220 protein-coding genes, 2 tRNA genes and 1 riboswitch (2 of these 223 running past the window's edge) are annotated in these 230,686 nt (G+C 56.5%); of the genes, 91 read left to right on the forward strand and 131 right to left on the reverse strand.

The features are described 5' to 3' along the window. On the forward strand, positions 1 to 216 hold the 3' end of the coding sequence (locus tag J9777_RS05740) for an RNA pyrophosphohydrolase (protein WP_209347793.1). 273 nt of this gene lie to the left of the window's left edge; 216 of the gene's 489 nt are visible here — the last part of the coding sequence; its start codon lies off the left edge, out of view; it ends in the stop codon at positions 214 to 216. 1 nt (position 217) lies between these two features. Here the strand turns inward: J9777_RS05740 and J9777_RS05745 are convergent, their stop codons facing one another. The 6 genes from J9777_RS05745 to J9777_RS05770 form a co-directional block, all read right to left on the reverse strand. Further along, complete coding sequence (locus tag J9777_RS05745; protein ID WP_245228516.1) at positions 218 to 721, reverse strand: tetratricopeptide repeat protein; 504 nt, start codon at positions 719 to 721, stop codon at positions 218 to 220. A 72-nt stretch (positions 722 to 793) separates the two neighbouring features. Next, positions 794 to 1,975 (reverse strand): RsmB/NOP family class I SAM-dependent RNA methyltransferase, encoded by a 1,182-nt coding sequence (locus J9777_RS05750; protein WP_209347795.1) that lies wholly within the window; start codon positions 1,973 to 1,975, stop codon positions 794 to 796. Then, positions 1,972 to 2,229: a hypothetical protein gene (locus J9777_RS05755; protein ID WP_209347796.1), complete on the reverse strand. Its 258-nt coding sequence runs from the start codon at positions 2,227 to 2,229 to the stop codon at positions 1,972 to 1,974. Before J9777_RS05755 ends, J9777_RS05750 begins: the two co-directional genes overlap by 4 nt. 8 nt (positions 2,230 to 2,237) lie before the next feature. Then, on the reverse strand, positions 2,238 to 3,692 hold the full coding sequence (guaB, locus tag J9777_RS05760; RefSeq protein WP_209347797.1) for an IMP dehydrogenase: 1,455 nt from the start codon (positions 3,690 to 3,692) through the stop codon (positions 2,238 to 2,240). Between the two features lie 156 nt (positions 3,693 to 3,848). Beyond that, positions 3,849 to 5,273: a M28 family peptidase gene (locus tag J9777_RS05765; RefSeq protein WP_209347798.1), complete on the reverse strand. Its 1,425-nt coding sequence runs from the start codon at positions 5,271 to 5,273 to the stop codon at positions 3,849 to 3,851. Between the two features lie 80 nt (positions 5,274 to 5,353). Continuing rightward, positions 5,354 to 6,109 (reverse strand): 3-hydroxybutyrate dehydrogenase, encoded by a 756-nt coding sequence (locus J9777_RS05770; RefSeq protein ID WP_209347799.1) that lies wholly within the window; start codon positions 6,107 to 6,109, stop codon positions 5,354 to 5,356. 116 nt (positions 6,110 to 6,225) lie between these two features. On the opposite strand from J9777_RS05770, the gene J9777_RS05775 reads away from it, so the two are divergent. Beyond that, positions 6,226 to 7,095 carry a neutral zinc metallopeptidase gene (locus J9777_RS05775; protein ID WP_209347800.1) on the forward strand — a complete coding sequence of 290 codons (870 nt, stop codon included), beginning with the start codon at positions 6,226 to 6,228 and terminating at the stop codon, positions 7,093 to 7,095. Between the two features lie 75 nt (positions 7,096 to 7,170). On the opposite strand, the gene J9777_RS05780 is transcribed toward J9777_RS05775, so the two are convergent. The 9 genes from J9777_RS05780 to sdhC form a co-directional block, all read right to left on the reverse strand. Further along, entirely contained in the window at positions 7,171 to 8,736 is a 1,566-nt protein-coding gene (locus tag J9777_RS05780) for a M56 family metallopeptidase (RefSeq protein WP_209347801.1), read from the reverse strand. Next, a complete protein-coding gene (locus J9777_RS05785) occupies positions 8,733 to 9,122 on the reverse strand; it encodes a BlaI/MecI/CopY family transcriptional regulator (RefSeq protein WP_209347802.1) in 390 nt (129 codons plus the stop codon). The genes J9777_RS05780 and J9777_RS05785 overlap by 4 nt, the downstream gene beginning before the upstream one ends. Positions 9,123 to 9,305: 183 nt before the next feature. Next, complete coding sequence (gene creD, locus J9777_RS05790) at positions 9,306 to 10,724, reverse strand: cell envelope integrity protein CreD (protein ID WP_209347803.1); 1,419 nt, start codon at positions 10,722 to 10,724, stop codon at positions 9,306 to 9,308. A 110-nt stretch (positions 10,725 to 10,834) separates the two neighbouring features. Further along, a complete protein-coding gene (locus tag J9777_RS05795; protein WP_209347804.1) occupies positions 10,835 to 11,212 on the reverse strand; it encodes a hypothetical protein in 378 nt (125 codons plus the stop codon). A 157-nt stretch (positions 11,213 to 11,369) separates the two neighbouring features. Next, the gene (locus J9777_RS05800) at positions 11,370 to 12,602 is read right to left on the reverse strand and encodes an adenylate/guanylate cyclase domain-containing protein (RefSeq protein ID WP_209347805.1); all 1,233 of its coding nucleotides are present in this window, start codon (positions 12,600 to 12,602) and stop codon (positions 11,370 to 11,372) included. 97 nt (positions 12,603 to 12,699) lie between these two features. Next, a complete protein-coding gene (locus J9777_RS05805; protein WP_245228517.1) occupies positions 12,700 to 13,746 on the reverse strand; it encodes a C13 family peptidase in 1,047 nt (348 codons plus the stop codon). 55 nt (positions 13,747 to 13,801) lie between these two features. Continuing rightward, on the reverse strand, positions 13,802 to 15,640 hold the full coding sequence (gene sdhA, locus J9777_RS05810) for a succinate dehydrogenase flavoprotein subunit (protein WP_209347806.1): 1,839 nt from the start codon (positions 15,638 to 15,640) through the stop codon (positions 13,802 to 13,804). Position 15,641: 1 nt separating this feature from the next. Next, a complete protein-coding gene (gene sdhD / locus J9777_RS05815; protein WP_209347807.1) occupies positions 15,642 to 16,082 on the reverse strand; it encodes a succinate dehydrogenase, hydrophobic membrane anchor protein in 441 nt (146 codons plus the stop codon). Positions 16,083 to 16,093: 11 nt separating this feature from the next. Beyond that, positions 16,094 to 16,528, reverse strand: coding sequence for a succinate dehydrogenase, cytochrome b556 subunit (sdhC, locus tag J9777_RS05820; protein ID WP_209347808.1), 435 nt, complete (start codon positions 16,526 to 16,528; stop codon positions 16,094 to 16,096). A gap of 106 nt (positions 16,529 to 16,634) precedes the next feature. On the opposite strand from sdhC, the gene J9777_RS05825 reads away from it, so the two are divergent. From J9777_RS05825 to J9777_RS05835, 3 genes are read left to right on the forward strand one after another with little or no spacing between them, the layout of a single operon-like run. Beyond that, positions 16,635 to 17,345, forward strand: coding sequence for an SDR family oxidoreductase (locus J9777_RS05825; protein WP_209347809.1), 711 nt, complete (start codon positions 16,635 to 16,637; stop codon positions 17,343 to 17,345). After that, positions 17,335 to 18,324, forward strand: coding sequence for a subclass B3 metallo-beta-lactamase (gene bla / locus J9777_RS05830; RefSeq protein ID WP_209347810.1), 990 nt, complete (start codon positions 17,335 to 17,337; stop codon positions 18,322 to 18,324). Before J9777_RS05825 ends, bla (J9777_RS05830) begins: the two co-directional genes overlap by 11 nt. Continuing rightward, positions 18,314 to 19,216, forward strand: a complete 903-nt coding sequence (locus tag J9777_RS05835; RefSeq protein WP_209347811.1) for a 50S ribosomal protein L11 methyltransferase — start codon at positions 18,314 to 18,316, stop codon at positions 19,214 to 19,216. Before bla (J9777_RS05830) ends, J9777_RS05835 begins: the two co-directional genes overlap by 11 nt. Here the strand turns inward: J9777_RS05835 and J9777_RS05840 are convergent, their stop codons facing one another. From J9777_RS05840 to J9777_RS05875, 8 genes are all read right to left on the reverse strand, one after another. Then, on the reverse strand, positions 19,217 to 19,711 hold the full coding sequence (locus J9777_RS05840; protein WP_209347812.1) for a CinA family protein: 495 nt from the start codon (positions 19,709 to 19,711) through the stop codon (positions 19,217 to 19,219). Beyond that, the gene (locus J9777_RS05845) at positions 19,708 to 20,895 is read right to left on the reverse strand and encodes a sterol desaturase family protein (protein WP_209347813.1); all 1,188 of its coding nucleotides are present in this window, start codon (positions 20,893 to 20,895) and stop codon (positions 19,708 to 19,710) included. Before J9777_RS05845 ends, J9777_RS05840 begins: the two co-directional genes overlap by 4 nt. An 18-nt stretch (positions 20,896 to 20,913) precedes the next feature. Next, positions 20,914 to 21,468, reverse strand: a complete 555-nt coding sequence (locus tag J9777_RS05850; RefSeq protein ID WP_209347814.1) for a phage tail protein — start codon at positions 21,466 to 21,468, stop codon at positions 20,914 to 20,916. Positions 21,469 to 21,510: 42 nt separating this feature from the next. Then, positions 21,511 to 23,610: an NAD-dependent DNA ligase LigA gene (gene ligA / locus J9777_RS05855; protein ID WP_209348620.1), complete on the reverse strand. Its 2,100-nt coding sequence runs from the start codon at positions 23,608 to 23,610 to the stop codon at positions 21,511 to 21,513. Between the two features lie 102 nt (positions 23,611 to 23,712). Further along, positions 23,713 to 24,231: a hypothetical protein gene (locus J9777_RS05860; RefSeq protein ID WP_209347815.1), complete on the reverse strand. Its 519-nt coding sequence runs from the start codon at positions 24,229 to 24,231 to the stop codon at positions 23,713 to 23,715. Next, positions 24,228 to 25,892, reverse strand: a complete 1,665-nt coding sequence (recN, locus tag J9777_RS05865; protein WP_209347816.1) for a DNA repair protein RecN — start codon at positions 25,890 to 25,892, stop codon at positions 24,228 to 24,230. Before recN ends, J9777_RS05860 begins: the two co-directional genes overlap by 4 nt. 85 nt (positions 25,893 to 25,977) lie before the next feature. Beyond that, complete coding sequence (locus tag J9777_RS05870; protein ID WP_209347817.1) at positions 25,978 to 26,625, reverse strand: DUF2461 domain-containing protein; 648 nt, start codon at positions 26,623 to 26,625, stop codon at positions 25,978 to 25,980. 40 nt (positions 26,626 to 26,665) lie between these two features. Next, positions 26,666 to 27,481: an outer membrane protein assembly factor BamD gene (locus tag J9777_RS05875; RefSeq protein ID WP_209347818.1), complete on the reverse strand. Its 816-nt coding sequence runs from the start codon at positions 27,479 to 27,481 to the stop codon at positions 26,666 to 26,668. Between the two features lie 138 nt (positions 27,482 to 27,619). Between J9777_RS05875 and J9777_RS05880 the strand changes: the two genes are divergently transcribed. Together J9777_RS05880 and J9777_RS05885 are read left to right on the forward strand one after the other, a co-directional pair. After that, entirely contained in the window at positions 27,620 to 27,997 is a 378-nt protein-coding gene (locus tag J9777_RS05880; protein WP_209347819.1) for a hypothetical protein, read from the forward strand. Then, on the forward strand, positions 27,997 to 28,905 hold the full coding sequence (locus tag J9777_RS05885) for a FecR domain-containing protein (protein WP_209347820.1): 909 nt from the start codon (positions 27,997 to 27,999) through the stop codon (positions 28,903 to 28,905). The genes J9777_RS05880 and J9777_RS05885 overlap by 1 nt, the downstream gene beginning before the upstream one ends. Positions 28,906 to 28,917: 12 nt before the next feature. Here the strand turns inward: J9777_RS05885 and J9777_RS05890 are convergent, their stop codons facing one another. Then, positions 28,918 to 31,182 (reverse strand): adenylate/guanylate cyclase domain-containing protein, encoded by a 2,265-nt coding sequence (locus tag J9777_RS05890; protein WP_209347821.1) that lies wholly within the window; start codon positions 31,180 to 31,182, stop codon positions 28,918 to 28,920. Between the two features lie 270 nt (positions 31,183 to 31,452). Between J9777_RS05890 and J9777_RS05895 the strand changes: the two genes are divergently transcribed. After that, entirely contained in the window at positions 31,453 to 32,277 is an 825-nt protein-coding gene (locus tag J9777_RS05895; protein ID WP_209347822.1) for a hypothetical protein, read from the forward strand. Positions 32,278 to 32,570: 293 nt separating this feature from the next. Here J9777_RS05895 and J9777_RS05900 read toward each other — a convergent pair whose 3' ends face one another. The 4 genes from J9777_RS05900 to J9777_RS05915 form a co-directional block, all read right to left on the reverse strand. Next, a complete protein-coding gene (locus J9777_RS05900; RefSeq protein ID WP_209347823.1) occupies positions 32,571 to 35,603 on the reverse strand; it encodes an SIR2 family protein in 3,033 nt (1,010 codons plus the stop codon). A 142-nt stretch (positions 35,604 to 35,745) separates the two neighbouring features. Further along, a complete protein-coding gene (gene lepA, locus J9777_RS05905; protein WP_209347824.1) occupies positions 35,746 to 37,563 on the reverse strand; it encodes a translation elongation factor 4 in 1,818 nt (605 codons plus the stop codon). Between the two features lie 66 nt (positions 37,564 to 37,629). Continuing rightward, complete coding sequence (locus J9777_RS05910; RefSeq protein ID WP_245228518.1) at positions 37,630 to 39,849, reverse strand: EAL domain-containing protein; 2,220 nt, start codon at positions 39,847 to 39,849, stop codon at positions 37,630 to 37,632. A 28-nt stretch (positions 39,850 to 39,877) separates the two neighbouring features. Then, positions 39,878 to 42,610, reverse strand: coding sequence for an EAL domain-containing protein (locus J9777_RS05915; protein WP_245228519.1), 2,733 nt, complete (start codon positions 42,608 to 42,610; stop codon positions 39,878 to 39,880). A 136-nt stretch (positions 42,611 to 42,746) separates the two neighbouring features. Between J9777_RS05915 and J9777_RS05920 the strand changes: the two genes are divergently transcribed. Genes J9777_RS05920 through J9777_RS05930 form a run of 3 tightly spaced genes read left to right on the forward strand, consistent with a single transcriptional unit; the run spans position 42,747 to position 46,662 of the window. Continuing rightward, a complete protein-coding gene (locus J9777_RS05920; protein ID WP_209347825.1) occupies positions 42,747 to 44,444 on the forward strand; it encodes an alpha/beta fold hydrolase in 1,698 nt (565 codons plus the stop codon). Positions 44,445 to 44,472: 28 nt separating this feature from the next. Beyond that, positions 44,473 to 45,327, forward strand: coding sequence for an alpha/beta fold hydrolase (locus tag J9777_RS05925; protein WP_245228520.1), 855 nt, complete (start codon positions 44,473 to 44,475; stop codon positions 45,325 to 45,327). A gap of 18 nt (positions 45,328 to 45,345) precedes the next feature. After that, complete coding sequence (locus tag J9777_RS05930) at positions 45,346 to 46,662, forward strand: FAD-dependent oxidoreductase (protein WP_209347826.1); 1,317 nt, start codon at positions 45,346 to 45,348, stop codon at positions 46,660 to 46,662. Here the strand turns inward: J9777_RS05930 and J9777_RS05935 are convergent. Further along, complete coding sequence (locus tag J9777_RS05935) at positions 46,659 to 47,609, reverse strand: glycerophosphodiester phosphodiesterase family protein (RefSeq protein WP_209347827.1); 951 nt, start codon at positions 47,607 to 47,609, stop codon at positions 46,659 to 46,661. The genes J9777_RS05930 and J9777_RS05935 overlap by 4 nt on opposite strands. Before the next feature lie 85 nt (positions 47,610 to 47,694). Beyond that, entirely contained in the window at positions 47,695 to 48,588 is an 894-nt protein-coding gene (locus tag J9777_RS05940) for an alpha/beta fold hydrolase (RefSeq protein ID WP_209347828.1), read from the reverse strand. A 71-nt stretch (positions 48,589 to 48,659) separates the two neighbouring features. On the opposite strand from J9777_RS05940, the gene J9777_RS05945 reads away from it, so the two are divergent. After that, positions 48,660 to 50,414, forward strand: coding sequence for a D-aminoacylase (locus tag J9777_RS05945; protein ID WP_209347829.1), 1,755 nt, complete (start codon positions 48,660 to 48,662; stop codon positions 50,412 to 50,414). Positions 50,415 to 50,423: 9 nt separating this feature from the next. On the opposite strand, the gene J9777_RS05950 is transcribed toward J9777_RS05945, so the two are convergent. From J9777_RS05950 to J9777_RS05990, 9 genes are all read right to left on the reverse strand, one after another. After that, positions 50,424 to 51,506, reverse strand: coding sequence for a DUF2855 family protein (locus J9777_RS05950; RefSeq protein ID WP_209347830.1), 1,083 nt, complete (start codon positions 51,504 to 51,506; stop codon positions 50,424 to 50,426). A 64-nt stretch (positions 51,507 to 51,570) separates the two neighbouring features. After that, positions 51,571 to 52,266, reverse strand: coding sequence for a glutathione S-transferase family protein (locus tag J9777_RS05955; RefSeq protein WP_209347831.1), 696 nt, complete (start codon positions 52,264 to 52,266; stop codon positions 51,571 to 51,573). Further along, complete coding sequence (locus J9777_RS05960; RefSeq protein WP_209347832.1) at positions 52,211 to 52,669, reverse strand: hypothetical protein; 459 nt, start codon at positions 52,667 to 52,669, stop codon at positions 52,211 to 52,213. The genes J9777_RS05955 and J9777_RS05960 overlap by 56 nt, the downstream gene beginning before the upstream one ends. 3 nt (positions 52,670 to 52,672) lie before the next feature. Further along, a complete protein-coding gene (gene dnaN, locus J9777_RS05965) occupies positions 52,673 to 53,800 on the reverse strand; it encodes a DNA polymerase III subunit beta (protein WP_209347833.1) in 1,128 nt (375 codons plus the stop codon). A gap of 156 nt (positions 53,801 to 53,956) precedes the next feature. Beyond that, complete coding sequence (gene fabG, locus J9777_RS05970) at positions 53,957 to 54,709, reverse strand: 3-oxoacyl-ACP reductase FabG (protein ID WP_209348624.1); 753 nt, start codon at positions 54,707 to 54,709, stop codon at positions 53,957 to 53,959. Between the two features lie 8 nt (positions 54,710 to 54,717). Then, positions 54,718 to 55,134 carry a GNAT family N-acetyltransferase gene (locus tag J9777_RS05975; RefSeq protein ID WP_209347834.1) on the reverse strand — a complete coding sequence of 139 codons (417 nt, stop codon included), beginning with the start codon at positions 55,132 to 55,134 and terminating at the stop codon, positions 54,718 to 54,720. A 24-nt stretch (positions 55,135 to 55,158) separates the two neighbouring features. Then, positions 55,159 to 55,737, reverse strand: coding sequence for a hypothetical protein (locus tag J9777_RS05980; RefSeq protein ID WP_209347835.1), 579 nt, complete (start codon positions 55,735 to 55,737; stop codon positions 55,159 to 55,161). Beyond that, complete coding sequence (fabD, locus tag J9777_RS05985) at positions 55,734 to 56,672, reverse strand: ACP S-malonyltransferase (RefSeq protein ID WP_209347836.1); 939 nt, start codon at positions 56,670 to 56,672, stop codon at positions 55,734 to 55,736. The genes J9777_RS05980 and fabD overlap by 4 nt, the downstream gene beginning before the upstream one ends. Before the next feature lie 54 nt (positions 56,673 to 56,726). Then, entirely contained in the window at positions 56,727 to 57,551 is an 825-nt protein-coding gene (locus J9777_RS05990; protein WP_209347837.1) for an LD-carboxypeptidase, read from the reverse strand. A 53-nt stretch (positions 57,552 to 57,604) separates the two neighbouring features. Here J9777_RS05990 and J9777_RS05995 point away from each other — a divergent pair, with 53 nt between their 5' ends. Beyond that, positions 57,605 to 59,029, forward strand: coding sequence for a Mur ligase family protein (locus J9777_RS05995; protein WP_209347838.1), 1,425 nt, complete (start codon positions 57,605 to 57,607; stop codon positions 59,027 to 59,029). Here J9777_RS05995 and J9777_RS06000 read toward each other — a convergent pair. The 3 genes from J9777_RS06000 to J9777_RS06010 all read right to left on the reverse strand — a co-directional run bounded on the left by J9777_RS06000 (position 59,026) and on the right by J9777_RS06010 (position 61,906). Then, positions 59,026 to 59,691: a glutathione S-transferase family protein gene (locus J9777_RS06000; protein ID WP_245228521.1), complete on the reverse strand. Its 666-nt coding sequence runs from the start codon at positions 59,689 to 59,691 to the stop codon at positions 59,026 to 59,028. The two genes, J9777_RS05995 and J9777_RS06000, sit on opposite strands and share 4 nt — an antisense overlap. Beyond that, positions 59,691 to 60,641, reverse strand: a complete 951-nt coding sequence (locus J9777_RS06005) for a DUF808 domain-containing protein (protein WP_209347839.1) — start codon at positions 60,639 to 60,641, stop codon at positions 59,691 to 59,693. Before J9777_RS06005 ends, J9777_RS06000 begins: the two co-directional genes overlap by 1 nt. Positions 60,642 to 60,760: 119 nt before the next feature. Then, positions 60,761 to 61,906, reverse strand: coding sequence for a patatin-like phospholipase family protein (locus J9777_RS06010; RefSeq protein ID WP_209347840.1), 1,146 nt, complete (start codon positions 61,904 to 61,906; stop codon positions 60,761 to 60,763). Between the two features lie 274 nt (positions 61,907 to 62,180). On the opposite strand from J9777_RS06010, the gene rpsF reads away from it, so the two are divergent. From rpsF to J9777_RS06035, 5 genes are all read left to right on the forward strand, one after another. Continuing rightward, positions 62,181 to 62,546, forward strand: coding sequence for a 30S ribosomal protein S6 (gene rpsF, locus J9777_RS06015; RefSeq protein ID WP_209347841.1), 366 nt, complete (start codon positions 62,181 to 62,183; stop codon positions 62,544 to 62,546). Beyond that, complete coding sequence (rpsR, locus tag J9777_RS06020) at positions 62,546 to 62,770, forward strand: 30S ribosomal protein S18 (RefSeq protein WP_160614135.1); 225 nt, start codon at positions 62,546 to 62,548, stop codon at positions 62,768 to 62,770. The genes rpsF and rpsR overlap by 1 nt, the downstream gene beginning before the upstream one ends. Positions 62,771 to 62,781: 11 nt before the next feature. After that, complete coding sequence (gene rplI / locus J9777_RS06025) at positions 62,782 to 63,462, forward strand: 50S ribosomal protein L9 (protein WP_209347842.1); 681 nt, start codon at positions 62,782 to 62,784, stop codon at positions 63,460 to 63,462. Between the two features lie 122 nt (positions 63,463 to 63,584). Then, the gene (locus J9777_RS06030) at positions 63,585 to 65,024 is read left to right on the forward strand and encodes an AMP nucleosidase (protein WP_209347843.1); all 1,440 of its coding nucleotides are present in this window, start codon (positions 63,585 to 63,587) and stop codon (positions 65,022 to 65,024) included. 49 nt (positions 65,025 to 65,073) lie between these two features. Continuing rightward, positions 65,074 to 66,090: a hypothetical protein gene (locus J9777_RS06035; RefSeq protein ID WP_209347844.1), complete on the forward strand. Its 1,017-nt coding sequence runs from the start codon at positions 65,074 to 65,076 to the stop codon at positions 66,088 to 66,090. Between the two features lie 15 nt (positions 66,091 to 66,105). Here J9777_RS06035 and J9777_RS06040 read toward each other — a convergent pair whose 3' ends face one another. Beyond that, positions 66,106 to 67,128, reverse strand: a complete 1,023-nt coding sequence (locus tag J9777_RS06040; protein WP_209347845.1) for a YncE family protein — start codon at positions 67,126 to 67,128, stop codon at positions 66,106 to 66,108. A gap of 324 nt (positions 67,129 to 67,452) precedes the next feature. Between J9777_RS06040 and J9777_RS06045 the strand changes: the two genes are divergently transcribed. Continuing rightward, entirely contained in the window at positions 67,453 to 68,022 is a 570-nt protein-coding gene (locus tag J9777_RS06045) for a phosphoribosyl-AMP cyclohydrolase (RefSeq protein WP_209347846.1), read from the forward strand. 102 nt (positions 68,023 to 68,124) lie between these two features. Here the strand turns inward: J9777_RS06045 and J9777_RS06050 are convergent, their stop codons facing one another. From J9777_RS06050 to J9777_RS06070, 5 genes are all read right to left on the reverse strand, one after another. Continuing rightward, positions 68,125 to 69,999, reverse strand: coding sequence for a M2 family metallopeptidase (locus tag J9777_RS06050; protein WP_209347847.1), 1,875 nt, complete (start codon positions 69,997 to 69,999; stop codon positions 68,125 to 68,127). A gap of 77 nt (positions 70,000 to 70,076) precedes the next feature. Next, positions 70,077 to 70,823, reverse strand: coding sequence for an alpha/beta hydrolase (locus tag J9777_RS06055; RefSeq protein WP_209348626.1), 747 nt, complete (start codon positions 70,821 to 70,823; stop codon positions 70,077 to 70,079). Between the two features lie 5 nt (positions 70,824 to 70,828). After that, positions 70,829 to 71,479 carry a DsbA family protein gene (locus J9777_RS06060; RefSeq protein ID WP_209347848.1) on the reverse strand — a complete coding sequence of 217 codons (651 nt, stop codon included), beginning with the start codon at positions 71,477 to 71,479 and terminating at the stop codon, positions 70,829 to 70,831. 53 nt (positions 71,480 to 71,532) lie between these two features. Next, entirely contained in the window at positions 71,533 to 72,525 is a 993-nt protein-coding gene (locus tag J9777_RS06065) for a hypothetical protein (protein WP_245228522.1), read from the reverse strand. 28 nt (positions 72,526 to 72,553) lie between these two features. Next, positions 72,554 to 73,579 carry an aspartate-semialdehyde dehydrogenase gene (locus J9777_RS06070; RefSeq protein WP_209347849.1) on the reverse strand — a complete coding sequence of 342 codons (1,026 nt, stop codon included), beginning with the start codon at positions 73,577 to 73,579 and terminating at the stop codon, positions 72,554 to 72,556. 152 nt (positions 73,580 to 73,731) lie between these two features. Here J9777_RS06070 and J9777_RS06075 point away from each other — a divergent pair, with 152 nt between their 5' ends. Together J9777_RS06075 and J9777_RS06080 are read left to right on the forward strand one after the other, a co-directional pair. Beyond that, complete coding sequence (locus J9777_RS06075; RefSeq protein WP_209347850.1) at positions 73,732 to 74,589, forward strand: alpha/beta hydrolase; 858 nt, start codon at positions 73,732 to 73,734, stop codon at positions 74,587 to 74,589. Positions 74,590 to 74,748: 159 nt separating this feature from the next. Then, a complete protein-coding gene (locus J9777_RS06080) occupies positions 74,749 to 75,606 on the forward strand; it encodes an alpha/beta hydrolase (RefSeq protein WP_209347851.1) in 858 nt (285 codons plus the stop codon). Between the two features lie 9 nt (positions 75,607 to 75,615). On the opposite strand, the gene J9777_RS06085 is transcribed toward J9777_RS06080, so the two are convergent. From J9777_RS06085 to J9777_RS06130, 10 genes are all read right to left on the reverse strand, one after another. Then, positions 75,616 to 77,883, reverse strand: a complete 2,268-nt coding sequence (locus J9777_RS06085; RefSeq protein WP_209347852.1) for a DPP IV N-terminal domain-containing protein — start codon at positions 77,881 to 77,883, stop codon at positions 75,616 to 75,618. A 120-nt stretch (positions 77,884 to 78,003) separates the two neighbouring features. After that, the gene (rplS, locus tag J9777_RS06090) at positions 78,004 to 78,372 is read right to left on the reverse strand and encodes a 50S ribosomal protein L19 (protein WP_160614865.1); all 369 of its coding nucleotides are present in this window, start codon (positions 78,370 to 78,372) and stop codon (positions 78,004 to 78,006) included. 40 nt (positions 78,373 to 78,412) lie between these two features. After that, on the reverse strand, positions 78,413 to 79,114 hold the full coding sequence (trmD, locus tag J9777_RS06095) for a tRNA (guanosine(37)-N1)-methyltransferase TrmD (RefSeq protein ID WP_209347853.1): 702 nt from the start codon (positions 79,112 to 79,114) through the stop codon (positions 78,413 to 78,415). Between the two features lie 321 nt (positions 79,115 to 79,435). Further along, the gene (locus J9777_RS06100; RefSeq protein ID WP_209347854.1) at positions 79,436 to 80,392 is read right to left on the reverse strand and encodes a carbon-nitrogen hydrolase family protein; all 957 of its coding nucleotides are present in this window, start codon (positions 80,390 to 80,392) and stop codon (positions 79,436 to 79,438) included. Continuing rightward, positions 80,389 to 80,712 carry a hypothetical protein gene (locus tag J9777_RS06105; protein ID WP_209347855.1) on the reverse strand — a complete coding sequence of 108 codons (324 nt, stop codon included), beginning with the start codon at positions 80,710 to 80,712 and terminating at the stop codon, positions 80,389 to 80,391. Before J9777_RS06105 ends, J9777_RS06100 begins: the two co-directional genes overlap by 4 nt. Before the next feature lie 4 nt (positions 80,713 to 80,716). Next, positions 80,717 to 81,208: a ribosome maturation factor RimM gene (gene rimM / locus J9777_RS06110; protein WP_209347856.1), complete on the reverse strand. Its 492-nt coding sequence runs from the start codon at positions 81,206 to 81,208 to the stop codon at positions 80,717 to 80,719. An 89-nt stretch (positions 81,209 to 81,297) separates the two neighbouring features. Then, positions 81,298 to 81,789 (reverse strand): 30S ribosomal protein S16, encoded by a 492-nt coding sequence (rpsP, locus tag J9777_RS06115; protein ID WP_209347857.1) that lies wholly within the window; start codon positions 81,787 to 81,789, stop codon positions 81,298 to 81,300. 60 nt (positions 81,790 to 81,849) lie between these two features. Further along, positions 81,850 to 83,292, reverse strand: coding sequence for a signal recognition particle protein (gene ffh / locus J9777_RS06120; protein WP_209347858.1), 1,443 nt, complete (start codon positions 83,290 to 83,292; stop codon positions 81,850 to 81,852). A 141-nt stretch (positions 83,293 to 83,433) separates the two neighbouring features. Continuing rightward, positions 83,434 to 83,509, reverse strand: a tRNA-Ala gene (locus J9777_RS06125). A gap of 328 nt (positions 83,510 to 83,837) precedes the next feature. Beyond that, positions 83,838 to 84,164 (reverse strand): TIGR02300 family protein, encoded by a 327-nt coding sequence (locus tag J9777_RS06130; RefSeq protein WP_209347859.1) that lies wholly within the window; start codon positions 84,162 to 84,164, stop codon positions 83,838 to 83,840. Between the two features lie 143 nt (positions 84,165 to 84,307). Here J9777_RS06130 and aroA point away from each other — a divergent pair, with 143 nt between their 5' ends. The 7 genes from aroA to J9777_RS06165 all read left to right on the forward strand — a co-directional run bounded on the left by aroA (position 84,308) and on the right by J9777_RS06165 (position 91,050). After that, positions 84,308 to 85,678: a 3-phosphoshikimate 1-carboxyvinyltransferase gene (aroA, locus tag J9777_RS06135; RefSeq protein ID WP_209347860.1), complete on the forward strand. Its 1,371-nt coding sequence runs from the start codon at positions 84,308 to 84,310 to the stop codon at positions 85,676 to 85,678. Next, the gene (locus J9777_RS06140; protein ID WP_209347861.1) at positions 85,675 to 86,049 is read left to right on the forward strand and encodes a DUF805 domain-containing protein; all 375 of its coding nucleotides are present in this window, start codon (positions 85,675 to 85,677) and stop codon (positions 86,047 to 86,049) included. The genes aroA and J9777_RS06140 overlap by 4 nt, the downstream gene beginning before the upstream one ends. A 1-nt stretch (position 86,050) precedes the next feature. Continuing rightward, positions 86,051 to 86,311 (forward strand): permease, encoded by a 261-nt coding sequence (locus J9777_RS06145; RefSeq protein ID WP_348631945.1) that lies wholly within the window; start codon positions 86,051 to 86,053, stop codon positions 86,309 to 86,311. Beyond that, entirely contained in the window at positions 86,308 to 86,931 is a 624-nt protein-coding gene (gene cmk, locus J9777_RS06150; protein WP_209347863.1) for a (d)CMP kinase, read from the forward strand. Before J9777_RS06145 ends, cmk begins: the two co-directional genes overlap by 4 nt. Before the next feature lie 385 nt (positions 86,932 to 87,316). Then, positions 87,317 to 89,023 carry a 30S ribosomal protein S1 gene (rpsA, locus tag J9777_RS06155; RefSeq protein WP_209347864.1) on the forward strand — a complete coding sequence of 569 codons (1,707 nt, stop codon included), beginning with the start codon at positions 87,317 to 87,319 and terminating at the stop codon, positions 89,021 to 89,023. A 285-nt stretch (positions 89,024 to 89,308) separates the two neighbouring features. Then, entirely contained in the window at positions 89,309 to 90,064 is a 756-nt protein-coding gene (gene gloB, locus J9777_RS06160; protein ID WP_209347865.1) for a hydroxyacylglutathione hydrolase, read from the forward strand. A 5-nt stretch (positions 90,065 to 90,069) separates the two neighbouring features. Further along, complete coding sequence (locus J9777_RS06165; RefSeq protein ID WP_209347866.1) at positions 90,070 to 91,050, forward strand: NADPH:quinone oxidoreductase family protein; 981 nt, start codon at positions 90,070 to 90,072, stop codon at positions 91,048 to 91,050. Positions 91,051 to 91,117: 67 nt separating this feature from the next. Here the strand turns inward: J9777_RS06165 and J9777_RS06170 are convergent, their stop codons facing one another. From J9777_RS06170 to J9777_RS06205, 8 genes are all read right to left on the reverse strand, one after another. Then, entirely contained in the window at positions 91,118 to 91,654 is a 537-nt protein-coding gene (locus tag J9777_RS06170; RefSeq protein ID WP_209347867.1) for a hypothetical protein, read from the reverse strand. Beyond that, entirely contained in the window at positions 91,647 to 92,141 is a 495-nt protein-coding gene (locus J9777_RS06175) for an ATPase (protein ID WP_209347868.1), read from the reverse strand. The genes J9777_RS06170 and J9777_RS06175 overlap by 8 nt, the downstream gene beginning before the upstream one ends. Positions 92,142 to 92,217: 76 nt before the next feature. Further along, the gene (locus J9777_RS06180) at positions 92,218 to 92,445 is read right to left on the reverse strand and encodes a F0F1 ATP synthase subunit C (RefSeq protein WP_160603973.1); all 228 of its coding nucleotides are present in this window, start codon (positions 92,443 to 92,445) and stop codon (positions 92,218 to 92,220) included. Between the two features lie 60 nt (positions 92,446 to 92,505). Further along, on the reverse strand, positions 92,506 to 93,264 hold the full coding sequence (locus J9777_RS06185) for a F0F1 ATP synthase subunit A (RefSeq protein ID WP_209348628.1): 759 nt from the start codon (positions 93,262 to 93,264) through the stop codon (positions 92,506 to 92,508). A 68-nt stretch (positions 93,265 to 93,332) separates the two neighbouring features. Beyond that, positions 93,333 to 93,668, reverse strand: coding sequence for an AtpZ/AtpI family protein (locus J9777_RS06190; protein WP_209347869.1), 336 nt, complete (start codon positions 93,666 to 93,668; stop codon positions 93,333 to 93,335). A gap of 149 nt (positions 93,669 to 93,817) precedes the next feature. Further along, positions 93,818 to 94,219, reverse strand: a complete 402-nt coding sequence (locus J9777_RS06195) for a YdbL family protein (protein ID WP_209347870.1) — start codon at positions 94,217 to 94,219, stop codon at positions 93,818 to 93,820. Between the two features lie 30 nt (positions 94,220 to 94,249). Further along, entirely contained in the window at positions 94,250 to 94,444 is a 195-nt protein-coding gene (locus J9777_RS14650; protein WP_348631946.1) for a YnbE family lipoprotein, read from the reverse strand. A 62-nt stretch (positions 94,445 to 94,506) separates the two neighbouring features. After that, positions 94,507 to 97,743 (reverse strand): YdbH domain-containing protein, encoded by a 3,237-nt coding sequence (locus tag J9777_RS06205; RefSeq protein ID WP_209347872.1) that lies wholly within the window; start codon positions 97,741 to 97,743, stop codon positions 94,507 to 94,509. Positions 97,744 to 97,809: 66 nt separating this feature from the next. On the opposite strand from J9777_RS06205, the gene radC reads away from it, so the two are divergent. Next, entirely contained in the window at positions 97,810 to 98,508 is a 699-nt protein-coding gene (radC, locus tag J9777_RS06210) for a DNA repair protein RadC (protein WP_209347873.1), read from the forward strand. A 15-nt stretch (positions 98,509 to 98,523) separates the two neighbouring features. Here the strand turns inward: radC and J9777_RS06215 are convergent, their stop codons facing one another. Beyond that, positions 98,524 to 101,310 (reverse strand): DUF3857 domain-containing protein, encoded by a 2,787-nt coding sequence (locus tag J9777_RS06215; protein ID WP_209347874.1) that lies wholly within the window; start codon positions 101,308 to 101,310, stop codon positions 98,524 to 98,526. A 241-nt stretch (positions 101,311 to 101,551) separates the two neighbouring features. Here J9777_RS06215 and purB point away from each other — a divergent pair, with 241 nt between their 5' ends. The 6 genes from purB (at position 101,552) to J9777_RS06245 (ending at position 105,633) form a co-directional block, all read left to right on the forward strand. Then, a complete protein-coding gene (purB, locus tag J9777_RS06220) occupies positions 101,552 to 102,862 on the forward strand; it encodes an adenylosuccinate lyase (RefSeq protein WP_209347875.1) in 1,311 nt (436 codons plus the stop codon). Positions 102,863 to 102,953: 91 nt separating this feature from the next. Continuing rightward, a complete protein-coding gene (locus J9777_RS06225) occupies positions 102,954 to 103,313 on the forward strand; it encodes a LapA family protein (protein ID WP_209347876.1) in 360 nt (119 codons plus the stop codon). Next, a complete protein-coding gene (pyrF, locus tag J9777_RS06230; protein WP_209347877.1) occupies positions 103,310 to 103,984 on the forward strand; it encodes an orotidine-5'-phosphate decarboxylase in 675 nt (224 codons plus the stop codon). Before J9777_RS06225 ends, pyrF begins: the two co-directional genes overlap by 4 nt. Then, positions 103,981 to 104,466, forward strand: coding sequence for a hypothetical protein (locus J9777_RS06235; RefSeq protein ID WP_209347878.1), 486 nt, complete (start codon positions 103,981 to 103,983; stop codon positions 104,464 to 104,466). Before pyrF ends, J9777_RS06235 begins: the two co-directional genes overlap by 4 nt. Then, on the forward strand, positions 104,467 to 105,255 hold the full coding sequence (gene bla, locus J9777_RS06240) for a subclass B1 metallo-beta-lactamase (RefSeq protein ID WP_209347879.1): 789 nt from the start codon (positions 104,467 to 104,469) through the stop codon (positions 105,253 to 105,255). Between the two features lie 3 nt (positions 105,256 to 105,258). Next, the gene (locus J9777_RS06245; RefSeq protein ID WP_209347880.1) at positions 105,259 to 105,633 is read left to right on the forward strand and encodes a bleomycin resistance protein; all 375 of its coding nucleotides are present in this window, start codon (positions 105,259 to 105,261) and stop codon (positions 105,631 to 105,633) included. 1 nt (position 105,634) lies between these two features. Here J9777_RS06245 and J9777_RS06250 read toward each other — a convergent pair whose 3' ends face one another. Continuing rightward, positions 105,635 to 106,165, reverse strand: a complete 531-nt coding sequence (locus tag J9777_RS06250) for a DUF3887 domain-containing protein (RefSeq protein WP_209347881.1) — start codon at positions 106,163 to 106,165, stop codon at positions 105,635 to 105,637. A 14-nt stretch (positions 106,166 to 106,179) separates the two neighbouring features. Between J9777_RS06250 and J9777_RS06255 the strand changes: the two genes are divergently transcribed. Continuing rightward, positions 106,180 to 106,815 carry a phosphoribosylanthranilate isomerase gene (locus J9777_RS06255; protein ID WP_209347882.1) on the forward strand — a complete coding sequence of 212 codons (636 nt, stop codon included), beginning with the start codon at positions 106,180 to 106,182 and terminating at the stop codon, positions 106,813 to 106,815. A 68-nt stretch (positions 106,816 to 106,883) separates the two neighbouring features. On the opposite strand, the gene J9777_RS06260 is transcribed toward J9777_RS06255, so the two are convergent. Continuing rightward, positions 106,884 to 107,354: a hypothetical protein gene (locus tag J9777_RS06260; RefSeq protein WP_209347883.1), complete on the reverse strand. Its 471-nt coding sequence runs from the start codon at positions 107,352 to 107,354 to the stop codon at positions 106,884 to 106,886. Between the two features lie 224 nt (positions 107,355 to 107,578). On the opposite strand from J9777_RS06260, the gene trpB reads away from it, so the two are divergent. The 4 genes from trpB to J9777_RS06280 all read left to right on the forward strand — a co-directional run bounded on the left by trpB (position 107,579) and on the right by J9777_RS06280 (position 111,982). Continuing rightward, a complete protein-coding gene (trpB, locus tag J9777_RS06265) occupies positions 107,579 to 108,823 on the forward strand; it encodes a tryptophan synthase subunit beta (protein ID WP_209347884.1) in 1,245 nt (414 codons plus the stop codon). 193 nt (positions 108,824 to 109,016) lie between these two features. Beyond that, the gene (trpA, locus tag J9777_RS06270; RefSeq protein ID WP_209347885.1) at positions 109,017 to 109,802 is read left to right on the forward strand and encodes a tryptophan synthase subunit alpha; all 786 of its coding nucleotides are present in this window, start codon (positions 109,017 to 109,019) and stop codon (positions 109,800 to 109,802) included. Between the two features lie 10 nt (positions 109,803 to 109,812). After that, positions 109,813 to 110,661, forward strand: coding sequence for an acetyl-CoA carboxylase, carboxyltransferase subunit beta (gene accD, locus J9777_RS06275; RefSeq protein ID WP_209347886.1), 849 nt, complete (start codon positions 109,813 to 109,815; stop codon positions 110,659 to 110,661). Positions 110,662 to 110,668: 7 nt separating this feature from the next. Continuing rightward, positions 110,669 to 111,982, forward strand: a complete 1,314-nt coding sequence (locus tag J9777_RS06280) for a folylpolyglutamate synthase/dihydrofolate synthase family protein (protein WP_209347887.1) — start codon at positions 110,669 to 110,671, stop codon at positions 111,980 to 111,982. Here the strand turns inward: J9777_RS06280 and J9777_RS06285 are convergent. Continuing rightward, positions 111,979 to 113,718 (reverse strand): MFS transporter, encoded by a 1,740-nt coding sequence (locus tag J9777_RS06285; protein WP_209347888.1) that lies wholly within the window; start codon positions 113,716 to 113,718, stop codon positions 111,979 to 111,981. The genes J9777_RS06280 and J9777_RS06285 overlap by 4 nt on opposite strands. Before the next feature lie 73 nt (positions 113,719 to 113,791). On the opposite strand from J9777_RS06285, the gene J9777_RS06290 reads away from it, so the two are divergent. The 3 genes from J9777_RS06290 to rsmD are packed head-to-tail and all read left to right on the forward strand — an operon-like array spanning position 113,792 to position 116,356. Further along, a complete protein-coding gene (locus tag J9777_RS06290; protein WP_209347889.1) occupies positions 113,792 to 114,967 on the forward strand; it encodes an aromatic ring-hydroxylating dioxygenase subunit alpha in 1,176 nt (391 codons plus the stop codon). A gap of 31 nt (positions 114,968 to 114,998) precedes the next feature. Further along, positions 114,999 to 115,781 carry a pseudouridine synthase gene (locus tag J9777_RS06295; RefSeq protein WP_209347890.1) on the forward strand — a complete coding sequence of 261 codons (783 nt, stop codon included), beginning with the start codon at positions 114,999 to 115,001 and terminating at the stop codon, positions 115,779 to 115,781. Next, the gene (gene rsmD / locus J9777_RS06300; RefSeq protein ID WP_209347891.1) at positions 115,778 to 116,356 is read left to right on the forward strand and encodes a 16S rRNA (guanine(966)-N(2))-methyltransferase RsmD; all 579 of its coding nucleotides are present in this window, start codon (positions 115,778 to 115,780) and stop codon (positions 116,354 to 116,356) included. The genes J9777_RS06295 and rsmD overlap by 4 nt, the downstream gene beginning before the upstream one ends. A gap of 7 nt (positions 116,357 to 116,363) precedes the next feature. On the opposite strand, the gene J9777_RS06305 is transcribed toward rsmD, so the two are convergent. Both J9777_RS06305 and J9777_RS06310 read right to left on the reverse strand, forming a co-directional pair. After that, positions 116,364 to 116,777, reverse strand: a complete 414-nt coding sequence (locus tag J9777_RS06305) for a hypothetical protein (protein ID WP_209347892.1) — start codon at positions 116,775 to 116,777, stop codon at positions 116,364 to 116,366. A 192-nt stretch (positions 116,778 to 116,969) separates the two neighbouring features. Continuing rightward, positions 116,970 to 117,365, reverse strand: a complete 396-nt coding sequence (locus tag J9777_RS06310; protein WP_209348629.1) for a GFA family protein — start codon at positions 117,363 to 117,365, stop codon at positions 116,970 to 116,972. A 72-nt stretch (positions 117,366 to 117,437) separates the two neighbouring features. On the opposite strand from J9777_RS06310, the gene J9777_RS06315 reads away from it, so the two are divergent. Next, complete coding sequence (locus tag J9777_RS06315) at positions 117,438 to 119,741, forward strand: UvrD-helicase domain-containing protein (RefSeq protein WP_209347893.1); 2,304 nt, start codon at positions 117,438 to 117,440, stop codon at positions 119,739 to 119,741. A gap of 44 nt (positions 119,742 to 119,785) precedes the next feature. Here the strand turns inward: J9777_RS06315 and J9777_RS06320 are convergent, their stop codons facing one another. The 4 genes from J9777_RS06320 to J9777_RS06335 all read right to left on the reverse strand — a co-directional run bounded on the left by J9777_RS06320 (position 119,786) and on the right by J9777_RS06335 (position 123,998). Further along, a complete protein-coding gene (locus J9777_RS06320; RefSeq protein WP_209347894.1) occupies positions 119,786 to 121,024 on the reverse strand; it encodes a hypothetical protein in 1,239 nt (412 codons plus the stop codon). Between the two features lie 146 nt (positions 121,025 to 121,170). Further along, positions 121,171 to 121,803: a hemolysin III family protein gene (locus J9777_RS06325; RefSeq protein ID WP_209347895.1), complete on the reverse strand. Its 633-nt coding sequence runs from the start codon at positions 121,801 to 121,803 to the stop codon at positions 121,171 to 121,173. Between the two features lie 21 nt (positions 121,804 to 121,824). Continuing rightward, a complete protein-coding gene (locus tag J9777_RS06330; protein ID WP_209348630.1) occupies positions 121,825 to 123,243 on the reverse strand; it encodes a DEAD/DEAH box helicase in 1,419 nt (472 codons plus the stop codon). 188 nt (positions 123,244 to 123,431) lie between these two features. Next, complete coding sequence (locus J9777_RS06335; RefSeq protein WP_209347896.1) at positions 123,432 to 123,998, reverse strand: hypothetical protein; 567 nt, start codon at positions 123,996 to 123,998, stop codon at positions 123,432 to 123,434. 171 nt (positions 123,999 to 124,169) lie between these two features. Here J9777_RS06335 and J9777_RS06340 point away from each other — a divergent pair, with 171 nt between their 5' ends. Next, entirely contained in the window at positions 124,170 to 125,600 is a 1,431-nt protein-coding gene (locus J9777_RS06340) for an FAD-binding oxidoreductase (protein WP_245228523.1), read from the forward strand. A 142-nt stretch (positions 125,601 to 125,742) separates the two neighbouring features. Further along, complete coding sequence (locus tag J9777_RS06345) at positions 125,743 to 126,525, forward strand: SapC family protein (RefSeq protein ID WP_209347898.1); 783 nt, start codon at positions 125,743 to 125,745, stop codon at positions 126,523 to 126,525. A gap of 190 nt (positions 126,526 to 126,715) precedes the next feature. Here J9777_RS06345 and J9777_RS06350 read toward each other — a convergent pair whose 3' ends face one another. Further along, positions 126,716 to 127,663, reverse strand: a complete 948-nt coding sequence (locus J9777_RS06350) for an N-formylglutamate amidohydrolase (protein WP_209347899.1) — start codon at positions 127,661 to 127,663, stop codon at positions 126,716 to 126,718. A 113-nt stretch (positions 127,664 to 127,776) separates the two neighbouring features. On the opposite strand from J9777_RS06350, the gene J9777_RS06355 reads away from it, so the two are divergent. The 4 genes from J9777_RS06355 (at position 127,777) to J9777_RS06370 (ending at position 131,552) form a co-directional block, all read left to right on the forward strand. Then, positions 127,777 to 128,166, forward strand: coding sequence for a response regulator (locus J9777_RS06355; protein WP_209347900.1), 390 nt, complete (start codon positions 127,777 to 127,779; stop codon positions 128,164 to 128,166). Between the two features lie 87 nt (positions 128,167 to 128,253). Beyond that, positions 128,254 to 128,328 (forward strand) — tRNA-Val (locus J9777_RS06360). 130 nt (positions 128,329 to 128,458) lie between these two features. Further along, the gene (locus tag J9777_RS06365) at positions 128,459 to 129,673 is read left to right on the forward strand and encodes an NADP-dependent isocitrate dehydrogenase (RefSeq protein ID WP_209347901.1); all 1,215 of its coding nucleotides are present in this window, start codon (positions 128,459 to 128,461) and stop codon (positions 129,671 to 129,673) included. A gap of 121 nt (positions 129,674 to 129,794) precedes the next feature. Then, positions 129,795 to 131,552, forward strand: a complete 1,758-nt coding sequence (locus tag J9777_RS06370; protein ID WP_209347902.1) for a cation:proton antiporter — start codon at positions 129,795 to 129,797, stop codon at positions 131,550 to 131,552. A gap of 2 nt (positions 131,553 to 131,554) precedes the next feature. On the opposite strand, the gene alaS is transcribed toward J9777_RS06370, so the two are convergent. The 13 genes from alaS to smpB form a co-directional block, all read right to left on the reverse strand. Next, on the reverse strand, positions 131,555 to 134,206 hold the full coding sequence (gene alaS / locus J9777_RS06375) for an alanine--tRNA ligase (RefSeq protein ID WP_209347903.1): 2,652 nt from the start codon (positions 134,204 to 134,206) through the stop codon (positions 131,555 to 131,557). Positions 134,207 to 134,333: 127 nt separating this feature from the next. Further along, positions 134,334 to 135,086 (reverse strand): hypothetical protein, encoded by a 753-nt coding sequence (locus J9777_RS06380; protein WP_209347904.1) that lies wholly within the window; start codon positions 135,084 to 135,086, stop codon positions 134,334 to 134,336. 265 nt (positions 135,087 to 135,351) lie between these two features. Then, positions 135,352 to 136,425, reverse strand: coding sequence for a recombinase RecA (gene recA / locus J9777_RS06385; RefSeq protein WP_209347905.1), 1,074 nt, complete (start codon positions 136,423 to 136,425; stop codon positions 135,352 to 135,354). 156 nt (positions 136,426 to 136,581) lie between these two features. Beyond that, entirely contained in the window at positions 136,582 to 138,222 is a 1,641-nt protein-coding gene (locus J9777_RS06390; protein ID WP_209347906.1) for a hypothetical protein, read from the reverse strand. Between the two features lie 11 nt (positions 138,223 to 138,233). Beyond that, the gene (locus tag J9777_RS06395) at positions 138,234 to 139,667 is read right to left on the reverse strand and encodes a DUF4139 domain-containing protein (protein ID WP_245228643.1); all 1,434 of its coding nucleotides are present in this window, start codon (positions 139,665 to 139,667) and stop codon (positions 138,234 to 138,236) included. 247 nt (positions 139,668 to 139,914) lie between these two features. Then, positions 139,915 to 140,535 carry a tail fiber protein gene (locus tag J9777_RS06400; RefSeq protein ID WP_245228524.1) on the reverse strand — a complete coding sequence of 207 codons (621 nt, stop codon included), beginning with the start codon at positions 140,533 to 140,535 and terminating at the stop codon, positions 139,915 to 139,917. A 32-nt stretch (positions 140,536 to 140,567) separates the two neighbouring features. Further along, positions 140,568 to 141,188, reverse strand: coding sequence for a tail fiber protein (locus J9777_RS06405; RefSeq protein WP_209347907.1), 621 nt, complete (start codon positions 141,186 to 141,188; stop codon positions 140,568 to 140,570). Between the two features lie 39 nt (positions 141,189 to 141,227). Further along, entirely contained in the window at positions 141,228 to 141,563 is a 336-nt protein-coding gene (locus J9777_RS06410; protein ID WP_209347908.1) for a phage tail protein, read from the reverse strand. 360 nt (positions 141,564 to 141,923) lie between these two features. Continuing rightward, on the reverse strand, positions 141,924 to 142,541 hold the full coding sequence (locus J9777_RS06415) for a tail fiber protein (protein ID WP_209347909.1): 618 nt from the start codon (positions 142,539 to 142,541) through the stop codon (positions 141,924 to 141,926). 98 nt (positions 142,542 to 142,639) lie between these two features. Further along, a complete protein-coding gene (locus tag J9777_RS06420) occupies positions 142,640 to 143,257 on the reverse strand; it encodes a tail fiber protein (protein WP_209347910.1) in 618 nt (205 codons plus the stop codon). A gap of 215 nt (positions 143,258 to 143,472) precedes the next feature. After that, entirely contained in the window at positions 143,473 to 145,932 is a 2,460-nt protein-coding gene (locus tag J9777_RS06425; protein ID WP_245228525.1) for a response regulator, read from the reverse strand. Continuing rightward, on the reverse strand, positions 145,929 to 146,534 hold the full coding sequence (locus tag J9777_RS06430) for a DUF2062 domain-containing protein (protein WP_209347911.1): 606 nt from the start codon (positions 146,532 to 146,534) through the stop codon (positions 145,929 to 145,931). Before J9777_RS06430 ends, J9777_RS06425 begins: the two co-directional genes overlap by 4 nt. Before the next feature lie 359 nt (positions 146,535 to 146,893). Then, positions 146,894 to 147,376 (reverse strand): SsrA-binding protein SmpB, encoded by a 483-nt coding sequence (gene smpB / locus J9777_RS06435; protein WP_209347912.1) that lies wholly within the window; start codon positions 147,374 to 147,376, stop codon positions 146,894 to 146,896. Positions 147,377 to 147,519: 143 nt separating this feature from the next. Between smpB and J9777_RS06440 the strand changes: the two genes are divergently transcribed. Then, entirely contained in the window at positions 147,520 to 149,232 is a 1,713-nt protein-coding gene (locus J9777_RS06440) for an amidohydrolase family protein (RefSeq protein ID WP_209347913.1), read from the forward strand. A 50-nt stretch (positions 149,233 to 149,282) separates the two neighbouring features. Here the strand turns inward: J9777_RS06440 and J9777_RS06445 are convergent, their stop codons facing one another. Both J9777_RS06445 and dapA read right to left on the reverse strand, forming a co-directional pair. Continuing rightward, on the reverse strand, positions 149,283 to 149,573 hold the full coding sequence (locus J9777_RS06445) for a GIY-YIG nuclease family protein (protein WP_209347914.1): 291 nt from the start codon (positions 149,571 to 149,573) through the stop codon (positions 149,283 to 149,285). Positions 149,574 to 149,737: 164 nt separating this feature from the next. Continuing rightward, on the reverse strand, positions 149,738 to 150,619 hold the full coding sequence (dapA, locus tag J9777_RS06450) for a 4-hydroxy-tetrahydrodipicolinate synthase (protein WP_209347915.1): 882 nt from the start codon (positions 150,617 to 150,619) through the stop codon (positions 149,738 to 149,740). Between the two features lie 95 nt (positions 150,620 to 150,714). Between dapA and J9777_RS06455 the strand changes: the two genes are divergently transcribed. From J9777_RS06455 to J9777_RS06475, 5 genes are read left to right on the forward strand one after another with little or no spacing between them, the layout of a single operon-like run. Next, the gene (locus tag J9777_RS06455) at positions 150,715 to 152,673 is read left to right on the forward strand and encodes a lytic transglycosylase domain-containing protein (protein WP_209347916.1); all 1,959 of its coding nucleotides are present in this window, start codon (positions 150,715 to 150,717) and stop codon (positions 152,671 to 152,673) included. 22 nt (positions 152,674 to 152,695) lie between these two features. Then, a complete protein-coding gene (locus J9777_RS06460; protein WP_348631948.1) occupies positions 152,696 to 153,196 on the forward strand; it encodes an invasion associated locus B family protein in 501 nt (166 codons plus the stop codon). A 49-nt stretch (positions 153,197 to 153,245) separates the two neighbouring features. Continuing rightward, positions 153,246 to 154,511, forward strand: a complete 1,266-nt coding sequence (gene rlmN, locus J9777_RS06465; protein WP_209347918.1) for a 23S rRNA (adenine(2503)-C(2))-methyltransferase RlmN — start codon at positions 153,246 to 153,248, stop codon at positions 154,509 to 154,511. 47 nt (positions 154,512 to 154,558) lie between these two features. After that, positions 154,559 to 155,539, forward strand: a complete 981-nt coding sequence (locus J9777_RS06470) for an acyl-CoA thioester hydrolase/BAAT C-terminal domain-containing protein (protein ID WP_209347919.1) — start codon at positions 154,559 to 154,561, stop codon at positions 155,537 to 155,539. Next, positions 155,536 to 156,129, forward strand: a complete 594-nt coding sequence (locus J9777_RS06475; RefSeq protein WP_209347920.1) for a class I SAM-dependent methyltransferase — start codon at positions 155,536 to 155,538, stop codon at positions 156,127 to 156,129. Before J9777_RS06470 ends, J9777_RS06475 begins: the two co-directional genes overlap by 4 nt. 9 nt (positions 156,130 to 156,138) lie before the next feature. Here J9777_RS06475 and J9777_RS06480 read toward each other — a convergent pair whose 3' ends face one another. Further along, entirely contained in the window at positions 156,139 to 156,642 is a 504-nt protein-coding gene (locus tag J9777_RS06480; RefSeq protein WP_209347921.1) for a hypothetical protein, read from the reverse strand. Between the two features lie 82 nt (positions 156,643 to 156,724). Between J9777_RS06480 and J9777_RS06485 the strand changes: the two genes are divergently transcribed. The 5 genes from J9777_RS06485 (at position 156,725) to J9777_RS06505 (ending at position 161,368) form a co-directional block, all read left to right on the forward strand. Continuing rightward, positions 156,725 to 157,384, forward strand: coding sequence for an MOSC domain-containing protein (locus J9777_RS06485; RefSeq protein ID WP_209347922.1), 660 nt, complete (start codon positions 156,725 to 156,727; stop codon positions 157,382 to 157,384). A 212-nt stretch (positions 157,385 to 157,596) separates the two neighbouring features. Next, positions 157,597 to 159,051 carry a metallophosphoesterase gene (locus tag J9777_RS06490; RefSeq protein ID WP_209347923.1) on the forward strand — a complete coding sequence of 485 codons (1,455 nt, stop codon included), beginning with the start codon at positions 157,597 to 157,599 and terminating at the stop codon, positions 159,049 to 159,051. Between the two features lie 67 nt (positions 159,052 to 159,118). Next, positions 159,119 to 159,913, forward strand: coding sequence for an SDR family oxidoreductase (locus J9777_RS06495; protein ID WP_209347924.1), 795 nt, complete (start codon positions 159,119 to 159,121; stop codon positions 159,911 to 159,913). A gap of 1 nt (position 159,914) precedes the next feature. After that, a complete protein-coding gene (locus tag J9777_RS06500; RefSeq protein ID WP_209347925.1) occupies positions 159,915 to 160,619 on the forward strand; it encodes a cytochrome b/b6 domain-containing protein in 705 nt (234 codons plus the stop codon). Continuing rightward, positions 160,616 to 161,368 (forward strand): molybdopterin-dependent oxidoreductase, encoded by a 753-nt coding sequence (locus tag J9777_RS06505; protein WP_209347926.1) that lies wholly within the window; start codon positions 160,616 to 160,618, stop codon positions 161,366 to 161,368. The genes J9777_RS06500 and J9777_RS06505 overlap by 4 nt, the downstream gene beginning before the upstream one ends. Before the next feature lie 3 nt (positions 161,369 to 161,371). On the opposite strand, the gene J9777_RS06510 is transcribed toward J9777_RS06505, so the two are convergent. Beyond that, entirely contained in the window at positions 161,372 to 161,809 is a 438-nt protein-coding gene (locus J9777_RS06510; RefSeq protein ID WP_209347927.1) for a DUF1801 domain-containing protein, read from the reverse strand. Positions 161,810 to 161,910: 101 nt separating this feature from the next. On the opposite strand from J9777_RS06510, the gene J9777_RS06515 reads away from it, so the two are divergent. The 4 genes from J9777_RS06515 (at position 161,911) to J9777_RS06530 (ending at position 166,229) form a co-directional block, all read left to right on the forward strand. Then, entirely contained in the window at positions 161,911 to 163,248 is a 1,338-nt protein-coding gene (locus J9777_RS06515) for a cyclopropane-fatty-acyl-phospholipid synthase family protein (protein WP_209347928.1), read from the forward strand. A gap of 77 nt (positions 163,249 to 163,325) precedes the next feature. Then, positions 163,326 to 164,807, forward strand: a complete 1,482-nt coding sequence (locus J9777_RS06520) for a hypothetical protein (RefSeq protein WP_209347929.1) — start codon at positions 163,326 to 163,328, stop codon at positions 164,805 to 164,807. After that, complete coding sequence (locus J9777_RS06525) at positions 164,804 to 165,211, forward strand: hypothetical protein (RefSeq protein WP_209347930.1); 408 nt, start codon at positions 164,804 to 164,806, stop codon at positions 165,209 to 165,211. The genes J9777_RS06520 and J9777_RS06525 overlap by 4 nt, the downstream gene beginning before the upstream one ends. 193 nt (positions 165,212 to 165,404) lie before the next feature. Beyond that, positions 165,405 to 166,229: a GGDEF domain-containing protein gene (locus J9777_RS06530; protein WP_209347931.1), complete on the forward strand. Its 825-nt coding sequence runs from the start codon at positions 165,405 to 165,407 to the stop codon at positions 166,227 to 166,229. Positions 166,230 to 166,414: 185 nt separating this feature from the next. Here J9777_RS06530 and J9777_RS06535 read toward each other — a convergent pair whose 3' ends face one another. Continuing rightward, complete coding sequence (locus tag J9777_RS06535) at positions 166,415 to 167,710, reverse strand: acyltransferase (protein WP_209347932.1); 1,296 nt, start codon at positions 167,708 to 167,710, stop codon at positions 166,415 to 166,417. Between the two features lie 188 nt (positions 167,711 to 167,898). Here J9777_RS06535 and J9777_RS06540 point away from each other — a divergent pair, with 188 nt between their 5' ends. From J9777_RS06540 to J9777_RS06550, 3 genes are all read left to right on the forward strand, one after another. Then, positions 167,899 to 169,149 carry a cyclopropane-fatty-acyl-phospholipid synthase family protein gene (locus J9777_RS06540; RefSeq protein WP_209347933.1) on the forward strand — a complete coding sequence of 417 codons (1,251 nt, stop codon included), beginning with the start codon at positions 167,899 to 167,901 and terminating at the stop codon, positions 169,147 to 169,149. A 60-nt stretch (positions 169,150 to 169,209) separates the two neighbouring features. Then, entirely contained in the window at positions 169,210 to 170,424 is a 1,215-nt protein-coding gene (locus tag J9777_RS06545; protein WP_209347934.1) for an argininosuccinate synthase, read from the forward strand. An 899-nt stretch (positions 170,425 to 171,323) separates the two neighbouring features. Then, positions 171,324 to 171,830 carry a septal ring lytic transglycosylase RlpA family protein gene (locus J9777_RS06550; RefSeq protein ID WP_209347935.1) on the forward strand — a complete coding sequence of 169 codons (507 nt, stop codon included), beginning with the start codon at positions 171,324 to 171,326 and terminating at the stop codon, positions 171,828 to 171,830. A gap of 57 nt (positions 171,831 to 171,887) precedes the next feature. Here J9777_RS06550 and J9777_RS06555 read toward each other — a convergent pair whose 3' ends face one another. Both J9777_RS06555 and J9777_RS06560 read right to left on the reverse strand, forming a co-directional pair. Next, on the reverse strand, positions 171,888 to 172,322 hold the full coding sequence (locus tag J9777_RS06555; RefSeq protein WP_209347936.1) for a CHRD domain-containing protein: 435 nt from the start codon (positions 172,320 to 172,322) through the stop codon (positions 171,888 to 171,890). Positions 172,323 to 172,819: 497 nt separating this feature from the next. After that, positions 172,820 to 173,698 carry a hypothetical protein gene (locus J9777_RS06560; RefSeq protein WP_209347937.1) on the reverse strand — a complete coding sequence of 293 codons (879 nt, stop codon included), beginning with the start codon at positions 173,696 to 173,698 and terminating at the stop codon, positions 172,820 to 172,822. A gap of 222 nt (positions 173,699 to 173,920) precedes the next feature. On the opposite strand from J9777_RS06560, the gene J9777_RS06565 reads away from it, so the two are divergent. After that, positions 173,921 to 174,646, forward strand: a complete 726-nt coding sequence (locus tag J9777_RS06565; protein ID WP_209347938.1) for a hypothetical protein — start codon at positions 173,921 to 173,923, stop codon at positions 174,644 to 174,646. Further along, the gene (locus J9777_RS06570; protein ID WP_209347939.1) at positions 174,639 to 176,195 is read left to right on the forward strand and encodes an anti-phage dCTP deaminase; all 1,557 of its coding nucleotides are present in this window, start codon (positions 174,639 to 174,641) and stop codon (positions 176,193 to 176,195) included. The genes J9777_RS06565 and J9777_RS06570 overlap by 8 nt, the downstream gene beginning before the upstream one ends. A gap of 204 nt (positions 176,196 to 176,399) precedes the next feature. Here the strand turns inward: J9777_RS06570 and uvrA are convergent, their stop codons facing one another. Beyond that, positions 176,400 to 179,312, reverse strand: coding sequence for an excinuclease ABC subunit UvrA (gene uvrA, locus J9777_RS06575; protein WP_209347940.1), 2,913 nt, complete (start codon positions 179,310 to 179,312; stop codon positions 176,400 to 176,402). A 173-nt stretch (positions 179,313 to 179,485) separates the two neighbouring features. Here uvrA and J9777_RS06580 point away from each other — a divergent pair, with 173 nt between their 5' ends. The 5 genes from J9777_RS06580 to J9777_RS06600 all read left to right on the forward strand — a co-directional run bounded on the left by J9777_RS06580 (position 179,486) and on the right by J9777_RS06600 (position 187,230). After that, positions 179,486 to 180,604 carry a hypothetical protein gene (locus J9777_RS06580; protein WP_209347941.1) on the forward strand — a complete coding sequence of 373 codons (1,119 nt, stop codon included), beginning with the start codon at positions 179,486 to 179,488 and terminating at the stop codon, positions 180,602 to 180,604. Positions 180,605 to 180,779: 175 nt separating this feature from the next. Next, entirely contained in the window at positions 180,780 to 182,723 is a 1,944-nt protein-coding gene (locus tag J9777_RS06585; RefSeq protein WP_209347942.1) for a hypothetical protein, read from the forward strand. A 123-nt stretch (positions 182,724 to 182,846) separates the two neighbouring features. After that, the gene (locus J9777_RS06590) at positions 182,847 to 184,100 is read left to right on the forward strand and encodes a hypothetical protein (protein ID WP_209347943.1); all 1,254 of its coding nucleotides are present in this window, start codon (positions 182,847 to 182,849) and stop codon (positions 184,098 to 184,100) included. 42 nt (positions 184,101 to 184,142) lie between these two features. Further along, positions 184,143 to 184,841, forward strand: coding sequence for a trypsin-like peptidase domain-containing protein (locus J9777_RS06595; protein WP_209347944.1), 699 nt, complete (start codon positions 184,143 to 184,145; stop codon positions 184,839 to 184,841). Between the two features lie 184 nt (positions 184,842 to 185,025). Next, the gene (locus J9777_RS06600) at positions 185,026 to 187,230 is read left to right on the forward strand and encodes a M3 family metallopeptidase (protein WP_209347945.1); all 2,205 of its coding nucleotides are present in this window, start codon (positions 185,026 to 185,028) and stop codon (positions 187,228 to 187,230) included. A gap of 52 nt (positions 187,231 to 187,282) precedes the next feature. On the opposite strand, the gene J9777_RS06605 is transcribed toward J9777_RS06600, so the two are convergent. From J9777_RS06605 to J9777_RS06625, 5 genes are all read right to left on the reverse strand, one after another. Beyond that, on the reverse strand, positions 187,283 to 188,095 hold the full coding sequence (locus J9777_RS06605) for a hypothetical protein (RefSeq protein WP_209347946.1): 813 nt from the start codon (positions 188,093 to 188,095) through the stop codon (positions 187,283 to 187,285). Between the two features lie 76 nt (positions 188,096 to 188,171). Beyond that, on the reverse strand, positions 188,172 to 188,900 hold the full coding sequence (locus tag J9777_RS06610) for an ABC transporter ATP-binding protein (protein WP_209347947.1): 729 nt from the start codon (positions 188,898 to 188,900) through the stop codon (positions 188,172 to 188,174). Next, positions 188,897 to 189,862: an iron ABC transporter permease gene (locus J9777_RS06615; protein WP_209347948.1), complete on the reverse strand. Its 966-nt coding sequence runs from the start codon at positions 189,860 to 189,862 to the stop codon at positions 188,897 to 188,899. Before J9777_RS06615 ends, J9777_RS06610 begins: the two co-directional genes overlap by 4 nt. Beyond that, entirely contained in the window at positions 189,859 to 190,668 is an 810-nt protein-coding gene (locus J9777_RS06620) for an ABC transporter substrate-binding protein (protein WP_209347949.1), read from the reverse strand. Before J9777_RS06620 ends, J9777_RS06615 begins: the two co-directional genes overlap by 4 nt. Next, positions 190,668 to 192,590 carry a TonB-dependent receptor gene (locus J9777_RS06625; RefSeq protein WP_209347950.1) on the reverse strand — a complete coding sequence of 641 codons (1,923 nt, stop codon included), beginning with the start codon at positions 192,588 to 192,590 and terminating at the stop codon, positions 190,668 to 190,670. Before J9777_RS06625 ends, J9777_RS06620 begins: the two co-directional genes overlap by 1 nt. A gap of 91 nt (positions 192,591 to 192,681) precedes the next feature. Continuing rightward, a riboswitch (cobalamin riboswitch) is annotated at positions 192,682 to 192,906 on the reverse strand. A 220-nt stretch (positions 192,907 to 193,126) separates the two neighbouring features. On the opposite strand from J9777_RS06625, the gene J9777_RS06630 reads away from it, so the two are divergent. From J9777_RS06630 to J9777_RS06695, 14 genes are all read left to right on the forward strand, one after another. Then, positions 193,127 to 194,305, forward strand: a complete 1,179-nt coding sequence (locus J9777_RS06630) for a cell wall hydrolase (RefSeq protein WP_245228526.1) — start codon at positions 193,127 to 193,129, stop codon at positions 194,303 to 194,305. A 125-nt stretch (positions 194,306 to 194,430) separates the two neighbouring features. After that, positions 194,431 to 194,733: a hypothetical protein gene (locus tag J9777_RS06635; protein ID WP_209347951.1), complete on the forward strand. Its 303-nt coding sequence runs from the start codon at positions 194,431 to 194,433 to the stop codon at positions 194,731 to 194,733. A 154-nt stretch (positions 194,734 to 194,887) separates the two neighbouring features. Further along, entirely contained in the window at positions 194,888 to 196,852 is a 1,965-nt protein-coding gene (locus tag J9777_RS06640; protein ID WP_209347952.1) for an EAL domain-containing protein, read from the forward strand. Positions 196,853 to 197,128: 276 nt separating this feature from the next. Then, a complete protein-coding gene (mdh, locus tag J9777_RS06645) occupies positions 197,129 to 198,091 on the forward strand; it encodes a malate dehydrogenase (protein WP_209347953.1) in 963 nt (320 codons plus the stop codon). A gap of 3 nt (positions 198,092 to 198,094) precedes the next feature. Continuing rightward, on the forward strand, positions 198,095 to 198,361 hold the full coding sequence (locus tag J9777_RS06650; RefSeq protein WP_209347954.1) for a hypothetical protein: 267 nt from the start codon (positions 198,095 to 198,097) through the stop codon (positions 198,359 to 198,361). Next, positions 198,361 to 199,251 (forward strand): succinate--CoA ligase subunit alpha, encoded by an 891-nt coding sequence (gene sucD, locus J9777_RS06655; protein WP_209347955.1) that lies wholly within the window; start codon positions 198,361 to 198,363, stop codon positions 199,249 to 199,251. The genes J9777_RS06650 and sucD overlap by 1 nt, the downstream gene beginning before the upstream one ends. An 83-nt stretch (positions 199,252 to 199,334) precedes the next feature. Next, positions 199,335 to 202,163, forward strand: a complete 2,829-nt coding sequence (locus J9777_RS06660; protein ID WP_209347956.1) for a 2-oxoglutarate dehydrogenase E1 component — start codon at positions 199,335 to 199,337, stop codon at positions 202,161 to 202,163. An 11-nt stretch (positions 202,164 to 202,174) separates the two neighbouring features. Further along, positions 202,175 to 203,395 carry a 2-oxoglutarate dehydrogenase complex dihydrolipoyllysine-residue succinyltransferase gene (odhB, locus tag J9777_RS06665; RefSeq protein ID WP_209347957.1) on the forward strand — a complete coding sequence of 407 codons (1,221 nt, stop codon included), beginning with the start codon at positions 202,175 to 202,177 and terminating at the stop codon, positions 203,393 to 203,395. Positions 203,396 to 203,406: 11 nt separating this feature from the next. Beyond that, positions 203,407 to 203,988 carry a DUF1877 family protein gene (locus J9777_RS06670; RefSeq protein ID WP_209347958.1) on the forward strand — a complete coding sequence of 194 codons (582 nt, stop codon included), beginning with the start codon at positions 203,407 to 203,409 and terminating at the stop codon, positions 203,986 to 203,988. Positions 203,989 to 204,000: 12 nt separating this feature from the next. Continuing rightward, on the forward strand, positions 204,001 to 205,416 hold the full coding sequence (gene lpdA / locus J9777_RS06675) for a dihydrolipoyl dehydrogenase (RefSeq protein ID WP_209347959.1): 1,416 nt from the start codon (positions 204,001 to 204,003) through the stop codon (positions 205,414 to 205,416). 4 nt (positions 205,417 to 205,420) lie between these two features. Then, positions 205,421 to 206,293 (forward strand): hypothetical protein, encoded by an 873-nt coding sequence (locus J9777_RS06680; protein ID WP_209347960.1) that lies wholly within the window; start codon positions 205,421 to 205,423, stop codon positions 206,291 to 206,293. Continuing rightward, positions 206,268 to 207,605, forward strand: a complete 1,338-nt coding sequence (locus tag J9777_RS06685) for an amidase family protein (protein ID WP_245228527.1) — start codon at positions 206,268 to 206,270, stop codon at positions 207,603 to 207,605. Before J9777_RS06680 ends, J9777_RS06685 begins: the two co-directional genes overlap by 26 nt. A 19-nt stretch (positions 207,606 to 207,624) precedes the next feature. Then, entirely contained in the window at positions 207,625 to 208,332 is a 708-nt protein-coding gene (locus tag J9777_RS06690; RefSeq protein ID WP_209347961.1) for a PepSY domain-containing protein, read from the forward strand. Further along, a complete protein-coding gene (locus J9777_RS06695; protein WP_209347962.1) occupies positions 208,322 to 208,969 on the forward strand; it encodes a trimeric intracellular cation channel family protein in 648 nt (215 codons plus the stop codon). The genes J9777_RS06690 and J9777_RS06695 overlap by 11 nt, the downstream gene beginning before the upstream one ends. 6 nt (positions 208,970 to 208,975) lie before the next feature. Here J9777_RS06695 and J9777_RS06700 read toward each other — a convergent pair whose 3' ends face one another. The 6 genes from J9777_RS06700 to J9777_RS06725 form a co-directional block, all read right to left on the reverse strand. Further along, on the reverse strand, positions 208,976 to 209,698 hold the full coding sequence (locus J9777_RS06700) for a hypothetical protein (protein ID WP_209347963.1): 723 nt from the start codon (positions 209,696 to 209,698) through the stop codon (positions 208,976 to 208,978). Between the two features lie 138 nt (positions 209,699 to 209,836). Beyond that, a complete protein-coding gene (locus J9777_RS06705; protein WP_348631949.1) occupies positions 209,837 to 210,376 on the reverse strand; it encodes a hypothetical protein in 540 nt (179 codons plus the stop codon). A 246-nt stretch (positions 210,377 to 210,622) separates the two neighbouring features. Further along, positions 210,623 to 212,011, reverse strand: coding sequence for a serine hydrolase (locus J9777_RS06710; RefSeq protein ID WP_209347964.1), 1,389 nt, complete (start codon positions 212,009 to 212,011; stop codon positions 210,623 to 210,625). 24 nt (positions 212,012 to 212,035) lie between these two features. After that, entirely contained in the window at positions 212,036 to 213,196 is a 1,161-nt protein-coding gene (locus J9777_RS06715; RefSeq protein ID WP_209347965.1) for a saccharopine dehydrogenase NADP-binding domain-containing protein, read from the reverse strand. Beyond that, complete coding sequence (locus tag J9777_RS06720; RefSeq protein ID WP_209347966.1) at positions 213,189 to 213,848, reverse strand: DUF4166 domain-containing protein; 660 nt, start codon at positions 213,846 to 213,848, stop codon at positions 213,189 to 213,191. Before J9777_RS06720 ends, J9777_RS06715 begins: the two co-directional genes overlap by 8 nt. A gap of 24 nt (positions 213,849 to 213,872) precedes the next feature. Beyond that, on the reverse strand, positions 213,873 to 214,439 hold the full coding sequence (locus tag J9777_RS06725) for a MarR family transcriptional regulator (protein WP_245228528.1): 567 nt from the start codon (positions 214,437 to 214,439) through the stop codon (positions 213,873 to 213,875). Between the two features lie 131 nt (positions 214,440 to 214,570). On the opposite strand from J9777_RS06725, the gene J9777_RS06730 reads away from it, so the two are divergent. Continuing rightward, positions 214,571 to 215,332, forward strand: a complete 762-nt coding sequence (locus J9777_RS06730; RefSeq protein ID WP_209347967.1) for a hypothetical protein — start codon at positions 214,571 to 214,573, stop codon at positions 215,330 to 215,332. Positions 215,333 to 215,413: 81 nt separating this feature from the next. Here the strand turns inward: J9777_RS06730 and rplQ are convergent, their stop codons facing one another. The 4 genes from rplQ to rpsM all read right to left on the reverse strand — a co-directional run bounded on the left by rplQ (position 215,414) and on the right by rpsM (position 217,897). After that, positions 215,414 to 215,836, reverse strand: coding sequence for a 50S ribosomal protein L17 (gene rplQ / locus J9777_RS06735; protein WP_209347968.1), 423 nt, complete (start codon positions 215,834 to 215,836; stop codon positions 215,414 to 215,416). An 86-nt stretch (positions 215,837 to 215,922) separates the two neighbouring features. Then, positions 215,923 to 216,978: a DNA-directed RNA polymerase subunit alpha gene (locus J9777_RS06740; RefSeq protein ID WP_209347969.1), complete on the reverse strand. Its 1,056-nt coding sequence runs from the start codon at positions 216,976 to 216,978 to the stop codon at positions 215,923 to 215,925. Positions 216,979 to 217,088: 110 nt separating this feature from the next. After that, the gene (rpsK, locus tag J9777_RS06745) at positions 217,089 to 217,478 is read right to left on the reverse strand and encodes a 30S ribosomal protein S11 (RefSeq protein ID WP_209347970.1); all 390 of its coding nucleotides are present in this window, start codon (positions 217,476 to 217,478) and stop codon (positions 217,089 to 217,091) included. 50 nt (positions 217,479 to 217,528) lie between these two features. Then, complete coding sequence (gene rpsM, locus J9777_RS06750; protein WP_209347971.1) at positions 217,529 to 217,897, reverse strand: 30S ribosomal protein S13; 369 nt, start codon at positions 217,895 to 217,897, stop codon at positions 217,529 to 217,531. A 385-nt stretch (positions 217,898 to 218,282) separates the two neighbouring features. Here rpsM and J9777_RS06755 point away from each other — a divergent pair, with 385 nt between their 5' ends. After that, positions 218,283 to 219,731 carry an H-type lectin domain-containing protein gene (locus J9777_RS06755; RefSeq protein WP_209347972.1) on the forward strand — a complete coding sequence of 483 codons (1,449 nt, stop codon included), beginning with the start codon at positions 218,283 to 218,285 and terminating at the stop codon, positions 219,729 to 219,731. Between the two features lie 9 nt (positions 219,732 to 219,740). Here the strand turns inward: J9777_RS06755 and gdhA are convergent, their stop codons facing one another. The 18 genes from gdhA to rpsC form a co-directional block, all read right to left on the reverse strand. Beyond that, complete coding sequence (gene gdhA / locus J9777_RS06760) at positions 219,741 to 221,096, reverse strand: NADP-specific glutamate dehydrogenase (RefSeq protein WP_209347973.1); 1,356 nt, start codon at positions 221,094 to 221,096, stop codon at positions 219,741 to 219,743. A gap of 166 nt (positions 221,097 to 221,262) precedes the next feature. Then, a complete protein-coding gene (locus J9777_RS06765; protein WP_209347974.1) occupies positions 221,263 to 222,015 on the reverse strand; it encodes an SRPBCC family protein in 753 nt (250 codons plus the stop codon). Between the two features lie 91 nt (positions 222,016 to 222,106). After that, on the reverse strand, positions 222,107 to 222,757 hold the full coding sequence (locus tag J9777_RS06770; RefSeq protein WP_209347975.1) for an adenylate kinase: 651 nt from the start codon (positions 222,755 to 222,757) through the stop codon (positions 222,107 to 222,109). 71 nt (positions 222,758 to 222,828) lie between these two features. Beyond that, on the reverse strand, positions 222,829 to 224,199 hold the full coding sequence (gene secY / locus J9777_RS06775; protein WP_209347976.1) for a preprotein translocase subunit SecY: 1,371 nt from the start codon (positions 224,197 to 224,199) through the stop codon (positions 222,829 to 222,831). Positions 224,200 to 224,351: 152 nt separating this feature from the next. Then, on the reverse strand, positions 224,352 to 224,915 hold the full coding sequence (gene rplO / locus J9777_RS06780) for a 50S ribosomal protein L15 (RefSeq protein ID WP_209347977.1): 564 nt from the start codon (positions 224,913 to 224,915) through the stop codon (positions 224,352 to 224,354). 101 nt (positions 224,916 to 225,016) lie between these two features. Beyond that, positions 225,017 to 225,202: a 50S ribosomal protein L30 gene (gene rpmD, locus J9777_RS06785; RefSeq protein WP_209347978.1), complete on the reverse strand. Its 186-nt coding sequence runs from the start codon at positions 225,200 to 225,202 to the stop codon at positions 225,017 to 225,019. A gap of 5 nt (positions 225,203 to 225,207) precedes the next feature. After that, positions 225,208 to 226,218 (reverse strand): 30S ribosomal protein S5, encoded by a 1,011-nt coding sequence (gene rpsE / locus J9777_RS14785; protein WP_348631950.1) that lies wholly within the window; start codon positions 226,216 to 226,218, stop codon positions 225,208 to 225,210. A 2-nt stretch (positions 226,219 to 226,220) separates the two neighbouring features. After that, positions 226,221 to 226,565, reverse strand: a complete 345-nt coding sequence (gene rplR / locus J9777_RS06795; protein WP_209347979.1) for a 50S ribosomal protein L18 — start codon at positions 226,563 to 226,565, stop codon at positions 226,221 to 226,223. A gap of 1 nt (position 226,566) precedes the next feature. Continuing rightward, positions 226,567 to 227,100 (reverse strand): 50S ribosomal protein L6, encoded by a 534-nt coding sequence (gene rplF, locus J9777_RS06800; protein WP_209347980.1) that lies wholly within the window; start codon positions 227,098 to 227,100, stop codon positions 226,567 to 226,569. Then, positions 227,100 to 227,495, reverse strand: a complete 396-nt coding sequence (gene rpsH, locus J9777_RS06805; protein ID WP_209347981.1) for a 30S ribosomal protein S8 — start codon at positions 227,493 to 227,495, stop codon at positions 227,100 to 227,102. The genes rplF and rpsH overlap by 1 nt, the downstream gene beginning before the upstream one ends. A gap of 11 nt (positions 227,496 to 227,506) precedes the next feature. Then, the gene (gene rpsN / locus J9777_RS06810; RefSeq protein ID WP_160614262.1) at positions 227,507 to 227,812 is read right to left on the reverse strand and encodes a 30S ribosomal protein S14; all 306 of its coding nucleotides are present in this window, start codon (positions 227,810 to 227,812) and stop codon (positions 227,507 to 227,509) included. 41 nt (positions 227,813 to 227,853) lie between these two features. Further along, on the reverse strand, positions 227,854 to 228,435 hold the full coding sequence (rplE, locus tag J9777_RS06815) for a 50S ribosomal protein L5 (protein WP_209347982.1): 582 nt from the start codon (positions 228,433 to 228,435) through the stop codon (positions 227,854 to 227,856). After that, positions 228,428 to 228,748 (reverse strand): 50S ribosomal protein L24, encoded by a 321-nt coding sequence (gene rplX / locus J9777_RS06820; protein ID WP_160614264.1) that lies wholly within the window; start codon positions 228,746 to 228,748, stop codon positions 228,428 to 228,430. The genes rplE and rplX overlap by 8 nt, the downstream gene beginning before the upstream one ends. After that, positions 228,748 to 229,116, reverse strand: coding sequence for a 50S ribosomal protein L14 (rplN, locus tag J9777_RS06825; protein WP_160614265.1), 369 nt, complete (start codon positions 229,114 to 229,116; stop codon positions 228,748 to 228,750). The genes rplX and rplN overlap by 1 nt, the downstream gene beginning before the upstream one ends. 61 nt (positions 229,117 to 229,177) lie before the next feature. Beyond that, positions 229,178 to 229,477 carry a 30S ribosomal protein S17 gene (gene rpsQ / locus J9777_RS06830; protein ID WP_209347983.1) on the reverse strand — a complete coding sequence of 100 codons (300 nt, stop codon included), beginning with the start codon at positions 229,475 to 229,477 and terminating at the stop codon, positions 229,178 to 229,180. A gap of 10 nt (positions 229,478 to 229,487) precedes the next feature. After that, positions 229,488 to 229,691: a 50S ribosomal protein L29 gene (rpmC, locus tag J9777_RS06835; protein ID WP_209347984.1), complete on the reverse strand. Its 204-nt coding sequence runs from the start codon at positions 229,689 to 229,691 to the stop codon at positions 229,488 to 229,490. 2 nt (positions 229,692 to 229,693) lie between these two features. Continuing rightward, a complete protein-coding gene (rplP, locus tag J9777_RS06840) occupies positions 229,694 to 230,125 on the reverse strand; it encodes a 50S ribosomal protein L16 (protein WP_209347985.1) in 432 nt (143 codons plus the stop codon). Between the two features lie 21 nt (positions 230,126 to 230,146). Next, positions 230,147 to 230,686, reverse strand: partial view of a 30S ribosomal protein S3 gene (gene rpsC, locus J9777_RS06845; RefSeq protein WP_209347986.1) — the 3' portion only. The gene runs 156 nt beyond the window's last position; only the last 540 of its 696 coding nucleotides appear in the window; its start codon lies beyond the right edge, outside the window — the gene reads right to left on this strand; it ends in the stop codon at positions 230,147 to 230,149.

The raw sequence follows: 230,686 nt of genomic DNA on the forward strand, positions 1-230,686 counted from the left end.
GGCAAGCTCTGGAAAGGCAAATATCGCGGGCAAGAACAGGTCTGGTACCTAGCCCGCTTCCAAGGTGAAGATGCCGATATCGATCTAGAAGCGCATGATCCACCTGAATTTGCGCAATGGAAATGGTTGGAGCCTGAAGAGCTACCAGACGTGATTGTGCCGTTTAAAAAGCACGTTTATCGCTCTGTTTTAGAAGAGTTTCGTGAGCTGATCTAACTCAGTTCTGCGTAACCTGCGTATCGGGCATCACTGCCTCTGCGCGCAGTACTTGCGGTTGCGGGCCGCGGGCGATGGCCCTCGCCAATTCGCGTGTTTCGGGGCAGCGATCACCACATAGCTCTTCCAGCTTGGAAAGGTTCTTGCGGGCTTTCTCTACCGCGCCTTTCTCAACCAGAGCTTCACCCTCGCCTGAGATTGCGGCGACATTTCCCGGCTCGCGCGCTTGCGCTTCGCGGTAATAGGTAATGGCTTTGCCTTGCAAACCTTCGCGGCGTGCAGCCTCTGCCAGCGCGAGAAATACAGGTGTGTAACCGGGATCAACCGCCAATGCGGCTTCGAAACTGTCGATGGCGCGTTGCGGTTGGCCGGCATCCAGTGCCGCCTTGCCTTCTGCGATCAGCATCGCTGCGCGCGGATTGGGTTCTCGATCCTGTGCAACACCCATACTGGCCGTGATGGCCAAAACCAAAGAAAGGGCAGCAGCAGGCGGTCCAAAGCGCATTATTAACTCCTTGAGGGCAGCTTTCTGTGAAGGTGTCGAATCTGCCATGGCCACGGTAGTTAACAGCGATTGCTATGCGGGTGAAGTGACACGGCCGATGAAAAATCCGTCCGTGCCGTCGTGATACGGTGTGAGACGCCTTCCTTTTCCATGCTCCCGCCCGATCGGCCAGTCGAGTGGTTCGGCCTGCCAGCCCGGGTGAGAGGTTAGAAATGCGTCGATCCGGCTTAGCCCTTCCTCGTCCAGAAGCGAGCAGGTCACATAGATGATCCGGCCGCCAGGTTTGACCAACTGTGCCGCGATACCAAGCAGGCGCGATTGCAGATGTGCAAAGTCGGTCACCGCCGAACGGTCAAGCCGCCAACGTGCCTCCGGATTGCGCCGCCAAGTGCCCACGCCGGAGCATGGAGCGTCAACCAGAACCGCATCGGCCTTGCCGCGACAATCGGCGAGGATTTCCAACTCTTTGCCCGGATCAAGCAGGATCGTTTCTACCACGCCCGCACCGGCCCGTTCAGCGCGCGGCGGAAGATTACCGAGACGGCGCTTGTCGGTGTCTGCCGCAATAAGTGTGCCGCGATTTTCCATGGCCGCTGCGAGAGCAAGCGTCTTGCCTCCCGCACCGGCGCATAGATCAATCACCGTCTCGCTCGGCTTTGCATCGACCGCAGCGCAGGCCCACTGGCTTCCGTGATCCTGTACTTCGATCTGGCCATCGCGATAGGCCTGCCATTGCTCTACCTGCGTGCCCGAGGGGTAGCGCAGCGCATTTGGCGCTAACAGTTCCTCGCCCGCTTCAGGCAATTCGAGTGTCTCACGGCTCGCCTTCAGCGTATTGATCCGGATATCGAGCGGCGCACGGTCGAGCAGCGCACCAGCTTCGGCACCAACAATATCAGATGCGGCAAGCAGGCTGTTCACCACCGAATGCGCGATACCGCCTTTGGCGGGCACTTCCTTCGGACCAATCGCTGGCGGGCCGTAGTTGGAGCCGTCAAATAATGGCGCAATATCGGCATTGATCTCAGCTAGCCGCAACATTGCCGCACGGCCAGTGTCTGGAATTGGGCCACAGGCGCGGATCGCGCCGTAAACAAGCTCGCGAATAGCGCGGCGATCTTTAGAACCAGCATAGCGGTTCCCGCGCGCCCACTCGGCGATAATCCGGTCGGCAGGAGCGCCTTTGATGCGGGCCTTGTCGATGATCGTATCAAGAATCTCGATTGAGGCTTGGACTCTGGCTGCAGGTGTCATTGACTGTCTTCCCGCATATCACGGAAAGCCTTCTCGAATTCGGATTGGTCCGGAATTGTCACGCATCGGAATTGATAACGAGCACCGCTCTTATCGGCGGCGGCCTCGGTCATTCGGTCCGCCATGGTTTTTCCGGCGGTCTCGCATTCCGTCATCGACATAAACACCACTTCAGGACGCTGAAGATCAATCTCCCCTGGTTTGTCAGGATGCCACCCAAGGATGAATAGCATTACGGGGATGATTTCGATCATCTGTGGTCCTAACGCGTCGGGTAATTCGGGGCTTCGCGGGTAATCGCGACATCGTGGACGTGGCTTTCATTGAGACCAGCACCGGTAATCCGCACGAACTGTGCCCGCTCGCGCAGATCGGGAATGGTTGCCGATCCGGTGTAGCCCATTGCCGCCTTAACCCCACCGACGAGTTGGTGAACGATATCTTTTGCTGGGCCTTTGTAAGGCACTTGGCCTTCGATCCCTTCCGGTACCAGTTTGAGAGCCGATACGTCCGCTTGGAAATAGCGATCCGCACTGCCGCGCGCCATTGCGCCAACGCTGCCCATGCCGCGATAGCTCTTGTAGCTGCGCCCTTGATAAAGGAACGTTTCGCCGGGCGCTTCGGCGGTGCCAGCCAGCATCGATCCGACCATCACTGTCGATGCACCAGCGGCAATCGCCTTGGCAGCATCGCCTGAAGTCCGCAGACCGCCGTCAGCAATAATCGGCACACCCGCATCGGACGCGGCCTTGGCGCTATCCATAATCGCCGTCAGCTGAGGAACGCCTACACCAGCGACAATGCGTGTGGTGCAAATCGAGCCGGGACCGATGCCGACTTTCACGGCGTCTGCGCCGGCGTCGATCAAGGCCTTGGTCGCCTCTGCCGTCGCAACGTTACCGGCCACGACTTGCACCGTGCTGGATAGCTTCTTCGCTCGCTCGACTGCACGCGCGACGTCTTTGTTGTGACCGTGCGCGGTGTCGATGATCACAACGTCGCATTCGGCGTCGATAAGTGCTTCTGTGCGCTCGAAACCCTTATCGCCAACTGTGGTTGCAGCAGCAACGCGCAAACGGCCGCCTTCATCCTTGGTCGCGTGCGGATAGTTCACCGCTTTCTCGATATCCTTGACTGTAATCAGGCCGATGCAGCGATAGGCATCATCGACCACGATCAGTTTCTCGATCCGGCGCTGATGCAGCAAGTGCCGCGCTTCATCTTGACCAATACCAAGCGGCACGGTCACGAGGTTTTCAGTGGTCATCAGCTCGCGGATGGGCTGTTTGAGGTTCTCGGCAAAGCGCACATCGCGGTTCGTCAGAATACCGACCAGTTTCTCGTCCGCATCAGTGACGGGAATGCCGCTGATCTTGTTCTGATCCATCAGCATCTGCGCATCGCCCAACGTAGCATCGGGCGCGATGGTAATCGGGTTGACCACCATGCCGCTTTCAAAGCGCTTTACGGCTCGCACTGCTGCGCATTGCTGCACAACATCCAAGTTGCGATGAAGTGTACCGATACCGCCCAATTGCGCCATGACAATCGCCATGTCGGCCTCTGTCACCGTATCCATCGCTGCGGAGAGTACCGGAATGTTCAGGCTGATGCCCCGCGTCAGCTGAGTACGCGTATCGGCCATGCTCGGCAGAATGTCGCTTTCCGCGGGTCGCAGCAGCACATCGTCAAATGTCAGGCCGAGGGGGATATCCATAGTCGTCACTTTCAAGTCCATCGGCGCAACATGGGCTGCACCGCTTCCCTTGCGAGGTACGCGGGAAGATTCGTGACGGTCCATGTAATCAAGGTTTGTGACAGTCGCTAGGGGGCAAAGCGGAAATATCCGCGCCTAGCACCATTTATGTACCGCCTAGCCGCCCGGATGCGTGGATATATTCGCAAAATGGCGAACGAGCTCAAGGTGCAACAGCAAATCCTCGCTAGCTCCCCCCAGTTCAACATCATCGATCTCATCATTTGGACCGTGATAGCGGCCATTGGTGTAGCGCCGCATCAGGTTGGGATGCGCAAATGCGCTGGACACCATCAAGGTCGGCACATCGCTTTGCAGCAAGACCCAGCCATCTTGTCGTTTTACGAATTGCGCCGCGAAGTCGCTCGCTTCAACCGTGCGTCCCATGCGGGTGATGATCGCGTTCACTTCAGTATCGAGTGGGGTCAGCCCCTCTCCCAATATCGCCACTTCATCACCGCGCGGCGCGAGGCCGATAGTGTCGACGTTGAACGCAGCGACAATGGACTCGAGCGGCAATGGCGGGTCGCGAGTGAAAGCTCTCGCCCCTAGCAAGCCCCATTCCTCCGCCGTAGTGGCAACAAAATAGACATCACGGTCAAGCGTGCGCCCCTTGTTCAAACGCTTCGCAAGCTCGGTCAGAAAAGCGAGGCCGCTGGCATTGTCAACCGCACCATTGCAAATGCCATCTCCACCTTCGCCCGCGCCCTCAACTTTGCCGCACATGCCGAAATGGTCCCAATGCGCCATCATCAGCACCGCACCGCTATCGGGAATTTTGCCGGGCAATTTGGCGACAAGATTGTGGGTTTGAACGACTGCCTCTGTCGACGTCGCCTCAAGTGTGGCCATAATATCGATATTCGCCGGCCGGAAATCGGACTGCTGCGACACTAGCTTGAGCGCGCCATATTGCGCCGCACCTATCAACGTTTCGGCTGCTTGCTCCGTGATCGCACCGTCCAGCATCGTGCCAGCCGCCTCGTCCGCAAGGCGATATGCTCCGTTCGCGCGAATCTGGCGGAGTTCATCGAAGCTCGCGGCATCAGGCATGATCGCCAGGACCGCCGCAGCGCCATTTTCAAGTAAGGCATCGCGCTGCACATTGCGTTGCGGGTGATCCCATTCCATCACAGCGACACGGCCCGCCAACTCCGATTGGTCGAGTGCAACGCCGAGCCTTCCAACATACAGCAGCGGCGCGCCCTCAACCAGCGAGCGTCTGCCAGAAGAGAATAGCGTTACCTGCTCTGCGGGAACGGCAATGTCTTCGCCGTAGCGGGTAAAGCGCGCTGCGCTGCTCTCCTGCGTCCACAAGGCCAGCTCAACCGGCGCAAACCAAGGGTTCGCTGGATCATTGGTGGCAGATTGCAATCCTGCTGCCTGCCATTCGCGCGCAAGATAGCTGAGCGTCTTGCGCTCGCCAGCGGTGCCGGGCCTACGCCCTTCAAACTCATCGCTTGCCAGTACAGCGATATGCGCGCGCATATCGGCTTCGATCACTTGTAGAGAATTGGGATCAGCAGAACGCGGACCATTCATAGGCGCGCAGCTAGCAGTGGCGCACAACGCCGCCGCTCCAGCCAATAGCCTAAGAAAAGCCCCCATTTTGCGCCCCGAACTTATTCAGCGGTCCACCCGCCATCGATGCTCCAATTCGCACCAGTGACATTGCCCGCTTCTTCTTTGCAAAGGAACACTGCCAGCGCGCCAATTTCGGCAGGCTGAACAAACTTCTTGGTCGGAGTTTTGGCAAGCAGCACATCGTTGATGACTTCATCCCGAGTCATGTTGCGAGCCTTCATCGTGTCGGGGATTTGCCCTTCGATCAGCGGCGTCCAGACATAGCCCGGGCTGATGCAATTGGCAGTCACACCCGTTTGCGCCAACTCAAGTGCAATGGTCTTGGTGAAGCCATCGATCCCGTGTTTGGAGGCGTTATAAGCGCTCTTGAACGGCGAGGCAGTTTTGGAATGCGCGCTGGCCGTGTTGATAATCCGGCCCCAGCCCTTCTCCTTCATCGCGGGAACCGCAAGCCGCGTTGTGTGGAATGCTGCTGTCAAATTGAGCGCGATGATTGCGCTCCATTTATCGATCGGAAAATCCTCCACCGGAGAGACAAATTGCATTCCGGCATTGTTGATCAGAATATCGACTGCGCCCGCTTCGGCCATTAATTGCTCGCAGCCTTCCTGCGTCATCAGATCGGCACCGACATGCGTCGCGCCCAATTCTTCGCACAGTGCAGCAATCTCTGCCTCATCGCCGAAGCCATTGAGAACGACCTGTGCTCCCTCCGCGCTTAGCGCCCGCGCAATGGCGAGCCCGATACCCGAGGTTGAGCCAGTGACGAGCGCGCGCTTGCCGGAAAGAGACATGGGGTACTCCAAACGTGATTGATAATTAGGACCTTTGCGTAGCGCATCATTTGCGGGCATCGTTGCCATCGCGCAAGAATTATCGGCATCGCAGGACCGATTCGGAGGGAAAGAATATGCGTCTCAACCGGTTCAACACAAACAGCATCAATGTAGGGACAACCGGAGGTGGCGGACGTTTTCCCGGCGGCGGCGGCGGCAAAGTTGGCTGCGGCACAATTGTGATCGCGATCATTGCCGCATTGGTGTTTGGCGTCGATCCCATGCAGACTATCGGCATGATCGGCGGATCAGAGACAGGACAGCAGATAGAGCAGCAAGCTGGCGGGCAGACAGAGGAAGAAATCTGTACGTCGAACAAATACGCTCTGGAAACCTGCAACGCGCTCAGCTCCCTCAATGAAACATGGGAACCAGTTTTCCGGTCGGCAGGCGTGCGCTTCCAGCAACCCATGCTGAAATTTGCGACAAGCGACCGCTTCAGAAGCGGGTGCGGTCAGGCGGCGAGCGGCATGGGGCCATTCTACTGCCCTGCCGACGAGGGCATTTACATCGACACCCGTTTTTACGACACGATGGAAAGGCAATTGGGCGCAGGCGGTGACTTCGCGCGTTATTACGTGGTGGCGCATGAATATGGCCATCATATCCAGAAATTAACCGGCGTCGCAGCGCAGATCCGCAGCCTGCAGCAGCAACGCCCCGGCGCTTCGAACCAATTGCAAGTTCTGATGGAGCTACAGGCGGATTGTTATGCTGGCGTTTGGGCTGGCAAAAACCGCAATCTGATTGAACCCGGCGACATGGAAGAAGGTCTTCGCGCCGCGGCTTCGATTGGCGATGACACGCTACAACGAAATGCTGGCCAGCGCGTCAATCCGGAAGGTTTCACGCACGGGACCAGCGCGCAGCGGATGCAGGCATTGAAGCTTGGGCTCGATTCTGCCGACGATACGCAATGCGACCGGATTGTGGAGCTACGCTAAGCGAAGCGCGCAAACGAAAAGGCGGGGACAGTCGCACATCCCCGCCTTCCTCGGTTTTAGGGTTGAAGCGCTAAATCAGTCCTCTTTGCCCCAGTTCTCGATCTTTTCGTCGAGGGCCCGAAGGACTTCGGCGCGCATATCCGGCGCCATATCGGGGTCCTCTGCAATCGCCTTGCGTGCCTCTTTGATACCCGTCAGCGCTTGGGCCATCACCTCGCTGGTGCAGACATGGACGGTGCGAGTGCCATCTGAGTCAACGGTCTCGCCGGACTTGCCATTCTTGCAAGTGGTCTTGATCTTGGTCTTGGAGCCGTTCTGGTCCATTTCGATCATTGCCACGCGGACTTCTTCCATCGCTTCCTTGATCTCGACATCGACATTGTCGAGCTCTTCGCGAAGTTCCAGAATTATCTTCTCGCGCTCGTCTTCGGACAGTTTCTCACCGTTCTTAAACACCATCCGGTGCTTGCGAACCTCTTTGTGCTTTTTGCCGTCTTGGCCCTCGCCCTCTTTATTGATGACATAGACATGCCGCTCGACTTCTTGAGCCTCGGGCGCAGCAGGTGCTTCTTGAGCGCCCTGCATCGCAAATGGTGCAGCAGGCGGTGCTGGTGGTGTTGGCGCGGCAACACCGCTCGGCAACATCGGAGCCTTGGCCGCCGCAGCTGCTGCTGGCGGCGGGTTCGGCGTGGTCATGGACTCTGCGTAAGAGATCGACGCGGTCAGCGGCAGCGCCAGCACAGCAGCACCAATCAACGCGCGACCAGCGAGCTTCCGGCGGGGGGAAATATCAGACATAGTTAGGCTCCTCAAACGATGGATTATGGATTTCTCTCCGATGACGGGACACGCCATCGGGGCAGCTAAGGCTAGTCTCGGCGCGGCATTGGGACCGGTCGCGAAACTGGCAATGACATTGGCGTAAGCGGCTTTCTCTTCACCGCCGCGCGCCGCAATTACACGAGCATCGCAGGCCGCCTCTTGATCGCGGCGCATTGCGCGCCAGCCATACCAGGCAAGCGGATTGAACCAGTGCAGCGCGAACAACGGCTGCGCGGCAAAGTTGGCGAACAGATCATGCGCCTTGTGGTGCGACAGTTCGTGCTCGAGCGCGAGATCACGCTCGATCTTGTCGGGCATCACCATAAAGCCTTCTGGAAGTGCGACGACCTTGTCTAATACGCCGAACGCGATGGGCGAATTGGTCGCAGGCGTTTCAACCAGACGAACATCACCTGCCTCACCGACCGGATAGGCGTCCTCGAGCAATTCAGCCCGCATGCGGAAGTAATTGGTGAAGCGGAACGTCAGGAACGCTGCCGCACCGACAAGCCAGATCACCGACGCAAACAGAGCCCAATCAATGGGTGTGCTGGCAGCAACCGCGCTGGCACCTTGCGTTGCAGCGGCCCCACCTTCGGTCATGACAATTGTCAGGCCCGTTTCACTAACTGGCACGGGCGCAGGCGCGAGCCATGCGGGCAAAGTAAGCGGTGGTAGGATCAGGCGTAGCAACGGAATTGCCCACAGCGCATAGGCAAATTGGGCGCCCAAATAACGTGCTACCGGGCGACGGATGACTAAGATCAAAGCAATCAGTACCGCGGTCCAAACGAGCGTATCGAACAGCCAGGTGGTCATTTGCGCAGCTCCTTCAACAGAACTTCCATCTCAGCGATATCATCATCGGTGAGCGCCTCCGCCTCGGCCAATTGCGCAAAAAGCGGCGCGGCGCGGCCACCGAACAGGCGATCGACCAGACGACGCGACTCTGAACCGGTGTAATCCGCACGTTCAAGCAGCGGGGAATAGAGAAAACGACGACCGTCAGGCTCGGTCGCGATGGCGTTCTTAGCCACCAACCGGCTGAGCAACGTCTTCACCGTCGCCAGCGACCATCCGCGCTTCTCGCACACTTCGTCACAAACCTCGGATGCAGTCAGCGGACTGCGCTGCCACAGTGCCTCCATAACCGCATGTTCGGCATCGCTAATACGTTCTGGTGTTTTGTCTTCTGGTGTGGACACAAAGCCCTCCCCGGCTTTCGTTTACGTTTGTAGGCATTACGACTACGGATGTAAACATGAAGCATGGATGAACGGTTCCTGTCACTCGTCGAAGGACATCTTACGCCCATACAATAGGGCGCATAGCAATCGGGCGGAGAAGCCATCGCTCCCCCGCCCGATCAACAGCAGTGACGGTTCTAGTTAGTTGGCCTCAGCAAGACTCTCCTCTTCATCCTGACCGGTCAATCCCGACCAGTCGATGTTGCGTGTGGCGTACATTACCGCAGCCAGAGCAACGAAGAGCAGTACCGATCCAATCATCAGCGACCATGCTTCCAAGCTCAGCAGGACGTAGAGTGTCATGTAGAGGCCAGTCAGCATCCCGCCGATCATCGACGCACGTCGCCAACCGCCTAGCACCGCCGCGCTGTAGGATGTCAGCAGCCCGATCATTGCAACGCTGGCCACGATGTAAGCCCAAGCGAAGCCGATCACCTCAGCGAACGCCAATAGCATCACGAAGAACAGCACCAGGCCGATGCCCGTCAGCAAATATTCCGCAGCGGCCACCCGTGCTCCGGCCACCACATCAAACATGAAGAAGCAGGCAAAGGTAAAGCCGATAAACAGGAAGCCATATTTCACCGACCGGTCGACTTGGCTGTAGAGATCGACCGGTTCGATCAGCCGGATCGACGCGTATTTCGTGGACGAACCGTCAGAAACAGCAGGCGCATAGTCTATGACAGTGCGCCCATGGACATCATCCACAATCGGCGCGGGCGCATCGCTGAGATTCACCAAGGATTCGCCCAATGCCAGATTGGTAATGCCGCCATAGGTCGCTGTGAAACCGTCCGCATTGCCGCTTTCATCACCGCGACTATCGGGCAGAAAATCGCCTTTGAAACTGGGATGTTGCCACGGTGATGTGACTGTCCATTCGGTTTCGCCGCCTCGCGGGATGAGCGCAATCGAGCGACTGCCGCGCAGACCATATTGCCAGCTCACCGCGAGTTCCTCGCTGCCGTCCCACTCAACCGCAGTGGAAAAGCCGGAACCGTTGGTGCTCGCCGGCCCATTGCCGGGATGTAGTTCCTGCACTTCATTGCCAACACGAACAGTTGTGCCATCCGTCAGGCCGCGCGGGTCGGACACGCCAAAGCGCAGCTCCGCTTGATCAAACAACAATTGATCGCGCTTTACTCCGCCACGATCGAGGTCGCTCGGGAGAACAAAGCTGGCCGTTCCCGCCATGTCCGATTGATAGATCACCGACCGATAGATTGAATACTGCTTCACGTCCGGCTGCAAATCGGTTTCAATACTCTGCTTGAGCGGTGACAGAAACAGTTCACGCCGGGCGTCGATGGAGCGAGTCACTTGCTTGCCATCAACCGTTTCGGTCTGCACCGATCTGCTGTTGTAGGGGATGACGAGGACTGGCCCGGTCACGGTCTGCGCACCGCCCCACCCCGCTGTGATCGATGCCTGCGCGGTGCGCGACTGGGTCTCCCGATCACTCACCAACGCATAGACCATAATCAATGGTACCAGCAGAACTACACCAATAGCCGCTGCCAAAAACAGCTTCACTCCAGGACTTCGATCACGCTTCATTCGGGCCTCCTATGTACGGTGAACCGTGCATTGTGAGCGATGAACTGAATACGTTGTGAATGGCGCGCGCGAAGCCTGGCGGCGTCGATCCTGTGCTGAGTGCGACGTGGTTAGCCTAAAATGTATGAGCCAACGCTCGTCTTCACTTCGATCTTGCGCGAGGGACCCGGTTGAAATGCTGGCCGAAAAAACATCCCGAGTGTCAGTGTCTCACCTGCTGCGAGATCTTTGGACGTGCAGTTAAAACTCCAGTCCTGATCATCGAACTTCACAGCAAAGGCGCTTCGGGTCGACTTTTGATGGGTCTGCAGCACCATGTCAGCATCAGTCGGGCACAAAGACACTGACTGCTGCTCTGCCGAATTGTTGGTGAGAACCAGATCAAAGCGTTCCCAACGGGTCTCGCCTATACTCTGCTCATACCCGCCAAACGTTCCAACAACTGCCGGGGTTGCTGCCAGCGCAGCGGCTGTAATCAAACTAAGCATCGCACTACTCCCTCTCTATAACTAACTGTATCAATTAGAAAGTGCTTGATGAACTGGGGATGATTTTGAGTGGTATCTAGTATGGGAGCCTGAAGAGAGGGTGACGACGTAAAGCCCCATTGCGAACCGCGAGGCCGGGTTTGGCGGCCCGCCCCAACTAACCGATCACGCGATATATCTTGAGCTCACCGACACCCTTCAGCGCGACCAACTCAGGTTCTGAAAAGGCGGTCACTTCGCACGCGCTGTAGAAAGTGCTTTCCGAAACCGCGATCCCGCCTGGATCAGCCGCGCCTTCAATGCGGCTCGCAATATTCATCGTATCGCCCCAATAATCATAGGCCAGCCTTTGATTTCCGATGACACCGCCAACCACCGGTCCGGTATGGATACCGATCCGTACATTGACATCGATCCCGCTAGACTTCGCATATTCCGCAATCTGGCTGATCAGTTGCTTCGAAAATGCAATCGCGGCGATGGCGTCCCTATCAGCTGAGGCATTTCCGCCCGATACGGCCAAGTAAGCATCGCCAATCGTTTTGACCTTTTCCACCCCGTGCTGCGCCGCACAATCATCAGCGAATTGGAAGATTGTGTTCAGCATCTTCACCAGATGGCCAGGAGACAGTTTCTTTGCGAGTTTCGAGAAGCCGACAATATCAACAAACACCACCGACACATCGGAGAAAGCATCCGCCACCGCCTCACCCTGACGCAACCGGTTTGCGACATCGCGCGGCAGGACATTGAACAGCATTTCCTCGGTCTTGGCCTGCTCTTCCTCCAGCGCCAGATTGGCCGCGAATGTTCTCCGCGCGCGCCGGTCAATGTCCCAGTTTGCAAAACTGGCGAAGGTGAAAAATGTCGTGAAATTGGTGAAGGTGTAAACCTTATTTACGATGGTCCGATCCGCTTGCAGTAGGAACACAATATACAGGACTAACAGCACCGCCGCCCAGGCAAGGAAATAGCGCGTAGTGGCGACAAATCCGACGCTGGCAAACACCATCAATATGCCAAGATTGATGATCGCCATGCCGAATTGCGAAATGCCGGTTATCTCTGCCTGCGCACCCAGCGCATCAATCAGCAGAACCATAACCCCCAGCATGAGGCTGAAGATCACGATATCGATCCAGCCCTGCACGACGTAAAAGCGGGTGAAGGTAATGCCGAACACGCCGGCTAGCAGCAGAACAAACGGGCCAGCCGCCAGATTGTATTGCAGCACGCCATCGCGCGGGAAATGCATCGGGTTAAAGCCGATGTAAGAGATCAGCGTGATAATTCCGATGGCTGCCAGAAAGCGCGTTGCCGGAATACGCGCTTTACGCTCGCTCTCGACATAGGATTTTTCGACCTGCGGATCGTCAAAACGAAACAGCATCACTAGCCCCTGATTAAACAACCTTCGGTCACGGTTACGTCAGGTACACACGCCGGTTTAACAAAGCCACTTCTTCCGTCCGATACTACCCGCATTGTCAGCGTCCCGCAGGAGTCCTGAGCGCCTCAAACTTCTGACGAAGCGCACCAACATCGGTGAGCTTGCCCGTCGGGTTGGTCGCGGCTTTGGGCATTTGCGCTTCCAATGCTGGCAACCAATTGCTGACCGACCCACCGATGGAAGTTTGCGGCAACGAATTTGCCACGCCCAAATTGCTCTCCCAACCAGTAATCATCTGCACCGCCTCTGACGTTGCGACCTCCAACGAGCTAGGTTTGCGCAGCGCACGATTGATCAGAGCATCGCCGAAGAACGTCCAGTCATTGTCGGGCTCACAGCCGAAGGACGTTCGGTTGAAAGTCGATGCAGTCACGATCGCTGTGTCCGGGCCAGCAAGATGCGGCACAAACACACCCGAATAACACGCGCTGATAATCAGGACGCGCCGCTTGATCCCGGCGCTCTTCAATACATTGCGTAGGCGCTGCGGCGACAGCATGCCAAAACCGGTATCACCATAGTGATAGGCCAGTCCCTGCGGTGTTCCATGCGTGGTCGTGTAGAGCACCAGAACATCTTCGCTCGTGTCCATCACTTCGGCAATTCGCGTGAGTGCAATCGTCATCGCCGTAATCGACCCGCGCGGCAATGTGTTTACACTGTCGCGGCCATTGGGGCCCGCCAGAGTTATCGTGCGGCCCGCAGCACCGAACCGCCGCGACAAGACATTGGCCGCCTCCCGCGCCTCTCGCGCGAACACCGCATCGCTATCGAGCGCTACGCTGAGGACGTAAGTATCGACTTTGCCTTTGCGCTGCGGCTTCAAGCCACCGAGTGTGCTGCCCAGCAAACGGCTCTGCCGCAGCATTTCTTTGGCATCGACACCGCGCTGCAGTTCCGGCCCGAATTGCAGGCTAAACTGCTTTTGCGCATCGTTCTGGCCGGTGCCCAAGCCGGGCCACGGCGTAGTGTGACGCGGCGGTTGTTCGGGTGCGTCAGAAGATTGGGCGTAAGCGAGTCCAAATCCCACAAATGTGGTGACAACAAACGCGACGCTCACCAATTGTGCGAGGCGCGTTCTCAAATTTGATTACCGAGCGTTATATACTCGCTGCTTGCCACTCTAATCTTCCTGTCAGCTAGTAAACCCGCTTTTTCGGCTTGATATATTCCGCATCGTCAGTGAGCGTATATTCATGGACCGGGCGGAAGTCGATTTTGACCTTGCCGCCTTTGCCGCCCCAGCCGTCGAACCAGGCTGCGGTGTGCTTCATCCAGGTCTTGTCGTCGCGATCGGGGAAGTCTTCATGCGCGTGGGCGCCGCGGCTTTCCTTGCGGTTTTCGGCGGAGGTCATGGTCACGCTGGCCTGCGCGATCAGATTGTCGAGCTCCAGCGTTTCAATCAGATCGCTGTTCCAGATAAGCGAGCGGTCGGACACTTTGATGTCCTCCATCTTCTTATAAGTCGCGGCGAGTTGCTTGACGCCTTCGGTCATCAATTCGCTGTCGCGGAACACGGCAGCGTGTTTCTGCATCGTTTTCTGCATATCGCTACGCAGTTCAGCGGTTGGTGTACCGCCATCTGCGTGACGGAAGTGATCGACACGGCCCAGCGCGAGATCCGCGCTGTCTTTCGGAAGATCAGGTTGAGCAGCGCCCGCTTTTGTGATCTCCTTCAGGCGGTGACCGGTTGCGCGGCCAAACACCACGAGGTCGATCAGCGAGTTCGAACCAAGGCGGTTCGCACCGTGGACCGACACACAGGCTGCTTCACCCACAGCAAACAGACCCGGCACAACCGTATCCGGATTGCCATCCTTGCCGATGGTCACAACTTCGCCGTGATAATTACAGGGGATGCCGCCCATATTGTAGTGAACCGTCGGGGTCACCGGCAGCGGCTCGCGTGTCAGATCGACATTGGCGAAAATCTTGCCGCTCTCGGTAATACCGGGGAGACGGTCCGCCAGCACTTCGGGATCAACGTGATCGAGGTGCAGATAGATGTGATCGCCATCCTCACCGACACCGCGGCCTTCGCGCATTTCCAGCGCCATCGAACGCGACACAACATCGCGCGATGCAAGGTCTTTCGCCGATGGAGCATAGCGCTCCATAAAGCGCTCGCCCTCGGAATTGGTCAGATAACCGCCCTCGCCGCGCGCGCCCTCGGTAATCAGAACGCCAGCGCCGTAAATGCCGGTCGGGTGGAATTGAACGAATTCCATATCCTGCAGAGGCAGGCCAGCGCGCAGCACCATGCCGCCGCCATCGCCGGTGCATGTGTGCGCCGATGTCGCGGTGTAATAACACCGGCCATAGCCGCCGGTTGCCAGCACTACGCTTTGCGCGCGGAAACGGTGGATCGAACCATCGTCCAGACACATCGCGATCACGCCGACGCATTTGCCTTCGCTCATAATCAGATCGAGCGCGAAATACTCGATGAAGAAGTCCGCATCATATTTCAGACTCTGCTGATACAGCGCGTGCAGCATTGCGTGGCCGGTACGGTCGGCAGCAGCACAGGTCCGCTGGACCGGAGGACCCTCGCCCATATTCTGCATGTGCCCGCCAAACGGGCGCTGATAGATTGTGCCGTCTTCGTTGCGCGAGAACGGAACGCCAGCATGTTCAAGTTCGTAAACAGCCTGCGGTGCTTCACGAACGAGATACTCAATCGCATCTTGGTCACCCAGCCAGTCAGAGCCCTTCACTGTGTCATACATATGCCAGGACCAGTGATCGGGTGTGTTGTTACCCAACGAAGCCGCAATGCCGCCTTGCGCCGCAACGGTGTGGCTACGTGTCGGGAAAACCTTAGAGATATTCGCGGTCTTTAGGCCAGCTTCTGCGCTGCCCATGGTTGCACGAAGGCCGGAACCACCCGCACCAACAACAACGGTGTCATAGAGGTGATCGATAATCTTATAGGCAGGCGTGTTACCCGCTTCGGACGCGCTAGTATTAGCCGGCATATTAGCGGGCTCCCATTGAATTTTGAAGTTCGGCAAGTGCGCCTTCAGCGGCCGCATCGCCCTGTGCAGTCATGACGATCCGCACGACAAAAAAGATACCGGCAGCCGCGCCGCCGATTGCCGCAAGATTGAGCAGCGCCAGCGTCGCAAACTTATTGCCCGCCGTGTGCACGTAATCCTCGATCAGCACCTGAAGCCCGTGATGAGCATGCCAAAACACGCAGATGATCAGCAAGACCATCGCCGTCGCAGGCACTGCGCCTGAAAGATAGGCGCTCCATGTACCGTAGGACATGTCAGGCAGCATCAGAATCGAAGCGACCAACCAGATCGTCAGCACGACATTGCCGATGGCCGTAAAACGCTGGACCAGCCAATGATGCGCGCCCTCATGCGACGAGCCAAGCCCGCGTACTTTCCCGAGAGAAGTTCCGTTACCCATGGTCTATTTCCTCAGAGATACAGGATGGCGGCCCAGAAGCCGGCAGTCAGCAAAATGGCGATAATCGGGCTGGCGATGGACCACATCTTGTTGGCGCCCAATTCGTAACCTGCGCCTAGATCCAAAACGAAGTGGCGCAGTCCGCTGCACAGATGGTTGAAGAACGCCCAGCTCAGGCCGATAACCACGATCTTCAGAATGATCTTGATGATCGAGTAGAATATCTCCGCACCGCTCCATGTCAGCGCGGACAGATCAGCCCACATCCAGCCTTGGAATGTCGCGTATGCTTCAGGACCGCTTGCCAAAGCACCCAGCCACCACAGCAGCACAGCCAACCCGGCAACGGCCATGCCGTCACCCGATACACGGTGCAGGATAGAGACCAGCATAGCCGGCCCCCATTTCCAGATTGATAGATGGGGTGAGAGTGGTCTGTTCGACATAAAGCTATCCGATAGTCCCTGTTTGAGCCTCTCCCTTAGCGCAATATGTGCGTGAAACAAGGCGCACAGCGTGGACTTATGATGCAAATTTGCGGATAGCGTTTGCATGACAAACATCCTTCTTACCGGATCAAGCCGCGGCATCGGCGCGGCTACCAAAGCCGCGCTGGAAGAACGCGGTGCGACCGTGATCGGCCATGCCTCCAAAGCCTGTGACGATGCGACAATCGGGGCAGACCTGTCTGACCCTACGGCACCGCAGCAATTGTGGGCGGAGGCCCTTGATCGTGCAGGTCGCTCGGTTGATGTTCTGATCAACAATGCCGGACTGTTTTCGGCGACTGCTTTGGATGCGTCTGACGACGAATGGCTGTCCGGCTGGGAAGAAACGCTACGGATCAATCTGACCGCCTCGGCGCAGCTATCCCGCTTTGCCGTTCGACATTGGCAAGAGCGCGGCGTCGCCGGCAGGATTGTCCATATCGCCAGCCGCGCAGGACATCGCGGCGATAGTCCGGCGCATTGGCACTATGCGGCGGCCAAGGGCGGGATGCTGGCAATGCACAAAACCATTGCCCGCGCATACGCCAAGGATCGGATTTGCAGCTACGCGATCACACCGGGCTTCACCGACACGGCAATGGCCGGCGACTATCTGGAAAGCCGCGGCGGTGCAGGATTACTCGCCGATATACCGCTAGGCCGCGTGGCCCAGCCGGAAGAGATCGCGAGCATTGCAGTCTATTGCGCACTCGATGCTCCAGAAAGCCTGACCGGCGCAACACTAGATGCCAATGGAGCCAGCTATGTTCGTTAGAATTGCAGCAGCAGCCCTCGCCTCCATTTCAGTGGCATCATGCGCCGCGCAACCACAGGCGCAAGCCGCATCCAAAACAGCGGAGAACGTAAGCGACGGTTCGGCATGGTCGCCTTATCCAGGCGCATCAAAAGATGCGGAATTCCTCAAGGCAACACCCGCTGAATTTCTCCCCTTCGTCAAAGCCTGCAATCCGTGGGATGAATGGGACAAACCCGCCCCGCCCTTCAAAATTCACGGCAACACATATTATGTCGGCACATGCGGCATCGGTGCGATTCTGATCGTCGGCGATGACGGCCATGTGCTGATCGATACCGGCACGCGAAAAGGCGCGGAGGTTGTCGCCGCCAATATCCGGACGCTCGGCTTCAAGCTGGAAGACGTGGCCGTCATCCTGCACAGCCACGAGCATTACGATCACGTTGGCGGGTTTGCATGGATGCGAGAACAAACGGGTGCCGAAATTCTTGCTTCGCCCGAAGCGGCCAAAGTTCTCGAAAGCGGCGTGGCTGCGGCCGAAGATCCACAGTTTGAGATGCACGAACCAATGGCCCCCGTAACCGTCGCCAATATCGTTGAAGGCGGTGATGTTGTCACGGGCGGCTCAATCTCGTTGACTCCCGTCAGAACCCCCGGCCACTCCCCCGGTGCACTCAGTTGGCAATGGAAAAGCTGCGAAGGCGATGTGTGCCTGAACATTGTCTATGCCGACAGCCTCAGTCCAGTCAGCCGCAACGACTACAAATTTAGCGAGCACCCGGAATATCTGGCTGCTTATGAAGCCGGGCTGGAGCGGTTAGCGCGAGTGGATTGCGATATCCTGATCACTCCGCATCCATCGCACAGCAGGCTGCTGAAACGGATGCGCAATGACACTATGGTCGAGCCCACAGCCTGCGCCTATTACGCAATCGGCAAATTCCAAGATCTGGAAAAGCGTCTCAAAAAGGAAAGCGCAGAACCCGATGCCGAATAGCTGGAAGTTAACCGCCTTCGCGGAGAAGTCCGCGGTCGAGGGTGCTCTGCTAGCGCATGATGATGCGTGTGACTGGGATCACGACATCGTGCTCTCCGGTTGTGAGATAGATGAGCAGATGCCGGACGATTGGAAACTTGAAGCATGGCTGCCCCGACAGCCAAACAACGCCGACAAAACGGCGATCAGACGGTTATTCTCGGCCAACCCACCTGATCTGGTTTCGGAAGAACTGGAAGATCAGGACTGGCTCACGCTCAGCCAGCAAGGCGTGGAGCCGATTAGCGCTGGCTGCTTCTACGTCCACACGCCTGAATACCCCGCCAGCACTGAGAAAGGCGTCACAAGCCTGACCATCCCAGCCAGCCAGGCTTTCGGAACTGGTCAGCATGAAACAACCGCCGGATGCCTCGCAATGTTGACGCTGATGAAACGAACCGGAGTAACCGGCCGCAACATTGCCGATATTGGCACCGGCACCGGGCTGCTCGCCTTTGCCGCGCTCGATCTGTGGCCTTCTGCGCTCGCCACTGCCAGCGATATCGATCCGGTATGCACCCAAGTGGTCGAAAACAACGCTGCAGCAAATATCTTCAAGATGGGCCACCGCGCTGGCGAACTAACGATGGTGATCGCTGACGGTATGGACGATCCGCTGCTGCAGGCGCGCGGGCCTTATGACGTGCTGATCGCCAATATTCTCGCCGGACCGCTGGTTGAGCTGGCTCCTGACTTTGCCGCTTCGGTTCCGCCGGGCGGCCACGTCGTGCTTGCGGGCCTACTGACCGAACAGGAAACAGCAGTCCGCCGTGCCTATCGCAAAGCAGGCTTCCGCCTCGCTAAGCGGCTGGTCAATGGTGATTGGTCCATCCTGTGGCTCAGAAAACGCTGACTAGTCCGCGATCAACCGCGCTTCGAAAAAGCTCAACGCCGCTGCGGTAAACGCCCACATGTTAGCGATACGGTTATCGCTCTGCGTTTCGGTAATCTGCGCCCACTCGCCATCGGGACCAGCCAGCGCGGCACAGCTTCGGCCAGCAGCTGCACCGGTTGGATGCTTGCTCCCGCCTACCGAGCCGCTCTCGGCCAGTCCCCAATCAGCACCGAAATTGTCACGGATGGAAATGGCTTGCAGCAGCGCATACTCCTCGCTCGCCCCGCGCATGCCTTTGTACGCTTCGCGCGGTTGATCGAACAGCACATCACGAGCGCGGAAAGAATAGACCACGCCGCCGCCAACGAAGAACTCCAACGCGCCGGGTACGGTCAGCAATGACGCAGCGATCAGCCCACCCGTTGCACCGTCCGCCACCGCAACTTTCTCACCGCGTTCACCTAGCAGAGCGGCAATGCGGAGCGCTTGGGGATGGAGGTCTTCCAGCGTCACTCTTCGCTCTCGATCTTCTTGCCCGTACTTGTCAGCGGGTAAAAGAATTGCCCGGTATAATTGCGCGGCACATCTTCAGGGATACCGTAATCCTTGGGCCAGCGATCCTCAGGCAAATGAAAAGTCCCGAACAGCTTGTCGATCCAAGGGAAGTGGATTGCGAAATTCACATCGAACGCCTCATCCTCCAACCCATGATGCCAATGGTGAAAACGCGGGGTCGCGATCCAATGGCCTAGCTGGTTAAAATTGCCGCCAACATTGGCGTGCAGCAACGACGACCAGACATAGATAAAGCCAAGATAGGCCTGCATCACAGACGGCGCGAAACCCAGCGTAAACAGCGGTAGCGACGTCACGCAGCGCAGCACTATCAGTTCGATAATATGCATCCGCGATCCGGCGAGCCAATCCATGCTTTTCGCGCTGTGATGGATCGCATGGAAGCTCCACAGGAATGGCACCTTATGGAACAGCCGGTGATACCAATATTGTGCAAAATCGGAGACGATCAGCACGATCACGAATTGCACAATCCACGGCAGGCTGGCGACCCCCGCGCGGAACGCGTCCCAACTGCTGGTATTGTCATTGATAAAGGTCGACGGCGCGAGGGTCAGGAACGCCAATATCTGCACAAACATAGTGCTGACGAGGAAGTAGAACAGATCCTCCCGCCATTCATTGCGGAACAGGCGTTGCTCCCGCCGGTGCGGTTTAAACCGTTCAAGCGGGGCGAACATAAAACCGGTCGCAAGCAAGTTCACGATAAAGAAGTCGAGACCGAAGAATACGCCCCAACTCTGCGTTTCCTCAGGTTGAACATTGGCCCCGCCAAGCAGCGCGGCACCAAGGCCAATCATCAGCGCCACCATGCCAAGCCCTTTGCGCGGTCTCAGTAACAAGCTCAGCAAGGAAAGCGCGTAACTCGCCAGCAGAATAGCATGCACCACCGCACGGAAACCGCCCCACTCCTTTACGATCTCCAGCTCAGGCGTCGCGAACCAATCGGGAAAGCGCAACGCAACCACTAGCAGTAACGCACCGATGGCTAGCAGAAGAGCGAAGAAGCCCGATAGCCACCCGCTGCCGAACCGGCGCACTTCACGCGGTGATTCCAGATCGCGCATAAACTTGCGCAAAAACGGCAGAGCTTTCTCGTCGATTTTCTCTTCGATCTTCATCGTACGCAGTCTCTTTCGCTAGCTCGACGGCAATGTGAACTCGGGTTCGGACGGCTCAGCAATCGAAGTGTCTCTCTCCCACCCCTCATTCTCGAGCTTCAGCTTCGATATCGCCACAGCATTGCCATTGGCATCCAGCTCGGGAAGGGCTTCATATTCGGACGGCCAACAGCGGAAAATATTGTACGCCAACACTTTCTGGCCAGCCTCATTATAAAGTTCGAGGATCACATCCTTGCGAAAGTCCTTCAGCGAAACGTCCTTATTGCTCGAACCTTGCGGCTCATCGTCGACGGTAGGATTGTGATAGTCCCAAACCTTATTGGCCCATTGCTCGAAGGCCGGATCGTGGGTGACACCGCGCTCGAGCGTGATTGCTGCATACTCGCTTTGACCGGGCATCTCCGAAGGATCGCTCCCCGAACGATGCGTTACGACATCGGTGCTTCGCGAAAGAGCGCTGACCTTTGAAAAGCCCGCTACATATTTGCCATCCCATTTGAGCCGGAACTTGTGACTGCGATACGGATCATACCGGTAAGTCGCTTTGGGAAATTCGGTGCTGCTGCTCATAATCCCGTCTCGATCCTTAATTGGAACGCCGTCTGTACGATATTATCCGGCCGCCTTCACAATGTCTGCCCAAGCCGGCTCGTCGATCACTTCAATGCCGAGCGTTTCGGCTTTCTTGAGTTTGCTGCCAGCACCGGGGCCAGCGACCAGAAGATCGGTCTTCGCACTCACCGAACCGGAGGCTTTAGCCCCCAACCGTTCGGCCTGTGCTTTGGCTTCATCGCGGCTCATGGTTTCGAGCTTGCCGGTGAATACAACCGTTTTTCCAGCGACGGGACTGTCGAGAGTTTCGACTTCATAACGCGGCGGGCTAACCTCGCTCAGCAAGTCTTCCCATACAGCGACATTGTGCTCTTCATGGAAGAAGTCACCGAGCGCTTCCGCAACCGCGCCGCCGATACCATCGATAGACAGGATCGTTTCTTTAGCCTGCTCGGCAACATCCCCGTTCGTGTCGAGCGCAGTCGAGACACGTTCGCGCAGCCGCCTCTCGACTGCGCTCGATGCGAACGGGAGGCGGTCCGAGTTCGCTAGTCTGGCCCAAGCCTCGACTTGTTCCAGCGTATGGAAATGCTTCAGCAAATCGCGAGCTGTCACCGCGCCGACATGCCGGATACCAAGCCCGAACAGCAGCCGCGCGGCATCGGGAGCGCGCTTTTCTTCCACAGAAGATAACAGCTTCTCCACAGACTTATCCTGCCACCCTTCGAGCGCCAGAATGGCATCTTTGCGCTCGTGCAAACGGAAAATATCAGCAGGGCTTTCCAGCCAACCGAGCGCGAAGAACTGATCGATGGTTTTCTCGCCCAGCCCGTCAATATCGAGCGCGCCGCGGCTGACGAAGTGCTTGAGTCGTTCGGTGCGCTGTGCCGGACAAATCAGCCCGCCAGTGCAGCGGACATCGACTTCGCCCTCTTCAGCAACGGCCTCGCTGTCGCATTCGGGGCATCGCTCCGGGAATATCCATTCGGGCCGCTCAACATCGCGCGTGAGATTTTCGACCACTTGCGGGATCACATCGCCCGCGCGCTGGACTTTGACGCGGTCGCCAGGGCGCACACCCAATCGCTCGATCTCATCTCTATTGTGCAGCGTCACATTGGTCACGGTCACGCCGCCGACCAGTACCGGAGCAAGCCGCCCGACGGGCGTAAGTTTGCCCGTCCGCCCGACTTGAATATCGATGCTTTCCAGCGTCGTCTCGGCCTGCTCGGCAGGGAATTTGCGCGCGATCGCCCAGCGCGGAAACTTGGTTTGGAAGCCAAGCCGCTTCTGCCAATCGAGCCGGTCAACTTTGTAGACCACGCCGTCAATTTCATACGGCAGATCGGGCCGGTCGGCGTTGATCTTCGCATAATGCGCCAGCATCGCATCCAGCGTTTCGAACCGCGCGAATAATGGCGAAACGGGAACACCCCATGCCTCCAGCTTACGCACGACTTCTTCCTGCGTTTCGCCGGGAACTTCGGAGGCATCGCCCCATCCATGCGCCCAGAATTTCAGCGGACGTTTGGCGGTGACGCTAGCATCCTTCTGGCGCAGCGATCCGGCGGCGGCATTGCGGGGATTTGCGAACAGCTTGCCGTCCACCTTTTGCTGCGCAGCATTGAGTGCAGCAAAATCGGCGCGCGACATATACACCTCACCGCGAATTTCGAACACGTCGGGCGCATCATCCGGCAATTGCTGCGGGATGTCAGAGATATGCGCGACATTGGGCGTCACATCCTCACCCACCTGCCCGTCCCCGCGCGTTGCAGCGCGAACCAGCTTGCCCTGCTCATAGCGCAGCGAGCAGGACAGACCGTCAATCTTGTCCTCAGCCGTGAAGGCCATCGGCTCGTCATCGGACAGGTTCAGATAGCGCCGCACCCGCGCGACAAATTCGCCGACTTCTTCATCGTTAAATGCATTGTCGAGGCTCATCATCCGAACCTCGTGCGTCACCTTGCTCAGCGGAGACGCCGCGACCGCATGACCGACTTTTTTGGACGGACTGTCATCGCGAACAAGATGCGGAAACGCCTCCTCCAACTCGCGGTTGCGCCGGAGCAGCGCATCATATTCCTGATCCGTAATCTCGGGCGCATCCTTGGCGTGATACAGCTCGTCATGCCGAGCAATCTGCTTGGCAAGGCGCATCAATTCATTGGCGGCATCGGGTTCGGAGATCACTTAAGCCCCCTCTTCTACAGAGGAGGGGATCGAGGGGTGGTGTTGGCCGCAGCGCACTTCATCAAACTCCTAAACGACCCAACGATTCCGCGAGCGGATCGTCTTCCAGACTGAACCGTGCCGTTTCATAATATGCCGATCACCGCCGCCACGCCAATCAAGGTCAACGATGCAATCGCTTGTTGTCGCGCAATCAGCATTCGCGACTTTGAAGTGGCCTGCTTCCTCGCCATTCTGATCATAATACGTTGTGAGAGCGACGAACATACCAAAATCACCTTCTACGGTTTTGCTCGTGCAGTCTGCAACGGGAATGGGCCTGATAATCGTCTGCGACAAGTGCGCTGCTATGCGATCCACACTCAAATCCAGCTCATTCTCGACACACATTACGATAAACCCAAGAGGCGGATCCCGGTCCATCATTTCATCTTCAGAGAGGTATTCCTCCAATGTCCCCTTCAGAGCAGCAGCGACAGCGGCTTCTCTATCTGGCGTTCCAGTTTTCGTAGAAGCAAACGAACTTAGCACACCAAGGCCAGCCATCAGTACCAACAACGAGAGCATCTCGCCCTTGGTCATCCTCATACCCCCTCCAACAAACGATCCGCCTGCGCCCTTGCCTCGTCGGTCGTCTCCGCACCCGACAGCATTCGTGCGATCTCTTCTTTGCGTTCGGCATTACTTAGCAAACGGACGGAAGTGCGTGTCACGGTCCCCTCGGAAGACTTTGCAATCATATAATGCTGTCCGCCGCGTGCAGCCACTTGCGGGCTGTGCGTCACCGCCAGCAATTGCCCGCCATCGGCCAATCTCGCCAAACGGTCGCCGATAGCGCTTGCCACTGCCCCGCCGACGCCGCGGTCGATTTCGTCGAAGATCACCGTTGCCGCGCCGCCTTGTTCGGCCAGCGCTACTTTCAACGACAGGATAAAGCGCGACAGCTCACCGCCTGAGGCGATCTTGTTGAGCGGCGCAAAAGGCGCACCGGGATTGGTGGAGATGAGGAATTCCACGCCGTCCATTCCGCTCGCACCCCAGCGATCTTCGGGCAATGCCTCGACCTGCGTCTGGAATTTCGCTGCATCCAGTTTCAGCGGAGCCAGTTCGGCTGCAACCGCTTTATCCAATTTTGCTGCCGCTTTACTGCGTTTGTCATGCAGCGCTTTTGCCTTGGCTTCATACGCCTCACGCGCGGCCTTTGCGGCTTTCTCCAGCGCACCAACGCCCGCTTCGCCGCCTTCGATAGCATCCAGTTGTGCGCGCATGTCCAGCATCAGTGCAGGCAGAGCATCAACCTCGCAGCGATGTTTCCGTGCGGCTGCGCGCAGCTCAAACAGCCGCGTTTCCGCATCGTCGAGCGCCATCGGATCGTGCGTCAGTTGAAAGCCTGCTTCGGTCAGCTTGTCCTCTGCCTCGCCCGCTTCAATCACCGCGCGGTCGAGCGATTCCAGCGCGCCTGCGAGCAATTCATGCTCCTCGGCAATCCGCTCCAATTTGCGTGCCGCGCTACGAAGCGATGCGAGCGGGGATTTCGAGCCGTCCCAGACCTTGCGCAGATCCTCCAGCTCCCCTTGCAAGCGTTCGCCCTTTTGCATGTCGGATCGCAAGCCCGCCAACTGCGTTTCCTCACCCTCGACAGGTTGCAGTTCTACCAATTCGGCCAGATGCGCGATCAGCAGATCTTCGTCTTCCTTGGCCTGCACGATGGACGCTTTTGCCTCGGCCAGCTTTGCCTCTGCGTCCCGCCACGCGGTCCACGCTTTGCCAACTGCATCGACATTCGCATCGGCATAGCGATCCAGCAGCATCCGGTGGCCGCGCGGATTAACCAGACCGCGATCATCATGCTGACCGTGCAGTTCGACCAGCGCGCCCGCCATCGCACGCAGCAGCGCCACGCCAACGGGTTGGTCATTCACAAACGCCTTGGAGCCGCCATCGGCCTTCAGTCGGCGGCGCAGAATCAACGGTTCGCCCGGTTCAATCTCGACCTCGGCATCGTCGAGGACTTCGCGCAGAGCATCAGGCAGAGTAGCGAATTCAAACGTAGCCGTTGCACTCGCCTGTTCCTCGCCCGCGCGGATCAGGCCCATATCGGCGCGGTTGCCTAGTACCAGTCCCAGCGCATCGAGCAGGATCGACTTACCGGCGCCCGTTTCACCCGTCAGCACGCCAAGGCTGCCCGCAAATTGCAGGTCCAGCGCCTCGATCAATACGATATTACGGATGGAAAGCTGGGTTAGCATTATGCGAACCTTATCGCAGTCCTCCGCGCGCGTCATTACCCCCGCGCGGGCTATTGACAGGTTAGTCCCGAACTTAGGTTACAGCTTACGCCGTCAGCCGTGCAAACCAATCATGCACCGGGCGAAAACGCAGTAGCGATTCCGCCGTATTCCGCGGTCCATCGGGACCAAACGCAGCCGCATGATCCTCATGATCGAACCACACGGTCAGGCCCTTATAGCGCAGCAGATCGCCATGGCGGTGATCGGCATCATATGGTGGTGGTACGCGTTTCAGATCAGCGGAACCGAGCCTAGCGCCATCCGCAAGTTGCTCCGCCAGCATTTCAGCCAGAGCATCGCCCTTTTCGCTATCCATCCACTCGCGGTAACGAGCCAGCGTGGGCTTCTCCCAAGCGAACGCACCCAGACCAATAACAAGCTTGTCCTGCTCCAGTCCCATCATCCATTTCGGGTAATCGGGCGCGCGATTGGCTTCGGATACCACGATCCGCAGATAGGTCTGATACGGAGTCTTGTCCTTGGAAAAACGGATATCGCGGTAGATGCGGAAAACCTTGAAAGTCGTCTCCGCGCCTAAGGCCTCGCTCATTTCAGCGGCCAGCGCATCGGCGAAAATCTCCGCCGGAACTTTCAAATCCTGCTTATAGCGTTTGTCGTTCGCCTTGAACCATTCGCGATTATTGTTCGCCGCGAGGTCTTGAAGGAATGAAACGGTGTCCGGGCTCAGCATTGCGGCGCTCCTTCTACCCCCGAACAATTAGACGTTGAAATCAGGCGTCTGGTGATCTTTTCTGAATCAGTTCAAACGCTTTTTCGTACCATTCATTGCCAGGGTAATTTGCACCCAGAACAGCAGCGTATTTGTTGGCCTCGCCCGGGACGCCCAAAGCAAGGCTGCTCTCTGTCAAGCGGTACAAAGCCTCCGGCGCGTGGCTGGTCGTTTGATAGGTATCGATTACATTCTGGAACCGGATTTGCGCAGCAAGCCAACGGCCCGAACGTTGGTAGTACCGCCCGATTTCCATTTCCTTGCCCGCCAAGTGATCATTCACCAGGTCCAGCTTCAGCCGCGCATCAGCAGCATATTCGGTGGTCGGGAAGCGGCGATTGACTTCGTTCAGAGCTGATAGCGCTTGCTCGGTGATCTTCTGATCGCGCGTCACGTCGCTGATCTGCTCGTAATAGCTGAGCGCGATCAGATAATAGGCGTATGGCGCGTCTTTGTTACCAGGGTGGATCGACAAGAAGCGTTGCGCACTCGCAATCGACTTGTTGTAATCGCGGCCCACATAATAGCTAAACGCACTCATCAGCTGCGCGCGGCGCGCCCATGGCGAATAGGGGTGCTGACGCTCGACTTCGTCAAACAGAGCCGCTGCGAGCGGAGCATTGCCGCGATCAAGCCGGTCTTTCGCGCTGAAATACAGCGTCTCCACATCGCGGGCGATATAGGCAGTGTCGGCACCGTCGCCGCCTCCGCCGCCAAGCGAAGCACAACCGCCGAGCAACATTGTGCTGGCAGCAAGAGCAGAAGCGAGAATGAGTGGGCGCGAACGGCCCCGAGTTTGGCGTGCGGTCGTGATCATGCAAACGCCTATAGCCAGCCACTCGCTGAACGCCAAGTGAAGGTTGACGGTTTTCAGCCCTCATCAGACCATCTGCAGACGCGATTGGTAGATTTTGCGCACATCTGCTATCAGATGGAACATAGGTTGGAGGGCCATGTGAACATTTTTTATCGCCGGATATTGCCGCTTGCTGCAATTGGCATGGCCGTCATCGCCGCACCGATCAGTGCGGAAACGCTCGAGGAGCTCGATGCTTTGGCCGAGATTACCCAAGATGAGGAAGCAGGCATCAGCCTGGCGCAGGAGCAAGCCGGGCGCGGTGAGTTTTTGGAGGCGATTGGTACATTGGAACGTGTACTGGCGAACCACCCGAAGTCTCAGCCGGCCCGGCTATTACACGCGGTTTATCTGTGCCAGATCGATGACCAGATTGGCGGCGCCGCAGAATTGGCGAAGCTGAAAAAGAAGCATTTCCTGGAGGAAACGTGGCAGCGGGCGACCACAATCTGCACTCTGTCGGGGGAAGAGAATTGATGGTTGCCTTCAAAGCTTTCTCGCTCAGAACGCTGGTTTTGACGTTCGCCGCGCTATGCGTGGCGGTCACTCCGGCGGCATCCGCGCCGGTACGCGTAGGTATTGCGGCACTCGTGGTCGGCGATGTCCGGCTCAGTAATGCCAGCATTAACAAGCCGAAGAAAATTGCGAGGCGCACACGGCTTGCTTGGGGCGACACGTTGCAAACCAAAGGTAACAGCAAGTTACAAATATTGCTGCTAGACAGGTCAACTCTAACAATCGGTTCCAAGGCCCAGCTGACGATTGATCGCTTTGTCTATGATCCCGGCAACAGCCGGACATCAACCTCCACAGTGACCAAAGGCGCGTTCCGTTTCATGTCGGGCCGCCGAACCGGCAATTCCACGGCGACGGTAAAATCACCGGTTGGCACAATCGGGATTCGCGGCACCGCGCTGGACGGGATTGTCGGTAAAGAAGCGGTCAAGATCGCCAAAAAAGAACCGTTCCTTGACGGCGTAAAAAGCGACAAGAAAACCGCGACGCTGATCGTTCTGCGTGGCCCAGGTGCGAATACGCGCGGCGGACTGACCCTAGGCCTCGCCGATGTCAGCGCAGCAGGCAAAACTGTCGTCCTCGATCAGCCTACTCTGACCGCCTACATTCCGCGCCCTGGTGCGCCGCCAATTGGCCCGTTCCGCCTATCAACCGGCGGCCTAACAAAGCTTCAGGAGGAGCTTTCACCGCGCGTGACCAACGCCAATAATGGCGGCCTGCTGGAGAAGATCGTTCCCGGGGTGATCGCTGCTGGCGTCGGATTGCTCATATTGACCAATAGCGATGACGACAACGACACCCCGGCCAATCCGACAAATGACACGCCGACCAACTGCGACAATCCGAACAATCCAACGGGCGTTTGCTGATCGGTCAGCCCGCTATTTCTGCGTGGCCTCGAATGTACCATCCCAATCGGCGGGCAAGTCGCCGTCCGCGAGGCCTTCGATCCGCCCGAGATAGGTTTGGCGGAGGGCGGATAGACCAAGTTCTTCGTAGAAGGCACTGAGACGACTCAGTGCGGCAGTTGCGACTGACCAGTCCTGATCGCGATATGCGCTCAAAAATTGGGCGTGGCCTTCAAGGAACTCTGCGAAAGCAGTGCCTGCTGCCATCTCCTCATCGCCGAGCAGCGCATAGATCGTGTCGGGCGCATCGCGGCCGACCACTTTAACGCGGTCGAGTTCGAGCAGAGCAAAACCGTCCAACTGTTCTGCAAGCGCGCTGCCGATCACAATCTTTACTCCATATTGCTTGGTCAGCCCTTCAAACCGCGAAGCAATATTTACCGTGTCGCCGATCAGCGAATAGGACAGACGTTGCTCAGATCCCATATTGCCCACGCAGCAGAGACCTGCATTCATGCCGATCCCGATGCCGACATCATCGGGCCAGATTTGATCGCTCTTGTTCGGCATATCGCGATTCAGCCCGTCCAGCGCTGCGACCATTTGCAGCGCTGCCCTCGCTCCGTTGCGGAACTGGTCTGGATCATCGAGCGGCGCATTCCAAAAAGCCAAGATCGCATCGCCGATGAACTTGTCGACCGTCGCTTTGCGCTCCAGTAGAATGTCGCACATCGGGGTCAGGAAACCGGTCAGGAAGTCGATCACTTCATGCGGTTCATATTGTTCGGATATCTTTGAGAAGCCGCGAATATCGCAGAACAGCACGGTCATCTCGCGCTCTTCGCCACCGAGCTCGAGCTTGTGAGGATTGGCCGCGATCTGCCGCACCATTTCTGGCGAGAGATAGCGGTCGAACGCGTCATGGATGTAGGCGCGCTGCTGCTCCTCTCGCCGAAAGCTCAGCAGCGTCTGCACCGCATAGACCAGCACCAGCGCTAGGATCGGATAGGTCGGGTCGAGCAAATATCGCGCGTTGTCGAATGCCAACCAACTGCCACCTGCAACAGTCGCCGTACCGGTGAGACCGACAATGGCGCCCACCACTGCGCCGACTTTCGGCAGGATCAACGCCAATGCCCCGCCAAACAGGATTATCAGCAAGAACTCTAAGCCGCGCGCCCAATCCGGGCGCTCGAGAAACCATCCGAGGATCATTTGCTCGGCAGCTTGGGCATGGACCATCACACCCGGAACACGGTCATCGCCAGGGGTGGCTACAACATCGCGCAATCCTGCCGCACTTGCTCCGACGAAGATAATCTGCCCGCCGAAAAGCTCCGCCTTCTCTTCGGCTGAGAGATCGGATGAAAGCGCTTGCCATGCAGGGACGGTTCGGCCCGGCACGGTCTCTGTAAAGTGCGACCACAATTCGCCCTCGGCATTGGTCGGTACTTCAAAATCACCGACTTTCACTGACACCACCGCACCGGGGGCTCCGCGGGTTTCGCCGCTGCCATCGCTGGTGGTGATCAGAATCGACTCCGCCTGCTGCGCCACCCGCAATGCCTCGAGCGATAGCGATGGCACCAGCTCCCCCCTATGGAAGAACAGCAACGGTGCGCGGCGGACAACTCCATCTTCGCCCTTGTTGATGCTCAGCGAGCCAAGGCCCGAAACCGATCCTTGCAATTCAGGAAGCGATTGTACCGACCCTTGGTAATCCGGCTGGACCATTGCGGGCGGCGTTCCCAGCCATGCCATGCCCGATGGCAAATCGAGCGCCCGACCGCGCTCCTCCTGCAGCAGGAAATATCCGCCCACAACGGGTGACAGCAGGAAGCTATCCGCCAGAACCGCATCATTGCTCGGCAGGTTTGATAGCGTTGCTACCAGCGCCTCGTTGCCATCATTTGCCGCAAGCTGCTTCGCGACTTTCTCGGGAGAGGTCCGGTCCGGCTCGGAGAACACGATATCAAACGCAATCGCCGCCGCGCCTGCCTCTGCCAGCGTATCAGTGAGCCGTGCAATTTCGGTCCGGGGCCACGGCCACTGGCCGAGCCGCTCGATCGATTCCTCGTCAATATCGACGACCCGCACCGCCGCATCCTCGTATGGCCGCGGAGCCGCGCGTTGATAGGTGTCAAACACCATCAGACCCGCGCGATCGAACCCCGGAATCGCGGCAAATTGCAACGCCGCCACTGCCGCGACGACGAGCAGTCCCGCCAACACCGGCGCGCTTGGTTTGAAGTTCCCTCTCACGGGCGAGAGAGTGAACGTCGGATTGTCTGCGCGCAAGGTCGTTTGTTTGTTTTAGCCTCAAACGCCGGCGGTCGCATCCGCTCCCTTAGGCTTCCGGCCTGACCGGCCGTCGGGCAGTCGCCCTCTGGCTGCCGCGACCAAGAACAGGGCGCGAGATAGATAGCTGGCACCAAGAACCTTGGTCGCGGCAGCCATAGGGCCGACCGGCCCGCCCGAGCGAAAGCGAGGATATCGCGCGCCGGATGGGCGTGCGCAAAACAAAATTTCCTTTTTCCTACTCGCACCAATTCTGCTTCACGCTACCCGATGACCCGCCGCACAGACCTCCGCACCACCCGCATGCCCGTTCTCGCGAGTGAGCTGCCCACCTTCACCCCCGTCCCGCGCCAGTGCAATCGTCACGATGGCTGGACCGAGCAGCGGCAGCGCGACTTTATCGAGGCACTCGCCGACACCGGCTCCGTCCACGCCGCCTGCAAGGCCGTCAATATGAGCCAGCCCGGCGCGTACCAGCTGCGCCGCCAACCGGGCGCAGAGACCTTCCGCGCCGCATGGCAGGCCGCGCTCGATCTGGGCGTGCAAGTGGTCGAGGATGTCGCGATGGAACGCGCGCTCCACGGCATAGAGGTGCCCGTCATCTCCCACGGCAAGCGCTACGGCTCCCGCCGCATCTATAATGACCGGCTGCTGATGTTCATCCTGAGAAACCGCGCACCGGAACGCTTTGCAGAGGGAGGCGGCGCGAAAGGTCTCAACGCCGTTGGCAAAATGGAACTGGAGCGCAAAAAGAAGGAATGGAGAGAGGAATGGGAGGCCGAGCGCTCCAAGGTCGCCGCCGAGGCCAGAGCCAGCTACACCCGCAAATTCGACGCCTTCCGCAAGAGTCACGAGGAAAAGGAGGCCGCCAAAGAGGCCTGCCTGACCGAAGAAACCCGCCAGGCCTTCGCCCACGCCGAAGCCCTAAAGGCGCGCGACCTAGCCCGCGCCGGTCTCGGCCCCGATCAGAAAGCGAGCACCGAGGAGCCAAAGGCCCTACCGCCCGTCCCCACCCGCGAGCCGGAGCGCGAGGAGGAGCCGGAGGTTGAAACAGGAACGAGGATCAGGCGGTTGAAGGATGAGGGGTGGGCATAAGGTAGCGCGAGACTGATGGCTTAGAACAGTCCGGTTCGCGACCAGCGAGCCGCAGGGGCAACCGCCCGCGCGAACATATGCGAGGAAGCAAGCAACAAGAACCACGCACCCCCTCGAAGGGAACCTCCAAATGACCCAACGTCACCTGCCAAACTTTTCAAGAGAGGAAGACCCGCATTCACCCATCGGGCAAAAGCTACCGCCATTGCACGCAAACGAAGTTCCTAATAGACCTTACCCATCGAACCAAACGCGACTAGCGGGTTCGCAAGTGGTCAGAGCATCAACAATCGCTACTTTTCATACTTGTCAACAGAAGAGTCTTCTTCAAGGAATGCCTCTTCATCCATCGCAACCTCGGCCTTCGCGATCATCGCATTGGACGGGTTCTCTTTTCCGAATATTCTCTTCGCCTGGACCGAAGCCACAATCCTCTTAAGCTTTGCTCGGTCTCGCCCGGTGTTAACTTCTTGGCGAAATTGGGCCATCGCAGATAGCAATTTGTAACGCAAATACAGCGCTTTTCTGTCTGTTTTTGAGATTTTGTCAATCGCAAAGACATCCCAGTTATTGGGCTTTGATCTTATCAAACAAGAGAAGTTCAAATAGCTAAGGAAATCGCCATCGTTTCGATCTTTCGACACGCTCTTGAATACCTCGCCAAGTGACTTGGTGCCGATCTTATTTGCAGCATTCGTAACGACCGCCATTGGCATTGCGCTTAGAACTTTCTGCGTCTTTTTTTCCAAGTCTCCGTCAGAATTCACATCATAATTCAGGTTATTAACGAACGCCATGTTATTCCAAACGAAATACTTCCTTGTGGCAATAATTGGGGCGAATACCACGCCTACTCGCATATTGATTTTGTAAGTTTCGTAAATTGCATCCATTGCACGCAACTTCAGCTCGCCACTTAGGTTGCGAGACTCGACTAACGCTTGAATCAATTTGGCTTGATTAAACGAAGCCGTCTGTTCAATCTCGGAAAATTCGCGGATCATAACCGTCTGATCGACCGTTCGCTGCTCTGCAACGATAGATCGCTTTAGCTTGTCAACCTTATCGTCTGGCGCGGGACCGTTGGCGAGTTCATCTGCGATTGGCGTCCATACTTCACCTTGCTCTTTCTCGTCTGAAACCCACTCTAGTAACCTATAGGGGTCGATATTTCGCAATTGATAGGACGCATAAAAATCCGCATTTGCTGTCTCCAAACGTTGTATAAGATCGGTGCAAAGTGCAGTATTGTCTTTGCTCAAGCCAGCGACGACCTCAACCAAACCATCGAGAGCGATGTGTCGCCCTGAAGCAATTTCCGCATGCAAAAGCTCCTTTCGTTGGACGATGTATTGACCTACAAAATAGGCGTAAAATAGCTTGAATTTGAAGTAGTAAACCCCCTTAAAGTTATAGATAAATCGACTCCGCCTCAAATCGCGAAACAGTTCTTCATGATCAAAGTCCGATAGCGATCTTGCCATCTCGTTTCGGCAAAAATCAGCCCAGTCTCGCTCCGTGAAAGCAGTCAAACCCTTGTCGAACAAATTATAGACAAATTCGGCGAGTATATCGATCTTATGATCTACACTGAGAGTTTCTGAGTAAATATCACTCGGTCTTTGCAAGAGTTCTCTTATGTATCTATCTGTTATCTGCAGTCTGTTCAAAGGGATAAAAGCCCCTTCTCGATATATAACGCGCAGGTACATCAGCACATTTGCTGGCGTCAACGGGATGCATAATTCTAAAAGATCGGAGTATGTTTTCTCCACCGCAGAGCTGATTAGATCATTATCTCTAGTGTCATATAGCAACGTCGCAAATCTGCGAATTGACGACCGCCCCAATTGATCAAGAAGCAAATGTACATGAGAAAACGGAAGTTCAGCCTCCTCTATGGTTGAGAAACCTGAGCTACCTGTTCCGCAGATCAAAATGAAGCGCGAGAAATGGCCACTTTTTGACAACTCGTTGATCAACCTTTCATGTTCTACCGGGTGAAAGTCATCAAGAATTAAAGTCGCCCCGTTCGTGCTATCGAATATCTTATGGCTCTTGAGCTTAGCGCTGTAATTAGGAAGCCCTCCGGAGCTCTCTAAGCAAGACTCATTTCCACGTAGTGCGATTTCATACCTCAGTCTTTTTGCTAAGGTTGAGCCTCCGTATTCGTGCGGACACGCAATGAGATACGATTTGTCACTCTGCGCAACGTCTTCAACGCTCGTAATAGCACCTTGCGCCAATTGCCCGCCTTCAAACGTACTTGGCTCCGAAAGCTCAGGTTCGACGTATAGCGGCACCCCTTCAGGCGTTAAAAAAAGTCCTGCTTCTAACTCGTTCTTGGCCGCCTTGACTCTCTCATCTACGGCTGCTGTTGATTCGACTAGGTGCTCCGCAACTTCAACATAATGCTCATCTTCCGCTTGTCCCTTACCTTCGTCCGCAAGCGCCGCAAGAATTTGTGTTAATTTCCGGTGGCCACCATCGCTCGCCTCTTGATCGATCTGATAGAAAATAGGTTCGGCGCGATACCTCTTAACAAAGGTCTGCCGCCTCAGTGTCGAAACGCTTTGATCTGGCACCCCAACTATGGCGAAATGCCTCGCCTCAATCGGTGCATTGCGCAAGAGATTATCCGCAATCCTCGTCAAGAATGGATCAGACCAGCCGAAGCCAACTATTAGTAGCCTGCGATTCTTCCACACCTCTTCAATATTGCGAATGTTTTCTGGCGCCGAGTAAAACTTGCCATAATCTTCACTGGTGAAAATCAATCTGTCAGGCGCAGAGAATGAACCATGCCAATGCAAGATCGGTAGCGCATCAGAACTAAAATCATCGGAATGAAACCACTTGGCAATTTCAAAGGTCTCGTCAGACCGGAATACTCGCGGAAGCCTGTGCGTTGCCCTAGTGTAAGCCACAGAAAGTCCTTGGTCATAGTTCAGCGTCACCAAGCCTTGGAGGTGCAACCCAACTATTAGCTCATGAGTCGGCGTGCAATCGCCCTTGAAGTCGAATATCTCACTTAGTCTTGATCTAAAAATTTCAGTCCCACACTTTTCCTCCAAGATCTGCGCTGTTTCGAGAGGGTCCGTGTCAATTTGAGCGAGTAAGTCCTGCTCCTCTGATGCCAACAGAGAACCGTCGGAACGAGCCTCAGCAACCATTTTTGAAAGCAAACCGGTCCAAGAAGGCGCGAGAGGTATGGAAACTCCTGCACCAGTAAATCCGGTGAGATCGCCACGCTTCTTTCTTCCAAGAAGCCGTTCATAGGCAGCTGTATTTCCCGGATAGACGTCTTCGCAAAGAATTTTTTCCAAACCAACCTCGTTGAGCAATGCTACAAAGATCTGCCATAGGTTAGAAAATGTTAGTTTCGCAATACCAAGTACTTTGAATTAATTAACAGGCTTTGTTCAGGGCTAGTGTTCCGTTGTAAAAATGCGAAATGGCTGAAGAACTTTACTCCTCCCCCATCCTTAGCGCCGCAATAAACGCTTCTTGAGGAATACTTACGTTACCATACTCCCGCATCTTCGCCTTACCCTTCTTCTGCTTTTCCAGAAGTTTCTTCTTCCGCGAAATATCGCCGCCGTAGCATTTTGCGGTCACGTCTTTGCGCATCGCGCTGATCGTTTCGCGGGCGATGACTTTGCCGCCGATGGCGGCTTGCACGGGGATTTTGAAGAGGTGGCGCGGGATTAGGTCTTTTAGGCGTTCGCACATGCCGCGGCCCCTCGCCTCGGCAACGTCGCGGTGGACGATCATGCTGAGTGCGTCGACCGGCTCGTTATTCACCAGAATGCTCATCTTCACCAGGTCGCCCTGACGCAGGCCGATTTGCTCGTAATCGAAGCTGGCATAGCCGCGTGAAATGCTTTTCAGGCGGTCGTAGAAATCGAACACCACTTCGTTGAGCGGCAATTCGTAGGTCACCTGCGCGCGGCCGCCGACATAGGTCAGGTCGGACTGGATGCCGCGCCGGTCCTGACACAGTTTCAGAATGCTGCCGAGATAGTCATCGGGGGTGTAGATCACCGCCTTGATCCACGGCTCCTCGATCACATCGATCCGGCTGGGATCGGGGTAATCGGCGGGGTTGTGCAGCATCAGCTCGCCCGCAGGCTCGGTCTTCGATTTGCCCATCTGGATGCGGTAAACGACCGAGGGCGCGGTGGTGATCAGGTCCAGATCATATTCGCGGGTCAGCCGTTCCTGAATGATCTCCAAGTGCAGCAGGCCGAGGAAGCCGCAGCGGAAGCCGAAGCCCAGTGCGGCGCTGCTTTCGGTCTCGAAAGTGAAGCTGGCATCGTTGAGGCGGAGTTTGGCGATGCTTTCGCGCAGTTTCTCGAAATCGGCGGCGTCGACAGGGAACATGCCGCAGAAGACCACCGACTGGACTTCCTTATAGCCGGGCAGAGGCTCGGTCGCGCCGCCTTTGACGGTGGTGATCGTGTCACCCACGCGGGCCTGTTCGACTTCCTTGATTTGCGCGGTGATAAAGCCGATTTCGCCGGGGCCGAGTTCTGGAAGCTGTTCGATCTTGGGGCGCATGCAGCCGACGCGGTCGATCAGATGCTCGGTCTCGCCGACCATGAATTTGACGTTCAGGCCCTTTTTGATGACGCCGTCGATCACGCGGACGAGGATGACCACGCCGAGATAGGGATCGTACCAGCTATCGACGAGCGAGGCCTTGAGCGGGGCGTCGCGGTCGCCCTTGGGAGAGGGGATTTTGGCGACGACTTGTTCGAGGATATCCTCGATCCCGATGCCCGATTTTGCGGAGGCCAGGACGGCTTCGGATGCGTCGAGGCCGATAACGTCTTCGATTTCGGCGCGGACTTGCTCGGGTTCCGCAGCGGGAAGGTCAATTTTGTTGATGACGGGGACGATTTCGTGGTCGTGCTCGATCGACTGGTAGACATTGGCGAGCGTTTGCGCCTCGACGCCCTGGGCCGCGTCCACGACGAGGAGAGCACCTTCGCATGCGGCTAGAGAGCGCGAAACTTCGTAAGCAAAGTCGACGTGGCCGGGGGTGTCCATCAGATTGAGCTGATAAGTTTCGCCATCCTTCGCGGTGTAATCGAGACGCACGGTCTGCGCCTTGATGGTGATCCCGCGCTCCTTCTCAATGTCCATATTATCAAGGACTTGCTCGGACATCTCGCGCTCACTCAGGCCGCCCGTATGTTGGATTAGCCGGTCAGCGAGCGTCGACTTGCCATGGTCGATATGGGCAATAATCGAAAAGTTGCGGATCTTGGAAAGGTCAGTCATCACCCCCGCAACTAGCGGCAGTAGTTAGCTATGTCAGCATGAATAGCTGTAGGACAGCATTTTTGATCAGGTCTTATGCTGCTTCATATCCAATTCCATAAACATCGGCCGGGTCGGTGAACCATCGGCGCTTTGATTATTGACCAACGGATAATTGCCCGGAGGAAGCGCTGCCAATGGCATGCCAGCAGCGGCCAGCGAGTATGGCGAGACCCGGTGGCGTGTGCACAATCCGTCCGCTCCGTCGCTGACAAGCGGCGTTTCAAACTCAAGGCCCTGAACAGCATCTTTTGACCGTCTTACAGTGGCTACTGCCAACTGGCCTTCGCCCAAGTCGATCACCAGTTTGGTGCCTTTGGGAATATTCAAAATCCCTTCGATCATCGCGCCGGTAACCGAAACGTTGCGCATTACCGAGCTATAGCGGTGGTCCTCGTGAATTACGCCAATTCTGCGGTACACTGTCTTCCGATCCGCCCTATGCTTAGCAGGTCCAACCGCATCAAATGCCAAGTCGCCGCTTTCAAAGCGCGCAAGCACATCTTCCTGAGCGATTGCTCTAGAAAAGATGAAGCCTTGAATTTGATCAGCGCCAAGCTTCGTGACCAATTCAAGCTCGTCTAGAGACTCTACGCCCTCTGCCACGGTATCCATGTTAAGAGCACGTGCCAGGCTAACCACAGCAGTGATAATTGCCGCGTTATTGTTCCCCTCAACTGTTGAACCACGAACGAAGCTCTGATCGATCTTAATCTTATCGAACGGCGCATCGCGCAAGTAACCCAGCGACGAGTAACCCGTGCCAAAATCATCCAGCGCCAGGCGCACACCCAATTGCTTCAGCTGTTTGAACATCCGGCTGGTTGCGTGTGGATCACCCATGAAGACGCTCTCGGTAATCTCGAGCTCTAACCGGTCAGGTTCCAATCCGGAGTTCTGCAGTGCGCGTTCGACGATTCGCGGAAAGTCCTCATTGGCGAATTGGACAGCCGAAACGTTTACCGCGACACGCGTTCCTGGCGGCCACTCTTTGGCATCGCGGCAAGCCCGCATCAGCGCCCACTCACCGATATCGGCAATGATGCTGGTTTCCTCAGCAATAGGGATAAACTGCCCGGGGCTGATCCAACCCTGCTCCGGATGGTTCCACCGCATCAAGGCTTCGAAACCTTTTGGAGCTTTTGTTTTGGGTAGGATCAACGGCTGATAGTGCAGCTCCAACTGATCTTGATGCAACGCATCGCGGAGGTCTTCCTCGATCTGCTTACGCAGTTTTGCACCGTCTTTCAGATCGCTCGAGTAGAAGCGGAATTGGCCGCGACCGCCGCCCTTTGCAGCGTAGAGAGCCAAATCAGCAGCACTAACAAGTTCACCGGCTTCAAGACCATCATAGGGAGCAATCGCAACGCCGATTGAGGTTCCGATAATCGCGCGACTACCGTCGATCGAATAGGGTTGTGAAACCATCTGGATAACCCGATGAGCAAGGTCACCCAATTTACCGCGGTCATCAACGTCGGGCAGCATAATTTGAAATTCATCGCCTCCCAAGCGCCCAATTATGCCTTGCTCGCCAATAATAGCTTTAAGGCGCTGGGCGACTTGCTTCAGCAGTTCGTCACCAGCCGGATGTCCAAGCGTATCGTTGACTTGCTTAAATCGGTCGAGATCGAGCATCATCAGCGCGCAACTTCGCTTCGCAGCTTGATATGCGACCAGCGTAGTCGACAGGCGCTTTTCCATGCTGTGTCGGTTCGCCAACCCAGTAAGTGTGTCAAATTTGGCAAGGCGGGATGCATCCAGATCCCGTTGCCGAACCGAAGTGATATCCTTGGCACCGCCACGGTAGCCCATGAATTCATTTTCATCGTCGAACTGCGGCTTGCCAGAGATCGACCACCAGGTTTCCGCTTCGCCATCCCCGATATTGATCCTGGCGGACAGATCGGCGAATGAGTTGCGGGCGCTGATGAGAAACGGAAGGGGACGCTCCGACTTCTCCGGATCGTCATTCTTGTCCGGAATAAACAAGCTGGTCAGTTGCCGGCCAAGAAGGGACGCACTGTCACTACCCAGCGCACCGGCGGCACTTTCCGACAGGTAGATAAGGCAACCCTTTGCATCAGTCGCCCAGAACCAACCGAGCTGCAAATTCTCGAAATTGTCGAGCAATTCGAGCCGCTGCTGCATGTCATCCTTGCCGATCGGCAACGACATTGGTTCGACTTCGGGCTCAACATCATTGCTGCTGCCCAAACGAGAGAGAAATCCGCCTTTAGCCATCATAGGCCCCCACTTCTGGAAACGCTGCAAGTCATGCTTGCTTCCTCACATTTCCAAATCCATTCTGCGTTGGTGAGGCCGTCGACCTCAGGTCGGGCGAGTCCATATCAACGGGTGTTTCAAATTGGATACCCATGCGATTGTCCTCACTCCAAATCGTTTTTGCGGTGACGATCAGTTTCTTCGAGATGGCCACCTTGAATACTGTGCCCACAGGCACGTTCCACAATCCTTCAACCATGGCCCCACCAGCAGCCATATTGCGGATTGCGCCGTCATACATTTGGTCTTCGTGGCTGAGCACAACCTTGCGCAGCATCTTCTGCCGGAAAGCACGTGCGGACCGCGGTCCTTTCGCAACCATATTCATACCCTGCTTCAAGCGTTCCAAAGCGGCCTCTCCGCTGAGAGCCTTCGAGTAAATATACCCCTGGATATGGCTACAACCTAGCGAACGCACGAGTTCCAGCTCGTCCATAGTCTCCACGCCTTCAGCGGTGGTATCCATACCCAATGCCTCGGCGAGGCTGGTGATGGATGCGATAATCGCACCGTTGCGGCTACCCGGCTTGGTCGCACCGCGAACAAAGCTCTGGTCGATCTTGATCTTGTCGAACGGCGCTTTTTTCAGATAGCCAAGTGACGAATACCCCGTACCGAAATCATCCAAGGCGAGCCGCACGCCAACCCGCTTCAAAGCAGCGAACATCGCATCCGTACCGTCATCATCGTTCAAGAAGACGCTTTCCGTGATTTCGAGTTCAAGACGCGACGGGTCAATCCCAGTATGTGCGATGGCACTGGTAATAACTGTCGGCAATTGAGGATTGGCAAATTGCAATGGTGATACATTGACCGCACAGCGAACATTTTCCGGCCAACTGGCCAGATCATCGCAAGCAGCGCGTATAGCCCATTCTCCGATGGCAGAGATCAGGCCGGAATCCTCTGCAACCGGTATAAATTTTGCGGGCGACAGCCAGCCCTTCGTCGGGTGGTTCCAGCGCAATAGTGCCTCGAATCCAGAGATCGTCTCATCATGCGCGTAAATCACCGGCTGGTAATATAATTCCAGTCCACCCTGCGAGATGGCGTCGCGAAGGTCTTCCTCGAGCTGGGCGCGTTCCTCCGCGGCCGCGTGCAGATCATTCGAGTAGAAGTGATATCGACCACGACCACCATCTTTGGCGGCGTAAAGCGATAGGTCCGCATTGCGGATCAACGACTCGCTGGTCACACCATCATTCGGCGCGATCGCGATCCCGATTGATGCACCGATAACAACACGTTGCCCCTCGATAGAGTACGGCTGTGACAGCGAGTGAATAATTTCGTGAGCCAATTGGCCAAGCTCTTCGCGATCAACTGCGCCGGGCGTGATGACTTTGAACTCGTCTCCGCCCAGGCGGCCCACTTGGCCATTCTTCCCGACAGTACTCTTCAAGCGTTCTGCAACTTGCTTCAACAGCGCATCACCTGCGGGATGGCCAAGCGTATCATTAACGTGCTTGAACCGGTCGAGATCGAGCAAAAGCACTGCGCATGCGCGCTGCTGTTCCAATGGAGAACTCAATATCTTCTGCAGTGTTTGCTGCGTCTGGAAGCGGTTGGCGAGGCCGGTCAGCGAGTCAAACTGCGCCAAACGATTGACGTTCTCTTCGCTTCGCTTCTTCTCGGTCAGATCAGTGCCCGAGCCGCGAAAACCAACGAAATTGTGAAAATTGTCATAGGCGGGACGGCCATTGATCGACCACCACCGCTCCTCGCTGGCTGCGGCGGAGCGGACACCCAATTCCTGAAATGACGAACGTGAAGACAGGTGAAACGAAAGCGTCCGCTCACCTTCTCGATTTTCTTCACCGAGGTCGAACAGATCTGTGAGACTTCGCCCGAGCACTTCGTCTTCGGGCTTATCCAGCACATCGATCACCGAAGGTGATAGGTATGTTAGCAAGCCGCGTCGATCGGTTTCCCAAAACCACCCCTGACCGGTCTCCTCATAGTCACGAAGAATATCCTCAGCCCGGTTGCGTTCGCGTTCACGTGCCTGCTGCTTTTCGTTGCGCTTTCGGCTGATGATCGATTGATGGTAACCAACCACAATCATCGCCAGTGCGGCAGCGGTAATTCCCAAAAACGAAGTGCGACTACCCTCTACCGCGGCCACAGGAATCCAGCAGAAGAACTGGGCAACAAACTGTTGGACAATGCGGCCCGACAGCAAGCTTCCCGCCAACGCGCCAGCACAGACCAATCCGGCCATAGCCCAAGGCCAAGTCAGAGTGTCGTACATCACCCAGTAGCTGAGATTGAAACCCACGCAGGCCATTGGAATAACTATCGCAAGCCATGCGAAAGCCTCCAACGTGAGCGTGTTTTCCTCGCGGATCCGTTCCCTAAGCGCAATCTCGCGCGCTCCGTAGCAAACTCCCAGCGATACCACCGCGCTGAGCAACACGGGCCAAGGCGGCAGCGATTGGGCAAATATCGCCGCGACCAATACCGTCGAGGCTATTAGGATCGCCATCAACCACCAATCGATAGGCAGAACGTGCATCCTAAACTTGGTTGAGCGGTCTGAAATGCGGCCGGCGCGCTGAGCGATTACACGGCGTTGAACGCCATCGCGGCGCTCTTTCTGAAGGGTTTCTGATTGCTCAACGAGGTTCTCATCATCATGGACTTCGCGCACACGAAAGGGCGCGTCGGAGCGCGCGCTGGAATTTTCGTCTGATACTCGTCGTTGTGGCTCAACTATGCCCATGACATCGCCATGCGCTCATCCCTTTGAAAAAGCGTTAACCATCCACCCAAATTCGAGGCATTTTTGGCCCCCTGCTTGCCATTCGCAAGCCTGCGGTGCATGAAACCGGAAACAGAAAAGCGTATCAGGAGAGCACATGGCTGACGGCACCAAGCTGGAAGACGAAGCAGCGCAATCGACCACCGCATTAGGCCCGATGATCGGGTTGGCCCGTGAAGATTTCGTAGGCGCAATCGCCCTCCTTCTCCGCGAAACAGCTTCAGACCCGATGCGTTCGATGAAGCATGCTCAGGAAATGGGCCAGGACATGATCAAAATCATGACCGGCAAGTCCGATCTTGCGCCCGATCCGCGTGACAAACGCTTCAAAGACCCGGCATGGCAATACAACCCGTTCTTCCGTGCTGGTGCGCAATATTATCTCGCCGTGCAAAAGGGCATGAGCAATTGGTTGGGCGATCTTGAGTTAGACGATCTGGAACGCGATCGCGCCAATTTCATCTCCAATATTATCATCGACGGTCTGGCGCCGACCAACACGCTGATTGGTAATCCTACCGCGCAAAAACGGCTCGTCGATAGCGGCGGCCTCAGTCTCGTTAAGGGTCTCAAAAACGCCTTTAACGACATGGTCCACAACAAGGGCATGGTCAGCCAGGTGGATAAGCGCCCGTTCAAGCTGGGTGAGAACGTTGCAACGTCGAAAGGCTCTGTGGTTCTGCGCACGGAAATGATGGAATTGATCCATTATGCTCCGACTACGGACGAAGTGCATGAGATCCCGCAACTGACAATCCCGCCACAGATCAACAAGATGTACATCAACGATCTCTCGCCAGAGAAATCGGTGATCAAGTGGCAAACCGATAACAAGATCCAAACCTTCGTAATCTCGTGGCGTAATCCATCGAAGGAACAGGGTCATTGGAACATGACCGACTATGTGAAGTCATGTCGCGAGGCGATGGAAGCCGTTGCGGCCATCACAGGCGCTAAAAAGGTCAATGTGTCTGCGGGTTGTTCGGGTGGACAAACCGCCGCGATGCTCGCCAGTAAGATGGCGTCTGATAAAGATGATCTCCTCGGCGCGCTGACGCTGATGGTATGCGTCCTTCACCCGAAACAGAACGACATTGAAGCCGGCTCTCTGGTGAGTGAAAACGGCATGCAACTCGCTCGCCAGCGCGCCGCCAAAAAGGGCGTAATCAAAGGCGATGATCTTGCACGCGGGTTCGCGTGGTTGCGGCCAAATGATCTGATCTGGAACTACGTCATCAACAACTATCTACTCGGCGACGATCCGCCAGCATTTGATGTCCTGTTCTGGAATGCCGATGCAACCAACCTCTCGGCAAGCCTGATGGGTGATTTCCTGACCGCGTTTGAGACCCTGGCCTTCGCTCGTCAGGGCGAAGTGGAGATGGTCGATCACATGGTCGATCTGTCAAAAGTGAAGAGCGATTTGTTCATCCTTGGCGGGGTCACCGATCACATCACACCTTGGAAAGCGACCTATCGTTCAACCCAATTGTTTGGCTCCAAGAACGTTACTTACGTGCTCAGCCAGTCTGGTCACATGCAAGCAATCTTGAATCCCCCCGGTAATCCAAAAGCCAAATATTTCGTCCAGAAGAAGAACGGCAAGCTGCCGGAAACTGCGGATGAATGGCTACCAGGAACCGAAGAGGTTGCCGGCAGCTGGTGGCCGTATTGGGCCGAATGGGTTCAAGCACGCGCCGGCAAGATCAAGCCTGCGCCGAAGAAGCTTGGCAATGCAAAATACAAACCACTCGACCCTGCTCCAGGCCTCTACGTGTCTGAAGAAGTCGACTGATCCATCTGAATTATTAAAGGAATTTCGCTTGAGCGATCCTATGGCCTCGGCCGAAATCTCGATTGAAAATGTTGGTGGCCGCGATCTGCGTATAGCGCGCTGGCGGCTTGACGAGCCCAGCGATCACCCACCGGTTCTGTTTTTCAACGGCATCGGCGCGAATATCGAAGCGGTTGCTCCTCTGGCCGAAGCTATGAGCGACCGTGCATTCATCATGTTCGATATGCCGGGAACGGGTGGCTCGCCTGATCCGATAATCCCTTATACCATTGTTACGATGGCGTGGACGGCGACGCAAGTGCTGGACCGTTTCGATCTCGATGTGGTTGATGTCATGGGTATCAGCTGGGGTGGCGGTATGGCGCAGCATTTCGCCATCCAACATCCCGGACGTACCAGGCGCCTGGTGCTCATCGCAACCAGCGCGGGCATGCTGATGGTTCCGGGCAACCCGGCGGCACTGACCAAGATGGCCAACCCGCGCCGCTATGTCGATGCCGACTATATGGCGCAGCATTTTGAAACGCTTTATGGCGGTGCGCTTGATGGCACCGAAGGCAAAGGTGGCCATATGTCACGCCTCACCCCGCCCAGCCCGCGCGGCTATATGTATCAGCTTCTTGCAATGCTTGGCTGGACCAGTGCGCCTGTTCTGCCCTTTATGCGCAAGGAAACGCTCATCCTGATGGGCGACGATGATCAGATTGTCCCACTGGCCAATGGTAAGTTCCTCAAGACGCTCATTCCCAATAGCGAGCTGATCGTGATGGAAGGCGGAGGGCATCTGTTTCTGCTCAGTCACAAGGATGAAAGCGTCGCCGCGATCACCGATTTCCTCGATGCACCGGAGGAAACGGAGCTCTCAGCAGCAGCAGCAGCGTAATAGTCCGGAGGGGACAGCATGCGGCATATCGCGATTATTGGCTCAGGTCCGGCGGGTTACTACACCGCCGAAGCAGCACAGAAGCAGTGGGGCGATGATGTCCAAGTCGATGTTTTCGACAAGTTGCCCGTTCCTTACGGATTAATCCGCACCGGCGTCGCGCCCGATCACCAATCGATTAAAAGCGTGGCGCGGCGATATGAGAAGACCGCACTGACCGACAATGTCCGCTTTGTCGGCAATGTCGCCATAGGCATCGATCTCTCCATAGCCGAGCTGCAAGAGCTTTACGATGCGGTAGTGATGGCCACTGGGGCACCCAACGATCGGCAACTTGGTCTGGATGGCGAAGGTCTAGGTAACGTCTTCGGCAGCGCAGACTTTGTCGGCTGGTACAACGGCCATCCTGAGTTCGCGCAACTTTCTCCCGATCTATCCGGCAAGAACGCTGTTGTGATCGGAATGGGTAATGTTGCGCTCGACGTGGCAAGAATTCTGGCCAAGACCGAGGCGGAATTTGCCGGAAGCGATATCGTTGCACATGCACTCGATGCGTTGAAGAACTCTGGCCTTGCAAAGATCACTATCCTCGGACGCCGCGGACCTCATCAGATCATGATGACACCCAAAGAGCTCGGTGAGTTGGGCAATCTCGAACGCGCATCACCCCGCGTAGACCGCAATGATTTGCCTGAAGAAGCTGATGACGCGATTTTGGAGCCTGGCATCCGTAAATCGGTGGCTCACCTGCGCAGCTTCGCCGCGATCCCCGAGGACATGCACGCCGAGAAGGCCGTAGAAGTCGAATTCGATTTTTTCGCCAACCCGACCGCGATTGTGGGCGATGGCAAAGTCGCTTCAGTCACGGTCGAAGAAACACAGATCGAGAATGGCAAGGCTGTTGGAACCGGCACCACCTACTCGATACCAGCAGACGTCGTGGTCGCCTGCATCGGCTACCGCACATCGCCGATCCCCGGCATTCCGTTTGACGAACGCGCAGGCCGTTTTGCCAATGACGCAGGCCGTATTCTGACCGGCCTTTATTGCGTTGGCTGGGCACGGCGCGGCCCATCGGGCACCATCGGTACAAACCGACCCGATGGCTATGCCTTGGTCGAGAAAATCGCCGAGGACATCGAAAGCGGCGCATTGGGCCGTGTGGGCAAAGCGGGTCGCGAAGGATTCGATGCGCTCGCCAAAGAGCGCGATCTCGACATCGTTACATTCCAGGACTGGAAGAAAATCGAAGAGGCAGAAGCCGCCGCCGCGCGCGACGGATCACCGCGCGAAAAATTCGTCGATATCGAAGCGATGATCAAAGCAGGCCACTAACGGCTCACGCCGCACTGCCCTGCTTCAGGGAGCCTTCCAGCCCCTTTCAAAGCAACCGCTGCCGCTCGCGGACGATCTGTCGCTATGATGTCGACGCCTTGCTCGCTTAGCTCGGCATAGCGCTCATCAGTGCCCATGCGGGCAAACACTTTGTCGAGCGACTGCCGCCCGCCCAGCGTACCGAAAATTACCTCGACATCCTGAGAATCCAGATTGGAATACAGATCAGGTCGAGCCAAACGCGTGCCGGTAAATGCAACCAACCGATCTGCGGGAATACCCGCCGCAACCGCCTCATCCAAAGCGCCCGGGCGCTGCAGCGATAGCGAGATAAGCATTTCCGGCGCTAGTTCGTGCATTTTGGCGGCAGCTGCGACAGAATAGGCGATTAGGATGACGCGCTGTTCTGTGCCGGTTTGGCGAACGAGATCGATAACGCGTTCATAAGATGCCGAACGCTTGAAATCGATCTGAACGACTGTGCGATCCTTTGCCCAATTCAACGCTGCCTCAAGTGTCGGGACCAAGTAGGGAGTCACCCAACCATCGGCATCGACCAAACGCAGCTGGGAAATCGCGCTCCATTCCAATTCATCTGCGTTGCCGGTGCCGGTCGTCGTCCGATCGAGCGTGCGGTCGTGCATGAGATAATGCACACCGTCGCTGCTGGCCGCGACGTCAAACTCCATGATAGCCGGAATGGCGGTGAGGACAGCATCCATTGTTTCGATCGCATTCTCGGGCAGACCCGCCGATGGGCCGCCGCGATGCGCAGAGATCAACGTTTTTTCCTCAGCCTCAAAGCAATCGAGCGTATCCGATAGGTTGCTCCCAACATCGATGCGCCATTGCGGAGCGGGGTCTTGGGCCACACCGGTGCTGGCCGTTGCAAGCAAGCATACGGATGCGATGCTTGACAGAGTTGTCGACTTCAAAGCGGTCTTCATGACGGGTTCGGGCTCCGTGACTGTTGAGCGTCACTAGATGCACAATATCTCAATCAAATGACAGTGCGCATATCTGCTTGGTGATCTATCGAGTGAGCCATTCCTTCATCGCGTCGTTAATCTCATCGGGAATATCCTGCTGCACCCAATGCGATGCATCTGGGAAGCGCCTTATCGTCACATTCGGGACATATTTTTCAGTGCCGTCGAGTAGGTGAATATCGAGAGCAATGTCCTGTTCGCCCCACAGAATGAGCGTCGGCGTTTCGACGATCCCATCACCCATCCCTTTCCGGTCAGGCATACGCAGTAAGGCTCTGTAATAGTTAAACATGGCCGTCAGGGCCCCGCCCTTTTGCGCGGCCTCGCGATAGGGCTTCAGCTCTGCGCTACTAAACCGTTCTTTGTTCACTGCGGAATCACGAAACACGCGTGCAATGGGTGCCGCGCCGGCACGCCCGAGCAACTTCTCTGGCAACCATGGCAACTGGAAGAAAAACACATACCAGCTCTTCTTCAACTGCCGCCATTTCTTGATTTCCCGCTGCCCGCATTTCGGATGCGGTACGTTCAAGATGATGAGTTTTGCCAGCGGACGCAGTTTCTTAATGGCAAAGTGCCAAGCAACAATCGCACCCCAATCATGCGCAATCAGCGTGACTTCCTTCGCGCCGCTGACATCGATCAATGCCGCAACATCCTGCGCCAGCGTGTCGAGCCGGTAATTCTCAACACCTTCGGGCCGGGTTGTCCCGCCATAGCCGCGCATGTTGGGCGCCCATACCCGGTAGCCCATCTCAGCGAGCATCGGCATCTGGTACCGCCAACTGTAATGCAGTTCCGGGAAGCCGTGCAGGCACAGGGCAAGCCGATCCCCCTGCCCGGCCTGAGCGACTTCAAAGCGGATGCCATTCGCCTCCACCCAATCAATTGTGATCCCGTTTCCGGCGTCGGGTTCCCAGCTCAATATCTCTGTCATGAGCGCACCATAGCGATGTCATTTCGAATATGCTAAATCAGTCTCAAATAGAAATTGAACGGAGAGACCCGATGCCCGCATTTGATATGATCATCCGCAATGGAACCATCGTTGATGGAACCGGAGACGCTCGTTTCACCGGCGATGTAGCGATCAAGGACGGGCTTATTGCGCAAGTCGGTGAAGTGCGCGGCGATGCAGCGGAAGAAATCGACGCCGGGGGCAATCTGGTCACACCGGGCTTCGTCGACATCCACACGCATTATGACGGCCAAGCCACATGGGATCAGGAGATGGCCCCTTCTAGCTGGCACGGCGTAACAACCGTCGTGATGGGCAATTGCGGCGTTGGCTTCGCGCCTGCCAAACCTGATCGCCACGAATGGCTGATCAGCTTGATGGAAGGCGTCGAGGACATTCCTGGCACTGCTTTGGCCGAAGGTATCACGTGGGATTGGGAAACCTTCCCCGAATATCTCGACGCGCTGGAGAAGTTACCCCGCACTGTCGATATCGGCACCCATGTCCCGCACGGCGCAGTGCGCGCCTATGTGCTGGAGGATCGCGAGCAGCCCGGCGCTGTCCCGACCGACGATGATATTGCCAAGATGTCCGAAATCGTCGAGGAAGGCGTCCGCGCGGGTGCTCTAGGGTTCTCGACCAGCCGCACCGTTTTGCACAAATCTGTCGAGGGCGAGTTGGTTCCCGGGACAACCGCCACAGCGGACGAGCTTGTCAAAATCGGCCGTGCAATGGGCCGCGTGGGTCATGGCGTGTTTGAAATGGCCAGCGATTTGCAGCGTGACTGGAACGAATTTGAATGGATGGGCGATCTCAGCCGCGAAACCGGCCTGCCCGTGACTTTCGCCGCGCTGGAATCCATCGCCAAGGAAATGCCACTCAAGGAGCAGATCGAAACGATGCGCGCGCAGAACGACAATGGTGCCAATATTGTCGCTCAAATTGCGTTGCGCGGGAACGGTATCATCATGGCGTGGCAGGGCACGGTAAACCCATTTGTCTACCGCCCGAGCTGGCAGGCAATTGCCGATCTTCCATGGGAAGAGCAAAAGCCGAAGCTGCTGGATCCGGAATTCAAGAAACAGCTCCTGTCAGAGGCCAACGATTACTCCGAAGCGCCGCAGGATATCCTGCCGGTGGTGATGGTCATCACCCAAGGGTGGGCGCTGCAATATGAGATGGATCCGGATTTCGATTACGAGCCGGACGAAACCGCCAGCGTCAATGCGCGCGGCAACGCGAAGGGTGTCGATCCGCAGGAATATGCGTATGACATGCTCTGCGCCGACGATGGCAAAGGTTTCATATATCTGCCGATTTTGAACTATGCAGAGGGCAATCTCGATTTCCTTCACCCGTTGCAGCACAGCGACGACACCGTGAACTCGCTATCCGATGGTGGCGCGCATTGCGGCACCATTTGTGACGCGGCCAGCCCGACCTTCATGCTGGAACATTGGGTCCGCGACCGGAAACGCGGCGACCGGATTACGCTGGAAAACGCGATCAAGCGCCAATGCTGGGACACCGCGCGGCTATACGGTCTGGAAGATCGCGGAATCATCGCGCCGGGCTATATGGCCGATCTCAACATCATCGATTTTGATGCTATCAAGCTTGGCAAGCCATGGCTCGCTTTCGATCTGCCTGCGGGCGGCAAGCGCTTACTGCAGAAGGCCGATGGCTATGTCGCGACAATCAAGAACGGCAAAGTCACGTTCAAAGGCGGCAAGTGGACCGGCGAAACACCCGGCGGCCTGATCCGAGGCCCGCAACGTGCGGAACTGGCTGAGGCTGCCGAGTAACGCGCCCGGCTACGGCTGGATCACGATCCCTTGAGCAGGATCAACGCTGCCACCGATCATCGTAACAAAGGCTTCGCGCGCGGCATCAATGCCTTCGCGGATATCGACTTGAACCGTGCCATCAACATCGCCGAGGAACTTGTGCCAGCTGGCAGCAACTTGTTTCGCGGCTTCCTCGTGGCCAAGATCTTTGAACAGCGCGACTGCATGATCGGGAGCGAAGAACAGAATTGGCTCTGGGCCAGCCATCTTTGCAGGACCGCCGAGCGCACCGCCACGCGCCTCGATATGCGTTGCACCCACCAGGCATGAATATTTCAGATTGTCTCCGAAGTGGTTGTGCAATTCTGCGAGCAGTCCGGCATTACCGGCAAAATCGACGGTAACGCTGGGGTTTTGCGCCAATGAACCAACATCGTCATAGGCGACGACTTCGTGATAAAGACCCGTTTTTTGTACAAATGCGACATTGCCTGCTGATGTCAGGCCGATCCGGCGCGTATCGGGCGAACGGTCTTTGGTGACACTGGCAAGGCCCATCGCGGTCTTGGAAGAGGCGCTGGTCAGGATCACCGCCTCCGCGCCAAACCAACCTTCACGGCGCATAAAGTTCTCGATCAGGAAACCGGTTTTGAACAGTGGGCCGAAGATCATCCGCTCCGACTCTTTCGCGGGATCGTGCTCAGGATCGGCAGAAAGGCGGCTATATTGGTTGTAGATCGGGCTCATCGGCTGTCGGTGCTCGGCCATATCGACAAATCCATGCGGCGTGACTTTGCCCGGCATCACATTCAAATGCGTGCCCATGGGGATATAGCCATAGACGCGCTCGCCCACCGCGAATTCTTCATGGTTCGATTCCTCGACAACCGCATGACCCCACATTGGCACGATGCCGTCATCGTCCGCTGCAGGGAAGAAGTTCCAATAGCCGAACCGGTCGCCCGCCACTGCGTAGGTCACATTGTTGGCCGTGACCGCGAAACTCTCGATCTTCAGCCGGACACCGCCCTCGGGCAAGGCACCCGAAGCTACGTCGACCGTTTTGGCATTCGAAGGATTATCGCGGGTGACATAGACAGCTTGGCTCATGGTTCTCTCCTAAACTTTGAAAGAGCGTAGCGCTTTGAAACCGGCCTTGCGAGGGTGAAATTCGTCAGCCTTCAGTCGCAACTGGCTCATCGGGCCATGCCGTAGCGGCAATCGAGGGACGCGCGCGGCACGATGCCATCCACAGCGGGAGCACCGGCATCTGCGCCATTCCCGCACTGCCTTCAGGCGTCGATTCCACACCGCGAAGAATGCAATAGAGAAAGATATCGGCGAGCGTGAAACCAGCCGATGTCCATGCACCATCTTTCTGAAATTCCAGATCGATGAAGGACAACGTCTTCGCAATATCAGGCAAGGCCTTGGAAATACGTGCTTTGTCGAGGTCCATCTTGGCATAGCGATGCATGATATACGGCATCACCAAGCCGCGTTCAAAGAGCGGAAACAGGTAAGAATTACCAACCGAAATCCACCGCTCCATAGCCGCGCGCTGTGCCGGATCGGAGGGCTGCAAGGCACCTCCATTATGCGCGTTGTCGATATAGGCCGCGATGGAGTGCGTTTCGTAGAGCTCCAACCCATCAATCTCTACCACCGGTACTTTGCCAAAGGGATGGCGATTGGAGGGCGCATGTGCGGGTGTCGGGACCACTTCGTGCGAGAGGCCCGCTTCCTCGCAAACGATCTGGACTACGCGGACGTAGGTTGAGACGACGGGACCAAAGATGCGAACGCTAAACAGTTTATCCAGCCAGCGTGGTGAACTGTCCGCGCGATGCGGCTTCGAGTTTGCGTCCAAACTTAGCGCCAATTCTCAGGCAACCCTTCTCCGGATTGCCTAAGCCCAATAACGTTGTTCCGAGAGCTCCATCTTCCGCGCTAATCTGTGACCATGGTACGAAAATAGGCTCCGAGAACGGCGCCAATATCTTCCATATCTTGATTCTCAAACCCGAGTCGCAAGCTTCCACCCTCAAGCAGTTGCGGAAGTTGACCCCAGTAATGGCAGATCGACCCATTGTGCCAGTGGCCGCCGACCATTTTTCTACTGCCCGGTCATGAGGCTGATCTGGGAAAGCCTCTTCAAGTTTCGCCCATCCCGACATGCGCACAAGCAACTTTGTAACCAGCAGCCACAAGCCCGCAAAGAACACCAGAAAACCGAGGGTCATGCCCATGCCGATTAACCAGCTATTCGCCATGCGCTAAACCCGCATCGGCATCAGAACATACAGCGCCGGGCTTTTGTCATCCTTGCGGATTAGTGTTGGCGCACCAGCATCAGCCAAGTGCAGTTCAACCTCGTCGCTGTCGATCTGGCTCAAAATGTCTTTGAGATAGTTAGCGTTGAAGCCGATCTCGAACCCGTCGGAACCATATTGCGCGGCGACTTCTTCAGTCGCGGTGCCGTTGTCCGGGCTGGTTACCGAGAGAACGACTTTGTCTGTCTCCAGACCCATTTTCACCGCGCGGGTTTTCTCGGTTGCGATAGTCGCAACGCGGTCAACGCCCGCGAAGAAGCTGGTTGGATCGATTTTGAGCAGCTTGTCATTGCCCGTCGGGATCACGCGGCTGTAATCGGGGAAGGTTCCGTCGATCAGTTTAGAGGTCAGTACAACACCGCCCTCACCGCCGAGCGTGAAGCGGATCTTGCTGGCCGACAGGTCGATCTGAACATTGCCGTCAAGCGCTTCTTCAAGCAGCTTGCGCAGTTCCGCCACAGCTTTGCGCGGAACGATCACATCAGGCATGCCTTCGGCACCCTCAGGCTGGTCGATAGTGAAGCGCGCGAGCCGGTGACCGTCAGTCGCAGCAGCTTTCAGAACCGGCTTATCTTCATCTGACACGTGGAAGAAAATGCCGTTGAGGTAATACCGCGTTTCTTCGGTCGAAATCGCAAAGCGCGTCCGGTCAATCAGCTCGGCAAGCAATTTTGCTGGCAGTTCGAAGCTGGTCGGTAGATCACCTTCGACAATCACTGGGAAGTCATCACGCGGCAATGTCGGCAACGAGAAACGGCTGCGGCCTGCTTTGATAGCCATCCGGTTGTCAGCGGCCTCTAGGCTTACCTGGCTGCCCTCTGGCAGTTTGCGCGCAATGTCGAACAGCAAGTGCGCCGAAACGGTAATCGAACCAGCGGTATCGACCGACGCAGCGGTCATATTCTCGATCACTTGCAAATCAAGGTCGGTCGCCATCACTTTGACGGCCCCGCCATCCTCGGCTTCGATCAGCACATTGGACAGGATTGGAATGGTGTTGCGGCGTTCCACCACGGATTGCACGTGGGACAAACAGCGCAGCAGCATAGCGCGTTCGATTGTGGCCTTCATCGCGTATCAATTCCCTATTGCGCGCAATTGGCCGAAATCGCCAGCCAGCGCCGGTAAAGTTGCAAATATCCTTAGCGGTGGAGCGCGATGGGGCAAGGCTGCGCCCTGCCAATATAGCTGGATTGGCCGATTCCTTGGGGATAAACGGATAATTCGTCAGCCAAGCATCGCCATACCGCCATTCACGTGCAGCGTTTGTCCAGTCATGTAACCTGCTTCGTCGGTGGCCAGGTAGGCCACGGCAGCGCCAATGTCTTCGCCCTCGCCCATGCGGCCCATTGGAATACGCGCGTTCAGCGCTTCCTTTTGGGCGTCGGGCAATTCGTCGGTCATCGCCGTGCGGACGAAACCGGGTGAAATGCAGTTCACCGTAATGCCGCGCGTGGCGAGTTCCTGTGCGAGACTTTTGGACATGCCAACCAGGCCAGCCTTCGCCGCGGCGTAGTTCATTTGACCGGGATTGCCGGTGCTACCGACCACGCTAGTGATGTTGATGATACGGCCATGGCGTGCCTTCATCATTGGCCGCGCTGATGCACGCATCAGGCGGAAAGCGGCTTCAAGATTGACCTTTATCACCTGATCCCACTCATCATCCTTCATCCGCATGGCAAGGTTGTCACGCGTGATGCCGGCATTGTTGACGAGGATGTCCATCTTACCGAGCGTATCGACCGTCGCGGGGACGAGCTGCTCAACGCTTTCACTGTCAGACAGGTTGCAAGTAATCTCTACGTGATCGCCACCTACTTCATCGTTGAGCTGTTCACGAAAAACGCGCAATTTATCTCCGTTGGACCCGGACAAGGCCAGCCGCGCGCCCTGCTTCGCCAAGGCATAGGCAATCGCCGAACCGATTCCTCCGCTGGCACCAGTCACAAGGGCAGTTTTTCCGTTAAGATCGAACATCATTTTTCTCACCATTCCAGATAATAGATTAGCGCGGGTTCGCCCGTCGCTCCGGTTTTCTCGTATAGACGCTGTGCGGGCACATTGTCAGCCTCTGTGCCAAGCCATATCTCTTCAATCCCCGCTTCATCCGCACGCACGAAGACAGCTTCCATCAATTTGGAAGCGATACCCTGCCTCAACCAGTGGTCACCGGTGCCGATTTCATCGAGGTAGAGCTCGGTCTCTTTGTCGGGATGATGATGTACAACGCACATGCATTGGCCAACAACGGTGCCATCCGTGATAGCTACGACCATCCAGTTGTGGGGATTGGCGAGATATTGGCTGAGCCGGTCGGGCCTGATCGGCTCATCAAAAACACCGTCTGCAACTTTGCCCAGCAGATCGCAGTTCGTGCCGTCTATCCAAACAATCTGAACCATGCTGCCCGTCATCCGCGCTTGCTCTTATAGTGCTGAGAACTCTGCCAAGGCTCTACGCCGTGCGACCACCATCGCCAGTAGCGCACCGACAGCCTCGACCGTGTCGTCATCGCTCAAAGGATCCAACTTCATCAGTGTCGCGCCTAGGAAAAGAATGTCTTCCTCATTTATGCTAGACTCACTTTCGATTCCTTCAACATCGGAGGCCGCGCCAATAATTTTCCATATGCGGTCGCGTTCTCCGGCGGGCAACTCGCTATCCACGCGATCGACAATGGAGCTAGCGCTGGGCGAGAATAGACGCAGCGCCCGCTCGTCGATCATGGTGGTCGCATAGTCGAACGCTGCGTCAGCCGCCGCATCGGACCAGCCATTTTGGTCACCACATGCGAGAATTCGATCAGATACCGCATCGATCATGGGCGCTTGACGCTCAAGATCCTCCATACCTTTGGTGGTAAAACCACTTTGATAGGTATCGAGCACTTTTTGCTGCTCCGCACTATAGCCGGTTAGTCCGCAATCAATGTTGTCCGCGGCGAAAGCAGCCGGGGAGACCAGTAGCGTACCGGCAGCGACTAAGCTCTTCGCATATTTAATCACGACAATTCCTGAGCCAGCGCTTCAATGTCGGCCATTGTAATGACGCTGGTAACTGCTGCTTCGCGATCAATCCGGCCAATCATCGGACCAAGGACTTTGCCACCCATTTCTACAAATTGCTCAACGCCATCAGCACGCATCGCCAACACACTTTCCCGCCAACGAACGCGGCCGGTGACTTGCTCGACCAGCAAGCGCTGCTCTTCGCTCGGGTCTTCGACTTTGGAGGCAGTGACATTGGCGTAGATCGGCAGCGCCATGCTTTCAGGAGATGTTTCCGCAAGCGCCTCAGCCATAGCATCAGCAGCGGGTTGCATCAGCGAGCAATGGAACGGCGCCGAAACCGGCAATGGAATGCCTCGCTTGATGCCGTGCTCTTTAACCAAACCGACGGCGCGCTCGATTGCACCGACATGGCCCGAAAGCACGACTTGAGTGGGATCATTGTCATTGGCGAGTTCACACACCTCACCCTCGGCAGCTGCCCCTGCCAAGGCCAGTGCTTTTTCGACATCGGCGCCCAGCAGAGCGCACATCGCGCCGACGCCAACCGGCACTGCAGCCTGCATCGCCTTGCCGCGCAACTTCAGCAAACATGCCGTGTCACCCAATGAGAACGCACCGACGGCGCATAGCGCTGTATATTCACCGAGCGAATGCCCCGCCACGCAATCGCCAACGGATGACAAGGCGACATCGAAATCTTCTTCGAGAACACGCAATGTCGCAATGGCATTGGCCATGATCGCCGGCTGCGCATTTGCCGTCAGGGTCAGTTCTTCTTCGGGGCCATCGCGCATGATGGTCGAAAGGTTCTGCGAGAGGGCATCATCGACTTCCTCAAATACCGCACGCGCTGTTGCACTGGCATCGGCCAATTCCGCGCCCATGCCGACTTTCTGGCTGCCCTGTCCGGGAAAAACAAATGCTCTCATTGAAACCTCCTGTCGCGAGGCGGCAAATGCGCCCTCGTCAATATGCTGCGCGGATTATGCGCCTGCCACGCTTCCCGCAAGTCCGAAGGGCACGATTGTGTTGGCTGCATCGTGACCAATATCTGCGAAACCGAGATAGGGGATACCCGATTTCTCACACCAATATCGGGCAATATCCTCGGAGCTTGAACCGAATGGTCGATCATTCTCCGGCACGGCAGAAATGCGCCCGAGCCGAATACCCGCGATATCCCGCAAATTCTGAGTGATGTGGAAGAACAACCGATCGACCGCGTAAAGATGCTCGGCCACCTCCTCCACCATTACCACATGATCGGTAAGGTCGGGCATCAGGTCGGTACCGACGAGCATGGCAAGCGTTGTAAGATTGAAGGCAGCAGTTTTTTTGTCGCCGATGGATGGCTCCAAGCCTATTCTGTCCCCCTTCAGCCAATCCAAACTACGCCGGATCGCCTGTTCACCGCCATCATGTTTGATATCGCCAACCATAGGACCATGCACGGCTTTGCCGATGCCAGCTTTGTAGAGGGCCGCGAGCAAATAGCCGGTGTCGGAATAGCCAAGGAACGTCTTGCTCCGCGCAGCGTCATTCATCCCTGCAATCGCGGCCGCAGCAATGCGGTTTGCGCCATAACCGCCCATTGCGAACCACACTGCGCAGATGTCTGGATCGTTCGCGCATTCGAGCAATGCCGAGAGCCGCGTCGCATCATCGCCCGCGAAATGCCCGTGTCGTTCAAAGCATTGCTTGTGGAAATTCAGCTCAATATCCGGATCGTCCGCAACCAGATCGCACACCGCATCGGCATGTTCGCGTTCCAGCCGTTTTCCCGGCGCGCATATCGCAACTTTTACCATCGCATCACTTAGCCTGCTTGCAAGCAGTCGCACAACTGCATACCGCACCGCACATGAGCGAATTCCCCACTTACGAAGAGCTTTTGGCTCGTCCGTTCTTTTTCTGCGGCATAGGCGGATCAGGCATGTTGCCCCTCGCCCAGATTCTGAAAGGCCGCGGCGCGACCGTGGCCGGATCGGATCGAAGCAACGATCAAGGCCGCACGCCAGAAAAGTTTGCTGCACTAGAAAAACAAGGGTTCGCGCTACATCCGCAAGACGGCAGCGGTCTGGTTTCGCCAGATCAGATTTTGGTCGCCTCGGCAGCAGTCGAAGATACAGTTCCTGAAGTCGTTCGCGCAAACAAGCTCGGCTGCCTTCGCATGAGCCGCGCCGAATTGCTCTCTATCCTGTTCAATACATCGGGCGCTGGCATCGCGATTGGTGGCACAAGCGGCAAGTCGACCGTTACAGGTATGCTCGGCTGGATCATGCATGCAACCAGCAACGACCCGACAATTATGAACGGCGCGGTGATGAAGAACTTTGTAACCGAAGATCGCCCCTTCGCCAGCGCAATTGTCGGCGGTCCCGGCGCATTCGTCAGCGAAGTCGATGAGAGCGACGGTTCAATCGCTCTGTACCGGCCAGCCGTGGGCATCCTCCTCAATGTCAGTCTCGACCATAAAAGCATGGAAGAACTACGCGTATTGTTTGGCGATTACCTCGCCCGCAGCGGAGTGGCTGTGATCAACGCCGATGATGCAGAGGCGCTTGCCCTGTTGCCGCGCGCGAAGGAAGCCATCACCTTCGGAATTGACCAGGACAAGGCACAGATCGGTATCACACGCGGCAGCATCGCCGACGGTCCCATTCGCCAAGCTGCAACAGTAATTGACCGTCATGATGGCAGCGAACATCCACTGATCCTCAATCTGCCAGGACGCCACAATCTTTCGAATGCACTCGCTGCAATTTCCGGCGCGGTTGCTGCTGGCGTTCCAGTTGGCAAAGCTGTCGCCGCGCTGGCCAGCTTTGCAGGGTTAGCACGCCGTTTCGACATTATCGGCACCAGCGAAAACGGCGTCACCGTAATCGATGATTTCGGACACAATCCTGAGAAATGCGCCGCAACTCTGCGTACACTCAAAACCCATGAGGGCCGCGTAATCGCCTTCTTCCAGCCACACGGTTACGGCCCGCTTCGCCAGATGGGTCATGAATTGGCTGAAACCTTCGCGCGCGAGCTGGGCCCCGACGACATCACCATTATGTGCGACCCGGTCTATTTTGGCGGCACCGTCGACCGCAGCGTTGGCAGCGAGCGCATCGTCGAACTGATCGAAGACGCGGGCGGACTGGCTGATCATGTTCCTTCGCGAGAGGATTGCGGGAAGCTGATCGCATCCATTGCAAAACCGGGCGACCGGATTGTGGTGATGGGTGCACGCGATGATACGCTAACGAAATTTGCGGGCGAGCTGCTTGCTAAACTTTAGTCGATTGCTGGCTTGGTCCCCGTCTCATCGGAGACGGCTTTTTCCAACTCAATAGCGGCAGTAAATCCTGCGCGATTTGTTAGCAGGTCGAGATACTCGACCAAGCGCGGGTTCAAATACTCGGCCAGACCGATACGGTTCGCGAGATACAAAGCATAGCCAACACAGATATCAGCCACCGTGAAGCGGTCGGCGCATAGAAATTCTCGCTCATCAAGTCGCTCTTCAACCTTGATCAGACGCTTACCAAACCACCTTGCATAGGCGTGGCCAGCTTCTTCAAGTCCTTTATCCTTCTCGAACTTCGCGAAGCGCAAATAGACCGTCTGCGGGAAAGTGATCGTCGCATCGGCGTGGTGTGTGAAGTCGAGATATTCTGCGTAGTCTTGCTCATCTGGCTGGACTACCAGCTCCGGGACTCCGCTCTTCACCGCCAGATAATGCGCAATCGCGCAGCTTTCAGTCATCCGGTTGTCACCATCGACCAGCATCGGGATTGTGCCAAGGGGGTTGATCTCGAGATAGTCCGGCTTCCGAAAGCGCGGCGGAAATGGCAGCATCTGCAAGTCCAGATCGATGCCCGCCTCGCATGCTGCCCAAGTCGCTCGCAATCCGCGCGATCCCTGACAAGTGTAAAGCGTTGGCATCCAGTTGCCGGCCATCAATGCGCCTCTTCGCTATGACCGATCTTCAGCACCTTGTGCAGCACAAACACGATCACGCCGCCAGCGATCAGCCCAACCAGCGCAGAGATGCTCGCATAAGTCAGCCAACCGAGAATACCGCCCAATCCGCCAGTAAGTTCCTCGACACCATGCTGCAATCCGTGACTAAAGTCTGACAGATTATGCAGGCCAATCTCGTGCAGACCGTGGATCAAAATACCGCCGCCAACCCACAGCATCGCTATGGTGCCAATGAAGGACAACGCAACCAGCAACTTCGGCATCGCAGCAAGCAGAAAGCGCCCGACGTTCTGCGACGCAACCGATGCCTTTTGCGACAGGTGCAGTCCAACATCATCCATCTTCACGATCAGCGCAACCGCGCCGTAAACGACGATGGTAATGACCAAACCAACCAGTGCCAGCACACCGGCCCGGGTAATCAAATCTTCCGCTGCCACTTCATTGAGCGTGATTGCCATGATCTCTGCCGAGAGGATCAGGTCGGTCCGCACGGCGCCGGAAATCCGCTTTTTTTCGAACTCGGCCGGATCTTTGATATCGTCTTCAAGCGTCTCGCCATGTTTCTCGCCCCCGAGTTTTTCAATGACCTTTTCGGCGCCCTCGTAAGACAAGTAACACCCGCCCAGCATCAGTATGAAAATAATCGCTGACGGTAAGAATTCGCTCAACAGCAACGCCCCCGGCAGGAGGATCAGCAGCTTGTTCTTGAGACTGCCCTTGGTGATTTGCCAAATAATCGGCAGTTCGCGCGCAGGGCTGAGTCCGGTGACATAGGATGGGGTAACTGCGGCATCATCAATTACCACGCCCGCGGCTTTCGTACCGGCCTTACTCGCAGCTACGCCTATATCATCGATAGAGGCCGCCGCAGTCCGGGCGATTATGGAAATGTCGTCGAGAAGGGCTACCAAACCGCCTGGCACGTGGGAATTCTCCGCTAATTGAAGGTCAGAGGACCGTCTAACCTTCAATCAGCGATTTGGCGAGTGCCCGCGCGATTGCCCGCGCCGGTACAAGTCCAGGCACAAATTCAGGCACAAGCTTAGGCGAACAGCGACGCTAACCAGGATTTGCGTGCTGGGCTCTTCTCTGCCTGAGCAGATTCTTCAAAAGCGAGCGGATTGGGGTTGTTCCAATACTCGTAAACCGCATCAACGATCACATCCCACTCATCGGTCTGCACAAACTTGGCGACTGCTTCTTCCAGCACACCAATGTCCTGCCAATTGTCGAGCGCGTATGCTTGCTCAAGATCAAGGTTTGCGCGGATATAGCGATCACCCAGCATGCGCTTGGCATATTGCTCGCACGACGCGGCAGATGCTGTCAGCGCAGCTTCGATTAAAGGTGCAGCAGGAACTTTGCCATTGTCGCGCGACGACGGACGCAGCCATTGCCATGCGCCCCAGCAATCAGCCTGTCCGACATCCCCGGGATTGATACCTTGGCGGGTCTTGCCAGTACCGATCGACAGCACCCGCATATCGGAAACATCTGCTCCGAAATTCTCAACTGCATAGGATACCGCAGATGCCGACGGATTGTTGGCGAACAGCCCGCCATCGGCGAAATACCCCCATTCCTTGCTCGCTGGCGAAACCGGCTCATGCGGCGGGAAATATGTTGGCGCAGCGCCTGAGCACATTGCTGCATCGACCATATGCATGTCTGCGAAAGGATCATTACGGCCGCTGCCAATCATAACCGGCGACCACTGGCCTTCCCATTCAGACCACAATTGCAGCGAGTTCACCACAACTTGTGCACCCGACATCGGCAATTCGCTCAATTTGGCAGCGCCAAAGATACGTCCGAGTTCGCTGCGGAGATTGTCCGGTTTGTATTTTGCTTGGAAGATTGACTTGATTGACTCACCTGACCCGCCGACACTGTCTACGGTTACGGCATCAATCGCTTGCTGTTCTTCTGCACTGAACGGGTTGGCGCAATTCCAATCCATTGGCGCTTCTTCAAAGATCGTGCTGCCTTTGGTTTGATACATCTCGATAATCGTATCGAGCGGCACATCATCAGCCAGAGCCAATGCCAGGAACGAACCAGTCGATGTTCCGGCGAACATATTGGTGCCCTTCACCAATTCACCATTGGGGTCGAGTTCCTTCAACAGAAGCGCGGAGACCAATCCGCGGATACCGCCACCGTCAAAAGCGATAATCTTGTAAGCCATGTCAGTAAGATCCCGTCATTCAGAGTTTGAACAATGCCCTTATTGCTGATTCGGAATTTTACTTATTGTACTGAACGGACATCAGCGGTTGAATTTGTTAACTATTTCTCGATTTTTCCGCTGTTGGATCTTTGCTTTATCGCCTTGCATTCCCCGTAAATCCCGCTATGTGCGCGCTTCGCTGTTTAATACGGTGAACCGAAGAAAGCCGGAGGGGCCCCGCAATACCGCGGATCAGCCAGCGATCGGCATTACAATATGAAGGAACGAGAGCATGGCTCATTATGAGCATGTATTTCTCGCACGTCAGGATTTGAGCCAAGCTCAAGTAGACGCGCTGGCCGCATCGGCCACAGAAATTATCGAAGCAAATGACGGCAAAGTCACCAAGACCGAAACTTGGGGCCTGAAAAATCTTGCCTACAAGATTGACCGCAACCGCAAAGCGCATTTCGTGCTGCTCAACATCGATGGCCCAGGCTCCGTTGTTGCAGAACTCGAACGCCAAACCCGCATCAACGAAGACGTGATCCGTTACATGACGATCCGTATGGATGAGCCTGAGGAAGGCCCATCGGTAATGATGCGCAAAAATGACCGCGACCGTAAGAAACGGTCTGACCGTGAGGAGCGCAGCTAATGGCACGTCCTTTCTTCCGCCGCCGCAAGACCTGCCCGTTTTCGGGTAAGGGTGCACCTGTGATCGATTATAAAGACGTTCGTCTGCTGCAGGGCTTCATGTCCGAGCGTGGCAAGATCGTCCCTAGCCGTATCACCGCCGTATCCGCCAAAAAGCAGCGCGAGCTGGCCAAGGCGATCAAGCGCGCACGCCACATCGGCCTGCTGCCCTACATCGTTAAGTAAGGAGAAGATCCATGGATATTATTCTCCTCGAACGTATCGAGAAGCTTGGCACAATCGGTGACGTTGTCACTGTGAAGGACGGCTATGCCCGTAACTTCCTGCTGCCTAACAAGAAAGCCCTGCGCGCCAATGCGGCAAACAAGGCTGTCTTCGAAGCAAACCGCGAACGTCTTGAAAAAGAGAATGCCGAGAAAGCTGCCGAAGCAGCCAAAACCGGTGAAAAGGTTGATGGCGCAGAAGTCGTCTTGATCCGCGCATCGTCGAACTCCGGCCAGCTTTATGGCTCGGTTACCGTTCGCGATATCGTTGAAGGTCTGGCTGCCCAAGGTCACGAAGTGACTAAGAAGCAAGTCATCCTTGGTCATCCGATCAAGACCATCGGCATGTTTGACGTAATGGTACGTCTGCACGCTGAAGTCGACGTGACGGTAAAGGCCAATGTGGCCCGCTCTGACGATGAAGCCGAGCTGCAAAGCCAAGGCATCGACGTTCTCGCGCAGATGTTCGAAGACGAGCAGAAGGAAATCGAGGAAGCGGCGGCTGCCAATACGCCAAACCGCGACCCGAGCCTTGAGCCAGGTGAAATCCCTGCTGACATGCTCGACGATGGCGTTGCCGAGAAAATTGCTGCAGAGGCTGAAGCCGAAGCTAGTGATGAGGCTGCTGCCGAAGAAGAGAAGTCGGAAGACTAATCCTTCTCACGCATACGCAAAACAGAGGCGCGGCTCCTTCGGGACCCGCGCCTTTTTTGTAAGAACCGCAATAATCTGCGGCTGACTTTGAATTGTAAGAAGAAAGGCGCTATCTGCCCAAGATGAAATCAGTAGAAACGATAATCGGCGAATTGGATCGCCTGTATAACGCCTCCGTAGAACGCCTCCGCAATGACGTGATGGCATTTGGTCGTGATGGCTCCCTCCCCTCGAAAACGCGCCGTAGCGACGGCAGCTATGCCTATCCGGAACTGGTCATGCGTTTCATGGGCGGCGACCAACCGGAAGACCGCAGCCGCGCCTTTGGCCGCCTGAACGAGCCCGGTACTTACGCAACAACCGTGACCCGACCCGCAATGTTTGCACATTATCTGCGCGACCAGCTCGAATTGATCGGCAGCGATTACGAGATCGAACTGGAAGCACGGACCTCCACGCAAGAGATTCCCTTCCCGTATGTCCTTGATGGCGATGTCGCGGCAGAACTCGCTGGCATAAGTCCGCAGGAAATCGCCCGCCATTTCCCGTCGACCGAACTGGCCGACATTGGCGATGAACTCGCTGACGGGATCGAGATTGACGACAGCAATGGAACAATTCCGCTGTCGCTGTTTGACGGGTTGCGGACAGACTTCTCGCTTGCGCGCCTCGCGCATTACACAGGCACCGACACCAAGCACTTCCAACGCTTCGTGCTGTTCACGAACTATCACCGCTATGTCGATGAATTCGTCGATTGGGCTGGCGAGCAGCTGGGCACTGGCAGCTACAAAGCACTTGCCGGTGCTGGCGGCCTCTATCTGGAAGAAGCTACCCGGAACGCCAGCAGCCAACTGTCCGATACCGCATGGCGCAAACACCAGATGCCCGCCTATCACCTGATCAGCGAGGGCGGTTGCGGGATTACTCTGGTCAATATCGGTGTTGGCCCGTCCAACGCGAAGACAATCTGTGACCACCTTGCGGTGCTACGCCCGGAAGCGTGGTTGATGATTGGTCACTGCGGCGGCCTGCGCCCGACGCAAAAGATCGGCGATTATGTTTTGGCACACGCTTATTTGCGCGATGATCACGTGCTCGATCCGGTACTGCCGCCCGAAATCCCCTTACCCGCAATTGCAGAGGTCCAGCAGGCCCTTGCTGGCGCAGCAGAGGAAGTCAGCGGCACACACGGAGCCGATCTGAAGAAACGGATGCGTACAGGCACCATCGTCACCACCGACGACCGAAACTGGGAACTACGCTACACCACCAGCGCCAAGCGCCTATCGCTTAGCCGCGCCGTCGGGATTGATATGGAAAGCGCCACGATTGCTGCCCAAGGATACCGCTTCCGCGTTCCTTACGGCACGCTCCTCTGCGTCAGCGACAAACCGCTGCACGGAGAGATCAAACTCCCCGGCCAAGCGAACAAGTTCTACGAAGAAGCGATCAGCGCTCACCTGAAAATCGGCGTAACCGCCTGCAAACGCCTGCATGAAGAAGGCAACCGATTGCACTCACGGAAACTGCGCGCGTTCAATGAGCCGCCGTTTAGGTAGAATCGTCCTTTTGTCGCCATCTGCCTGAGACAGCAAACTGGAGATCGATATGCGGTTTACGCGACGTTCATTGGGAAAAGCGCTGACCGCAACCGCTGTTCTAGCGGGTTCGAACAGTGCTTTGGCGGCAACCGGTCACACGCAAGGTCACCTTCACATCCCCCGCTATGGACCGGCGATCTGCAGCGATGGTACGCAAGCCATACTCTCAGGCGGCGCGCCAGTTGGCGCGGCAAGAACGGAGGATCATTTTTACTCATCACTGCTAGGCATTATCGAGACTATCGATCCGGCGTCGCTCGACCAAAATTTTGTGGCAAATGCAATCTTTGTGCGAGCCAATCATGCGTCTGTGTGGGCCAACGGGCAAATCTGGCTCTTGGGCGGACGGACCAGAGATGGGACAGATGGCCGACTCGTCTCGGAAACTGAGAGGATTGATCCTAAAACGCAGGCTATCTGGAGGGGCCCTGACCTTCCCACGCCGCTGATCCACCTGTCAGCAGTAACGTTCGGCCAGTCAATTTTCGCATTTGGCGGAGTTTTCCGCGATCCTGAAACACGCAGGAGTATCGCTAGCTCGCAAATATATGAATGCGCACCGCCTTATGACCGTTGGATTTCCCGCACACCAATGCCTCTTGCACTTGGCAACGCTGCAGCGGTCACCATCGGAAATCGTATTTTCCTGATTGGAGGATATGATCAAGAAAAAGCGCATGCGATCGTGCAAATCTATGATCCCGTCAGAGACCTATGGAGCCTAGGAAATCCACCACCGATGCCATTGAGCGCCCACGCGGCCACAGGGTCTGGTAGCCGGATATTCGTGTTCGGTGACTACGCCAATCAAAGTTCTGTTTTGGGTTTCGACACGCTAGATAAAAAATGGCGGACGCTTGATGCACCCTTCACACCGCGGCGTCATGTACGGGCCACTACTGTAAGTAAGCGTATCGTGGTTGCAGGCGGCAATCAATCGTCGGTGGCACCAGCAACGCACGCCGTAGAGAGCTTCTCGGTTGATCTACTGAATACGCAATTTGACCAAGCACAAAGCAGATGAGTGCCTTCGCGCACTCTATTCACTCAAAATCGCCAACCCATCGCCGCCATCGCCAGCCTCTAGGCGCCGCAGCAGCTTCCCGCTGGCATAATCCACTTCGGCAATCGTATCGCTGCCGGTCTCTGCCACGTAGATCCGCTCACCATTGTCAGACCATAGGATAGTGACTTGCAGGCGCGCTTCGGCTTCCTCTGCACTCGAAACGGCAATCGACCGCACTGCTTTGGCGGTAGCAAGATCAATCACTGTCAATCCGCCATCTGCCAGATCAGAAGTCACAGCGACATCGCCTTGCGGGCGGATTGCCAAGCGTAGCGGGAACGCGCCGGTTGCAACTTCGCGGCGTATCTCAAGGTTGGCAGGATTGAGTTCGAAAGCCTTGTTCGATCCGCGCGCCGACACCCATAGCGCCTTGCCGTCGGGCGATAGCGCAATCCCCTCTGGTTCCACCCCAACCTCAACCGACTGCGGCGCGCGGCGGGTTATCAGATCGACCAGTGTTACGGTTTTAGAGCCCAGGTCGGTCGTCCATGCATGACGCCCATCGGGCGATATTGCGAGCATATGGCTGCCCTCCTTACCCGTCGCAAAGCCCAGTGGCTTCGCGTCCCGGGCAAGCGGCCTGCGGATCCAATAGACACGCTTTTGCCCCTCAGCAGTGGCGTAAAGCGAGCCGTTGGCATGCCAGACAATCCCGTGCGGACGAGCGTTGTCGCCAAGATCAATGCTCTTCACCCTCCTAAGATCGGAAGTCGCAAAGATATCGAGCGTCGTCCCGCCATAACAAGCCAGTGCAACGTGCATGCCGTCCGGGGAAGTTGCCAGTTCGTGCGGGTTTGTGCAGCTATCCACGCGCTTCACTTCCTCGCCAGAACCCAAATCAATTTTCGAGAGTGTGTGGCCAAACTTGTTGGCCACAAATAGCGCAGATTTCTCCAGATCAGATGTGCTCGCTGCGACATTGGTATTGGTCTGCTCCGCCACCGGCGTGCAAGCCGCCAACAAGACCGGCAATGCAAATGTCCATACTGACTTCATGATCTTTTTCTCTCAATGCGCTCGAAAAGTTGGCTCTCATCCGTCTTCGAAACAGCAGATACCACAGTCGGCAAACAACCCGTCAGAAAAATTTTCAGTATTCGGGAACCTATCTTCGGATGCCGCATTATGGCGGTATGGCAATGTGCGGAACGTGCATCGCTATCGGCGGACCGGGCCCCTCTGGCATATGCAAAATGCATATGTGATGTCGGACGTTTGATAAGAAAAGCAGAGGCGGCCGCGAACTTTCCAACGCCAGTCTCTGTAACAATTTTTCAGTCTAGCCGCATCTGCGGTGCAGACGATTTAGGAGTTTAGGGAATGAAAAAGTTTTTTGCAGTACCAGTACTGGCAGTTTCAGCAGTAGCTCTCGCCGCATGTGGCGGCGCGGCGGCCGAAGGCGAAGCAGCATCGGACGCATCGCCAATCACCGCTGAAGAAGTCACTGCGGCTCAGCAGGCTTGGGGCGAAGGTATCGTAACCATCGGCAAGACCTTCACTGACGAAGGCGACTTCCGCGCTGCGGCGCAAGAGCACATCAACACGCACTACGCATATGGTGATGACTCGACGATCCTGTTCAAGCCAACACTGGCGGCAGTTGATCAGTTCCGTGAAACCAATGACGAGGCGCTCAGCTATTTCGTCGGCACCGAAGGCACTGAAGATGGTGGCTTCGCTATCGCGCCTTACACAGCCGTCCGTTGGGAAAATAACGGCACTGTGATTGACGAAGACGGTGACATGGCTGTGGCCATGGGCAACTACTTCTTCACTGGCACCGACGGCAACGAGACCAAAGTTGAGTACAGCTTTGCGTACGAAAAAGACGATGCTGGTGATCTGAAGATCGTTCTGCACCACAGCTCGCTGCCATTCTCGGCTGAGTAATCTCAGACATTATATAGTCTAAACAGCGAAAGCCCCCGTCACCTCAGGAGATGGCGGGGGCTTTTTTGTGTCTGCCTCAAGTGCAGTAACGTACCAGCGCGATCACCAGCCTTGGGGCTTGCCCTCGTTCTGTTCGTCGAGCCATTCTTTCAGCGGCGCAAAATATTCCAGCATCGCTTTGCCGCTCATCTGACGTTCGCCGGTGAAGGCTTCGAGAGCGTCCGGCCACGGCTTACTTGAGCCCATGGCCAGCATTTCGTTCAGACCCTTGCCGACCTCTTCGTTGCCGTAGAACGAGCAGCGGTGAAGCGGCCCTTCCCACCCAACTTTGTCGCAGGCTGCCTTGTAGAATTGGAACTGCAACAAGCGCGCGAGGAAATACCGCGTGTAAGACACATTGCCCGGCACGTGATATTTTGCGCCCGGATCAAACCCGTCCACATCACGCTCTGTCGGCGGAGTGATGCCTTGATATTCAAGCCGCAGCTTGTTCCAGTCGGTGTTGTATTCCTCCGGCGTGGTCGAACCGTCGAAGATACCCCAACGATAGCGGTCCATCAGCAAGCCAAATGGCAGGAATGCAGCCTTATCCATCGCTTGACGGAGTAGCAGGCCGATATCCTTATCCGCACTCGGCACATCTTCGCGGTCGAGCATGTCGATCTGAACCAGATACTCCGGTGTAATCGACAGCGCGATCATATCGCCGATAGCCTCGTGGAAGCCATCATTGGCACTATCGCGATAGAGGAAATCCTGAACGCCATAGGCACGCTGGTAATAATTGTGACCCAGCTCATGGTGGATCGTCACAAAGTCGTCAGCGTTTTTCTTGATGCACATTTTGATGCGCAGATCATTGCTATCTTCAATGTCCCAAGCAGACGCGTGGCAGATCACTTCGCGGTCGCGCGGTTTCACAAATTGCGAGCGTTCGTAGAAGCTTGCTGGCAGCTCTTTGAAGCCGAGTGAGGAGAAGAATTTCTCACCCACTTTGACCATATCGACTTCGCTCAGGCCCTTTTCTTCGATCAATGATGTCAAATCATAGCCGATATCACCTGCACCCTCGGGCGCGACAAGCGGGTAGATATTGCCCCATTCCTGCGCCCACATATTGCCAAGCAAATCCGCGCGGATCGGGCCAGTAGCGGGCTGGATGTCGTCGCCATATTTCTCGTTGAGCTTGCTGCGAACGTAAGTGTGTAGCGACATGTACAGCGGCTTCACTTCCTGCCACATCCGCTCGGTCTCGGCGGCAAACTGGTCTGCGCTCATGTCATATTTTGAACGCTGCATCGCACCGAAATCGGCATAGCCGAGCTCTTGCGCGCCGGCATTGGTCAGCTCCGCCAAACGGACATAGTCCGCCTTCATCGGCGCGCCGACATTGCTGTGCCAGCTGGACCACATTTCGGAGAGTTCCGCAGGTGTACGCTCCAGATTGCCCATCTCTGCTTCAATATCAGAGCCGGAGATTTCCTCTCCATTCAGAGTGCCCTTACCCTGTCCATATGCAGCACCCAGCGACGTTGCGAGCGATGCGGCTTCCTCAGCGGCACCAGCCGTGGTTGGAGCAGGCAGGGTCAAAGCCACGCGCAGAATATCCAGCTTGCGCTTCACGTCAGGATCAAGACCTTCAAGCTCTGCAAACTTTGCCGCAGCCAGGCCTTTTGCCACCGATGTTTCCGCCGCAATCGCCCCAAAATATGCGTTCAGAGCGTTGGTATCGTCGGTGATATAAGTTGAATTGATCCATGCTGCGCGCCCGCCCAGGACCCACATCTTCTTCATTTCCGCTTCGGTATCGGCAACAAATTTAGCCGCGCCGGCGACGGTAACCGGGTAACCATCAACCGTCTCGATCTCACCGGAACTCGCTCCTTCGCCAGCGTGATGGTCGGCCAATGCCGGTGCAGCAAGCGTCAGAGCGAGCGCCGACGCAGCTGTTTTCAAAACAACAGATGCAAACTTCATTGTGGTGTATCCTCTCACGGTGAGCCAGCGACCACTGGCCTCTCATGAAAGGAGTTTGAACCCGCGCGGCGTCTTTATCAAGCCTCGGCAGACTCGTTCAGAAACTCGACCAATGCATCGCCCAAAGCGCCCTCGGTTACCGAACTCATATGCGTCCCGGGTATCTCGACGTAAGTTGCATCGGGCAGCGTCTCGGCGAGTTTAGGCGCAGAGCCATTGTCCTGATCCTTATCGCCACACAGTACCATTGTCGGCATAGTCAGCGCGGCCAATTGATCAGGCACAGTGTCAGCGACCGATTGCAGCAACAGCCTGGCCGCTACGCGGTCCACCCTCATCGTCTTCATAAAGCTGACCGCCATAAAGGCCGGATCGCCGCGCTTAACCTCGTCAAACCGGTCAATCGCATCGATGAAAAATGCAGAGCGCTTGCGCCAGCCTGCCAACCCCTCAAGGCCCATCCCAGACAGCACGAGCTTGCGCGGGGTCAGACTGGAAATCACCGCCCGCGCCGATGTTCGGGCGCCAAGCGAAAATCCAACCAAATCGAAATCATCCAACCCAAGAGCATCGACCAAAGCCAGCACATCCTTGGCGAGCACATCATCTGGATAGCTGGCAGGGTCATGCGGCGCACCGCTTTCGCCATGCGCGCGCAAATCGGGCATGATGGCCTCGAAACCGGTATCGGCGAGCTTCTGTGCATGACCGAATTTGATCCAGTTCATTTCCGCATTGGAAAACAAGCCGTGGAGCAGAAGCACCGGCCTACCAGAACCCATGCGGTGGATGGCGAGTTCGGTCCCGTCAAACGATGACACCATCTCGCTCACCGCTCGGTCAAACCTTTTTCATTCATCCGCCACAGGACCGTTTCGATCCGGTCTTGGCCAAAGAAGGGTTCACCGTCGAACACCAGCGTTGGAACGCCCCAATGGCCGGCAGCTTCTAGCGCCTCCTGATTGGCAGCGATCTCTGCGTCCAATGCGTCGGCATCGCTTACGGCCTCCGCGTCCAACTCAACCAGGTCGAGCCCCGCGCGCTGCGCTGCTTTGGCAAGGTGATCCCCCTCGTGCCAATTGTCGGTTGAACCGTCGAAGATGATTTTGGACACTTCGTCAGCGAATGGCAGCCCACGCCCGCGCCGGGTTGCGGCTTGTCCCATCCGGCAGACACGGCGGATGAGCGGCTGCTCAGGAGCAATCGTCAAGGTCGCCATATCCTGCTTGATCGGGTCAGGGTTCGGCCAGCGGTAGGGTATCTCCAACATCTGGGCCACACGCATAGAATCCATCAGGATGTAGCGCGGCGCAGCGGGATTCCCGCTAAACAAGAGGTCGGGCGACCGAATGGCGATCGGCCAGACGGTACGCAGCGTAATATCGACATCGAACATTTCGGTCAGTGCGCGGTAGCGACCAATCGCGAGATAGCTGTAGGGAGAGCGGAACGAGAAATAGAGGTCTGCTTTTAGGGTCATCGTGGGCTTCCGCGTTGGTTAGACCCACTAGCTAATACGAAGCCCCGGCTTTGTCACTCGGCTTTGCTGGCTTGCAGCCATGGCACGCGTAGGCTCCAGAATATGATGTCGACATTGAGCTCAGACACGGCGTAGCTTTCAAATTCCTCACGGGTGAATTTCTGGCCTGTTTTGGGGTTCGTGTAAGTCAATGTCGGACCCTGAACCGCCATTGCCACAATAGGTAACTGGTCACCCAAACGTTTGAGATATTGGTATGAGTTCTTTTCCTGCGCACGCTTGAACGGCACAATGTCAGGCCCGCCGATCCCGACGCCAGCGGCCAATGCATAATCGAAAATGCGCGCCATATAGCCTTCGCTATTGTTCCATTCGCACGGCCAGAAATTTGCGTATTGCACAACGAAGGACTGATCGAACGCTTCGCGTGCAGTGATAAGATTTTCCATTTCCGCATGGAAGTATGCATCACACGAGAAACCTTCCGGTGCACCATCGCCCGTTTGCACCTCAATGGCAGTCTCTGGGAGGTTCACGCCATAAATCCGCCCATCAAATCGTTCTCCGAGAGCAACCAGCAACGCCTGAAACCGACCGCGCACATGCGGATTCCATTGCGCAGACACCCAGCCTGAACCTTTCGCCTCTCCCTCGCCTGCATTGTCCTCCTGACGTACCAATCCGCCGCCATAAACCGGTTCGGACAGCACATAGTCAGGAATATTGCGGGCTTCCGGAAGAAAGAAACGATCCTGAACTTGGACAAACAGCTTCTTCCCAAGCGAGTCTGCCAGCGCGAGATCACGCTCGATCTTGCTGAAATTGAACTCGCCCTCGCGCGGCTCCAGAGCGCGCCAAGTGTAAATAACTTGTGCACCATCAATGTCATCACGCTCTAAGAGATCGCGATGTTCGGCCAGTTCAGAACCACCGATGAATACAAAGTGCTGCAATTTTTCAGCGGAAGAGGCATGCCCATCCTGCGCGGAAGCCATCGGCGCGACCCCAAGCAGCGACGGCAAGGTTGCCAACAGATATTTGTGCATTGCTCACTCCCGAAAATCGGGAACAGGCTTAACCCTTCTTCAGATGTTTGCGCCCCAACAATTCGGCGATCTGCACTGCGTTTAAGGCAGCCCCCTTGCGCAGGTTGTCCGATACGCACCAGATCACCAAGCCATTGTCGACGGTGGGATCTTCGCGGACGCGGCTGATATAAGTCGCGCTGTCGCCGGCGCATTCGACCGGGGTGACATAACCGCCATCCTCGCGCTTATCGACCAGCATAATGCCCGGTGCCTCGCGCAAGATTTCCTGCGCGTCCTTCGCCGACAGCTCGTTCTCGAATTCGATGTTGATCGCTTCGGAGTGGCCGACAAATACCGGCACCCGCACGCAGGTCGCACTCAGTTTGATCTTCGGATCGAGAATCTTCTTGGTTTCCGCGACCATCTTCCACTCTTCCTTGGTCGATCCATCGTCGAGGAAGACATCGATGTGCGGGATGACGTTGAAGGCGATTTGCTTGGTGAAGGTTTCTGGTTCAGGCTTGTCGCCCACGAAAATCGCACGGCTCTGTTCGAACAATTCATCCATGCCCGATTTGCCCGCGCCAGATACTGATTGGTAAGTCGAGACCACCACTCGCTTGATCTTGGCCGCATCATGGAGCGGCTTGAGCGCGACGACCATCTGCGCGGTCGAGCAGTTTGGGTTCGCGATGATATTGCGCTTGGTATAACCATCAATGTCATCCGGATTCACTTCCGGAACGATCAGCGGCACGTCCGGGTCCATTCGGTAGAGCGAGCTGTTGTCGATTACCACGCAGCCCGCAGCCGCAGCCTTGGGTGCATATTCCTTCGCCGGGCCTGAGCCTGCCGCGAACAGGGCAATGTCCCAGCCGCTCCAGTCGAAATGCTCGATATTCTTGCATTTGAGCATTTTGCCGGTTTCGCCGAATTCGACTTCGCTACCATGGCTGCGCGAACTAGCGACTGCAGCGACTTCCTCGATCGGGAACTCGCGTTCCGCCAGGATTGCCATAACTTCGCGCCCGACATTCCCTGTCGCACCGACAACCGCTACCCGATAACCCAACTCAATTCTCCTGAACTGCAATCACATTACATGCCATCTGTCCGCAGAAGGCTTGCATCACTATGTGGGGCCTCTAGCATCAATTGCGAGCGGCGAAAGCAAGCATAGCTATGCCGGGCATAAAGATAAGGGCGATAGGGATTTGGACCGAAATGACGATCAGATTGATTGAGTGGCGCGAACAAGCGCGGCATTTCGAGTTCGAGGGGCAGAGAATCGCCTATTGGACCGCCGGAACAGGCAAGCCGCTACTGATGGTCCACGGCTTCCCGACCGCCTCATGGGATTGGGTCCCTATCTGGGATCGCATGAGTGCCCAGCACAGCCTGATTGCCTGCGACATGATCGGCTTCGGGTTGTCCGACAAACCGCACGCTGGCTACTCAATCCACCGGCAAACCGACATGCAATTGGCGCTGCTGGACCACCTAGGCATCACCGATTTCGACGCTTTGGTGCACGATTACGGCGTATCGGTCGGGCAAGAACTGCTCGCGCGACAGGAAGAAGGCAGCGGAGCCGCTGGCCTTGGTAAAATGGTTTTCCTCAATGGAGGTATCTTCCCTGATCAGCATCGTGCTCGCCCGATCCAAAAACTTGGCGTATCCCCGTTAGGCTTTTTGGTCAGCCGGATGCTGAGCCGCAAAGGCTTCGGGAAGAGCTTCTCCAGCGTGTTCGGGCCGGACACCCAGCCTACGGAACAAGAATTGGACGAATTCTGGTCGCTGATTGCCGAGCAAGACGGCAACCGTATCTTTCACAAGCTGCTCCACTATATCGGCGACCGTCGCGACAATGAGGCACGATGGGTTGGCGCCCTCACCTACGCAGCGGATCGGATCGGCCTGATCAATGGGGCAAAAGATCCCGTATCGGGTGAACACGCGTTTCATCGTTGGAAGGGCCATGTCCCTGTCGCCAAAGCACATTTACTGCCCAATATCGGTCACTATCCACAAGTTGAAGCACCCGAAGAGGTCGCATCAAAGGCTCTCGAATGGCTAGCTTGACTGAAAACTCACAACAAATTTATGCGGCGTGCACCTGACAAGAATCTTTGCTCGGAATTAACCACATTGCAGCTTTGCAAAGCTATTTATCCTACGTAGAAATACAGTGATCCGTAAAAACGGACGGGGCAAAAATACAAACCTAGCAAGGTCGCAAAATTGGCAATTTCTATCGAGGATTGGCGCTCGCGCGCTGAGTATTTTACGTTCGATGGCGTAAGAATAGCATACTGGACGCAAGGCACGGGCAAGCCGCTATTGCTTGTGCATGGCTTTCCGACGGCGTCTTGGGATTGGGCACCGATCTGGGATACGCTCAGCCGCACACATCGCTTGATAGCTGCCGACCTGATCGGCTTTGGTCTGTCAGACAAACCCAAATCAGGATATTCAATCCAGCGGCAGGCCGATATGCTCGCGGCATTGCTCCAGCATCTGAGCGTGCGTGATTTTGACGCGATGGTGCATGATTATGGCGCATCTGTTGGCCAGGAACTGCTGGCACGCCAGAAAGAAGGCAGCGGCGCAGCGGGCCTCGAGAAGATGATCTTCCTCAATGGTGGAATGTTCCCCGATCATCAGCGGGCACGACTCATCATGCGTCTCGCCTCGTCGCCCATCGGATTCTTGCTCAGCCGTACGCTCAATCGGAAAACATTCGGGAAGAGCTTTTCGCGCATATTCGGGCCGGAAACCAAACCCAGTGCAGGCGAGCTGGATATCTTGTGGTCGCTTTTCACTGAGCAACACGGCAATCGCATCATCCATAAGCTGACCCATTTTATGGAGGAGCGCTTCTCCTATGAAGACCGCTGGGTCACTGCACTGGAAAGTGCGCAGGAGCGTGTTGGACTGATCAACGGTGCGCACGATCCGGTATCTGGCGAACATTGCTACCGCCGGTGGGTCGACGGGATGCCGAAAGCCAATGAGTATCTTCTGAACGGCATCGGCCACTATCCGCATGTCGAGGCCCCTGCGGAAGTGGCCTCGACCACGCTGAATTGGTTGAACTAGGCCGCCAGATTATTCAGGCGGTGTTACGCCGTGCTTTTCCAGGAACGTGAAAATCGTATTCCATAGATGCGGGCTGATCTGCTCACCCGCCACGCGGTGGGTGTAGCCGGGGTAAAGCATCATCTCGAAGGGCTGGTTGCTGCCTTGTAGCTTCGCGATCAATTCTGACGAGTTTTCAAACACAACATTGTCGTCTGCCATGCCGTGGATCAGCAGCAGCGGATCAGTCATCTTGCCCGCATCAGGAATCGCGCTGGCTTTCTCGTATGCCTCGGGAACTTTGCGCGGATCGCCCATGAAACGCTCTGTGTAGTGCGTATCATACAGTTCCCACCGCGTAACCGGTGCGCCTGAAATACCAGCCGCATAAAGGCCAGGATCAGCCTGAAGCTGCTTCAGCGTCATATAGCCGCCGTACGACCAGCCATAGAGCGCAATCTTGTCTGGATCGACAAAGTCGAGCGTCTTCAGATACTTCGCACCCTCGCGTTGGTCGTCAACTTCGACCCCGCCCATCGCGTGATAGAGCGGCTGCTCAAACGCGACTCCGCGATTGGCGCTGCCGCGATTGTCGAGCTCGAACCAGATATAGCCCGCATCGACGACTGCTTGCTGCAACGCACCGTCCCAACCCTTGGTCACGACCTGAGGACCGGGGCCGCTATAGTGATAGTAGAATACCGGATATGTCTTGCCCGGCTCCATTTCAGGCGTGACCATTTTGTAGTGGAGATCGGTTGCGCCATCAGCGGCTTTGATCGTGCCGAATTTGGCAGGCCGGTGGCTAGCCAGATGCGGCGCATAAGGATGATCGGCATCAAGAGCGTTCTGCTCGACCCATGCAAGGCGCTTGCCCTCGCTATCCGCAAGATAGCTCTGCGATGGTTGATTGTGGTTGGAACGCGTTATCAGCAGCGTCCTGCCATCCTTATCCATCATCGCGCTGTTGGTGTATTCCATATCCGTCAGCAAAGTGGTCGGCGCAGATTTCGTCAGCAGCGCGCGATAGATTTGCTGGGTCAGCACATCGGTCGTTGCCTGATAAAACAGCTCACCGCTTTCTTCGTTGATCCCGACCAATGATGTGGTGGGTTCGTCGCCGCTGGTCAGCAGCGTCCAATACTCCCCATCGAAGCGATAAAATTGGCCAGTTCCCCTTCGTTCAGACCACCACAAAAGCTCGCCATCTTTCAGGAAACGGTAATTGTCTGACAGATTGATCCAGTAATCGTCTGTCGCGGCCTTCTCGGTGAACCAGATTTCGCTCTTACCCGTGGCCGGATCCACCTCAAGCATATCCAGCACGGTCTGCTCACGGTTCTGCCTTTGAACATAAAGCTTCCCGTTGGGCGACCAATCGACCCGCGCGATGTAGAAGTCGGTCGGATCATTTGCATTATAAAAAACAGGGTCCTGATTGCTGGTCAGATCGACTTGCACCTGATCACCGCCATCGGGGTCCATTACGAACAGTTCGACCACCGCATTGTCGCTACCAGCCACGGGATAGCGTTGATCGAAAACCCGCGTTCCGGTTGCGCCAATCGCGGCGCGGGTGACTATGCCGACACGTTCTTCATCGGTACGCTGCACGGCGATCCGGTTATCTGCGGTATTCCACCAATAGCCGGTCATCCGGCTCATTTCTTCCTGTGCGACAAACTCAGCCTCACCCCAGCGGATCGTATCGGCTTCCTTCGGTGTGATTGGAGCTGCCTCTTCCCCGACTTCGCCGATCCATAGTTGGCGATCGCGGATGAAAGAGACATATTTGCTGGTGCTGCTGAGTACAGGGTTGAGCTCGCTTTCCTCGGTATCGGTCAACCGCTGAACACTGCCATCCAGCTTGGCCAAATACAGATCACCATCCAGCGGAACTAGGATGCCCGAACCATCCGAGGTCCACTGATAGGAAATAATACCCTTGAGATTGCCAACGCGCGCACGCTCGCGCTGCATCTTCTCGTCTTCGGACAATTCGCGGCCGGTTCCCAGCTTCTCGCTGTCGACCAGCATGGTCCATTCACTGCTTTCGCGGTCATAGCCCCACAGATCATAGCGTTCGAGTTCGTCGTCGCGATTGCGCAGCAATGTCAGGTAGCGGCCATCGGGAGAGAGCTTCGCCTGACGCGGGCTGGAGCCGTTCAGAGATGGGCTTGCGAAAACGCGTTCGAAAGAAAGATCGCCTGCCTCTTGCGATGCGGTCATCGGTTCGGACTCCTGCGCAAGAACCGGAAGCGGTGTGGCGAGTAGCAAAGCGGCGAAAGCAAAGCGCATAACAAAGGAATACCTCTCGTGATTTGATGAACGCAACCTAGCGCGCCCTGCCTGCAGCGCAAAGAAAAAGGGCGCTCCGGTCTGACCGAAACGCCCCTCTCTAAACCGTTGATCCGAGAATTACTTCTTCGGAGCGTTAACCCGGCGTTCCGCGATACGCGCACTCTTACCGGTGCGGCCACGCAGATAGTACAGCTTGGCGCGACGCACGACACCGCGGCGAACCACAGTGATGCTGTCTACGATTGGCGAGTAGAGCGGGAAAACACGTTCCACGCCTTCACCAAAGCTGATTTTACGAACGGTGAAGTTGCTGCCCATGCCGCGATTGCTGCGGGCGATGCACACGCCTTCGAAATTCTGAATACGTTCCCGAGTACCCTCGATAACTTTAACACCGACGCGAACTGTGTCGCCGGCTTGGAATTCAGGGATATCTTTCCCCAATGCGCCGATTGCTTCGGCTTCCAGTGTTTGAATCAGGTTCATGCCCTGGTCCTTCTATTTCTCGCCACGCGCCAGAGGCAGGTCAGTCCCGATCACCAGTGTGGCGATCCCAAAGGTCTGGCCTGCGTAACCGAGTATGATCCTCTGACATTGACTTGCGCCAAGCAGCGATCTTCGCATGATCCCCCGATCGCAGCACTTCGGGAATCGTGCGCCCTTCCCATTCCTGAGGTCGGGTATATTGAGGGTATTCCAGCAGTCCTTCTTCGAAAGACTCCTCGGTACCGCTCGAAGCCGCGCCCATTACTCCGGGAAGCAGCCGAATGCAAGCATCAAGAATCATCAAAGCAGCGGGCTCTCCGCCCGATAAAACGATGTCACCAACGCTGACTTCTTCGATTGCGCGCCCTTCAAAAATACGCTCGTCAAATCCCTCGAACCGGCCGCACAGAATTGTGACGCCCTCACCCGCGACAAGTTCGCGAATCCGCGTCTGAGAAATCGGCTTCCCGCGCGGTGTCATCGCAAGGATCGGCGCCTTTGGCTGCATCCGCTTGGCATGATCAATCGCACCCGCCAGCACATCGGCCTTCAGCACCATGCCAGCCCCGCCACCGGCAGGCGTGCCATCGACATTGCTATGCTTGTCAGTCGCGAAATCGCGGATCTGGATCGTATCGAGCGACCACTTCTGCTCCTCGAGTGCCCGCCCAGCAAGCGACAGCCTCAATGGCCCGGGAAACATCTCGGGATAGAGCGTGAGGATGGTGGCAGCGAAGGTCATTCGAAAACGTTCGTATCCGTGAATGGTCGAGTCTTGAATCGCACTATTGCGACCCCGAAAGAGCAACTGAAGCCCAAACCAATTGTCAGGTAAACGTTATGCCAATGGATAGTTCTTCCATCATTCGGCAGTGCCAGCCAAATCGGCAACGCCACCAGCAACATCGTGCAAATTGCTGCTGTGGTCATACTCCCCCCAATGCGCCCCAACGCAGCAATCTTGCGAACCGTGAAGGAGGAAAAAATCACAATCAATGAGAAAAACAGTAGCGTTATGCTAATCTGCAATGGCCCAAGTCGTTGGGCAATCTCTGTTAGCCACTCAAACACCCCACTTCACCCCATTTTTTGCCCGCGTATCCACCTTCAGCTCAAACACATCGGGGCGTGAATAGTGCCCGTCAGTGTCGAGCGAGGTCAGGTTTGCGCCGATTTCGGACAAGTCGAGGTCGGCGTAGAGGATTTCCTCTTCTTCGCCTGCCTGCACGATCACGCGCGAGTCCGGTGCTGCGATCAGGCTTTGGCCTTTGTTGAGGACATCGCTCTCGATGGTTTGGATCAGTTCCTTGGCTGCACCGTCACCACCTGTGCGCTCCAACCCATCGAACAGATCATCTTTTCGTTGCACCAGCCCAGCGGCCAGCACAAAACACCGCCCTTCAAACGCATAATGCCGCGAGTTGAGCGCATATTCCTCGCGCACGGTTGGCCATGCTGCGACGTGGACGGCCTCGCCCAGATTGTGCATCGCGGCGCGTGCCAGAGGCATCCAGTGTTCCCAGCAGATCAGATTGCCGACTTTGCCCCATTCGGCCTGATGCACACCGAGTGTTGAGCCATCGCCGCGCATCCAGATCAAGCGCTCTCCATGCGTGGGGACAAGCTTGCGGTGATCAAGCGGCGCTTGACCCGGCCGCAGCATCAGCTGATTGTTATAGAGGCTCTGCCGCACCCGCTCGTGTGCGCCGATGGAAATGCACGCATCATGTTCGTCGCACAGTTCCTGCAATGGCAGCAGCCGTTCGTCATTCGCGACAATCGCGTTTTCGAGCATAATCCGGTGCATCGCCCGTGTGCCGGGATGATCCCACAACGCCGCGCCGGGCGCCTCATCCAACCACAAAGGATAGCCGCCGAGGAAAGTCTCCCCGAACGCGACCAGTTTTGCGCCTTGCTTGATAGCCTCCGCCGCGAGTTCTGTGGCCTTGGTGATCCCGTCAGTAATTGCCAGCGGGATTGGCGCAGCTTGAACGATGGCGACGGGGAGTATTTTGGTCATTCAAAGACCGATGCCTTGATTTCGGTCAGCTTGTCCAGTTTTCGCGTGGCAAAGAAGGCAATTGGCCAGCCGACAACCAGCATTGGGATCGTTAGTACCGCCCCAATCTGGATCGCCATTTCCATGCCGATTTCACCGTAGGTGTTGGCCATCATAGTCAAAGGCAAGAACGGCAGTAGTGTGCCAGCCGCAATGGCCAGAAGAATGCGAGTGCTACGAGACAGATTACCAGCCCAGAATTTCAAGAGAAGCGCTGAGCCTGCCGTCGATAGAAAAATCATCATGACGAGCGAGGCAAAGCTGGCAAAGAAATCGATCATAACTCTATGTGTCGGCGAAATCCTTGCTAACCACAAGGCGCTTGTCATCCCACTCAATCACGGCTTGCTTGGTCATCGGGATCATGAATTTTTTGCCGTTAGGCCGCGCGATCTCGATCACGTCCTGCGCTCCGAAATTTTCGACGGCACAGACAGTACCCAGCGCCTCGCCAGTATCTGATACCGCAGCAAGGCCGAGCAAGTCAGTGTGGTAATATTCGTCTTCGCTCAGTTCGGGCAGAGCATCACGGGCAATGGTCAGGACGGTACTGCGCAAAGCCTCTGCGGCATTGCGGTCGATTACCTCGACAAAGCGCGCGATCGCACCGCCTTTATTGTCGGGCCGGATTTTCTTCAGCGTCAAAGAGCCATCATTGAAGGTCTTATGCTGCTTCAGCGCAGCAATCCCTTCCCCGAACAGCTTCAAACGAACTTCGCCCGTCACACCGTGCGCGCCGGAAATGGCAGCGAGTGTAACGGGCGATCTGTCAGTCATTAGCAAGAACCAGTTGGTTCTCGACTTCGCTCGAACCGAACGGGGATCCGAAAATCCGTTCGTGTCGAGCATCGTCGAGACACTTTGGCTTAGCCTTCGGCCTTATCTTCGCCAGCTTCTTCGGCAGGCGCTTCAGCGGCGGCTTCTGGAGCAGCTTCCTCGGCTGGAGCTGCTTCTTCTTCCTTAGGAGCTTCGGCAGCAGCTTTTGTTTCTTCTTCAGCAGCCTTCTTGGCTTCTTCTGCTTCAGCAGCTTTTTCAGCTTTCTCTTCAGCGCGCTCGGTGGCTTTCTCGCCCGGCTTGGCTTTGTTCGGGTTGTTACGGGCTTCACGCTCACGGATACCCGCAGCGTCGAGGAAGCGAGCAACACGGTCCGAAGGCTGTGCGCCAACGCCGAGCCAGTATTTCGCGCGGTCTTCGTTCAGCTTCACGCGGCCTTCGTCATCTTTAGCCAGCAGCGGGTTGTAGATGCCGATCTGCTCAAGATACTTACCGTCGCGCGGGCTGCGGTTATCGGCAGCGACGATGCGGTAGTAAGGGCGCTTCTTCGCGCCGCCACGGGATAGACGGAGTGCAATTGCCATGATGTATTTCCTTTGTGAATTAAATATCTGTAATTATTGAATTTATGTGATAATTTTACGCTATCTTTTTCTGGGTCCGCCGAGGCCGGGAAGGCCAGGAGGTAACCCTCCGCCGCCGGGTCCGCCCGGACCACCGAGACCGGGCATTGCGGCTTCCATGCCGCCTTTTCCGAACATTGCGGCGAGGCCTTTCAGGCCGCCCATTTTCTTAATCTGCTTCATCGCGCGGGACATTTCCTGATACATTTTCAGGAGCTTGTTCACGTCTTGAACTTCCTTGCCCGCACCCGCTGCTATGCGGCGTTTACGCTTGGCGTTGAGCAATGCAGGATTGGCGCGCTCTTTCGGTGTCATTGAACCGATAATCGCATCCATATGGACCAGAACCTTGTCGTCCATGCCGCTATTGGCCATCGCCGCCTTGGCCTTCTTCATGCCCGGCATCATGCCCGCGAGCATGCCAAGGCCGCCCATCTGGTTCATCTGCTGAAGTTGGGTACGTAGATCGTTGAGATCAAACTGCCCCTTCGCCATACGTTTGGCGAGCGCTTCGGCATCTTCTTCATTGATCGTCGCCGCGGCTTTCTCAACCAGCGAGACGACATCGCCCATACCCAGAATACGGTCAGCAACGCGTTTGGGGTGGAATGCCTCCAGCGCGTCCAGCTTCTCGCCGGTACCGGCAAATTTGATCGGTTTGCCAGTGACATGGCGCATCGACAGCGCAGCACCGCCACGCGCATCGCCGTCCATCCGGGTCAGGATCACACCCGTAAGCGGAACTTCTTCGGTAAAGCTCTTCGCGACGTTGACCGCGTCTTGACCGGTCAGACTGTCGACCACGAGCAGTACTTCGGTCGGCGCAGAGATAGAAGACACAGCCTTCATCTCGGCCATCAGCGCCTCGTCTACGTGTAGACGGCCCGCAGTATCGAGCAGTAACACGTCGGCAGCTTGCAGCTTCGCAGCATCAAGCGCGCGGCGGGCAATATCAACCGGCTGTTGGCCTTCGACAATCGGCAGCGTCGCGCATTCAATTTGCTCGCCCAGAACAGCAAGCTGTTCTTGAGCAGCGGGACGATTGACGTCGAGCGACGCCATCATCGATTTCTTGCCGTGTTTCTCTTTAAGGAACTTGGCGAGTTTGGCGGTCGAGGTGGTTTTGCCCGAGCCTTGCAGACCGACCATCATGATCACGACAGGCGGTTTGGCCTCGAGTTCGAGCGGAACGCTCTCTTCTCCGCCGAGCATTTCAACCAGTTCGTCCGAGACGATCTTGACGACTTGCTGACCCGGCGTGACCGATTTCAGAACTTCTGAACCGATGGCTTTTTCAGTTACCGCATCAATGAAACGGCGAACCACCGGAAGTGCGACATCGGCTTCGAGCAAAGCAATTCGAACTTCGCGCATTGCATCGCGAACGTCCTGTTCCTTCAGCGCGCCGCGACCGCGCAGGCCATCGAACACACCGGTGAGGCGATCTGACAGACTGTCGAACATACCACGCTACTCCTCTGTTGTTACCCCAATCTTGAGTCCAAGATAGGGGTACCAACGCCAAATGCCAAAAACGCCGGCGAACGAAACCTCGTTGGCCAGCGTGCGGATTCCAATGCGGAACACGACTTGAATATGTTTCGATGGTGGAGCCTAGCGGGATCGAACCGCTGACCTCAACACTGCCAGTGTTGCGCTCTCCCAGCTGAGCTAAGGCCCCAAAACCGATTTGTTGTTTCGCCCGAAAGCGAGACGAGGCCCTTTATGGGGGCCAACCGCGCAATGCAAGAGTATTTCGCGGTTTTGAGTTGTTTGTTTTAGCCTCAAGCGCCGGCGTTCGCATCCGCTCACTTAGGCTTCCGCCCTAACGGGCGACGCGCGGTCGCGCTTGCGATCGGCTAGTCGCCGACCGAACCATTCCTGGCCGTTTCTGTATCGCGCCAGTCCGGTTCGCGACTAGCGAACCGCAAGGCCGACCGGCCGCCCGAGCTTATGCGAGGAAGCAAGCGAGGCGGATGCCTCGCGCCCGCAGGGTCAAAACAAACGAATCAGGTTTCCGCTTCGTCGTCGTCGCCTTTGCCTTTGGACACAGCCATGTCTTCGCTGTCATCGCCAAGGTCGACGTCAGAGTCGGGACGGTTCTCGTCCTCGTCGACGTCGCTCAGTTCATCATCCTCATCGGCCAGATCGCTATCGGCCTCGCCCTTCTTCTTCTCGTCGTCAAACGGGATAGGCTGTTTCGTTTTCAGAACCGGCTCCGGCTCCCACTCTTCACCGCATTCGATGCAAGTGGCGGGATCATCCTTGCCCAAATCGTAGAAGCGAGTGCCGCATTTTGGACACGTGCGCTTTGTGCCCCATTCTGGCTTAACCATTATAAATCCTTACGTGCTGTCCAGATTAGCTATCTGGAGCGAAAATTTCTGAATGTGTATCGGGTGCGACGCTCATATAATACAAGGTCGGAATCACATGCGGGCGCGCCTTGCCATAGGGTATGTGCCCTGTCAAAGCCCTGATGCCCAACCGCCGAATTCACCGTCAAAATCGAAAGCCATTAGTGACCGATACTCCGACCCCGAAACGCTTTGCATCGCTTGGCCCGCTCACCGGGACAATCCACGTACCCGGCGACAAATCAATCAGCCACCGCTCGCTGATGTTCGGAGCGTTGGCGGTGGGCGAAACCAAAGTGAGCGGATTGCTGGAAGGGCATGACGTCATCGCCACTGCGGACGCGTTGCGCGCGATGGGCGCGACTACAGAGCGTTCCGGAAAGGGCCAATGGTCGATCCACGGCGTTGGAGTCGGCGGATTGTTACAGCCTAAACAAGCGCTGGATATGGGCAATAGTGGCACCTCCACTCGCTTGCTGATGGGCCTGATCGCCAGTCATGGCATAACCGCATCATTCACTGGCGACGCCAGCCTGTCAGGCCGCCCGATGGGCCGCGTGATTGAACCGCTGAGCCAAATGGGCGCGAATTTTACTTCCAGTCCGGGCGGAACCTTGCCGCTGATGATGACAGGTAGCCTGCCCGCTATTCCGATCACCTACCGTCTGCCGGTTGCATCCGCGCAGGTAAAAAGCGCTGTGCTACTTGCCGGTCTCAACACTCCCGGCATCACCACGGTGATCGAACCCGTGCCCACGCGCGATCATTCGGAGCGGATGCTGAAAGGCTTTGGCGCTGAATTGACGGTCGAGGAAATCGACGGTGAACGCCATATCAGCATCCATGGCGACGCAGAGCTTTCGCCGCAAACCATCACTGTACCCGGCGACCCCTCATCCGCAGCGTTTTTCATCGTCGCCGCGCTGATTACCGAAGGCAGCGACCTGCTGATTGAAAATGTCGGACTTAATGCTACGCGCGCTGGCCTGGTCACTGTGCTCAAGAAAATGGGTGGCAATATCGAGCTGGTTGACGAACGCGAAGTTGGCGGAGAGCCTGTTGCCGATCTGCGCGTCAAGCATTCACGGCTGCAGGGCATCGACGTCGATCCGGCTATCGCACCAAGCATGATAGACGAATTTCCCGTGCTGTTTGTAGCCGCTTCGCTCGCAAAGGGCCGCACAACCACCAGCGGGCTAGACGAACTTCGCGTGAAAGAGTCTGATCGACTCTCCACCATGGCAACCGCCCTCAAAGCTGCCGGTGCGATTGTCGAAGAGCTCGCAGACGGCCTCATCATCGAAGGCAGCGACGGAGTACCCTTGCCCGGAACCGACGAGGAAACAATCGTCACCCATCTCGATCACCGGATTGCAATGAGCATGGCCGTCGCAGGCCTCGCCAGCAAAGGCGGTGTTGAGATCGATGACACACGACCGATTTCGACCAGTTTCCCATCCTTTGAAGAACTGCTCGCAGAAAGCGCGTCTTGAATATTACAGCCTTCTGGGAACTCCCCTGGTTTAAACAAACGTTCCCGATCAACCTGTTTGGAATTTCAGGCCGTGCGACCAGACGACACTATCTTGTCGTGTTCCTGTTGACTGTCACGATGTTGATCGTTGGAGTAGAAGAAACCAACGACACTATGAGAGTGATTGCATTGGTGTTTGCGGCTTTGATTTTGCTCACAGGCACTATTCGCCGATTGCATGATGCCGAGCTTGCGTGGTGGTGGATGCTATTTGGCTTCGTTCCCTATATCGGCATTGGCTTTCTAGGTTTTGCGATGTTCCAAGCAGGAACGCGCGGAAAGAACAAATATGGCCTTGATCCGCGCGGCAGGATTGGTTGGGATGATTGAGATGGATATTTACACTGCAATCGGCTTTGTCGGGATGATCATGATCGTATCCGCTTATGCGTATCTGACGGCGAAGGACGAACCGAACCCGTTTATCCTGCACGGCACCAATCTGGTCGGCGCGACATTGCTGGCGATTTCACTGCTGGTACACACAAACCTACCCTCGCTCGTGCTAGAGGCGATTTGGATCAGCGTCGCGATCTGGGGATTGACCAAGGCATTTCTGGCCCGAAGAGAGGGACGGAGGAAAGCAAAATGATTATCGCCGTAGATGGCCCTACCGCCTCTGGCAAAGGGACGATTTCCAAAAAACTGGCGACACATTTCGGCTTGCCGCATCTGGATACCGGCCTGCTTTATCGCGCGGTCGGGCGGCAAGTGATCCTAAATGGCGGCGATCCAGACAATGCGGGTGATGCATTGACTGCAGTCGCGTTCCCCGATGAACTGCTCGACGATCCGGTTTTGCGCAATGAAGCCACGGGCAGCTTGGCAAGCCGCGCTTCGGTCCATCCAGCGGTGCGGAAAGCCCTGTTCGAACGGCAACGCGCCTTTGCCAAGCAAGGTGGCGGTGCAGTGCTCGACGGGCGAGATATCGGAACGGTGATCGCGCCCGATGCAGATGTGAAGCTGTTTATCACCGCTAGTGTAACCGCCCGTGCGCAAAGGCGCTTCAATGAAATGGAGCAGCGCGGTGTGTCGATCTCGCTATCCGAAATCGAAGCCGATTTGGAGCGCCGCGATGCCCGAGATACCGGCCGCAAAGACGCGCCGCTTCTTGCCGCAGAGGATGCGTTTGTGATCGACACGTCCGAACTTGGTATCGAAGAAGCGTTCGCCGCAGCGCTTGAGACAATTGCACAGTCACAAACAAGCTAACCGAACCGCGAAGCCAACGACCTCTGTCCTACAACCCACATTTCTGACTAGCTGGCCAGGTGATCACACCGTCTCTCATCCAGCGCCAAACAACAGGCGAAATCAGGCCCGTTAGCTTTCTCTGCAGAACCCTGTTCCATGTGTTCCATCCTGTAGGACTTCCCCTCGGGAGCGTGGCTCCAATTCGCTTGCTTTCTGCGGGCATCTCCCCTAGGCGCGCGACCGTCTGAAGGGCACTCGTGTCCCAAAGGCCTTCATCGCGGCATTCGGTCCGGTGGAGAGTTCGGCCTCTTGGCCCACCAAGGCAATCCCGCCACGGTGGAGAAAAGACCCCGGGAACCAACCCGGCGGCCGGTCAAAATACATATTAGGATACTCCTAACCTATGGCAACTTCAGCCAATCCTACGCGCTCGGATTTCGAAGCGCTTCTCAATGAACAACTCGGTGGTGCAGAAGACGGTGGCTTTGAAGGCCGCGTCGTTAAAGGCACCGTTACCGCGATCGAAAACGGCAAAGCCGTTGTCGACGTAGGCCTCAAGAGTGAAGGCCGCATTGACCTTAAAGAATTCTCCCGCGGCGATGACGACCACGGCCTGACTGTCGGCGCTGAAGTCGAAGTCTATGTCGACCGTGTCGAAAACGCTGACGGCGAGGCAATGCTTTCCCGCGACCGCGCACGCCGCGAAGCCGCATGGGACAAGCTTGAAAACGAATTCGGCGAAAATGCCCGCGTAAATGGCCGCATCTTCGGCCGCGTCAAAGGCGGCTTCACTGTCGACCTCGACGGCGCCGTGGCCTTCCTGCCCGGTTCGCAAGTCGATATCCGCCCCGTCCGTGACATCACTCCGTTGATGGACATCGAACAGCCGTTCCAAATCCTCAAGATGGATCGCCGCCGCGGCAATATCGTTGTTTCGCGTCGCTCGATCCTCGAAGAAACACGCGCCGAACAGCGCAGCGAACTGATCGGTGAACTGGCTGAAGGTCAGGTCATTGACGGTGTAGTCAAGAACATCACTGACTACGGTGCATTCGTTGATCTGGGCGGCATTGACGGCCTGCTCCACGTCACCGACATGAGCTACAAGCGGGTCAACCACCCGAGCGAGATCATCGAAATCGGTCAGACCGTTACTGTCCAGATCGTTCGCATCAACAGCGAAACCCAGCGCATCAGCCTTGGCATGAAGCAGCTGGAAAGCGATCCATGGGATGGCGTCGGCGCGAAATACCCTATCGGCGCGAAGCTGCAGGGTACTGTCACCAACATCACCGAATATGGTGCGTTTGTGGAACTGGAAGCCGGCATCGAAGGTCTGGTCCACGTTTCCGAAATGTCTTGGACAAAGAAGAACGTTCACCCCGGCAAAATCGTTTCGACATCGCAAGAAGTCGACGTGCTTGTCCTCGAAGTGGACAGTGAAAAGCGCCGCATCTCGCTCGGCCTCAAGCAGGCTCAGGGCAACCCATGGGAAGAATTCGCAGAGAAATTCCCTGTTGGCGCAACCGTCACCGGCGAAGTCAAGAATGCGACCGAATTCGGTCTGTTCATCGGCCTTGATGGCGATGTGGACGGCATGGTTCACATGTCCGACATCGCATGGGGCATCTCGGGCGAAGACGCTCTGGCGTTGCACCGTAAAGGTGAAGAAGTCCAAGCGATCGTTCTCGATGTCGACACCGACAAGGAGCGCATCAGCTTGGGCATGAAACAGCTTGAAAAGGGTGCTCCATCGGCAGAAGGCGCTGCTGGCGGCGGTCTGAAGCGCGGCGACGTTGTTACCGTGACTGTTCTCGAAGTCCGCGATGGCGGCCTCGAAGTTCAGGCTGGCGACGATGGCGCAACCGGCTTCATCAAGCGTTCGGATCTCGGCCGTGACCGTGACGAGCAACGTCCTGACCGTTTCCAAACCGGCAACAAAGTCGATGCGATGGTCACCGGTTTCGACCGTTCGAAGAAGCCAAACTTCTCGATCAAAGCACGTCAGATTTCCGAAGAGAAGGAAGCAGTGGAGCAGTTCGGTTCATCCGATTCGGGCGCATCACTCGGCGACATTCTCGGCGAAGCTCTTAAGGGCAAAGAAGACTAACTCGTTTAGGCCCTCAAACGCCGGGCGCCGACATCCGTCGGCTTAGCTTCGCCCTAACGGGCGTCGTGCAGTCGCACTCTGGCTACCGCAACCAAGAATAGCGGTCGCGGCAGCCATAGGGCCGACCGGCCCGCCCGCAGCGAAGCGACCGTTAGGGAGCGAAAGCGAGGAAAGCCAAGTGAACGGATGTTCACGCCGGCGTTTGAGGCTAAACAAAGAAAGGCCCGCCCTCCACTTTGGAAGGCGGGCCTTTCCTACTTCGGGCGCCTGTCCTACAAAGCTGCCATGCTACAGATTCATCAGTTCCCCTGCCTGTCCGACAATTACGGATATCTCGTCCACGATCCCGCCAGCGGCGAGACGACCTGCATCGATACGCCCGACGCTACGGAGTATCTCAAACAAGCCGATGCGCAGGGTTGGACGATTACCCATATCTGGAACACCCATTGGCATCCGGATCATGCAGGTGGGAATGAAGAGATCAAGGCTGCGACAGGTTGCACTGTGATCGGTCCTGCTGAGGTCGAGAAAATCGCTAAGCCAGATGTTATCATCAAGCATGGTGATACTGTCTCGCTCGGTGCTTTTACCGGCGATGTGATTGATGTTGGCGGCCATACCAACGGCCATATCGCGATCCATGTTGCGGAAGCGGGTGTGGCGTTCGTTGGTGATGCAGTATTTGCGCTGGGTTGCGGGCGGATGTTCGAAGGCACACCAGATCAATTCTGGGCCAGTTTGGAGAGGATCAAGGCCCTCCCTGCCGATACTATGCTCTACTGCGCGCATGAATATACACAGGCGAATGCCAAGTTCGCGGTGCATGCCGATCCGGAAAATACTGCCCTCGCCGATTATGCGGCCGAGATTGATCGCAAACGCGCCGAGAACACGCCAACAGTGCCAATGGGCTTGGCGCGCGAACTCGACACCAACCCTTTCCTGCGCGCCGACGATCCGGCTCTGATGGCAAAATGGGGCGGTGATACGCCCGAGGCGACCTTCGCAGCGCTTCGCGCAGGTAAGGACAATTTCTAAGCCTTATGCAGGCTCTCCAAGTCACATCGCTAAGCTCTGACCTCTCCGGTTGCGAGCTGGTCGACCTGCCCACGCCTCAACGGCAATCAGGCGAGGTGCTGGTGCGCATCCGCGCCGCCTCGCTCAATTTCCCCGATCTGCTGATGACGCGCGGGGAATATCAGTTCAAACCGGAGCCGCCCTTCACCTCTGGCATGGAATTATCCGGCGAAGTGATAGAAGCCGATGCCGATAGCGCCTTTTCCGTTGGTGACCGGATCATGGGCGGCGCAAAAACTGGTGCGATGGCGGAGTATGCCTCTGTGCCCGAGCGCAACCTACGCCTTGCCCCAGAGGGTTTGGACTATCCACAAGCTGCCGCTCTCGGCGCGGCCTACACCACCGCCTACACGGCGCTGGTCGAGCAAGGAGCGCTCGAGGCTGGTCAGTGGGTTCTTGTACATGGAGCCAGCGGAGGCGTTTCGTTAGCCGCAATTGATCTGGCCAAATCGCTCGGCGCGAAAGTAATCGCTGCGACTGGCTCACCCGAGAAAATGGATCGGATTGGCGCGCTTTACGCGCTCGATGCTGTGATCGAGAGCAAAGGGCGCTTTCGCGAACAAGTCGCCGAAATCACCGATGGCAAGCTATGCGACTTGGTATTGGATACGGTCGGCGGTGACATATTCGATGAAAGCACGCGCTGTGTGGCCTTCGGAGGAAAACTGCTGGTGGTAGGCTTCGCGGGCGGGCGCATCGCCGACATCGCAACCAACATCCCCCTAATCAAAGGTTTCTCAGTCGTCGGTGTCCGTGCGGGCGAATATGCACGGCGCTTTCCAGATCGTGGCAAACGTATCGCTGGCGAAGTTTCGCGAACGGCCAGTGAAGGACAGATTGCCCCAGCAATAGACAGGACCATCCCGCTAGCCCATTGGCGCGAGGCATTTGAAGCGATGGCAGGTCGCAAACTGGTGGGGAAAATTATCCTCGAACCCGGTCGCTAGAAACAAAAAAAGGCGGCCACTCGGACCGCCTTGTAATGTCTGGAATTGCCAGTGTTCGTTTAGAAGCTTAGATGCCTGCGATCACCTGATCGGCCAACTTACCGTCAGCCGCGGCATCATGCTTCTTCGCAATCAGCTCTTGCGCAGCAGAGGTTGCAGCGTTGGCAGCACGAGCGCGGACATCGTCCACGGCATCACGCTCAGCCGCAGCGATCTTGTCTTCCGCCATTTTCTTACGGCGAGCAACCATCGCTTTGCTGTCTTCTTCAGCTTTCGCAACGATGGCGTCGGCTTCTTTCTGAGCGCCTTCCATCATCGCTTCGGCGTCTTTTTCAGCACCAGCGATTTTCGCGGCGTACTCGTTACGAAGCGCTTCCGCTTCAGCGCGAAGCTTCTTCGCTTCGTCGAGCTGTTCGCGGATCGCGGCGATCTTGTTGTCTAGACCGCCAGTGATCATGCCGGGGACTTTCTTCCACACCATGATCAGGATCAGGACCGCCATCGAAATCGATACAATGACGTAGGGCTCCATGCCCCAAAGCATCGGTCCTGCAGGTTTTTCGCCTTCTGCAGCGGACGCGAGGATCAGCATCAGATTATGCATTGGTCATCGCCTTCTTCACTGCCGACTTCGCACTTGCAGCGGTCACAGACACGCCAGCAAGTTGCTTGACGATATCCTGCGCTGCCTCGGCTGCAACCGATTCAACTTCGGTCAGCGCGGCTGTGCGCGCTTCGGCGATCTCGACTTCCGCTTTTGCAAGCTTGGTATCGAGACGCTTCTGCGCTGCAGCCAGTTTCTTCTCGCTAGAAGCAGCGGCATCAGCCTTTGCCTTAGCGATAACAGCCTGGGCATCTGCGCGATTTTCATTCTCGCGCTTGCGCCATGCCTCTTCCTCCTCGTCAGCTTGGTTACCCGCAGCTTCAGCAGCGGCCAGATCGCTGGCGATCTGATCGTCACGCTGGGCAACGGTTTCCATGACACGCGGCACCATACCGCGGCCCACAACGAAGAAGACAAACCCAAAGGTCACCAAGAGCCAGAATATCTGGCTGGAGTAGGTTTCCATTATCTGAGCTATCTGAGGCATAGGATGAAGTCCCGGCTTTCAGGCGAAAGGAATACCAGACCGGCCCGACTGAAGCCGGGCCGACCTTGGTGATATATTAGGCGACGAAGATCAGGATCATCGCGACGACAAACGCCAGCAGGCCGAGAAGCTCAGCTGCGGCGAAGCCGATGAACAGGCGGCCTTGCTGACCGTCTGCTGCGCCTGGGTTGCGAAGTGCGCTCTCAAGGAACGAACCGAAGACGTTACCAACACCGATAGCGGCCATGCCGGCACCGATAGCGGCGAGACCTGCGCCGATGAGCTTTGCTGCTGCTGGATCCATTGTACTTACTCCTTAGAAAAATCTGTAATTGTTAATCAGTAACTTAGTGAATGTGATGTCTTAGTGAAGGTGCTCGGCATCGTTGATGTACAGTGACGTCAACAGCGCGAAAACATATGCCTGAATGCCCGCGACCAGAATTTCCAGCGCGCTAATGCCAATCATCAAAATGAAGCTGGGAACTGCGACCAGAGCCGCGAATTCCGGACCTGCGTTAGTGCCGTCGATGACGAAGCTCGACAGAACTTTGAGCAGAACGTGGCCAGCCATCATCGCAACGAACAAACGTAGCGCGAGGCTGAACGGACGTACGAGGAATGAGATCAGCTCGATCGGGAAAATGATCGGGATCATCGGCAGCGGCGTGCCATGTGGCACGAACAGGCTGAAAAACTTGATGCCGTGCTTCCAAAAACCAACGATCAGGACAATCGAGAAACTGATGATCGCAAGAACGCCGGTTACGGTAAAGTGGCTGGTAAACGTGAACGGGTGCAAACCGACTATGCCAAGCGGAAGCAAGCCAAGCAGGTTGGCGAACAGAATGAACATGAACAGGCTGAAGATATAAGGCACATATTTGCGCCCCGCCTTGCCCACATTGGCTTCCAGCATGTCGTCGATGAAACCGGTAAAGGTCTCAACCATCATCTGCCAGCGGCCAGGCACGAGCTCTCGCTTCATACCGCCCACGACAAACACGGTCAGCACGATTGTCGTGATAACCATCCACATCGCACTGTTCGTAAAGGCGATATTGAAGCCCGCGAGTTCCCAAGCATTCGAACCCAATAAGGGCTCGATGTGGAACTGGTGCATCGGATCGACTTTGCCTTCTTCGGCTGCCACGTCTGAACGTCCCTACGCGTTAAGAGCAATCGCTGCGGTTACTCATCATCAGATGCGCTTTCCGTTTGCGTGCTCGCCATTCGAAAAATGTTCCTGAAAGCAACGATTATCCCAAGGAATAATCCCACCAACAGACCCCAGGGCGATGTACCGGCGAAATAGTCAATCGTGACGCCAATAATCACACCGCCGAGAATCCCGCCAAGCAGATCCGCCAGAACCCGGTTTCCGCTGCGATAATTCGCATCGGTTCCCGATACTTGCGGCCGGTTGCGTGTATCTTCGCGCTCTTTGGCGGCTTTAAGCCGCGCTTCGAGCGCATCAATGCGCGCATCCTCGGCGATAGGTTCCCGTGCGGGCTTCTCGTCGCTCATGTCTTGCTCCTAAAAAAGGGGTGCGCGACACGGGCAATTAAGCTGCCCGCCGAGGGCGAGGCCCCCTTAGGCGGGGGGTGTTTTGAAGTCAACCGGCGCAATCTCGCACCTGCAACATTTTTGGTGATTTGTGCTTTAGTCCAGCGACTCTAAGCGGCAGCGCATCGACTGTCGCGCATTGGTGGCGCGTTCGTCCGGGTCTGCCAAGAACCATCCGGCGCCTGATACTTCTCACCCGGTACCGTTGCCGCAATAGCTAGGCAGCCCGAGGTGAACGCGTATTCTTCGATCGTGGACTTCTTAGCTGCAGCACGCTGGGTGTAAACCGCGCGCCGCTTAATGTTAATGTCTTTGACGATACGTTGGATAGCGGGTGTGCCGGTACCAACAACGCCCAAATACCCGTCCATTTTTTCGCCAACCTGCCCTGCAGAGCGCGCAGCAGCATAGGCTGGATCACGTTGAGCATGAGCCGTTCCGGCGAAACCGCCAAATGCCATTGCTGCAGCTGCGAAAGCAAACAGCGATTTATTCACAAATGTCTGTGCCATAACGGCCTCCTTAACCGAACACCTTCAGAATCAGAAGATATCCGCATTGTCTTCAATCGTATTGCCCGCATCTTCGGCGAGCCGGTAAACTACTTCGGCAGTGATATTGATGTTCAACTCAATCACGATCGGTTCGCTCGGCGCATTCACCGTCACGCATCCCGAAAACATGGTCGAGCCCAGCATCAAAGCTGCGCCTGCCAATTTGCTCCTAAAGCCATCCACTCGCGTTCCCCTGTCGGTTAAAGGTTTTGCAGCATGGGTGCTCAAGATCAATTTATGACATGTCATGGCAGTTCCTCGCTGTCTGAAGTCTGAATATCGGATTCATCGGGCCGCACACCTTCGGGTGCCGGCATTGGCTGATCGGGAGCCGGAGACGGAGCACCTGGCGCTGCCGGTACAAAACGCGTGCCGTCGTCGACAAACAGTCCAAGATCGCGCGGATCGGTGACCGTCGCAGGATCGTACATCGACTTCATAAGGTCGACCAACTTATAGAATGGCGCCTTGATATTGACGTTGAACTGGATCGGCAGGTCAGCGATCTGGCGTGTGATGAAGTTCTGCTCGGTTCCTGCCCCTTGCCGCACGCCGGCGAATTCGAGCTTCGTCACGATATCACCAGTGAGCGGCCCCTCAATATCGATTGCCATTGATGAGTAGTCGAGACTTTTCAATGTATTGAAGGCGTAGTTTGCGATGGGAGAGAGGTCTTCATAGGTCAGTTCTCCAACATAGGAGACGTTACCGCCTGAACGCGATTGCAAAGAACCACCTTCAATTTTACCAAAACCAAGTTCGTCGAAAACAATTGGCAATTCGCCGTCAAAGACTCCTGTCGCGGCTAGATTGCCGAGCTCCATATTCTCCACAAACAAAGCGGAGTCCAAACCCTCGACCTCCAGCACATATCGCCGCTCCTCAGCGACACTGAGATTCAGATCGACCGGCTTCAAGGTCAACGTCCCGCCCATAAACGGCCATTTGCCGCCTGTTACGCCGAGAAATTGCCCATCGGTCAGACTGAAGCCAATTTCGCCATTGGTAGCCTCGATACCCGGATTGACCGATTCAACCTTGATTCTCTGATTCGGAGCGGTGGTCAGGCTAAGCAGATCGGTAAACTCCACAGTACCGGAAGCGCCCTGCACCGGCCCGAACACCGCCGCAAGATCAAGTGATTCGGAAGAAAATGACCCGAAGCTGGTGACCGCATCCGAGTTCCAGTCGATACGGCCGGTTCCGGTTATTGTGCCGCTGACATTGGCGGCAACACCCTTGATGAGCTCGGTCAACTGATCGGGCTGCAAGCCGTCGTCAAAGGTTAGTCCGTCAACAGCCAAACCGGCAAACCCAGTACTGTTGTTCAGATTGTGCTGGATAGAAACATCGCTGATCGCCCGATCGCTTTCGGGGGCGCGGAGCGTCGCATTTGCCAGAATGACATTGTTGGCCAACGTCAGCGTCGCATCCCGCGCGACAAAGGGGAAATAGCGCGGCTCTGGCGCGCGGTCGACCAAAGTGAACTGACCGTCGGCGATAGTCAGAACGCCGTCGGTATAATCCCATTCTCCCGAGCTTTGCTGCAGATCGATGGGCACTGCAAACAGCCCGATATCAGCCCCGGAAAACGAACCTGCGATACCCTCGCCCAGTCGCGCCACCAGATCGGAAATAACGAAACGGCTCGCCTCTTCCTCAGGGCCGAGCGCGATGTTCAAAGCCTTCGCAGTCGCAACACCGGGATAAGCGACTCCTATCGGACCGCTGGACAGTTGGATCGGCGTTCCCGCCAATGTCCCTGCAAGATCAAGCGATTGAGCACCGGCAGCGATGCGCAATCCGCTCGTATCCTGACTAACAATCGCGCGGCCCTGCGCCGGACACAGAGTGACACTGCGGCTTGATAGTTCGAGATTGGCGAATGCGAGGTTATCAAAGCCAATCTGGGTGCATTGTCGCCACATTTGCAGGCCAGCTGCTGAACTCCAGCTACCGCTGACCGGCATTCGCAAGTTTTGTGCCTCTCCTCCGGGTAACGGACCGCTCGCCGTCACATCACCTGCAAACGTGATCGCACCCGATTCATTCTGCGTAACCAGCATTTCCGGTAAGGCGATCATACTGTCACCAGCGCCATATTGATCCATCCGCACACGGAACACTGACTGTCCAGCTCCGGAAAATTCCATCCGCCCGACCAGCGGGGGCAGGTCGCGTCCACCAACGCGGAAATTGCCGGATATCCTTGGAGTGCGCGATCCGTTTTGTGCATATTGCAGACGGGATAGAGACAGTAATTGCGAGCCGCTGGAACCGCGCAAAGCGGCTTGCGGGATAATGAGAGACTGCGTTTCACTCTCGTGCCGTCCAATCACACTCGCCTGCAGGCTCGCATCGCGCACCTCGCGTTTCAAAGCTCCGCTTAGCTTGACAATCAGCGGCTTTAGCAAGGTGCCGTCAGTCGCGGTTTCAAACTGTGCAAGCTGCGTGCTCGCGCCGTCGCTTATTAAAATACCGGCGCCCTCAATATCGGCCTGCAACTCTGCATTGGCGAAGCCGTCCTGCATCCGCAGGCTTCCATCGACGGCCAGCGACTGTGCCGCCATATGATCTGATGTTATTGCATTAGCGACAATCGCGAACCGTGAATCCAGCTTACCGTCCTTGAAAACGAAGCTGAGAGGCCCCGATAGGCGGTCCACCTGCGCCACTCCGCCATCAAGCAAGCCAGTTGATAGAGTTCCATCGACCGAAACGCTTGCAAGATCGGCGTCAATCTCTGTTGCAGCTTGATATCCGAAATCTTGTAATGCCACCCCGCTATCAGGACAGCGCAAGCCCGCAAGACGAACGGGTCCCTCGAGCTTGATCCTTCCGGCAGTGGTCGCGATATCGCCATAGAGGCTCGCCCGCTCCGCATTGCAGCCGCCATATCGGACGTTCGGTGCAAACGCCGCGACGATGCCTTCAAACCCGCTGTCGAGCCGCCCCGCTCCTTCAGCTTTCAGACCAATATCACCAAAGTCGCTCTCGATCAGCCCGCGTCCATCAACCAGACTAAGGTCCCAAGCGGGCAATCCGGCCGGTGTGTCAGATTCAGCAAAAATGACTGTGTCGAGACTGCCGAAGCTCAGTGTATTGTCGAGATATGACCCGTAAAGCCGAGGTTTAATGAGCGTAATCTGACCGATCTCTGGCACACCAAAGCCATAGGCCAACGCAATTTCCGCTCTTTCGACAGTCAATTCCGGATCATCTGGATCGCCAATTACAATATTGGTGAGCACCTGCCGGTCCGTCGAGATATCCTCGATTGTATAGGTCGCAGGCAAATCGAGACCTTCAAGCTGCTCGCCAATCAGATCGCGGGCGAGTTGCTCACGCATCGTCCAGCCGTAAATCACCAGAGCAAACAGGATAATCAGCAGACCGAAGGCGACACGATACACCCAGCGCCGCTTCTTCAGCGCAGGCGCAGGAGCTTCAGCCTCCGTATCGATGTCCGCTTGCGACGCCATTGCTGGCTACTTGCGCGTTGGGCGCTGCAAAGGCAATGCAGTACCGCAACCATTGCAGGACCAAACGTGCCGCAAACTGACGAAAACACAGCAAAACATGGTGGTGCCGGCCACCGCGCACGGCTGCGCAAGCGGTTGCTGGAAGGTGGCGCAGAGGCCCTCGCCGACTACGAAGTGCTCGAATATTTGCTGTTTGCGGCGATTAAACAAGGCGACACCAAGCCGGTTGCCAAGGCGCTGATCGAGCGGTTCGGCTCGCTCTCAGGTGTGCTGAATGCAGAACCGGGTGCCCTCACCGATGTGAAGGGCGTTGGTGAAACCAGCGCGGCGGCACTTAAAAGCGTTGCCCTCGCCGCGCGGCGGATGGCGCGGAGCGAAGTGTCGCAGAAACCGATTCTCGGTAGCTGGCAGGCACTGCTTGATTATCTCACGATCGATATGGCGCATCTGACGGTCGAGCGCGTGCGCGTGCTATATCTCAACGCGCAGAACCGGCTGATCCTCGACCACCATGTCGGCGATGGTTCGATTGACGAAGCTGCTATTCACCCGCGCGAAGTGATCCGGCGCGGGCTTGATATCGGCGCAACCGCACTCATCCTTGTGCACAACCACCCGAGCGGCAATCCCGAACCAAGTCGCGCCGATATTCAGATCACTAACAAGATCGCCGAGGCTGGGCGCTTGCTCGATATCACAGTCCACGACCATGTGATCGTGGGCCGCGATGGCCATACATCGCTCCGTGCGAAAGGGTTGATCTAACCCACGGCCAAATCGTTATTTGGGCTCAATCCCATAGAGCTTGAAGCGAGGCTTCAAACGGGGCCAGATCATCAGCGCTTGCCGGATTTGCTCGTCTCCTTCGGCATTGCCCTGCTCTTGCATGATAATCCCGCGCATAAAGCGTGACGCTGCAATCTCGGGATCAAGCTTAAGTGCTGCATCCAGATCAGTCATCGCCTTGTCGAGATCGCCCAAGCGGTAGTGGATCATCGCGCGGCTATCGAGTGCACTCGCAGGGCTTCCTGCGCGTTCAATCGCTTTAGTACAGATCGCCATCGCATCATCCAGCGAGACATTGAAGATACCGCGGTACCAGCACGCATCATTGAGCAGGCTACTCGAATCGGGTTCTTCCTCAATGCGCTCGGAAATCACCGCCAATCCGCCCTCGACATCGCCGCCAAGCGCCATCGCATAGGCCCGTCCTGACGCATAATCGTCGAGATCTTCCTCACCAATCGGCAACGCATCGATCAGCGCCAATGCCTCATCGGCCCGGCCCGTCTGCCGCAGCAATGTTGCTTGGGCGTATGCGACGTAGTTTTCTGGCGACAGCTCATAGGCTGACTGGATATCCGCAATCGCGTCATCGATCCGGCCCAAGGCCTCGTACATATCCGCTCTGGACAGGAAGAGATCCGCAGTCGGTTCCTCTGCGATAACCGTGCTCAAATCCTTCTGCGCATTGTCGAAATCGTAGATACTGGCGAAGAATTGCGCGCGCGATTGCAGCGGAACGAATTCGTCATCGTCGGCCTCTGCCACCGCTAGATTATAACGCTCACGCGCCGGCGCTGTCAGCATGTCCAGCGTTGCGCGATCACGCTCCCATCGCCGGACACTGTTTTCGGGCGCATCCACCGTCAGATCGGCCTTGGTCAGCTTTAGTGAAGCGAGCCGTGCCGCGGGAATGTCCTCAGGAGCAATCTCACCCAGGCTGGTTGCTTGTTGTTGCTCGAAGACGAACTGCCGGCCGTCGAGCGAAGCCGTGCGCACGACACGGGTATTGGCGAAACCTTGGTCCAACGCCTGTTCGCCCGCGATCGCGAAACCGTCCCCATCATCGGGCAACACAACGGTGTTGATCATGACCGAGCGATTGGGCCCGCGTGTTGCGACGGGTATATTCTTCCACTTTGGACGCGCGCGGTTCGGTGAGAACGCACGTTGCCGCCCGGAATCACCAGCCTCCATAGTAAGCTCGCCCTTGTCATAATCGAACATTGGCTGCGCTACGCCTTCCAATGTGACGGAGCCCATTGCCAGCTCATCATCATATGCGAATTTGACCGAGCTAATTTGGCCGACCCCCATCGAGCCGCCTGACATATTGCGCCAGCGTTTCTCGGCTTCCGGATCGCCTTCATCAACAATCGCCTTGAACTGCGCGCCGGCCGCACCGAACAGCTGCACTTCGACAGAAATGAGCGCGGGCAAATCAACACCAGCCGAGTGGTCGGCGTCGAGCTTCATCACCATATTCGCGCTCGACATTGGTCGATCGGTCATCGGAACGAGCTCAGCGCCGCCCGGCTTTAGCGGTAGTGCATAATGAAATGCAGGGACGGTATCCATATTGGCCAGCCGCGTGGCGGTGGTCGTCCCGTCCAGCCAATAATCAGTGCCATTGACGTTAGCGCGCACGATCATGTGGTTGAATGCTGCAGGCAGCGGCAACAGTTCGGGCGTCGCATCACCGCCGCGCGTCGCGACCAGTACTACGTCGGCATCGATATCCATATATTGCAGTAGCGCAAGCAGCAGGACCGACTTTGCCTTGCAGTCGCCATAGCGCTTTTCCCATGTATCTTCAGCACTTTGCGGCAGATAGTTGCCACCATCCAAACCGTCGAGCAGATAGCTCACCTGATCTTGAACCATCCGCACGGCCAGTTCCGTGCGTTTGAGCGGATCATCGGTCTTGGCCATGATCGCCTTCGCTTCGCTCGCTACGGCGCCATCGTCGGACAGCTCGGCCGCTTCGGTGAAGTGTGGCTCCATCACCTGCGACAGTTCTTTCCAGCTATCAAAGCTGCCCGCGCGCAAAATCGGTGCGCGGCGGAAACGTGACGGGGCATCGCGCGGAAAATCTTCGCGCTTCACCAGTGGAAGCTCGATGGTGATAAATTCGTAGCCACCGCGCGTTTCCAGCTCGGGCACATCGACGTCAGGCCCTGCTTGATAAGTAATCCCAGAATTCTGCGGCCAGCTCATAATGACGCGCGATTTACCTACGCGGTACGGCTCGGATCGCAGATATTGCAGCGCCTGCATTTCATCACCCAGCGCCTGGTCATCGATAGTGATGGTATGCGCCACACGCAGCAGATCGCCTTCCTGCAATTTCGGCACAGCCAAAGTCGCGGTTAGCCGGCCGTCAAGCAACCGCCGCTCCAACCCTCGTTCCCGCCGTAGAATCTCAAATTCTGTGCCCTCAGCAATCAAATCGATTGTTTCGTCGTCACGGATAATCTCCAGCTTGTGAACAAGCAGGTCACCTTTGTCCGGCGCCCATGTCATCTTCAGCGTTCCCTCGGACGTCAGAGCCTGAAGATTGTCGATCCTGACGATGCGGTCATGATATTCGTGGACCGTCCCGTCTTCGAGCCGGTATTGCCAATCAACCAAAACTTCGGAGGGACCATCGGCGACAGTACTCTTGTCGATCTCAGCAACATCTACCCAAGCCGGAACATCTTCATACAAAACTTCTTCGCCAGCATAGGCGGGTGCAGAAATGGCGACGATTGCGAAAGCGCTGACACCAGCGAATTTGTTCATGAAGGGCCCCTAAAGAAAATCAGACAGCGGACATTGATGCCAGCTGCATCGAAGCAACCTACAGGCTGCACGACCCTATGCAATGAATATTCAGCAGTTCAGCCGCTCTATTTCACCATAGATCAGCTATTTACTATTCTATCGACGGATTAGGCGCTGCCCGCCCCTTGCCATTGCGGGGTGCGCACCTTAGCCGCCTGCGCTATCACAGCACCACACAGAATCACCTCCGGAGTATCCCATGGTCCCGCGTTATGCCCGCCCCGCAATGTCTGCCATTTGGGAGGCGGAAGCGCGTTTCAAAATCTGGTTCGAGATTGAAGCCCATGCGACCGAGAAACTGGGCAAGCTCGGAGTAGTCCCTGAGAGCGCTGCAAAGGCCCTGTGGGATTGGTGGGCAACTGACCCGGTAATCGACGTTCCTGCTATCGACGCCATCGAAGCTGTTACGAAACACGATGTGATCGCATTCCTGACATGGGTGGCCGAACAGGTAGGTGATGAAGCCCGCTTCATGCATCAGGGCATGACCAGCTCCGATGTGCTCGACACGACGCTAGCAGTCCAACTGGCGCGCTCTGCGGACATTTTACTAGAAGACCTCGATCTGCTGCTCGCCGCGATCAAACGCCGCGCAGAGGAACATAAATACACGCCAACCATCGGCCGCAGTCACGGCATTCATGCAGAGCCAGTGACCTTCGGCCTGAAGCTGGCCCAGGCCTATGCCGAGTTTGACCGCTGTAAGACGCGCCTGATTGCTGCGCGCGAAGAGATTGCCACCTGCGCGATCTCAGGCGCCGTGGGAACTTTCGCGAATATCGATCCGAGCGTTGAGGCGCATGTCGCGGAGAAGCTGGGTTTGGCCATCGAGCCGATTTCAACGCAAGTGATTCCGCGTGATCGCCATGCGATGTTCTTCTCGACACTCGCAGTGATTGCTGGCTCGATTGAACGCGTTGCAGTCGAGGTCCGCCACCTTCAACGCACCGAAGTGCTTGAGGCTGAAGAATATTTCTCGCCCGGCCAAAAAGGCAGCTCGGCGATGCCGCATAAGCGCAACCCGATCCTGACCGAGAACCTCACGGGCCAAGCCCGCATGATCCGCGGCTATGCTATGCCAGCGCTGGAAAATGTCGCTCTATGGCATGAGCGGGATATTTCGCACTCTTCGGTTGAACGTTTCATCGGTCCCGATGCCACCATCACGCTCGACTTCGCGCTCGCCCGTTTGACTGGCGTGATCGACAAACTGCTAATTTACCCTGAGCGTATGCAGAAGAATATGGACCGTATGGGCGGCCTGATCCACTCGCAGAGAGTCCTGCTCGCGCTTACGCAAGCCGGTGTGAGCCGTGAGGATGCCTACCGGTTGGTCCAACGCAATGCGATGAAGGTGTGGGAATCCGATGGAGCGGTCGCACTCCTCGATCTGCTCAAAGCGGACGATGAAGTTACCGCTGCTTTGTCCATCGAGGAAATCGAATCCAAATTCGATCTCGACTATCACTTCAAGGAAGTCGACACGATTTTCGCCCGCGTATTCGGATGACCATAGGCCACAGCTGAAGGCGCACGAGTCGTGCCCTTCACTTCGCACTGCAACCCGCCTAGCATTCGCAGAACACTAACGGAGTGACGCAATGAAAATCGTTCGTACCATCTTGTGGACTTTGCTCGCAGCAGCAGTTGCGGTCTTCGTTTATGTGAACTGGGGCGAATCCCACAATGTGATCATCTGGCCGCGCGAGGGGAACAAGAGCATCCTGTTCGACTGGCCTGTCGGCTTCATTGCAATCGTGTTCTTCTTAGTCGGTTTCCTACCAATGTGGCTATTCCATCGCGGTGTTAAATGGCGCCTCAACCGGCGGATTAAGACGCTTGAAAATGCTGCGCGCGCAGCAGCTGTTTCCGCTCCGGTTAAAACGACACCCAAACCAGTAGACGCACCCGCCACAAGCGAGGAACTCGCCCCGGCGCCGACACCACCGGGCCAACCATGAGCAATCCGGTCTATCTCGCGCTCGACTTGCCACAATTGGATGCGGCGAAAGCACTGGCCGAGAAAGTCAAAGCGCATGTCGGTGGCCTCAAACTAGGGTTAGAGTTCTTTTGCGCACACGGCTCGCACGGCGTTCATGAGATCGCACAGGTCGGACTGCCGATTTTCCTTGATTTGAAACTGCACGATATTCCCAACACCGTCGCCGGCGCGATGCAGGCTATCCATGTGCTGGAGCCCTCTATCGTGACCGTCCATGCCAGTGGCGGACGGGCAATGCTGGAAGACGCCAAAGCCGCCGCGGGCGAGCACACCAAAGTAGTCGCCGTAACAATGCTCACCAGCCTCGACGAGCGCGATCTTGAACGCACAGGCGTTGGCGGCACACCACATGACCATGTGATGCGCCTGACCGAACTCGCGCATGATTCAGGCATCGATGGTATCGTCTGCTCCGGTCAAGAAGTCGCGGGCGCGCATAAACAATGGAAAGATGGCTTTTTCGTCGTCCCCGGACTGCGCCCCGCCGGAAGCGCTGTCGGCGATCAGAAACGTGTCGTAACCCCACGCAAAGCTCGCGATGACGGAGCCAGCGTATTGGTGATCGGACGCCCAATTAGCAGAGCCGCCGATCCTGTTCAGGCAGCGCGGGATATCGAAGCAACGTTATGAGACAATTGGCTACCCGACTATGCGGAACCATCGCCCTAGGTTTGATCACTGCAGCACCGGTCGTGGCACAGGATCATACTATCGAAGACCTTGAGGCCGACCCGAACTTCACCGAAGTCGAAAGCCGAACACTCGCCGGTCTTTGTGCGCCTATGGAACCGTTAGCCAAGACGATCAAAGCCAAGGATGCAGTCAAAGTCATTGTTGAAATTAATTGTGATCACGTCACATTCAACCTCGGTGATGGCAACCGCCTGATGGCGTTCTACAGCTCGAAATCGCGCCAAGGCGTTTTCTTTCAAGGGACTTGGGACGATGGAACATTCAACATCAGCTCGATATCGTTCGATCAGAAGACACGCCACCCAGTATCTAAAGGGCGCGTGAGCATTTTTGAAACGCCAGACGGCCTGATGTTTGTCGCCTTTGCCGTTTTCGAGGATGATGTGACCAAGGGCGTCGCGTTTAGACTGGAAGATTAGATGCCAAGACTGATCGCGATTTTAGTCTTGGCGGCCGCGCTTGCCTCATGCACCTATCGAGAAATTCGTCCGTCGATCGTCACGCAGGAAGCGGCTCGCAGTGGCGTCCAGCGTTTCGGATCACTGAGCTTTGAGCAACTCGCGCCGAATGTTTGGCTGCATACATCCTATATTGACTTGCCCGGGTTTGGTGCGGTGCCGTCTAACGGTTTGATCGTTGTCGATGGCGAAACGTCGGTTTTGGTCGATACCGCATGGACCGTTTCTCAAACTGATGTGATCATCGCATGGGCCGCTAGCGAGCTTAACCGCCCGATCCGTGCGGCGGTGGTGACGCACGCACATAGCGACAAGATGGGCGGTATCGATGCGCTGCATACAGCTGGCGTCGCGACATACGCGCACCCGATGACCAACCGAATTGCGCCGGACAAGCAGCTTTCGCCCGCGCGAAACTCGCTGATATTTGATGAAAACGGCTGGGCCGCCAATCCCGCTGACGGATCATTGGGACCGCTGCGTGTTTATTATCCCGGTCCGGGGCACACCACTGACAACATCACTGTATCGGTGAACGGCACTTCGGTCGCTTTCGGCGGATGTCTGATAAAAGGATCGGACGCAAAATCGCTCGGCAATTTGATGGAAGCCGACGAAGATCATTATGCGAAGGCCGTGCGCAATTTCGACGCGGCGTTCCCGAACGCGACAATCATCGCAATGAGCCACTCGGCGGCCGAAGATCGGGACGCCATCAAGCGGACGCTCAAGCTCGCGAAAGATCTGTAGACAGTGACCGATATCGCGACGCCCAACCTGCCCTCACGCGATTTCGACGCGACCGAGGCATTCTATGTAGCGCTTGGTTTCGAACGGGGTTGGCGCGATGATGGCTGGATGATCCTGAAACGCGGTCCCACGGGCGCCGCCGTGGTGCTGGAGTTCTTCCCCTATCCGGACTTGGATCCCGCGAAGAGCTCATTCAGTTGTTGTATCCGCTTTGATGACCTCAGCGCATTTGTAGATGTCGTCAAAGCTGCCGACATCCCGGTCAAGCAAACTGGCTTCCCGCGTCTTCATGAACCCAAAGTGGAAGCGAGCGGCCTAGAAATCGCCTATCTCACCGATCCCGATGGGACGCTGTTCCGGCTAATCCAGCACGGTTAGTTTAAGGCACTGTTTCTGTTTCGGGGTCCACCACCGTCACCGAATCCGGGGCGGTCTTCAAATATTCATCCAGCAGGTATGAATCGACAAAATAGCCGACGATCTTCTGTGTATCTCCACGATCTAGCAACGTGAATCGTTCCATCCCCTCACCATTTGCGAACTGGGTGCGCATGGTGATTACCGTGGTCGTCACACCGTTATTGGTGTTTATGTTAAACCCCTCGCGCTTGCTGCTTTCGACAGCACCAAGTGCGCCTTTGAAGCCCTCAAAGACTTCATTGAATTCATCCCGGGGCATATCCTTGCGAAAATCCGGATGGACCATTTTCCATATCGCATCGACATCGCCGTCGTTCCAACGATCCTGAAAGACCGCGATTTCACTATCGGCCTGTTCCATCACCTGCATCGGGTTGCAAGCCACGAGCACGAACGACACGAGCACTACAAGAAACTTCCGCAATTCTTGTCCCCTCTCAAAAATCTCAGGAAATTTATTTGGCAGGGTTCCGCCGCGCTGTCGAATCACCTAGTCGCACCGTGATGCAAGAAACAGAGATCAAAATTTGCGGGATCACGACTGCAGAGACGATGACGGCAGCGCTGGACGCTGGTGCGACGCATATCGGGCTTAATCTGTACGAGCCGAGCCCACGTTACGCTCCGCTGGCCAAGGCGTCAGAGCTGCGCGCGATGGCACGTGGTAGGGCGAAAACTGTGCTGTTGCTGGTCAATGCCGATATTGCGACAACATCGCGTGCGATCGAGGCGGTGAAACCGGATGTCGTTCAGTTCCATGGCACCGAAACGCCCGAATGGTGCGCTCTGGTTCGCGATCAATTGAAGTTGGAAGTCTGGAAGGCACTCGGCGTAAAGGACGCACCGACACTGGCAAAGTCCGCCCGCTATAACGGCAAAGCTGATCGTCTGTTGTTTGATGCTCCGGCCAAAGCCCTTCCCGGGGGTACCGGCACCAGCTTTGACTGGAGCTTGCTGACCGAGTTTGACCACCAGCTACCATGGGGCCTCGCCGGGGGACTAACGCCAGAGAACGTGGCTGACGCGATCCGCCAAACCGGTGCAACGCTGGTCGATACGTCGTCCGGAGTTGAGAGCGCACCCGGCGTCAAAGATATCCGCAAAATCGCAGCGTTTTGCGATGCCGCCAAAAGCGCTTAACGCATGCGTCTGAAGCAAAAAGGGCGGCCCAATGGACCGCCCTTCCCGATTTGCATTAAAGCGTTTTCTTAGAACTTGAAGCCAACGCCAACAGCGGCGGTGTTCACGTCCACAAAATCGCTGAAGAAGTGACGGTATTCAGCCTTCACATACAGACCGCTTTGACCGACCTTCTGCTCGTAGCCGGCACCGAGATGCGGTACGTCTTCGCCTTCGCCGAAGCTATAGCCGCCGGTTGCAAAGATCTTGCCACCATTGCCGACTTTCGCGCCGAGACGGGCAGTTGTGCCCCACACGACTTCAGTGTTGCTGGCGAGCATTTTGTCAGCAGACCCTTCAACGCCGAAGAAAACGCTGCCGCTTTCTTCATCGCCAAAGTCAAAGTCATAACCAGCAGCAACACCGGCAACGGCTTCTTCAGCGCCGTTTGCCCAGGCGATACCGCCGCGTGTTTCAACACGGGCTTCGCCCTGTGCGAATGCAGGGGTGGCGGCTGTGGCTGCAGCGACTGCTGCGAGTGTAAGAACTGTCTTACGCATAATAATATCCTTTCGATTCAATTATATGCTTTGACCACTCGATTAAGGGGGTGAGTGGCGTGGGAGTTATTTCGGCTCTCAAACCTGAACTTCAACTGACAAACTATCGAAAAGTGAATCTTTCTGAAAATGTGCTAAATGTGCAACATTAGATTAACAAATTGTCAGGAATTGGAATTATGTAGCGGCTGGACAGGCGGCGCAGGCTCTGCCAATCGGGGTTTATGAACGCCCCCAATTCCTACCGCACGCAGCCCCCCGCGAAAGCCAACAGCTTTCGCAACATGCCAGACAATAATGGCCATTTTGGCGATTATGGCGGGCGCTATGTAGCCGAAACCCTGATGCCGCTGATCCTCGATCTGGAGCGTGAATATCGCGCCGCTCAGGCGGACCCAGCATTTCAGGCCGAATTCGACGATTTGCTTGAACATTATGTCGGTCGCCCCAGTCCACTTTATTTCGCCGAACGGTTAACTGAAGCGGTCGGAGGGGCACAAGTGTGGTTTAAACGCGACGAATTGAACCATACGGGCGCACACAAGATCAACAATTGCATCGGGCAGATCCTGCTCGCGATCCGCATGGGTAAGACGCGGATTATCGCGGAAACCGGTGCTGGTCAGCACGGCGTGGCCACCGCGACCGTATGCGCACGGTTTGGTCTGCCCTGCGTAATCTATATGGGCGCGACCGATGTTGCGCGTCAGCAACCCAATGTGTTCCGGATGAAACTGCTCGGTGCAGAGGTCGTTCCTGTCACCAGCGGTGCGGCTACGCTCAAAGATGCAATGAATGAAGGGCTCCGCGATTGGGTCGCGAATGTGCATGACACATTCTACATTATCGGCACCGCTGCAGGCCCGCATCCCTACCCTGAAATGGTCCGCGATTTCCAAAGCGTCATCGGCAAAGAAGCCCGCGCGCAGATGATGGACCGTACCGGCCGTCTGCCTGATCTGCTGGTCGCGGCAATTGGCGGCGGATCGAATGCACTCGGCCTATTCCACCCGTTCCTTGACGATACGGATGTAAAGATGCTCGGCGTGGAGGCGGCAGGCCACGGTCTGGACGGAGACGAACACGCCGCCAGCCTGATGGGCGGCGCACCCGGCGTGCTCCACGGCAACAAGACCTATTTGCTGCAAGACGAGGACGGCCAGATCACCGAAGGCCACTCGATCAGCGCCGGCCTAGACTATCCCGGCATCGGCCCCGAACATGCATGGCTGAAAGAAAGCGGCCGCGTGGATTACACCGCCGTGACCGACAAAGAGGCGTTGGAAGGTTTCCAGCTACTTTGCCGTACCGAAGGCATAATCCCCGCGCTTGAGCCAAGCCATGCGATTGCTGCAGTGGCTAAAGTCGCAAAGGAAATGCCGGACGATGCGATTATCTTGGCGAACCTGTGCGGGCGCGGCGACAAAGACATTTTCACAGTTGCTGAGGCGCTGGGGGTAGAGATTTGACGTCTCACCTGTTCTTTCAGGCGTGCCTTCGGGGACTGTCGTTGCTTGTGATTGGAGCGGCTGTCTTTCTTGGCTGGGGCTATATTCGGAGCGGTGAGATAGCGATCACCGACAGACTACTTTTCGTTTTGCTTCCAGTATTGTTTATCACTGGCTTCTTAAACCGACTGTTTCGCGAGCATAGCAACCGACCATGACCCGCATCTCTTCCGCTTTCTCGTCTCCCGCTCTCGTCTGCTTCCTCACCGCTGGTGACGGCAATACAGCAGCCAATCTCGATGCTCTGGTCGAAGGCGGCGCAAATGTGATCGAACTCGGTATGCCTTTCACCGATCCGATGGCCGATGGGCCTGCGATCCAGAAGGCGAATTTGCGCGCGCTGGCGAAGCGGACGACAACGGCTGATATCTTTGCAATCGCTGCACAATTCCGGCTTCGGCATCCCGATGTTCCGTTGATCCTGATGGGCTATGCCAATCCGATGATCCGGCGCGGGCCTGAATGGTTTGCGGAGGAATGTGCCAAGGCCGGTGTGGATGGCGTAATTTGCGTCGATATCCCGCCAGAGGAAGACGCTGCGCTCGGCCCTGCTCTACGCGCCAAAGGTGTTGCGCCCATCCGGCTTGCTACGCCTACCACCGATGCCGCGCGCTTGCCGCAGGTGCTCGAGGGATCGGACGGATTTGTATATTACGTCTCGGTCGCCGGGATCACCGGATTGCAACAAGCCGCGACCGCTTCCATCGAAGACGCCGTCGCCAAGCTCAAAGCAGCCACTGATCTACCGATCGCGGTCGGTTTTGGCGTCCGCACGCCTGATCAAGCCAGCGCTATTGCCAAAGTGGCTGACGGCGTGGTTGTCGGCTCTGCACTGGTTGAATTGGTCGAGCAGCATGGCGATAATGCTCCGGCTGCGCTAAAGGAGCTTACTTCGGCACTCGCAGAGGCGGTTCACTCCGCTCGTTCTGGGACCAGCTAAGGATACAAAGATGAACTGGCTTACCCGCGTCCGCAATTCGCTTCCTTTCCAGTCGAAGCGTGAAACTAATGACAATCTGTGGGTCAAATGCCCCAATTGTCAGGAGATGCTGTTCGCCAAGGAATATGAAGAAAATCAGCAGGTTTGCATGCGATGTGACCATCACGGCCGGATCGGCGCGGATGAGCGGCTGAACCAGCTGCTCGACATGGGATATGACCTGCTGGAGCAGCCCGAGGTCAAGGAAGACCCGCTGAAGTTCAAGGATTCCAAGAAATACACCGATCGCCTGAAACAAGCCCGAGCAAAGAACCCGCACCGCGATGCTTTCAGCGTCGGCTCGGGCCAGATCGAGGGCCGCGATGCGGTCGTCGGCGTGCAGGATTTCGGCTTTATGGGCGGATCGATGGGCATGGCCGTCGGCACGGCGTTCTGCGCCGGTGCAGAGCGCGCGTTGACCCGCAACTGCGCCTATGTTGTGGTTACAGCTGCTGGCGGAGCGCGGATGCAGGAAGGCATTCTCAGCCTGATGCAAATGCCCAAGGCAACCGTGATGACACGCCGCCTGCACGAAGCGGGTTTGCCCTACATCGTAGTGCTGACTGACCCGACTACGGGCGGCGTTACGGCAAGCTACGCAATGCTGGGTGACATCCATATCGCAGAACCAGGCGCCTTGATCGGCTTCGCCGGACAGCGCGTGATTCAGGACACGATCCGCGAGCAATTGCCCGAGGGTTTCCAACGGGCCGAATATCTGCGCAAGCACGGTATGGTCGATATGGTCGTCCACCGTCACGAATTGCGCGATACCTTGGCCAATCTGCTCGATTTCCTACAGGGTGAAAAAGCGGCGTAATCCAGCGATGAAGGACTTTGGTCGCTCAGACGATCCGGCGGTTCAGGCACAGCTTGACCGGTTGGCAGCATTGTCGCTGCCCGAGGGACGCATCGGCCTGGATACTGTGCGCGAATTGCTCGCGAGATTAGGCGATCCGCAAGACCGGTTGCCGCCCGTTTTTCACATTGCAGGGACCAATGGCAAAGGGTCAGTCTGCGCGTTCCTACGCGCAATGTTGGAGGCTGACGGCAAGACCGTCCACGTCACCACCAGCCCGCATCTGGTGCGTTATAACGAGCGTATTCGAGTGGCTGGAACGCTGATCAAAGATGCGCGTCTGGCAGAACTGCTAGAGGAAGTTCTCGACGCGGCGGAAGGCCTCAACCCCAGCTTCTTCGAAGTCACCATTGCCGCCGCGTTCACCGAATTTGCCAGCGTTCCGGCCGATGCCTGCGTTGTCGAAGTCGGTCTGGGCGGTAGGTTCGATGCGACCAATGTTCTGACGCCGGATGTGCTGGCAGCATGCGGAATTGCAGCGCTTGGGATCGATCACGAGCGGTTCTTGCTCGCACCAGAGGACGGCGTCCCGACAGAGCCAATGGCACGAATTGCGTTTGAGAAAGCAGGAATTGCAAAGCCCGGGGTTCCATTGGTGACGTTGGGTGAATGGCACCCTCTGGAGTCCGAAAACGCTATCCGAGTGGTGGCTCTGAATGTCGGCGCGCCTCTGTCTGAACTCGGCAGCGATTGGAACGTCTATGGATCGGGTGAAGGTTTGAGCTACTTTGATGAAGGCAGCGATATCTACTTTACTGGCGAACTGGCACTGCTGGGCGAACATCAAGCGGCAAATGCTGGCCTCGCAATAGCTATGCTTCGCCAGCAAACAGCTATCAATATTGACGACGACGCCATTCTTGAAGGGTTGGAATGCGCGCAGTGGCCCGCCCGGCTTCAGCGCCTTTACGATGATGGCCCGCTCACGGCTCTATGCTCCAATCGCCCGATTTGGCTTGACGGTGGACATAATAGAAACGCCGGAGCAGCTATCGCGGAATTCATGCAGCAGGAATTTCATATCGTCTTGGGCATGTTGGCCAATAAAGACCCGCAAGCATTTCTCGAGCCATTTGATGACCGTCTTCGCAGCATCACCATAGTGCCCATCCCGGGCTATGAATGCCATCCAGCTGAGGCGTTTGGAGACAGCGTACGCGCTGCTAATGATCTCAAAGACGCGATGCTAAACTTGCCAAATGACGGTTATCCCGTCCTGATCGCCGGATCACTCTACCTCGCTGGCGAAGTCCTTAGGCAAAACGACGAAATCCCTGACTAGGCGGTTTTCTCAGCCGCCAACTCGGGCGTCACAATTCCGGCATCACGGCCCGCGCGTTTCACGCGGATCCATTCGAAGATGCACAGGATCACTGCCACAAAGCCAATCAGCGTCGTCAGCACGAATACATCGAAATAACCGCGATCTTCGATCATCTCGCCAAGCGCGCCGCGCCCGAGCGTGCCAACCAGCAGTGTTAGCGAAGACAGCAGCGCATATTGGACGGCGCTGTATTGCTTCGAAACGATTGAGGAGAGCCACGCAATGTAGGCCGCACCGGCGATACCAATGGCCAGGTTCTCCCACATGATTGTAAATGTCAGCCGCGCCAGCCCCTCGGACTCAGGCATCATGAGTAAGCCGGATAGAAAATCGATAAAGCGGGTGAAGCCAATCGCATCGCTCGCGATCTGCATCCGTGCACCGCCTACGGCCATATCCGCGTAAAGCAGATTGGTAAGAGCAGCGAGCAATGCGCCTATCGTCAGCGTCGCCATGCGCCCGATCACGGTGAGCATATACCCGCCCAGCGCCAGACCAGCGATAATTGCAAAGACACCGAAGAACTTCGAAGCAAAGGCCACCTCGTCATTGGTGTAGGCCAGCTCACCCAAATAAAACGGGTAAGCAAATGTCCCCCAGATCGCATCGCAAATCCGGTAAGTGAGAACGAGCGAGAGGATCAGCACGAGGGACCAACCCATGCGACCAACAAATTCGACGAGCGGCATAACCAAGGCGCGATAGAAGTGATCCATCACCGCTGCGCTACCCTGCGCAACGGGCGCATCTTCGGTAAGCAGATTCTCGCCGCGCTTCTTTTGCGATGCGAGCCAACCTGCAATTAGTGCCGGTACCACTACCGTTGCGACAATAATCCACGGCCCCCAGCCGAGTGTAAACTCAGTTGGATTGGGCCTGTCTTCCGGCGCATAGGCCAGCGACATATACATGAATGTCAGAACGACGCCGATGGCGCCTGCCCACAACACGCCGACAATTCCCAGCGCCCGTGCACGCACTTCAGGGCGTAGCTCACCCGCTTTTCGTAAGCTCAACATCAACTCGTCTTCAGCGGCCCCATCCACGACATTCCCAACCTTGTTGTCGGGTGCGAACAGCCCCACAAAACCAATCACCAGCAAGATCGCGCCCATCATCAGATAGGTTTGCGGCCAGCCGATCCGTGCCGCAATAATGAGACCGAACGCACCGCCAACCAGCGCCGCCATCCGGTAGCCCATCTGGTAAACGGTCGAGAGGATATCGAGCGTTGCCACCTCATCTGCGTTGTCGATACGCCAAGCATTGATCGCGATATCCTGCGTCGCACTGGCCAAGGCGCCAACGCCAGCTAGCAGCGAAAACCAGCCCATATTGTCGTTGGTCGGATTACTCAGGCTCAGTGCTACGAGAATTACACCGAGCAGCAGTTGGGCCGGGACCATCCACTGCTTGCGCTTCCCCAACTTTGAAAATCCGGGAATATTGACCTTGTCAATCAGCGGCGACCACAGGAACTGAAACGCATAGGCGAGCCCGATCAGCGAGAATACGCCCATCGTCTCCAGATCGACTTTGGCCTCTGTCAGCCAAGCATAGAGCGTGCCGAGGAACAGCGCGAATGGCAGTCCGCTGGCAAAGCCAAACAGCGCCATATAGCCGGTCTTACGGTTACGCATTGCGCGAAAAACCTCACGCAAACCCGGCTTACTCTTAGCGGCTGCGTCAGCCATACATCCCCATCCTCTTTGTATCGGTACGATTTCGTGCAACAGTAGCGTGATCGCGTGATTTAGGAAGTGTTTGATGAACGAGACCCCAATCATCCCCAGCAAATCCGTTCCCCACATTTTACGCCCGACCGACGGGCAATTGGCCCTGGCCGAAGCGATGGCGCGGGAAGAAACGCGAAATGATGCGGGCATCACTCACGTTCCGGCGTCGGTCTATACCGATCCCGATCATTGGCTGCGCGAGAAAGCAGCTTTGTTCGATCGTTTGCCGCAGGTGATTGCACCATCTGCATTGCTCCCAGATGCAGGCATGGCCGTACCGCATGACGATACCGGCCGGCCGCTGCTGATTACCCGCGATGCCGAGGGGAAGGTTCATGTCTTTCTGAATGTCTGCCGCCATCGCGGGACGCGGCTGGTCGAAGGCGAGGACGTGCAATGCGCCAAGCGCTTGGTCTGCCCCTATCACGCTTGGACTTACAAGCTGGACGGAAAGCTGCTCGCGCTGCCCCGCCCCGAGACTTTCCCCGGCCTCGACAAATCTGACAATTCGTTGATTGAGCTGCCTAGCTGTGAAGCTGGCGGACTAATCTGGTTTGCACCGGTCGAGGACGCCGACTTTACGCTCGCCAGAGCACTTGGCGAGGATTTCACCGCATTCGGAATGGATGATCTGTTTCTCTATCGCCGCAAAACACACCAAGTGAACGGCAATTGGAAACTGATCATGGATGCTTTCCTTGAAAGCTACCACGTCACGCGCCTCCATGCGAAAACCATCGGCCCGTTCTTCAAAGACGGAATCACCGCAGGGGATATGATCGGCCCGCATGCCCGTTCTGCTGTGGGCCGCTTGGAGGAATTAGCTGACGTCGACCTGACCGATATGGCGGCAATGCGGCGGGTGATTACGTTCGCCTATCAATTGCTTCCTGCGACAATCATCATCCCCAGCCCAGACTATGTGAATGTCATGGTGCTGATGCCTGATGCGCATGATCACACAGTGGTCGAGGACTTCATGTTGATCCCCGAAGAGCCGAAAACCGACAAAGCCCGCGATCATTGGGATCGCAGCTGGAATCTGCTCGATGGCGGCGTGTTCGCGAGTGAGGATTTTCGCGCAGCAGAGCTTGGTCAGCAGGGGCTTTCAACCGGTGTTGTGCCGCAACTAACGCTCGGCAATCTGGAAACCGGTATCCTACGTTTTCATGAAACGGTGCAGCAAGCCCTAAACGTAAATCCTTGAGTGGGGCCGACTAAGGGCGTAACGGCGCGCCATGACAACAAACCCACCCCGCCAAGAAGGCCGCCCCGACGGCGAGCGTATCGCAAAACTGCTGGCTCGTGCGGGCGTCGCCAGCCGCCGCGAAGTCGAGCGGATGATCGAAGCCGGACGGATTTCGATTGATGGTAAGGTGTTGGATACGCCCGCGACCATCATCCCCAACCTCAATGGTGTAACGGTTGACGGCAAACCCGTTGGCAAACCGCAACCAGCGCGCATCTTCTGCTTCCACAAACCAGCCGGTCTGTTGACGGCGGAACGCGATTTCAGCGGGCGCGGCACGATTTATGACGCGCTGGTCAATGCTCTGCCCAAAGACGCACCACGTGTGATGCCGATTGGCCGCCTCGACATTAATACCGAGGGTCTGTTGCTGATGACCAATGATGGTGAACTGAAACGCGCGATGGAGCTCCCCAGCAACGCTATCCCGCGCACCTATCGCGCCCGGGCCTACGGCGATGTGACGCAAAGCCAGCTCGAAGATCTAATGGACGGCATAACGATTGAGGGCGTCCGCTACGGCCCGATCAACGCCAATATGGAACGCAAAACTGGCCGCAACCAGTGGATCGAAATGACCATCACCGAGGGCAAGAACCGCGAAGTGCGTAATGTGCTGGAATATCTCGGGCTGGAAGTGAACCGTCTGATGCGTACCGAATACGGCCCGTTCACACTCGGCGATATTAAGCGCGGTCTGGCGGTTGAAGTCCCGCAAAATGATGTCGAGCGCTATCGCAAGCAAACTCTGCGGGCGCAGAAGAAGCCATGAGAATTATCGCTGGAGAATGGCGCGGTCGGAAGCTGACCGCGCCCAAGGGTGATGCGACGCGTCCAACCGGTGATCGCACACGCGAAACGCTATTTAGTATGCTCACCAGCCGTCTGGGGACGTTTGAAGGTTTGTCGGTAGCGGATTTGTTCGCTGGTTCGGGTGCGCTCGGGCTTGAGGCTCTGTCGCGCGGTGCGGGTCACTGCCTGTTCGTTGAGCAGGAAGAATATGCACTGAAAAGCATTCGCGCCAATATCGCGACATTCGATGCACGTGCACGCAGCGATGTTCGTGCGGGATCGGCGATGGGACTCGGCCCAGCCAAACAGCCACTCGATTTGATCCTGCTCGATCCACCATACGAAACCGGCGCAGGCTCGGTCGCGCTCGACAAGATGAACCGGCTTGGCTGGATCGGTCCGGCAACATGGATCGCGCTCGAAACGAGCGCAACCCAAGACATCTCAATCCGGAAACTGGAAGTAGTGGCCGACCGCCGCGTCGGGAAAGCGAAGCTTCATCTGCTCCGTCTTTCCGAGGAAGGACCAGGAGACAACGCGGCGGCCGACAGTTAGCCCTCGGTTACGACCCGGCGGGCATCTCGTCTGACGGTTTCGGCGCCGCCCCTGCATCATCTTGCAGGCGCTTCTCTACCATCTCCCAAGCGGCAGCCTGATCCACAGGCTCCATCTTCGCGAGGGCAATCTTGTCATTATCGGTTAGCCGCCAGAACATTTCCTGACGCGGAACTGGTAAGCTCCAGTAGTAAGTCTGCACATCGCCCGGCCAGGCGGCATAGCTCGTCTGTTGTTCGGGTGACCATCCGTCAAACACGGCTTGCTCGTCCGGTGTCAATTGATGCGGAGGCTGCTCGGGCATAGCCGGAGCTTCCTCGCCCGGTGGGGGCGGCGCTTGATCTTGCGCCAATAACGGCGGTGATAAAAATGCCAACAACGCGCCAGAAGCACAGGTGGCAGAGAGGGTGTATTTACGCATGGTATTCTCCTTTGAAGTACCGTGCGTGACGAACGCGACCCTACCTCTTTCAAGGTGATCTCTATGTGCTGGACAGGTATTCGGAGGGCAACAGCAGGTGTCGCAACTAGGCGCAAACCAGCCTCGTCAAAGCGACGATTGTGCACAAAACCGGTTAAAGCGAATAGATTGCGTTGGCTGGCACCGGTTTCATCAACCGCCGGGAAATCTCTCAAATTCAGGAAGTTCGTGAATGGTCTTCATCCATTCGAGTCGCTCCGCCGTCTGAATATGCGACTGGGCCGGAAGCGCATTGGGATCATCGAAGGAACCAGATTGAATATCAACGATGCCGGGCAAGTTCTCGGCATTGCGATAGAACAACCCCGTCCCGCAATCAGGGCAGAAAGACCGGCGACCATGTTCGGACGATTTGTAGGTCTTGGGTGATCCCTCGACCGATAGCGCATCTTCCCGATACATCGCCCAACCGACCATTGGCGCGCCCGCGGAATTGCGACAATCATTGCAATGGCACAATGCGTGGTGCATCGGTTCACCTGATAATTCATAGCGGATCGCTCCGCACTGACAGCCACCTTTAAGCATTGCATCCTCCTCTTCCAACCCGCCGGAACCGCTTGCAGTCACCGGTTTTGTTCCCTAACTGTTCACACTCTCATGGATGATCCGATTTCTCAACCCCCTGCTCACAATGATAGCGATATTCCCGCCTATGCCGCGCGGTTAAACGCGCCGCAAAAAGACGCTGTGCTGACGACCGAAGGGCCAGTGTTGATGCTGGCGGGTGCGGGCACGGGCAAGACCGCTGCACTCACCGCTCGCCTCGCGCATCTGGTGGCGATGCGCAAAGCATGGCCGAGCGAGATCCTGTGTGTCACCTTCACCAACAAAGCGGCGCGCGAAATGCGCGAACGCGTTGGCGGACATATCGGCGACGCGGTTGAGAGTATGCCGTGGCTCGGTACCTTCCACTCGATCGGAGCCAAGATGCTGCGCCGTCATGCCGAGTTGGTTGGACTGCAAAGCAATTACACGATCATTGATACCGACGATCAGTTGCGCTTGCTCAAACAGCTCATCCGTGATGCCGAATTGGACGAGAAGCGTTGGCCATCGCGTCAATTGGCGAGCCTGATCGACCGGTGGAAGAATCGCGGGCTGAACCCCGATGATCTCGATGCGACGGAGAATGAAAGCTACGCCAATGGGCGTGGTCAGGAATTCTACCGCACTTATCAGGAACGGTTGAAAGCACTCAACGCCTGCGATTTCGGCGATCTGCTGCTCCATGTGCTCAACATCTTCCGCAAACACCGCGAGGTGCTGGGGCAGTACCAAAAGCGCTTCAAGTACATCTTGGTGGACGAGTATCAGGACACCAATCAGGTCCAATATCTATGGCTCCGTTTGCTCGCGCAGGAGCGCAAAAATATCTGTGTGGTCGGCGATGATGACCAGTCGATCTATTCATGGCGCGGCGCAGAAGTCGCCAATATCCTGAAGTTCGAAAAGGACTTCCCCGGCGCCAAAGTCGTCCGGTTGGAACAGAATTACCGCTCGACGCCGGAGATACTCGCCGCCGCCTCCGGCCTGATCAATGCCAACAGCCAGCGGCTCGGCAAAGAGCTTTGGACCGAGCACCCAAAGGGCGACAAAGTTCGTATCGTTGGCGTGTGGGACGCCCCCGAGGAAGCGCGCCGCGTGGGCGAAGAAATCGAACGGCTGGAGAGCGAAGGCGCTCCGCTGGATGAAATTGCGGTCCTGATCCGCGCGCAATATCAGACGCGAGAATTTGAGGATCGCTTTATCCAGATCGGCCTCAATTACCGGATTGTGGGCGGCTTCCGTTTCTACGAGCGCGCCGAAATCCGCGATGCCCTTGCCTATCTACGCGTAATTGCCCAGCCACAAGACGATCTGGCATTTGAACGGATCTACAATCAACCGAAACGTGGCCTGGGTGCAAAAACGCTAGAGAAGATGCACCAATATGCGCGCGCGGCAGGAATGCCGCTGGCCGCTGCGTCACTGCAATTGGCGGACAGTGACGAGCTGCCCAAACGTGCGGGCAACACCATCGCAGCACTGATGCGCGACTTTATCCGCTGGCGGGAGATGGAACCACAAGTCACACCCGCCGAATTGCTTCGCACCGTCCTCGACGAATGCGGCTATTCCGCAATGCTGGAGGCCGAGAAAACACCCGAGGCCGCTGGTCGGATAGAAAACCTGTCCGAACTCGCCCGTGCCATGGAAGAATATGAAACGCTGGGTGATTTCCTCGAGCATGTCTCGCTGGTCATGGACAATGACTCGCGCGATGATGGAGAGAAGATCACCATCATGACCATGCACGGCGCCAAGGGGCTGGAATTCAACAATGTGTTCCTGCCCGGCTGGGAGGAAGGTGTGTTTCCCTCACAACGTTCGCTCGACGAAGGTGGACTTGCCAGCCTCGAAGAAGAACGCCGCCTCGCCTATGTTGCGATCACCCGCGCACGCAAGCGCTGCACCATCCTACACGCCGCCAATCGCCGGATTTACGGCCAATGGAACAGCTCCATTCCCAGCCGCTTTATCGAGGAACTTCCTGATGACTACATCGATCAGGAAACTACAATGTCGGGCGGCGCATCGCTGTGGCGCGCCAATTGGTCCGAAAGCGACGATCCCTTCGCGCATGTCAGCAAGGCCCGTAGCGACACACGCGGTCCGGGCTTTCAACGCGCGCTTGGCAGCACCTACAATACTGCACCGAACCGAGTGAAAGAAAATCACCGCAGCGCCGCCAGCTTCGCCGCCAAACCCCGCGCTGACATCGCACTAGGTGCGCGCGTATTCCACGACAAATTCGGTTACGGAACTGTGATGAGCCAAGAAGGCAACAAGCTAGAAATCAACTTCGAGCAAGCAGGCACGAAGCGGGTAATTGATAGCTTTGTGAGCGTTGCGGAGGGGTGACATTGGCAGGACGGCACAGCCGCCCTGCTCATGCCGTTGATCTTCTATTCGGTTGCCAGCGGGGTGGCAGGCTTGCCAGCCTTGGTGGTAACCAGATAATCGAAGCCCAAGACGAGGAAGCGAAACATATCGTCTGCCTCGCTAAGCCCCTTATTCCCCATGCTGCGGCGAACCGGTTCCAACGGAATCACGAAATGCCCATCGCTATCATCCAACGCCGCCATATTAACACCGGCAGCTTCGAGCGAAGAGCGCAGCCTATCACCCCGGCTTGTGGGTTTAACAGAGAATGCGCCATCGGGCGACGGGCGGATTGCCATCTGCTCACCGCCAACGGGAAGATATGCGATGTGCAGCGCGTCCATGCCATTTGCTGCAGCCATACCTTCCACGAGCGAGCCAATATCAAACGTCGACATCGGCGAAGTCGCATGACCGACATGAACTGCGCCCATTTTGAAGATGACTTTTGGCGGTGCCTTGTCTTTAGCCTCTGCCTTTGAATAGGAAGAGAGGAAATACTCACGAATAAGCCCAACACGGTCGAGGTTGTTGTCTAGGCCACGTCCTGCAAAGTTGGAACGGTAGATGGCTTGGCTACGCTCCAGCTCACCTATCACCACCAATGCTTCTTCATCGGCTTCAAAGATCTCGCGCAACTGCGTCCAGCGGTCGTTGTCAGCAGTCGCCATGAACACTGCGGGTTGATTGCCCGTCGCAAATGCTTCTTGTTCCTTCTCCATTAACGCATGCACGAGATCGCCATTCGATCCAGCGCGCTGTGCCAACCATTCTAGATGGATCAATGGCGAACCAATAAATTCCTGATCAATTCCCCATAGCTGACCATCAGCAGTGAACATCGCCGCAACTTCGGCTTCTTCACGAAAATTGAGGAATGGGATTGCTAGCGGACGCCCTTTCAGCGCTTGCGCGTAACCTTCGATACCGCCCGAACGCAGTTTTTCGCGCAACCAGGCCGCAGAATACGGACCGACTTCTATAGCGTAGTAATCGAACCCGTGCGGCTTACCCTCGCGAGCAAATGCAGCGACAAGCGCTGGTGCGTCCGCATATCCATGATCTTCGCCAATTCCAATGAACTGGGCATCCGCCAGTTCGGCACGTAACATCTCGGCCCCGGCCCCTGCGAAACCAGCGGATGAAAATTCAATCAACTCCGGTTCGATCTTTGGCGGAGAAGATGCGTTATCGTCTGCCCTCGCCGCAGTTGCTGCCATGAACGCTAACGCCGCCGCTGTTAGAAGTTGATACTTTTTCATTATCTTCATCCCTCACATGTGTATTGCCGTAGCAATACGGCTACACACGAGGGAAGGGCACGTCAACGTGTGCAAATTGATCAGCTTGGTCTAGGTAAAAGAGCATCGGCCCAAATGGCTCGAAGCTTGTCTTTCATGCGGCACGATCATCCAGTTAAACTAATCCAGATCGCGACGAAGAACGACGCCCCGCCCAGCATTCCGAAAGTGTGCCAGATCGGATAGCGGAAGCTCATGCCTTTACTCTTATAGAACAGCGTGCCGACCGTGTAGAATATCCCGCCAGCGAGCAGCGCAACCAACGCTGGCGTCGGAAGCGTCGACCAGAAATCCGGCAGCGCGAACAGTCCAAACCACCCCAGCCCCAGATACGATGCAAGCGACCAGCGCGTCTCGATATTCTTGGCAAAGACTTTGAACCACACCCCTGCAAATGCGAGCGCCCACACGACGGTCAGGATCACATAGGCACTGGTTGTACCTGCGATCACCAGTAACGGACTGAATGTCCCGGCGATCAACGTATAGATCGCCGCGTGGTCCCAGCGCTGGAGCACTTTCCGCAAGTGATGGCGCGGTGACAAGTGATATAGGCCCGAGATACTGATCGATGCCAAGATGGTGATCACGTAAATTCCGGTCACGGTCAGGAGCGCAATGTCTCTATGCACAGCGGATAAAGGCAGTAGAAAAACACCCGCGATGCAAAAGCCGATCAAGCTGATCGCGTGAACGGTCAGGTCGGCGTAGCGTTCAGGAGCTGTCTGGCTTGGGTACATTCGTTGAAGCCGGTTGCCAGATTACTTCTTGAAACCGACGCCCAGGAAACCAGGTTGCGGGCCATTCCATTCCCCTGGTGGAACTGGCTCGCTGTCCTCATCGCGGCGTTTGCGTGGCTGCTTTGGCTTGTCCGCGCGGTCCTGTTTGACGTCCTTCTTAGGCGCCCTTTTTGGCTTGTCCTGCTCAGGCGCTTTGGGCTCTTTCGCAGGCTTTTGGTCGCGCTCCGACTTGTCTTCACGGACTTTCTTCGGCGCACCAACATCATCCTTTTTTGGTTTCGGCTTCGGCGGAGGCTTGGGTGCATCTTTCAGCTCGACGCGGACATCGTCCTTGCCGAATACGTCGATCTTGCTCTTGGTCAACTTCTCAACGTTGCCGATCGCTTCGGCGTCCGCTTTGGTCACAAAAGTGAAGGCACGGCCCTTGGCCCCTGCCCGACCTGTGCGGCCGATGCGGTGGACATAATCATCGGGGTGCCACGGCGTGTCATAGTTAAAGACGTGGCTAACACCTTTGATGTCGAGCCCGCGTGCGGCAACATCGGATGCAACCAGAATATTAATGTCGCCCGATTTGAAGCGTTCCAGCTCCTTCTGGCGTGTGTTCTGGTCGATATCGCCGTGAATCTCGCCACTCTTAAAGCCGCTGCGTTGCAGGTCCTTGTTGAGCTGACGCACGGTCGTCTTCTTGTTGGAGAAAACGATCGCGGTTTCAACGTGGTCATTGCCGAGCAACCATTCCAGCGTCTCGCGCTTCTTGCGTTGTTCAACGTTGATCTTGAATGCGGTGATGTTGTCGTTGGTGCTTGCAGCACGGCTGACTTCGATCTGTTTGGGATTGCTGAGGAATTTGTCTGCGAGCTTCTTAATCACTGGCGGCATAGTGGCCGAGAACAGCATAGTTTGCCGATTTTCAGGCAGCTTCTCACAGATAAATTCGATGTCAGGAATGAAGCCCATATCGAGCATCCGGTCCGCTTCATCGATAACGAGCAATTCGCACCCGCTGAGCAGGATCTTCCCGCGCTCGAACAGATCCATCAAACGCCCTGGCGTGGCGATCAGCACGTCAACGCCTTCATTCAACGCTTTGAGCTGGTCACCCATTTGCACGCCGCCAATAAGCAGCGCCATTTTGAGGTCATGGTTCGCGCCATACTTCTCAAAATTCTCCGCAACCTGCGCCGCGAGTTCGCGCGTCGGTTCGAGAATAAGCGAACGCGGCATCAGCGCACGGCGACGGCCCGCGGCCATCACATCAATCATCGGGAGCACAAAGCTGGCGGTCTTGCCCGTACCCGTTTGCGCGATCCCGATGAGATCTTTCATCATCAGTACAGCGGGAATTGCTTCCGCCTGGATCGGTGTGGGTTCGGTGTAACCTGCGGCATCAACCGCTTTCAGAAGGTCTTCGGAGAGGCCGAGATCGGCAAATTTCATAGAGTATCCGGTAAATGGGGGCGTCACCATGGTGGCTTGCCCGATTGCGCACAGGCCCATTGCCTGTCCGTAAAATCGGTGCTGCCTCTGCGGGCACACCGTCAAAAAGTCAAGAATTCGCCCGTGGGTAGAAGCGCGAAAGCGCGACAATTAGGGCACAGTTCTGCGGGCAGAAGCCGTTCGCTGGGTCAGATCGGCTCGCGAACCACCTGTCGAAGCTCGCTAAGTTTGCATTTTACGCCTGTGCGCGTTTGCAATTTATCGCGCTGGATGCACAGATTTCCATCCTTGCTCGGCTCGATGTAAAAACCGGAATAGAAATCACGTGCGGAGCAGGCTTTCTCTAGGTTTGCGGCGATGATGCGTTGGTCCTGCATATAAAGCATCAGGCGGTTGTCGCGGGTCGATTGAACACCAGCGATGTCCTGCATCTTCACGCATTTGCCCATCTTCTTTTCGACCACACGAGTCTGCCGTGGAGCTCGGGGCGTTTCCGCATTCAGATTTTCCCGAGTCACAGGACGGCGCGGCGAAACACGGATAATCAGCCGGCGTTCGATGCGGACTTGAAATTGGACCTTACCGCTTTCGGGATTGAGCGTGGTCAGCCAAATGCGAACCGGCAGCGCGGGTTCGTCAGCTGGCTTAGCGGCCAGCTCGGCGGACATCGGAATTGCGACAGCTGGAGCTTCGTCCGCCGAAGGGGCAGGCAACAGCAGCGCCAGCGGCGCGAGCAAGGCTCCAAAAGTCGGCATGATCAGACGCGTTCACATTCCCCAAGCGGCGCGGCTTTTCATTGCAAAAAGCACAGTCGCAGCTCTATCAAGCGGCCTCTCCTAACGGCATAGGTTGAATGTCGGCTTAATTGATCTGCAAAATCCTGCAAGTGGTGGCGAAAGCCGATCAGGATGTGCCATAGAGCGCGCATGACGCAGAAGCCGGAATTTGTCGAGCAAGCATCGCAGCTGTTGGGTCCGCGCGGATTCACCAGCGATCCCGAGATGGTTTCGCCATGGCTGACCGATTGGCGCGGACGTTACACCGGTACGGCGATGGGGCTCGCCTCGCCCGCTTCAACCGGCGATGTTGCCGCTCTGGTGAAACTATGTTCCGAGCATGATGTCGCTATCGTACCGCAAGGCGGAAATAGCGGAATGTCCGGCGGCGCGACGCCCGATGATAGCGGCACGGCAATTGTTCTTTCGCTGCGGCGGATGAATACAATACGTGCACTCGATAAGGACGAAAAGACCGTAACCTGCGATGCTGGCGTGATCCTGCAGACATTGCACGACACGGCAGAAGCTGCACGTCTTCGCTTTCCGCTGACGTTGGGCGGCAAGGGTTCTGCGACCATTGGCGGGTTGATCTCTACCAATGCTGGCGGAACACAAGTGCTGCGGCATGGCACGATGCGCGCACAGGTCATCGGGCTGGAAGCAGTCTTACCCGACGGCCAAGTGTTCAATGCGCTGACGCCGCTGAAGAAAGACAATCGCGGGTTCGATCTCAAACAATTGCTGATCGGGTCGGAAGGCACACTGGGCATTGTGACCGCCGCAACGCTACGCCTGTTGCCAGAAATTGCCGGTCGCACTGTGATTTGGGCTGGTCTGCCATCAATCATCCATGCCCGCCAGTTCCTGCTGCACTGTCAGAGAATCGCCGGTGACCATCTGGAAGGATTTGAAGTCTTGCCCGCGCATTGCCTGGCGGCAGTGCTTGATCATCTGCCTGATGTGCGCTCGCCGCTAAATGGAGCACATCCTTGGAATGCCCTGATCGAGCTTGTCGGGAATGAGGACACAGTCGAAACAATCACCCCGCTTGCCGAAGCGATGCTCGAAAAAGCGCTCGATACGGAATTGATCGAGGACGCAACAATCGCGGCAAACGAGTCGCAGGCGGAAGCGTTCTGGCTATTGCGCGATTCGATTTCTCCTGCGGAACGCGCGATTGGCCCCGCGATGCAGCACGATATCTCCGTAGCCGTTGATCGGATGGCGCAGTTTGTCGAGGCTGCTGTTCCAGCCGTGGAGAACCGCTTTCCAAGTAGCACGGCCATTGCATTCGGACACCTTGGCGACGGCAACGTGCATTTCCATGTGCTCGCCCCCAAAAATGCAACGGCCGGCGAATGGGAAGTCGCGGAAGGCAAAGAAATCAGTGGCTTCGTGCATGACCTTGTCACTGAATGGGGAGGCTCGATCAGCGCGGAGCACGGCATCGGCCAGATGAAGGTCGCCGAGTTGGGCCGGTTGGGCGATCCGGCAGCCCTCTCAATGATGCGCAGTGTAAAGCAAGCGCTCGATCCCAAAGGATTGTTCAATCCCGGCAAGCTGGTCCCGCCGGAATAGCAATCGGTGGTCATCCACCAGCATCATCGAACTGTCATACTTGCTTCGCGCGCATTCTACCCGTAAAGCGCGCGCTTCACGCGGGGGACGCGCCAGCGCCTGCCGCACCGATATTCTACTTAAGACGAACCGGAGATAATCCATGGCGAGCGCGCCGCAACCTCAATTGCCCTTGTTTTACAAAGACCTCATGCCGCTTAACAGCCGCGACCACGCGACTTGGAAGACCAAGAGCAGCGATTCCGCTGAATGGCTAATCGGTCAACACGCGATTCCTCTGACGGTTGACGAGTTCGTTCAGACTGCACGCGATTTCCCGATCATTTTCTCCTCGGGTGACAACCCGCTTCCACTGGCTTTGATGGGCCTAAATGAAGGCGTGAACACATTTGTTGATGACAAAGGCAAGATCAACGATCCGGTCTATTTGCCCGCATATGTGCGCCGCTATCCCTTCATGCTCGCCAAACTGACGCCTGAAGGTGACGATCTTTCGCTCTGCTTCGATCCAACTGCCGGTACGGTCGGCGAATTCGATGACGGTCAGGAACTGTTCGACAAAGATGGCAAGGCTACCGAAGCGACACAGAACATTCTCGATTTCTGCGAGCATTTCGAAGGCGCCGGTCAACGCACCAAGGCGTTCATTGACGAGCTTCAAAAGCACGAGTTGCTGATGGACGGTGAAATCGCCATTTCGCAAAATGACGATCCAGATAAACCGTTTGTTTATCGCGGCTTCCAGATGATTGATCAGGAAAAGCTGAAAGAAGTTCGCGGTGACGTACTGCGCGACTGGAACCAAAATGGCATGCTCGCACTGATCTATGCGCACATGATGTCGCTGGACCTGATGCGCACCATCTTTGCCCGTCAGGTACAGCAAGGCACCGCACCAAAACCGGCTGACGCGCCTGCCGCATAAACGGCGGTAAACCGAACAATATTGGCGGCGGTTGGGGTTGAAAGACCCTTGCCGCCGCCTTATTTTTATAGGGTCCGGACAGCACTCCCCCTCATAGCTGGCCGGACAGGCGCGCATTGCGCGCCACCTCCCTGAACCTTGGCCACCTCGTGCATTTGCGCGAGGTGGCTCTTTTCATGAAAATCTTAGCTTACTCGGCAGCGAGTGGCTGATTGCGCGTTCGGCCCAGCGCTGCGACTTCTTCGCCAATCACTCGCACCAATCCGGCTAAGCGCTGGCTCAAACCGGCGATCTCAGCCGAAAGCGTCGACATATCGTTTTCCAGGTAGAGCGAGCGGCAGATTTCCAACTGGATCGCATGAATCGACCGCGCGGGCGCAGCATGACGGTCCAACACATATCCGCCCGCATAGGGGCGGTTATGGGCAACTCTCGCGCCATCATCAGAGAGTTTCTGCAAAGCGCTGGCCACCAACCGGTCGCTCGCGGACGCCCCGAACCTGTCACCGAGCACAAACTGCGCGGGTAGATCGTCACGATTGGCTTTCTTGAGCGGCGGCATCGAGTGGAAATCGAGCAGCAGCGCCGCCCCCCACTGATCGCGCATTGTTTGCAAAGCAGCGGACAGCGCGGAATGATACGGGACATGCACTTGCCGGATTCGCGCATCCAGTTCGACCTGCGATGTCATTCCTGACCAAATTTCTCCCAAGCCGGGTAAACGACGCGGAATCAAACCTAGGCCGCTCCGCGCTCGGCGATTGGCCAGAGAATGCCGCACACCATCGGGCCTAGAATTGGTGATCATGTCCCAATCGACATCGTCGGTGGCTCTGTTCAGGTCGAGCATCGCGCGCGGGGCATGCGCAACCAGTAATCCCGCCCCCGTCTGCCGCGCCACTAGCGATGCCAGTTGATCGACGTGTCGATCCTCCAGTCGAATTGATGAATAGTCGGGGCGGCGCATCCGCTTGGCCAAACTCTCAGGATAGACCCTGCCTGCGTGCGGTACCGCGATTAGCACGGGAATCGGTAGATCGTCAGGCAGCTTGAGCGAATATGCCGGCTTGCGGGTGCCGGGTATGATTCCGCCCTCTTCCAAGCGCCTTTCGCCATGATCGTCGTTAGCCTGCGTCATTAACGCCTTTGCTGAACGCTCTGCGTTGACGAGTCAAAACATTGCTGTGTCAAAGCTGGCCAACTGTCACAAAGCGAGGGATTTCTTAAGTCAATCAGCCTAAGAGGCTTCGCATGACGGAATCAGCAGCCCTACGTATCCTTTTGGCCGAGGATGAAGAAGCCATGCGCACCTATCTGGCGCGCGCTCTCGAAAAAGCCGGCTATGAGGTCGTTTCTGTCGACCGTGGGACCGAAGCGGTTCCTCTACTGGAGGCGGAGCATTTCGATCTGCTCCTTTCGGACATTGTCATGCCTGAAATGGACGGGATCGAGCTGGCACAGCGCTGCAACGAAGTTAGCCCGGCGACCAAAGTGATGTTCATCACCGGATTCGCTGCGGTCACTCTTAAGGCAAGCCGTGAACAGCCGACCGCCAAGGTGCTGTCCAAGCCGTTCCACCTGCGCGATCTCGTACTCGAAGTGGAACGCGTTTTCGAAGATCAGGCGCAAGCGAGCCTTTAATCGCTTCCAGAGCAATCACCCTCTTGCGCGGCTGATTGACCAGCGCTAGAGGGCGCTCCTGCTGTTTCGACAGCGATAAGATGGTGCGGGCGTATAGCTCAGTGGTAGAGCACTGTATTGACATTGCAGGGGTCGGAAGTTCAACTCTTCCTACGCCCACCATCCTTCCAAAAGGCGTCGCGATTGCGGCGCCTTTTTGCTTTTGGGTCATACCCACCTTGCCTCTACGCTCCCCTCTGCTAAAGCGCGCTCACACCCTAAACGCAGGCCCAAAACAGAGGCAAAATTCCCCATGGCGAAAATCACCGTGAAGAACCCCGTTGTCGAACTCGACGGCGATGAAATGACCAAGATTATCTGGCAGTGGATCCGCGAACGACTGATCCTGCCTTACCTCGATGTTGATCTGAAATATTACGATCTGTCGATTGAAAAGCGCGACGAAACCGATGACCAAATCACCGTGGACGCAGCCAATGCGATCAAGGAGCACGGCGTCGGCGTAAAATGCGCAACCATCACACCGGACGAAGCGCGCGTTGAAGAGTTCGACCTCAAGAAAATGTGGCGTTCGCCCAACGGTACGATCCGCAACATCCTCGGCGGTGTTGTGTTCCGTGAGCCTATCGTAATTGACAACGTCCCGCGCCTAGTTCCCGGCTGGACCGACCCCATCGTCGTTGGCCGTCACGCATTCGGTGACCAATATCGCGCGACCGATACATTGATCCCGGGTGCCGGTAAGTTACGCCTCGTATTTGAAGGCGCCGACGGCAAGAACATCGATCTCGACGTGTTCGAATTCGAACAGCCTGGCGTCGCGATGGCGATGTACAATTTGGACGATTCGATCCGCGACTTTGCCCGCGCCAGCTTCCAGTATGGTCTGGACCGCAAGTGGCCCGTCTATCTGTCGACTAAGAACACCATCCTCAAAAAATATGATGGGCGCTTCAAGGACCTGTTCCAGGAAGTGTTCGACGCCGAATATGCCGCCGCATTCGAGAAAGCTGGCATCACTTACGAGCACCGTCTGATCGACGACATGGTCGCGGCGGCGCTTAAATGGAGCGGCAAGTTCGTTTGGGCCTGTAAGAACTATGATGGCGATGTGCAGTCGGACATCGTGGCACAGGGCTTCGGCTCGCTCGGCCTGATGACTTCGGTTCTGATGACACCAGACGGCAAGACTGTTGAAGCGGAAGCTGCACACGGCACCGTAACCCGTCACTTCCGCCAACACGAGCAAGGCAAGGCGACATCGACCAACCCGATCGCCTCAATCTTCGCATGGACACGCGGCCTGATGTATCGCGGCAAATTCGATGACACACCGGAAGTTGTGAAGTTCGCTGAAACGCTTGAGCGTGTCTGCATCGAAACCGTTGAGAACGGCCAGATGACCAAAGACCTTGCCCTGCTGATCGGCCCACAACAGAACTGGCTGACTACAGAGCAGTTCTTCGAAGCGATTGTGACCAATCTCGAGAAAGAAATGGCTGCCTAAGCCTCTTTCGTACCAAACAATTTGAAGCGGGCGCCGTGCATTGCGGCGTCCGCTTCATTGATTCTGGATAGAGAGCAGATCGTGCCGTGACACTGTCACCGTGACAGGATAGGCTGGCCGCATGGCCGGGGAAATCGACACATCATCAATGGGCGACGCGCTGGTTATCCTGGGCGCCGCTGGCTTGGTGATACCGGTCTTCACCCGCTTTCGCATTACGCCGGTTATCGGATTTATCCTGATCGGCGTTGCGGTGGGACCGTTTGGTCTCGGTAAACTGATCTACGACATACCGTGGCTCAGTTACGTAACGATAACCGATCCCGAAGCGCTGGAACCCTTTGCCGAATTCGGCATCATCCTGCTGCTATTCACGATCGGGCTGGAACTGTCTTTCAAACGGCTATGGCAGATGCGAAGATTGGTCTTCGGACTTGGCGCACTTGAACTGCTGATTATCGGGACATCTCTTGCGGTTGTCCTCGCAATGATGGGGCAATACTGGACCGGCGCAATGGCGTTGGGTTTGGCGCTGGCGTTCTCATCCACCGCAATCGTGTTGCCAATTTCGGGTACAACTTCGCCCGTAGGCCGCGCCGCGCTGTCGATGTTGCTTTTCGAAGACATTATGATCGTACCGATCATCTTCATCCTCGGCGCCTTGGGCCCAGCAGCACAGGATGGTGGCTGGGAAGGTCTGGTCGAAATCCTGTGGCAAGGCGGCTTGGTGGTGTTTGCACTACTTGTGTTAGGCCGCATCGCCCTGCCCCGCTTGTTCGCGCAAGCCGCCCGCACCAAAAGCCCTGAGCTGTTTCTGGCGGCCAGCCTGCTGGTTGTTATCGGTGCGAGTCTCGCCACCTCCGTCGTTGGTCTTTCGCCTATCGTCGGCGCAATCATCGCCGGACTGCTAATCGCGGAAACCGAGTATCACAGCGAGGTTGAGGGCATTATCGAGCCGTTCAAAGGCCTCGCCCTCGGTATCTTCCTGATCACGGTCGGCATGAGCATTGATCTGGCGACGATCTGGGCGAACCTTGGCTCGATCCTGCTCGCGGTTGTGTTGGTACTGGTGTTCAAAGCGGCGGTGACCGGTTTCCTTCTTCGGATGATGGGTGCGCGGCGCAGCACAGCGGCAGAAACTGGCATTCTAATGGCTAGCCCATCCGAGACGACTTTGATCGTCCTGGCAGCGGCCAGTGCAGCAGCATTGATCCAACCTGGCACCGCGCAGTTTTGGCAGATCGTCACTGCCATAGGCCTGACAGTCACCCCTCTACTCGCGCGCCTTGGTCGCGTGATCGCACGCCGTGTCGAGCCAGCACCCGAATTAGAAGAAATCGATCACAGCACACCGCCAGTAATCGTCATCGGCATTGGCCGCGTTGGGCGGCTTATCGCGCAGATGCTCGATAAACATGAGCGCCCTTATCTAGCCGTCGACTCCGATGCGGACTTGATTGAATCCGCCAAGCGCCAAGGCTATCGCGCAACCTTCGGTGACGCAGCACGCGGCGATGCGATGAACCGCCTTGGAATTGACCGAGCGCCCGCAGTGGTTCTGACCATGGACGAACCAGTGCTAGCGGAGCGGCTGACCCGCAAGCTCCGCAAGGAGCATCCCGATCTGCTCATCGTTGCCCGCGCGCGCGACACAAGCCATGCGGCGGAACTTTACCGCGCTGGCGCAAGCCATGCGATACCCGAAAGCTTGGAAAGCTCATTGCAGCTATCCGAGGCCGTGCTGGTCGATATCGGCGTGGCGATGGGGCCGGTCATCGCTTCAATTCACGAGAAGCGTGACGAATACCGGGTCAAAATCGAGCAAGAAGGCGCGCTTGACTACACCCCAAAGCTGCGCACCAGCACTATAGAAAGCTAAGCCTAGCCGGCGATTGCCGCACGTACCGCGGCAATCGCTTCATCAGCCTTATCGCCATCCGGACCCCCGCCCTGCGCCATGTCAGCGCGGCCACCACCGCCTTTGCCGCCGAGAGCCTCTACGCCAACACGGACCAAGGCCACTGCGTCATGCTGCTTGGTCAGATCGTCGGTGACAGCCACGGCAAAAGCTGCGCGACCATCATTGACCGCGACCGCAGCCGCAATGCCGGAACCTAGGCGCGATTTCGCTTCATCAAGCAGACCGCGAAGTTCTTTCGGATTAAGGCCATCGAGCACTTGGCCGGAGAACTTCACACCGCCAATGTCTTCGTCAGCAGGTCCTGACGCAGCAGCACCGCCGCCTAGCGCCAGTTGTTTGCGCGCCTCAGACAGCTCTTTCTCAAGCGCTTTGCGTTCTTCAACCAATGCGGCGACGCGTGCGCTTGCATCATCGGGAGATGTCTTGAGTACCCCAGCGAGGTTTTTGAGCGCATCCTCACGCCCGACAAGCCATTGCCGTGCAGCCTCGCCAGTCAGCGCCTCAATACGGCGAACACCAGACGATACCGCGCTTTCAGAGATAATCCGGAACACGCCGATATCACCTGTGGCTTTCACGTGGGTCCCGCCGCACAACTCGACAGAGTAGTTCTTTCCATCAGTTGACTGCTGCCCCATCGACAAAACACGGACTTCATCGCCGTACTTTTCGCCAAATAGTGCCATGGCGCCTGCTTCAATAGCGTCATCGGGGCTCATGAGACGTGTCACCACGGGATCATTTGCGCGAATCTCAGCGTTCACTTCGCTTTCAATTGCCGCGATGTCTTCTTCGTTCAGCGCTACAGGCTGCGAGAAGTCAAAACGCAGCCGATCCTCAGCCACCAGAGAGCCTTTCTGCGTAACGTGATCGCCCAAGCGGTTGCGCAGCGCCGCATGAACGAGGTGCGTCGCCGAATGGTTTGCGCGGATCCGGTCACGGCGACCTGCGTCAACGTCCATATGCACGGTGTCGCCGACGCTGATCGTGCCCGCTTCAATCTTGGCGTGATGCGTGTGCAAACGACCGAGCGGTTTCGCCGTGTCGATCACATCCACTGACAAGCCCTCGGGCGTGCTGATTGAACCAACATCGCCAGCCTGACCGCCGCTCTCACCATAGAACGGTGTCTGGTTGGTCAATACCGTGACCTCGTCACCCTCGGAAGCTGATCGCACCTCATCACCACCTTTGACGAGCGCAACGACGCGCCCTTCACCGCTGGTGGAGGTGTAACCAGTAAACTCGGTGCTACCTTCGCGTTCGGCAATATCAAACCAGACCTCGTTAGAGGCCGCCTCGCCCGAGCCTTTCCATGCTGCGCGTGCGGCGGCTTTCTGGCGATCCATCGCAGCGTCGAAGCCGGCGCGGTCCACTGCGATTCCGCGGTCGCGCAGAGCATCCTCAGTCAGATCGTATGGGAAGCCGTAGGTGTCGTAGAGTTTGAACGCGGTTTCACCATCGAGCTGCTCGCCGTCGCTCATATCGCCAGTTGCATCGTCGAGTAGCTTTAGGCCTTTGTCGAGCGTCCGGCGGAATTGCGTTTCCTCTCGCTCAAGCACTTCGGTTATTAGCGCCTGGCCGCGTTGCAATTCCGGATAGGCCTGCCCCATCTCAGTCACGAGTTCAGGCACCAATCGGTGCATCAGCGGCTCGCTCGCACCGAGCAAATGCGCATGCCGCATCGCGCGGCGCATGATCCGGCGCAGCACATAGCCCCGACCTTCATTCGATGGGAGGACGCCGTCAGCGAGCAAGAAACTGGTCGAGCGCAAGTGGTCTGCAATAACGCGGTGGCTCGCTTGTGTGTCACCTTCTGCCGCAACGCCCGTTAGGCTCTCGGATGCGGCAATCAGCGCTTTGAATGTGTCAGTATCATAATTGTCGTGCACGCCCTGCATTACAGCGGCAACGCGTTCGAGCCCCATGCCGGTGTCGATCGAAGGTTTGGGAAGATCGGTACGATTGCCTGCGCCATCCTGCTCGAATTGCATGAAGACGAGATTCCATATCTCAATAAAGCGGTCGCCGTCTTCGTCAGGTGATCCGGGAGGGCCGCCAGGGATATGATCGCCGTGATCGTAGAAAATCTCGCTACAAGGACCGCAGGGCCCCGTGTCACCCATCGACCAGAAATTATCATTGGTAGCGATGCGGATGATACGGTCTTCAGGCAGACCAGCGATCTTGCGCCACAGATCAAAAGCTTCATCGTCAGTGTGATAGACCGTCGCAATCAGCTTTTCAGCGGGTAGGCCCCATTCCTTGGTCAGCAGCGTCCACGCATTGTGGATTGCCTGCTCCTTGAAGTAGTCGCCGAAAGAGAAGTTACCCAGCATCTCGAAAAAGGTATGGTGCCGTGCGGTGTAGCCAACGTTGTCGAGATCATTGTGCTTGCCGCCGGCGCGGACGCATTTCTGCGAGCTGGTCGCGCGCGGTGCTGGCGGTGTTTCGAGGCCGGTGAACACGTTCTTGAACGGCACCATGCCCGCATTGACGAACATCAATGTAGGATCATTGTAGGGTACCAGCGGCGCACTAGGCACCGAAGCATGGTCCTGTGCCGCGAAATAGTCGAGAAACGAGCGGCGAATGTCATTGGTCGATTGCATCAGATGCAATTAATCACTGCAGGCGCAGGCGACAAGCGATTAAGCGAACCAAATGCGCAAAGAAAAACCGGTGCGAGGCGGCGCTGTCTCCAGCGGGCCTGCACACCGGTCAATTCTATGGACGCGATCATTCCATCCGTTTTTTGAAGCACTTCTTCAGTGCCTTTTCTCTTCTGCTAGTCTTTTCAATCGTGTTTGCTTCTGCCTTACACATTGCCAATGGCGTGTTGCCGAATGTTTCATCCATCGCACGTTGCGAATCAAAATTCGAAGACAGACTCCCATCTGCTGTAAACTCAACAGGCTGCGCTATTTGTGCAGCGAGTTCACGACCGGTCGGAAGTCGTGCGCGTTTACCAGTAATGAAGCCTGCGAAAACACCAATCGCTAGAACACCAACACCGGTTGCTACGGTGTTACCTTCGCCCTCCTGCCGGAAATCACCTTTGATAGGTATCTCAGCCCCGCCAAGATTAACCGACCGCAGACCGAATTCCAACTTGCCCGATTTGCCAAACGCGCCCTTACCTGTGCGCCAAGTAATTTCAGCGGATGCCGGAGTTCCGGCTGGGATAACCACCTTGTTATCGATGACCACGTCGTCTTTTACGGTGAGTTCAAAAATATCACCTGCATCATGCGTACTACTATTAACCTCATCAGTGACGACGAGGGTCAGCGGCCGTCCTGCAGCCAAGGTCAATGGGCCGGCCGGCTTCGCTACGACTGGTGTTCGAACCACTTCTACAGCTTCAACCACTTCGCTAGCTGCCGTTGGCATTTGCGCAGGTTCCGACTGTTCTTGTGTTTCAGCATCCTGTGCCTGCAATGGCATCGCAATAAGTGCGGCAGTTGCCACACCAAATAAATACTTCCTCATACGTCCCCTAAGGATTTGCAGCCTACAATAAGGCCATTGGGCCTTGTTAGAAGATACGGTAAGGGACGTCTAATGAATATCAACTAAGTTGGTGGAATATATCACAAAGTCAGCATCAACAGTCCGATCTCCACGAATTTCACTTTAACAGAAAGAAAAACCGGTGCGGGGCGCTGCTATCTCCAGCATGCCTCTCGCACCGGTCTTCCGTTTGCCCGGACGCGGGAACTAGTCCCTTTCAATGCGTCCGCTTGAAAAAATGATGTCAGTCCTCTTCGCTGGCCTCTGCGTCAGGGCCCGTCATCATTTCTTCGGCGACTTCATCGGTGCGGCCGCGAATTGCAGCTTCCAACTTGTCGCGCATCTCTACATTTTCATCGAGGAAGGTCTTCGAGTTCTCACGCCCCTGCCCGATCCGGACCGAGTCATAGGAGAACCATGAACCGGATTTCTCAACCACACCGGCTTTCACACCAAGATCGAGAATTTCACCAGTCTTCGAAATACCTTTGCCATACATGATGTCGAATTCGACTTGCTTGAATGGCGGAGCAACTTTGTTCTTAACGACCTTCACGCGAGTCGAGTTGCCGATCACTTCATCGCGGTCTTTGATCTGACCCGTGCGGCGAATGTCGAGACGAACAGATGCGTAAAATTTGAGCGCGTTACCGCCAGTGGTGACTTCGGGATTGCCATACATCACGCCAATCTTCATCCGCAGCTGGTTGATAAAGATCACCATGCATTTGGAGCGGTTGATTGAGCCGGTCAGCTTACGCAGGCTTTGCGACATCAGGCGAGCTTGCAGGCCGACATGACTGTCGCCCATCTCACCTTCGATTTCTGCACGGGGGACCAGCGCAGCAACCGAATCGACCACCAAAACGTCAATCGCATTGGAGCGCACCAGCGTATCGACGATTTCGAGCGCTTGCTCACCCGTGTCAGGCTGCGAAATGATCAACTCGTCAATATCTACACCGAGCTTCTTGGCATACACAGGATCAAGTGCATGTTCCGCATCGACGAACGCGACTGTGCCGCCGTCCTTCTGCGCCTCTGCCAGTACATGCAGTGCGAGCGTGGTCTTACCCGAACTTTCCGGACCATACACTTCAATCACCCGACCTTTAGGCAGGCCGCCAATGCCGAGAGCAATATCCAAACCAAGCGAGCCAGTCGAAATAGATTCGACCTCCATCGCCTCTTTCGAGCCCAGCTTCATGGCCGAGCCTTTACCGAATGCGCGGTCAATCTGTGCGAGTGCCGCGTCGAGCGCCTTTTGACGGTCCACGTTCTTTTCCTTACCTTCTACAAGCTTAAGACTAGCTGCCATCACACGGCTCCCATTGATTGCCTAGAGGGTCAGAAATTTTGCCCCCGATTCATCGTCTGAGAGAGTATGTACCGTGTTTGTTCCAAAAGAACAAGAGCGGAACAAATTTTTTTGCAATTGAACCAAAACCCACAGAATCGCACGGCTTGGAGCGACCTATTGGTCGGCTAAAAACCCGTCAGTATGGCGGATTTTCCAGCTGTATGTTTGGCTGGAATTGGCTGGCAACCGAATTTCAACCACCAGTTGACCATCCTTTACGCGCGCTTTCTTGCGCGGCCAGCGGACATCGAAATCTTCAGGATAACCGATCACCATCCGCACGCGTACCGGGTGGTTGTTGGCGTTAGTCATCTCTGCCTTCATCTTTGTCCATTTGCGCGCGTTATCGTCAGGTTCCCGCTCGCCCACGCGCGCGCATCTGGAGAATACCTGCGTGCTCGTGCCCAATTCCAGCTCGATATCCTGGCCGACCGCGTAGTCGCGCATATCGAGTTCGCCGACCAGTTGGGTGCCAGCGGGACCAGGTTCGAACAAAGCCATTCCGCCCATCGGCAGTGCTGCCCCTAGACCCTTCTCCTCCTCATTCTCCATGGTCAGGAGTATTTGCGTGAAGTTGATATCATCGCTGTCGTCGATCCGGGCGAACTCGGCATAGGGCTCGCAATCCGCGACATAGAGAAACTCGCCCTGCACCTTGCCCTTGTTGAGAAACGCAACCTGTTTCAGGCCTTTGGCAGCAACAGTCATCGTCTCCGGAATGCGGTAGAGTTTCAGATCACCCAATTGCTCTTCGATTGCCTTAACCGCAATCGGGCTTTCTTGAAGCCCCTCGGTTCGCCGCATGGCGGTCACCACAATGGCGCCATCCGCCATCGCTTCCATCGCCATCGGCGGTGGCGGAACAGCAACCGGTGTGGCGTAGGAATAGACCGGTGTACCAGCTGCAGTGCTGCCGAGCGGATAACAAGTCAGACGAAGTGGGCGCGCAGTCGGCGGCTCGGCCAACCCGCGAAAATCACTTTCGACATTGATCGTCCCCGCCACCGCCATAAGATCGGCATCGGGAAAGCTCTGTCCATTGTCGTTAAGCACTGTCAGCCAGGACAGAAGGCTTAACCCGACCTTCCCCTTCGCGCTCGTGTCACCAAGCGTTGCGACATAATTGGCCTGCCAATCGAAGCCCCATGCTAGATATGTGAGCGTCACCTGATACGTACCGCCAGACGGATCACGCGTATCAATACTAAAGACCGGATCGGCAGAAAGGCCGTCTGGCACCTTATCGAAAGTCAGCTTCTCCGGCAGTCCGGAACAACGAACCGCCTCATACCCCTCCCGTGTTTGCAGCACGAGACCGCCATCGGCGCGAGTGCGGATTACCGCACTTTCACTGGCCGCAGTACCTGTCGCCGGATTGGTGCGGGTGATCCGCACACGATTGCCCAGAGTTCCATCGACCAGAGACGCAGGTGAGAGCAAATCGGCATTGCGGTTCTTCTCGATGGTGCCGCCCGGTAAACCGGTAACAATCGCGCTGACTGCCACCATGCCCTCCGCAACGCCGTCGAAACGGATCGTGCTTTCACCCGCGGGCAGCGTCACATTGCGTGTTTCGCTGATCATCGCAAAGCCTTGCGGCCAATTGCGGTTCATCTCCTGGCCCTCGCGCCGATTTGGATCGCGATAGACAGTTACCGAAAGTGCTTCGGGTTCGCTGGCAGTCACAACTTCGCGCGCACTCGACGGCGCGCTCAGCAATGCCAGCGGCAATATTGCAAGAAGGAAGCGGCGCATCGCAGCGCCCCTTAGTAGCGTGTAGCGAATGTTACGCGGAACTCGCGCTCACCGTTGGCTGGTATAGGTACGACCCATTTGCGCCGGTCAGCATTGAGCTGCGTTCCAGGCACATCTTCGCTGACAATCCGGTAGTCACGGCTCCACCATCCGCGATCCAATCCAGCCTGAACCAGATCAACCTCGACCGGGACCGATTTTGCATTCGTCATCGTGTAACGCATCGTGGTTTGCCAAAATTTGGTTGGCCGTTCCTCGTCGACGCGAGCCACCTCTTCTCCGTCCTCATAAACAATATAGCGTGCAGTTTTCTGCCACTCGCTGGAGGTCAGCACTTCCCGCTTTTCGACCTCGGCCTGAATGAAAATATCGAACGCATCGCCGGTGCGCAGCGACAATTCGCTGCCCATTGGCGTGTGACCAATGCGGTTTTCGCCGATGAATTGGGGCGTGCCTTTGCTGTCGCGTTGGTAGAAGCGCACGGTTCCTGCTGGCAGCGCGTCACCAAGTCCGCCTTCGCTCGATGAGGAAAAGGCAATCTCGCTCGAAACATTCACTGGATTGCTATCATTGCGCATCCAACCGACTGTGCGGCTGTAGACCTTGCGTGCGGCAACTCCTTGCACATCCATAAAGCTGACTTGCTTTGTCTGGCGATTGGCAATCGTGGTGCGTGCGCCGATCGGGTAGAGATAGAACTCCCCTACTTGCTCGCGATTGGCCGACTGCGTACCCGCGCGAACCATGTTGCGATTCACGTTGCGCCTGCCGCCATTGGGGTTACCCGCGACCAGCAGAGTGTTGGCGTTGTGGAATGTGGTGCCGGTTGTGTTGGCTAGCGTGACCCAACCTTGCATATCGATGGTATCCTTACCTTCGTCATACAAAGCAACATAGTCAGCGGTCCAACCAAGGCCTGGGGTGAGGTAGCGGATCGATGCGGGGCGAGTGCCCGCACGATTGCTCTGGACATTGACCGAAAGTGTCGGCCGCGCGCGGAGATTGGGCGGGACACGGTCAAATACTGCACGGACCGGCAAGCCATCATCGCGAAGTACTTCGATCCGATTGCCGATCTGCACCACGACACCGCCGGCGGTTGAGAGGATTTTGGCCCGTTCGCGGGTCTCGGCACCCGTAGCCGGATTGGTGCGGACCAGAGTGATTGTCTGACCGATGGCTTTTTCCATCAGCTTGCCGGGAGTTAGAAGATCAAAGTCAAAATTTTGCTCGACAATCGCGGTGCCCGGGGCGGCAAAGCTGAGTGTTTCAGCGCGGATCTGGGCGGAGACATCGGGGAATTCGATCCGGCTGCGCCCACGCTCAATATCCAGCTGGCGAATGTCCTGCACCAGCGACTGGCCGTTCTGATAGATCGTGACCGATACATCGCCCTGCGCTGTGGCGTCGGGGTCAGCAATGGTGTCTGCGGCAGATTGCGCCAGCGTGGGGCCATTGAGAAGACCGGCAACTGCCAAAACCGAGGCTATCGCTGTTCCCTTCAAAAACGCCCCAGAAAATGTCCGAGCCAAAGTGCTGCGCTGCATAATTCCATCCCCAAATTATCGCTCTCGCATGAAACGAGAGCCGGTCCCTGCCCCTATCCTCGCATAAATTGAACCGAAGCCACAACAACGAAAAAGGGGCGACACCAGTGGTGCGCCCCTCTTCCTTATTCCTGGCTGAACGCCGTTAGTTGCGTGACGGGAAAACGCCAGTGTTAGCAACGCAATACCGCAGGACCTGAAATGGCTGCATGTTGAAGTGCGGCTGATTTCCGCCACCCGATACGTCGATATGCAACGTGTCGGGATGCAGCGCACCATTGGCCGTTGGCGTCGCGGTATCCGAATAGATTGGCGTTGTCGTCCGGCCGATCGCGTTGTCTTTGGGATTGCCGGTATCCGCGTTCGCCGTGTTTTCCGCACGCACCTCACCCGTGTGACTGTGTCCAGGAAGCTCGCCGGGAGTCAGTGTGACCTGCTCAGCGCCGCCTTTTTGTCCCATTATGCGCGGCGTCAACCCCGGACCATTTCCGAAGCCAACCACTGTCCGTCCGCGCAGATCGGGCAAACCAAATGTGGTTCTGCCATCCCCGCCGAATTGCGTACCATAAAGCGAGAATAGCGCCTGCCATTGAGAGATAGGCAGCAATTGCCCTTCTGCGCCGAAAGTGCCGCGGGGGCAGAAGGTATAGCCTACCAGGCTAACTTCCCCCAGGTAATCATTCGGCCCGGCACTAACCGGAGCAGAAACTCCCAACATAGTTGCGGGTATTGCCGACAATGCAGCGTATTTGATAAATTTCTTCATGAGCTTTTTCCTTATGCGAATATCAGTGGCAATCAGTTGCGCGACGGGTATTGGCCTTGCAGCACGACGCAGTAACGCATGACTTGAAATGGCTGCATATTCGCGTGGGACTGATTTCCGCCTCCTGATACGTCGATATGCAGCGTGTCGGGATGCAGTGCGCCATTCGCCGTTGGCGTAGCGGTATTCGAATAGATTGCCGTTGTTGTCCGGCCGATGGCGTTGTCTTTGGGATTGCCAGTATCTGCATTCGCTGAATTTTCCGCACGCACTTCGCCAGTGTGGCTATGTGACGGAATCTCAGTGGCATTCAGCGTAACGCGCTCGGCACCGCTTTTTTGCCCCATTGGCCGCGGCGTCAATCCCGGACCATTGCCCTGACCAACAGCGGTCCGTCCACGCAGATCGGGAAGGCCCATTGTCGTGCGGCCATCACCGCCGAAAGTCGTGCCGTAAAGTGAGAACAGCGCTGTATTCTGCGCAATAGGCAAAAGCTGTCCGGCCGCATCAGTGCTTGCGCGCGGACAGAAGGTATAGCCTACCAGCATCAGTTCACCGATATACTCATCGGTACCTGCCGTTGCCGGTGCGGCAGTGCTCATTAACGCCGCAGGTGCTGCTGCCATCACGGCAACCTTGGTAAGTTTTTTCATTATATTACTCCCTCCTTGAGTTGTATTAGATTCAATCAGTTACGAGTTGGGTAAGAGCCAATCGTCGACATGCAGTTTCTCATACCGAGAAATGGATTGCGCGAATTGAACGGTTGGCCGCCGCCTGTGTTGTTTATCGACAAAGTGCTGGGATGCAGAGCTCCGGCCCCGCAAATCTGGAACGGCGGAAGTCGAACGTCCGTCACCGCCAAAATTCGTACCCACTAATGAGTAGAGCGCAGAGTTTGACGAAATCGACATAAGTTGACCGCTGGCTTCAACCCATCCGCGCGAGCAGAAGGTATAGGGGACGACCATCTCGCCGATCCACGGAGTATTACCGGCAATAGCAGGTGTAGGTGCACTCACAGCCATGACCGAAGTGCATCAAGCATTGTCATCTTAACAAGTGTCTTCATGTCAATTCCCCGCAGATTTTTATGTTATGTTCTGGGGCGACCGAGGGCATAAAGTAACAGAGAAGGGTCGATGGGCAAGCTTTTGAGAAATTTTGTCCATTTCGTACAAAACCTGATTCACCTACTTTTTACGAAGGCAGGTTTTTCAATTATTTATATGCAAAATGCAAATGCGACCGCGACCTTCCGCAACACCTATGTCACCGCACGACAGCAAATTTCGCGCTGAAATAGGCCCTGCAGGGCATTGCAACCAGGCATAAAAAGGGGCGCCGACACAATCGGCACCCCTTCCGAAGTCTCTTTGCTGCGCAGCTTAGTTCCGCGACGGATATATACCGAACAGAGCGACGCACTTATACATACCCAAATACGGGTCGCGGAGCGGGAATGATTGCCCACCTCCGGTATTGTTGGTGGTTACCGTGCCCGGTGCAAAAGTAACCGCAGCATTGGGAGCGGTTGTATTGCTATAAATTTGGAGCGTTGACCGCGCCACAGCCGCGTTAGCCGGATTCCCAGTGTTCGAATTGGCAGTGTTCTCCGCGTGCAAATTACCGGTGTGATTGTGCGCCGGTAGATTGGCGTTTGTAAGAACCATGGTTTCGCTGCCACCTCTCTGGCCCCATTGTATTGAGGAAAGCCCTGGCCCGGTGCCCACTCCAATTGAACTTCGTCCCCGTAAGTCCGGCAGCGCAAAAGTCGTCCGGCCATCGCCGCCATAGGTTGTGCCTAACAGCGAAAACAATGCGGAGTTTGATGATATAGCCTGCAAGCTACCGTTGGCTTCGCCCCAACCGCGCGGACAGAAGTTAAACCCAACTGTCATGATCTCGCCGGTAAATGGGTTAGTGCTTGCAGAGACGGTTGCGGGCGTGCCCAACGTAAGCGTCGCAGCCGCTCCGAGCATCGCTATTTTCGATAATTTTCTCATGATAATTCCCTGTTCGTATGCTGTTCTATTCTTAAATCGCGTAGCAAGAGGGTCCGAATTTCGCTCTTCGCCCCTTGCTACTTTCAACGCGGCACACGTTAGTTACGCGACGGGAATACGCCCTGCATCGCAATGCACTTATACATACCCAAATACGGGTCGCGGAGCGGGAATGATTGCCCACCTCCGGTATTGTTGGTGGTTACCGTACCCGCAGCAAAAGTAACCGCAGGATTGGGCGGAGCTACGCTGCTGTAAATCTGGAGTGTTGAACGAGCCAAAGCCGCGTTAGCCGGATTTCCTGTGTTCGAATTGGCAGTGTTTTCTGCATGCAAATTACCAGTGTGATTATGCGACGGTAGATTGGCGTTCGTGAGAACCATGGTCTCAAACCCACCTCTTTCGCCCCAGCTTATTGTCGACAGCCCAGCCCCGCGGCCGACACCGACGGAGCTCCGACCGCGCAGATCTGGCAATTGGAAAGTGGTCCGGCCATCACCACCGTAGGTTGTCCCGATCAGCGAGAATAACGCGGTATTTGAGGAGATTGGCAGCAAAGCACCAGCGGTCTCACCCCATCCACGTGGACAGAAGTTAAACCCGACGGTCATAATCTCGCCCAGAAGCGGATCAGCGCTCGCCATAGCGGGTGTAGGCGCGCTCAAAGTCAAAGCACTCGCAGCGCCAAGCATTGCAATTTTGGATAGTTTTTTCATGACATCTTCCCTGTTGTTTGTTGTTTTATCTTTTGGGACGACCTGAAGGGAAAGTAACAGAGAAACATCGTTCGGCAAGCTTTTGAGAAATTTTGTCCATTTCGTACAAAATCTGAAACTGCGGACATATATATTTCAAAGGTATATCAGAAAAGCGACATGGACTGCGAGCGCAAGACACTGACCAATTCAGGGCAATTATTTCGGATGCGATCCTACTTTGCGGAACGCGCTCCGGCCAACACTCCGCCAACCTTCTCGCCGATCTGCTGGACGCTGAACGGCTTTGCAATGAAGTGCATATTGTCGATGTCGATCTCTTTACGAAGCTGTTCCTCTGCGTAGCCCGACATGAACAGGATCGGCATACCAGGATGCGCCTTGCGCAGCGCCTTGACCATAGTCGGGCCGTCCATCCCGGGCATTACCACATCGGATAAGACCAGATCGAAAGGTCCGCCATTGGCTATTGCTGCCAAACCTTCCTCGCCATCGCTGGCAGTGGTGACGGTGTAACCCGCGCGAGACAAAGCGCGCTCTGCAACGGCGCGAACCATGTCCTCATCCTCGACCAACAGGATATTTCCGCCGCCCGACCAGTCACTGGCTGGAGCGACGTCATCCGCTTTTGCGACCGCTACTGCGCCTTGGTGCACCGGCAGGTAGATCGTAAAGCGAGCGCCAGCCGGCGTGCTCTTCGTGCCCGCAACATTGTCGGCAAAGATAAAGCCGCCCGATTGCTTGACGATGCCGTAAACGGTCGAAAGGCCAAGCCCCGTGCCTTTTCCTTGTTCCTTAGTCGTAAAGAACGGCTCGAAAATCTTGGTCAGCAGACCTTGTGGAATGCCGCCGCCAGTATCTTGCACCATCAGCACGGTATAGTCCGCCACCGGAATGATGTCGGTTTCCATCTTGCGAATATCGCGTGCGCTGACACGGCGGGTCGCCATGGTTAGCTGACCCGAAGCATCGCCCTGCGCCTGAATCGCATCGCGCGCATTCACCGCCAGATTGACGATCACCTGCTCCAGTTGTTGAGGGTCAGCGCGTACTGGACCAAGATCACGATCATGGCGGACTTTGAATGTGATTTTCTCGCCCAGCAGACGTTTGAGAAGCTGGCTAACCTCGCTCACGACATCGGGCAATTGCAGGACTTCGGGCCGCAAGGTTTGCTGGCGAGAGAAAGCAAGCAATTGCCGCGTCAGGCTGGCCGCGCGGTTTGAATTGACGCGGATCTGCTGGATATCATCATAATCGCTATCGCCGGGCGTATGGCGTAGCAACATCAAATCGCAATAACCGATGATCGCGGTCAGGACATTGTTGAAATCATGCGCAACGCCGCCTGCGAGCTGTCCGACCGCCTGCATCTTTGTCGCCTGCGCCACTTGCTGCTTCAGCTGCGTTTCCTCGCTGGAATCGCTTAGACTTAGCAGGACAGCCGCCTCACCCAACCCACGCACGCCCGCGAGACCGAGCGACACAGGTTCGTCCGGATGACCGCGCATCCGCACTGCCATATCACCATTGCTGGCCGGACCTTTGCCAAAGCGGCGCACGGCATCAGCCAGCGCGCCCTTGTCTTCGGCAACCACAAGATCAGAGGGATATTGCGGAACCCCCGCATCTTCGCGATCCACAGCGCGCAGAAATGCCTGATTGGCAAATAGGAACCGCCCGTCGCGGTCAGTCATCGCTAGGCCCAGTGGCAACGCGCCGAGCAGCGCCTCCAATTGAGGCGTAGCCGCCGAATTCGCCGCGTCACTTTGTCCACCAATGCCGACGCCGCTTTCCAGCAACAACATCAGCGATGCTGCCTCATCTGCCCCGCTGGCATTGGGATTGGAGAGATCGTCGAGCGGAACCTGCACCAGTGTCTGCGGCGAGCCTTTGCGTCCTTCGCGGCCAAAATAGATCTGATCGCGATCATCGGTACGAAGCTGGCTCACAAATTCCTGCCCCGCCATCGTCGCCGATGGATCGCCCGAAGCGCGTTCCGCAAAACCCTTGCCAACCGCACGGATCATTCCGTCGGGCGCGACCAATGCCGCCTCGATCCCGGCGCGCGAAAGCAATTGCCCGAGCGAGCCCGTGAGCCACTCGCTCACTGTGAGTGCCGCGTCAGCCTCTGCAGCAGCGCTCAGCCTCCAGATCAAATAGTCATCACCGCGGCCTGCTCGTTCCGCAGATGCATGCCAGCCGGTCGTGCCATCGTCACTCATCAAACCTTGGGCATTGGCTTGTCCATCGCGCCACGCTTCACGCGCGGCCCGTGTGAGGGCTTCCAGCGATGGTCGATCAAGTGCCAGATTAGGCGGCGATGCACCAAAGCCGAACCATTCCGCATAGAGCGTGTTGGCGCAAGCGAGCCGGTTGGCCCGGTCGGTAATAGCGATGGCAAGCCCCGGTTGTTCGATAGCCGCGACGGTGACCGACCAATCGGGCGGTGCCATCTCGTCAGTTTGTGCGGGTGCGCTGAACCGGCCGAACAAGAACAACGCCGCGATCAAGACAGCCAGACCACCAAGAAACGTCACCGAAAGGACCACGCTCTCGCTGACGAACCATAGAGCCGCCGCGCTGATGACCAAGGCAGCGCCCAGTCCGCCCAGCATCATCCATTGTTTCGAGTCCATCTGGCGCAGGCTTTGCACCTCACCTCGGCTGATCATCCCTTAGATGCCTCCAGCCGCTTATCGAGCCGCGCTTCCATCTGCTTGAGGCGTTTGGTGCGCTTACGCGCCACTTTAAGTCGCCACACGAAACTGGAGACAACGTAGCCCAGCGCAGCACCAACAACTGCCAGCACGACAAAGCCGAAGATCGTTACCAGCACGGTCACGCCAACGCCTTCGAACAGTTCGATCAGCCATGCCCAACGGCCACTGGCCATCTCTGTTTCCATTTCACCGCCGGTAGCAGCCCGATCAATCTTTAGAATAAAGCTGCCGACCTTATTCGCGGCGACCGCCCAGAACGGGAAGGTGAACGGGTTAGTGATGAACGTCACCAAGGCCGAAAGCGGGACATTAGCCCGCGCTGGCAGAGCCAGAAACGCCGCTAGAAAAATCTGCCCAACCGGAATGATGAAGCCAGCGAATATCCCTAGAGCTACTCCGCGCGGAACCGAGCGGCGGGTGAACCGCCACAGCTCGGGCGTCAGAAATCGATGTGCAATCGGCGCCAAATATTTGTTACGCGCCATTTCCTCACGCGTTGGCGTGTATTTACGGATCGTGTCCGCAAGAAAAGTCTTGGAGCGAAAATTGGTCATGGCAGCCGCACTGCAATGCGCGCGCGACGCATTTTTCGCAACCCTGCAAGGGGAAAATTCGGCCTACCAATCATCATATTGATATGGGTAACGGATTGAGAATGGCCAGAGGGTTAATGTGTCTTTTGTATAGCCTCAAGCGCCGGCGATCGCATCCGCTCCCTTAGGCTTCCGCGCAACGGCGCGGCGCACGGTCGTGCGCTGACTGCCGTGACCAAGGTTCAGAACAATAAACGCTGGCTTGGAATGGCTCGGCCCGACCCAGACGGGCCGCAAGGGCGACCGCCCGCCCGAGCTTATGCGAGGCAGCCAAGGAATGCGGATGCATTCCGCCCGGCGACTGAGGGTCCAAAACAAACCTACCCCTTCTCGCGGAGCAGCCTCTGCTTATCGCGTTTCCAGTCGCGATCCTTGATATATTCACGCTTGTCCTGCGCTTTGCGGCCCTTGCCCAATGCCAATTCAACCTTCGCCCGGCCGGTCTTGTTGAAATAGATCGATATCGGGACCAACGTCATCCCTTTGCGCTCCACCGCGCCCATCAGCTTGTTGATCTCGCGCTGGTTAAGCAGCAGCTTGCGCGGACGTTTGGCTTCGTGGTTCTCACGATTACCGTGGCTGTATTCGGGGATGTTGGCATTAACGAGCCACACCTGTCCGTCCTTCACTTCGGCATAGCTTTCCGAAATTGTTGCCTCACCCGCACGCAGAGCCTTCACTTCGGTGCCTTGCAGCATCAGCCCGGCTTCGAACTTGTCCTCGATCGCATAGTCAAACCGCGCCCGCCGGTTCTCGGCGACCACTTTCTGCTTATCGAAGGTTTCGGGTTTCGGGCGAGCCATAATGCGCGCCATGTAGGGAGGAAATCGCATCGGGGGAAGAGGTAGCGGCGCGTTCTTGCTTGCCAAACAGCCCGATGCGCGGAATGCTGCCCTGCAAAGTTCGGGAGGGATATATCGCAATACACATCAGCCGCAGAGCCGCTTTGGCCGGATTTTCGGCCGCACCATTGATGGCTGCATCACCAGCGGCACTCAGCCCTCAGCGGCGCGGCCCCGTTACAGTCTTCGAAGCCCGCAGCATTGTTACAATGGAACAAGCACTTCCCTCCGCACGGTTTATGGCGGTTGCAGACGGCACCATTCTTGGAGTGGCCGATAGTCTGGACGAACTCGGCCCATGGACCAAGGACCGCGAGACCAAGGTCGATAGGCAGTTCGCGGGTAAGGTCCTGTTCCCAGGCCTCGTCGATCCGCATATCCACCCGATGCAGGCCGCCGTGATGCTAGGTATGCCTTTCGTCGCGCCCGATGATTGGAAATTGCCCGGACAGAATTGGCAAGGCGTAGCGGGGCAGGAGGCTTACCGCAGACGCCTCAAGAAAGTCATCGATGGGCAATCGGGCGAACCGATCGTGATCTGGGGCCACCATGAACTGTTCCACGGACCGATGGATCGGCAAGTGCTCGACGCGATTGAGCGCGATCGACCTGTAATTGTCTGGCAACGCAGCTTCCACGATGTGTTCGCCAATAGCGCGGCTTTGCGCTGGATGGATCTCGACACCAAAGCTAAGTTCGACGCGGCGATCGCGGCTGGGAAAGCCGACCCCGAGCATGGCGATTTCGCGAAGGGCATTTTCTCGGAAACCGCATTGCAGGTCGCGATAGGCAAGTTGCGACCGGTCATCCTTGCACCCAAAAAACTGCAAAGCGGTTTTGCAGGCTTGCAGACCATGATGCACGATCGCGGGGTCACCACCACTGCCGATATGGCGACCGGTATCTTTGCAGGGTTCGAGATGGAGGCCGGGCTGATCGCCAACGCCTTCAATCGCCCGAATGGAAAGGCGCGTGTATCGCTGATTCCCATTGCTTCGGAGCTCGACAGCTATCCGAACTTCGATCCGGAGGCTTGGTACAAGCGCACTCGCGACAAATTCGCCAGCGACAAGATCATCGTCGACAAGCGGGTCAAACTGTTCGTCGATGGCGCATTCTTCGCGCAGAATATGCGGATGGGTTCGCCGGGCTATAGCGACGGTCATGTGGGCAAATGGCTGACCGAACCCGATGTGATGCGCGACCAATTGGCGCGCTATTGGGACGCAGGTTTCTCGCTACATATCCATGTGAACGGCGATGAAGGTGCGGCGGTGTTGCTCGATACGTTGGGCAAATTACCACACCGTCTCGCGCAAACAGTAACATTGGAACATCTCGGCTATTGCACGGAGGCGCAGATCGAGCAGATTCTGCAATTGGGCCTGATGGTCTCGGCACAGCCCAATTACATCCGGGTTTTAGGGGATGTGTATTCCCGAACCGGCCTTGGCGCGGACCGGGCATCGTTGATGAACCGGCTCGGCTCGCTCGAACGAACCTGGACGCCGCTCGGGCTCCACAGCGATTTCAATATGGCCCCGATTGATCCGTTCTACCTCGCATGGATCGCCCAAACCCGCGAAGGAATCGACGGCGTTGCGCGCGGCGAGGAAGAGCGGTTGAGCCGTTGGAAAGCGCTGCGTGCGATCACAATCGAGGCCGCGCAAGTGATCGGCATGAACGATACTATTGGCTCGCTCTCAGCAGGAAAAAAGGCCGACTTTGTTGCGCTCGATGACGATCCGTTTGAAGTCGAAACCGACGCGATGAAAGAGATGCCGATTGCTGCGACGGTGTTTGAGGGAGTGGTCTAGTTCGTCGCCCCTGCCCAGGCAGGGGTCTAGATAAGCTTTCTGGCACGCAGTCAGATAATTGCCTCGAACAGATCGTCCCACTCGGGATTAGCCTCCTGAATCAACCTCAACTTCCATTGCCGTTTCCAACGCTTCATCGCTTTTTCACGCGCAATCGCTTCTTCAATAGTGGAATGCTCCTCGCAATATACAAGCCGGGTCAGCCCATGTTTGCGGCAAAACTCAGACCCTTTACCTTCCCGATGTTGATAGATCCGTACAGCGAGATCAGCGGTTACGCCAATATAGAGCGTGCCGAAATTCTCGTTGGTCATGATATAGACCCAACCGCCTTTCGACATCTGCAATTCTCCTATTTAGACCACGTCTAGACCCCTGCCTGCGCAGGGGTGACGAGGTAATAGTAGCGCCGCCGAACTAACACGTCGCCCCTGCGCAGGCAGGGGTCTAGATAAGGTCAATTAATCGCTCACTGCGACAAACAAACATAACGCTACCAAAAACCCTAAACCAACCCCGCATGCTCCAGCGCAGCGTCAACCGCTTTGCGCGCATGTTCGCTGCACGCAACAATCGGCAAGCGTACTTCGTCGGTGATGTAGTCGAGCACTCGGCTCATCGCGTATTTGACCGGCGCGGGGCTGCTATCTTCGAACATTGCGTAATGCAGCGGATAGAGGCGGTCGTTGAGTTTGCGCGCGGCGACCAGATCATTGTCGGCGCAGGCTTGTTGGAATTCGGCGCACAGGGCCGGTGCAACATTGGCGGTGACCGAGATACAGCCCTTCCCGCCTGCTGCGTTGAACGGCAGCGCAAGCTCATCATTGCCCGATAGTTGGCAGAAGTCGCGACCGATGCCCATGCGGTGATCGGCAACGCGCGACAAATCTTCGCTCGCATCTTTGATCGCGACAATCTGATCGGGGAATTTATTGGCCAGCTCAATCGTGGTTTCGGGCGCGATATCGGTCACGGTGCGGCCCGGCACATTATACAGCACAATCGGCAGATCGCAGTTGCTCGCCAGATGGCTGAAATGCGCGACCAAACCAGCCTGGCTTGGCTTGTTGTAATAGGGTGCAACGCAAAGCCCTGCACTTGCTCCGGCCTTCTTGGAGAAGTTCATATGCAGCAGAGCATTTTGCGTATCATTGCTGCCGCAACCGGCGATTACGGGGACACGGCCCGCAGCCTGTTCGATGCAAATTTCGACAACGCGGTGATGCTCTGCATTGGATAGCGTAGAGGCTTCGCCAGTGGTCCCGCAAGGCACCAGAGCCTTGCTACCGCATTCGATTTGCCAGTCGACCAGCTTGCGAAAAGCGGCCTCGTCAAACGATCCGTCGCGAAAAGGAGTCACCAGAGCGGGAATTGAGCCCGAGAACATTTGCGTAATCCTGTATTTGGCCTCATGAGAATCACTTAAGAATTCCCACCATTAAGGCGTTTCATTCAGCGCCTGATAAGGAGCCGCCACCCACTATGTCCAGCATGGACCGCAAACCGCTTCCCCTTCTCGCCCTTCTTGCCATCCCCGCACTTACCCTGTCTGCCCCCACTTGCGCGCAAAGCCCGTCGCAATGGGATCAAGCACGACAGGAGATGGCGGCGAGTGCGCCAACCAGCATGGCACGGACGATCGACCGGTGGGAACAGCTGGCGAATAACAATCGCTTGGGCTTCGATGCCTATGCGAATTTCCTGATCGCCAATCCGGATTTCCCGCGCGAAACCCGGCTGCGCACGATGGCCGAAAACACTTTGGATAGCGAAGCGGTTGAGGCAGCACGACTGGTTGCATTCTTCGATCAATATCCACCACTGAGCAATGGAGCGAAGGCGCGCTATGCGCTGGCACTGAACGCGGTGAACCGCCCCGAGGCTTCAAAAATCGCCGTCGACGCATGGCGTGGCGGCGAAATGAGCGGTCCATCGGCTGCCTATATTGATGGGCTGTTCGGATCGCGCTTTACGCAGGACGATCACGATGCGCGGATGGATGCGCTACTTTGGCAAGGCAAAGCCGAAGATGCGCGTCGTCACCTCGTGAAAACATCTGCGGTGAAACAAAACCTGTTCGCAGCGAGGCTTGCCTATCTGGACGGCGGTTCGCCAGCCTCTGCGGGCGTTACAGTGCCAGCAGGTGCCTCCAGCGATGCTGGCTATCTGTTCAATCAGGTGCGCCATTATCGCAAGACGCGCCAAGGCGGCACGGCGGTGAATCTGCTCGCCAACCGGCAGCAATTTCAGGAGCTGCCGCATAATGCCGAAGCCATGCTGATCGAAATGCTCAAGCTCGCGCGGACTGGAACCGCACGGCAAGCCCAGCAAATCGCGGCCAAAATTGACGATCTGTTCGAGCCTGGCGTCGATATTCGCACCAAGAGCTACCGCATTCGCGATGACTATACCTCGCTGATGTGGCTTGGCGGGACCAAGTCGCTGTGGACGCTGGGCGATGCAGCAGCAGCTGCACCGCTATTCTATCGTTATGGCGCAGCTGCACAGACACCGCAGACGCGCTCCAAAGGCTTCTATTGGGCTGGTCTCGCAGCCTCGCAAGCTGGTGATACAGCGGGTGCCAATCGCTATTGGGAAATGGCCGCTGTTCATCCGGACCGTTTTTACGGCATGCTCGCTTTGGACAAACTTGGCCGAACAATGCCCTCATTGACTAAACAGCCAAGCGCTGTTCCGACGCCGCAGCAAGCCGCCGAATTCAGTTCATCGCGCATCGCAAATGCCGTGCGCGAAGTATCAAAACGCTCGCCATGGAAGACCGGCATCCAGTTCTACCGCACAATCGCGCAGGCTGCCGATACGCCAGCCGAGCACGCGTTGGTCGCCGATTTGGCGATTGAAATCGGTCGCCGCGATCTGGCAGTGAATGTGGGAGAGGCCGCAGGAGCAGATGGCCTGAAGGAGTTCGTACCCTTCGGTCACCCACTGCTCGACAATCCTCCGGGCACGAATTGGACCATGGTTCACGCGATCACGCGCCAGGAAAGCCAGTTTGCCGAAAACGCGATCAGCCACGCCGGCGCACGCGGACTAATGCAGTTGATGCCGGGCACTGCACGCGAGCAATCGGGCAAGCTCGGCATGAGCTACATGCGCGCCAATCTGATCAATGACACCAGCTACAATATGAAGCTGGGCGATGCCTATTTCGCGCGGATGCTGCGTTATTATGATGGCGCCTATCCACTGGCGATCGCGGCCTATAATGCCGGTCCGGGCAATGTGAACAAATGGCTGCGCCGCAATGGCGACCCGCGCAAAGGTGGTATCGATTGGGTCACTTGGGGCGAGAGAATCCCGATTTTCGAGACCAAGAATTACGTCCAGCGCGTGATCGAAAACGCGGTGGTGTACGAGCAGCTTTACCCTGAAAAGACGCTCTACGGATCGGCGCGAACGGTGCGGGCGTTTTTGCGGTAAAGTTGCGGCAGGGGGGATGTCCGTGAGATTTGCATATCCTGCACTCGCTTTGGCAGCGTTTGCCTGTCTGGCAACACCACTCGCTGCGCGCGATAGTCTTGGCATATTCTCCGATTGGGGTGCGTTTCGCGATCCGGAAACGCCGCGCTGCTATGCCATCGCCAAGGCCGCGCCGAGCAACCAGCAGCGGGACAATGATCCGTTTGCCAGTATCGGCACGTGGCCAAGCCGTCAGGTGCGTAACCAGCTGCATCTGCGGATGTCGCGCAATCTGGCGAGTGATAGCTCGATACGTCTGTCGATCGGTGACCGGACTTTTGAGCTTACCGGTTCGGGCGGCAATGCCTGGGCGAAGGATCAGCGGATGGATGCGGCCATCGTTGCCGCGATGCGCTCCGCCAGCCGAATGGTAGTGCGCGCCAAAGATAGTCGCGGCCGCAATTTCTCTAACACTTATGATCTGGAGGGCGCGGCGACCGCTATGGACGCGGCCACCGTTGGCTGCGCGCAATTGGGCCGGTAGCGCGCACCGCTAGCTTTCCGCCCCGCCCGCGCCTATATCGCGCCCAATCATGGCCGATACAGCACTTATGTCGATTCCGGGACAAGTCGATCCCGTTCCCGTTGCGCGTGACATCACGCCGCGCGAGGATGGCCGTATTGACCTGATCGGTCTGCCCAAGGCGCGGATCAAAGAGCTGTTCGAGGAAGCAGGGCTGGAGCCGAAACAGGCAAAGCTGCGCTCCAAACAAGTGTTCCACTGGCTCTACCATCGCGGCGTAACCGATTTTGCGCAGATGACCGACATCTCCAAATCCATGCGCCCTTGGCTGGCGGAGCGCTTTGTTGTTGGCCGCCCGAATGTCGTCGAGGCGCAGCATTCGAGCGACGGCACGCGCAAATGGCTGCTCAAAACCGATGACGGCCATGAATTTGAAATGGTTTTCATTCCCGACGACGCCCGCGGAACTTTATGCGTTTCCAGTCAAGTCGGCTGCACACTCAATTGCACCTTCTGCGCGACCGGCACGATGCGGCTGGTGCGTAATCTGACGCCTGGCGAAATTGTAGGCCAGGTCATGCTGGCGCGTGATGCACTCGGCGAGTGGCCCAAGGGCAGAATGGATGTCTCCGACGTTGCCGAGGATGACGAAGACGAAAGCGAATACCGCGCAGATGGACGCCTGCTGACCAACATCGTGATGATGGGTATGGGCGAGCCGCTGTATAATTTCGACCATGTCCGCGATGCGCTACAATTGGTGATGGACGGCGAAGGTCTTGCCCTGTCCAAACGCCGGATCACCCTCAGCACCAGCGGCGTTGTGCCGATGATGTATAAATGCGGCGAAGAAATCGGCGTGAACCTCGCCGTATCGCTCCACGCCGTGACCAAAGATGTCCGCGACGAGATTGTGCCGATCAATCGTAAATATGGCATCGACGAATTGCTCAAAGCCTGTGCTGATTACCCAGGTGCGTCGAACGCGCGGCGTATCACATTTGAGTATGTGATGCTCAAGGACAAGAACGATAGTGACGATGACGCACGCGAGTTGATCCGCCTGATCCGCAAATATGATCTGCCAGCGAAGGTCAATCTGATCCCGTTTAATCCGTGGCCCGGTGCCTCATACGAATGCTCCGATCCGCAGCGGATCAAGAGCTTCAGCAGCATTGTGTTCGATGCGGGGATCAGCGCGCCCGTGCGAACCCCACGCGGCCGCGATATCGATGCGGCCTGCGGTCAACTAAAGACAGCCGCCGAAAAGAAAAGCCGTGCGCAACGCGACCGCGAGGCGGCTGAGAAAGCCGAACAGACTGCATCCGCATCTTGATAGGCTGCGTATCTTCCGTATCGTTCACCTGATCGGGAGAGAAAATCGTGAAATATCTGCTTTGCCTGACCGCGTCGCTCGCACTAGGCTTTACTGCGCCTGTTGCTGCGCAAACTACCACCGAAGCGCCTGCCGCACTGGCGGCACCAACCGAGATCATGGTTGGCGATACCATGCCGGGCGCGTTCTTCATGGCGCCCGAGGGCGATGGCCCTTTTCCAACATTGATCCTGCTTGGCGGCAGCGAAGGCAATGACCGCGGCGCGCGCGGCAAAGCTCCCGCTTTCCTTGCTGAAGGTTATGCTGTGCTTGGCGTCCCATATTATTCACCAGCGTGGGGAGGTCAGGAACAGAAGTTTCCTGCTCTGCCCGAAGCTTTCGACGCCATTCCAGTTGATAAGTTGGAAACGGCGCTCAACTGGCTGACTGCCCGCGCCGATGTGCGGGCCGATGCAATTGGCGTATACGGAGTTTCCAAGGGCGCGGAATTCGCGCTGATCGGTGGAACAAAGATTGACGGCTTTGCTGCAATCGCCGCCATCGTGCCCACCGATGTCGTGTGGGAAGGATGGGGCCCGGGCACCGAGGCGGGAAAAAACAGCTCCTTCAGTTGGCGCGGAGAGCCGCTGCCCTTCGTACCCTATGACGGTATGAATGAGGAATTTGCCAATCCATCGGGAGCAAATGGCCGCCCCCGTCTGCGCTTGCCGCATGACAAGGGCCGACACGCCAATCCCGAACTGGCGGTAGCGGCGCGGATCGCTGTAGAAACCATTGATGAGCCGGTGCTGGTCGCAGGCGGTGATGGTGACAATGTGTGGAACAGCGGGGAAATGACGCAGTCCATTGCCGAAACCCGTGCAAAGGCAGGTTTGCAAACCGTCTCACTGATCTTCACCGATGCAGGCCATTCGCTGTCCGGCAATGGTTCTCCCAGCAAATGGGCAACTGACGAGGAAGAAGCCGCACAGAAAGTAATCTGGCCAGCGACGCTCTCCTTCTTTGCCAAACATTTGAAAGGCAAATGACCGACCAAGCTACCATCGAATACTACCAGCGCGAAGCACCGCGCTACGTCAAAGCATTTACGCATGGCCACAGCCGCGATCTGGACGGATTCCTCGATCTGCTTCAGCCGGATGCAAAAATCCTCGAACTCGGGTGCGGCGGCGGGCGCGATACTAAACGGATTATGGAACGCGGTTTTGCAGTCGATGCAACCGATGGCACGCCGGCTATTGCACAAGAGGCAGCGAAACATATCGGTGCACCCGTCCGCGTGATGCGGTTTGATGAACTGACATCCGCAGCAGAATATGACGCCGTGTGGGCTCATGCTTGCCTGCTACATGCGCCTTGGGACGATCTTCCCTCCATACTGTCAGCAATCTTTCGCGCGTTGAAGCCGGACGGTTGGCACTATGCCAACTACAAATTGGGTGATGGCGAAGGCCGTGACTTGCTGGGGCGTTTGGGCAACTTTCCCAAAGCCGAATGGCTCGAAGACCTTTATCGGGCTGCTGGTTTCGTCATCCACTCATCGCACCGATATCGCGGCGAAGGAGCCGACGGCACTGTCAGGGACTGGCAGGCTATTGTGGTCAGGAGACCTGAATAGCTCACGCACTCAATCAGGGTCGGTCAGATCTTCAATAGCATCAACTGCATCAGCGGTAACAGCAACTGCGGCAACTAAATATCCAGTGACTAGGACACCGCCAATGATCAGTAGGGTATTACCGCCGCCCTTTTTGGGTTTCTCCGTTGCATCAGCCTCATCTGCAAAGGTCGACAGACTGAAGCGCGCAACTTGTTGCTGGTTGAGCAACATCCGCGGATTGTCCTCGAGCGTCAGCGACAGTGTCATACGCCTCCGCTCTTGCGCTTGATTTGTATACCATGGGCGGGCGAGCAAAACCTCGTTCCGCTGAGCACTTTGCTCAAAGCCGAAATCGAAGCGGGGTTTCGTTTCGACAGAACGGCTCTTGCCGCCAAAAGGAATGGTAATCCCGGCCGATACCCTGACATCCGATGCATCGTCATAATGCAGATCACGGATTGATTGCGCGGCAACGGGCTGTGCTAACAGCAACGTCGCCATTGCACCGGTGACAAGGCTTTTGATTTTCATGAGAATTCCCCTTTGGCAGGATAGCTATCCGGCTTTTTTGGCGCTAGCAATTGCAAAGCGCGGATTGAGCAGAGGATTCCATATGAGTTGGCAAGTCGATGCTCTGCTGGTTGGGAAAGCCAAACCCTTCCGCGATCAAGAGGAAAGCGCGATTGGCAAGCAACCGGTTGATGGCCCCGTCGCGATAAGAACACTTGGTCTGGCCGGTGACGAACAAGCCGATCCTAAACATCATGGCGGCCCGCATATGGCCGTGCATCATTACCCGCGCGATCACCACACCTTCTGGCGCGAGACAATCGGCGAGCATCCTTTGCTGGATGATCCGGGCGCATTCGGCACAAACCTATCCGTCACCGGACTGACAGAAGCCGATGTCAAACTGGGCGACCGCTTCCGGCTCGGCAGTGCGATTCTGGAAGTCAGCCAACCGCGTATGCCATGCTGGAAAATCGAACACAGGTTCGAACGCAAAGCGATGGTCGCGAAGATCATCAAGAACGGGATCTCCGGCTGGTATTACCGTGTGATCGAGGAGGGCTCGGCAAAAGAGGGGGACACGCTCGAGCGGCTGGAAAGCGATGCGAGCGATTGGACTATAGAGCGGATTTTACTAGCCATCGCCTATCCCAAAAGCGTGGTCGAAATTCCCGAGCTGGAAGCCATGGCCGCCAGCGAATTGCTCGGCCCATCTTGGCGCGGCGGCGCGCAGCAGAAGATCGATTATATAAAGTCGATGTAATTTGCACTTTTCAACCTGCTCGGTATGAGTTTTTCAAGTTCCCGATCGAATATCAACTGGTCTCCTATCTCAGAATAAGATAGCTTTCTTACCGAAGTTAATGTCGGGGGGAAATAATGCGCAAATCACTATGTCTATTACCAATAGTTTTACTTCTTGGGCAGGCTTCCGCGTCGGCTACGTCTGGTGCGACAGCGACTTCACCCGGAGATGTGCTGAGCGCTTGGTCGCAATTTGTCTCTGACAAAGGCGCAGCAAAAGGCTTCCCAACGGCCCAACCCAAGATTGAATTGCGCTATGTAGTGGCGAGCGGCACGAATGCCGCAGGAGATGCGGTTGGGTGTGACGATTTTGCGATTGCGTATACCGATTCTAGCGGAACATCGGGCGTGGCCACAGGCGGCACGGCGCGCGACAACCCTGATGCGTACCGCTTTCCGATTATTGTCTGCTCATTGGCGTTGAAATCTGATTGGGCAGAGCTGCGCCTTGTCGCCGCTGGCACAGGCACCAGCGGGAAAACGATCTCCATTGCAGAGGATGGAACCGGCACAGGCGTCGACGTGGCCTTGCCCGGCCCGCACAAGATTGGTCGCCGCCATAAAGATGCCAACGGTGATGCCGAATTGCTGATTGCAACGATGGGCGATTCTGGCTGCCGTGGTGCGAGCGGCGGGCAGAATTGCGACTTTGGCTGGCCCTTCCAACGCATTACCGAACTGGCAGCAGAGGCACAACCTGACCTGTTTCTGCACGTCGGCGATTATCGGTATTACAAGCAATACGATTCACACAAACGCTGGGACTATTGGCAAAAAGACCTGCTGCTCCCGGCACGGCGCGCTTTGCTCGCTGCGCCATGGGCCTTCACTCGCGGCAATCACGAAGAATGTAGCCATCACAAATCTGGTGTCGGCTTCACCTTTCTGTTCGGTGTCGGCAACGCGGCGTGCACTGGATCAGAAGTAGATGTCGAACCGAGTTGGTCGTTCGATGTCGCACCTGGCGGGATTGACGCGTCAGGCAAGGCAAGTGACGCGCATCGCTTTGTGATGATCGATACGTCGGATGAATATTCCTCCGAACTCAAAGGCGCGTTTACGGACGCAATCAATCGCTCAAAAACAGACAGCGCGTGGTGGGTATCACATGTTCCGCCGGTTCATCTGCTAAACTACGGAGGTAAAACGCGTCCGTATAACGGCAATGTTCGCTACCAATTGGCCGAAGCTATCAAAAACACTGGTCCGCTATGCGACAGCTCGCGCACTGGATCCGCACCTTGCCGCCCCAGTCTGATTTTGCTGGGCCATGACCATATGTTCCAGACGGTGACATTCGGCGGACCGAGCGGGCCATTTACATGGCCGCAAATCTATATCGTCGGCCATGGCGGCGTTGATCTGCGTAGTGCCAATTTGAGCAGCACCTCTTGCACATTTAGGTTCAAAGACTTGCCGGGAAGCAGCGCCGCTCAGACTGGCACTGTCCACTCTCGCAGCAAGTTCGGATATGTGATGTGGCGCCGATCGGTTGCAACGACGAAATCACCAACCGGATGGATTGCCGATCCGCGCGACGATCAGGGCAACGCGTGGCAGCCCTTCAGCACTCCGACCGGCGATTGCGATCCTAAGCCGCCGGCTCCAACAAACCCAAACCCCTGACTTAGGAACGCTGTTACCTTTCAATCGGCTCTTCCCCGCGCTGCGGAATTGTGGTCCAACCATCGGCATGGCAATTCCAACAGTTCTCATCACCGGAGCAGCAAAGCGGATCGGGGCGGAGATCGCCCGCGCATTCGGCACCAATGGCTGGCATGTAATTATCCATTACGGCCGATCCGCCGAAGAGGCAGAGGCCCTCGCCGCCGAACTGCCTTCTGCCGAGGCAATTCATTGCGATCTGGCGGATACTGACGGCGCGGTTGCATTGGTCAAGAGCCTCGCAGGCCGGATCGACAATTGGCGGGCGCTGGTCAACTCCGCGTCAATTTTTCGCTATGACGATGCAACCGATATCGATCGCGCAACGTATAACCGTTCAATGATCATCAACGCCAAAACTCCTGCCCGTATGGCCCAAGCCTATCTAGCGCATGCCCGCGCGGATGGAGGCCAAAAGAAAGGGCGGCGTGTGATCCATGTGACTGATCAGAAGCTGGAGAACTCCAATCCGGACTTCTTCTCATACACCATGAGCAAACACGCATTGGATGCCACGATTGAAATGCTGGCAGACGGAGCAGCAGGGCCAGACGACCGTGTCTACGGCCTCGCTCCCGGAGCAATCCTTGCCAGTCATGATCAAACCGCCGACGAAACCGACCAATCGCATGTATTGAACTTGCTGCAGCGCAAGACAGAGGCGTCAGAGATTTCCGATGCGATGCTGTTTCTGGCCGAGGGGCATCTGGCCAGCGGAGAAACGCTCTTTATCGACAGCGGGCAGCATCTGCTCGATCAGCCGCGCGATGTGATTTACCTCGCGCGGAATACTGAGAACCACGCGCAGGCACAGGGAGCCTAAGATGGCGAAGACGACGAAACGACATGGATTGATGACGCGGTTTTGGCATTGGCTGAACCTGCTTTGCATCGTTATCCTGTTTATGTCGGGTCTGAATATCTCCAACGCGCATCGCTTTCTTTATTGGGGCAATTACGGTTTTGATCCCGCCGATGCGTGGCTCGCCGTCCCACGCTTTCCCGGATGGGCCACCATTCCCGATTATTACAGCCTCGCCGCCGCGCGCGATTGGCATATTCTGATGGCTTGGCCCTTCGCGGTCGGTTTGCTGGTGATGTGGATCGCGATGCTCGTGAAAGGGCGGTTCTGGCGCGAGATGCGGACTACTCCGAAGGAATGGCATCCGAAGGCGATTTGGAAAGACATTGTCGAGCATCTGAAGCTCAATTTCGAACATGGCGATGCGAAGTATAATTTCCTGCAGAAAGTCGCTTACGGAGTAGTTCTGGGCATCTTCCTGCCGGGGATGATCTTCACCGGCCTCGCGATCAGCCCCGGTTTCGAACCTGCCGCGCCATGGCTGGTCGATATTCTGGGCGGACGGCAAAGTGCGCGATCCATCCACTTTATCTTCTCATGGGGCATCTTCGCCTTCTTCGTGGTGCATGTGGTGCTGGTGGTGCTCGCCGGGCCGATTGGCCAGATCAGGGATATGATCACCGGCGGCAAGCTCGCCGAAAAAGCCGACAATGGAGATGCGCAATGAACGGCACTATTGGAAGACGCGGCGTATTGGCCGGAGCAAGCATGCTATTCCTTGGCGCTTGTTCCAAAGTCGCAGACAGCACGGTCGGCTCACATCTGCTCGGCGCGGCAGAGACGTGGCACAAAAAAGTCCACCGCTCGCTCGCTGACCGGACGGCCCTAGCCCGCGAATATTCGAAAGAAGACATTTCGCCCACGTTTAAAGGCAATGGCACACTCAATATCGATACGCCCGAATATCAAGCCAGCATCGAAAACCAGTTTGCCGATTGGCGGTTGGAAGTGCGCGGGATGGTCGACAATCCGATGACGCTGAGCATGGATAATATCCGCGCCCTGCCCCAGCGCACGCAGATCACGCGGCATGATTGCGTTGAAGGGTGGAGTGCCATCGGTGAATGGACCGGACCGCAGCTATCGACCTTGCTGGAGGCTGCCGGCGTGCAGGAAGGCGCGAATTTCGTGGTGTTCCGCTGTGCTGACCGTTTCAGCCAAGGCCCCTACTACGAGAGCGTCGATATGGTGGACGCGATGCACCCCCAAACCATCGTCGCGCATATGCTCAATGGCGAGCCGGTACCGGTCAAAAACGGTGCCCCACTGCGCATGCGGATTGAGAAGCAGCTAGGCTACAAACATGCCAAATACCTCACCGCAATCGAGCTGGTCGCAAGCCTGGACGATATCGGCGAAGGCGAAGGCGGCTATTGGGAAGATCACTATGGTTATCAGTGGTATGCGGGGATTTAGGCGTTAGTCCGGATAAATCCGCGCCATCGTTTCCCAATCTTCGCCGATCATTTCTTCGAGGACGTCCAGATCCACATCGGCCAGCTTGTTGATATACAGGCAGCTCTTCCCGCGTGAATGTTTGCCCAACCGTTCCAACTGCGTGTCGCGGCGTTTGCCAGACAATTCGTCACAATAGCCGCCCATCAAATAGAGCGAATGCTTGGCCTTGCGCGGGCTAAACCCGCCGCGCATCCATGTAACATCGCGCCCGCTGGCATAGGTTGTCTCATACGTACCGTAACCGATGATCGAGGGTCCCCACATCTTGGGTTCCTCACCAGTCACCTTGCGGAACATCGCGTCCAGCACTTTGGCTTCCTCGCGCTTACGCTCCGGCTCTACGCCTGCGATAAAATCCTCTACCGAGACATCGGTCGGCATGGTTTTCGGTTCGCTCATAATACTTCTCCCGCCCATAGAATGCGCGATTGATTGACAGGACGCAAGCGAACGGCAATCTGCCGAAAATACAAAGAAAATAATTGAGGGGCTGAATACATATGTGGCTTTTGAGCAAATTCCTGTCGGGCGCGATTCATACGGGCACAATCATCGTGACCGATCATGACGGCAAGGAATACACATTCGGTGCAGGCGAAGGGCTCGACGGACGCGGCCCGATCAAAATCACCCTGACCAACAAGAAAGCCGCAAACCACATCGCCCGCTATCCGCAAATGGGCGCTGGTGAGGCGTTTATGTGGGGCTGGCTGGTAGTCGAAGAACCGCATGACATCCGTGACATGATCCTGTTCGTGACGATGAACACCAAGAAACAAGGCGACAGCGCGATCCAGGCCAAAGGCATCCTGCGCAAAACCGGCCAAGCGATCAAAGCCAAGCTCGACGGGATCAATCTGCGCAGCAGCGCGCGCAAGAATGCCGAGCACACCTACAACCTCACCCGCCGCCTGTATGAGCTGTTCCTCGACGAGGACCGCCAATACACCATGGCCTATTACCGCGAAAACCCGGAGACGACTTCGCTCGAAAAAGCGCAGATGGACAAGAAGGCGCATATGGCCGCCAAGATGAACATCAAGCGGCCAGAGGATAATGGCGGCGTGCCAATGAAAGTGCTCGATATCGGCTGCGGCTGGGGCGGTTTCGCGCTCTATCTGCACGAGCATTATGGCTGCGAAGTCCTCGGCGTCGCCCTCGCCCCCGATCAGATCGCTTTCAGCAAAGAACGCGCAGAGGCGGCTGGCGTGGCCGACAAGGTCAAATTCGAACTGATGGATTACCGCGATGTGCCGAGGGACTACTTCGGAGCCGGTGACAATGACGGATTTGACCGCATTTCCAGTGTCGGCCTACTCGAACATGTCGGCACGATTCACTATCCGCAATTCTTCGAGCATACCAACCGCCTGCTCAAGACCGACGGCGTGATGTTCAGCCATTGCTGCGGCCGGGCGGGGCCTCCGGGATTAACTGATGCATGGACGCGCACCTACATCTTCCCCGGCGGATACATCCCTGCTCTGTCCGAGCTGGTCACGCAGAGCGAGCAATATGGCTGGCAAGTGATGGATGTGGAGGCAATGCGCTTCCACTACTCCTACACGCTGGAGGAATGGTACAACCGCACCGTCATGCACAAAGACGAGATCGTCGAAATGTATGACGAGGTCTTCTACCGCATGTGGCTGTTCTACCTGGCCGGCGCCGAACAAAGCTTCCGCAATGGCACCATGGTCAATTGGCAATTACTCTACGTCAAAGAGCGCGACGCCATCCCGATGACGCGCGAATATATGGAAGAAGAAAGCGCGCGGCTGCGCGATGCAAGCGTTGTGCCGGAGTGGAGTTTGGGGATGCGGGAAGCGGCGGAGTGACTGGGTAGACGGCTCAATACAAATTGAGTATCCAAATGTTTTTTAGTATAAAATATGGGCGTTTAGGGGAACAATAAATGATAGAGGGCGCAAATATAGCACTAAGCCTAACGGCAATAAGCCTAGCGTTCTTTTTCTACCTCGGGCAGCGCAATAGGATTCTGAGCGAAGGAAGCGATGATTTTTGGTTCGGTGGACGAGAAATCAGTCAGAAAGCTCACTTCTTCACCTGGCTTGCATCTGCCGTCGCATTTTCTTCTGCGATTGTATATTATATGCAAGTTACCTCAATATGGGGTTACTGGGTCTACTTCGGCAGTATATTGACATATATTATTGGTCTTCTGGCGGCAGTGTTTATCGTCTCTCGTTATGATTTCAAACTGAGTGAATTTGAGACAACCGGTAGAATGGTCGAAACACGTTCTGGTAATCGATATGCAGGTATTATCGTCGATGGAATGAACGCCCTATCGCTACTTGCTTTAGTTTACATAGAAATTGGTCTGGGCGTGAAGATATTCTCATTCCTTTTTTCTGAATCGAATTTGCTATTCGAACTCTTTTGCTTTTCGGCTCTGATTAGCATCCCATATTTTTATATAAAGCTAGGCGGTTTTCGAGCCATTGTTTCATCAGATATATGGCAAGGGGTTTTGATAGTTCTTGGGCTTGCTTTCCTTTTGGTATTCTTTCTTTCTGGCGGGATCACGGGGTCGACGGTTTCAGCGAAGGACTTTTGGCCACAACCATCGGTCGGATTTGACAAGATTCTCCCCTATTTGATGTTCGCTCTCGTTGTTAATTTCTTCACAAGCATTCCGCAGGTGTCCGTCTGGCAGCGGTTCGCTGCATCTGCGAACACGGCGAACAAGTATCGTACAGCGCTTCTTGCCATCATCGTTGTCGGTTTAGTTTTTGCTCTCTACATCGGACTCGCTGGTGCTTACATCAATGCCGGCAAGCCAGTCGGATCGATAGCCGATATCTTTACACCTATCGTGGACTCAGGCCCTGTTGCAACGCAGGTAATTTTTCCATTGGTATTTGTTGGCTTTATCGCCGCTCTTGTGTCTTCAGCCGACAGCGCAAGCCTTGCGGCGACCATGACAATTTTCGGACGAAGGCGTTTAGGCGCCAGCGCCGATGCGGGTGCATGGCAACAGCAAAGATCTCGCGCGACGACATTCTTGGCAGTTGCTTTTCTAGCGATGCTGCTCTTTCATACATACGTAGAAACGGTAGGGACCGGCTTTGCTAGCGTATTCCTAGGGATTATCTTCTATTTGTTCTCGCAGATTGCAGTAGCAGCCCCAATCGTCGTTCTTGCCGTCGTTTCGCCTAGTCGACTACGTTCAGACCGAGCGGTTTGCTCAGGGTTGCTAATTGCTTGGTCAATAATGACAGCAGGTTTCCTAATTCCAAATAAGATAGCTTGGCTATTCCCACAGATTTCTTCGATCTTTGAAGACCCGTATACAGGAGGAATGGTGATAACTCTCGTCTCTTTGCTGATCGTCCTGGCCTTCAGCTGCAAAATCTCGGGGAAGCAAATATGATTCTCCCTGACTTGAATATTATTGATTTCGCTCCCTTTATTGGGATGTTGATAGCTCTGCTTGTCCAGTGGATTGCCTTTAGGCCACGAAATTTCGTTGACCCTTTGAAAACCCGGGATTTAGATGTTGGAACGGCTCGTCGATACTGGCCAATAGGCGCATTGGAAATGTATAAGCGAGACGATGGGGTGCTCCGGAACAAACGACTGCTTCACGCCTACTACGCAGAGATTCTCTTATTAAAGTGGATCAACTTTGCGCTTATTGGGCTTATGCTAATTTCTTTCGGTAGCGCAGTTCTGGGAATGAGCGCGCTCTGGTGTGGTGGTCCTGCGGTTTTGCTTGTGGTGGTCGGCCTGATTTTGAAGAGCGACATCAGTTCCGCCTTACAATTGGCAAAATAGTTTTGTCACTAAGTGCGAAGGGCACGAATTGCCTTCACCCGTGCCTTGGTATGTGTACGAGCTTGGCGATGATGTTTGCGTGACACTAGGTGCGCGCGCTCCGCAGTTGCTCGATAGAGCCGCTGGCCCTGCCAAGGTGTCTTCCTGCCCCTAAATCCTTTCTCAACACCATCCTGCTATCCGCGCAGGCGTGTTGAAATCGATACTCCTCGACGCAGATGTCATTAAGAAGACGCTGCTGCTGGCCGCGATGTCGACTGTGGGTGCAGTCATCATCGTCGGCGGGAGCTATTACGCGATCTATGGTGTCGATGGCCGGTTCGGCAGCGCGATGCGCTTTGCTCTGTTCGTGCCGTTCTTTTGCTCGTTTCCTATCGGGCTGGTGATCCATTCGCAGGGTAAGCGGCTCGAAAGGCTCAACGCGGAGCTACAAAGTGCTACCGAGGCGGCTGAGGCGCTTAATCTGCGGCTGATGCATGAGGCATCGCATGATGCGATGACCGGCATTCTCAACCGGAAATACTTCCTCGCCGAACTGACCGCCGGTTGTGAAGATGACTCGCCCGACAGCTTGTTGCTGATCGATGCGGACCGGTTCAAGGCGATCAATGACCGCTTCGGCCATCATACGGGCGATGAAGCCCTGATCCGGATGACCAAGCTGATCACCAAGCATTTGCAACCCGATGACGTCGTCGGGCGCATCGGCGGCGAAGAGTTTGCCGTGCTGCTGAAAGATCAAACCATCGGCGAGGCATGGGTCGTGGCCGAACAAATCCGCAGCGCCATCTACACCGAGAATTTCCTCGCCGACGAAGGCCAACGCTGCCAACTATCGGTCAGCATCGGCGTAAACCGCGTGGATCAAACCGACCGCCGCTTCCCCTTCCGCAAAGTCGATCTGGCCCTGTATGAAGCCAAAAGCCTGGGCCGCAACCGGACGGTCAAATTCGAACCGGAAATGGATATCCCGACTTCCGAACGATACGGCAGCGTTCCAGATGCAGCCGCAGGTTAAATCGTGTGGGCTACAAGATCGCGGATTTTCCTACATGCCGTCGCCACGCTATATTCGCGTTGGCTCTTTGAAAATTGAATAGACGACGAAACAACTGATGCAGCTTGTACGAGCGTGGACAGCGGATGTACTTCGTCAACTAAACCCGCAAAGTTGGCATCGTCACGCTGCGACTCGGATCAGCGCTAGCTCTTCACCATGCGGTAGACCGGGCCAAAGCCGACCAATGCGGCACCAATAAATGGCAAGGCGACAACCCATAGCCGGACGCCAGTAACACCCTCAGGGCTGGCAATGCTAATCGCGGCGGTCATGGCGAGACCAGTGCAGATCAACACCATGCCGAGCACCAACCGCCAATGCGGAACGGGGTAATCCCGCTGCACCGGAACGCTGCCTCTTTCGAACCTGACAAACAGCATAATCAGCGGCAGTGTCAGCGCGATGTAGAGTGCAAACCAGATTGGCCGGGCAAACCACCATGCGGCGGTTCCGGGTGCCACATCCAGCCCGATACTGCCTGCCAACCATGCGGCGATCATCACCAGCACAAAGGCGGTCAGATGCCACAGATAGATGCTCATGATCATCCCGTTCATCAGCACCACACCGGTCCAGATGCGGAGATTGTCGAGCATTTTTCGGGCAGGTTTCTCTAGCGCCAATGCAAAGCCGGTTTGAGTCATACCCAGCGCCATCAAAGCAATCGTGGGTGGCATCGAATTGGTGATCTCTGCCCCCGGCACACCGATCATCGCGACCGGATAGGGGCCAACCACCGTCAGCGCGACCAGTACGGCAAGGCTGGCGATCATCCAGAACAAGCGGTGCCCCAGCCCTCGGAACGCTCCCGACTGCCACGCATAGCCAAGCTGGTGAATGCCGCCCCATACGAACAGGAAATTGAGGAACCCAATATAGGGTATGCCCTCAAACACGGCGAAGAAATCGGTAAAAATTGCCGCTGAAACAAGCAGGAAGAAAGACCGGAACCCCATCTTGCTCCACCATGCATAGGTCAGCGGCGTTAGCGCGGTAACTAGCAAATACACAGCAAGGAACCACACGGGGATCAAAGCCAGTTGGGTCGCCATCTGCACAATGCCGCGCTCAATCCCCAACTGCGTGCCAAAGAAGGCGATCACACCCCATACTAGCAACACGGGGAACACAGGATTGACCAATCGCTGGATACGGCTCGCAAACCAGTCGGAGTAGTGGCCCCCCTTCCTCTTGGTCGCCGCCCAACTTATGCCGTTGGAGTATCCACCAACAAGAAAGAAAATCGGCATTACTTGGAAGGCCCAAGTCAGCCACTGCGTCCACGGCAAGATACCGAGCAGATGGCCGCCCTGCACTGCGCCGCTCTCATCAATATAAGGCGCTGCGACCAGCCAGTGGCCAATCACAACGGCAAGGATCGAAAATGCACGAAGGAAATCGACATAACGATTACGCTCCGGCGGCGCCATTTCGGCCATCTCCCGCGCCTTCGACCACAAGCTCCGTTTCGCAGGTTTGCTGGCCGCAGCCGCATCAGAATTTGGCATAGATTTCAGAACCTCTCGTCGAAGAAGTTAGGTAGCCGCACTGCCTCGGACAAGTTCCCCCATGTAACGCTTCCCCTTCCACCACCGAATGTTCTATCACTGCAGTCAAAGGAGAGGACATGAGCAAAAGCTTGGTCAAAAAGTATCTGGGCAGCATCGTCACGCGCGGCACGTTGAATGTCGCTTTTGCCAACGGTGATACCGCACAATTCGGAACACCGGAGGATGGCTTTCCGGATATCTCTCTCCGCCTGACCGATGACCGTGTGCCGCGCGATATTTTGCTTGATCCCCGGCTAGGCGCGGCGGAAGCCTTCATGAACGGGCGGCTCCTGATCGAAAGCGGCGATGTGATGGGCTTAATCGCCTTGCTGCGCGGTAATGCCCCGTGGGATCGCGGCGGATCGATTGGCGGACCGAGCACATTTCGTAGGCTACGCGACCGGCTGACTTTTGGCCTTGAGGCGGTCAACAACGCCGTCGGATCAAAGCGCAACGTCGCGCATCATTATGATATTGGCAACGATCTCTACAAGCTGATGCTCGATAGCGAGTACATGCAGTACAGCTGCGCTTACTGGCCGTCCGATGATATGTCTTTGGCCGAAGCACAAGAAGCAAAGCTTGCACATATCGCCGCAAAACTGGGTCTCGAGCCCGGCCAAGAAGTGCTCGATATCGGCTGTGGTTGGGGCGGAATGGCGATCTTCCTCGCAAGCCGAGCTGGTGTGAAGGTCCACGGCATCACGCTGAGCGAGGAACAGCTGGCTCTCGCTATCGAACGCGCCGAAGTCGCAGGTGTCAGCGACCGCGTTACGTTCGAACTCGTCGATTATCGTGATCTTCCCAAGCGGCCGAAGCGGTATGACCGGATCGTGTCGGTCGGCATGTTCGAACATGTCGGAAGACCGCAATTCGAAACCTTCTTCGACTGCTGCGCCAATCTGATGAAGGCAGACGGCGTGATGCTGCTTCACACAATCGGGCGAATGGGTAGTCCCGGAACGACCGACGCTTTCACGCGCAAATACATCTTCCCGGGCGGCTACATCCCCGCACTGAGCGAGACGATTGCGGCTAGTGAACGGTACCGGCTGATCCCGACCGATATCGAAATCCTGCGCCTGCACTACGCCAAGACCCTGCGCGGATGGTACAAGCGTTGCGAGCAGCACCGCGATGCGATCATCGATCTGTTCGACGAGCGCTTCTACCGGATGTGGACGTTTTACCTCGCCGGTGCGACCGCCGCTTTCGAACATGGTGGCATGTGCAACTTCCAAATCCAATATAGCCGCAGCAGGCATGCTCTGCCGATCACGCGTGACTATCTGGCAGACAACGAAAGCGACATGCTGCAAAAGCCATAATTCGTTGTGATGTCGCCGGTGTCCTGATACCGGCGCGCCATATCTTCAACGGAGTATAGAATGTCGGATATCAAACGGGTTGTCCTCGCCTATTCGGGCGGCCTCGACACCAGCGTCATCGCCAAGTGGCTTGAAGTAGAGCGCGGCTGCGAAGTCGTGACTTTTACGGCCGATCTTGGTCAGGGCGAAGAAATCGAGCCAGCACGCGAAAAAGCCCGCGCGATGGGCATTCCGGACAAGCACATTTTTATCGAAGATGTCCGCGAGGAATTCGTTCGCGATTTCATGTTCCCGATGATGCGCGCCAATGCCCGCTACGAGGGCGACTATCTGCTTGGCACGTCAATCGCCCGCCCGCTGATCTCTAAGCGCCTTGTAGAGATCGCCCGCGAAACTGGCGCTGATGCAATTGCGCATGGCGCGACTGGCAAAGGCAATGATCAGGTCCGCTTCGAACTGTCCGCCTATGCGCTCGATCCCGATATCAAAGTCATCGCACCATGGCGCGAATGGGATCTGACAAGCCGTACCGCACTGATCGAATGGGCCGAAAGCCACCAAATTCAGGTACCGAAGGACAAGCGCGGTGAAAGCCCCTTCTCCACCGATGCCAACATGCTGCACACATCCAGCGAGGGCAAAGTGCTGGAGGATCCGTGGGAGGAAACCCCGGATTATGTCTATTCGCGCACCAGCAATCCTGAAGACGCGCCCGACACGCCTGAGTATATCACAATCGACTTTGAAAAGGGCGATGGCATTGCGTTGAATGGTACAGCCATGAGCCCCGCGACCTTGCTCGAAGCGCTCAATGAGTTGGGCCGCAAGCACGGGATCGGACGTCTCGATCTAGTCGAGAACCGCTTCGTCGGGATGAAGAGTCGCGGCATGTATGAAACTCCGGGTGGCGAGATTTACGCCCGCGCCCATCGCGGGATCGAACAGATCACTCTTGATCGCGGTGCAGCGCATCTCAAAGATGAGCTAATGCCCAAATATGCCGAGCTGATTTACAATGGCTTCTGGTACAGCCCCGAGCGTGAGATGCTGCAGGCTGCGATTGATTTGAGCCAAGAGAAAGTCAGCGGCACCGTCCGTCTGAAGCTCTACAAGGGCAATGCCGATGTGGTTGGCCGGAAATCACCCAACAGCCTTTATTCCGAGCAGCACGTCACGTTTGAGGACGATGCCGGCGCCTATGACCAACAGGATGCTGCCGGCTTTATTCAACTCAACGCATTGCGCTTGAAGCTGCTCGCCCAAAGAGATCGATAACGCGGGATCGAAAGCGTCAAATCGCGCTACTGCGACGAGCCGTTGAGTTATCCACTCGCGTCCACAAGCGATTTCGCAGAAAGTGGATAAGTCGGGCTTGAAGTCCTTGCGCGACTCACTTTCGAAGCGCAGCTTTAAGTCATCGGAAAGGCAAGAAAGTCACTTTAGATTGAAGTCTAACGATTTGAATATGAAGAGAAATTCAAACCAATTCGAGGTAGCGGTTACTGTCCGCGCGGTCTTTGAGGGATGCATGCAAAAGGCTTCGGTCCAATGCAAGCAAACCGTTTGAGAAGAACGCGAAAGCATACCGTTGCTTGGCCGAACATACCGGTCTGACATTGAGGCAAAGTGGAAACTCGGATGCAAATCGGAGCAGAAGCAGAGCTGTTAGAGGTGACAGACCATTATGGGATGATCGGCTGCGGAACCGGAAGGAAACTGGGTGAAATCTTCGGATGGAACCAAAGATCGGAAGGAACCGGATGCCGGTGCGAGCGCCGGTGATAGCACCTGACCAGCGGAAGATCGCAAGATCGGAGGCAGGATAGGGAAAACATCGGAGGCCAAGTGCTCCAATGATGAAAGATCGCAAGATCAATCATCGAAGCAGTCCACGCCCGGTAAGAGTGGGGTCGGTAGCAATACCGGCCCCATTTGCTTTTGGGGCTACAACTTTTGGGCCTATGACAATCCCCCACCACTCCACCGGAGCTTGCACAGAACGAATTCGAGCGACCATTGCGAATCGCCATTTCTCCTTTGCCCCGATCCGGTGCCTGTAGGACAGCACAATCCCCGTCTCACCTGCCACAACGCGGCAGATTGCACGGCATTCGCGGTGTATTCCACAACCCAATGTGCGCGCGGCGCCGCTTTCCGCTAAACCGCACAGCAAGATGAATACATCACCCCGCATCCTATCTGCCGCTTTGGCGGCGCTGGCATTGCCGCTCAGTGCTTCGGCGCAGGACCAGCATTCCGATTTCAACAACAGCTTTGCACCCTTCGAGGTCGTCCCCGCATTCCCGGAGGCCGAGGGCAACGAAGTCGATATCAAGACCATCACCCCGCCGGTCGAGAAGCCCAAACCGAAAGCCACCGGTGTTGTCCGCTCGCTCGGCAATGGTGTGGCGAGCTATTACGGCAAGCGGTTTCATGGCCGCCGCACCGCCAATGGTGAACGGTTCAATATGAACGCGATGACCGCCGCGCATAAGACGTTGCCATTCGGCACCAAGGTCCGGGTGACCAACGCGCGCAACGGCAAGTCAGTGGTCGTCCGCATCAATGATCGCGGGCCATTCATCCGCGGCCGCACGATCGATCTGAGCCGCGCCGCAGCCCGCAAGATCGGGATTATCCAGCGCGGGCATGGCCGCGTAAAGCTGGACATCGTCAGCTAGGCGGACACCCGAATGTTACGGGCCGGAAGCGCATCACGCCCCGGCCCGCATCACTGACTATTCGTCATTCTCGATCTGACCACGCAGCGCGCCCGCAGGGAACGCTTCGCTGTTGATAGAGACGTAGTAGTTGCCCGGCTTGCCGCCGATGGCTTTGGCCAGCTTGGAGTCCATGCTGGTGCAGACTTCCTTGCCGCCTTCACCCGCTTCCAAAGCGAAGACAGCCGCACCGGCTTTGCCTTCGTGGATCGCTGCGCCGGTCATGGCGAGGTCTTCGAGCACGAGGGTGTAACAGAACTGGCTGGACTTGGCGTCGATACGGCCATTGAAGTCGGCATAGCCTGTGGTGTCACCGCCACCAGGCACGCTGTCCGCGTCGAGGTAAGCAACAACCGGCATCCCGCCGTCAGCTGCAACAGCAGGTACGGCAACAGGAAGCAGAACGAGCGCAGCGGCAAACGGCCGCGCAGCGACAGAGATAACAGAACGCATTTTCGAGATACTCCCGTTTCCAAGTGCCGGAGCTCCGAGGGAAGACCCCACGTCCGAGACGGCAGGAAACGCAGCGTAATTATACTGCGATTCGTTTTGGGCGGGAATAGAGAAAATGCATGCCGTGATTTTAGCGTTGAAATTGGCTGAATATTTCTTGGAGTTGTTTGTTTTGGCCTCAAGCGCCGGAGTCTTTTTGTTTTGGCCCTGCGGGCGCGAGGCATCCGCCTCGCTTGCTTCCTCGCATAAGCTCGGGCGCGCGGTCGCGCTTGCGGTCCGTCTGGGTCGGACCGGACCATTCCCGGCCATTTCCGTATTGCGCCCGTTCTTGGTCGCGGCAGTCATAGGGCAAAGCGGCCCGCCCGCAGCGCAGCGACCGTCAGGGAGCGAAAGCGAGGATAGCCAAGTGCCCGGATGGGCACGCCGGCGCTTGAGGCCAAACAAACAACTCACTCCCGCGCACACGACGCCATCAGCTCCTCGTGGTTCGTCACCAGTCACCATTCATGCCCGCCTGCTTCGAAGGCTTCGAGCTGGAGCGCTTCCACTTCGCTGACCTGATCCAGACCGTCGGCCTGCAAATATGTCTTCACCGCATCCTTGGGCCGCGCGGCACTCATTCGCGCGATCCGGTTACCGAGCCATTCGCAATCATCCGGCCCCAATTCGACGTTGGGATCGTCGCAATTGCCCCCGCAATCCCTACACGATGGAACACTTGGAACACGGTCCTGATTGAAAATATCCGCGTCCTCTTGGGCGGAACCAGATGGCGAAGGCTCCTCCAACGCCTCACCCCGCTCCAGCGCCTCGATCTGGTCATCGAGCACCGCAAGCCCCTCCGCCACACCCTCGCGGGCGGCCACCGAGTCGAGCCGCGCCAGATGCGCCAGCAACAATCGGTCGGAATAGCGCCGCCGCCGCGCAATCTCCTCCCCGTGATAGAAAACCGGCTCCTCCCACCCCTCCAGCGCGCGGTCGGCCAAAGCATCCTCCGCCACCACACGCGCAGAGGCGAGCGCCGCATCCCAAGCCCGCGCAAACCCCGCCGAGCGCCGCCGCGCGCGGTACACCGTCTGCGCAGAGACCGCCGCCGCCCTGCACGCCAGCCGCACATTCCCCCGATACGCAAGGCTCGCAAGAAATGCCCCCTGCGCCTGCGGAGTGAAGACGGTGTGATGCCCGAGGGACGAGGTGGCGGTGGTGTCGGTGAAGTGGGTTTGCGGGAGGAGAGCGTCAGCCTCCCCTTCCCGTTCACCCTGAGCCTGTCGGACTCGCAGAGGGGACGCAGTCCCAACGGTTGTACTTTCTTCCGGCTCAACACTAGCGAGTTGCTTCTGTTGAGCCCGAAGCTGCGCAGCAGAGATATAGCTCATCCCGCACCTCCCACGCTAACTGGCACCAAGAAACGTGGTCGCGGCAGCCAAAGGGCCAAACGGCCCGCCCGAGCGTTAGCGAGGACAGCCAAGAGGCGCGGATGCGCCTCGCCCGGCGACTGAGGTTCTAAACAAACAGATTTCATGGTTCACCTATGGGGAGTTCAGGGAACCGGATGAGTTAGCCAGATTGGGGTGTGTAGGACAGTTGAACATACAGTATTGGCTCAAAAGTTCCCGATATGTTTCTTTTTTCTCAATCTCTGCTACACACTCGGACTCATGTCGATTCAGTCAATCAACCTCAGAAAGCTGCTTCGCTTATTTTTCGCGCCAGATAACCTGCAAATATCTCTCCTAAGAGCGGATATTCGAAACGAAATTGCAAAGGCTGAAGGGTTCGAGGCAGGTGGCGGAGATTTCTACGTTCCATTTTGGAGAGACGCGAAAGACCATACAATCGGGATCGAAGACCTGTCTGTAATGGTCAGAGCCAGAATTGACGCGAACGAACGCAGGGGAAATCTTTACCCGCGATTGCAGAACGGATTTCTCCTTTGGTGGAACGAACGCAGACGATGGACAAATGAACCTTTCGAGAAAATACAATCACCAAAAGGCAACCTTCGACTCGAAGAGTTAAACGCAATTGTAAAAATTGAAAACTTCTTATCTCTTCGCGGTTCACAAGAGGATGTCCATTATGTTTACCCCTATTTCTCACCGAATCCTGAATTGAATAAAACTGCTGCAAAGTTAGGTTTGTGGGCAATTTCCGAAACTGGGATTATTGAGAATAATGATGCTATTCGATTACTCGATGTTATTCGCGGTACGAGCTTCGCTATTTCTGATTTTGAGTTTGACGGAACCGAAAGAAGTGAGTTTTTATCACGGTACCAGAGGCTAATAAGCAACTGGAAAGACCTATGGAGTGATTATGAGTGAATCGAATGATTCTAGACCCGATATTTACATTGGTTTGGTCGGAGCTGCTGGAACCGATCTTAAATCGGTTCTACGGGAACTCAAATCACAACTCTTAGTTGTCGGCTATACAGTAGAGCACATAAAAGTCAGTGAGCTCATCAAAGCCGCCGTCGGAATTCCCGATCTGGCAGATGAAAATGAACGCATTAAGCATCACATGAAGGCTGGTGATCTCATTCGATCAAACTCAGCGAACGGTGGCGGTGTCGCAGCTTTAGCGATGCAAGCAATTGTCAGCACGCGTGGTAAGACCACGAAGGGAAAATCCAGAGCCTTCGTAATCGACTCTTTCAAGCACCCTGATGAAATAGAACTTTTCGATCGAGTTTACGTTCGAAATTATTACACGATGTCAGTGCATTTGCCGAGAATAACACGGCAAAAGAACTTAGAAATACAAATTGCGAAGGATCAGCATCAACCTCCTGATCCTGAAATGGCTATGCTCGCGAAGCAAATTATCACTGATGATGAGAAGAGTCAGGGGGACAAAGCTCAGAATGTCCGTGACGCATTCCCTAAAGCTGATTTCTTCGTGAATGGAAAGAGCGACTTACCACAGCAGATCAAACGTTTTGTCGAAATCGTTTTTGCCGAGCCGTTCGTAACACCAACGCTAGACGAATATGGGATGTTTATGGCGAAAGGCGCAGGTTATCGTTCTGCTGATCTTTCTCGCCAAGTGGGTGCCACCATAATTGATCAGAACGGCTCTTTGATCGGCACCGGTTGCAATGAGGCACCCTATCCCGGCGGTGGATTCTATGTTGACGGCCATTCGGACGGGATTGATGACAATCGAGATTACGTAAAACAAATCGATCCGAATGCTGCCGAAATACAAAGCACTTTCATTGAAATTGTAGGAATATTGCGAGAGGCGGGCCACATTGGCGATACAAAGAAGGATAAAAGGGGAGACGTTGAACTCGTTGACGATCTTCTCCAAGGTGATTTGAAGCACCTCGCTAGAAACGCCCGCATCCGGAGTTTGATCGAGTTTGGTAGAGTTGTGCACGCCGAAATGCATGCGATCTGCGATGCCGCCGCAGCCGGCAAAGCAGTTCGCGACTCTTCTTTGTATTGCACGACTTTCCCGTGCCATCTCTGCGCAAAGCACATCATGGCCTCAGGCATCGCCGAAGTTGTCTACATTGAGCCCTACCCAAAGAGCCTGACTGCTAAGCTATACTCTGATGAGATCGAGTTCGCTGATGAACGGCGAGAAACCGGAAATAATACCGGTCAAAGACGGCTTGTGTTCCGCCCTTTTCACGGCGTGAGTCCAATCCTGTTTCAACGCGCTTTTCGGCAGAAGAAGCGAAAGGACAGCCGTGGAATTTTGGCGCTTTGGGATCCTACAATGGCCGAGCCAACAGATGCATCGAGAACTGTGGAAAGGCCACGGTTGGAGACTACTGCCGTGAACTCCGTCGTGAGAGTACTCAAGAAGGCAAAAGCCAAATACGATTCGTGGTCGGAGGAGAGTATCGATGAAGAGGGATGAGCTTGAGCGGGAGTTACAAAAAACTGTTCGCAGATTCAATCGATTGAGTGCTGACGAAGCAAATGTTTATCAGACTGAGCTTAAACGTAGATCCGGAACGAATCCCGGTTACATTTTTGATTCAGAACGCAAGTCACGCGGCGGCTAACTCAGGAATTTGGCGCGAATTTACCGTTCGACGGCACCAGTTTTGCTGTTCGATTGTTATGCTCGCCCCAACATCCCCTTCAAATACCCGCCCGTAAAACTCCCCTCGGTCTTCGCAACCTTCTCCGGAGTCCCCTCAGCAACCACCTCACCACCGCGCACCCCGCCCTCGGGCCCAAGGTCCAGGATCCAGTCGGCGACCTTAATCACGTCGAGATTATGCTCGATCACCACCACGGAATTGCCCTGATCGACCAGCCGCTGGAGGACCTCCAGCAGTTTGCGGACATCTTCGAAATGCAGGCCGGTGGTGGGCTCGTCGAGGATATACAGCGTCTGGCCGGTGCTGCGTTTGCTGAGTTCCTTGGCGAGTTTGACGCGCTGCGCCTCTCCGCCTGACAGGGTGGTGGCTTGCTGGCCGACTTTCACATAGCCCAGCCCGACTTCGTTGAGCATGTGCATTTTGTCGCGGATCGGGGGGACGGCTTTGAAGAATTCTTCCGCATCCTCGATCGTCATATCGAGCACATCGGCGATGGAGAGGCCTTTGAATTTCACTTCCAGCGTTTCGCGGTTGTAGCGTTTGCCGCCGCATTGCTCGCACGTCACATAGACATCGGGCAGGAAGTGCATTTCAATCTTGATCAGCCCGTCGCCCTTGCATGCCTCGCACCGGCCGCCTTTGACGTTGAAGCTGAATCGGCCCGACTTGTATCCGCGCGCGGCGCTTTCGGGCAGGCCGGCGAACCAGTCGCGGATATTGGTGAACGCGCCGGTATAGGTTGCCGGGTTGCTGCGCGGGGTGCGGCCGATGGGCGATTGGTCGATCTGGATGACCTTGTCGCAATATTCGAGGCCGGTGATGCTGTCATGCGCGCCCGCGATCACCCGCGCGCCATTGAGCGCCCGCGCCGCGCCGGCATGCAGCGTGTCGATGGTGAAGCTGGACTTGCCGCTGCCCGATACGCCGGTGATGCAGGTAAAGGTGCCGAGCGGGATGGAGGCGGTGACATTGCGCAGATTGTTGGCCCGCGCGCCTTTGACGGTCAGCTTGTGCCCGTTGCCCTTGCGGCGCTTGGCGGGAATGGCGATTTCGCGCTTGCCGGTCAGGTAATCGGCGGTCATCGAATTCTTCGCCTTCATCACCTGTTTGAGCGTGCCCTGCGCGACAATCTCGCCCCCGCGAATACCCGCGCCGGGGCCGATATCGACCACATGATCGGCCTGACGAATGGCATCCTCGTCATGCTCGACCACGATCACGGTATTGCCCAGATCGCGCAGACGCTTGAGCGTTTCGAGCAAGCGGTCATTGTCGCGCTGGTGCAGGCCGATAGAGGGTTCGTCTAGAACATAGAGAACGCCGGATAGGCCGCTGCCAATTTGCGAGGCGAGGCGGATGCGCTGGCTCTCGCCGCCGGACAGAGTGCCCGAAGTCCGGTCGAGATTGAGGTAATCGAGCCCGACATTGTCGAGGAAGCCCAGCCGCTCGTTGATTTCCTTTAGGATAGCCTTGGCGATCTGGCTCTGTTGGTCATTCAGCTTGTCATCGAGCGCGAGGAACCAGTCCTTCGCGTCGCTGACCGACATCCGCGTCGGCGCGCTGATATGCGTCGGGCCATCGGCGCTGGGGATCTTGACCGCGAGCGCCTTGGGATTGAGCCGCGCGCCTTCGCAGCTTTCGCATGGCTGGCTGGTCTGGAACTTGCCCAATTCCTCGCGCATCCACGCGCTATCGGTCTGCATCATCCGGCGATTGAGATTGCCGACGACACCCTCGAACGCCTTGTTGACGGTATATTGCTTGCGCCCGTCCTTGAAGGTGAGCGGGACACGCTGCCCCTTGGTCCCGTTGAGAATGATGTCCTGATGCTCTTCGCTCAGCTGGTTCCAAGGGGTTTCGAGGTCAAAGCCAAACTCGGTCGCGAGACTGCCCAGCACTTGCATGTAATAGGGCGACGGCGGATTGGACTTGGCCCACGGCACAACCGCGCCTTTCTTCAAGCTGAGCGCTTCATTCGGGACCACCAATTGCGGATCGAATAGCTGCTTCTCACCCAGCCCGTCGCATGTCGGACACGCGCCTTGGGGAGAGTTGAACGAGAACAGCCGCGGCTCGATTTCTTCAATCGTGAACCCGCTGACCGGGCAAGAGAACCGCTCCGAGAACACGATGCGGTTGGCCGGTATACCCGCACCCTTCATCGCGCCACCGGAAGCGCCTTCATCCTCACGTCCCGGCACAACGCCATCGGCCAGATCAACGTAGGCAAGCCCGTCCGCCAGTTTCAGCGCAGTCTCAAAACTGTCGGCAAGGCGCGTTTCCAGCCCTGACTTCACCGCCAGCCGATCGACCACCACTTCGATGTCATGCTTGAACTTCTTGTCGAGCGCGGGCGCTTCCTCAATCGGATAGAGCTCGCCATCGATCCGCACGCGGGTAAAGCCCGCCTTCTGCCATTCGGCCAGCTCCTTGCGGTATTCGCCCTTCCGCGCCCGCACGACCGGCGCGAGCAAATAGAGCCGTGTCCCCTCAGGCAATTCCATCACCCGGTCGACCATGGTCGAGACAACTTGCGCCTCAATCGGCTTGCCCGTGGCCGGCGAGTACGGAACCCCTACCCGCGCCCATAGGAGCCGCATATAGTCGTAAATCTCGGTAACCGTCGCAACGGTCGAACGCGGATTGCGCGAGGTCGTCTTCTGCTCAATCGAAATCGCTGGCGAAAGCCCGTCAATATGCTCGACATCAGGCTTCTGCATCATCTCAAGGAATTGCCGCGCATAAGCGCTCAGACTCTCGACATACCGCCGCTGCCCCTCGGCATATATCGTATCAAACGCGAGGCTCGACTTACCAGAGCCCGACAGCCCGGTAATCACGATCAGCGCATCGCGCGGCAGATCAATATCAATACCCTTGAGATTATGCTCGCGCGCACCGCGAACCGAGATGTTTGTGAGTGCCATGCACAGGCATTTGGGGGGTGTAGGCGCGTGAGTCCAGTGGGGTGAGCAGCCCGCGGTAGTTTATCCCAATGTTCTTGGTTTGTTTTTTCTTAAAACTGGCGAGTGTGACTAAGGTCACGCTCACACCAAAAATTGGGGGCTATCAACGCTTCAACGTTACGTAGGAGTCGAAGATGATGCGGAATTCTATGATTGCACTAGCTTGTGCCACAACACTAGGTGGTTGCGCTGCAACAAGCTTCGCGCCCCCAAAAATTGACCTCGATCATTCAACGAACACGCGATCAGCATTCCACGCAGGATGCCAACAGGTAAGTAATTCGAACACCGTTCCAATCGCAGAGAACTTCAACGGCGCGATGCAGCTCATCGACAATTTTCTTGTCGGCTATCGGTGCGCAGAACGTGATGCGGCTGAGGGCCGAGCGCACTTCGAAGTGCCCGCGTTTCTCTTCGCAGCAACCGCAGCGCTCGGGCAGCCATTCGGAATTTCAGAGGATGCCACAATTGCTCTAGGTGCAGCAGCGTCGGGTGCTGGGGCAGGAAATTCCTACTTTGCGTCTCAGGAGAAAGCTTCGCACCTGAACAGCGCAATAGATGCTCTGACGTGCATCCAGTTGGAAGCAGTCGGAATACCGGCTTTCGAACTCTCGCTAGACGACATCAAAATAAGGACACCGACGACCACGCCGACACCAAGCCCTTCTCCGACACCGTCGCCAACGGCGTCACCAGCCACGAATTCGACAATTTCGTCACTATCGTTGCCTGATCTAGAAACTAGTACCGAAACGATCTCCACCTATGGGTTCCTCTCAGAAGAAATCGGACGACTACAAGAGTTGGAGTGGCCGCTTAGCACTCCCTCGACTCAGGCCAACGAAAATGCCCACTCAAGTAACATCTCGATAGGGAGTCAAAAGCAATACTTCAGAATGATCTATGGAGCACTGCTATCAGTCGAGCGCATTCTAGCCCGACGTCTCAGCCATGCAGGCCAAGATTTTGACGCCGACGGTATTGTTGCCGAAATTCAGCTCCTCTCAAAACAGATTGAAGACAATACCGCAAACACAGCTGGCGAGGGCGATCCGCAAGAAGTATTGGAGGATGCTCAAGAAGATTTGATCGACACACTTAGCGCAGTCGGATCGACATTGACTTCAACTGAAGAAATTCAAGTTAGCGCTAAACTGACGCGGTTAAAATGGGCCCATGACGTCGTAATCGCGAAAAGCGCCAAAGATCTGCAGCCTAAACTTCAAAGGTGCATGGTAAAAGCAAAGATATAACCCATATGCACCTACGACTGCCATAGAATGTTGCCGACCGTCGATGGGAAACTAGTTGAACATTCGTTTAGAACTCAATGGGGCTAAAACGTCGCCTGATAGTCAAATCCCACTTCCCTTCCCCAGCACCCCTTCTTATACTCGGTGCAATACAAGGACCTAGGGACGCTATTAGATGAAAACTATCGGGTTGCTCGCAGCGGGGGTTGCTGCGGTTGGGTTTGCGCATAGTGTACTGGCGCAGGATGCAGGATCAGATGATGATCTGATCGAGATCGGCGGGGATCGCTCTGCTATATCGGAACAACCCGCACCGGCTGAGGCGCAAACGGTTGCTGTTCCTGAACCGCTGCCGATTTCTCTGACACCGCAAAGTGATCCTGTTGGCCTCGCCCGGCTGCGCGCTCCGTTTGATTTGATTGCTGACGACGAGGCGCTTGAAAAACGCCTCAGCAAACAGGGGATCGTCCACCGGTTACGCGGGATCGATGTCCCGTTCCTGTTACAACCCCCTGGAGACGTCCAGCCGGACGGGCGCATTTGGCACAAGGGTAAAATGCCCAAGAAGACTTTGCTCGCACGGCTATCTACCCGGCCGCTGAGTGAGGTGGAGATTACTTTCACCGACAAAGATGAGCAGCAAATTGTGATGCGTTTGGCGGAGGCTGCTTGGCGCTCAACCAATGATCCCAAGCCCGCCTATGCGCAGACCGGGATAATCTATTGCTCCCGCTCGACCGAAAAAACCGAGGATGATGACGAAAATCCGGGTCTCGGCAGCTTCTGTTTGGTCGATGAAGACCGCAACGGCACTTTCGACGCTTATATGGCGGGCGAAGGCGAGCGCAACGGCACTGTCCATGCACTGAACTTTGTCGGCCCGCCTTTGCCGCTGGCTACACCTGCGCAATACCGCACAGTCGATGACTTCCAGCTCGGCCAGACTGCCGAGTGGCACACGTGCGGCAAGGATTGGGACAAGCCCTATTTCGTGCCGCATTTGGTCGAGGGGCAGATTGAGGGCGATGCGCCGTCAGAAATCTCCGCACGCCGTTGGGGTGTTTATTGCGATCGCGGCGAACCAACCGAGGCGTTCCTGCCGGTCGAGAAGAAAGCCATCACTGCCGACCTTGGCTCGCTGATATTCGAAATCGGATCGAAGAAACGCGGCGCGAAAGCAACCGTGCGCGGCTTGCTCAATCAGGATGTCAAATACCGCGAGGAAAGCGGCAAGATCGTACCAACCAGCGTTGGCATGACGCCGATGCATGCGCGCATCTCAACCGCGCAGCATTTCGATATCAAACCGTTCCTGTTCGATGGCCGTGAAAACCGCGCCGAGGGCGTGTTCGGTAAGGACGAAGTGTTCCTGACTTTGGGTTTCCGCCACGGTTACACCGGCGTTGTGGAGTCCGATGTGGTCATCCGGACATTGCTATCAAAACGTACCGTCGAAGGCGGCGAGTATGTGTATGGCGTTCCGGCTGAGAAACGCTCGGTCGTATATGGCGGGTATGGCGGCACGACAATCTTGGGTCCGCCGGTCAAAAGGACGATGAACACCGCATTGGTATGGTGCCTTCCGACGCGCGAAGAGAAGCCGATTTATGACCGCCGCAGTCGCAAACCGACCGGCAAAGTCGATATTGAATGGACCGCAACCTGCTTACCAGAAACCAGTGCGGGCAATCACACGGTTCTGAAAGACCAGTCCCCTGCCCTTGCGGTCAACAATATGCGGATGGAAGCGAGCATCAGCACCAATGATGGCCCGCCACCGGTAACGCAGACACAGAATGCCGATTTTGGCGCGCCTTTGTCCTTCCGTTATAAAGTGGACTCGGTCAGCAAGAACTTGATCACTTTGAAAGAGGAAGTGCTGCTGGGTGAAGAAGTTACTTCCACAAGCGACGTATTGCTCGCGATTGTCGGAGAGGACAGCGCGCCGGTAACGGCGGCTGGCGGGCAGCTTTTGCTTAAGATCGTCGAAGACAAAGATGGCGATAATCCGAAGTTCGAGCTGCAAGAATTGCGCCCGCTCGAAGAAGGTGAAAGCGCCCGCGTGGTCGGAGTGGATATCCTGGCCATGCTACGGGCATTGCTGGCCAATGGGCGTTAAATCGCTGGATAGAGGAACGGCGTAAAAATCGCATCGAGCGACCAATTCTAAGGGCAATTTGACTTCGTTGCTCTCCCACACCCATAGTGCCTGCGCAGAAGCGGCAAGTATGGGAGCAGTGCTGTGCGATTTTTTTCGATAGTTCTTTTGGCTTTGGCACTTGGTGGATGCGCGACGGTTAGCAGCGGCAATTTCCGCGACGGAAATATTCAGGGCATTCCATACAGCCTTGCACGCGGACAATTGCAGATATCCATTGTCGATGAAGGCGGCGCTCTGTCCGTCAGCCTTGCCGGCCCGGTCGTATCTGCCGATGTCGATGGGCAGATGATCGCCAAGATCAATCGCAGTGCGTTAGCCGACAACAACGTCACCATCACAGTCGATCCAAAAACCAATCTTCTCACTAAAGTTGATGCGACTTCGACTGGCCGATTGGGGGATATCGCCAAGCAGGTAGCGAGAAGCTACGCCTTCCAAGGCGCAGGCGATCTGGAAGGGACGCCTGTGTTCAATCGGTTATTCAATCCTTTGGTTGACCCGATTGAGGACATCAATCTCGCAGCCAATGCGGCATTGCAGGCATATTTCGACCGGCGCTGCGTCACCGGACTGAATCTGGCCACTTATTCGGCGGGCAGCGCCTTGGCGAATGCCGGCTATACTGAGAGTGACAGCAACACCGCGATGCTCCAGCGCTTGCTGAGATGTCGCGCGCTGGAAGAAGCCGGAGTGAAGGCCACCTCTCAAGGAGCGATCAACCTGATCCGGCTGGGTGTCGGAGGGCAATCGAGCGGAACGATTTCACTGTCATCTGACAACGCCACCGCCAGCCGCGCGCAATGCGCTCGCGGTATTTGCTTCCGGCCTTTCCGCCCGGTTGATGTGTCGTTGGGCCTCGGTGAGTATTATTCACAGAATGACGTCTTCCTGCTCCCCGACCCGACGAAGTTGGCTTATATCAATCTCGCTTCTGGTGTCTTCGCCGAGCAGAAATATGTGGTCGACTTCACTGACGGCATGATGACCTCGTTCCAGCAGGATTCGCAAAGCGAACTGCTCGGGCTCGTCAAAGTGCCAGCCGACGTTGCGGCGGAATTGATAAGGGCTCCGACCGAGGCTTTGGGCCTCAAGAAAACCGAACTGGAAGCCGAGAACCAATATCTGCAAACCGTTCGGACCAATGCTGATGAGCAGAACAAAACCGAAGAGGCCTGCAACGCCAATCCCGGCGCTTGTCCTGACCGTGCATTTAAGATCATTCGACTGAAACTCACCGACGAAGCCGAACAGGCGGGACCGCCGCCAGACAGCGATGGACCTGGCACGAATGTCACTCCGCCAGGCTCAGATGGTCCCAACATTTTCGGCGGCTAAAGGCGCGGGCGAGCAAAACAATCGCATTCGGAGGGAAAGCAAATGGCAAACTGTCCCGACGGGCTAACCAGCGGTTTCGGCGTTCCTGACAGCCTCCGAAGTGCGTTATGTTCGACCCGAAGCTACTTCGGCAAGGACCACAACGGATTTGGGGTCTATGTCGCCGGGAGCGGCTGTTTCATCGGAAACACCGGACGCCAAAGCGTTGTTATGACAGCAGCGCACAACCTCTATCACCCTGTGCTCAAACGCAAAGCGCGATGGGTCAATTTCCAGTTCGGCCGCGTGGGGCAGAACTTTATGGCGTCACGCACATTGAGCAGCGGGAATGTTCCGATTGAATTTATTCGCGGCGTCAATGCGCTGCACGAATGGGATTTCGCGCTCGCACGGATACCGCTGCTGCGCAGTGATCGCTTCACGCCGCTTCCGATCGAGAAATCGACTGCAACGGGAGAGACCGGCAAGATCTTGGTCGGCTATCCCAATGAAGGCGCATGCAAAGGTCTGTTCAAACCTTATCACACGGTGGTTTCGGTCACCCCCTCTTCACCGGCGAATTACTCTTACCGCAATCAGGAAACCTATCGCGGGATGAGCGGCGGGCCTCTTATCGGGAAGACTACTGACGGTGGGGAGTATGTGTCCTACGGTGTGCATACGCTGGGCCGCAGCAATATTCCGCACCGCGCCGTTCGCTTTTCCGAACCGGTTATGAGGCGTATCCACGGCTGGCTTTAAGCGAGCCGAACTGACCGCTACCATCGACCAACGGCATAGTGGGCTCGACCGATTGCGCGCTTACCCTTGCCAACGCAGGCAATCTGCGGTTCAAGCGTCTCCAGCTAAGAAAGCGATACGCCGCGCGGCGGGGATTTCCCTCGCGCAGCGCGCATGAACATAGATTCACCGGAGACTGATCCACATGAAATTGAAATTCCTCACCGCCAGCGCGCTGGCGCTCTCGCTCGCTGTTACAGCCTGTAATATGCCCGCCGCAGACGAACCGCCGCGCGTCCTCGCTGAAGAAACAACTGCGCTGTTTGCTGACATTCCAGCAGGTACCGGTTACTTTGCAACCAACAGTGAACTGCCATTCCAGACACCTGATTTCAGCAAAATCAATGATGAGGATTACGAACCGGCTTTCATGGAGTCGATGGAAATCCACAAAGCCGAAATCGAGGCAATCAAGAACAACCCAGCTGAGGCGAACTTCGACAATACGATCGTTGCGCTCGAAATCTCCGGCGAAATGCTCGGCCGCGTTGCCCGCGTGTTCTTCGCTCTGACCGGGTCGAATACCAATGACACGCTTGATGCGGTCAACGCGAAAGTATCACCGCTGCTTACTGCACATAGCGATGCGATCACGCTCGACCCTGATCTGTTTGCGCGCGTGAAAGCGGTTTACGATGCCCGCGACGAACTCGACCTCAACACCGAAGACACCACGCTGCTCGAGCGGACTTATGACGACATGGTTCATGCCGGCGCGCTGCTGACCGAAGAGCAGAAGGAAGAGGTCAAAAAGATCAACACCCGCCTCTCCGAAACGACAACCAAATTCGGTGTTACAGTACGTGAGGCGACTGTCGATAATGCGCTAGTCGTAGACACACGCGAGGAACTGGCCGGCCTGTCGGACAGCGACATCGAGAACGCGGCGAAAGCTGCATCCGAGCGCGGCCTTGCGGGCAAGTTCGTAATTCCGCTGCAAAACACCACGCAGCAGCCGCTTCTGCCGGAACTGGAAAACCGCGATGTGCGTGAAAAGCTGTTCAAGCTCAGCGTGAACCGTGCGGATCAAGGCGACAGCAATGACACCCGCCTCCTTCTGGCCGAAATCGCCAGCCTGCGCGCGCAGAAAGCTGCTCTGTTCGGTGAACCTGATTGGGCGAGTTACACCATGTACGACCGCATGGCGAAAACCCCCAAGACCGCTCTAGACTTTATGGAGCAGATGGTCGGCCCGCTCGCTGAAACACAGCGCCGTGAAGCCGGTCTGTTGAACGAGCAGATCAAGAAAGACGGCGGCGACTTCACCGTGCAGCCATGGGATTGGTACCGCTATGCCAACCAGGTTCGCAAAGAGAAATATGACCTCGATGAAAGTCTGGTCACGCCATATTTCCAGATCGATAGCGTGCTGGAGAATGGCGTATTCTACGCAGCAACCGAACTATACGGCATCACGTTCGAAAAGCGCGATGATCTGCCCGTCTATCACGAAGACGTGACCACCTATACCGTGTTTGACGCTGACGGATCAGAGCTGGGTCTGTTCTACTTCGATCCATACCAGCGCCCATCGAAGCGTGGCGGTGCTTGGATGAGTAACTTTGTCCAGCAGAGCCATATGTATGGCACCAAGCCGGTGATCTACAATGTACTCAACATTCCGAAAGCCGCCGAAGGCGAGCCACAATTGGTCAGCTTCGACAATGTGAACACGCTGTTCCACGAATTCGGCCACGCACTGCATGGCCTGTTCGCCGATCAGAACTATCGTTCGATTGCTGGTACTGCGACAGCGCGCGACTTTGTCGAGTATCCGAGCCAAGTGAACGAGATGTGGGCGACCTATCCGTCGGTCCTGCAAAACTACGCCAAGCACCACGAAACGGGTGAAACGATCCCGACCGAGCTGATCGAGAAAATCGAAGCAGCGGCGAAGTTCAACCAAGGCTATGACTTTGGTGAAGTCGTCGAGGCAGCATTGCTCGATATGAAGTGGCACGCATTGTCACCCGAAGAAGCAGCCGCGATCAACACGCCGGAAGCAGTGGACGAGTTCGAGCGCAAATCGCTTGAAGAACTGGGCCTCGAAATCGGTCTGGTTCCACCGCGCTATCGCAGCACGTACTTCAACCACATCTTCTCCAGCCCGGCAGGCTATAGCTCAGGCTACTACTCCTACCTCTGGACAGAGATGCTGGACCGCGACAGCCGTAAATGGTTCATGGATAATGGCGGCCTGACCCGCGAAAATGGTGACCATCAACGTCGTACAGTGCTCAGCCGAGGCGGCACGATGGACTATTTCGAAATGTTCGAGAATTTCGCCGGGCGTGAACCTGACGTGACGCCGATGCTCGAAGCGCGCGGCCTGACAGGCGACAGCGAGTAAGCCTGACGCCTTCGGGTTCTATCCGAAGTGGAAAATTGCAGCCGGTTACCTTTTAGGTAGCCGGCTGTTTTTCTATTGGACGGCCGCACCCGAGCAGCTCGACGAATTTCTCGGCATTGATGGCAACATCATCCGGGCCGATCTGGTCGAATGGATCCTCCAGATGCTGCTGGATATTGTCGAGACCGGTTAGAATAACCGCGAACAGAACCGGCATGATGTAGGTCAGCACCGGTGCTTCATATTCGATCGCTTGATGCGCGAAATAGGGACCATAGATCACCGGCAGCAACACAATGAAGAAGTCACTGAACGCCCGCAATGTGCGCGGGGTGCGGTATTGGTAGATGTGCTTCACGCTTTCAAACGCGACGATCATTTTCGAGATGTACTGGTTGCAGCGCGAACATTCTCCCGAGGCCAAGCCCTCTGCCCGCATGCGCTTCACAAATTCCGAAAGTTCGGAGAACGCAGCATACACTGCGCGCTCGTTGGCGGGCATGTCCTCACGCGCACCTTTGAACATATCGCGGCAACTATGGAGTAGATCAGCCAGAATACGCTCCAGGTGCTGGATCCGGTCATCATCATGCTCAGGCAGCCAATCGCGTGCGGCAAAGTAGATTGCTCGGCCATGCGCCTTGATCGATCCGTAGTCATCCAGCGCACTCTCGCGGCGTTTGTAGGCATGACCAATCGAGAACACGATTGGGAAAATTACCGCAGTTGAAATGATCGTAAGCGGATAGTCCGCAATCAGATTGAGCTTGAGTGAAAGCCACGTCGCAAACACTGCCAGCACAGCCACAGCGAGCGAGTTCCAGCTGACGATCAGCCCGATACGTGTGAAACGATCAAAAATCATAATGCCCCCGAATGTAGATTCAGCGGCAAATAGCCCGAAGGCTTTGAGACATGGTTAATTTTTGATTTCGCGAAAGTTAGCGGACCACCAGAGCCTTTGCACCGTCGTCATCTAGCCATTGGATGTCCACACCCCAGACATCAGCGATGTGACGTTCAGCAAGCGCCTCTGCTGGCATTCCATCAGCGATCAGGCGACCCTGATCAAGAACAAGCACGCGATCCGCATGGTTCATTGCGAGTGATAGGTCATGCAGCACGATAACCACGCCGGTGCCGCTCTGCGCCTCGCGCTTCATATGTCCGATCAGTGCCAATTGATGGGCAATGTCCAATGCTGCGAGTGGTTCATCGGCAAGTATCCAATCGGGTTCGCCAGCCAAGACCCGGGCCAGAAACGCACGGGCCTTCTCTCCACCTGACAGCTGCGACATTGGCCGATTGGCGAGAGCCGTCAGATCAAGCGCCTCTAACGCCGCATCGATGGGTCCATCGGCTATATCTCCATGCGGCATTCGACCCAGGGCGACGACATTGCGCACTGCGACATCCCACGCGGCCTCGCCATTTTGCGGCAGGTAGCCAATCCGCTGCGCGCGCGCCTTTGCAGCGAGGTTCAAAAGTGTATCACCACCGAGCTGCACATTCCCGCTGTCCGGCACCAGCAATCCGGCAAGGATGGACAGCAGCGTGGACTTACCCGCTCCATTGGGACCGCAAATAGCAGTGATCTGGCCAGACCGGAGAGCAGTCGAAACGCCGCTTAGTCGGCCTTCAAGCGATATCGCATGTGCAGAGAGTGTCACGATAGCCCCCCCGAATAACCTCGGCGCATTTTCAGCAGCAACCACAGGAAGAATGGCGCACCGATCAGGCTCAGCGCGATACCCAGCCGCAGCTCAGTTACAGTTGGGAGTATGCGCACCACACTATCCGCGATCAGGACCAACAACGCCCCGGCCAATGCGCTTGGAATGATCAGCGACGATGGTCGGCGATCGGTCAGTGGACGCACCAGATGCGGCACGATCAGACCAACAAATCCAATAATTCCGGCGACGGCTACGCCGCTGCCAACGGTAAGGCCTACACCCGCAATCAACCACGCTTGCAAAACGCCGCTGCGCATACCGAGGGAACGCGCAGCGGCATCACCCAGGATCAAAGCATCAAGATCTTTGCGCGCCATCCAGAAGCACACGATCCCAATTAGGGTCATTGGTGTTGCAAGATATACCTCTCGCCATGAGCGGTCCGTCAACGCGCCCATCAGCCATGTGACAATCTCGCTCATCGCAAAGGCGTTTGGCGCGAAACTGATCGCAAGGCTCATTAAGGCTCCGGCGAGACTGGCGATCATCATCCCGGCCAGCGTGAACAGCGCAATGCCGCCGGTTCGGCCTGCGATAAGCGCTAGCAAAGCCATCGCGCCCGCTGCGCCAATCAGCGCAAATATCGGCAGCAACCACGCGCTCGCAGCATACCCAAACCAAAAGCTGGTCACTGCTCCGAGGGCTGCGCCGGGGGCAATCCCGAACAGTCCCGGATCGGCGAGCGGATTGCGCAAATAGCCCTGCATAGCGGCACCTGCGGCGCCAAGACCAGCTCCGACTATCATAGCCAAAAGAGCGCGTGGCAGGCGCAACTCAGCAAGGATCACCATGGCGTTGGGAGTATCGGCAAAGTCGAGCCAGACGCGGCCCGCGAACAGCGAGAGCGCGAACGCCACAACGAGCCCTGCCAGCAATATCCATATCGCGCGGCTCACGACACTTCGCTCCTTATAGCCGCCAGCCGCTCGATCGCGGGAATGATCGTCGGGCCAGCACAATAAAGCAGTGAGGTATCAAAGGTCGCTCGATGTGTATCACTCTGATCGAGTGCAGGATGCTGCTGCGAACGTTCCTGACCGGCCAGTAACAGAACCTCCGGCGGATCAACCAGCATCTGCTCAAGCGACAAGTAGTCCGCCTGCCCCAACCCGCTTGCGGCACTGTGACTGACAAAGCCGGCATGACGCATAAGATGACTCACAAGCGCACCCTCACCCGGAACAATGCCGGATGGTTGCCACAAAACCGCGCTTACGGTTTTTTCGTCTTTCGCTTCGGTTTGAGCAAGCGCTTCGGCAATCTGCGCAATCAGCGCTTCGCCGGCCGCGGGATTGCCCGCAAGCACCGCTAACTTGCGAATTTGATCGTCGCTATCTTCGACTGTCGATGCAATACTGAAGGTTTTGACCCGAATGCCGAGATCGGCAAAGGCGTGCCGCGTGGCCGGCGGAAGGAAACTGCCCGCCACTACCACATCAGGATCAAGCGCGAGCACTTCCTCCACTGTCCCGCCGGTGACCGCAAATTGGCGCGCCTGTTCCACATCCATCGACGACGATTTCGGATTGTGGCTGTAGTGCGAAATTGCCAGCAATTGCTGAGGCGACGCTACCTCAGCCAAGACCGCATCGGTGCACGGGTTGAGGCTGACAATGGTGGGCCGGTCCCCCTCCCCGCGAACGATATCCGGCTGCCCGCAGGCCGCCAGCAACACCGCTGCGAGAAGGGGGAAATAGCGCATCAAAACTTCGCCCGCGCTCCCACGAAAGCACCACGGCCCGGTGTTCCAAATCCAGCAGCTGTCTGGTAATCCTCGTCGAATACATTCTCGACACGGCCGAACAATTCGACTGTCTCGCCAAACGGTACCGAGGCTCGCAACGTCACGACGTGATAGCCATCCAGCCGTGTGAAGTTGCCCGCATCATCGAAGCTGTCACCCACCATGCGGATGTCGCCGCCCACTTTGAGACCCGCCAGCGGCGTCTCCCAATCGGCAGTGAAAGTCAGCGCGTGTTTGGGGCGCCGCGCAAGGACGTTGCCCTCATTCGCAGCACCGGCCGTACGGTTTTCGGTATCGACATAAGCATAGACCGCAGCAATCCCGAATGTGTCCGACGGGTTCGCGCCCAGCTCGACTTCAAAGCCTTGCGCGCGAACCTTCCCGACATTGTCGTAAGTACCGAACGGGCGATTGGTGCAGATACCACCAACCACGCCGAAGCAGGATACGAACTCGATCTGGTTTTCGCTATCGCGCTGGAATGCAGTGGCGCCTGCGTAGAACGGATCGTTCCGGTTATGCCATGCGATGCCGAGATCGAAGCTGGTGCTCTGCTCGGGTTCGAGCAGCTCATTGCCGAAATCTGAGAAGAGCTGGAACAGGCTGGGCGCTTTAAAACCTTCGCCCACGCTGGCCCGCAGACGAATATCTTCCGCCACTTCATAGCTGATATCAGCACCAAAGCTGGTTGCGCCGCCGAAATCCTTATGGTCATCATGCCGTGCCCCAAGATGCGCCGACACTCGCCCAAGTTCGATACCGAGCTGCGCATAGGCACCCGCGATCCGGGTTTCCTGCCGCGCCGTGAAATTGGTCTCCAAGCTGGTCCACTCATTCTCACCGCCGAAATTGACGATTAGCGGGCCGATAGGGCGCCATTCGCCGCGCAGTTCGATCCGATCCGAATGGCCGTCGCTGGTAAAGCCTGGCGCGGTACCAAAGGCCGGATTGAAATTCTGACGTTCAGTGTCGGCGAAGGAGTAAGCTGCCGTCAAATAGAGCGGGCCGCTGTCAAACGATGCGCCAGCCGCTGCCGAATATTGCTGTGTTTTCTGGAACTCATCAGTGTCTGCGAGCGCGAAGGCTGGCGCGGGGAAGCCGTCGATATCGAGATCACCCTCCGCGTATCGACCGCGTGCAAACAGGGTAATCCGGTCACTGACATAGACGCTAGTCCGGCCCGCAATGTCCCATTGCTCGAAGCCATCAGCTTCGGCTCCGCTCGCGGCAGAAGAGAAGCCGTCTGTCGTCAGATAGCTGCCCGACACACCGGCATAGAACGCGTCAGTTTCGATACCGCCAGTAGCGGTGCCAAAAATCGTATCGCGCGCGCCATATTCAGCGCTGGCCTGAAAGCCTGTCTCGTCGCGGGTCGTTGCGACCAATACTCCGCCAATCGCGTCCGATCCCCAAATCGTGCTGTTCGATCCGCGTAGCAGGTCGATTTTGTCCAGATTGCCCGTTTGCAAATTGCCGAAGTCAAAACCGCCGGATGGTGAAGCCGGATCGGCGACGCGAACGCCATCAACAATGACCAGCAATTGCTCTGCTTCAGCGCCACGAACGCGAACGCTGGTCACACCGCCAATGCCACCATTGCGGCTGATCGCAACGCCCGGTGCACGTTCGAGAACCCGCGTAAGGTCAGCGCCCTGCACGTCCTCGATTTCATCGCGACTGATGATTGTAATGGCTTGGCCAGTATCCTCGACTTCAGAGCGCCCGCCAGTAGCAGTGACTGTAATTTGCGTTTCGGGCGTCGTCGGTATCGCGCAACACAAGTCGAGTTCACCGAACTCATCTTCGGCAGCAACGTCCTGCGCCACCACAGGCACCGACCAAACTACACCACAACTCAACAATAACAAATATTTACGCATAATAACTCCATTCATAAGCAACATCGCTCATAATGGAGGAGACACACGTATTCGTGCCTTCCCATCTGCCCTCGGTACACCCCGCCCGCCAGCTCGAACGACCATCATGGGCAGGTCTCCTGGCTCCCGGATCATCGCGCCGCTTCCGCCTTCCCGGCTCGCCCCCAAAACTAATTGGATTAGACGCACCAGTGGCATTTGGAGGCGGCCCTCCCCGGTCACAGTTGCGGGGGCAGCGGATGGTTTGGGAAAATCCCGCACATCCTTCCCTCTTAGGTCCGTTTTGATGCAGACAACCTATGACGTCACCGGCCCTTTACGCCCGCTAGGTCGGCACTTCAAGGCCAGAGATGCATCGGTAAATGGCCAGCTAGGCGGCAGGTAAGCAATTCTTCAGCATGCGGCTTAACCGCATATTGCGATCTGTGCTGCATTGGGACGGTGCTCGATGGCGCGTGGATGCACCCCCTCCTGCCTGATACGCGCTGGAGCGCGCCGTCGGCCCCCTGCCAATGGACCTGCAAAGAAGGACTCAATTGACCGCAACGCCCGCCCTTACCGCCGAACAACGGACAGCAGCGTTTCATGCTCGGATGAGCAAGAAGCGCCCGTCTCTGTGCGCGCGGACGGCGGCTGTTGCAGCGGGCCTGATCGGCGGTAAGCATCGCGGACGCCGGATCATTGCGCTTGCCGCTGCTATCACCGTTCCGGCCATGGCGACTGAAGGCGATTGGAAGTCTTTCGGTCAGCAAGAACCGGAAATGGCGCTGATCCAGACGGTCGAAGCAATGCCATTTGAGCGGCCAGGGCACAGCTTCCCCGGATCCGCTTTCTACTATCTCGAAGACGCGCCACGTGCGGACTATGCAGCTGCTGCGACCGACATGGCGTTGTTCGATATTTCCGGCACCGGCGATACCGACGCGGCAGAACTCGTCGCGGCCAATAATGCCGGCCCTGCCGCACGGGCCTTCCGTGCACTGGGGGGCGGGCTGGATAAAGCCCGTGCGCTGCAGTGCATGACGAAGGCGATCTATTACGAAGCAGCCAGCGAAGCGACTGCAGGCCAGCGTGCCGTGGCGCAGGTTGTCCTAAACCGCGTTTCACACCCAAGCTATCCAAACAGCGTCTGCGGTGTCGTATTCCAGGGGTCCGAACGTAAGACTGGCTGCCAGTTCAGCTTCACCTGCGACGGGTCGCTCAATCGCAAGGCGAGCAGCGCTGCTTGGGCACGTGCACAAGGCGTCGCGCAGAAGGCGCTTTCCGGCAGCGTCTACAGCCCGGTTGGCCTCGCCACGCATTACCACACAATCTGGATCAGTCCCTATTGGGCGCCCAGCCTCGACCACATCGGCACAATCGGCGCCCACCGTTTCTACAAATGGAAAGGATCCGCCGGTAAACCTGCCGCGTTCCGCGCTGCCTATTCAGGCCGCGAACCAGCAGCAACGCCCAAGCCGCGCACCGCTTCTGCAGCCGGGCCGGCAACCGACGCCGCTGATCCTATCGCGCTTGCGAAAGCTTACGAAGATGCGCGGCTGAAAGCCGTCGCGGACTCCAAATCGGTTGCCCCACGCGCACCCGCTCCCACATACTCGGCGCAAATCGAAGAACGCGGCGGGGATGAGATTTTCCAAGCGGACAATCTGCCCGACAGCGGCGGCGTTAAAGAAGAATATCGCAATAGCGGACGCTGGATAAACGAACCCAAATAGCTCCGATTTGCCACGCTTTCTGAGCAGGTTAACGCCTTCGAAACCGTGATTTGGAACCACGCCTTAGGGTGATGGCGGTAGATAGCTCTCAACACAGCGATCTCCCCCTAAAGGATCACCTTTCGATGACCGTTCATTTTGCAGCTGCCCGTGATGCAGTAAACTCTCCGGTTGCTCGCGTACTCTCGCGGCGCGCATTGCCGCAAGCGGCCAACGATAGTGGTGCGGAAAACGACAACAACCATTTGTTGCACGCAGCGTTACGCCATTTTGCAAAGTATGGACTTGGGGCAGCCAGCGAAGCCCGCAAACAGGCCGAAGAGGCTTTCTTTGCCGGTGACCGCGAGAGTTACGATTGGTGGCTCAGCGTATGCCGGACCTTGGATCGACGCATGGCTGAGGAAGTTGCGCGCACCAGCGCGAAGTAAACCTTCATCATGAGCCAAGAAGGGCGCGGCGTCATGACGTCACGCTCGATTTGCTACATCTGGCCCTACCGAAACTCCTATAGCCCACGCCACGCGAGGTCTCGGTAAGCGTGCGTTAACTAAACAGTGACGTCTCCTGTCTATGGCGGTGTCCATGGCATTTGGCGTCTCCAAGCTGAAGATTGGTAAGATCTTCGCACGCTACCGGCGGACCGACGCACTTTCAGAGCGCGTCCGGCGCACTTTGGTGCGTACCTTGTACACCCAGCCGACCAGCCTTGCCATCGGCGCTATCAACGGCATCGTCTCAAGCGCCATCGCTGCATATGTCAGCGGAGAGCCAACCCTTCTCTATGCTTGCGTCGTCCTCAGCGTTATCGCCGTTGCGCGCGTTATTGCCGCGCTGGGACTGTCGCCTGACGACGAAGGCAATACTACACGGCAACTCGAAGTCATTTATGAGATAGGCGCGTTTAGCTATGCGTTTCTGATCGGGACAATCGCCGCGACGACGCTGGTGCTTGATGTCGGTGCGCCGGTCGAAGTGCTGATGATCGCCAATGCAACGTGTTATGGTGTGGGCATCTGCGCACGCAATGCCGGTCGTCCCGCTATCGCGCTCGGACAATTGACGCTGACCGTCGCCCCCATATTCGTTGCATCGCTTTATATCGCCACCTTGCCATTCATCTTCCTAGCCGTGAACATTGCCCTACTTGTCCCGGCGATGGCGTCGATCACATTCAATGTTTTCAAAGTTCTGCGCGACTCCATTGGTTCGGCAGAGACCAGCGGTCGTCTGGCGGAAAAGATGCGGAATCTGGCGCGAACCGACGTCGTAACTGGTCTCGCCAACCGCGCGGGTCTCAATCACGACATGGTCGAAAAGCTGATGGACATCGATGATGACCAGATGCTCGCGTTGTTCTGGATGGATCTGGATCGCTTCAAAGAAGTGAACGACCTGCTTGGCCATCCTGTTGGTGACCGCGTGCTAACCGAAGTCGCTAAGCGTCTCAGCGAGGTTTCTCCCAATCACGCAACGGTTTCACGCTTCGGCGGCGATGAATTCATCATCTTCTGCGAGGTTAAGGATCGCCAAGAGAGCGAACGTTTGGCAAGCGAAATTCACGCAGAAGTCATGCGCCCGTTCCGGATCGACGGAGAGCGGCTAGAGATCGGTGCCTCTATTGGTATCGCTCTGCTTCCTGACGATGGATTGGACGCGGACTCGCTCATGCAAAATGCCGATCTGGCATTGTATCATGCGAAAGTGAACGGCCGGAAACAGAGCTGCTTCTACAATGAAACGATGAGCCGCGATCTCGCGCGCCGCCGCGAGATTGAGGCAGAGCTTCGCTCAGCCATCCAAAAGAACGAATTATCGATCTTCTTCCAGCCGATTGTCGATCTGGATACTGGCCGCATCCGCACTTTCGAAGCGTTGGTGCGCTGGTTCCATCCCCAGAAAGGCGAGCTACGTCCTGACGAGTTTATTCCGGTGGCCGAGGAAACCGGCGTTATCGTAACACTCGGCAATTGGATCACCGCACAGGCTGCGAAAGCTGCGGCACAATGGCCCGACGATATAACGATCGCGGTCAACCTCTCACCGCTACAAATTAAAGCGCCCGGCGCAGCCTTGGGCGTGAAGAATGCGCTGCGCGAAGCGGGTCTTGATCCGTCACGTCTGGAGCTCGAAGTCACCGAAAGTCTGTTCTTGGACGACAATCACGCGACCGAGAACTTTATCGAAGAGCTATCAGAAATTGGTGTGCGCTTTGCACTCGATGATTTCGGCACGGGCTACTCATCGCTCGGTTACATCCAGAAATATCCGTTTAAGAAGATTAAGGTGGACCGCAGCTTTGTTTCCGGCCCTGATGTCGGCAAGAAGACAGACGCGATTATCCACGCTGTGGCGGAGCTCGGCTCCAAGCTGGAAATGGACATCGTCGCTGAAGGCCTTGAGACGGTCGAACAAGTCCGCATCGTTCGTGAGGCTGGCTGTACGCTTGGCCAGGGCTATTATTTCAGCCGTGCAGTGCCAGATTATCTGGCACTGATGCTGCTCGCCCAGGAAGACGAAGCAAACGCCGCGAAGCGCGCGCTGGGCTAGCTTGCCGGCACGAGAGCAGGAACAATTGCTCTCCCCACCCATTGGACAATTATATGCGCCAATTCCGCGCATCAATAACCTGTGTCAATCGACCCTAATTGCAATTGCGAACTATTTGCAAAGATAGTTTGTGAAACCAGGTGTTTGCGGTTGCATTCGCCCATCCCGAAGCTTAATTCGTCTTCCATACGCTAGGCGCACTTCTTTGCGGGACGTGAAGCGCGCCAATTGGCAGGCTTTAACTGGTCCCGTGTGCATAGAAGGACTGCTCTCAGTATGGCCCGTAATAAGATCGCGCTCATCGGCGCCGGAATGATTGGCGGCACACTCGCCCACCTCGCAGCGATGAAAGAAATGGGCGACGTTGTCCTGTTCGATATCGCCGAAGGTATGCCCGCTGGTAAGGCTCTAGACCTGTCACAAGCAGCTCCGGTCGATGGCTTCGATGCGAACCTTAAAGGCACCAATGATTACGCGGACATTGCAGGCGCAGATGTTATCATCGTGACGGCCGGTGTTCCGCGCAAGCCGGGCATGAGCCGCGATGATCTTCTCGGAATCAATCTCAAAGTGATGGGCGCTGTTGGCGCAGGCATCAAAGAGCACGCGCCGGACGCATTCGTGATCTGCATTACCAACCCGCTCGACGCGATGGTTTGGGCGCTGCGCGAATATTCGGGTCTGCCGCATAACAAAGTCGTCGGCATGGCCGGCGTTCTGGACAGCGCACGCTTCCGTCACTTCCTCGCAGACGAATTCGATGTGTCGGTTGAAGACGTCACCGCTTTCGTTCTGGGCGGCCACGGCGATACCATGGTTCCCGTGCTCAACTACTCGACCGTTGCAGGTATTCCTGTGCCAGACCTCATCAAGATGGGCTGGTCCACGCAAGAAAAGATGGACGCCATCGTCCAACGCACCCGCTCCGGCGGCGGCGAAATTGTCGGTCTGCTTGGCAATGGCTCGGCCTATTACGCACCAGCAACCAGCGCGATCATGATGGCCGAGAGCTATCTCAAAGATAAAAAGCGCGTTCTACCCGCCGCAGCAAACCTGACCGGCCAATACGGCCTCGACGACATCTATGTCGGCGTTCCCGTAGTGATCGGCGCGAACGGCGTTGAGCGGATTGTCGAAATCGAACTCGGCGAAGAAGCTAAGGCCAATTTCAACGTGTCGGTCGATGCGGTGAAGGAACTGCTGGCGGCGTGTAAGGGTATTGATGGCGGCTTGGCCTAAGGCATGGAATTGGTCCTGATCTCTTTGTTGATAATCGCCATCGGTGCAGGACCGGTCCTTTTCGCTTCGCTTCGCGGCTCTTCTCGCAGCGCCAACATTACCGGAGGAATCACGTTTCTCCTTCTTTTTTCCATCGCGGTATTTGGTCCCCAAGAACCGCACCCATTCATTCCTAACGTGGCAATGCTCGGGCTGTTTTTCCTTCTGTTAGGATGGATGATTGCTTACGTGATTGCGCTTTGGAAAAGCCCCATTCGGGAGAGTAAATAATGTCCATCCTCGTAAACAAGAACACCAAAGTCATCACGCAAGGGATGACCGGCGACACCGGAACTTTCCACACGCAGCAGGCGCTCGATTACGGGACGCAGATGGTTGCGGGTGTGACCCCCGGCAAAGGCGGCACGACGCATATCGGCCTGCCCAACTTCAACACTGTACGCGACGCGGTGGCCGAAACCGGTGCGACCGCATCATGCATCTACGTTCCGCCGCCATTCGCAGCGGATGCGATTTGCGAAGCCATCGACGCGGAGGTCGAGCTGATCATCGCGATTACCGAAGGTATTCCGGTACTCGACATGGTCAAAGTGAAGGCGGCGCTCGAAGGTTCTAAATCGCGCCTCATCGGTCCCAACTGCCCCGGCGTTCTGACCCCCGGCGAGTGCAAAATCGGCATTATGCCCGGTTCGATCTTTCAAAAGGGTTCGGTCGGCGTTGTTTCCCGCTCGGGAACACTCACTTACGAAGCTGTCCACCAAACCACTATGGTTGGCCTTGGCCAGACCACAGCGGTTGGCATTGGCGGCGACCCTGTCAACGGCACCAACTTTATCGACGTACTCGACCTGTTCCTCGACGATGAGGAAACAAAGTCGATGATTATGATCGGCGAAATCGGCGGCAGCGCGGAAGAAGAAGCCGCAGAATTTCTCAAGCAAGAAGCAGCTAAGGGCCGCAGCAAGCCAACCGTCGGCTTTATCGCTGGCCGTACGGCTCCTCCGGGACGCCGCATGGGCCACGCCGGTGCGATTGTTTCGGGCGGCAAAGGCGGCGCGGATGACAAGATTGCGGCGATGGAAGATGCGGGCATCCGCGTTTCTCCAAGCCCAAGCGAACTCGGCACCACGCTCGACGCTTTGCTGAAAGAACTCGTCTGATTTGATGCGGGCGCATTTCCTCCCCGGGAGCGCCCCATCACCTCAACTCCAATGCCGATCGTTCGGCGTCAAAGGTGACCCCCATGGGTAACGAAAGCCACGATTTCTCGGACCCCGAATTCAAGGGCGATCCATCGACCGAGCCCCAAAAAGGTCCGTCCTGGGACAATCCCCGCTGGCCGCTTGTTGGCGGCGAGAGTGAGGATGAATTCACGCAGGCGCTTGATCCGACGACGATGAAACTCGCGGTCAAAGAGGCCGCGAAGAAATCGGGCAAAGTGATGGATGCGGCGGCCGTCGAAGAGGCTGCGGGCGATTCCATCCGTGCGATGCTGATGATCCGGCTATATCGTGTGCGTGGCCATTTGGCGGCTGATCTTGATCCGCTGGGTCTGTCACACCGTGATGTGCCCGAGGATCTCACGCTGGAATGGCACGGCTTTGCCGGGCAAGAGGACAAAGAAGTCTATGTTGGCGGCGTGTTCGGCCTTGAATGGGTCAAAGCCGGTGAGCTGTTTGAGCTGCTGCGCCGGACCTATTGCGGGCATGTCGGCCTCGAATACATGCATATTTCGGACACTGAGGAACGGCGGTTCCTGCAGGACAAGTTCGAAAGCCCCGAAGACACCATCCAGTTTACACCGGAAGGCAAGAAAGCCATTCTCGCAGCGGTTATTCGCGGCGAGCAATATGAAGCATTCCTCGGCAAGAAATATGTCGGCACGAAACGCTTCGGGTTAGACGGCGGCGAGTCGATGATCCCTGCGCTTGAAGCAGTGATCAAAAATGGCGGCCAGATGGGCGTGCGTGAGATCATTTACGGGATGGCGCACCGCGGGCGTTTGAACGTCCTCGCGAACGTCATGGCCAAGCCTTACAAAGTGATCTTCCACGAGTTTTCGGGCGGCAGCGCGAACCCTGAAGATGTTGGCGGCTCTGGCGATGTAAAATATCACCTCGGCACCAGCACAGACCGCGAATTTGACGGTATCGAAGTGCATATGTCGCTGGTCCCCAACCCGAGCCATTTGGAAGCAGTAAACCCAGTCGTTCTCGGTAAAACTCGGGCGCAGCAGGCGATCCGCGACGATCTAAGCAAGCACGAGCAGGTGCTGCCGGTGCTGATCCACGGCGATGCGGCCTTTGCCGGTCAAGGCGTGGTGTGGGAATGCCTCGGCCTGTCGGGTGTGCGCGGCTATGACACTGGCGGTTGCCTCCACTTCATCATCAATAACCAGATCGGCTTCACCACGAGCCCGAAATTCGCGCGCAACAGCCCCTACCCGTCCGACGTGGCAAAGGGCGTTCAGGCGCCCATCCTGCACGTTAACGGCGACGATCCGGAAGCGGTGACATTCGCCTGCAAGCTCGCGGTTGAGTACCGCCAGAAATTCGGCCGCGATATTGTGATCGACATGTGGTGCTATCGCCGCTTCGGCCACAATGAAGGCGATGAGCCCAAATTCACCCAGCCGCTAATGTATGGCGAAATCGGTAAGCACCCCAAGGTCAGCAAAGTCTACCAAGACCGTCTGATCGCAGAGGGCATGATCGAAGACGGCTATGCCGAAGGTCTGGTGAAGGAATTCACCGATCTACTCGAAGAAGAATTCCAGGCTGGTAAAAGCTACGAACCCAACGATGTCGACTGGTTTGCCGGTCGGTGGAGCGGGTTGCATAAGCCTGCAGATGCAGAAAGCGCGCGGCGCAATGTTGAAACCGCAATCGACAAAAAGCTGTTCGACAGCCTCGGGCGGACATTAACGACCGTCCCAGACGATCACGAAATCCACAAGACTTTGGGCCGCGTGCTCAAGGCCAAGAGTGAGATGTTCGGCAGCGGCGACGGCTTTGATTGGGCTACCGCTGAAGCGCTGGCCTTCGGTAGCCTAGTGACCGAAGGCTATGGTGTGCGTCTGTCGGGCCAGGATTCCGGTCGCGGAACATTCAGTCAGCGCCACGCGGTCTGGATCGACCAGAAAAGCGAAGACAAATACATCCCGCTCTCAACTCTGCCGCACGGCAAGTTTGAGGTATATGACAGCACGCTCAGCGAATATGGCGTGCTTGGCTACGAATACGGCTTCGCGATGGCGGACCCGAAAACGCTGGTTCTGTGGGAAGCGCAATTTGGCGATTTCGCCAATGGTGCGCAGATCATGATCGACCAGTTTATCGCATCGGGCGAAGCCAAATGGTTGCGCGCCAACGGCCTTGTGATGCTGCTGCCGCACGGATATGAAGGCCAAGGGCCGGAGCACTCTTCCGCCCGCCTCGAACGGTTCCTGCAATTGTGCGCGAACGACAATATCCAAGTCTGCAACATCACTACACCGGCGAACTACTTCCACGTACTGCGGCGCCAGATGTTGCGTCCGTTCCGCAAGCCGATGGTGATCATGACGCCGAAGAGCCTGCTGCGCCATCCGATGGCGAAAAGCAGTGCCGAGGAATTTCAGGGCGACCATCACTTTATGCGGATCAAATCCGACACGAAGGAAATCGCCGATAGCAAGGTCAAGCGACTCGTCCTGTGTTCAGGCAAAGTCGCGTACGACCTGATTGAAAAGCGCGATGCAGAAGGCATTGATGATGTCTCCATCGTGCGCATCGAACAGCTTTACCCGTTCCCCGGCGAACCCTTAACTACCCGCCTCAAGCGCATGAAAAACCTTGAGGATATTATCTGGTGTCAAGAAGAGCCCGAGAACAACGGCGCATGGAATTTCGTCGATCGTCTGATCGAGAAATCCGCTGCGGATGCGGGCAAGAATTTGCGCCCGATCTATGCCGGGCGTGATGCGGCCGCGTCGCCTGCGACCGGCCTCGCCAAACGGCACAAACAACAACAGGAGGCTCTTGTCGCTGACGCGCTTGGCCTCGATTTGAAACCATCCGGCAAGAAGGCCTAAGGAAACACATCATGGCCCAAGAAATCACAGTTCCCACGCTCGGTGAATCGGTTACCGAAGGCACAATTGGCGAATGGCTAAAACAGCCCGGCGATGCCGTCGCGGTTGATGAACCGATTTGCAGTCTTGAAACTGACAAGGTCGCAATCGAAGTCCCCTCACCCGTTGCAGGCGTGATGGGCGAGCTCAAAGCCGAAGTCGGCGACACGGTCGAAGTGGGCGCAGTTATCGCGACTGTCGAAGCTGGTGGAGCTCCCGCAGCGAAAGCGGCGTCACCCGCCCCAGCGGCCTCACAGTCATCCTCTCCGGCACCAACCGCAAGCGAAGCAAGTGATGCATCGCAAACGCTGTCGCCAGCCGTGCGCCGCGCGGTTCTGGAACACGGGATCGACCCCTCCACTGTCAAAGGCACCGGCAAAGATGGCCGCCTGACTAAGGAAGACGTCATCGCCGCCGCCAAAGCTAAGGGCGACGCACCTGCGCCGGCTGCAACTGCTGAGGCACCGGCACCCGTCGCAGCCCCTACCGGCGCGCGCAATGAGGAACGTGTTCGCATGACACGCCTGCGCCAGACAATCGCCAAACGTCTGAAAGGCGCACAGGAAGAAGCCGCGCTGCTCACGACGTTCAACGATGTCGATATGACCGCGGTGATAGAAGCCCGCACCAAGTACAAAGAGCTGTTCGCCAAGAAGCATGACATCAAGCTCGGCTTTATGGGCTTCTTCGCGAAGGCAGCGCATCTGGCACTGAAAGACGTACCAAGCGTCAACGCGCAGATCGATGGCGATGAAATCGTCTATCACGACTATGTCGATATTTCGGTTGCGGTTAGCGCGCCTAACGGCCTCGTCGTTCCGGTAGTCCGTGATGTCGACAAGAAAGGCTTTGCCCAGATCGAGAAAGACATTGCCAATTACGGCAAGGCAGCACGCGATGGCACGCTGACCATGGCCGATATGACCGGCGGCACATTCACCATTTCCAATGGCGGTGTGTTCGGTTCGCTGATGTCGACCCCGATCATCAATCCGCCGCAAAGCGCCGTTCTGGGCCTGCACCGGATCGAAGACCGCGCAGTCGTTGTAAACGGCGAAGTGGTTGTGCGCCCAATGATGTATATCGCGCTCAGCTATGACCACCGCCTGATCGATGGCCGCGAGGCTGTGACTGCGCTCAAAATTATCAAAGATGCGATCGAAGATCCGACACGGATGCTGATTGATTTGTGAGGTAATAATCAATGGGCATCGCATATTGCCTGATCAGAACCGCTCCTGAAAACGTTGACGCGCTCCGCGGACGACCAAAAGCGGTGGCCGAATTTGTGTATCAGGACCCCGATTTTTACGAGGCACCCAAGCTCACCTTTCTGGAAAAGCTATTCGGAAAGAAGCCCGAATTGGACACGGGCGATATACCTGAGCGAGTAGAGGGAGATGAGACCGACCTCGATAAGGCATGGCATATTATCCACTATCTTCTTTGTGGAAATAGTGGGCGGGGAGAAGGCCCACTCGGCCTAATAGGCGACGACCTAAATCCGCTGGCGGATCTCGATTTCGGCTTGGGCAAACCCAATGTCATTTCTTCATCATGGGTCAATGAATTCGCTGAACTCACCGCTCGGATGACAGACGGTGATTTTCTCGCGCGCTACGAACCAAATTCGATGCCATTGGATGAGCTATGTATGGGCGATGTCGTGGCTAGAGGTGATGTCGACGACATCAAAGAATACGCGACTGAGAATTTCCATTTCCTGCGCGACTTTGCGCGCACGGCTGCTGACAATAGCCAAGCAATCATAACCTATTACACGTGAACGGATATATCCATGGCTGACCACACATACGATTACGACGTCCTTGTTATTGGCGCTGGCCCTGGCGGCTATGTTGCGGCAATTCGCGCGGCGCAGCTTGGGTTGAAGACCGCCTGTGCAGAGAGCCGCGAGACGCTGGGCGGTACGTGCCTCAATGTCGGGTGTATTCCGTCCAAGGCGATGCTTCACGCGTCGGAGTTTTACGACGCTGCGGCGAATGGTGCGATGGCTGACATGGGTATCGAGGTTAAGCCCAAGCTCAATCTGGATGCGATGCATGGCCAGCGCACGGACGCAGTCGACGGTCTGACCAAAGGCATCGAATTCCTGTTCAAGAAGAACAAGGTCGACTGGAAGAAGGGCCTAGCCACATTCCAAGACGCGCATACTGTCAAAGTGGGCGACGAGACCGTCACCGCCAAGGACATCATCATCGCGACTGGTTCTTCAGTAACGCCCCTGCCGGGTGTCGAAGTCGACAATGACAAGCAAGTCGTGGTCGATTCCACCGGCGCGCTTGAGCTGGCCAAAGTTCCGAAGAAAATGGTCGTCATTGGCGGCGGCGTGATCGGTCTTGAGATGGGCTCGATCTGGAACCGCCTCGGCGCGGATGTGACCGTAGTTGAATTCCTCGACCAATTGCTGCCCGGTATGGACGGTGATGTTCGCAAGGAAGCGGGCAAGATTTTCAAGAAGCAAGGCATGACGCTGAAGCTCAAGACCAAAGTCACCGGTGTGACGGTCAAAGGCAAAAAAGCCGCGCTGACGCTTGAACCCGCCGCTGGTGGTGACGAGGAGACGATGGAAGCCGACTGCGTACTGGTGTCCATCGGTCGTCGTCCGAATACGGAAGGTCTGGGTCTCGACGCCATTGGCCTCGAAACCAACAAACGCGGCCAGATTGAAACCGATCACGACTTCCGCACATCAGTGGACAGCGTGTGGGCCATTGGCGACGTGGTCCCCGGCCCGATGCTGGCACACAAGGCCGAGGATGAAGGCATCGCCTGCGCAGAAAACATCGCGGGCCAGACGGGCATCGTCAATCACGATATTATCCCCGGCGTAGTCTACACGCTGCCCGAATTTGCCGGTGTCGGCTTGACGCAGGAAGAGGCCATTGAGAAGCTTGGCGACAAAGCCAAGATCAAAGTCGGAAAATTCCCGATGATGGCCAACAGCCGCGCGAAAACCAATCATGAGCCGGACGGCTTTGTGAAGATTATTGCAGACGCAGAGACCGACCGTGTGCTCGGCGTCTGGGCGATTGCCAGCGTTGCCGGCACAATGATCGCGCAGGCAGCGCAAGCGATGGAATTCGGCGCTACATCGGAAGACATTGCCTATACCTGCCACGCGCACCCGACCCATTCGGAAGCAATCAAAGAAGCGGCGATGGCGGTAACCGGAAAACCGATCCATATCTGATCGGATGAAAGGCTGGCTGCAACGCAGCCTGGCGCGTCTGCGCTGCACCGAGCCTTTTATCTTTCTGGCAATCGTCGGGGTCGCCTACCTCGCCGCCGCTGGCGCGCCCACGCACTATGTCTGGATCAACGGTACCTCACTGATCGCGGCAATCGTTGCAATTGTGGCGCTAGGACCAGTGCGTTCTGCGCCGGTGCGGTATGTGCTCGTCGCCGGAGCCGTGGCTTTGCTCGCCCTCACTCTACTGGTCGGACCATCGGTGGCGGACGTTCAACGCTGGCTGCAAATGGGGCCCGTCACCGTGCACATTGGCATGCTCGTGCTGCCCGCCTTGTGCGCGCTGCTACCGAGCCTTGATGATCGGATAGCTGCAATCGTGATGATCGGCGTAGCTGCAATCCTCGCTTTGCAGCCCGATGCAGGCACGAGCATCGCGTGGATGATCGCCTCCTTTGCGCTTGCTGTCAGAGCATACTCTATTTGGATTGGCATCGCTTTCGTTCTCACCCTGCTCGCCTGGATTAGCGCGGCGTTCGGAGCACTTGCGGGCGCGGAAAACCTGCCGCCTGTAGCATTTGTCGAGGGTGTGTTCGGCTATCTTCTGCGCAATGAGATCTGGTGGTTTTTTCCTGCTTCCGGCTTCGCATTATGGCTCGTATTCCGGATCGGCTCCATCACGGCCGACCTGGCTGCGGGCCACATGCTACAGTCATTCACTTACGGATTGTTTTTGGCTGCGGTTTTACGCGACTATCCCACGCCAATCCTGGGGTATGGTGCAGCTCCAATCTTGGGTTACGGTCTGGCGTTGGGCCTGATGGAATTGCAACAGTCGCGTAGCCGGGAGTTCGATGATGACGATTTTGACACTTACTAGCGAACCCGGTGCGTTAGAATTGGCGGCACAGCTACGTGCGGGTGACCTCTCTCCGCTTGAAGCAGTGGATGCAGCCATTGGACGCGTTGAAGCACTCGACGGCCCGATCAACGCGGTCCCGGTTCGTGATTTTGATCGGGCGCGGGAAGCTGCGAAGGCATTGGACGGCAAGACCGCTTCAACTGATCAGCCGCTGTTTGGCGTGCCGATGACCATCAAGGAAAGCTTCGATATCGCAGGCCTTCCCACCACTTGGGGGCATGCGCAGTTCAAAGGCAATATTGCCACGCGCGATGCAAAGGTCGTGCAGCAACTCAAGGCCGCAGGGGCGATCCTGATTGGTAAGACCAATGTTCCGCCCGATCTCTCCGATTGGCAAAGCAACAATCCCGCTTATGGCCGCGCGCGTAATCCGCATAATCTTGATCGCAGTCCCGGCGGATCATCCGGAGGCGCATCGGCGGCGGTCGCAGCAGGAATGGTGTCATGCGAATTTGGGACTGATATTGGCGGTTCCGTCCGTGTGCCAGCACATTTTTGCGGCGTGTGGGGGCACAAGAGCAGTTGGGGACTCATCAGCAAGCACGGCCATGATCATCCCGCGATGGCAGGCAAGGACGCACATGATGGTGTGCTGTCGATTGCCGGACCTATTGCCCGCAATGCCGATGACCTCGACGCTCTGATCCGGATCACCGCGACGCTGCCTCTGCAAGCGGCAAGCAAACCTCTCAAAGAGTGCCGTATTCTGTTGGTGGCGGATCAGGAAGTCAGTCCGGTCGATGCAGCGGTCGCTAGACCTCTTGAAGAGGCTGTGAGAACGCTTGAGGCAACGGGTATTGCTATCGATAGATCATCAGACCTGTTGCCGGACTTGGAAGCCCAGCACGCCGATTATATGCGGATGCTAGGCATCGCGATGGTGCGCGGTGCTCCGGGCCCCGATGGCAAGCAAGCCACAGCGACCGATTGGTTCAATCTGCTCGACGCGCAAGCGCGCGCGGAGATCGCTTGGGCGCAGCTATACGAGACATATGATTTCGTAATTGCACCACCCGCGCCGATCGTTGCGTTTGAACATGACGATACACCGGTGCGCGACCGCAAAATTACGATCAATGGCGAAGTGCGCGACTTTGCAGAAGTTTTTGCTTGGGCAGGCATCTCCACCTTCCCCAACCTGCCCAGCACAGTGCTGCCCATTGGCGAAAGTGGTGGGCTCCCCACAGGCATGCAGGTCATCGGTCGGCGCTGGTCGGACCTCGATTGCATTGCTATCGCGCGCGAAATGGGTGCGATCCTGCACCATTAGGATTCGTCGGACATTCGGCATGGCAAAACCACAATGGATGAAACGCTTCGCGAAGTGGCATATTTGGCTGGGATGGCTTGTCGCTGTGCCTCTGCTAATGTGGACGGTTTCAGGCCTGCTGATGGTCTCGCGCCCGATTGAGGAAGTGCGCGGCAACCATCTGCGCCAGCCAGTGCAAGAGCAAGCTCTTCCGCCGGATACCAACATTGCGATTGCGCTACCCGAAGACGGCACGCGGCCGGTAAAATCGGTCAGCACCGCAATGCAAGGTAGCGTCGCGATCACAACAATCACTTATATGGATGGCACAGTCGAGCGTTTCAGCGCTGAAGGCGTTAAACTCCCCAAAACAGGCGAAGTGGCTGCCAGAGCGATTATCGCTGAAAGGATCGTGGGCGGCGATAAAGTAGCCAGCTCAACCTTCTTCGCGGCGGAGGACGTGCCGATTGATTTCCGCAGACCGATGAACGTCTGGCAAGTGGTTCTTGAAGACGGCACCAATGTCTATGTCAGTCAGGACACCGGAGAGATCGCAGCCGTTCGCACGCGCTTTTGGCGGGTCTTCGACTTTATGTGGGGCCTGCATATCATGGATTTGGAGACGCGCGCGAAGACGCATCACCCGATCTTGGTATTCTTCGCTGCCCTCGCCGCGATCACCGTGACATTCGGATCGATCCTGATGTTCCGCCGCCGCAAGAAAAAAGTCCGCGCCAATGCCGGTTGATACCGCGATCCTGACACCCGTGCTCGATATATTGGACTTGCTCGGGGTGGCCGTCTTTGCGCTTTCGGGTGCTTTGCTCGCAGCCAAAGAGCGACAGACCTTTGTAACCATGGCGTTCTTCGCGCTGGTCACTGGAGTTGGCGGAGGCACGATCCGCGACTTGCTGATCGATGCACCGGTTTTCTGGGTCGCCGACGCGTGGGTCGCCGCGATTTGTTTGGGTATAGCGGTACTCACGTGGTTCACCCCCACCCGCTGGTGGGATGGCAAACTGCTGGATTACGCTGATGGATTGGGTTTGACCGCCTACGCGGTACTCGGCGCATCTAAAGCGATGACATACGGCATTCCGCCCGTTCCAGCGGTTTTGATGGGCATCATCACGGGCTGTGTGGGCGGGATTATTCGTGACGTCGTAGCGGGCCGTCCGTCGATCATCATGCGACCCGAACTCTATGTGACAGCCGCAGCCTTGTCCGCCAGCCTGTGTGTAGCCGGGACGATGCTGCAGCTACCCAACTATATCGTTTGGACGGTCGCGACCGCTGCGGGCTATGCCTTGCGCAGCGGTGCAATCCGGTGGAATTTGGCGTTACCCTCCTACCGAAGCGGTAAAGTGGGCATTGGCGAGAACTAAGAGTTTTCAGCCGCCTAGGCGCGTATCCTCATACCCTTCTTCACCGGGAAGCGGACCACCAGGATAGGCAGGCTGCGGACCAGTCGATTCCAGATCAACTTGTGCGGATTGTGCGTCAACACGGTCCCATGCTGCGGAATAACGCGCATCGCTATATTGGCGATCTTGGGCTGGACCAGTTGGGGCATAGGCGGCTTGGCCACCATATGAGATACCATCGATCCGGCCATTATTACCAATGCTGCAAGTGAATGCGGTGCCATTGAAAAGCGTACCCGCGACATTCCATCCTGCACCTGTGCGACTAACGGAATCGACGCCTTCAACACGGATATCCCGCTCGATTTCACGCAGACACATATTCACTGCGCGGTCGATCCCCTCGCCTCCACCAGAACGGCGTACACGTGTCCGTTCGTCGTAGCGCGGCGTGCTGACACGCTGGCGGCGATCCTTCTTGCTCGAAACGGCACTAGCAATCGCGGCGATACCGCCGATCACCAGAACGCCGGTCAGGACGTCGCCTGCATCAATACCACGATGATGGCGGCGGTAGCGATAACCGCGGTAACGCTCCGCAATTTCGTCACCCGACTCCCAATTGTGTGCGGCAGGAACGGAGCTTGGCGGAGCAAGTTCTGGCAATTCCGCTGCGGCGACGGGTGTTACTGCCATGGAAAGCGCTGCGGCCAAGCCGCTGGCGGAGGAAAGTGCTTTTAATCGGGTCATATTAGGTGCCCCCTAAGGTTGTGGCGGATCGAAGCCGCCAGATTGCTGATATGACTAGGCGGTCCAGGCTTGCTTGAGCCTGAACCGCCCGTCGGTGGGAGGAGTGTTGGTATCAACGCCACTGTTCAACGCTGGGGATCAACGGAGACCGCGAACGCCTTTGAAGTCGACATAGGCCCCCTGACCGCGTGAGATGGTGCAAGTGAACTTACCCCGATCCTGATTGTAACCGCGATGGTTGTAATTGTAGCCACGGTCATAGCGGTTGTTGTAGCCGCGATTACCGTAACCGCGTTGTCCTTCAACAACGATGCGGCCCTTCACGCGCCAGCCATAGCGAGTCCGGTCAACGTCGCGGATTTGCGTTACGTCGGCGAAGCGGTAACCGCCACGGCGGGCATCACGTTCGGCAGCGCGGATGCAGCGTTCAACTGCGCGTTCACCATTACCGCGGCGGCCATCATAGCGGTGGTCATAACGATCACCACGATACCGATCCTTCTTGCCTGAGGACAGGATAGCGGCGATCCCGCCAAGGATCACAGCGCCGGCAATAACATCACCTGCGTCGATCTTGTCATGCCCACGATCACGGGCAAAGGCCGGTGCGGCGGAAGTCATTGCCATCGCGCCTGCGGCGACAGTTCCGACTAGGGCTTTGGAAATGCTCTTCATCATTAGTTCCTTCATGATGCCGGGGCGGGTCTGCCTCGACTTCACAAATGGTATAGATGATTCGCTTTGAGCCGGTCCTGAATTGGCTTTGCAGCCTTTGTTCAGAAAAGTATCTATTTTTATGAACGGTCAGTTTCATGCAGTATATTCTTCGAGCTAGCCACATCGTAATATCACCCTGCACATGAGGGTAAAGTGAATAGCCTCATCGGCCGTTGACCCGTTCGCCAATCCGGCAATCGAGCCTGATCAATCGTCGAGCGCCGCCAACACATCACGCGCGAACGCAGCAATATCGAAGCGCTTACCAACCGGATCCTCGCCGCGACGGACGATCACGATGTTACGGCTCGGCACAATGACAATATGCTGGCCGCGATTACCCAATGCGGCGAAGGTATCTGTCGGCACACCCTCCGACTGGTTCATCAACCAGAAGCCAGCGCCATAGCCAAACGGGCGACCTTCCGGCTGCGGTCCGGATGGACTCGACACATATTCGGTCCAGTTTTCCGGCAGCAATTGTTCGCCATTCCACATGCCGTTGTTGAGGTAGAGATGACCCAAAGCGGCCAAATCGGGCGCTGTCGACCAGACCTGGCTCGATAACACATAGTCGCCGCGAATATCGGTCTCTGCAACGGTGTTATGCATACCCAACTTCGCAAACAGTTCCGATGTCGGATAATACAGCATGTAATTGTCGACCGCCTGAATCGCCATCAGCGTGTCGTTGTTCGCGTAGCGGAACACCGTTCCCGGCTTATGGACCAGCGGCCAATTGGCGGCTTGCTCGTCAACCGTCGCACCGCCCCAATAGAGCGGATCGGTGCGATTGCCCGGTGTGTCGGTATAGCGCCCCGAAGCCATCCGCAGTGCATGGTCGATTGTGATCGCGTTGCGCGGGTCAGCCTGACCGCCCTGCCGCCAATAATTCAGATTGATGGGATCATTCACATCGTATTCGCCCGAATGGACAGCAGCACCGACAAAGGTAGCGGCGATACTTTTGGCGACAGACCATGTCCGTTGCGGCGTATTCGCGTCGAAACCCGCTTTGTAGCTCTCGGTCTGGGAAACCACCTCGCCATCCTCGACCTGGCGGACTAGAACTGCGGTAGTGCGCGTCCCCTCACCGTATTTTTCGGCAAGCGCGTCAGCGAAAACTGAATTCAAAGCGGCATCCGCTGCCGCCGCATCGTTGGGCGCTATATCAGGACGTGGCGGCATCGGAATGGGGCGCTCGGGTTCACCCCAATTCTCTGGCGCTCCGATAGGCAATACAGAGCATCCGCTTTCGGCAAAATATACCGCAACCCGCGCAGGCATATCATCCGCCCAATTCACCGCGACATGTGCAATCTGTCCGCTCGGACGGCGGACGATGTCATAAGGCAAGTCCTGCACGATATCATTGAGCGGTGCCTGAATGCCGGTCAGTTCCCACTGATGGACGCTCTCCGGTGTGCGCATTGCGCCATTACGCTCGGCATTACCGATGGCGCTGCACAAGAACAAAGCCTTGTAACCTGCCGCCAAAGCGCGGTCATACCGCGCATCGTGCTGTTCCTGAGCGGACTGCGCGGAAACTGCAGCAGGTGTGGCGACTAGGGCGGCGGCGAGAGCGAGTTTTTTCATGCGCGCAGGTGTTGCGCGAACTGGCTACTGAGTCAAAGGGGAAAAGTGTTCTACGTCGCCCTGCATTGGCTGCTCATAGAATTCCACTTTGATGCCAAGTTCGGCAAACAAGTCCTCGAACTCTGCCAGATGCAATATCCCAGAACAGGCCCGCGCGCCGGGAGCAGGGATGTCGCCATCGCGAAACCGGCGGATCAGGGCGACTACCGCCAAGATCGGGACATTGGGGCCGCGGTTCGCACTCGCATGCAGAACGGCTTGTTTGCGCATTCTTCGTCCTTCTACAGCGCTACCTTCCACCTGCACGGTCATCGCCCCGCGATCGCTGCCAAACGCCAGCAAGCGTTGTGCGATCCACAGCATGGCGGCAGAGAACGGCCGCAGGCTTGGGAGCAGATTATACCGCACCAATTGCGACAGCCCAGCAAGACCGAGATGCAGTAAGCCAAGCTCCAAGCCTGCAAAGAATTCAGCAGATCGTGTCGGGCTGTATCGGCTTACCAGCAGGTCCTGCTCGGGTGTGTCACAGATACTGGCCCAGCGCTTGCCGACACCAGGAATATCTTCGCGGTGAGTTTGCCCCCATCCGCGCATTGTCTTCCAGCCACCATCGCGGAACACGCGAACAGGCTTTCCGACATAGGACAGGATCGCCTCCACGACGGACCGTCCGCGCGGCGCACGATTGCCCGGGTAGATGCCGATGCGAATGGCCTCGACCTCGCGCCAGCCCTCTACCATGCGGTCAATCATCGCATGCGACAGCGCGGGAATAGAGCTTGCGCCTGTTATCAGCGGCACACCCGCTTCTTTCGCCGCGTGGTCGAAACGGGGAAACTCCGCCACAAACTCGCGCCCGTCGGCAAGGTCGATGTAAGCCACACCAGCAGCGAGTGCTGCCTCAATGACATTGCCATGCGAAGCCTGAAATGGCCCGGCAGCATCCACGACGACATCAAACGGCGCGAGCTCGGCCGCGCTCAATGTGTCACGATCCAGCAGAACGTACTGAGCGGGATTCTCAAGCTCAGCGACCGCTTTTTTCAATGCATCCTCACTGCGCCCCGCAAGAGTTAGCGCAACACCGGACTCGCGCACGGCAATCTTGGCCAAACGGCTGCCAAACACACCGCTACCGCCGATGATAAGTGCTTTCAGAGGCACTCCATATCCGGGATCAGGCATCGCAAAACTCCGCATGTTGGTGGACCAGCTCGCCAAAGAGGGGGTGCGCCAGATCAAGATCGAAAGCGAACCGCCCTTCCCCCAGATCACGATGAGTTACAGTGGTTATACCGGGGCCGAACCAATGCGGTATGCGGAAACGCTTGCCGAGAAGGCTCACGAAATAGTGATCGCTGCGAAATACCAAACCATGTGCATCCGCCTCGACGCGCAGAGCCATGCCAAGCCGGTTGCCCAGATACTCCTCCAGCCCGGTGCTGCCGGCAAACCGTTTGGCGCTATGGATGACCTGCGGGAAACCGCGCTCCCGGCCATAGATGCGGGTCCAGCACTGGCCGCCACTCTCGCGATCCTCGCTGACCACCACAACTGCCGGGACGCCTGCGTCGCGGTGGAGCGGCAGCGGTGCACCGACCACGCGGCAGAGCTGCGCGAATAGCCAGCCCAGGCGCGAATGGCGGGTTTCGATGACAGTGCCTCGATAATTGACTAGTGCGCCGTCAGCCAAGCGCTTGCTGAAGCGCCGTTGCACCGCGTAGGGCAGAAGCGCCCAGTTGCTCTCTCCGATCAGTTGGCGAAAGCGGAAATCGTAAAGCGATGCCTTCTGGCTTGGCTCTATTCCGCGAACTTGTTCTTCTCTTACCGCCAACATCGTCCTGCTCCTTTTTCTGCAGGCCTATTTCTCTTTCGACTTGCTTCCCCAATTGATCAGCCGCGTTATGCCGCTACCCATCCTGATCAGCGCCAATAGCGCTGGCTTGGGGACCTGCAGCATCTCATCATGCCAGCGCGACATCGTGGATACGAAGCCAAGCATACCTTCGAGCTTCTCCCGCGCCTGAGCACTTACCTGATCGTCCTGTTGCGCTTCGGCGAGGCATGATTTCAGCGCCTGTTCGGCAGGATCGATCTCACGCTCTTTCCGGCCTTGGGCGATGCGGGTTGCCATCTCCCAGATGTCCGCCTCTGCTGCGTAATGATCGCGGCGGTCGCCCAGAATGGGTACGCGGTGGATCAATCGCCAACCCAACAATTCGCGTAGGGAGTTCGATACGTTGGAGCGCGCCATCGACAGTTTCGCGGCGATATCCTCAGCGGTTTGCGGATCGTCAGAAATAAACAGCAATGCGTGAATTTGCGCGACCGAGCGGTTCACGCCCCACTGATTGCCCAGATCGCCCCAGTGGAGCACGAACTTGGCAACCGAAGGCGATAAACGCGACTCGACATTGATTTCTGTCATAACAGAAATATCCGATATAAACGGCTGAATGTCAATACTGCTCCGCATGGCAACGCTGCCGGTTCGCAGACTGGAACTTCTGCGTCACAAATATTATACAGCCCTGTCCAACACTATCGGGGGAGAGTGTCATGCGCCGAATTTTCCTACTTACCTCTGCCGCAGCCACAATTGCGACACAGCAACCACCGGCAGAGCCATTGCAGGAAGAGGCAGCGGAGCAGCCAGCAGCACAACCTGCGCCACAAGCCATTGCTGAACCGTCAGAGAAATTCGAAGACGCCGTCGAGCGGATCGGCAAACTCTTTGAACAGGGCTTCGACGATCTTTCAGACGATGAGTCTGTAGCTCGCGATCTATTTCTTGAGGCGGCCACTAGTGCCGAAACGGTTCTTGCCGAGCATATGAACCTCGACGAAGAATCCAAACGCGACATGCATCTGCAAGCTGCAAACGGGTATTATTATGCAGCCGAAAAAGAGCATTGGATGGCTCTGGATGCGGACGATGGAAGCGCATTGACTGCGGCCAAAATCGATCATTTGCTTAAAGCGTTAGAACACCAGAAGATCGTCTTTGCGGAAGGCCAAGATGGATTGCTGGTCGCCGAATATCTGTTTGGCACCAACATGCTGGTGGAGCATGGTTTGGAAACCGACGACCCGCGAACCGAAGAATGGTCGATTGCCAATGTCCACGCAGGACGCTTGCGGGTCGATGAGTCCAAGATGTTCGAACGCGACACGCATTATGGCGCGATGAGCGATTTGGCCGTCACATTGATTGACCACGCGAAGATCACCGGCAATGTCGAAGCTCGGCAAGAAGCCGACAAACTGATCGCCGAAATCCCCGCAAGTGAACGCAGCTACGATCTTCGCGACAGGTTGTAAGGTCACTTGCCCTATCGTCACTAACGAAAAGGGCCGCAGGATCTCTCCCACGGCCCACTCGGTGACTGGTTGAAGTCGCTTTTACGCGTCTTCGAATTCTTCGTCTTCGTTCATCGCTGGGCCGCTGTCTTGGCCCTTGGCGTCGACATCACGGTCGACGAGTTCGATGATTGCGAGCGGTGCAGCGTCGCTGCCGCGCAGGCCGGCCTTGATCACGCGGGTGTAACCACCATCACGGTCAGCATAGCGCTCTGCCAGAACGTCAAACAGCTTCTTCAACTGTGTTTCGTCGAGCAGACGCGATTGAGCCAGACGGCGGTTCGAAAGGCCGCCACGCTTTGCCAGCGTAATCAGCTTCTCGATGTAAGGACGCAGTTCTTTCGCCTTCGGCAAAGTTGTCTTGATCTGCTCGTGCTTGATCAGAGCAGCCGACATATTGCGGAAAAGAGCCTTACGGTGACCCGATTTACGGCTCAGCGTGCGCTGTGAAAGTCCGTGACGCATTGGAATATTCCTTCAGTTCGTAAGGGGCCCGTATGAGGTAGCCCAGTGCTGGCGGCGCTTTGGGGTGCGCCGCCGATACCCTATTATTAACCCAGTAGTTCTTGCTCGAGCTTCTTGGCCATTTCTTCGATGTTCTCAGGCGGCCATCCTGGGATGTCCATGCCGAGACGCAGACCCATGCTCGAAAGCACTTCTTTGATCTCGTTGAGCGACTTGCGTCCGAAGTTCGGTGTGCGCAGCATCTCGGCTTCGGTCTTCTGGACCAGATCGCCGATATAGATGATGTTGTCGTTCTTGAGGCAGTTTGCCGAGCGAACCGACAGTTCCAACTCGTCGACCTTCTTGAGAAGGTAACGGTTGAGCTGGTTCGCATCGTCTTCTTGCGGTGCAGCAGCTTGGCCGATCATTGCCGACTGTGGCTGCGGAATACCGTCTTCGAAGTGTACGAACAGGGTCAGCTGATCCTGCAGAATACGTGCGGCGTAAGCCACAGCATCTTCAGGAGCGACTGTGCCGTCAGTTTCAACAGTCAGTGACAGCTTATCGAAGTCGAGTTCCTGACCAACACGGGCTTTCTCGACCTTGTAGCTAACCTGACGGACAGGTGAGTACAGCGAGTCGACCGGGATAAGACCGATTGGCGCGTCAGCCGGACGGTTTTGAACCGCCGGGACATAACCGCTGCCAACGTCCGCCGTCAGTTCCATGTTGAAGGTTGCGCCTTCATCAAGGTGACAGATCACGAGGTCTTTGTTCATCACTTCGATGTCGCCCGAAACAGCGATATCGCCAGCCTTGATTTCAGCAGGGCCAGTTGCGGAAAGTTGCAGGCGCTTAGGGCCTTCGCCTTCCATCTTAAGTGCGATTTGCTTCACGTTCAAAACGATGTCGGTGACATCTTCACGAACGCCAGCAAGCGACGAGAATTCGTGCAGCACGTTCTCGATCTTGATTGATGTAATTGCAGCACCCTGCAGGCTCGACAGCAGAACGCGGCGCAGCGCGTTACCGAGTGTCAGGCCAAAACCGCGCTCAAGCGGTTCAGCAATGAAAGTGGCCTTGCGAGTCTTGTCGCTGCCTTCCTTCATTTCGAGAGTGTTGGGTTTCTTGAGTTCCTGCCAGTTCTTGGTGTTGACGGACATGAAATTCCCCTGGTTCAAATGCGGGCTGGACCGAAGCGTTGAGTGCCTACCTCAACACGCCCGGTCCGGAAAAACTTGGCGACCTCTGCGGATCGCCAGGCAAGTTCAGATCAGACGCGGCGACGTTTAGACGGCCGAACCCCGTTGTGCGGGATCGGTGTAACGTCGCGGATCGAAGTGATCGTAAAGCCAACTGCGGCGAGACCGCGCAGTGCACTTTCACGGCCCGAACCCGGACCCTTCACTTCGACTTCCAGCGTACGGACACCGTGTTCGGCGGCCTTCTTGCCGGCATCATCTGCTGCGACCTGAGCAGCATAAGGTGTCGATTTACGACTACCTTTGAAACCCATCATACCGGCGCTGGACCAGCTAATCGCATTGCCCTGTGCATCGGTGATGGTGATCATTGTGTTGTTGAAGCTGGCGTTGATATGCGCAACGCCGCTTGAGATGTTTTTCTTGTCGCGTTTTCTAACCCGACCTGCTTCGCGTGCCATGTTAATGGTGTCCTATATTTGTCAGAAGAGTGTAAGCTGCTGAAGAGCGCTTACTTCTTCTTACCCGCGATGGGCTTGGCCTTACCCTTGCGGGTACGAGCGTTTGTGTGGGTACGCTGACCGCGAACGGGCAGGCCGTTACGGTGGCGAAGACCGCGGTAAGACCGCAGATCCATCAGGCGCTTGATGTTCATCGCGGTGTCGCGGCGAAGATCGCCTTCCACCTGATGACTTTCGTCAATCGTTTCGCGAATCTGGACGACTTCTGCGTCAGTCAGATCCTGCACCCGACGGGTGTGATCGATGCCGAGCTTGTCAGCGATTTGAACAGCCGTTGTGCGGCCAATTCCGTGAATATAGGTCAGCGCGATAATAACGCGCTTATTTGTGGGGAGGTTTACCCCGGCAATACGAGCCACTTAATATTTCTCCATGCTCCACAGGGATTTAGCGCAAATGGCGCCGTGCCCTATCTCATAGCTACAATTTCACTGCCAAATTCGTGTATTTGCAGAACGCAAAAAATCCGGATGGCACACAAAGGCTGCGGCCTGCCGGATTTACCCGAAACTGACGAATGAAGGGCGCGCATAAAAGGATTCGCTGCCTGCGTCAACAGACAACCCTCTCAAAATACGCATACTTCGCTAACGAGCATCCAGATGGGTGCTGCGCGAATGAATACAAGGGGTTTAAAGCAGCTTTGCCGATTGGTCAAAAACCGATGTGTATAGGCTGGCCTATCGCCGTGTTTTCAGGCGGTTGGTAAGGTTCGGTTTACCATATTTCCCTAATAATTGCCGTATGCGGAGCTACGCATCTCGCCGTAGCCCACTCAAGGGCGCACTGGCGGCACTATTCGCGTGCCTGCTGGCGCTCGCATTCGCCAGCCCTGCACAGGCCGGTCGTTTTGAAGCGGGGAGCTTCACCGCGCACGCCACTAACGTCGATCCCACCCCTGGAACGGTCAGTTTTCAGCAGACCTTTGACGTGCCGCCAATTGTGGTCGTGCTGAATGACAACTCCGGCAGCGACCCGGCGGTCACACGGATCACAAACATCACAACTACCGGCTTCGATGAACTTACATTGGAGCCCAGCCCCGACGGTCCCCATGCCGCAATGACAGTTCACTACATTGCGATTGAGCCCGGACGTCATGTGCTACCCGGTGGCCAGATCGTAGAAGCCGGAACGAGCAGCATTTCCAATGTCCAGCACGGCAACGGGGTGACTGGTCCAAGAAGTTGGGGAGCGGCAACATTTTCGCCAGCATTGCCCAGCACGCCGAGCGTCATTGCACAGATACAAACGGCCAATAGTGAGACTGCGGCAGTAGCCTCGGTCCCTTCCCTCCCCTTCATTACCGCTACGATTCGCAATCTCTCCGTCACTGGTTTCGAGCTTGCATTGGAACGGAGCGAGGCCAATGGCGGCCCGATCCCTTCTGCCGAAACAATCGGTTGGATCGCATTCCCGGCTGGCTCCTCCGGCACCTTTCCTGACATCTCCAGCAACACGATCACTTGGAGTGCGGTAAACAGCGCGGACAATATTCGCGGCTGGGATAATGGATGCACCGCCAACGGTTTTGGTCAGACCAGCGCCTCTGCCATCGTCGTTGCGACCAAAAATCGCCGTGATGGCGGTGATGGTGGTTGGTTGCGGCGGTGTAGCTTGTCCTCGGCCACCATTGGCCTGACAGTCGACGAGGATACTGTTCGCGATTCCGAACGCGCGCACACAACAGAATCCGCGTCGATCATCGCCTTCTCGCAGGCTTTTCACGCCGATCTAGCGGCCGAGCTTTCCGTCGTGAAGACATGGTTCTCCTCGACATCGACTTTCGGTGATTTCAATCTGCCCGAAGCGACAGTTGAGTATCTCATCACGATAACCAATACCGGCAACGCCCCGCCCAACTATGACAGCGTGATTTCCATCGATGCATTGCCTATCGAACTGGCGTTGGTCGTGTCCGACTTCAGCGGCCCCGGAACCGGGCCAGTGCAATTTGCCGACGGCTCTCCCGCCACAGGTCTAATGTGCAGCTACAGCTCACCGACCAGCATGACGGACTGTTTCGATTTCTCGACCGATGGGTCAGACTTCACGCATGAACCAATGGATTCGGGCGACGGTACCGATCCGCTGATCACGCATATCCGCATCCGCCCGAGCGGATTTATGGAAGGCAACACCGGTACTGGATCAAGGCAATTCGATTTCCGGTTCCGTGCAAAGATCAAATAACCGTGCTGGCTAGACCACTCCAAACGCCAGCATAGCATCGGCGACCTTCTTGAATCCCGCAATGTTTGCGCCTTTCACATAGTCGACATAGCCATTGCCATCATCGCCATATTCAACGCATTTCCCGTGGATGCCTTCCATCAGCTCGGTCAGCATCTCGCCGAGACGCTCTTCATTCCAGCTAATGCGTTCTGCATTCTGGCTCATTTCGAGGCCTGACACCGCGACACCGCCGGCATTGGCAGCCTTGCCCGGACCATACATGATCTTAGCGTCGTGGAAGACATGAACGCCTTCCAGCGTTGTCGGCATATTCGCGCCTTCGGAAACACCCTGAACGCCGTTCTTGACGAGCATCTTTGCTTCATCTTCGTTGAGTTCGTTTTGTGTGGCGCATGGCAAGGCCAAATCGCAAGTCACGCCCCAAGGACGTTCGCCCTCATGGTAAGACGCGCTTGAGAATTCATCTACATATTCGCTAATGCGGCCACGTTTTACGGTTTTCAGGTGCTTGATCCAATCGATCTTCTCTTGCGAGATACCGTCAGGATCATGGATGAAGCCGCCCGAGTCAGACAAGGTTAGAACCTTGCCGCCAAGCTGGGTAACTTTCTCTGCAGCATGCGTCGCAACGTTGCCCGAACCAGAGATTACCGCTGTTTTGCCTTCAACGTCGTGCCCTTGGTGCTTGAGCATGTTGCGAAGGAAATACACCGCGCCATAGCCGGTCGCTTCTGGCCGCATTTGCGAGCCGCCATATTCGATGCCTTTACCGGTCAGCACGCCTTCCCAACGATTGGTGATGCGTTTGTACTGACCAAACATATAGCCGATTTCGCGTCCGCCCACGCCAATATCGCCAGCAGGAACATCTGTATCGGGGCCAATATGCCGGTAAAGCTCAGTCATAAAGGACTGGCAGAACCGCATGACTTCGCTGTCCGACTTACCGCGCGGGTTGAAGTTCGAACCGCCTTTGCCGCCGCCCATGGGCAAGCCGGTAAGCGCGTTCTTAAACGTCTGCTCGAACGCAAGGAACTTTAGAACACTCTCGGTTACACTCGGATGGAAGCGAATGCCGCCCTTGTAAGGACCGATTGCGTTATTGTTTTGAACGCGCCACCCGCGCTGGACGCGAATGTTGTGATTATCATCTTCCCAGCAAACGCGGAACGATAGGACGCGGTCAGGCTCTGCCATACGGCGAAGTATCTGCGCGGAGTGGTATTCTTCCTTATCAGCAATGAACCCGAACACGTCTTGGGCAACCTCTTGCACCGCTTGTGTGAATTCGGTTTGCCCGGGATTGCGTTTCTTCACGCCCTCCATAAAAGTCGAAAGATCTACGTGGTCAGATACAGCCATGGTCGCCCCCTCTCAGCGGTGCTCGGGACGAATTTGCCCCGTCAGTGTTCTAGCGACCCATGTTGCAGCGTCTTGTAACTGTCCGACAAAGTAGGCCGCATCGTTATGCTGGCCGTATCCTAGCCGAGATTGTGCTGCCGCCAACCCCTGCGGACTGAATAGGCTTTTATTGATCTTCGACCAAATCGCCGAATGCCTCGTCGACGGTGATCTTGGGTTCGATCTTTGCTTCAGGCTCCTCGTCTGAAGGCTCGTCTGCTTCATCGCCGGAAGCCTCCTCCGTGTCGGTTGGTCCTTCGACCTCGCCTTCGGGCGCGGCCTCTTCCTCGGGTCCTGCGGACTCAGGTTCCGGCTTGGCATCCGGGTCTTCGATCTCACCCAATAGTTCCGCGAGACCGCCCAATTGCTGCGACATCACGCCATCAACCGCCTGAGCAATGCCCGGCACTTCAAAACGCATATACCCGCCAACCGCATACTCGAACGTAATGCGGGTACCATCGCCGGCTTTGGCAAGAGTGACGGTCAAAATCGCGGTGACGGGCTCACTCTGAAGCGGCCCCAAGGCGCCTTCCATCCGCAGCGCCTGATCCGGCATCGCAAGGATTACGGACATGTGTTTGACGCTACCTGCGAGACCGACCGTCTTCGCGGTGTCGTTCTCTGGAATACGTTCACAAAAGCAGCCGCCCGCCTGCGGGGTGAGCATCATGTTTTCAGAGTCGCCCGAGAAGGTGTGTGCGGAATTCCACCAAGAGCCCGGCTGGGTTAGCGCAAGCCATGCTTCGCGCAGGTCGGCCGACACGACTTTGGTATCGCGCGTGACAAACGCGCTCTCCTCAAGCTCAACAACTTTCGCCTGAGCCGGAAGCGCAACCGCAGCAGCTAAGCCTGCCAGCACCATCGAAAATTTGCGCATCTTCACCTCTTTTGCCATCCTCGCGTGGTCGTTCCTATCCCACGGACAGGAGCGCTTGAAAAGGGATGAAAAGAAGTTGCCCCAGTTGGGCTCAGTCTGAAGCGAGAACGGCGTCTAGCGCTTCAGTCACTTCGTCAATGCTGGCCATGCCGTCTACACCGGTGACAATGCCACGTTCGGCATAAATCGGCAGGATCGGTGCAGTTTTGGCGCGGTATTCCTGCATTCGGTTGCGGACGGTTTCTTCATTGTCGTCGGGACGGCGTTTGAACTCAGTCGAGCCGCATTTGTCGCAAATACCTTCGACCTCAGGCTGCGCATGACGATCATGGTAGCCAGTACCGCAATTGGCGCAGGTGTAGCGCCCGGTGATGCGGTCAACCAGTGCGTCCTCATCAACTTCAAGCTCGATCACATGATTAAGCGTCCGGCCATGCTTGGCGAGAATTTCGTCGAGAGCGGCGGCCTGCGCCGCGGTGCGTGGATAGCCATCAAAGATTGCTCCAACATCATCGCCCATCGCGGCCAGCTCATCATTAATCAGTGCAGAGACGATTTCGTCCGAGACCAGATCACCGCGTTCCATGACCGCTTTCGCTTCGAGGCCAACGGGTGTCTGTGCCTTCACCGCAGCGCGCAGCATATCGCCGGTCGAAAGCTGACGCATATTGTGCTTGGCTTCAAGATTCGCGGATTGCGTGCCTTTGCCCGCACCCGGAGGTCCCAGAAGAATGATATTCACGCCAGCAACCCCTAATTCTCGAAACTCATCTCGTTCAATCCGCCAACTGGTCCGCCAAGCAGCCCTTATGCTTAGCGGGGCCGGCCACGGCCCTTCAATTTGGCCTTCTTGATCAGATCACCATACTGGTGCGCCAGCAAATGCGATTGGACCTGACTGATCGTATCCACAGTCACGTTGACCACAATCAGCAAGCTGGTGCCGCCAAGGAACAGCGGTACGCCGGTTTGCGCAATCACATATTCGGGCAGCACACAGACCAAGGTCAAATACAGCGCACCGACGACCGTGATACGGGTCAAAACATAGTCGAGATAATCTGCGGTCCGCTTGCCCGGACGGATACCCGGAATGAAGCCGCCATTCTTCTTCAGATTATCCGCTGTTTCCTCAGGGTTGAACACAACCGCGGTGTAGAAGAAGCAGAAGAAGATGATGCCCGCCGCATAGAGCAGCATGTAGAGTGGCTGACCGTGTTGCAGATATTGCAGAACGGTTTGCAGGATGCCGCCAGCGCCCGAACTCGTGTCGAGCGAGTTGCCCGCAAATTGGGTAATCGTCAGCGGCAGCAGCAGCAATGAACTTGCGAAGATCGGCGGGATAACACCAGCAGTATTAAGCTTCAAAGGAAGGTGCGAGCGATCCGCTTGCATCATACCCTTTGCGCTCGCACGCTTCGGATATTGGATAAGCAAACGTCGCTGCGCTCGCTCTACAAAACAGATCAGCAGGATCAACACTACAACCATCAGCAGGAAGCCGATGATAATGCCAGGAGCGATCGAGCCGGTCCGGCTACCTTCGAACATGTTTGTAGCGAATGTCGGGAACTGGGCGACGATACCCGCCATAATGATCAGCGAGACACCATTGCCAATACCGCGCGAGGTAATCTGCTCACCCAGCCACAGCAGGAACATGGTACCGCCGACCAGACTGATCACCGCGCCAACGCGGAACGTATAGCCGGGATCAACCACAGCAGCGATACCGCTTTGCGCGCCGAATGCTTCCAGGCCTGCAGCGAGGAACCACCCTTGAATCGCACACAGGAACACGGTGCCGTAGCGTGTATATTGGTTGAGTTTCTGGCGGCCTGTTTGGCCCTCTTTCTTCAATGCAGCCAATGCCGGATGTAGTGAAGACGCCATTTGCACCACAATCGATGCGGTAATGTAAGGCATAACGCCCAGCGCGATCAGGCTCATCCGCTCCAGACTACCGCCGGTGAAGGCGTTAAGCAGATCGGTCACGCCGCCCTGCGTCAGTTCGGCGAGTTGCGCCAAAGCCTGAGGGTTGATGCCTGGCAGCGGCACAAAGCTCATGAAACGGAAGACGACAAGCGCACCGATCGTGAACCAGATACGGCTCTTAAGCTCGGTTGCTTTCGAGAAATTGGCGAGGCTTAGATTGCTCGCAACATTATCGGCGCGTGATGCCATGGAAACTTAAATCCTAATCATGCTCCGGCTGCTCTAAAACACGCCTCCAATAGGAGGCCCTCAACACGAGGAACCGGTTTGAGCAGGATACATAGGGAGCAAGGTGCCCAATGTCGAACCCCTTGCTCCCCAATCAATGCAATTTAACCAGATTATTTGGCCTTTTTGCCGTCTTTTCCGACGGCTTTTTCAGCAGCTGCTCGCTCGAAGGCTTTGCCTTTGGGCGCTTTGTCGCCCTGGCCGCCATCGTGCTTCGGCTTAGGAAGGATGTCTACCGAACCGCCAGCCTTTTCGACCGCAGCGACAGCGCCCTTAGACGCACCGTTGACGATGAATTTCGCTTTGGCTTTGATTTCGCCCTTGCCGAGAAGACGAACACCGTCTTTTCCGCCTTTAGCGAGACCAGCAGCTTTCAGCGCAGCGTGATCGATGTCTTTCTTGGCGTCGAGCTTCTTCTCGTCGATGAATTTCTGGACCATGCCGATGTTTACTTCAGCGTAGTCCATGCCGAACGGGTTGTTAAAACCACGCTTCGGGATCCGCATGTGAAGCGGCATCTGACCACCTTCGAAACCCTTGATCGAAACGCCTGAGCGGCTTTTCTGACCTTTTTGACCGCGTGCAGCAGTCTTACCCTTGCCGGAACCGATACCACGGCCAACACGGGTGCGCACTTTACGGGCGCCGGGATTATCTCTGAGATCGTTAAGTTTCATAATGTGCACTCGCTTTCGCTTTCAAAGCCCCGTTCTGGGGTTCGCGCTAATAGGAAGCAGCCCGGTATTGCACCGGGCCGCCCAATTCAAATCAATTCGTGTCAATCAACTATCGCAACCATGTGCGGCAGTTTGGCAATCGCACCGCGAACTTCAGGAGTATCCTGACGCTCAACGACCTTATGCATTTTGTTCAGACCAAGACCGATCAGGATCTTGCGCTGCTTCTCGTCACGGCGGATCGGCGAACCGATCTGCTTGAGCTTGATTGTTTTCTTCGCAGCCATTTATCTTACTCCGCTACAGCTGCAGCATCGGCTTCAGCCTCTGCTTCGCTAGCGCCACCTCGGCCGAGAAGGTCTGCAACCTTCTTGCCACGACGCTGAGCAACCGACTTCGGCGAAGTTTGGTTAGCCAGCGCATCAAAAGTAGCGCGGATCATGTTGTATGGGTTCGACGTACCGTTGGACTTGGTCACAACGTCCGCAACACCCAGGCTTTCGAAGACAGCACGCATTGGACCGCCGGCGATGATACCGGTACCCGGAGGTGCTGTGCGTACGACCACCTTGCCAGCGCCGAAGCGGCCCTTGGCGTCATGGTGAAGTGTACGGCCTTCTTTCAGCGCAACACGGATCATGTTCTTCTTGGCAGCTGCGGTTGCTTTGGTGATGGCTTCAGGCACTTCGCGTGCCTTACCCTTACCAAAGCCTACGCGGCCTGCACCGTCGCCAACGACGACGAGTGCTGCGAAACCGAAGCGCTTACCGCCCTTGACCGTTTTCGAGACACGATTGATGTGGACCAGCTTTTCAGCAATGCCATCATCAGGCTCGTCCCGGCCACCGCGACGATTGTCACGACCACCACGGCCACGTCCACCGCCACGGTTGTTGCCGCCGTCACGTCCACCACGACCACCGCGACCACGAGGGGCAGCGTCGGCAGCGGCAGGCGCTTGCTCGGTTGGAGCAGGCGGTGCGTCTGCAGCAGGTGTTGCACCTTCAGCAGCAGGCTCTTCAGCCTTTGCTTCCGGAGCAGCTTCAGCCTTGGGTGCTTCTTTAGCAGCAGCTTCGGCCTTTGGAGCTTCTTCTGCTTTAGCTTCAGGAGCAGCTTCTTCCTTTGCAGGAGCTTTTTCCTCAGCCTTCTTCTCGTCAGCTTTCTCAGCTTTCGGAGCAGCCTTCTTGGCAGGTGCCTTTTTCGCCGGAGCTTTCTTGGCAGCAGCCTTTTTCGGAGCAGCTTTTGTTTCTTCTGCCTTGGTTTCCTCAACCTTGGCGTCGTCAGTTTTCTTTTCGTCAGCCATGATCAGAACTCCAGCCCGCCTTCACGGGCGGCATCGGCCAGCGCTTTCACGCGGCCATGGAACAGGAAACCGCCGCGATCGAACACGACAGTGGTTACGCCCGCCTTTTTGGCAGCAGCAGCGATGTCTTTGCCGACCGCTTGGGCAGCATCAACATTCGCACCCGATTTCTTGCCACCAAGCGTCGAAGCAGCTGCAAGAGTGCGGCCTTCTTTGTCGTCGATGATCTGGGCATAGAGATGCCGGCCGGTGCGGTGCACCGACAAACGGGGACGATCGCCAGCGCGGTTGCGCAAAGCCGTGCGGACACGGCGACGGCGGCGTTCAAAGAGAGATAGTTTAGCCATCTTACTTCTTCTTCCCTTCCTTACGGAAGACGTATTCGCCTTGGTACTTGATACCCTTGCCCTTGTAAGGCTCAGGCTTGCGCCATTGGCGGATTTCTGCGGCGAGCTGACCAACGGCCTGCTTGTCCATTCCGCTGATAATCACGGTTGTCTGATCCGGTGTTTTAACTTCGAGCCCTTCAGGAATGTCGATATCGACATCGTGGCTGAAGCCGAGTTGCAGGTTCAGGGTCTTACCCTTCGATGCAGCACGATAACCAACGCCGGAAATTTCGAGCGTCTTGCTGAAACCTTCGGTCACGCCTTCGACGAGGTTCGAAACCAGCGTCCGGTGCATACCCCAGAAGGAACGAGCAATCTTCGTGTCGTTCGCAGGGTTTACCTGGATCTCGTCACCTTCAACTTTATAGCTAATGTGATCAGACAGGCCCATCGTCAAAGTGCCTTTCGGCCCCTTCACGCTTAGCGTGTCGTTCTCGATGCTGGCAGTTACGCCGCCCGGGATCGCTACAGCTTTCTTACCAATGCGGCTCATCAGAAGACCTCCGCAAGCACTTCGCCGCCGACGTTTTCATTGCGTGCTTCGTTGTCCGAAAGCACACCGCGAGGTGTCGAGACGATGGTGATGCCCAGACCATTGCGCGTAATCGGAAGCTCTTTCGAACCTGAATAGACGCGGCGGCCAGGCTTGGAAACGCGGGCAACATGCTTGATCGCAGGCTCGCCCTCGAAATATTTCAGTTCAATCCGCAATGCAGGATGCGCACCCGAACTGTCATCAGAATAGCCACGGATGTAGCCTTCGCGCTGAAGCACTTCGAGAACGTTTGCACGCAGCTTGGACGCTGGCGACAGGACAGAATCCTTCTTCGCGCGTTGTCCGTTGCGGATGCGGGTGAGCATATCACCCAATGGATCGGTCATAGCCATCTGTCAGATCCTTACCAGCTGGACTTCGTAACACCGGGAATCATGCCGCGATTGGCAAGGTTCCGCAGCTCGATACGGTTAAGTCCGAACTTCCGGTAATAGCCGCGTGGGCGGCCGGTTGTTGCACAGCGGTTACGGACCCGTGTCGGGTTACCGTTCCGCGGGATTTCAGCCATCTGGAGGCGAGCAATCATACGCTCGCTCTCGTCGAGCGACTTGTCAGACGCAATCGCCTTCAGCTTCGCGTATTTCGCCGCGTACTTCTTGACGAGCTTCTTACGACGCTCATTCTTGTTGATGGAACTCAGTTTCGCCATGGACTTAAGCTCTCTTTCTCAATTCTTACCTAGGGCCGGGCTCACGCCGCAGCCTTTTCATCAGCCTGCTCTTCAGCAGGGAACGGGAAACCGAACAGACGCAGCAATTCGCGTGCTTCTTCATCGGTTTTTGCAGTGGTCGTCACAATGATGTCCATGCCGCGAACAGTCTCGATCTTGTCGTACGAGATTTCCGGAAAGACGATCTGTTCCTTCAGACCCATTGCGTAGTTTCCGCGCCCATCGAACGACTTGGCGTTCAGGCCGCGAAAGTCACGAATGCGGGGCATTGCAACAGTCACCAGACGATCAACGAATTCGAACATGCGTTCTTTGCGCAAGGTAACCTTGCAACCAATCGGCATGCCTTCGCGCAGCTTGAACTGAGCGATCGACTTCTTGGCTTTGGTGATAACCGGCTTTTGGCCAGCAATCAGTGCCATTTCTTCAGCAGCGGTCGCAACTTTCTTTTTGTCCTGGCTGGCTTCGCCAACACCCATATTGAGTGTGACTTTGGTCAGCTTCGGAACTTCAAGAGCGTTCTTGTAACCGAACTTTTCAGTCATCGCTTTGACGATCACGTCGTCATAGCGCTGCTTCATACGAGGAGTGTAATCAGCCATCGATTGTCTCTCCGGATTTCACAGCAATGCGAACCTTCTTGCCGTCCTTTTCTTCGAAACGGACGCGGGTTGGCTTGCCATCCTTAGGATCAGCCACGGCAACTTTCGAAAGGTGCATCGGCGCTTCGAAGCGATCGATACCACCCTGCGGGTTTTCCTGACTGGGCTTGCGGTGACGGGCAGCGATATTGATACCCTCGACGATGACCTTGCCGTCTTTCGGCATGACCTTCTGGACAGTGCCGGTGCGGCCCTTATCCTTGCCCGAGAGTACGACTACGCTGTCGCCTTTTTTGATCTTAGCTGCTGGCATCAGATTACCTCCGGTGCGAGCGAGATGATCTTCATGAACCCGCGGCCGCGAAGTTCGCGCACAACGGGGCCAAAGATACGAGTGCCGATTGGCTCTTCGCTCTTATTCACAAGAACAGCTGCGTTGCCATCAAAACGGATTACACTGCCGTCAGGACGACGAACGTCCTTACGAGTGCGCACGATCACCGCACGGTGAACGTCACCCTTTTTGACTTTCGCGCGGGGCTGCGCTTCCTTCACGGATACGACGATAACGTCGCCGACGCTCGCAGTACGACGCTTAGACCCGCCCAGCACTTTAATGCACTGGACGCGCTTCGCGCCGCTGTTATCCGCGACGTCTAGGTTAGATTGCATCTGAATCATGGATTCAGTTCCTTCTCAGTCGGCTTGCAGAAACCAGTCCTGCAGTTCCAAAAAATACGTCTTACGTCGTGCTACCGGCAGCAGCTTCGACTTCGATGTCAGCTTCAACAGCGACACCCTTGCTAGCTTTGACCGTCTCGATCACTTTCCAAGTCTTTGTCTTGGAGATCGGCTTGGTCTCTTCAATCCGGACGGTGTCGCCCGCTTTGAAAGCGTTCTTTTCGTCGTGAGCGTGATACTTCTTCGAACGACGCATGATCTTCCCGTAAAGGGGGTGCTTCACTTTGCGCTCGACCTTCACGGTCACAGTTTTGTCGGTCTTGTCAGAGGTGACGGTCCCGGTCAGAATACGTTTCGGCATCGTGTACCCCTTACGCCTTTGCCGCTGCGGACCGTTGGGTCTGCAGGGTCTTAATCTGGGCGATCTCGCGACGGACTTCCTTAATCCGCGCAGGACGCTCAAGCTGGTTGGTCGCTGCCTGGAAACGCAGGTTGTACTGCTCACGCTTCAATTCGGTCAGATCAGCCGTCAGCTGGTCGTCGGTCTTGGCGCGGAGATCTTCGATCTTGCTCATGATCAACCCTCCAGGTGCGAAGTGTCACCCAGACGGGCAACAACTTTGGTTTTAATCGGAAGCTTCATGGCTGCACGCTCGAAAGCGGCTGCTGCCAATGGGCCGGGAACGCCGTCCAGTTCGAACAGGATGCGACCGGGCTTAACCCGTGCTGCCCAATATTCGACCGAACCCTTACCTTTACCCTGACGGACTTCGGCAGGCTTCTTCGAAACCGGAACATCGGGGAATACGCGGATCCAGAGACGTCCTTGACGTTTCATGTGACGTGTAATCGCACGACGCGCAGCTTCGATCTGGCGTGCAGTGATACGCTCAGGCTCAAGAGCCTTGAGGCCGTAAGAACCGAAGTTCAGATCGGTACCGCCTTTGGCAGTTCCTTTGATCCGGCCTTTGAAAGCCTTACGGAATTTATGTTTTTTCGGTTGTAGCATGGTGCTTACTCTCGAATTCTATCAGCGAGCCGGACGGACGCCGGAAGTTTGGGCTTCCATCATCAGTCGGTCTTGAGCGGTTGGATCATGGCCGAGGATCTCACCTTTGAAGACCCAAACCTTGATACCGATGATACCGTAGGCAGTGAGCGCTTCGGTTTCGGCGTAATCGATGTTCGCACGCAGCGTGTGCAGTGGAACACGACCTTCACGGTACTGCTCGACACGGGCGATTTCAGCACCGCCGAGACGGCCACCACAAACGATCTTGATGCCTTCGGCACCCAGACGCATTGCAGATTGCATTGCGCGCTTCATCGCACGGCGGAAAGCAATACGGCGTAGCAGCTGGTCAGCAATACCTTGAGCGACGAGCTTGGCATCGACTTCCGGCTTGCGGATTTCGACGATGTTCAGCTTCACTTCGCTGTCAGTCATTGCAGCAAGCTTCGCACGCAGCTTCTCGATGTCTGCACCCTTCTTACCGATGATAACACCGGGGCGGGCTGCATAGATCGAAACGCGGCACAGTTTTGCCGGGCGCTCAATAACCACCTTCGA

The sequence above is a fragment of the Pontixanthobacter sp. CEM42 genome (genome assembly GCF_017812015.1).
Lineage (GTDB): Bacteria > Pseudomonadota > Alphaproteobacteria > Sphingomonadales > Sphingomonadaceae > Pontixanthobacter.

Coding starts and splice junctions, on each gene's coding strand:
- J9777_RS05745 (WP_245228516.1), bottom strand. CDS start 721: ATGCGCTTTGGACCGCCTGCTGCTGCCCTTTCTTTGGTTTTGGCCATC.
- J9777_RS05750 (WP_209347795.1), bottom strand. CDS start 1,975: ATGACACCTGCAGCCAGAGTCCAAGCCTCAATCGAGATTCTTGATACG.
- J9777_RS05755 (WP_209347796.1), bottom strand. CDS start 2,229: ATGATCGAAATCATCCCCGTAATGCTATTCATCCTTGGGTGGCATCCT.
- guaB (WP_209347797.1), bottom strand. CDS start 3,692: ATGGATATCCCCCTCGGCCTGACATTTGACGATGTGCTGCTGCGACCC.
- J9777_RS05765 (WP_209347798.1), bottom strand. CDS start 5,273: ATGAATGGTCCGCGTTCTGCTGATCCCAATTCTCTACAAGTGATCGAA.
- J9777_RS05770 (WP_209347799.1), bottom strand. CDS start 6,109: ATGTCTCTTTCCGGCAAGCGCGCGCTCGTCACTGGCTCAACCTCGGGT.
- J9777_RS05775 (WP_209347800.1), top strand. CDS start 6,226: ATGCGTCTCAACCGGTTCAACACAAACAGCATCAATGTAGGGACAACC.
- J9777_RS05780 (WP_209347801.1), bottom strand. CDS start 8,736: ATGACCACCTGGCTGTTCGATACGCTCGTTTGGACCGCGGTACTGATT.
- creD (WP_209347803.1), bottom strand. CDS start 10,724: ATGAAGCGTGATCGAAGTCCTGGAGTGAAGCTGTTTTTGGCAGCGGCT.
- J9777_RS05795 (WP_209347804.1), bottom strand. CDS start 11,212: ATGCTTAGTTTGATTACAGCCGCTGCGCTGGCAGCAACCCCGGCAGTT.
- J9777_RS05800 (WP_209347805.1), bottom strand. CDS start 12,602: ATGCTGTTTCGTTTTGACGATCCGCAGGTCGAAAAATCCTATGTCGAG.
- sdhA (WP_209347806.1), bottom strand. CDS start 15,640: ATGCCGGCTAATACTAGCGCGTCCGAAGCGGGTAACACGCCTGCCTAT.
- sdhD (WP_209347807.1), bottom strand. CDS start 16,082: ATGGGTAACGGAACTTCTCTCGGGAAAGTACGCGGGCTTGGCTCGTCG.
- sdhC (WP_209347808.1), bottom strand. CDS start 16,528: ATGTCGAACAGACCACTCTCACCCCATCTATCAATCTGGAAATGGGGG.
- J9777_RS05825 (WP_209347809.1), top strand. CDS start 16,635: ATGACAAACATCCTTCTTACCGGATCAAGCCGCGGCATCGGCGCGGCT.
- bla (WP_209347810.1), top strand. CDS start 17,335: ATGTTCGTTAGAATTGCAGCAGCAGCCCTCGCCTCCATTTCAGTGGCA.
- J9777_RS05835 (WP_209347811.1), top strand. CDS start 18,314: ATGCCGAATAGCTGGAAGTTAACCGCCTTCGCGGAGAAGTCCGCGGTC.
- J9777_RS05845 (WP_209347813.1), bottom strand. CDS start 20,895: ATGAAGATCGAAGAGAAAATCGACGAGAAAGCTCTGCCGTTTTTGCGC.
- J9777_RS05850 (WP_209347814.1), bottom strand. CDS start 21,468: ATGAGCAGCAGCACCGAATTTCCCAAAGCGACTTACCGGTATGATCCG.
- ligA (WP_209348620.1), bottom strand. CDS start 23,610: ATGCGCCTTGCCAAGCAGATTGCTCGGCATGACGAGCTGTATCACGCC.
- J9777_RS05860 (WP_209347815.1), bottom strand. CDS start 24,231: ATGAGGATGACCAAGGGCGAGATGCTCTCGTTGTTGGTACTGATGGCT.
- recN (WP_209347816.1), bottom strand. CDS start 25,892: ATGCTAACCCAGCTTTCCATCCGTAATATCGTATTGATCGAGGCGCTG.
- J9777_RS05870 (WP_209347817.1), bottom strand. CDS start 26,625: ATGCTGAGCCCGGACACCGTTTCATTCCTTCAAGACCTCGCGGCGAAC.
- J9777_RS05875 (WP_209347818.1), bottom strand. CDS start 27,481: ATGATCACGACCGCACGCCAAACTCGGGGCCGTTCGCGCCCACTCATT.
- J9777_RS05885 (WP_209347820.1), top strand. CDS start 27,997: ATGGTTGCCTTCAAAGCTTTCTCGCTCAGAACGCTGGTTTTGACGTTC.
- J9777_RS05895 (WP_209347822.1), top strand. CDS start 31,453: ATGACCCGCCGCACAGACCTCCGCACCACCCGCATGCCCGTTCTCGCG.
- lepA (WP_209347824.1), bottom strand. CDS start 37,563: ATGACTGACCTTTCCAAGATCCGCAACTTTTCGATTATTGCCCATATC.
- J9777_RS05910 (WP_245228518.1), bottom strand. CDS start 39,849: ATGATGGCTAAAGGCGGATTTCTCTCTCGTTTGGGCAGCAGCAATGAT.
- J9777_RS05915 (WP_245228519.1), bottom strand. CDS start 42,610: ATGGGCATAGTTGAGCCACAACGACGAGTATCAGACGAAAATTCCAGC.
- J9777_RS05920 (WP_209347825.1), top strand. CDS start 42,747: ATGGCTGACGGCACCAAGCTGGAAGACGAAGCAGCGCAATCGACCACC.
- J9777_RS05930 (WP_209347826.1), top strand. CDS start 45,346: ATGCGGCATATCGCGATTATTGGCTCAGGTCCGGCGGGTTACTACACC.
- J9777_RS05935 (WP_209347827.1), bottom strand. CDS start 47,609: ATGAAGACCGCTTTGAAGTCGACAACTCTGTCAAGCATCGCATCCGTA.
- J9777_RS05940 (WP_209347828.1), bottom strand. CDS start 48,588: ATGACAGAGATATTGAGCTGGGAACCCGACGCCGGAAACGGGATCACA.
- J9777_RS05945 (WP_209347829.1), top strand. CDS start 48,660: ATGCCCGCATTTGATATGATCATCCGCAATGGAACCATCGTTGATGGA.
- J9777_RS05950 (WP_209347830.1), bottom strand. CDS start 51,506: ATGAGCCAAGCTGTCTATGTCACCCGCGATAATCCTTCGAATGCCAAA.
- J9777_RS05960 (WP_209347832.1), bottom strand. CDS start 52,669: ATGGCGAATAGCTGGTTAATCGGCATGGGCATGACCCTCGGTTTTCTG.
- dnaN (WP_209347833.1), bottom strand. CDS start 53,800: ATGAAGGCCACAATCGAACGCGCTATGCTGCTGCGCTGTTTGTCCCAC.
- fabG (WP_209348624.1), bottom strand. CDS start 54,709: ATGTTCGATCTTAACGGAAAAACTGCCCTTGTGACTGGTGCCAGCGGA.
- J9777_RS05975 (WP_209347834.1), bottom strand. CDS start 55,134: ATGGTTCAGATTGTTTGGATAGACGGCACGAACTGCGATCTGCTGGGC.
- fabD (WP_209347836.1), bottom strand. CDS start 56,672: ATGAGAGCATTTGTTTTTCCCGGACAGGGCAGCCAGAAAGTCGGCATG.
- J9777_RS05990 (WP_209347837.1), bottom strand. CDS start 57,551: ATGGTAAAAGTTGCGATATGCGCGCCGGGAAAACGGCTGGAACGCGAA.
- J9777_RS05995 (WP_209347838.1), top strand. CDS start 57,605: ATGAGCGAATTCCCCACTTACGAAGAGCTTTTGGCTCGTCCGTTCTTT.
- J9777_RS06000 (WP_245228521.1), bottom strand. CDS start 59,691: ATGGCCGGCAACTGGATGCCAACGCTTTACACTTGTCAGGGATCGCGC.
- J9777_RS06010 (WP_209347840.1), bottom strand. CDS start 61,906: ATGGCTTACAAGATTATCGCTTTTGACGGTGGCGGTATCCGCGGATTG.
- rpsF (WP_209347841.1), top strand. CDS start 62,181: ATGGCTCATTATGAGCATGTATTTCTCGCACGTCAGGATTTGAGCCAA.
- rpsR (WP_160614135.1), top strand. CDS start 62,546: ATGGCACGTCCTTTCTTCCGCCGCCGCAAGACCTGCCCGTTTTCGGGT.
- rplI (WP_209347842.1), top strand. CDS start 62,782: ATGGATATTATTCTCCTCGAACGTATCGAGAAGCTTGGCACAATCGGT.
- J9777_RS06030 (WP_209347843.1), top strand. CDS start 63,585: ATGAAATCAGTAGAAACGATAATCGGCGAATTGGATCGCCTGTATAAC.
- J9777_RS06035 (WP_209347844.1), top strand. CDS start 65,074: ATGCGGTTTACGCGACGTTCATTGGGAAAAGCGCTGACCGCAACCGCT.
- J9777_RS06040 (WP_209347845.1), bottom strand. CDS start 67,128: ATGAAGTCAGTATGGACATTTGCATTGCCGGTCTTGTTGGCGGCTTGC.
- J9777_RS06045 (WP_209347846.1), top strand. CDS start 67,453: ATGAAAAAGTTTTTTGCAGTACCAGTACTGGCAGTTTCAGCAGTAGCT.
- J9777_RS06050 (WP_209347847.1), bottom strand. CDS start 69,999: ATGAAGTTTGCATCTGTTGTTTTGAAAACAGCTGCGTCGGCGCTCGCT.
- J9777_RS06055 (WP_209348626.1), bottom strand. CDS start 70,823: ATGGTGTCATCGTTTGACGGGACCGAACTCGCCATCCACCGCATGGGT.
- J9777_RS06060 (WP_209347848.1), bottom strand. CDS start 71,479: ATGACCCTAAAAGCAGACCTCTATTTCTCGTTCCGCTCTCCCTACAGC.
- J9777_RS06065 (WP_245228522.1), bottom strand. CDS start 72,525: ATGCACAAATATCTGTTGGCAACCTTGCCGTCGCTGCTTGGGGTCGCG.
- J9777_RS06075 (WP_209347850.1), top strand. CDS start 73,732: ATGACGATCAGATTGATTGAGTGGCGCGAACAAGCGCGGCATTTCGAG.
- J9777_RS06085 (WP_209347852.1), bottom strand. CDS start 77,883: ATGCGCTTTGCTTTCGCCGCTTTGCTACTCGCCACACCGCTTCCGGTT.
- rplS (WP_160614865.1), bottom strand. CDS start 78,372: ATGAACCTGATTCAAACACTGGAAGCCGAAGCAATCGGCGCATTGGGG.
- trmD (WP_209347853.1), bottom strand. CDS start 79,114: ATGACCTTCGCTGCCACCATCCTCACGCTCTATCCCGAGATGTTTCCC.
- J9777_RS06100 (WP_209347854.1), bottom strand. CDS start 80,392: ATGACCAAAATACTCCCCGTCGCCATCGTTCAAGCTGCGCCAATCCCG.
- J9777_RS06105 (WP_209347855.1), bottom strand. CDS start 80,712: ATGATCGATTTCTTTGCCAGCTTTGCCTCGCTCGTCATGATGATTTTT.
- rimM (WP_209347856.1), bottom strand. CDS start 81,208: ATGACTGACAGATCGCCCGTTACACTCGCTGCCATTTCCGGCGCGCAC.
- rpsP (WP_209347857.1), bottom strand. CDS start 81,789: ATGGCAATTGCACTCCGTCTATCCCGTGGCGGCGCGAAGAAGCGCCCT.
- ffh (WP_209347858.1), bottom strand. CDS start 83,292: ATGTTCGACAGTCTGTCAGATCGCCTCACCGGTGTGTTCGATGGCCTG.
- J9777_RS06130 (WP_209347859.1), bottom strand. CDS start 84,164: ATGGTTAAGCCAGAATGGGGCACAAAGCGCACGTGTCCAAAATGCGGC.
- aroA (WP_209347860.1), top strand. CDS start 84,308: ATGCCCAACCGCCGAATTCACCGTCAAAATCGAAAGCCATTAGTGACC.
- J9777_RS06145 (WP_348631945.1), top strand. CDS start 86,051: ATGGATATTTACACTGCAATCGGCTTTGTCGGGATGATCATGATCGTA.
- cmk (WP_209347863.1), top strand. CDS start 86,308: ATGATTATCGCCGTAGATGGCCCTACCGCCTCTGGCAAAGGGACGATT.
- rpsA (WP_209347864.1), top strand. CDS start 87,317: ATGGCAACTTCAGCCAATCCTACGCGCTCGGATTTCGAAGCGCTTCTC.
- gloB (WP_209347865.1), top strand. CDS start 89,309: ATGCTACAGATTCATCAGTTCCCCTGCCTGTCCGACAATTACGGATAT.
- J9777_RS06165 (WP_209347866.1), top strand. CDS start 90,070: ATGCAGGCTCTCCAAGTCACATCGCTAAGCTCTGACCTCTCCGGTTGC.
- J9777_RS06170 (WP_209347867.1), bottom strand. CDS start 91,654: ATGCATAATCTGATGCTGATCCTCGCGTCCGCTGCAGAAGGCGAAAAA.
- J9777_RS06175 (WP_209347868.1), bottom strand. CDS start 92,141: ATGCCTCAGATAGCTCAGATAATGGAAACCTACTCCAGCCAGATATTC.
- J9777_RS06180 (WP_160603973.1), bottom strand. CDS start 92,445: ATGGATCCAGCAGCAGCAAAGCTCATCGGCGCAGGTCTCGCCGCTATC.
- J9777_RS06185 (WP_209348628.1), bottom strand. CDS start 93,264: ATGCACCAGTTCCACATCGAGCCCTTATTGGGTTCGAATGCTTGGGAA.
- J9777_RS06190 (WP_209347869.1), bottom strand. CDS start 93,668: ATGAGCGACGAGAAGCCCGCACGGGAACCTATCGCCGAGGATGCGCGC.
- J9777_RS06195 (WP_209347870.1), bottom strand. CDS start 94,219: ATGGCACAGACATTTGTGAATAAATCGCTGTTTGCTTTCGCAGCTGCA.
- J9777_RS06205 (WP_209347872.1), bottom strand. CDS start 97,743: ATGGCGTCGCAAGCGGACATCGATACGGAGGCTGAAGCTCCTGCGCCT.
- J9777_RS06215 (WP_209347874.1), bottom strand. CDS start 101,310: ATGAACAAATTCGCTGGTGTCAGCGCTTTCGCAATCGTCGCCATTTCT.
- purB (WP_209347875.1), top strand. CDS start 101,552: ATGGTCCCGCGTTATGCCCGCCCCGCAATGTCTGCCATTTGGGAGGCG.
- J9777_RS06225 (WP_209347876.1), top strand. CDS start 102,954: ATGAAAATCGTTCGTACCATCTTGTGGACTTTGCTCGCAGCAGCAGTT.
- pyrF (WP_209347877.1), top strand. CDS start 103,310: ATGAGCAATCCGGTCTATCTCGCGCTCGACTTGCCACAATTGGATGCG.
- J9777_RS06235 (WP_209347878.1), top strand. CDS start 103,981: ATGAGACAATTGGCTACCCGACTATGCGGAACCATCGCCCTAGGTTTG.
- bla (WP_209347879.1), top strand. CDS start 104,467: ATGCCAAGACTGATCGCGATTTTAGTCTTGGCGGCCGCGCTTGCCTCA.
- J9777_RS06255 (WP_209347882.1), top strand. CDS start 106,180: ATGCAAGAAACAGAGATCAAAATTTGCGGGATCACGACTGCAGAGACG.
- J9777_RS06260 (WP_209347883.1), bottom strand. CDS start 107,354: ATGCGTAAGACAGTTCTTACACTCGCAGCAGTCGCTGCAGCCACAGCC.
- trpB (WP_209347884.1), top strand. CDS start 107,579: ATGAACGCCCCCAATTCCTACCGCACGCAGCCCCCCGCGAAAGCCAAC.
- trpA (WP_209347885.1), top strand. CDS start 109,017: ATGACCCGCATCTCTTCCGCTTTCTCGTCTCCCGCTCTCGTCTGCTTC.
- accD (WP_209347886.1), top strand. CDS start 109,813: ATGAACTGGCTTACCCGCGTCCGCAATTCGCTTCCTTTCCAGTCGAAG.
- J9777_RS06280 (WP_209347887.1), top strand. CDS start 110,669: ATGAAGGACTTTGGTCGCTCAGACGATCCGGCGGTTCAGGCACAGCTT.
- J9777_RS06285 (WP_209347888.1), bottom strand. CDS start 113,718: ATGGCTGACGCAGCCGCTAAGAGTAAGCCGGGTTTGCGTGAGGTTTTT.
- J9777_RS06290 (WP_209347889.1), top strand. CDS start 113,792: ATGAACGAGACCCCAATCATCCCCAGCAAATCCGTTCCCCACATTTTA.
- J9777_RS06295 (WP_209347890.1), top strand. CDS start 114,999: ATGACAACAAACCCACCCCGCCAAGAAGGCCGCCCCGACGGCGAGCGT.
- rsmD (WP_209347891.1), top strand. CDS start 115,778: ATGAGAATTATCGCTGGAGAATGGCGCGGTCGGAAGCTGACCGCGCCC.
- J9777_RS06305 (WP_209347892.1), bottom strand. CDS start 116,777: ATGCGTAAATACACCCTCTCTGCCACCTGTGCTTCTGGCGCGTTGTTG.
- J9777_RS06310 (WP_209348629.1), bottom strand. CDS start 117,365: ATGCTTAAAGGTGGCTGTCAGTGCGGAGCGATCCGCTATGAATTATCA.
- J9777_RS06315 (WP_209347893.1), top strand. CDS start 117,438: ATGGATGATCCGATTTCTCAACCCCCTGCTCACAATGATAGCGATATT.
- J9777_RS06320 (WP_209347894.1), bottom strand. CDS start 121,024: ATGAAAAAGTATCAACTTCTAACAGCGGCGGCGTTAGCGTTCATGGCA.
- J9777_RS06325 (WP_209347895.1), bottom strand. CDS start 121,803: ATGTACCCAAGCCAGACAGCTCCTGAACGCTACGCCGACCTGACCGTT.
- J9777_RS06330 (WP_209348630.1), bottom strand. CDS start 123,243: ATGAAATTTGCCGATCTCGGCCTCTCCGAAGACCTTCTGAAAGCGGTT.
- J9777_RS06335 (WP_209347896.1), bottom strand. CDS start 123,998: ATGCCGACTTTTGGAGCCTTGCTCGCGCCGCTGGCGCTGCTGTTGCCT.
- J9777_RS06340 (WP_245228523.1), top strand. CDS start 124,170: ATGACGCAGAAGCCGGAATTTGTCGAGCAAGCATCGCAGCTGTTGGGT.
- J9777_RS06345 (WP_209347898.1), top strand. CDS start 125,743: ATGGCGAGCGCGCCGCAACCTCAATTGCCCTTGTTTTACAAAGACCTC.
- J9777_RS06350 (WP_209347899.1), bottom strand. CDS start 127,663: ATGACGCAGGCTAACGACGATCATGGCGAAAGGCGCTTGGAAGAGGGC.
- J9777_RS06355 (WP_209347900.1), top strand. CDS start 127,777: ATGACGGAATCAGCAGCCCTACGTATCCTTTTGGCCGAGGATGAAGAA.
- J9777_RS06365 (WP_209347901.1), top strand. CDS start 128,459: ATGGCGAAAATCACCGTGAAGAACCCCGTTGTCGAACTCGACGGCGAT.
- J9777_RS06370 (WP_209347902.1), top strand. CDS start 129,795: ATGGCCGGGGAAATCGACACATCATCAATGGGCGACGCGCTGGTTATC.
- alaS (WP_209347903.1), bottom strand. CDS start 134,206: ATGCAATCGACCAATGACATTCGCCGCTCGTTTCTCGACTATTTCGCG.
- J9777_RS06380 (WP_209347904.1), bottom strand. CDS start 135,086: ATGAGGAAGTATTTATTTGGTGTGGCAACTGCCGCACTTATTGCGATG.
- recA (WP_209347905.1), bottom strand. CDS start 136,425: ATGGCAGCTAGTCTTAAGCTTGTAGAAGGTAAGGAAAAGAACGTGGAC.
- J9777_RS06390 (WP_209347906.1), bottom strand. CDS start 138,222: ATGCGCCGCTTCCTTCTTGCAATATTGCCGCTGGCATTGCTGAGCGCG.
- J9777_RS06400 (WP_245228524.1), bottom strand. CDS start 140,535: ATGAAGAAATTTATCAAATACGCTGCATTGTCGGCAATACCCGCAACT.
- J9777_RS06405 (WP_209347907.1), bottom strand. CDS start 141,188: ATGAAAAAACTTACCAAGGTTGCCGTGATGGCAGCAGCACCTGCGGCG.
- J9777_RS06410 (WP_209347908.1), bottom strand. CDS start 141,563: ATGGCTGTGAGTGCACCTACACCTGCTATTGCCGGTAATACTCCGTGG.
- J9777_RS06415 (WP_209347909.1), bottom strand. CDS start 142,541: ATGAGAAAATTATCGAAAATAGCGATGCTCGGAGCGGCTGCGACGCTT.
- J9777_RS06420 (WP_209347910.1), bottom strand. CDS start 143,257: ATGAAAAAACTATCCAAAATTGCAATGCTTGGCGCTGCGAGTGCTTTG.
- J9777_RS06425 (WP_245228525.1), bottom strand. CDS start 145,932: ATGATCAGCCGAGGTGAGGTGCAAAGCCTGCGCCAGATGGACTCGAAA.
- J9777_RS06430 (WP_209347911.1), bottom strand. CDS start 146,534: ATGACCAATTTTCGCTCCAAGACTTTTCTTGCGGACACGATCCGTAAA.
- smpB (WP_209347912.1), bottom strand. CDS start 147,376: ATGGCTCGCCCGAAACCCGAAACCTTCGATAAGCAGAAAGTGGTCGCC.
- J9777_RS06445 (WP_209347914.1), bottom strand. CDS start 149,573: ATGTCGAAAGGCGGTTGGGTCTATATCATGACCAACGAGAATTTCGGC.
- dapA (WP_209347915.1), bottom strand. CDS start 150,619: ATGTTCTCGGGCTCAATTCCCGCTCTGGTGACTCCTTTTCGCGACGGA.
- J9777_RS06455 (WP_209347916.1), top strand. CDS start 150,715: ATGTCCAGCATGGACCGCAAACCGCTTCCCCTTCTCGCCCTTCTTGCC.
- rlmN (WP_209347918.1), top strand. CDS start 153,246: ATGGCCGATACAGCACTTATGTCGATTCCGGGACAAGTCGATCCCGTT.
- J9777_RS06475 (WP_209347920.1), top strand. CDS start 155,536: ATGACCGACCAAGCTACCATCGAATACTACCAGCGCGAAGCACCGCGC.
- J9777_RS06480 (WP_209347921.1), bottom strand. CDS start 156,642: ATGAAAATCAAAAGCCTTGTCACCGGTGCAATGGCGACGTTGCTGTTA.
- J9777_RS06485 (WP_209347922.1), top strand. CDS start 156,725: ATGAGTTGGCAAGTCGATGCTCTGCTGGTTGGGAAAGCCAAACCCTTC.
- J9777_RS06495 (WP_209347924.1), top strand. CDS start 159,119: ATGGCAATTCCAACAGTTCTCATCACCGGAGCAGCAAAGCGGATCGGG.
- J9777_RS06500 (WP_209347925.1), top strand. CDS start 159,915: ATGGCGAAGACGACGAAACGACATGGATTGATGACGCGGTTTTGGCAT.
- J9777_RS06505 (WP_209347926.1), top strand. CDS start 160,616: ATGAACGGCACTATTGGAAGACGCGGCGTATTGGCCGGAGCAAGCATG.
- J9777_RS06510 (WP_209347927.1), bottom strand. CDS start 161,809: ATGAGCGAACCGAAAACCATGCCGACCGATGTCTCGGTAGAGGATTTT.
- J9777_RS06515 (WP_209347928.1), top strand. CDS start 161,911: ATGTGGCTTTTGAGCAAATTCCTGTCGGGCGCGATTCATACGGGCACA.
- J9777_RS06520 (WP_209347929.1), top strand. CDS start 163,326: ATGATAGAGGGCGCAAATATAGCACTAAGCCTAACGGCAATAAGCCTA.
- J9777_RS06525 (WP_209347930.1), top strand. CDS start 164,804: ATGATTCTCCCTGACTTGAATATTATTGATTTCGCTCCCTTTATTGGG.
- J9777_RS06535 (WP_209347932.1), bottom strand. CDS start 167,710: ATGGCCGAAATGGCGCCGCCGGAGCGTAATCGTTATGTCGATTTCCTT.
- J9777_RS06540 (WP_209347933.1), top strand. CDS start 167,899: ATGAGCAAAAGCTTGGTCAAAAAGTATCTGGGCAGCATCGTCACGCGC.
- J9777_RS06545 (WP_209347934.1), top strand. CDS start 169,210: ATGTCGGATATCAAACGGGTTGTCCTCGCCTATTCGGGCGGCCTCGAC.
- J9777_RS06550 (WP_209347935.1), top strand. CDS start 171,324: ATGAATACATCACCCCGCATCCTATCTGCCGCTTTGGCGGCGCTGGCA.
- J9777_RS06555 (WP_209347936.1), bottom strand. CDS start 172,322: ATGCGTTCTGTTATCTCTGTCGCTGCGCGGCCGTTTGCCGCTGCGCTC.
- J9777_RS06560 (WP_209347937.1), bottom strand. CDS start 173,698: ATGAGCTATATCTCTGCTGCGCAGCTTCGGGCTCAACAGAAGCAACTC.
- J9777_RS06570 (WP_209347939.1), top strand. CDS start 174,639: ATGAGTGAATCGAATGATTCTAGACCCGATATTTACATTGGTTTGGTC.
- uvrA (WP_209347940.1), bottom strand. CDS start 179,312: ATGGCACTCACAAACATCTCGGTTCGCGGTGCGCGCGAGCATAATCTC.
- J9777_RS06580 (WP_209347941.1), top strand. CDS start 179,486: ATGATGCGGAATTCTATGATTGCACTAGCTTGTGCCACAACACTAGGT.
- J9777_RS06585 (WP_209347942.1), top strand. CDS start 180,780: ATGAAAACTATCGGGTTGCTCGCAGCGGGGGTTGCTGCGGTTGGGTTT.
- J9777_RS06595 (WP_209347944.1), top strand. CDS start 184,143: ATGGCAAACTGTCCCGACGGGCTAACCAGCGGTTTCGGCGTTCCTGAC.
- J9777_RS06600 (WP_209347945.1), top strand. CDS start 185,026: ATGAAATTGAAATTCCTCACCGCCAGCGCGCTGGCGCTCTCGCTCGCT.
- J9777_RS06605 (WP_209347946.1), bottom strand. CDS start 188,095: ATGATTTTTGATCGTTTCACACGTATCGGGCTGATCGTCAGCTGGAAC.
- J9777_RS06620 (WP_209347949.1), bottom strand. CDS start 190,668: ATGCGCTATTTCCCCCTTCTCGCAGCGGTGTTGCTGGCGGCCTGCGGG.
- J9777_RS06625 (WP_209347950.1), bottom strand. CDS start 192,590: ATGCGTAAATATTTGTTATTGTTGAGTTGTGGTGTAGTTTGGTCGGTG.
- J9777_RS06635 (WP_209347951.1), top strand. CDS start 194,431: ATGACCGTTCATTTTGCAGCTGCCCGTGATGCAGTAAACTCTCCGGTT.
- J9777_RS06640 (WP_209347952.1), top strand. CDS start 194,888: ATGGCATTTGGCGTCTCCAAGCTGAAGATTGGTAAGATCTTCGCACGC.
- mdh (WP_209347953.1), top strand. CDS start 197,129: ATGGCCCGTAATAAGATCGCGCTCATCGGCGCCGGAATGATTGGCGGC.
- J9777_RS06650 (WP_209347954.1), top strand. CDS start 198,095: ATGGAATTGGTCCTGATCTCTTTGTTGATAATCGCCATCGGTGCAGGA.
- sucD (WP_209347955.1), top strand. CDS start 198,361: ATGTCCATCCTCGTAAACAAGAACACCAAAGTCATCACGCAAGGGATG.
- J9777_RS06660 (WP_209347956.1), top strand. CDS start 199,335: ATGGGTAACGAAAGCCACGATTTCTCGGACCCCGAATTCAAGGGCGAT.
- odhB (WP_209347957.1), top strand. CDS start 202,175: ATGGCCCAAGAAATCACAGTTCCCACGCTCGGTGAATCGGTTACCGAA.
- J9777_RS06670 (WP_209347958.1), top strand. CDS start 203,407: ATGGGCATCGCATATTGCCTGATCAGAACCGCTCCTGAAAACGTTGAC.
- lpdA (WP_209347959.1), top strand. CDS start 204,001: ATGGCTGACCACACATACGATTACGACGTCCTTGTTATTGGCGCTGGC.
- J9777_RS06680 (WP_209347960.1), top strand. CDS start 205,421: ATGAAAGGCTGGCTGCAACGCAGCCTGGCGCGTCTGCGCTGCACCGAG.
- J9777_RS06685 (WP_245228527.1), top strand. CDS start 206,268: ATGATGACGATTTTGACACTTACTAGCGAACCCGGTGCGTTAGAATTG.
- J9777_RS06690 (WP_209347961.1), top strand. CDS start 207,625: ATGGCAAAACCACAATGGATGAAACGCTTCGCGAAGTGGCATATTTGG.
- J9777_RS06695 (WP_209347962.1), top strand. CDS start 208,322: ATGCCGGTTGATACCGCGATCCTGACACCCGTGCTCGATATATTGGAC.
- J9777_RS06700 (WP_209347963.1), bottom strand. CDS start 209,698: ATGACCCGATTAAAAGCACTTTCCTCCGCCAGCGGCTTGGCCGCAGCG.
- J9777_RS06705 (WP_348631949.1), bottom strand. CDS start 210,376: ATGATGAAGAGCATTTCCAAAGCCCTAGTCGGAACTGTCGCCGCAGGC.
- J9777_RS06710 (WP_209347964.1), bottom strand. CDS start 212,011: ATGAAAAAACTCGCTCTCGCCGCCGCCCTAGTCGCCACACCTGCTGCA.
- J9777_RS06715 (WP_209347965.1), bottom strand. CDS start 213,196: ATGCCTGATCCCGGATATGGAGTGCCTCTGAAAGCACTTATCATCGGC.
- J9777_RS06720 (WP_209347966.1), bottom strand. CDS start 213,848: ATGTTGGCGGTAAGAGAAGAACAAGTTCGCGGAATAGAGCCAAGCCAG.
- J9777_RS06725 (WP_245228528.1), bottom strand. CDS start 214,439: ATGACAGAAATCAATGTCGAGTCGCGTTTATCGCCTTCGGTTGCCAAG.
- J9777_RS06730 (WP_209347967.1), top strand. CDS start 214,571: ATGCGCCGAATTTTCCTACTTACCTCTGCCGCAGCCACAATTGCGACA.
- rplQ (WP_209347968.1), bottom strand. CDS start 215,836: ATGCGTCACGGACTTTCACAGCGCACGCTGAGCCGTAAATCGGGTCAC.
- J9777_RS06740 (WP_209347969.1), bottom strand. CDS start 216,978: ATGTCCGTCAACACCAAGAACTGGCAGGAACTCAAGAAACCCAACACT.
- rpsK (WP_209347970.1), bottom strand. CDS start 217,478: ATGGCACGCGAAGCAGGTCGGGTTAGAAAACGCGACAAGAAAAACATC.
- J9777_RS06755 (WP_209347972.1), top strand. CDS start 218,283: ATGCGGAGCTACGCATCTCGCCGTAGCCCACTCAAGGGCGCACTGGCG.
- gdhA (WP_209347973.1), bottom strand. CDS start 221,096: ATGGCTGTATCTGACCACGTAGATCTTTCGACTTTTATGGAGGGCGTG.
- J9777_RS06765 (WP_209347974.1), bottom strand. CDS start 222,015: ATGCGCAAATTTTCGATGGTGCTGGCAGGCTTAGCTGCTGCGGTTGCG.
- secY (WP_209347976.1), bottom strand. CDS start 224,199: ATGGCATCACGCGCCGATAATGTTGCGAGCAATCTAAGCCTCGCCAAT.
- rplO (WP_209347977.1), bottom strand. CDS start 224,915: ATGAAACTTAACGATCTCAGAGATAATCCCGGCGCCCGTAAAGTGCGC.
- rpmD (WP_209347978.1), bottom strand. CDS start 225,202: ATGGCTGCGAAGAAAACAATCAAGCTCAAGCAGATCGGTTCGCCGATC.
- rpsE (WP_348631950.1), bottom strand. CDS start 226,218: ATGGCTGACGAAAAGAAAACTGACGACGCCAAGGTTGAGGAAACCAAG.
- rplR (WP_209347979.1), bottom strand. CDS start 226,565: ATGGCTAAACTATCTCTCTTTGAACGCCGCCGTCGCCGTGTCCGCACG.
- rplF (WP_209347980.1), bottom strand. CDS start 227,100: ATGAGCCGCATTGGTAAGAAAGCTGTAGCGATCCCGGGCGGCGTAACT.
- rpsH (WP_209347981.1), bottom strand. CDS start 227,495: ATGGCTATGACCGATCCATTGGGTGATATGCTCACCCGCATCCGCAAC.
- rpsN (WP_160614262.1), bottom strand. CDS start 227,812: ATGGCGAAACTGAGTTCCATCAACAAGAATGAGCGTCGTAAGAAGCTC.
- rplE (WP_209347982.1), bottom strand. CDS start 228,435: ATGGCTGATTACACTCCTCGTATGAAGCAGCGCTATGACGACGTGATC.
- rplX (WP_160614264.1), bottom strand. CDS start 228,748: ATGCCAGCAGCTAAGATCAAAAAAGGCGACAGCGTAGTCGTACTCTCG.
- rplN (WP_160614265.1), bottom strand. CDS start 229,116: ATGATTCAGATGCAATCTAACCTAGACGTCGCGGATAACAGCGGCGCG.
- rpsQ (WP_209347983.1), bottom strand. CDS start 229,477: ATGCCGAAACGTATTCTGACCGGGACCGTCACCTCTGACAAGACCGAC.
- rpmC (WP_209347984.1), bottom strand. CDS start 229,691: ATGAGCAAGATCGAAGATCTCCGCGCCAAGACCGACGACCAGCTGACG.
- rplP (WP_209347985.1), bottom strand. CDS start 230,125: ATGCTACAACCGAAAAAACATAAATTCCGTAAGGCTTTCAAAGGCCGG.